We start from the raw sequence: 230,686 nt of genomic DNA on the forward strand, positions 1-230,686 counted from the left end.
GTTTTTCGAATTCATCCGTCAACTGATGCCAACGGAACGAGTGCAAAAGAATTTGTCCTAAATAATTCTGTCTGCTCTTTTGCAGGATATCATCTAGATTACCCATAGCGGCCATCTGCTTCATAAAGTTCACCACCTGATGATCCGTGCGAATAGCAAATGGAGAAATCTTAGATCGCAATACCAAACCCTCTAAGCCTGTCAGTCTACTCAGCGCGACATAAACCTGTCCCGCAGCGAATGAAGTACCAGCATCAACGATGGCCTTTTCAAAGGTCAATCCCTGACTCTTATGGATGGTGATTGCCCATGCCAATCGCAAAGGGAATTGCGAAAAGGTACCTAATACCTCTTCTTCTATCTTATCATCGCCTTTATTGTAGGAATAACGGATATTCTCCCAAGTTTCCCGCTTCACCACCACATCTTCCTCATCATTTGGAAAAGAAACGATCACTTGGTGCTTATCCAAATTAATATCCTTAACCGTCCCGATCTTCCCGTTATAATAACGTCGATCCTCCCCTGTGTCATTTTTGATGAACATCACCTGTGCACCGATTCGCAAACTCAGATTCTCGTCTGCCGGGAACATCGATTGACCAAAATCATCCTTAATCAGCGATTTAATCTGATGCAGCTTCGTATCTAAGCTCATCAGCTTCTCCTGATTGATCTGATCAGCAAGACGATTATGAGAGGTTAAGGTAATGTACTGCTCGTCTTTTTCCGGAATAAAATCCGGCTTATAATGTGCATTCAGTTCTTCCAACTCTTCAGCACTCGTTTCATTATTACGGATGCTATTCAGGACGCGAATAAAAGCATCGTCCTGTTGTCTATAGATCTTTTTTAATTCGATCAATATTGGAGGATGCTGCTTGAATACCTTGGCATCGAAAAAAAACATACTGCTATAGTAATCTCTCAACACCTGCCACTCACGATCTTGTACGACCGGCGGCAGCTGATATAAGTCGCCGATAAACAAAACTTGCACACCACCAAAGGGGCGCATATCCCGACGCACACTCTTCAGTATGACATCGATTGCATCCAAGGTATCTGCGCGTACCATCGAAACCTCATCAATCACCAGCAACTCCAACTCTTGAAGAATGGCACGACGTTGCTTCGTCAGCTTAATGGTGCTGAACAGACGATGTTTATTGTAGATAAACTGATCAGTTTCACCCCATTGCAAAGGATAATCCTCGATAAAAACACCAAAGGGCAACCAAAACAATGCATGCAGGGTTGTACCTCCGGCATTCATCGCCGCCACACCGGTAGGCGCCGTAATTGCCATCTTCTTATAACTATTTTCCCGAATAAACTTCAGGAAGGTGGTCTTACCGGTACCGGCCTTACCTGTTAAAAAGATGGGTTGTTGTGTCTGATTGACGAAAGCAACGGCTTGAGCAAAAACATCATTATCAGTATCGAAATTCTGAGACATAGCAAGTAAAATTACAATGGCAAATATACGTCAATTCGGGCTAAGGACTTCGAAATATGCTTGTATTAATACAAAAGTTATATTATCTTCACCATGTAAACGTAAATAACCATGGCATATATTGATAAAAATGATTTGTTCCAAGAGGTTGAAACAAAGTTGACCGAGAAAGGCTTCAAGATTGAGAATGTTGACCAAAACAGACCGTGGGGTGGTTTCTTTGTTATCAATGAGGATCAAGCACAGGAGTTTGCCAATGCATACTTCGAAGGACTTGACGTTCAAGATTTAAAAATATCCGGCAAACTGAGCCCAAAGATTCTTATTGTTGGACCTAACAAACGTCTTTCTTGGCAGTACCATCATCGCAGAGCAGAAATTTGGCGCGTTATTCGCGGCGAAGTGGGCGTAGTAACAAGTCCGAACGATGAGGAGCATGAATTAAAAATCTTGAAAGAAGGCGATTCTATCCGCCTTAGTCAAGGAGAGAGACACCGACTGGTAGGTATGGAATCCTATGGCGTGGTTGCGGAAATCTGGCAACATACCGACGCAGGAAATCCATCGGATGAAGAAGATATTGTACGCGTACAGGATGATTTCGGTCGCGGAGAATAATAAACGATATTTTAAGGAGAAGAGCTGTTCGTTGTGAACAGCTCTTTTTTTTTAATGCCGGCTTTTTGAAGGCCATCCAGAAGGTTAATTCCAGCCAGCATTCAATCGCAACACGGAGGCATATATACCCTGAAATCTCCCATTTCTTATTGCTTAAGGCTACAGATTATTCGACATCAGCCTTGTCGATCTTAGCAACTGCATCAAAGCATGATTGCGTTTACTGTTAAGTTTTTTTATATTTTTGCAATGGTTCATTCATATCTAGTATAAATTATGACAGCATATAACGAAGACAGTATACGATCGCTCGATTGGAAAGAGCATATCCGGTTAAGACCAGGTATGTATATCGGTAAATTGGGAGATGGATCTGCTTACGACGATGGGATTTATGTTTTGCTAAAAGAAGTCGTGGACAACTCGATTGATGAGTTCGTGATGGGCGCTGGCAAGACGATCGATATTTCAGTCAATGACAATAAGGTTTCCGTGCGTGACTATGGCCGCGGTATTCCAATCGGTTCTGTTGTCGATGTTGTTTCCAAAATCAATACCGGTGGTAAGTATGATAGCAAGGCCTTTCAAAAATCGGTCGGTTTAAATGGTGTGGGTACTAAGGCGGTAAATGCTTTGTCCAATCAATTCACCGTACAGTCCTACCGCCAAGGTCAAACGCGTATTGCGCAGTTCAGTAAAGGCGAATTATTAACCGATGAACAAAAAGAAACGACGCAAAGAAACGGCACATCCGTAACTTTCTACCCCGACGACTCTATTTTCAAGAACTATAAATACCGTCTAGAGTTTGTGGAGAATATGATCTGGAATTATGTTTTCCTTAACTCCGGGTTGACTATTAACTTCAACGGCGAGAAATTCGTTTCAGAAAATGGTCTAAAGGATCTATTAGAGCGCAATGTGGACACCGAAGGCATGCGCTATCCTATTATCCATTTACGTGGTGAGGATATCGAAATCGCATTGACCCACGGCCAACAATATGGCGAGGAATATTACTCCTTCGTCAACGGGCAACATACAACACAAGGCGGAACGCATCAAGCGGCATTCCGCGAAGCCGTTGTAAAAACCATCCGCGAATTCTATAAAAAAGAGTTTGATGCTTCCGATGTACGTGCTTCTATCATTGGCGCTATCGCCATCAAAGTTCAGGAACCGGTTTTCGAATCGCAGACAAAGACAAAATTAGGCTCCCAAAGCGTTGGACCCGAAGGACCAACGGTAAGAACTTTCATCAATGACTTCGTGAAAAAAGCATTGGATGACTACCTGCATAAAGACGCTGCAACGGCAGACGCTTTACTAAAACGTATCATGCAGTCGGAACGCGAGCGCAAAGATATTGCAGGCATCAAGAAGTTGGCCAATGAGCGCGCGAAGAAAGCCTCGCTACACAACCGAAAACTAAGAGATTGCAAAATTCACTTCAGCGATAAACATGAACGCAATCTAGAAACTACGTTATTCATTACCGAGGGGGACTCTGCGAGTGGATCGATCACCAAATCTCGCGATGTACAGACACAAGCAGTTTTCAGCTTAAAGGGTAAGCCTTTGAACTCCTATGGGCTGACTAAGAAGATTGTCTACGAAAATGAAGAGTTCAATTTATTGCAGCATGCATTGAATATTGAAGACGGTATCGAAGGACTACGTTACAACAATATCGTCATCGCAACGGATGCCGATGTCGACGGGATGCACATTCGCTTACTCCTAATGACGTTTTTCTTGCAGTTCTTCCCCGACTTAGTGAAAGCAGGCCATGTTTCCATTTTACAAACGCCATTATTCCGCGTAAGAAATAAGAAAGAAACGATATACTGCTATTCTGACGAGGAAAGACAGCGTGCAATCGCTAAATTGGGAGGTAAGCCGGAGATTACCCGATTCAAAGGTCTTGGTGAGATTTCACCTTCCGAGTTCGGTTTGTTTATCGGGAATGACATGCGCTTAGACCCTGTTATTCTTTCAAAAGACAATAAGCTTCCACAGTTGCTCGAATACTACATGGGTAAGAATACCCCAGATCGTCAGCAGCACATTGTCAACAACCTTCGGATAGAAGTTGATCTTGAGGAAGAACTGGCTAAAGAAGCTGTATAACCTTAATGGGGAGGTTTTCCTCCCCTATTTTTTTACAACCTAACCTAACATGCATAATCAAACCTTAATTCTCATCCAGTGCAAGGATGCCGTTGGCCTCGTGGCCATCATTTCCAATGTTTTGGCACAGCACCATCTCAACATCGTTGCGATGCGCGAATTTGTCGATGAAGTCGATCGTAAGTTCTTTGTACGCGTCGTTTGTAGCGGAACACTGCACAATAAGAGCAAACTTCAAGAAGATCTCTCCGCGCAGCTTCCCGCGAGCACCCAACTGACAATCAATCCGGATATTCAAAAGAAGCTTGTTATTCTGGTTACGAAAGAGCATCATTGCCTCGCAGATATCCTGGTTCGTTATTATTTTAAGACCTTACAGGCCGACGTTGCCGCCGTTATCGGAAATTACGATACCCTTCAGCATTTTACCGAGAAATTCGATATCCCTTTCCATTATATCTCGCATGAAGGCATATCAAAGGAAGCATTTGAATTCGAACTTGCCGAAGCGATAAAACCATACCAGCCGGATTATGTCATCCTAGCCAAGTTTATGCGTATTTTATCGCCGACATTCGTAAGCCAGTTTCAAGGTAAACTTGTCAACATCCACCATTCCTTTTTGCCTGCCTTCATTGGTGCTAACCCCTATCAGCAAGCACACGACCGCGGTGTAAAAATTATCGGTGCAACCGCCCACTATGTAACCGATGATCTGGACGAAGGCCCCATTATCGTGCAAAACACCAAATCTATTGACCATAGCTATGACGTGACACGCATGCGAACAGCAGGAAAAGAAATCGAAAAAGCAGTACTCGTAAGAGCAATACAGCTACTGACTGAAGATCGCGTGATGCTGAATGGAAATAGGACCATTGTGTTCAAGTAGTATTTAGTAGTTAGTAGTTAGTATTTAGACCTAGGGCTGCTATAGACATTAGATTTTAGATATTAGAGTATAGTCTTTGAACTTTTTTATTTAGAAGGGAAATTTGTCTTGAACCGGTTTAGAGGGGAAATTTGTCCTGAACTGGTTTAGAAGGAAAATTTGTCTTGAACCAGGAAAGGAAGGATGCAAGGATGAACAGGATATTACGCCATAGGTCTTTATACTAAGTACTAACTACTAAATACTATTGGAAGGATGAACAGGATATTACGCCATAGGTCTTTATACTAAGTACTAACTACTAAATACTATTGCAAGGATGAACAGGATCGGGTATAACGTCATTTTAGGGTATGGAGATCGTACGTTTAAAAGGAGACGTTTAGTGAAACATCTCCAACATTACCAGACCGCTGATCCTGTGCTTCATCGCACACAAAACCCGATCCTGTCAATCCTTAAATCCTTCCTTTCCTGGTTCAAGACAAGCGACTAATCTCTAAAATCTAATATCTAATGTCTATAGCAGCCCTAGGTCTAAATACTAACTACTAAATACTAAATACTACCCAATGTATAACCCAATCAAACCCGCTCGAGAGCGGGTTTGATTGGGTTATACATTGGGTTTACATTGGGTTTTAAAGGGGACTGAATCGAAGGAGGTCGGATGTATCCAAGACGTCTGTGTGATTTATATCACTTTTCCCCCCTACCCCTCATTACTTTTTATTTGCTTAAATATTTGCTATTTGCGATGCACAGATAAAGATGATGACCCATACATTTCACATTCCTGTATTAGGATTAGCCTTTTCCGTCGACACTCCACTTAAAGTAGCTCAATACGGCATTTCCTCGGTAATGTCTATTGTAGACGATGAGCTTGTCGAAAGATTAAGAGCATATTATTCTAAACAGCACAATCTACCCTACCAAGAAATTGAAAAATATAGCCCTGATGCTCGTGCAAACCGCATCAGCGCCTATTTGAACATGGTTAAATATTTGGTCGATCAACAAATTCGACATATAAAGCGCGCGAATTGGCTAGAAGATGAGCACGCTATTCAGTATTTTCGATTATTACCCGAAGGGGAATTGAAGCAGCTATTCAACACTTGGCTTGCACTAAATCCTAGCAAAGAAAAGGACTCCCTTACAGAAATTATTAAAGAACAGATTGTCCCTGGCGACATCGATGTGAACATAATGTCTAAAGTCGATAAGATCAATCACGCTAAGAATGGTGAGATGCTGCCGGAACAATTCTCGGATGCATCGGCTGCCTTACGTGGATTTGCAAACAGCGATTTGCAATCTTCGGTGATTTTATCTGCCGGGATGAATCCTAGATTATACAGTTACCTCGCAGAGTTTCCAGCCTTTATGCCGAATAGTGCTGGAACGTTCGATAAGAAGATTACATTAAAAGTATCAGATTATCGTTCTGCTCTTATTCAAGCTAAATTTTTAGCGAAGAAGGGTATTTGGATTTCCGAATACCGTATCGAATCGGGCTTAAACTGTGGAGGACATGCGTTTGCCACCGAAGGCTTCCTTTTGGGCCCGATTCTAGAAGAGTTTAAAACAAATAAACTTAATATGATTCAGGAGGTTCTGCCGTTGTACCAACAAGCATTGGCAGAAAAAGGGATAACTTTTAATGAGACACCCCTCCTAAAAATCACCGTTCAAGGCGGTGTAGGAACAAATCGGGAACACCAGTTTTTGATGAACCACTATGGTGTTGATCAGGTAGGCTGGGGTTCCCCTTTTCTATTGGTACCGGAAGCAACGACCGTCGACGAAGAAACCTTACAGAATTTAGCCAATGCTGAGGCTGCTGATTTTTATATAAGCGAAGCGTCACCATTGGGGGTACCTTTCAACAACTTCAGAAAGAGCAGCGCAGAGATCAATCGTCTACAGCGCATTGAGCAGGGCAAACCTGGCTTTCCATGCACTAAGAAATACCTTGTTTCTAGCAACGTATGCGGCGAGGAATTAATCTGTACAGCATCCCGACAGTATCAAAACCTGAAGATTAAGGAATTGAAAGCACAGGATTTAACAGAAGCAGCATATCAGCAGGCCTTTAATAAAATCGTGGAAAAGCAATGTCTTTGTGAAGGATTAGCTGCTCCGGCTTATTTAAAATATAATATTTTAAAACCTAGAGAGCGTAAGGCCGTTGCGATCTGTCCAGGCCCGAATACGGCTTACTTTAAGAAGGTCTACAGCTTAAAGGAGATGGTAGATCATATTTATGGTCGTATAAATGTATTAAAAAACGTGGAACGTCCATCGCTTTTTGTCAATGAGTTAGAGCTCTATGTAAAACATCTTGCGGCTTACATCAACAATAACGTGGCAGACCTAGACAATAAGAAAAAGAAATATATCAATAAATTCAACGCACAATTGTTGGATGGGATTAGCTATTACCGCGGATTGCAAGAACAATTGCAACAAGCATTCGGTGAATCAAAGGCGAACTTCCTGGAACAATTAAATCGTTATGAATTGCAATTGAAACCGCTAGTGGTTGAGTAAAGCGGCTAGATGGAGAAGATACTTATTACCTATGAAAAAGGAATTGGCCATCGATTGATGGCCTTTTCTATTTTGCTATTTTTCTGAACTTTCCAAAGACTCCTAATGGCAGTTTCGGGCCAGCAGTCGCCTGTAGAAAAAGTTCTCCAATTTCAAGATTTTCAACCTTAGGATAGGCTGTTTTGATCAGGTTCTCCACAATTACCGACGAGAAACCTAATGAATAGGTATTCAGGATAAGGAAATGCTCGTTTGGATCAAGTAGCTGTACAACATCGCGCATCATTTCCATGATATGATCTTCGAGCTTCCATTTTTCGCCTTTTGGACCATGCCCATAAGCTGGAGGGTCCAGGATAATACCATTGTAGGTGTTTCCACGCTTCAGCTCTCTTTTCACAAACTTCAACGCATCTTCGACAACCCAACGAATGTCCTGTAATTCCGACAGTTCCTGATTCTCGTTTGCCCATGTTACTACTTGTTTGATCGAGTCAACATGCGTTGTATCGGCACCCGCTGCCTTCGCAATCAAAGATGCACCGCCAGTATAAGCAAATAGATTTAGTACTTTGGGTTTTGGAGTTTTGAAAGATTTGATGGAATTAGAAATATAATCCCAATTTACAGCTTGCTCCGGGAATATGCCGACATGCTTGAAAGAAGTAAGTCCCAGACGGAAGCGGATAGCGACATCGGAATTTTTATATTCGATATGCCAACGGTCTGCTGCCTTTGGGTTCTTCTTTAACCACTCACCGCTTGTAGCCGAGCGACCTTTAAATTTAATATGATAACGCTTATTCCATTCCCCTTCGGAAAGGCTTTTCGGCCATACCGCTTGAGGTTCCGGACGAATAAGAATCAAATCACCGAAGCGTTCTAGTTTTTCAAAATCGCCACAGTCTATTAATTCATAGTCTTTCCAATGTTGTGGAGTAAGTAGTTGTATTTGCGTTGAATTATTCAAAGTGATATTTTTCTGCAAAGATAGAAAATTAGCGCAAAGATTGGGGATACCCCGATTATTGCTTGATGGTATCTCTAGCGGCTTTCATTAAAGGACTAGCGAATACAAAGTCATTGAGTTCCTTGTTATCAGACTTCAACATATCCTGATTCGAGCCTTCCCAGTATTTCTGCCCTTTAAATAGGAATAGAATATAGTCGCCAATTCCCATCACCGAGTTCATATCATGCGTTACGACTACCGTGGTACACTTGAACTCGTCTGTTAGTTCCTGAATCAATTCATCGATAAGGATGGACGTTGCAGGATCAAGTCCGGAGTTAGGCTCATCGCAGAATAAATACTTCGGGTTCATGCTGATTGCACGGGCAATACCGACCCTTTTCTTCATACCTCCCGAAAGCTCAGATGGGTAAAGGTCATTCTTTCCGGCAAGATTCACCCGCTCTAGACAAAAATTTGCTCGTTCTACCTTTTCCGCCTTGCTCATATCAGAGAACATGTCCAGAGTAAAGACAATATTCTGTTCGACCGTCATGGAATCAAATAAGGCGGAGTTTTGGAATAGCATCCCAATTTCCTTGCGGATAGGGACTTTCTCTTCGAAATTCATCTTCGTAAACTCCTGTCCATCAAAAAACACCTTGCCTTCTGTCGGTTCGTGAAGACCGACAATACATTTCAGGAGCGTACTTTTTCCGGATCCCGATCCACCAATGATCAAACTTACTTTTCCAGGCTCGAATACAGCATCAATACCAGTTAAAACATGGTTATCGCCGAAGGATTTATGAATATTCTTAACTTCAATCATTGTATTATAACATTAATGCGGTAATGATGTAGTCACATGCCAGGATGCTTATACATCCGATTACGACGGCGCGCGTTCCGGCCTGACCTACTTCTAAGGCGCCCCCTCTTACGAAGAATCCTTTGTATGCAGGCACCGAGGTGATGATGAAGCCAAAAACGAATGCTTTAACCATCGCTACAGCCACGGTAAAGCCATTGAATCCGCCTTGTATACCTTCGATATAATCATCGGCGCTGACCGCTCCGGAGAGCACACCTCCCAACAATCCACCTACCAATGCACAACCAATAGCTACCGTTACTAAAACAGGCACCATGATTACTCCGGCAAGGATTTTCGGTAGGATCAGGTAGCCTGCCGCATTGATACCCATGATTTCCAGGGCATCAATTTGCTCGGTTACACGCATGGATCCGATTTGTGAAGAGATCGAACTACCCACTTTTCCCATCAGTACCAGTGCAGAGATAGTTGGTCCTAATTCGAGGATGTTGGAGTCACGGTTAATTTGCCCAATTACGGAACTAGGGATTAGATCAGAAACCAACTGAAAGGCAATCTGCATAGTCATAACAGCACCGATAAAGGTCGAGATAATCACGATAAGCCCTACAGACCCAACGCCTATCTCTGTCATTTCATGAAGAATTTCCCTTATGTATATTTTCCATTTTTCAGGTTTTCGGAAAACCTTTTTCAATAGTAACAGGTACTCACCAAAATAGTAAAATATCATATGTTGGTTTTATTACGTTTTTATGATTCTTAGTCTTGTTTTTAACGTAGCGAAGAACAATTTGTTTTCTAATTTCTCAATATACAAATTAGTCTCGACTATTTTCACCGACAAATCTAATTGATTTACCGAAAATATCCCTAGCATAACCTATTTTAAGTGATTTAATTTGTATTATCGTGCTAGTTTTGGGACAACAAAGCAAACTAACAATGAACAATAAAGTAGCAACAGGTATATGGTTAGTCTTCATCGGACTGATATTTTTATTAGACAATTTCCATGTCATCGACTTCCATTTTTTACAGGTCCTCAAATTTTGGCCGCTCCTATTAGTCTCCATAGGTCTTAACCTATTGTTACAAAACAGACCTTATAGCACTTATATCACCGCAGGTATCAATATTCTGCTCTGTGTTTTTGTATTCTTTAAGGGTATCTATCCAGACAAAAACGCTGGTACAAATTTCGAGTCGATGATCGGAAACAGTGTGGTTATTGAGAATACGGATGATAAGGACAGAAGTTACAGCAAGACAGTGCGTGCAGACTTTAATTCGGAGGTTCAGGAAGCGAAACTGACGATAAACGGTGGTGCAGCAAAATATAGATTTAGCACTATAGCAGATTCCTCCAACTTATTCAGCGGTTCGACAAATGCCAGCAACATGAAGCTGAATTTAGATAAATCCGGTACTACAAAGACGAATTTGGAACTTAATTCGAGTATCAAAGGAAATGGAAAGAGCAATAACTTAGTCGATTTGAGTTTGAACGAGGCGCCTATTTGGAACTTTGAGTTCAATATTGGTGCAGCAGCGGTAGAAGGAGATTTCAAAAAACTAAAAATCAAAAGATTAGAATTGAACTCGGGAGCAAGCAAAATGAGCTTGTCGCTGCCTAAACCTACTTTGGGGACGACTGAATTGGAGATCAACACGGCGGCATCGCAGGTACATCTGCAAATTCCGAAAGGCGTTCCTTGCATGGTGGAATACGATAGCATCATCTCGAATAACAAACTCGAGGATATTGATCATAAAGATGGCGATGTTCGAAAATCTACCGGATATGATCAAGCAGCGAACCGTTATCACATCGTTATCTCTGGTGCTGCAAATTCCCTAACGGTGGTGCGCTATTAAAGGGAAAATAGCTAACTTTGCATTAGCATGGACAGTATTACATCAGCACACTTAGGAGGCGGCTATTGCAACTCCAAAACTACCTATAGCAGATTCCTAACCCGAGAGGTACAAATAGGCAATATCCCTATGGGTGCACATCACCCGATCCGTATACAAAGTATGACCACTGTGGATACGATGGATACAATTGGATCCGTTGAACAAACGATTAAAATGGTCGACGCGGGATGTGAATATGTACGAATCACTGCACCGAGCATCAAGGAAGCGGAGAATTTAGCGAATATTAAGAATGAATTGCGCAAGCGGGGCTACGATGTCCCGCTTGTTGCGGATATACACTTTACGCCAAATGCTGCGGAGGTTGCCGCACGCATCGTCGAAAAAGTGCGCGTAAATCCCGGCAACTATGCCGATAAAAAGAAGTTTGACCAAATCGACTATACGGATCTTGCGTATCAGGCGGAGCTTGAACGTATCTATAAGAAGTTTGCACCCTTGGTAAAGATCTGTAAAGAGTATGGTACGGCTATGCGAATTGGAACGAACCATGGTTCGCTGTCCGATCGTATCATGAGTCGCTACGGTGATACACCGGAGGGCATGGTGGAGTCGGCCTTAGAATTCATTCGCATCTGTGAGGATTTGAACTATTATAACTTAGTTGTTTCGATGAAATCCTCGAATCCGCAAGTGATGGTGCAGGCTTATCGTTTATTGGTGGAGAAGATGGTTGCGGAGGATATGAACTATCCGTTGCACTTAGGTGTTACAGAAGCCGGCGATGGCGAGGATGGCCGCATTAAGTCGGCGGTAGGTATCGGAACGCTGTTGGAAGATGGTCTTGGCGATACAGTGCGTGTATCATTAACAGAAGAACCGGAAAAAGAAGCACCAGTGGCTATTGCATTGGTAAATCGCTATGCAAAGCGCGAGAAACAGATTCAAGCAGTTCCACAACGTGAAGTATTAAGACTCAATAACCAAATCGAGACCAAAGCTTATGAGAGCAAAGAAGTAAATGCTTTTATCGGTGGCTCCTTAGTACCACGTGTGGTGGTCGATATCTCAAAGAAGAATTTAAAAGACCCATTTATCTTGACTGATGTGGGTTATAAGTACGATGCTGTTTTAGATAAGTATCATATGGGGGATCAATCTGTAGATTTCGTATATCTCGCAGACGGCTTGCCTTCCTTTACGATGCCTGGAAACTTAAAACAGTTATACAATTATGGAACCTGGGTTAATTTGGCAAATAAGACCAATATACATCCGGTTTATAGATTACAGGAATTTGTTGCCGCGGAGCAAAAAGACCCGGTACTGAACCTTGTGCATATCTCGAATGATGATTTGGCGGGCGATGATTTCTCAAAGCTGCCTTTAGACGAGACCGTTGTTTTTGTCTTAGAAACGGATCACCTGCATGGAATGGCGGATCAGCGTCAATTCTTTGCAAACCTACAGGAAATCGGATTAGATAATCCCGTTATCATCAAACGTAGCTATCCGAAGGAAGAATTTTCTGGTCCAATGGGCGACGTGATGAGTCCTGAAGAACCGATTTCTAAGATCCAGCTGTATGCCGCTACGGATTTAGGAGCTTTGTTAATTGATGGATTAGGCTCGGGTATCTGGATCGATAGCGAGGCAACTCCTACCGACAAACTTAGCTCGGTATCTTTCGGAATTCTGCAAGCAACACGCTCCAGAATATCGAAAACAGAGTATATCTCCTGCCCTAGCTGCGGCCGAACACTCTTCGACCTACAAGAAACCACCCAGATGGTGAGAAGTCGTACGAACCACTTAAAAGGTTTGAAGATCGCCATTATGGGCTGTATCGTAAATGGACCTGGTGAGATGGCAGACGCCGATTACGGTTATGTTGGAGCTGGTCCTGATAAAATAACGCTATATCGAAGCAAAGAGGTCGTGAAAAGAAATGTTAGTTCCGCTCGCGCATTGGATGAGTTAATTGAGATAATTAAGTCCGATGGACTTTGGGTGGAGGAGAATAGTAATTAGTAGTTAGTAGTTAGTAGTTAGTAGTTAGTAGTTAGATTTTAGACGACAGATATTAGACATTAGAGCATTGTCTTAACTTGGAAAGGAAAGATGCAAGGATGAACAGGATCCTGCCAATCCTTAAATCCTTCCTTTCTTGGTTCAAAGACAAAACATCCTGAAAATGCTCTAATTGTCCATCCCTGAAATAGGTTGACCACAAAATGGAGGTACTAAATGCAAACAAATTTGCGGTTAATCAGGAAATCACGGGTTTATTCTGATGATTTTAAGCGGGAAATAGTTTCCCTATTTGAGAGTGGGAAGTTGAGTGTTCTACAGTTAGAGCGGCTTTATGGAATAAGTAATCCCACGATCTATAATTGGATCTATAAATTTTCTAACTTTAATGAGAAAGGACAACGTATAATGGAGATGAAATCAAGTAGCACCCACAAAGTAAAAGCCATGGAACAGCGTATCCGTGAACTGGAGCGGATGATCGGCCAGAAGCAGATCAAGATCGATTTCTTGGAGAAGATGATCGACATCGCTGGAGAGGATCTTAAGGTCGATATCAGAAAAAATTTCAACACCCCACCATCGGATGGTTCCGGGAACACGCAGGAAAAATAGATTATTCCCTCAATCAGCTTTATAGAACCGTTGGTATGAGCAAACAGGCGGTGCATCAGCGCGCTGTTCGCCATTCCCGTTATCAGGTTCAATTCGCTGAGCTGATCGAAAAAGCGGATAAAGTGCGTAAGGAACATCCCGGTTGTGGGGTGGAAAAACTGTATTATATGCTCCGTCCGGATTTTGTGGGGAGAGATCGTTTCATAGAGACCATGATGTCTTTAGGATATCGATTGAAGGTCAAGAAGAACTATCGCAGGACGACTCGCGGGCTTTCCACAGCCTACCCTAATCTGATCAATGGCTTGGTTGTAGGGACTCCCAATCAGGTTTGGCAATCGGACATCACCTACTTCTACGTGGGCGATAGGTTCTACTATGGAGTGTTCATTATCGACGTTTACACCAAAAAGATCGTTGGATATCAAGTATCCAATCATATGCAGTCAACAGCTAATCTTAAGGCACTACGAATGGCCCTTAAGAATAACGGGGCACCCCAATATCATCATTCAGACCGAGGTGCCCAATATCATGCGACAGCTTATCTGCAGCTGTTGAAAGAGAATAATTGCAGGGTGAGCATGGGCAAGAGTGCCCAGGACAATGCATACGCTGAGCGGATCAATGGAACCATCAAGAATGAGTATCTGGATTATTGGAAGCCCAAGACGTTCGAAAGCTTAAAAAAAATGGTCAATAGAGCTGTCAAACAGTACAATAAACGAAGACTGCACAACTCATTACATAGGATGTCGCCAGAGAGTTTCGAAGAAAAGTGGTTTAGGGAGATATTGTCTCCTAAACCACTAATAACTATATTTGATCAAGTTGATAAATTGTAAAAACGGTCAACACTATTCAGGGACAGACAAATGTCTAAAATCTTATATCTTATATCTAATATCTAAGATTTAAAAAGAATCCTTATTTCTTTTTAAATCTCATTACTGCAACATCCCCAATTATCAAGGTCATGGTATCACCATTAACGCTTATTGCATTTACTTTTTGTAGAGTTTCGAAGTACAGACCTTCTCCGTTTCCTGGACATGCCATGCGTGTTGAGGCAACAGGGCCAATTTTGATATTTCTACCGTTGATTTCTACCGTTGCATTGTAGTTATTACATGCACCTTTTCCGTTTACTTTCTTCGCGTTAAGATCAAAGTTGATTGTTGGCTTTCCTTGTGGGAATAGCTCGTTGAAAGCTGTATTTCCGCCTTGGATATAATCTAACTCCCATGTTCCTGCAAGTTCGCTATCTGCTGCTACTGCTTTAAACTTAGCTAAAGCTGTGCTTCCTTTGTACAACACTAGGTTTTCGCCTTCAATTGCGTAATTCGTAGTTTGGGTAACTGCCGATATCACTTTGCGATCGATTTCCATGTCGTCACATGCCATCATGGTTGAAATTCCTTGGCTAAACTTAATGCCTCCAGCTTTCTTTGTGAAAGAATAAGCGCCATTCAAGGTATTACATCCGCCTGTTACCGCATAACGGCTTTCGGAAGGAATTAACGATAAATGCAATGTGCGCTTCGTTACGGTAGAAATCTCCTTTCCTTCAATTTCAATAAGTTGCCATTTATGACCTGTTAATTTTGAAATGTTTGCATCATTTCCCGCTACATTCTTAGCGCCGCCACAACTAGCGAATAAAATCGTAAATACTGCAAGCATGCTTAAAATAGATTGTTTCATATACTTTATATTATTTAATTCTTCTATTAATACCATAAAACAGACGAAAGGTTTAACCTTTTTGCTACATAATGTCTGTAATTTTGAATAAATAATGGTATTCTTTTATTAAAACTGACTGTCTTGATAAAGGCAAATAGCAGGCCAATAAATAATCTACTAAGTTGGTATATTTTTTATTTACTATGGGGTTTTTGTCACGATTTACGTATGTTTGTAGCTAATCAAGAACTATTCTAAAAAGAAGTTTGGACTCCTTATTTATCTATATTCTCGTACCTGTAGCCATATTTTTATTTATTGCGCTATTTACGCTCTTTGCAGTTTATGCGGAGCGTAAGATTGCGGGTTTTGTACAAGATAGATTAGGCCCTATGGAAACCGGCAAGTTTGGGTTGCTGCAGACCTTCGCTGATATCCTTAAACTTTTGCAAAAAGAATTGATTACGCCAGCTGCTGCGGATAAAGTTTTATTTGCTTTAGCTCCTGTCGTTATATTCGTTGCTGTATTTATTGGTTTTAGCGTGGTGCCTTGGGCTCCGGATTTTATGCCCGCCAATGTACATACTGGTCTCTTCTTTATTATGGCCGTAGTGTCCATTGATGCCATTGGAATTTTGATGGCTGGCTGGGGCTCTAATAACAAATATTCTTTGTTGGGTTCCATTCGTGCGATCTCGCAGATGATCTCTTATGAATTGCCAGTCGGCCTTTCTTTGATTGCGGCTGTCATGATTACGCAGACCCTAAACTTAAATGAAATTGCACTAAGCCAGGGAATCTTGGCTACGCAGGATATTTATTTTCTAGGATTTTGGAAAGTAAATGATATTGGCGGTATTCTAAGCTGGCATATATTCCAGGCTCCGCACCTAATCGTAAGCTACGTTGTTTTCTTTATTGCCACGCTGGCAGAATGTAATCGAGCGCCTTTTGATATACCGGAAGCAGAGAGTGAGTTGATCGGCGGTTTCCACACAGAATATGGAGGTATTCGATTTGCATTTATTTTTCTTGCGGAATATGCGATGATGTTCCTCGTCGCGATGCTCGGTGTTGTTATCTTTTTAGGTGGCTGGAACACGCCACTGCCGAATATCGGAGCGATACGCTTGGCAGATTGGACAACGGGACTTTACTGGGGCATATTTTGGACATTAATCAAGTCATTGACTATTGTTGCTGTCCAGATATGGATTCGATGGACTCTACCACGCTTCCGGGCGGATCAATTAATGACTTTATGTTGGAAAATCCTGATTCCTGTTGCTTTCGCATGTATGGCAATTTCTGGAATTTGGAGAATAATGGTAATGCTGTAACGTGATATTAAAGACGACCATACAAGGATTATTATCGGCTGTAAAGGGGCTTACGCTTACCATTAAGCATCTTTTTGCTGCGCGTACTGCTCGTAAAAGCAAAGATATCAAGGATCCGAATTACTTTGATCAACAAGCAGGCGTGACGACCGTTCAGTTTCCGAAGGAAAAGATGCCTATACCGGAGGTCGCACGTTATCAATTGGATGTGGAAATAGACGATTGCATCGTTTGTGACCTATGCGCCAAAGCTTGTCCTGTAGATTGTATTACGATAGAAGCGATTAAAGCGACTGAAGCAATCGGTAAAACTTCTGATGGAAGTGTGAAGCGATTATATGCAGCGCAGTTTGATATCGACATGGCAAAGTGTATGTATTGTGGTTTATGTACAGTGGTTTGTCCTACGGAGTGTATCACCATGACCAACCAATACGATAAAAGCACGTCGAAATTAACCGATTTAATATATGGTTTCGCTGAGATGAGCGAACAAGAAATTGTGGATAGGAAAGCGGAATGGACAAAGTTTCAAGCTGATAAGGAGGCGGCCAAGACAAAATAATGGAATTGGTCATCTTCTATGCATTCGCCATTTTGGCTGTAGGTTCTTCCTTATTGGTAGTTAGCTTAAAAAATACCGCACGAGCCCTCTTTCTATTTTTCGTGGTCTTATTTGCGATGGCGGGACTCTTCTTATTCGCATTAGCAGATTTCGTTGCCATAACGCAAATATTAGTTTATGTTGGCGGCGTATTGATTCTTATGATTTTTGCTTTTATGCTTTCCAATAAGGAATTGCTTGCCGACTTACAGAATACCAGCAGCAAATTTCTATCCCTGCCTAACTGGCAATCCCTGCTTTTAGCCCTGGGATTCTTTGCAGTACTCGCCTATGGCATATGGGAATGGCATGAACATACACCGAGGTGGATAACAGAAAACATCCGTTCTGACGAGATTATCCAATCCTCGGATAACAATATACAGCACCTGGGCGTGCATTTTATGACGAAGTATTTACTTCCCTTTGAAGTGATATCCATCTTCTTATTGGTTGCTCTAATTGGTGCAGCGCACTTATCCAGAAAGGAGGACAAGGTTTGATTACATTAACCCACTTTCTAGTTGTTTCAGCCATGCTTTTCTGTATTGGTCTGTATGCTATCGTGGCTAAACGAAACGCAATTATGGTATTGATTGGCATCGAGCTTATCATCAATGCGGCGATCTTAAACTTTGTGGCGTTCGGGCGATACGATAAACTGAACTATGGAGGGCAAGTATTTGCGCTCTTCGCTATCGTATTGGCTGCTGCAGCGGTAGCCGTAGGATTGGCCATCATATTGAACGTCTATAGAAAGTATAAAACGATTAACCCGGATAATATTACTGACTTGAGAGATTAATGGTAGCCGTAGAACTTATATCGCCTGTTTTTGCCGCTATTGTAGTGGTTGCTTTGCCCTTTATCGCATTCTTGATTCAGGCGATAGTAGGCAAGAGATCTACCTCAGGCAATATCTCTTTAATTGCCATTTGCTTAAGTACAATCATCAGCTTGGTCTTTTTATTTGCGGAAGTATGGCAATCCATGCCCCGCAGTGCTACACAACCTTGGTTCACAATCGGAGTCAACACATTTACCGTGGGGGTATTACTGAATAACCTGACGGTGTTGATGCAGCTTCTTGTCTGCGTGATTGCTCTTCCAGTTCATATTTATTCTCGGGCGTATATGAAAGACGACCCGGGCATACATCGTTATTGGATGTATTTAAGCTTGTTCTGTTTCGCGATGTTGGGTTTATGTATATCGAAGAATCTCTTCATGATGTACATCTTCTGGGAGCTCGTTGGTTTTGCGTCTTACTTACTTATCGGCTTTTGGTTTACTAAAGAAAGCGCGGTACAGGCTAATAAGAAAGCATTTATAGTGAACCGTATCGGGGATTTAGGTTTCCTAATCGGCATAGCGACAGTTTTTAGTGTTTATGGTAGTCTTGACCTTGTTGAACTATTTGGCAAAGAAGGTCGCTTTGACAGCGTCGCTACAGATAACTCGGGCTTGTTGACCTTGGCAGGAATAGGCTTCTTTATTGGAGCTATGGCTAAGTCAGCGCAGTTCCCCTTGCATGTTTGGCTGCCTGATGCGATGGAAGGCCCAACTGCAGTATCATCTTTAATACACGCAGCCACGATGGTTGCTGCGGGGGTATTTTTACTGAGCAGTGTATTCCCGCTGTTCAACGAAACGGTTCTGCTGATCATCGCCATTATCGGGGTGACGACCGCAGCTAGCGCTGCATACTTTGCCCTAGCGCAAACTGATATTAAGAAGATCTTAGCCTTTTCGACTATTTCGCAATTGGGATTCATGATGGTCGCCATTGGTGTAGGTGCTTGGGATGCAGCGATGTTCCATTTAGTAACGCATGCCTTTTTCAAATGTCTTCTTTTCCTTGGCGCAGGTGCTGTGATCCATGAGATGGCTCATTTGAAGCATGCGCATCAGCTAGACTTTGACCCGCAAGACATCAACAATATGGGTGGGCTAAGGAAGCAAATGCCGAAGACCTTTATATTGATGGCCATTGCATCGCTTGCTTTGGCAGGTTTCCCATTGACATCGGGTTTCCTTTCTAAGGATGCGATCCTGATATCATCTTACGAGTGGGCAATTAGCAAGGGTGGTGCTTCTATTCTTATCCCCGTTCTACTGACGATCGTTAGTGTGCTGACAGCATTCTATATCGGGCGACTTATATTCAAAGTATTTTTCGGTGAGTTTAAGCTTACTGTCTCTAATAGCAACATACATGATGCGAACAGGACGATGTTATTACCCATGGCATTCTTAGGAATCTGTTCGTTGTTTTTCGTTTTCTCGTACAACCCTATTTCCTACCATGACGCCAATGTATTTCAGGGCTTCTATGTAGATTATAATTTTGAAGAGATACATAGTTTACATCTTCTGATCCCCATCGGATTGACATTAGCGAGCTGTTTCATGTGGATCATTGCTTGGCGATGGTATGTGAAGGGAGCATATCCATTGAATGGAGCATCCAAAGGAATTGCTTTCTCTTTAAATCAGGGTTATTTGAATCAGTTTTATGCAAGAACCTTTGTTGCTGGAACGGTGAATTTGAGCAAAGGTCTATATTGGTTCGATCGCAACATCATAGACGGAATAGTGAATCAGCTTGGGACGCTGGCAAAGGCAATTAGTCGCGTTGCTGCTTGGGTCGATAAGTATATCGTTGATGGTTTTATCAATACACTTGGCGGTACGACTTATTACTTTGGACATTTGTTGAGATGGGTTCAGAATGGTCGTTTGCAGAACTATTTAGGTTTTGCTTTTACGGTTTTATTAATTGGAATAATTTATTTGATATTGACATAAGATGGGACTATTATCCTTACTTATTTTCCTTCCGATCATAGCTTTGGCTGCTGTCTTGGTGCTACCAAGCCGCTTCAATCAAAGCTATAAATATATCGCATTGCTGATTACCTTTATTCAGTTAGGGGTTTCAGGTTATCTCTATAGTCAGTATAATCCGAATATTGCGGGATTCAATCAGCTTTCAGGCTATCAATTCGTCGAGCAATTGCCTTGGATTCGACTGGACTTGGGTTCAATAGGGAAACTGGAGATTGACTACTTTCTAGGGGTCGATGGGTTTTCTTTACCTCTACTTGTTTTGAGTGCTTTTGTGATGCTGATGGCGGTAGGTGCCTCGTGGAACATCAGCAAAAGTGTGAAAGGCTATTTTGCACTGTTGATGCTGCTGAATACGGCGGTCATGGGTATCTTCTGTTCGTTAGACCTATTTCTTTTCTACGTATTCTACGAAGTGATGTTGTTGCCACTGTACTTCTTAATTGGTATCTGGGGTGGTGCTCGCAGGGAATACGCAGCGATTAAGTTCTTTCTATATACGCTGTTCGGTTCGGTGTTCATGTTATTGATTATTGTCGGTTTATATTTCTCTGTAATCAACCCACATACCGGTGCACACACGTTCAATATCCTTCACATGATGAACCCTGAGAATTATATGAATGGATCATTCTTTGACTACCTAGCGAATAGCTACGAGGTCTTTGGTATTCCGGCGCGTATGATCGGGTTTATCGTCCTATTTGTCGCCTTTGCTATTAAGATCCCGATTGTTCCTTTGCATACCTGGTTACCCGATGCGCACGTCGAAGCGCCTACGCCAGTGTCTATTATTCTGGCAGGTATCCTATTAAAGATTGGTGGATATGGTATCATTCGTATCTGCATCGGTATATTCCCCGATGCAGCTGCAGATGCCAACTGGTGGCTGGCATTGATCGGCATCATCTCTATTCTATACGGTGCATTTAATGCGCTTGCACAAACTGATTTAAAGCGAATGATTGCTTATTCTTCGGTTTCTCATATGGGATTTGTATTGTTAGGAATAGCATCATTAACAGCAGAGAGTATCTCTGGTGCGATGTTCCAAATGTTGAGCCATGGATTCTTATCGGCATCCCTTTTCTTCTTAGTAGGTGTACTTTACGACCGCGTACATGATCGTTTTATCTACAACTTCCGAGGACTGGCGACGATCATGCCTAAGTACACAGCCTACGTCGCAATCGCATTCTTTGCGTCTTTAGGTCTTCCCGGATTCTCCGCTTTCATTGGAGAAGCATTCGTCATCATCGGAACATTTAACGCCGAGAGTGTCGGTACTGGCATCCCACGATGGATGGCCATCTTCGGCTCGCTAGGTATTCTATTATCGGCGGCCTATTTCCTTTGGACTTTACAACGCATGTTCTTTGGTGAAACGAGATTGAAAGGTGGCGAAGAATGGGCGGTATCTCTTAAAGATTTAACGATCAGAGAGCAGTTGATCCTATTCCCTGCATTGGCTTTAGCACTGCTCTTAGGCGTTATGCCTTCATTGGTATTCGATCCATTGAACAGCTCGGTGATTAGTTTGTTGAACATCGTTTCTAATTATTTCTAGGCTCGGATAATGAATGATTTCACTCCACATATAACCCACTTTATTGACTCGATACTGGCATCTGTAGGATACTTCAAAACAGAGCTTATCCTGGCTATTGGGTTTCTACTATGTGTCTTTAGCAGTTTATTTTTCGATCGGAAATGGAAAGACAGCTCGTTTAGCATCGCTATGCTAAGCCTGATAGCAGCATTGATATGCAATTTCCTCCAATATGAGAACCTAGGCACGGCGTTCTTTGACATGATACGGATTGATACAATGGCCTTACTTTCCAAAACGCTGATTCTTATCGGGCTGCTTGTAACAGCGATTATGATACGTCAGCACTTTGATAAGCGAGAGACCAAAAAGCGCAAAGGTGATTTGTATAGTATTTTGATAGGATCGTCCATTGGCTTACTGATCTTAGTGATGACCAGCAATTGGTTGTTAGCTTTTATCGCTATAGAAATGGTTTCCATCTCCTCTTACATCCTCGTGGGCTATTTTACGGAGGATAAGAAGCAAACGGAAGCCGCCATGAAATATGCGTTATTTGGATCTGCTTGTGCTGCAATTATGTTATATGGTTTATCGTTGATCTACGGCTTTACGGGGGTACTCGATTTTGCGGATGGACGACATATTCAGGGTCTAATAGACTCGCCCAAGGTGATGAGCAGCATTGCCATTCTTTTTATGTTGACTGGGATAGGTTTTAAATTAAGTTTTGTTCCATTTCATCTTTGGACACCGGATGTTTATGATGGTGCTCCAACTCCCATTACCGCTTTCCTTTCCACTGTTCCAAAGATTGCCGCTATTGTACTCTTTGCAAGATTAGCAGCATCTTATGGAACGACGCTATTTTACTTCTCCGATATCTTCGTGCTGTTCTTATCTATCGTCGCTATCGTGAGCATGTTAGCTGGAAATCTAATTGCATTGCGCCAGCAGAACGTGAAACGAATGATGGCTTACTCATCCATCGGACATACCGGATTCCTTTTAATGGCTGTTGTCGGGTATATGGGCGGGCATCAGGATACCCTTCTGTTTTATCTATTTGTTTATACCCTAATGAACCTAGCCGCTTTCGGTTTCATTGATATACTGGAGCAGAAATATGGCGCCAGTGAATTCGTGGATTATACAGGAATGGGAAAACGCATGCCTATCATCTTTACGTTATTTAGCATCGTCGGAATCTCATTGATCGGGCTACCTCCTACGGCGGGTTTTATCGGGAAGTTACTTGTGTTTTCATCTATTTTTGAAATCTTCCAACAGAATCAAGAATCAACGCATCTATGGTTATTAATCGTAGGAGCATTGACATCGGTCATTTCATTATTCTATTATTTCAAGATACCGCTGTTTGCATTCTTAAAGCATAGAGCTGAAAATGAGTCGCAGATTAAACCAACAATAAGCCCCACTTATGCAATCGCAATTATATTGTCGATCTTATTGCTGGTATTCGGAATCTTCCCTACGATAATTATAAATTTCTTTCAACAATAAGTAAGGTAATTTCAAGAGATTCAGCTCTTTTATTGTGAATTATCTGATTTCAAATCTCTTCCGGAACTTCCAAAGCTGTTGCTAATTCAATGGAAAGATGAAAGAATTTACGAAATAAACATCTTTTGTTCATTTTAAGTAAATGAAATGTTAAAACATGTTTTTATTACGTAGTTTTGTGTATGATTAGCGAATTAGCCAACCGTATTTTTGATCAAGTAATTGCAGACTATCATGTCCACGACGCTATCGATCATCCTGTAGAGAATCCTTATGATTCTTCAAGCTTGGAACATTTATTATATTTAAAATGCTGGATCGACACAGCACAGTGGCATATGGAAGACGTCGTTCGAAATCCAGATATAGATCCGCGCGAAGGGTTATACTGGAAGCGCAGAATTGATCGTCAGAATCAAGAACGTACGGATATGGTGGAGTACATTGATGGCTATTATCTAAAGCAATTTGAAGGCGTTGTTCCGCATGCTACTGCTCGCGTGAACACAGAGAGTCCAGCCTGGGCTATCGATAGATTGTCTATCCTGGCGCTCAAAATATACCATATGGATCAAGAGACGAAGCGAGAGGATGTTTCGCATGCTCATCTTGAATCTTGCCAAGCGAAGCTTGATATTCTGTTAGAACAAAGAAAAGACCTTTCTAAAAGTATAGACGAGTTATTATCAGACATTGAATCTGGCAATAAATACATGAAAGTGTATAAGCAGATGAAGATGTACAATGATCCGAACTTAAATCCGGTACTTTACGGCGTTAAAAAATAAAATCTCTTATGAAGCGCATCCTCGTTACTCGTTTTTCTGCAATGGGAGATGTAGCCATGGTTGCTTCTGTGCTCCGTGAATTTCAAGAACAACATACGGAGGTTGAAATCATCATGGTTTCTAGAGCATTCTTTGCCCCCTTTTTCCAAGGTATTCCAAGAGTATCATTTCATCCCATATATCCCGAAAAGCAACACCAAGGATTGGTCGGGCTTTATAAGCTTTTTAAGGAACTTCGTGCCTATCGACCGACAGAGCTGGCTGATTTACACGACAACATACGTTCGAATATTTTGAGTACGTTCTTCCGCATGTCTGGATACAAAGTCAGGACGATAGACAAAGGTAGAAAAGAAAAAAAAGCATTAACCCGACCGATAAATAAGATCAAAAAGCAATTAAAGCTAACAACAGAGCGTTATGCAGATGTATTCCGGTCGCTGGGATATGCGTTTCAACTGAGCAATCAACTTCAACGAAGTCCGGCAAGTCTGCCGAAAGACATACAAACGCTATTCGTCGGAGAAAAGAAGTACTTAGGCATTGCTCCATTTGCGCAGCATCCCTATAAAGTATTTGCATTGGATCGAATGGAAGGGGTCATCGCCGGATTAGCAGCAGATAACATTCAAATACTGGTTTTCGGAGGCGGAAGTAAAGAAAAAGAAATCGTGGATACATGGGCAAAAAAACACCCACATGTCTTTAATACGATTGGAAAATTTAGTTTACGAGAAGAGCTGGATATAATCGCTAACCTCGATCTGATGCTGAGCATGGATAGCTCGGGAATGCACATGGCTTCTCTGGTAGGCATTAGAAGTCTATCTATCTGGGGTGCTACTCATCCCTTTGCAGGCTTCATCGGATACGGGCAATCAATCGAAGATTGTATACAGGTCGAACATCCAAATCGCCCAAGTTCCGTCTACGGAAATAAACCTTGTATTTGCGATGGAACTGAAGCAATCGATTTGCTCACGGCTGAAATGGTAATCAGCAAAGTAAAAAACATCCTATTAAAAACAACCTTCTGAAGTAAAAGAAGTTTTAGCATAATATGGCGAGAATTGCATTAGTTACTATCCGGTACGGAAAAGAAGTCAATGGTGGTGCTGAATACCACTGCAGAATGCTTGCAGAGCGATTAGTACAGGAACATGAAGTCACGGTACTGACGACTAATAAAAATAGCTCAAACGATGAAAGCAGCAACTTCAAAACCGGCACTTCTATTCTTAATGGGGTCAATGTCATTCGATTTCCAACACAAGACTACGATCTGAATAGTTTTAAAAAGGCTGCTCGCGAAAGTAAGTCTGCACGTAAAATCAGACGCATGATTTATCGAATGGGTCTTTCTTCTCTACTCTTCAAGCAATTCCCAATATGGCGCTTTAAGCTAAAAGAAGAAATAGCGCTATTAAAACGACATGAGTTCTACGCTCCAGAGCTACTCTCCTTCATAGAATCAAACAAAGCAAATTACGACGTCTTCATCTTCTTTACTTATGAAAACCCATTGACTGTTCTGGGAAGTTTAATCGTACCTGAAAAAACTATTCTCGTTCCAACAGCGCATATGGAAGGGATGCTTTTCCGCAGTATTAACAGCATTGTTTTCAATAAAGTTAAATATATCGCCTTTAACTCCGAGGCGGAATTTCATATGTGTCAAGAGATCTTCCGGGATAAAATGGCGCCAAATAGTGTGGTTGGGGTCGGAATTGAAATTGCTGATGCAACTCCCGAAGAAATCACACTCTCGAAGTACCAAATCCAACAACCGTACTTCCTTTACTGCGGACGGATTACTGCGGTGAAAATCAATAATTTCATTCAGGATTTCCTTCAATACCGTGAAGAAAATCAATTAGAGATATGTTTGGTATTGGCAGGTGAAGTGCTGATACCAATGATTGAAAGCCCTTATATAAAATATATTGGCTATGTTGATGAAGCCGAAAAAATAACTTTAATGCAGTCAAGTATCGCTGTTGTTAATCCTTCGGCGGCAGAGAGTCTTTCGTTGGTTACTCTGGAAGCTTTATCATTGGGGAAAATAGTTATTGCCAGTAAGCAGTCTGAGGTCATGGTAGAACACCAAAACAGATCGAATGGCGCAGTACGCTGTTATGGCAACTACCATGAATTAAAACACATTCTAGACGAAGTAATTGAAATAACGTCGCAACCTAACGACATCGCTAAAAAAGGTATGGATTACGTAGATCGAAACTACAATTGGGATTTGATTATACGTAAATTTGAACGTATTTTTAAATCGATCATAACAGTCTAAACATGTTAAACATTGGGTTTGATGCCAAACGCTATTTTTTAAACCGTACTGGATTGGGCAACTATAGCCGGGATCTAGTCCGTATGCTCTCCAGCTATTATCCCGACAACAATTACTTTCTTTATACACCCAAAACCAGCAAGTTTTTAACTAATGTTCCAGCAAATGTTAAGACCGTCCTTCCGTCCACAGCAATAGATCGTCTAGTCCCAAATCTTTGGCGATCCAAAAGAATCAATAAAGATCTCATAAACAACCAGGTTTCCATTTTTCACGGACTTTCAGGTGAGATACCTCAGGGATTACCGAAATCTAAAATAAAGTCGTTGGTTACTGTGCATGATCTTATTTTCCTTCGTTATCCCGAGCTTTATAAGCCCATAGATCGATTCATATACTATAAAAAAACCAAATATGCGGTCAATAACGCCGATTGCATAATCGCAATCAGCCAGCAAACGAAAAAAGATATCATTCACTTCTTTCAAATTCCTGAAGATAAGATTCAGGTTATTTACCAAGGATGTCACCCTGCATTTAAAAAAGAATATACAGCGAGTCAGAAAGCAGCAGTGAAGAGCAAGTTTAATCTTCCGGATCGTTTTTTATTGAATGTAGGTACTATTGAGGAACGAAAAAATGCATTGCAAATCGTGAAAGCAATCAAGGATATCGACATCCCATTAATCATCGTCGGGAGAGAGACGGCCTACGCTGAGAAGATTAAAGGGTTTCTTGAACAATCTCAAATGAAAAATCGCGTGTATTTCCTGTCATCTGTGAATATGGAAGAACTCGCAATCATTTACTCGCTTGCTACCCTATTTATTTATCCATCAAAGTTTGAAGGCTTTGGTATCCCAATCATCGAAGCCCTTTTTTCCGGTGTACCTGTAATCACCTCCAACTCGGGTGTTTTTCCTGAGGCAGGCGGCCCAGGAAGTTTGTATGTCAATCCAGAAGATACTGATGATATTTCTAATGCAATAAATAAAGTGCTCCATGACGAGGCACTCCGAAAAGAAATGATTGCCAAAGGAAAAGACTTTGTAGAAAAATTCACCGATAAGGTAATTGCGAAAGATCTAATGGACTGCTATCTAAAGCTTTTTTGAGAATTTCGAAAGTCCATTTTCACAACGAATCAGCTTCGTCTTGATTGTATGTTCCAATAATTGATCATTTGCGGGAAGTGATGCTCTCGACTCCTCTTTGTGGTAAAGATGGTATGCCAGCAGCGTAAATTTCATCAATCTCCCCTTTATCCCCGAATGTAATAAGCGTTCGACAAACTCGCTATCCTCTCGCCCCCATCCGACAAAATCGTTATTAAACCCATTCACACGGATAACATCCTCCATGAAGAATGACATATTACACGAACGTACTTTCCTTTTGTTCGTCAGCTCTCTTTGTGTCAACCTCGCAAGAAATAACGATCTGAAAGCAGAAATCTTCTTTTCCAAACGCTCTTCAACACCTTTCTCTAAATATCTGAACGTCAATTTAGCATTGATGACTTTAAGCAACTCATCGGTCTTGCTTTTTGTAAGCATGACCCGCCCTCCTTGCAAAAAGCTCCCTTTTTGAGCAAAATGAAGATGATCCTCCACAAAGTTCTTGCCCAGCACCATATCCCCATCCACCATAATCACATAAGGGCTTTTCACATAAGACAAGCCGTTATTCCTAGATTCAGCCGCTCGGAAGCCTAAATCCTCCTGCCAAGCATGGATTAGCTTAACCTTAAAAATCGACTGATATTTTTCAATCAGTTTTGCTGTCTCCAGCCCAGAACCATCATCCGCAACGATAATTTGCTGTGGCATGACGGTCTGTCTAAGTAAAGACAAGAAAACAACTTCGAGTGCACTCGGTCGGTTATATGTCGTTATTAAAAGATCAGCTTTCATTCTCATAGGTTGAATCCGTTAAATATTGACTAATCCCTCTTTCGCAATATTCCAATTTTGTTCGCTTGGCATGCTCAAACAAACATAAGTTGTTCTTCAAGTTTTCTTTCGTATTTATTTTATGCCAGATATGAAACACAATGGCACCGAACTTAAGAAAACGACGGCGCAAGCCTTTGTTCAATAATCTCGCAACAAACTCTTTGTCTTCAGGACCCCATCCTTTGAAATCCTCATTATAGCCGTTGACAGAAATGGCATCCGCTCTCCAATAGGCCATATTACATCCATGGATTTCCCAACGTTCATCCCCTTTCTGCTTGTAGTGTTCAGCAAAAAAAGGTTGTAAGAAGGTAATCCTTACAGCACTAAACGTATTGGAAATACCTTTTTCAAAAGGGCTAATCTCAACACGTTTGCTCAATAACAGTTCTTTCGAAAGATTGCTATCGATATATATGCGGCTGGCTCGCACAAATGTACCCTTCTTTGCGAAGCGGCGATGATCTCTGATAAATGCTTTATGCAATATCAGATCCCCATCAATTTGAATAATGTAATCTCCCGTCGCTCTGGCAATTGCTTTATTTCTAATCTTGGCTAACTCAAAGCCTTGATCTTCATGCCAGATATGTATTAAAGGAATAGAAAACTTTTCCTTGTATTTATTTATTAAAACCCTCGTCTCATCAGTTGAACCATCGTCCGCAATAAGAATTTCGTCGGGCATGATATCCTGTAGAAGCACGCTTGAGAGGCATAACTCCAATGCATCCGGCCAATTATAGGTAGAGATTAATAGCGAAATCTTCATACACACATTAAATTAGGCTTTGATGTTGAAATGAACTCCATATTTACAACTACTATTCTCAAAATGTACTATCTGTTTAACTCAATTAATAAATTTCCGGTCGAACATCTTCCATTCGTTTTCCTGTAAATAAAACGAATCGAAAAATTGCGTTGCTTCTATACTGACTTTGTCGTAATGCGTTTTATCTTGTAATAATGCTCGAATTTCAGCAGCGAAATCTTCCGGACTGTCAACCCAAATACATCCATTATTAATCTTATTCATCAAACCGTCAACTCCTCTTCGAGTCGTCACGACCGGAATGCCATAGGAAAGCGCTTCTAAAACCTTTACTTTTATCCCTGTACCTGTTAACATCGGGCAGATAGCGACCTTCGACCTTTTGTAAACCGCGTCGAGATCATCGACAAGCCCGTGCTTCACAATTTGCTCGCAGTCAGGAATCGCTCGACATATTTTACCAAAAACATGGACTTTCGTCCCTTTAATCTTCGGCAAAACCTCTTGAATAAACCAACTAATACTCTTCAAATTATGAGGATTATCACTCGCAACATAAACTAGATCGTAATCCGAGTGATCTCTATTACGTATTGGTTTCGGAAAGGACAAAGGTATTAAATCGACGTACTGTTCCGTGAATTGATTAAAGATATATTGTTCCTCAATCGAGTAGGTCCATATTTCATCAAACGACTTCAATAATTCCATCTCTTCAGCAAAAATATGCTGAACATTGTTGACCTTCTTCCCCTCGCTTTTCTGAATTTTTTGAAGCGTGAAAAAATCATGGGTATCCACTATTTTATTCACATTTTCTAATCCAACAACCAACTCTCCGAATTCGACATAGCTGATTACTAAATGATCAAATCCATGATCTTTTACAATCTTTTGAAACCGAGATTTAAAACTTGGCGATACTCGGTTAACCCTAGGATTAGTGAACAATCTTTTCAGCATCCAAGGAAGCTTATCCGTCAAAAAGTATTTTATTCTATTCGACTTAGAAGACTTAAACGGCTCTATAAGCAAATTTATCGATGTAAAGGTTTCACGAAATCGCTCTTCGTCGTCTTTGTTCCAATTAATACTAGATACAAAACTAACGTCTAAATCCGCACTTCTACTTTGAAAGTACTGCAGCATTTGTAGGCAACGCGTCAAATTGCCGGCTTTGCTCCAAAAAGGATTCTCAGCCATATAATAAAGTACTTTGGTTCTCTTTTTTGTCATTTTGTAACTTGGAAACTTATCCACCATCAACTAATCTATCAATACGCATCTCTATTCTTAAGGGCAATCACATCCATCTCGATAGATGTTCTATTATGATTGCAACAAGGAAAACTCTTCCCTAAATTGCGCCCGCATTCGCTTTCTGTAGGACTTCACTGGAATAAACTTGAGTAAAAACAAATTCCTTTTTAGCTGTTTTGTCCTCCTTATCTTCCAATCGCCGTAAAACGTATCAAAATCAACATAACTCGACGATTGTAGGAAATACCTAAAAGGTTCTCCCAATTTATTGAAATCATTCAACCCTAAATAAGGCTGAATATGCTGCTTAAAAAAATTCTGTATAAGATCCATTAGCGTTTGCTTTTGCTCATCGCTCAACGCGGTTCTTAAGTACCGGTATTCAAAAGGTTCATGCGCTACGAATTGAGCCAAATGAAGACTCTTCGTACTAAAAAACGATTCTTTCTCGTAGAATGTCCTCAACAATTCAAACCATTTTTTTATCACCTCAATTGTTCGATCACCGTCATCGGCAGCTTTTCGATGATTCTGCCCTTCATGACTGCGATAATGGTAAATCCCTTGTCCATTAAATGCAATTCGGTCGGTTTTCGTCAATAGGAAATGTGAAAACAATCCATCCTCCCCCGGTTGTATTCCAACCGGAAATTGAATATCCCTATTCTTTTTCAAGAAATCATGCTTCCAAAATTGTGCGCAGGTTGGCAGCGCCATAGGTGATGGAAGTCGCGACTCATAGCCAGAACCTACAACCACTAAATCAGCCTCTGCTTCTTCAGCTGCGTCAAATGATGTTTTTATAAAGCTTTCATCAAGAAAATCATCCGAATCGAGGAAATAAACATAGTCTCCCTGTGCTTTAGCGAGCCCATGGTTCCTGGCAACAGAAACGCCGGAATTTGGTTGGTAATAGTAATGGACCCGAGAATCGTTCTTAACAAAATGCTTAATTATTTCTGCAGAGCGATCGGTACTTCCATCATCGATCACGATGAGCTCGAAGAACTGCATACTTTGACGTAAAACGCTTTCAATAGCATATTGAATAAAAGCTTCCCGGTTAAAAACAGGAATTATAATCGAAATCATTGTTTTTTCTTTCGTCAAATCAGCTATCTTTTTACTATCAATATAAAATTGATATTCGACTCTTTTTCAATCTTATACTATATTATAACGCAAATTGTTAAGAAAACGCTACTGCAAATTTAGAAAATACATCGGCATTTAAGGCCTGAGAGCCTTCTAAAAACGACTTTTTCCTTCTTCTAGATAAATTGGTTCCCTTTTTTATAAGCAGCTATGGTCACAACTTTCTTTAGATAAAAACGCGAGGATGCAAGGCGAAAATTTTTGCTATTTACTGCGTTATCTTATTGTTTTGATCCACAACCTCCAACAATAGCCCATTCCATTTCTGGAAGATGACTTCACTATCGAAGGCTTTACTAAACTCGTGCCCCTTCGCGCCCATAAGCGCTCGCTTCTCTGCATCCTCCATCAAAATGCTCATGTAGTCAATCAGAGACTCCTTATCTTCCGCCAAAAAACCCGTTTCCCCATGTTTTATTAATTCATTAACACCCGAGCAGCTAGCTAGTCCTAAGCTGGGTATTCCCATTGCCATTGCCTCCCCTAGTGCTAAACCGAATCCTTCATATTTGCTGGGGAAAATAAAAATATCCGCTGTACGCAAAATCTCTTCAGGATTCGGATGGAAACCTTTCAGAAAAACACGATCAGCTAACTGCAGTGACTCGATAAGACCTTGCAAAAGATTCTCGTCCCTTCCGGTACCCCAAAACTCTAAGCGCCAATTCGGAAAGCGATCAGCGACCTTCGAAAATGCTTCGATCGCCAAACTCTGCTGTTTGCATTCGTTATCCAGTCTCGCCAAATTCATTATAACATATTCTTTCTTTGTCGCCAAATGATTCGGCAGATCCTCTTTACGATAACGCGGCAAAGGGTTAGCAATGGTTTTTGCTATTCCTCCGAATGTCTCCGGTAAAAACTGATGATAACTATCAAATAAAACTTGAATACCATCTAATTTTTTAAATGATTCCGTAAGACATTCCATCTCGTAAGCTGGACGATATCCTATAACATCCGTAAAGTCATAATCTGGTCTTCCGTTAACTGAATTGACGATGGGTATGTTGAGTTGTGTTCCATATGTAATCTCCAGATGAGAACTAATAGACATGGTCACAATCACATCAGGATTTAGCTCTTTGAGAAACTTTTCCCAGTGCAAAGCCCGATTCTTTAAATTATGACGATAAAGACCGGCTTCACCGTCCTTAAATTTCCTGTACTGGGATTTGTTGTACGCCTTGGCGTACTTCTTCTTTATTTTACCAATTATCCATTTGAACGGATTGGCACCTCTATAATTGACCAGCGGCAATAGGTTGATCTGATCGACATTTTCATCATAAATATTCTTTAGATCAACGTTTTTTTCCAAAGGAAAAACAGATCCGCCCCCTTCAGCCTGACTAGCTGCAATGATCACTTCATGCCCTAACTTCGAAAAACCGTTGGCCAAAAAAACACAGATCTTCTCTGTTCCACCGTTCCCATTCAAAAAGGAGCTATGTTGCACAAATACTATTTTCATTTAATTTCTTTCCTCTTGAGGTATTGCCTAATGCTTAATCAAATGGTTAATTACTCATCTTATTATCAATCAGGTCTTGCATTTGAGACCATTGTACGCTCATCTCTGCATACCTGAAAACACCAGTCTTGTATCCCAAGACTGCTCCAAAATGTACAGTCTTCTCATCCACAGTCTTCGGAAATATAGCCGATCGGTAAGCATCCTCGGTAATGATTGGTTTTGGAAAAACATAAAAATTCAGCCCATCATTCGAAAAGGCGAGATATAACTGATCAGCCGTGTATTTCTTGACATCGCCCACAGCGATACAGAGAAAATAATAACCGTTGACATAAGTCGCCTGTAAATGCCAAGGACCATTATCCCGGTTCTGTCGAATCCACGGTTCATTGAGAAAATTTACAATTTTACTGTTTGAAAAACGACTGAAATCAAGTCCGTTTTCCGATCTCCGCTGTATCACAAAGGAGGGTTTATCGCGCTTAAAATGTTTCTTTCCTGAATTCAGTTCCACCTCGTAACTAACATAGCCTTTCCCGACTTTCAAAAAAGAAGGTGACAGCATATGACTATTTTTCGGCGAATATGGTATATCAGAATACATGACGGTTTCTAAAGGATCCCAATGTATGCCATCCCGTGATGTCTGGCGAACGATCGTTCTGCGCACGTCCTTGATCAATTTCGAGCGGTTATTCTGGCTCTTCGCGCCTCGTGCAGCCAATGCTTTTGCTGACAAAAAGCTTCCCCGATAATAGAGCTGAAATACACCGTCTTCGAACATCCAATCCACATCCGACCAGAATCCTTGAATCTGCTCACCCTCCATCTCCCGGAAACTCTCCTTGTAGCTCGGACAGGCCTGAATAGGGTTAAGGATGCCCGAAGGTTCAACCCAGTTTAAGCCATCGTTTGATACAACTACGGTAGGATTCTCATATCGCTTAGAAAGCTGATCGCCTCCGATAGCACCAAAATATGGGGTAAACACCATCCAATATTTATAACCTTGAAAACCATCCGGAAAATATTGTACATCCGGATGACAGTAACTACTGTTACCAAAGCCAATATTCTTGATAAACTCAGGCTTTATATGTTTCGGATAGTTCGCATTGGCCATCATATCAATATTGACCTGTTGCGGAAAAATATCCACTTGCAAATCCGTCGTGAAATCCTTCCTCCCTACCTTTTCTGGTATTTCTTCTGGATATAACTCCATTTCTCCTCGAGCACAGGCTGTGAAAAAAAAGAGTAAACTATATGCCGCAAAATGCAGCACGGTTCTATTAAACAGCATATTAATCCTAACAAACAATTTCGTGTAAATAACGTAAATTCCTTTCATAACATAACAGCCTTCTACACAATTTTTAAACATTTTTCCAGCAGCCATAAACGGCATGAAAAACATCAATAGCACGATATAAATTCAATTTTAAATAAAAAAAATAGCTTGTAAATTACGGCAAAATTAAGGAGTTATGAACTATTGATAGCGAAAGGTGGAATCTCCCTCAATATTAACAATTTATAAACAGAAATTTAATCAAGAAAACCTTAAATTAGCTAGTCATTTAACAGCGAATTACACTAGGTATGAAAACACTCTATCTCATACGTCATGCAAAAGCCGAGGATCATGGACTTTTGAAAAACGACTATAACCGCAATATTATCTCCAAAGGAAAAGAAAGAGCAATAAGAATTGCCAACGAGCTTGCGACCCAGCTAAAAATCAATAACAATACCCTCGTGATCAGCTCTTCCGCCAATCGCGCAAAGCAAACAGCGGATATCTTTTGTGAAATACTAGGCTATCCTTTAACGGACATTTTAGAAACCAGAGAAATTTACGAGGCGCACTTTATTGACATCCTACGCATCATAAACAATGTGCCAAACAATGTAGAAAATCTACTGGTATTCGGACATAATCCAGGGCTCTCTAATTTAACAAATTACCTCAGCCATGCGGAGGTAGAATTAGCGACTTCCAACGTCGCGACCCTCAGCTTACCTGACAATTTCAACTTTTCCGAGCTTGCAGGAGGTACAGCAACCCTACTGAACACAATTCAGTAATATTCTCTACCTTCGTATTCTATGGCAAACAAACTTCAGAACGAGAACTCCCCTTACCTACAACAACATGCCCACAACCCGGTACAATGGTATCCTTGGGGCGAAGAAGCTTTAAACAAGGCAAAGGAAGAAAACAAACTCATTATCATTAGTGTTGGCTATTCAGCATGCCATTGGTGTCATGTGATGGAACGCGAGAGTTTTGAAAACGATGCCATCGCACAAACCATGAACAAGTTTTTCGTGTCTATAAAAGTCGACCGCGAAGAACGACCGGATATTGATCAAATCTATATGATTGCCGTCCAACTGATGACCAATTCCGGCGGCTGGCCACTGAACTGTATCTGTTTGCCTGATGGGCGCCCCATTTATGGCGGCACTTACTTTAAACCCCAGGACTGGCAAAATGTACTCCTACAAATTGCTAAAATGTGGGAAGAAACCCCCGAAGTAGCCCTTGATTACGCCAACCGCTTAACCAAAGGGATACAACAAGCAGAGAAACTCCCTATACAGCAAATACCAGAAACCTATACCAAGAAAGACTTATTGGATATAGTGGAACCTTGGATCGAAACCTTCGATCAAAATGAAGGCGGTTATCGCCGCACACCCAAGTTTCCTCTCCCAAATAACTGGTTGTTCCTCCTCCGATATGGTACATTAAGCAAGGATCAGCCCCTATTGGATCATGTACATTTCACCTTAGAAAAAATAGCTAATGGAGGAATCTACGACCAAATTGGAGGTGGCTTTGCTCGTTATTCTGTCGATAATCGCTGGCATATCCCCCATTTCGAAAAGATGCTGTATGATAATGGTCAATTACTTAGTTTATATAGCGAAGCATACCAACAAAAGCCTACGACGCTTTATAAGCGTGTCGTAGAAGAAACCATCGCTTGGGCGGAACGCGAAATGCTTGATCCCAATGGAGGGTTTTATAGCGCATTGGATGCCGATAGCGAAGGCGTCGAAGGCAAATTCTACAGTTTCGACTACGACGAGTTTGATGTGCTAGCTGAGCGTGCAGATCTAGCAAGAAATTACTTCCATATCAGTAAAAGCGGAAACTGGACCGAAGAACAAACCAACATTCCTTACCTTAGCTCGGAAGACAGTCGACTAATCGCAGAGGCTGGCTATAGCGAAGAAGAATGGGAGGAAGAGCTAAAATCCATCAAAGAGACCCTGCTGAATTATCGCGAGCAAAGAGTGCGACCAGGTTTAGACCATAAACAGCTCGTCACCTGGAATGCATTAATGATCAAAGGGCTTGTTGATGCCTACCGCAGCTTTGGAAATGATCATTACTTGAACCTAGCGAAACAAACAGCGGACTTTATATGGACAAAATGTCAGGAAAATGACATACTACTGCACCAACCGGCTGACATCAACCGAAGTATTCCGGGATTCCTAGATGATTATGCATTTAGCATTGAAGCTTTCCATAGTTTATATGAAGCGACCTTTGATGAAACCTGGATTAACCGCGCAAAAACACTTACAGAACAAGCAGTTAACATTTTCTACGATAAAGACGAACGCACATTTTTCTACACCTCCTCCCATGCGGAAGAACTCATTGCCAGAAAAAGTGAAATCATGGATAATGTCATTCCGGGTTCGGTATCGACAATGGTACGCCAATTGTATAAGTTAGGCATCTTGTTCGATGAGGAACAATATACGCTAATAGCCGATCAGGTTTTCGCAAATGTATTTCCGCACATTAAATCATATGGGTCAGCCTATTCAAACTGGGCCATTCAATTACTGGAACTGCACTACGGAATTTGGGAAATAGCGCTTACCGGAGCCGATGCTCCTCAGTGGCGCAAGGAATTAGACCAGTATTATATTCCAAATAAAGTAACATTAGGTGGAACAAAAAGCAGTCTCCCCTTGTTAGAACATAAAGCGGGTATGGAATCAAAAGCATACCTTTGCCAGAATAAAACATGCAGTCTTCCACAAACGTCGATTGCCCAGATAATAGAATTAATAAATAATAAACAGGGCTAGTACCCCATAAACTAAGTACAATGGCAGTAGAAAACAACAACGTAGTAACGTTGAATTACGTTCTTCATACAATTGAAGAAAATGGAGAAAAAACCTTTGTAGAGCAAACAACATCGGACAATCCGTTAACATTTTTATATGGTGTAGGCATGATGCTTCCTAAATTTGAGGAAAACATCGCTGGATTAAACGCAGGTGATAAAACATCATTCGAATTAGAACCAAATGACGCTTACGGTGAGCGTGACGATAAAGCAATCGCACAATTACCAGCGGAAATGTTCCAAGAAGTTGGACTTCCTCCTGTTGGTGAAGTAATCCCTTTGCAAGATAACCAAGGAAACCAATTCCGCGCGGTAGTGATCGAAGTAACACCAGAAACGGTAGTTGCGGACTTGAACCACCCAATGGCTGGTAAAAAATTAAACTTCGACATCGAAGTAATCGCTTCCCGCCCAGCAACGGCTGAAGAGTTATCGCACGGCCATGCACATGGCATCGATGGAAATGAAGCTCACTAAGTAATTAGAAAAGTTATAAAAAAAAGAGTTGCCCTTTTGGGGCAACTCTTTTTTTTAGTAGTTAGTACTTAGTACTTAGTAGTTAGACCTATAGCGGGCTGTTGGCGTGCTAGTTTTGGGGAAAGGAAGGATAAAAGGATGGGTGTAAGGATTGGCAGGGTGTTTTGTCTTGAACCAGAAAAAAAAGGATGCAAGGATTAACAGGATCCTGCTTATCCTTTCATCCTTTTTTTCCTGGTTCAAGACAACCTTTCCCCTTTTTTTCGCCCGATCCTGATAATCCTTAAATCCTTTTTTCTTGGTTCAAAGATAAAACACCCGACCCTGATAATCCTAAAATCCTTCCTTTCTTGGTTCAAAACAACCTTTCCTTTCCCCAAAACTAGCACGCCAATAGCCCACCATAGGTCTAAATACTAACTACTAAATACTAACTACTAATACAACAAATACTAACTACAAATACAACAACTACTAAACTCCTACCACTCACTCCCCTTATAAACCCAATACAAACCCAATGTAAACCCAATGTATAACCCTTTCGGAACGGGTTTGAAATGGTTTAAATATGGGTATGATTCGCCTTTAAATTGTGAGTGTCAGGTACGAGACAGCAGTCTTTCTATAAGATACCCTGTGTCTTACATCTTAGGTCTAAAATCTCATGTCTAAATTCCATTCTTTACTGCCCTTAGCATTTCGCGTTTTCCAGGCGCACCGGGAGCTTTTTCAATACTGAAACCGATAGACTTCATCGCTCTTTTTAGGTTACCGGTAATAGCGTAAGTAACAAATACGCCGCCGGGTTTTAGAAATTGACAGACATGCGCTAATGCTTCGACGGTCCACATCTCGGGTTGGTGGATTTCAGCAAAGGCATCGAAGTAGAGCACATCAAAAAGCTGATCTGGATGGAAATCCATTAATTTCTGATGCGCAATTCGCAAATCGATATGGGGGAGAATATTTTTTTTGCTACTTAACGCAGCCTCATAATTGTTAAGAAAAGCATCCCACAGTGGGGCGTCAATGTATTGGTTGTATTCAGATTGGTTGATTACATTCAGGGGCAAGGGGTAAGCTTCGATACCGCAATAGTCCAACGTAATCGCCGATTTCTGACAATAATCTGCTGTTAATAAGAAATTTAGTCCCGTGCCGAAGCCGACTTCCAAAATAGATGCTTGGGTTGTCTGTTCCTTTTCGAGGAAGAAGCGTAATCCGGTGTTTAAGAAAACATGTATACTTTCCTGATGTGCGCCATGTTTAGAGTGATAGTGTTCACCGACCTCCGCTTGGTAAAGCGTTTTGGAGCCATCGTCTGTTTTTACAAATTCCATTACGTATTTTTGGCAAATCTAAAATAAAAACAACTATTTTAGCTTTTCTCAAAGAATATTTAAATGAACAAGGTTCTAGAAAACTATGGAAGCATCATTTGGCTGCTCGTTGGTATCACGATCGGTAGCTTAATTGGCATATTTTACCCTTCGGCCGTTGATGTGTTAAAACCCGTTGGAGATATCTTTCTAAACCTGCTCTTTGTATCGGTCATTCCGCTATTATTTTTCGCTATTTCTTCTTCGATCGCCAATATTGAGGACAGCAAAACGCTGGGGAAAACAATCAGCATCATGACCGTGGTGTTTATCTCGACCATCGTGATTGCCGCCGTAGCGACAATCTTTGGGCTTTGGGCATTCCCGGTTACCGCGCTACAGGATAGCAATGCTCTGACAGATGCCCTTCCAAGCAATCCTGAGGATACTTGGGGCGATCGTATTGTTCGTTTCCTGTCGGTCGATGAGTTTGCCAATCTATTGTCTCGTAAGAGCATCCTAGCCTTTGTTATATTTTCTTTGCTGGTTGGAGTAGCCACCCGTCGCTCTGGCGACATGGGAAAACAGTTTACCCAATTTCTTAATGCAGGTAATAAGGTGATGGAAAATCTATTAACCTTGATCATGAAAGCAGGACCGATAGGTCTTGGCGCATATTTCGCCTTTCAAGTGAAAACTTTAGGACCAGAGCTTTTTGGATTCTATGCGAAGCCTTTGGGCTTTTATTATGTGTTCGGATTGATTTTCTTTCTCGTATTCTTCAGCCTGTATGCGTTTATCGCAAAAGGTCCATCAGGTATTCCTTTATTCTGGAAGCATAATATCGCACCATCGCTGACCGCACTGAGCACCTGTTCGAGCCTCGCGACCCTCCCGGCTAACTTGTTGGCGGCGAAAAGAATAGGTATTCCACATAACATCGCCAGTATCGTCATTCCGCTAGGAAATACACTCTATAAGAATGGCTCTGCAATTTCTTCCATTTTGAAGATTTATGTCGCGTTCTCTATTCTACAGTGGGATTTCTTTGAACCCACGACACTCATTACGGCAGTTGGAATCACCGTATTGGTATCCATGGTTGCGGGCGGAATTCCCAACGGTGGATTTATCGGCGAGATGCTAATGATATCAATCTACGGTATCCCGAATGAAGCGGTCCCTTCCATTCTGATTATTGGAGCCTTGGTCGATCCGTTGGCGACGGTTTTAAATGCAACAGCTGATACGGTGGCGGCCATGTTGGTAACACGGTTCTCTGGAGAAAAATTTGAGGCGGAAAGCGCTGAAGCTTAAACGTCAGACAAGTTAGTCGCTTCAAAATACTTCGCTAATACCATCACTGCAATCAGATCTTCCTTAGTTTGATCCTGAAACTTCTGGCAGTAAGCATTCGCGTTGCGGACAATTTCCTCCGCTTTTTCCGGCTGCTCAATATAATAGTTTAAGCGTTCTTCCAAGTCGCTATAGTCGGCTTTGATCTCGATATAATGGACATTCGGAATCAGCGTTCCTTCCATAAACCAAGTTTCGTATCTCGGCTTAGGCATTACAGCGATTGAACTGGATGACATGATCCACTTGAGGTTGGTCGCCACATCGTTCCCTTCTATAGCAAGGATAAACTTATATTTTAAATGTTCGGTAATGGAAATTTTTGGTTTCTCCCATTTACTTCCTTTCATGATATCGCCTAAATCACATAGCGGATGATCGAAATAAAGCTGGTAGAAAGCTTTGCGATGTTCCTGCTGCACCGCTGCACGACCAATAAGTTTATTCAATTTGTGCCGAAAAGGAACATGGTCTTTAATAAAATTAAAATGTCTGACCTTGTCGAGGTTCAGCAAGACTGAATTTGCGTTATCTCCTGCAATCGGACGGCTTTTGACAATGCTGGGAGACGCTGGAACTTCCACCACATCCCCCGGCAGCAATTGAAACTCTAAATCTCCTTCGAAATAACGAAGGTATTCCTTGCTGTCGTAATAGTACACTTTAAGATGATTAGGACGATGGTAATCGGCAATGCGGACTCGCCCGTTCAACAAAGCTGCAGGTCCGGATAATTTATTATAATAATCTACGCGCTGTTGGATCTCTGCCGCATCATAACGCGATAAACACTGCAGCAGCAAATCTCTCTTGTGAACCAAATTTGCAGCAAACTTCTCTCGTAATTCAGCCTTCAGATAATACCAGGGTTTAAAATTCTTATTCTGGAACAATAACTTCTTAATGTTCATAGCAACGGGTAATAATTATTAATAAGGATGTTTCCCGGTAAGGAAGATATCCGATTTAAAGGTAAAATTTAAAGTGGAAATTTAATCATAAAACCGCGCTATCTAGGTCAATCAATTGCAATCATCATTTTACAATGCTAAACTTTACTTAAATTTTGAGTCAACACATTAACTTACAAGTGCTTGCATAGTGATAGCACAGTAAATTAGAACAATTCTAAATAACTTCAAATATTTGTTAAATTCATTGCAGTGCGTTGTAATTCGTATTTTTGTAATTGATTAGAATTATATTAAGATAAGATGAAGAAAAGTTCGATCATTTTAATTGGTATTATCGCTATTGCGATTGCGATGATTCTTGTGATCTATACAGATTCAAGTACCTATTCTACGTTCACTGAGGCGAAAGAAAAAAACACTGAGCTGTATGTTGTAGGGGTTTTAAATAAAGAAAAGGCTTTACACTACGATCCTGTAACCGATGCTAACCATTTTTCATTCTACATGTATGATAATGACAGCACGGAATGTGAGGTTGTATTCAACGGATCAAAGCCTCAGGACATCGAACGTTCTGAGCAAATTGTATTGACCGGAAAAATGGAAGGCAACACCTTCCACGCGAGTAAGATTTTGATGAAATGTCCTTCGAAATACAATCAAGATCAAATGGAAGTGATTGAAACATCTTCCGCAGCCCTTTAATTTAAAATACATTTTTAATTCCTTATGGACGTAAATTACGTTGGAGAAAACCTGTTGCCAGGCCAAATAGGACAATTCTTTGTTGTACTTTCCTTTGGTGCGGCATTATTTTCTTTCATTTCTTATTTTTTTGCTAGTAAAAATCCCGATGTGACATCGTGGAGAACCATGGGCCGCATTGGTTTCTGGTTAAATGCGTTGTCTATTGCCGTTATTGGTGGTACACTTTTTTATATTATCTATAACCACCTTTTTGAATATCATTATGCCTATGCGCATTCATCCACGAAACTTCCGACACACTATATCATTTCCGCATTCTGGGAAGGACAGGAAGGTAGTTTTTGGTTATGGATGTTTTGGCAAGCCGTTTTAGGGACTGTATTGGTCTTTAAGGCAAAATCCTGGGAAAGTCCGGTGATGACTTTTGTCATGCTATGTCAGGTATTCTTGGCATCCATGCTCCTCGGGGTAGAAGTTTTTGGCTCCCGTATCGGTAGCTCACCTTTTATCCTGTTGCGCGATGCATTGAACTTCCCTTTCTTAAAAAATGCAAATTACTTATCCATGATACCTGATGGTAGAGGCTTGAACCCTCTATTACAGAATTATTGGATGGTTATCCACCCACCTACCCTATTCTTAGGCTTTGCTTCCATGATTGTTCCATTTGCTTACGCAGCATCTGGTCTTTGGTTGAAACGCTATAAAGATTGGATTAACCCGGGATTACCTTGGGCATTATTTGCTGTCATGATTTTGGGAGCGGGTATTATTATGGGTTCATTCTGGGCATATGAAGCGTTGAATTTCGGTGGCTTCTGGGCTTGGGACCCGGTGGAAAACGTATCGATTATTCCTTGGCTGACTTTGATCGCTGCTGTGCACGTGATGGTCGCTTTCAAAAATACGGGACACGCCTACTTCACTTCAGCATTCTTATGCTTAATCAGTTTTGTATTGGTCATCTATGCTTCTTATTTAACGCGTAGCGGCATTTTAGGTGAAACATCTGTTCACTCGTTTACGAGTTTAGGGATGTCCGGACAGCTAATCCTCTTCAATCTGACCTTCTTGGTCATTATGATTGTTGCCCTCGTGGTTAGAAAGAAAGAAATGCCTTCTACACAGAAGGAAGAAGATATTTACTCCCGCGAGTTTTGGTTATTTATTGGTGCATTGGTACTTACGGTAGCCTGTGTGCAAATGATTGCGACGACTTCCATTCCGGTATTCAATGCGTTGTTCGGCACTAAGGTAGCTCCGCCAATCGATCCAATCCCGCATTACAATAAATGGCAGGGCGCATTCGCCGTTGTGGTAATGACCTTAACTGCATTTACACAGTTCTTGAAATACAAGCGTTCAGATGCTAAGAAATTCTGGGCTTCTACCCTAGCATCGTTTATTATCGCATTGGTACTTTCTGCTTTAATCGTGTACTTCACGAAAGTCTACGGAAATATCATGTACATCCTGATTACGTTCAGTTCCGTGTTTGCGATCTTAGCAAACCTGCAAATATTAGCAGATTCGTTCAAAGGCAAATGGCGTTTAGCAGGATCAGCTGTATCGCATATTGGTTTCGGATTATTGTTAATCGGCGCTTTAATTGCGGCGGCTACCAATGAGGTTATCTCGGTAAATAGCAGCAATTATATCGCTGTGGCGGGATTCGACCAAGTCGAAAAACCGGGCGAGAACTTGTTTTTGACAGAAGGCGAGCCGGTGCAAATGGGCGAATATAAGATTACCTATGTCGGTGACTCAGTGGCTGCTCCGAACGTATTCTACAAGATCAATTACGAGCGCATCGATGAAGAGACAGGTGCCGTGAAGGAATCTTTCGTCTTGATGCCTTTCGCACAAAACAACCCACAGATGGGTGGATTGATCGGCACGCCAGGTACAAAACACTTCCTGACACATGATATTTACACCTTGATTACTGCAGCAGCTTCGGATTCCCAAGCGGCCGTGAATCAAGAGGAGGATGCTTCTGAACGTTCAAGCTTTGATGAATATGAAGAACCGGCAACTTATGAAGTTAATATAGGCGATACACTACGCTACAGAAACGGTTATTATATCATCGATGCCATCAATAAAAATGCGACAATTTCGAATATTCCGAAAGAAGAGGGTGATGTGCTCGTGGGTATGCAAATTCGCGTGGTAGCTTCTGATGGTAAAGAATTCAAGGCAGAGCCAATCTTCATGATCAAAGGAGGCAATACGATGGACTTCCATAAAGATGTTCCGGAACAAGGCCTTCGCTTCCGTTTCTCGAACATTATGCCGGATAAGAACAAACTAGAATTGATTGCTTACCAAAAGCCTCTTCCAGAAAAGAAATGGGTGGTATTCAAAGCGATCAAATTCCCTTATATCAATTTCTTCTGGTGTGGCACAATCGTGATGACCATCGGATTTTGTATGGCCATCTACAGAAGATTGAAGGATTCTAAAATTAGTAAAGCAAAAACCAGCTAATGAATATTGTTTTAATCGGCAGCGGTAATATCGCCAGCACTTGGGGAAAAGTCCTTGCTGCATTAGGACATCGCATTACGCAGATTTATAGTCATACATTAGCCAATGCGCAAGCATTGGCTAATTCGCTTTCCAGCCAGGCTATCAGCGACCTTAAGGAGCTCGATCTAACGGCTGAGCTTTATATCGTGGCGGTCAGCGATGCGGCGATTCCTTCGGTAGTTGAGCAAATCCCTGGCAATTTAACAGGATTGATCATACACTGTTCCGGTGCAACCGACTTGCAAGTATTATCCAAATTTAACCGGTTCGGCGTCGCCTACCCTATCCAAAGTTTTTCGAAGACAGTTGCCATTGATTTCGCTAAAATCCCCTTCGGCATAGAAGCGAATACTGCAGAAGATGAGACTTTGTTACAGCGCTTATTTTCTGAATTATCAACTCATGTTTTTGCTTGCTCCAGCGAGCAACGGTTGGCGATTCACCTCGGTGCGGTGCTGGTCAACAACTTTAGTAACGCCTTATACCAGATGGCGTATGAGCTGCTAGCGCAGAAGAATTTATCGTTTGATCTATTGCGTCCCATCATCCTGGAAACGGCAGAAAAAGTACAAAATCGTATTCCTAAGGATGTTCAGACAGGACCGGCAATCAGAAATGACGATGGGACGATAAATAAGCATTTACAGTTTATTAGTGACAATCCTGAATGGCAATCTATTTACCAACAAATAACCAGCCTTATTAAAAAAAGAGGATGAAAGACAATTAAAATTTAGAAAATCGCTAAATCTTTAACTTGTACATCAAATTCTTCTGAATACTCGTTTAACTTGCTAATTTTGCAACTTAAAGTCACACGATTGATTAGCTATTCAATGTGGCACATTTATAGCGGCATTAATCTGGAATTGAAAAAAAGCTTTTGATCATATAATAAATCTATCATGCAGGTTAGAAAACTAATTTTAGGGACGATCATCCTTATTAACTTAATCATCATTTCTTTCGGTTTGATTTTCACGCCGAGATGGTTCTGGTTACTATTAATCCCTTTCCCTCTTTTGATTATTGCGTTATATCATAGTTTCCAAACAAGTCACGCGATTCTTCGTAATTATCCATTAGTAGGTTATTTCAGATATTTTTTCGAATCTATCCGCCCAGAGTTGAGACAATACTTCTGGGAGTCTGATACGGACGGACGTCCTTTCAACCGTCGCCAGCGTTCGCTAGTTTATCAGCGCGCAAAAAATCAACGTGAAACCGTAGCATTCGGTATGCAATCCGATCCGCAAGCGGTGGGTAACGAATGGGCGGCACACAGTATTTTCCCGGTGCACATCGAAGATCATAATCTTCGTACATTGGTCGGAAACAGCCAGTGTAAACAACCTTACAGCTTAAGTGTATTCAATATCTCGGCGATGAGTTACGGCGCTTTGAGCCGTACCGCTATCACGGCTTTGAATAAGGGTGCTGCCTTGCAGAACTTCGCACATAATACGGGTGAAGGTGGTATCAGCCAGTACCATATCAGCGGTGGTGATTTGATTTGGCAAGTGGGTACCGGTTATTTCGGATGTCGTGATGAGAATGGTTTCTTTTCGCCAGAGCTTTACCGTGAGAAATCGACAAGACCATATGTAAAGATGATCGAGTTGAAACTATCGCAAGGTGCTAAGCCAGGTCATGGAGGTATCCTTCCTGCGGCTAAGAACACGCCTGAAGTTGCGGCAATTCGTCACGTTGTTCCTGGAACAGACGTGATGTCGCCTCCTGCGCACAGCGCATTCCGCACGCCAGTGGAGATGATGCATTTCATCCAGCAATTGCGTGAACTATCTGATGGCAAGCCGGTAGGTTTCAAATTATGTATCGGTGATAAGAATGAATTTTTAGATATCTGCCATGCGATGCAAGAGACGCAGATTATGCCAGACTTTATCTCGGTTGATGGTTCTGAAGGTGGTACGGGTGCTGCTCCGCTAGAGTTCACGGACAACTTAGGTATGCCGTTATACGATGCTTTAGCTTTCGTGACAACGACACTAATCAACTACGGATTGAAAAAACATATCAAAATTATCGTGTCTAGCCGTATCGTTACAGGATTCGATATCTTGAAAGTTATTGCGTTAGGAGCTGATGCTTGTTACAGCGCGCGTGGAATGATGTTCGCGCTAGGTTGTATTCAAGCGTTGAAATGTAATGAAGACGTATGTCCGGTAGGTGTTGCGACGCAACAGCCACACTTATATAAAGGATTGGATGTACAGGATAAGTATGTTCGTGTGGCTCAGTTCCATAGAAATACCTTGCGTGCAACGGTAGAGATCATGGAAGCATGTGGTTTCAAAACCTTGGAAGATGTATCTGCGGATAAATTTTTCCGTAAGGTGGACAGCCAGAATACATTAAGCTTCCAGGATATTTATTTCAAGAATACAGGAAAATTAGTCAACAACCGAAGCGATTTCGCTCCGGAAGTGTTTGACTAAATAAATAACATAAACCTTATTTAAGGTTATTAAAAACTATCTCCAGAATCTGCTGAGCTTGTCGCATAGAATCTCTATCGACACCCTCCATAGCTTCTGAGATAGTTTTTTCTGCTTGTGCCATACACTTATCTTTAATTCGATGGCCTTGTGCAGTTAAGTAAATCTGATTTGTTCTGCGGTCCCCCGATCCGCTTACACGAACTAGTAATTTCTGTTTCTCCAGATTGGAAATCAAGCGTGAAATACTCGGTTTGTCGCGAAAGGTTAGACGTGCAAGATCTTGCTGGCTTAATCCCTCTGAATCCCACAAGAAATACAGGATACTCCATTGCTCGGCGGTAATATTTAAACCTATTTGTTTAAAATTACGCTGTAGACGACGTCCTATTGCGGTGGAAACCCGACCGGTCAAGAACGAGTAGAATTCGTCTTGGTACATGTTTGCTACATCCATTATAATAATTTGGCTAATAAGGTTAACAGTTGTTTGTGCAATTAAGAGATAAAATAAGAGAAATGCAAATAAAAATGTTACAAAGCGGAATTGATTGAAAAAATAATTAACTTTAAGGCTATGGAGACTATTTTAACAATACTACTTGTAGTTGGCGGAATCTTATATAAGATTTATGAAAACTATAAGGAGGAAATGGAAAAATCGAGGAAGCGCATGCAAGAGCGGATGAAGCAAATGCAGCCTCCTACTCCTAGCCCGCAGCCACAGCCTATGAAGTCTGCGCGCAAGCAACAGGAAGCTAGACCCATCGCAATTCCTGTAGAAAGAAGACGTGAAGAAATTCCAAATATACCAGTTTATCAACCGGAAGTTGTGGAAATAGACGAGGTAGAACTAGCCCACCAACAGCGATTAGCTCGCCAAATGAAACAAAGGCAAAAGCAACAGCAGCAACAATTGGTGCTTGCTGAAGAGCAGCCTCATGCATCGGTTGATTTTGATCTAAGACGTGCGATTATTCAACAGGCAATCTTAGAACGCCCTTATAAAGACTAGTATTACTAAAGAATTTTGAACTGATCCTGATCATCGAGGAATGGAAAGCGATCTCTGTTTTCCTCCAGATCTTTTGGATAGATGGTGAATGTATATAAGTCCTCATCCTCCGGCTTATAATACACGACATCGCCATTAGGATTGATACACATCGAACCACCAGAATAATAAACTTCATTACCATCATGTCCCACACGATTGACACCAATAACAAAAGCTTGGTTTTCAATGGCACGTGCAGGTATTAATGCGCGCCAATGCTGCGATCGTTTATCAGGCCAGCTTGCGGTATAGACCAATAAGTCGTAGGCTCCGTTTTGATTTCTCGACCAGATCGGGAATCTTAGGTCATAGCAGATCATCGGGCAGATCTTCCATCCTTTCAATGGCAATATGACGCGGGATTGTCCCGCGGTGAATACTTTATCTTCGTTTGCCATGCTGAACAAGTGGCGCTTGTCGTAATGCACATAGCTACCATCTGGCGACATCCAGATAAAGCGGTTAAAATATTTACCTTCTTCCTCGATAATAAGGGTTCCGGCAATTACACAGTCGAACTTCTTGGAAGTTTCATAAAGCCAGTGCATTGTTTTGCCCGACATGGTTTCAGCACACTTCTCGACGTTGGTCGTGAAGCCTGTGTTGAACATTTCTGGCAGGATGATCAAGTCTGTCTTTTCTCTTAATGCCGATAGGCGCAAAGAAAGGTTCTGCAAGTTTTTATCGACGTTTTCCCAAAAAAGATAGGCTTGAAATATTGTTATTTTTAAAGGCTCCATGTGCTAAAATCCTCTTTCGCTATGTATTATTTTAATTACCAAAATAGCAAAAAGCTTGCAAAATTCATAATTACTTAACACGGTTCATCAGCATATCTGCTAACGCAAAAAGCTCTGCTTTATTTGCCTCGGGAACATCAATAGCACTTAATTGATTGTATGCCAATTGCATATATTCTTCCTTTAGCTGATTTGTATATTCATCGACAGCGAGGCTACTGTATAACTTTTTCATTCGTGTGATCTTTTCTTCGTCACTAAGTTGGTTAGGAAAAAGTAATTTATTCAATTCTTCTCTGTCCTCGCCTTGGGCTAATTGCTGTGTCCGGATGCGTAGGATGGTCTTCTTATCGCAAAGGATATCTCCCCCTACTTGCTTACCAAAACTTGAAGGATCACCATATACGTCCAGAAAATCGTCCTGCAGTTGGAAAGCAATTCCTAAGTTCACTCCGAAATCATAGATCAATTGCTGCTGCTCTTCCGTCGCGTCAGAAAGGATAGCGCCCATTTTCAAAGCACCGCCAAGCAAAACAGATGTTTTGAGCTTGATCATATTCAAATAATCCTGCTCTGCCACAGCCTCCATGTTTTCGAAATCCATATCTAGCTGCTGTCCTTCGCAGACTTCTAAGGCCACCTGATTAAATATACGAAGCAATGCAGGTATCTTCTCGTCCGGACAACGTGCTAGCTCTTCATAAGCCTTCACCAAAAGGGCATCGCCAGAAAGTATGGCTACATTATCATTCCATTGCATATGCACCGTCGGCTCTCCTCTTCGCAAAGGTGCCTTGTCCATAATATCATCATGAATTAGGGAGAAGTTATGGAAATATTCTATCGCACAGCTCGCAGGTAATACTTCTTCTAAGTTTTCTTTTCCAAACAAACGTGCTCCCATCAATGCCAACATCGGGCGAATACGCTTTCCGGAAAGCGAAAGGATATACCGAATGGGATCATAGAGATATGCAGGGGTCTGTGGAAAACTGCGTTCTTGTAGATATTGACTAACTAGTGTGCTATAGGGATGCGTTTCGAACATAATCTTTTAATTAGGCGAAGATAAGGATTTTTGAAGGGAAACGTCCATTTGGACTTTTGAATTTCAGGTCAGTCTATGTAACTTGCGAAAATTCACAATCTATTTATGCGGATTCTCATCATTCATAATCAATACCAACATATTGGGGGCGAAGATTTCGTCATGCGACAAGAAATGGATATCCTCCTGAAAGAGCATGAAGTAGAGCTGTATTCCGTAAAGAACGTCAAAGGACTGAAAGGCTATCTGCAGTACTTAACTTACCCTTGTAATTGGAAAGAAACCAAGCGCATCCGTTCGAAAGTGGAGGAATTTAAACCTGATATTATCCACATCCACAATATACATTATGCATTGGGCCCGCTGTTTATTCTGCATTTGAAGAAATTGGGCATTCCTATGCTTATGACGCTGCATAACTTCCGTTTGATCTGTCCGTCGGCAACATTATTTCATGACGGCAATATCTACCTGGAGTCCATCAAGGCAAAGTTCCCTTGGGATGCTGTGAAAAAGAAAGTATTGGAAAATTCCTACGTCAAAACCTTCTGGACAGCAATGACCTATTGGATTCATCGCAATCGAGGAACTTTTGATGCTATTGATCAGTACATTGTGCTTTCAGATTTTGCGAAAAGAATATTTGCCGAGTCGAGTTTCCCGGTTCCGACGGAGAAGTTTATTGTGAAGCCAAATTTTGTGGCGCAAATAGACCCGGATAGTATCGTTGATGATGGATCCTTTATTTACATCGGTCGCTTATCAGAAGAGAAAGGTATACTCCCTCTGCTACATGCGTGGAAAGCGACAAACCATCCGTTGAAGATCTTTGGCACCGGCCCACTACAACATGAGGTAGAACAGATTTGTAATCATTCGGAAAATATACATTACATGGGCTTTCAGTCGCGCGAAGCCATCAGTCGACATCTGGCGGGCGCAACAGCACTCGTTGTCCCTTCTGTCTGTTATGAAGCCATGCCCCTGTCAGTATTGGAGGCATACTCTGCCGGCGTACCGGTGCTGGCAAGCAATATTGGAATATTAACAGAAATGGTTGTACCTTTGTATACAGGTCTACTTTTTGACCCACACCATCACACCGACATTATTCAGCGATTAGCGGAATGGGTCAATTTAGATGCTACAAAGAAATTAGAGATTCAAGAGAATTGTCGTCGTGAATATCTGCAGAAATACGAGCGTACTTTGGTGATGAAGCAACTCGAGCAAATTTACCAGCAGGTATTGGCAAAAGGAAAAGGAGAATAGGATGAACATTATTATCATGGACAGGCTAGGCTTAGCCCCACAAATACAAGATGCTTTAGCAACGGTCTACGACCCGGAATTGAAGCCTGCAAATATTCTGGACTTAGGTTTAGTCTATGAAATCATCACAAAAGAAAATAAGCAAGCGAAGATTGTTATGACTTTAACAGCACCGGGATGTCCGGTTGCCGGAGAAATCATGAATGAAGTGCAACAAAAGGTGGCTGCCATTGATGGCATCGAAGAAGCGCTAGTAGAGCTTACTTTTGATCCACCTTGGACAAAAGATATGATGACCGAAGAAGCGAAACTAGAATTAGGATTGCTTTAGTCCTTTTCTACTGCAAAATACTGTCGAAGTGCTTGTACCTGTTTCAGGTTGAGCACTTTTTTTAGATCCTCATCCGAGGCTTCCCTCACCTTTTTAACAGATTTGAAGGTCTTCAACAATTTCTCTACCGTCACCTTCCCTATTCCCGGTATATTGTCCAGTTCGGATACAAAGGTTTTCCGACTACGCTGATTACGGTGGAAGGTAATACCGAAGCGATGCGCTTCATCACGCAAATGCTGTATAATCTTTAAGGTTTCTGATTTTTTATCTAAGTAGAGTGGATATTGGTCGCCAGGGTAAAACAGTTCTTCCAAGCGTTTTGCAATACCAATGACGGTGACTTGCTTCTCAATTCCCAACAATCTAAGACTCTTCAAGGCAGCTCCCAATTGTCCCTTTCCACCATCAATAACGATTAATTGAGGTAAAGTTTGGTCTTCGTCCAACAGTCTTCTGTATCTTCTAAAAACTGCTTCTTCCATCGTCGCAAAGTCATTGGGGCCTTCCACTGTCTTGACATTGAAATGCCTATAGTCTTTCTTCGAAGGTTTAGCATCTTTAAATACAACGATCGCCGATACGGGATAATTACCTTGAATATTGGAGTTATCGAAACATTCGATATGACGAGGGAGTACCGGAAGGCGCAGGTCTTTCTGCATCTGTTTTAAAACACGTTCTGTCTTTACCTCTGGGTTGAGCTTCTCGTATTGCAACAAGCGCTCCTTTTTAAAGTAAGCCACGTTCTTGAGCGATAGGTCGAGTAGCTTTCGCTTCTCGCCCATTTTAGGCACTACAAATCGATTATCCTCATTCCCCTCGATGTCCAACTCGAACGGCACAATAATCTCCTTAGAATGGCTTCTAAAGCGAGATCTTATTTCGGGGATAGCAATCGCCAATAGCTCAGCATCGGACTCATCGAGGCGCTTTTTCATTTCCAGCGTCTGCGTTTGAATAATAACACCATTCACCACCTTCAAGAAGTTGACAAAGGCATAGTTATCCTCCGAGGCAATACTGAATACATCCACATTCGTAATCGAGGAACTTACAACGGTAGACTTGCTTTGGTAGTTGGCAAGTTTGTCTAGCTTCATCTTAAACTTCTGCGCGCCTTCAAAATCCATCCGCCCTGCTGCTTCCTGCATCTGTTCTTTCAAACGGTTGGTCACCACAGTGATCTTGCCATTCAAAATATCCTTGATATCACTGAGGTTCTGGTTGTAATCTTCCTCGCTTTGATAGCCCTCACAGGGTCCTTTGCAATTACCAATCTGATATTCCAGACATACCTTAAATTTCCCTTTCGCGATATTCTCCTGGCTAAGACTCAGGTTACAGGTGCGTAAAGGGAAGAGTTCACGGATCATATCCAGAACGATGTGCATCATCCCTACAGAAGCGTAGGGACCGAAATATCGTGACCCGTCTTTGATATATCTGCGGGTCCAAAAGATGCGAGGGAAGCGTTCGTGTTTGATGACAATCCAAGGATAGGTCTTATCATCTTTCAGCATGACATTATATCGAGGCTGATGCTTTTTGATCAGGCTATTTTCCAAAAGCCAGGCATCGATCTCCGTGTCTACAATGGTAAAAGCAATGCGATTGATTTTCCGAACCAGCACACGAGTCTTGCTGTTCAGCTGATCAGAATTGACAAAATAAGAGCCCACTCTATTCTTCAGATCTTTTGCCTTTCCGACATAGATTAAAGTTCCCTCTTTATCAAAGTATTGGTAAACCCCCGGTCTATGGGGTATCTTGGTCAATTCTTTCCTGTAATCAAATTCCATCATTGCATAAAAAAACCAGACTTCAATTTACGTAAATTTTCAGTCTGGTAAAAAATTGATATCGTTCTACGACTAGAATCCTAGTCGATCATCTTCTGTCAACGGAGTTTCCGTTCTACCTGGATCATTTCCATAAAATTGAGAGAAGTTTGAACAGTTCATCTCAAAGCGCGTTATTCCTCCTGGAGGCATTGGAAAGTCTTCTTGGGTATAGTGTAGATCCTTGTCGGCATAGACCCGTTTCATAAACAATCCGAATACCGGCATCGCCGCAGCGGCACCTTGTCCATATTGCATACTGCTAAAGCTAATGCCTCTATCCTCAGCACCTGTCCATACTCCCGCAACCAGATCCGGTGTAACACCAATAAACCAAGCATCGGAGTTATCATTCGTCGTACCGGTCTTACCGCCAATTGGGTTTTTCAGTCCGCCGAAGTTTGGATCCCATCTCAATCGGTTACCCGTACCGCCATCAACAACACCCTTCAACATATCCACCATAGCGTATGCTGTTTCGCTGTTCAAGGCTTTCAATACTTTTGGTGCTTTCTCATAAATTGGAGCACCGTTCTTATCCTCTACTCGTAAAATCATGGTAGGTTCTACCCAAGTTCCTTGATTAACAAATGCGGAATAAGCCCCAACCATGTCATATAATGATGCATCGTAAGAACCTAAAGCGATAGAAAGCTCATTCGGAATATTTGAATTAACACCCATACGCTTCGTTAGATCAGCGACGTTGGCTGCACCAACTTCATTGATTAGATAGGCTGAAGCATAGTTCTGCGAGTATTTGATGGCATTTTTCAAGGTAATAGGGTCACCACCCTGCTGTGTTCCGCGAGGTGTCCAGTTACCGTAAGTTCTAGAATGGTTAGGAATAGATACACATGGTCCATAACCGTTATCAATCGCATACGCATAAACGAAAGGCTTCGCCGTCGAACCTACCTGACGAGTACCTAAGCGCACCTGATCATATTTAAAATGTTCGAAGTTAATACCACCGACCCAAGCTTTGATATAGCCGGTCTTTGGCTCCATCGCCATCATCGCATTGCGCAAGAATAGCTTTGTATATTTGATAGAATCCATTGGCGTCATCGTGGTATCGATATTACCTTTCCAAGTGAATAGATTCATCTGAACTTTCTTATCAAACTCCTTACGGATCTGCGCATCCGACAAACCTTCTGCCTTCAACGCGATATAACGATCTGAACGCTTCATTCCTTTTTCTAAAAGATTTGCGTTCTTACCGGTAAATGCATTACGACGCTTCCATTGTTTATCAAACTCACGCTGCAAGCGCGTCATCCACTCTTTCTGAGCGTCTTCAGCATGCTGTTGCATCTTATAGTTGATCGGCGTGTAGATTTTCAATCCATCACGATCTAAATCATAGGGTGTGCCATCGGGTTTTGTGATCGCTAGACGCTGAAATTCTTTTTTAATCTCTTCTTTTAACACCGCACGGAAATAGGGAGCTAAACCCTCACCATAGTTTGAAATCGTTAGTTTCAAACCTAAAGGTTTCTCTGACGCTTTTGCATAATCCTCCGCAGTGATAAAATTCTGATTACGCATATTCGACAACACCAAATTACGGCGTTGCAATGCACGTTCAGCTTGTCTAACCGGTGAATACTGCCCCGGACCTTTCAACATCCCAACTAACAATGCTGCCTGCTCGGCAGTTAACTTATCAGGAGTCGTATTGAAGTAAGTTCTAGCGGCCGACTTAATACCGAAGGTATTATAGGCGCCAAAGTCTACCGTATTGAAGTACATCATAATGATCTCTTCTTTGGTATAATTACGCTCTAAACGAACTGCGGTAATCCATTCCTGGAACTTCTGCATGATCCGTTTCACGGAACTACGTGCTCTTTGCTCACCAAATAGATTTAATGCTAATTGCTGGGTAATTGTACTACCGCCTTGCTTATTTCCACTTAAGGTCAATAAAACCGTCGATAGCGTACGAGAATAATCGATACCCGAGTGCTCATAGAAACGCTTGTCTTCCGTGGAAACCAAGGCCTGCACTAGGAATGGAGATAATTCAGAATATTTTACATTAGAACGATTATGCACGTAATAGGTACCTAATACGCGGTTATCGTCGGTAATAATTTCAGATGCTAAATTACTTTTGGGATTTTCTAAGTCTTTGAAGGTTGGTAATTTTCCGAAAATACCGATGCGGACACTGAGTAGAAATAGTGCGCCTAGCAACACCAGTCCAATTAAGATTTTCCAGAAATTACGCGTATACCTTTTTACGTCTTCTTCGGTAAGATTACTACTTTTTGCTTCTCTCTTCATTTGTTAATTAATGAAACCACGAAAGCCTCACTCACTGTGTGATAGTTTCGATTTTCTATAACATCAGTAAGTGTGCCAATTGTTAGATTACAGGTACAAAAGTACCATATTTTTCTGGACCAAACGGAATATACGAAAAATGAAGAAATATTTTTCTGGACAATGTGTTTAAACAATGGATAAAACGCTGTTTCTGCCGAATTGTAAAATCATTTCTACATTCGGAATGAGTTTATTTTCCGCGGTAATAATGTTTTATCTATTTGCGATAATCGTTTTCAAATACCTACCTTCGCAATAGTATGCTGGCGAAAATCAACACTAAATCTGGGCTATTTTTCATCTTTCTCACTGTGGTATTAGACTCAATAGGTCTGGGTATAATCATCCCGGTGATGCCCGCCTTGATCAAAGAGCTAATTCATGGAGATATCAGCCAAGCCTCCTCCTATGGCGGATGGCTTACATTCTGCTATGCCTTTATGCAGTTTTTCTTTGCGGCAGTACTAGGCAATTTAAGCGATCGATATGGACGAAGACCGGTACTGTTATGTTCGTTATTTGGCTTCGCCATAAATTACATCCTGATTGGATTTGCACCGAGCATATTTTGGCTGTTTGTAGGTCGTATTGTTGCCGGTATCACGGGAGCTAGCCATACCGTCGCAGCAGCTTATATCGCGGATGTCAGCACGCCACAGAACAAAGCGCAAAACTTTGGTTTATTAGGTGCAGCGTTTGGATTAGGATTTATAATCGGCCCTGTATTAGGCGGTTTACTTGGTCATTATGGACCAAGAGTGCCGTTCTTCGCTGCCGCAGGCTTAACATTCTTCAATTTTCTTTACGGTTATTTCATTGTTCCAGAGTCGTTGAAACCCGAAAACAGACGGCCCTTTAGCTGGAAAAATGCTAACCCCATCGGGAGCTTCCGACATATTGGTCGTTATGTGCATATTCAGCCACTCGTCCTTTGTATCTTCCTGATCAATATTGCTGCCCATGCTGTTCAAAGCACCTGGTCCTACTATACCATGGAGCGATTCGATTGGAATGAACGGATGATTGGTTATTCACTCGGATTTATCGGGGTCTTATTAACTATCGTGCAAGCCGGCTTAATACGAATCATCATCCCTAAAATAGGAATACCGAAAAGCATCATCTTTGGACTTTTACTGAGCTGTATCTCCTTCCTGATGATGGGCCTAGCAGGTTCAACTGCCATGCTCTATATCTCCAGTATTTTCTACGTGTTCTCCGGCATCGCCGGCCCGGCGATACAGAGTTCGATCTCTAATCAAACGCCAGCAAACGAGCAGGGGCAGATACAAGGGGGATTGACCTGCATTATCAGTTTGACCGCTATCATCGGCCCATTGATGATGACCAGCCTATTTTCGTTCTTTACGAAAAAGAGCACCACGCTGTATATGCCTAGTGCTCCATTTTATCTCGCTAGTTTATTAGGCTTAATCGCCTGTCTGACTGCCTTACAATATTTTAGAAAACGACCGAAAGATTAATCTGCTTTCTGTATTAAACAAACTGCATAAGCAACAACACCCTCCTCACGACCGATAAAACCCATCGTTTCGTTCGTTGTCGCCTTTATCGAAACATCCTCTACAGATATCCCTGCCGCCTCGGCGATATTGATTTTCATTTGTGGAATATATGGCTTAATCTTTGGCGCTTCCAAACAAAGCATCCCATCGATGTTTCCAAGTTCATATCCCTTCTCTTTAATTAAAGCTACGCAGTGCTTCAATAGGTCTAAACTATTCGCGCCTTTCCAACGGTCATCTGTATTGGGAAAATGATAGCCGATATCTTCCAAGTTAGCAGCGCCGAGAATGGCATCACAAATCGCATGCGCCAATACATCCGCATCAGAATGTCCGAACGCACCGGCATGGTGCTCCAGTTTGACGCCTCCAACAACAAAGGGATGCCCTTCACGCATTTGATGCACATCAAATCCAAATCCTACTTTTATTTTCATATTGTTACGAAGATACAGCAATATCTTATGTAAAAAAAGTGGAAGCAAATCCGCTATTTCAAGCTATTATTCCAACATTTTACTACAAATCATTAAAAATCACAGCTTACTGTGCAGGAAACTCATTTTCCTATAATATATATTTACTACTTTTGGATTTAAAATCCTCATTATTTATGATGTATTCGAAAAAAATATTAATTCCAACACTCTGCCTAGCCTTCGGTTTATTAATATTTAGCTCGTGTAGTAAAAGCCACAACAGTAATTATTCGTCGAAAACGGGCGTGAAGTACAACGATCCGTACAACGGCGGTCTGCAGATCAATCGTAAAGTGAAAGAGGCACCAGGTCCAGGCCTTGTCGGCATTGAAGGCGGAACTTTCGTGATGGGAGGTAGCCTCAATGAAGATCTGGGCTATGACTATGACAATGCCAAACGTCGTGTGACTGTAGCATCGTTCTATATAGACGAAACAGAGGTCTCGAATGCAGACTGGTTAGAATACCTTCAATGGATTGCGCAAAGCTATCCTGAGGACGGAAAGATGTATTACGACGCACTTCCTGATTCATTAGTGTGGCGCCATCCCCTATCCTATAATGAACCTTACGTTAATTTATACCTCAGACATCCTTCGTTTCAAGACTACCCTGTTGTTGGGGTAAGTTGGGAGCAAGCCAATGCTTATTGTCAATGGCGTACAGATCGCGTAAATGAAAATATCCTTCGCGAGTCGGGAGTCCTGATGGACTATAAAACGATGAGTAGCCAACAAACAAAGCCTGAAACAGGATTCAACACCGAACTTTATTTGAACGGACAAATCCGCGGAGCAAACGTGGATGGCAAAAACATGCCGAAAGATAACAGCATCGGTGCTGCCAAAGACGCTCGTCGCCCTGTACGTATGGAAGATGGGATATTGAAACAACCGTACCGTTTACCAACAGAAGCAGAATGGGAATACGCAGCCCTTGGCTTAATTGGAAACTCTTTCCAAGGCAATATCCAAACTGCTCGTACCTATCCTTGGGATGGTTTAGGCGTGCGTTCCGCACAGCGTAAATCGCAAGGTAAGATGTTAGCAAACTTCAAAATTACATCCGGTAATAATATGGGTGTAGCCGGCAACTTGAATGATGGCGGCGATATTACGGTACCCGTACGCGCTTATATGCCAAATGACTTTGGTTTGTATAATATGGCGGGAAATGTGAATGAATGGGTAAGTGATGTTTACCGTCAGTTATCTTTTGAAGACTTTGAAGATTTCAATCCTTATCGTGGACATGTGTTCATGGATAATCAATATGAAGACGCACAGACGCGTACGCTAGCTAAAGACCAGTATGGAAGACCTATTAAAGTTCCTGCAAAAGCAGCCCGCAAACAAACTTGGGAGGAACTGCAGCAAGCAAAGACGATAGACTCTATCAACATGGGAGCAGCGCCAGCATACGATCATGATGTTCGTGGCTATTTAGATGAAGAACAAAAAGCATTATTCGGAAAAGCTACGTTGGTGAATGATAAATCGCGCGTATATAAAGGAGGATCATGGAACGATAGAGCTTACTGGTTGAACCCGGCAACACGTCGCTTCGCTCAGCAAGATCAGTCTAGTGCCATGATTGGATTCCGTTGTGCCATGACGATGGTTGGAAATGTGTATGGACCAGCGTCCAATACCCGTCGCTAATCGACTCCATAATTAGATATAAAGAAAAGGGCTTTGAAATATTTCAAAGCCCTTTTCTTTATGTGAATCTGAAGTAAAATCTATGCAGATACTTCTTCGTTTACAAATTCATCATACAAATCTCCGAACGCTTCATAATCGTCATCAGACGCAGGAGCGAATACGCGGATGTTGTTGTCTTTGATATAAGACATAATTTCTGGGTCGATGTTCTCATCAGATTTAACCACCACGTCTGTAAATGACAAGGCGCCTTTTGTTAAATCTACAAAACTTCCAGATCCATAAGCAGCAAGATCAGCGGCGTCGATATCAACCTGAGATGCTAATTCCGCATACTTCGTACCTAAGGATGCGTTTGCAAAGTCTTCCTCGTATAAGGAATAGAATACTTTAGCATCTTTAAAGGTAGGATCATCTTTGTAGGCAGTCTTTAAGTAAGCAGGAACCATAGCTGTAAACCAACCGTGGCAATGTACTACATCCGGAGACCAGCCTAATTTCTTAACCGTTTCCAATGCTCCTTTACAGAAGAACAGAGAACGCTCGTTGTTGTCATCAAAGAACTTCCCACTCTCATCACGAAAGACCTTCTTCCGCTGGAAATATTCCTCATTATCTAAGAAATACACCTGCATCCTTGCCGCAGGCAATGATGCTACTTTAATAATTAGCGGATTATCATTATTGTCCACCACAATGTTCATTCCCGACAACCTTATCACTTCATGAAGACGATTTCTGCGCTCATTAATATTACCAAAACGAGGCATCAGAATCCGAATTTCGAATCCTTTTTCTTGCATCGCATGTGGTAACTGGCGTGTAATTTCAGAAATTTTACTTAATTCAAGGAAAGGCGACATTTCATGGGTTATAAACAAGATTTTCGTTTTTGCCATCTCCAAAGTTTTTTTTAATATTGAATAGTAAAATCGGTCTACAAAGGTACTAATAATAAATGAATTTTACAATTCCTTAAAAATCATCATTTTATAATTCAAACATTATTCCTCACTTTTGTACCTTATTTTAAAAAACAGAAGTGAAAATATTCCGCACAAAAAACGAGCTTAAAGAAGCTCTAGCAGGATTGAAAGCGCAAAACAAGACCATAACACTGGTCCCGACTATGGGCGCTTTGCACCAAGGCCACATCTCCCTGATCGACTATGCTAAACCACAAACCGATATCATCGTTTGTAGTATTTTCGTTAACCCAACGCAGTTTAATGACCCCAAGGATTTAGAAAAATACCCCCGCCCTATCGAGCAGGATATTGAACTATTGGAAGCTGCCGATTGCGATATACTCTTCCTCCCTTCGGTGGATGAAATGTACCCCGCAGATGATCCAGCTTGGCACATCGACCTAGGCGACCTCGACCGTATCTGGGAAGGCGAGCACCGCCCCGGACACTTCCAAGGTGTTACACAAGTCGTGTATAAACTATTTTCTTTGGTAGAACCCCATCAGGCATGTTTCGGACAAAAAGATTTCCAGCAGGTAATGGTGATCCAAAAAATGATTGAAATTAAGAAGCTGCCTGTAAAACTGCTTATCTGTCCGATCGTAAGAAATGAAAAAGGACTTGCGTTAAGCTCGCGTAACGCTCTATTATCTGATGAAGGCAGAAATATTGCTTTGATCCTTTTCAAAGCGTTAAATCACATTAAAAACGCTAATAAATCAAAATCTCCGCAAGTATTGATTAATGAGGCAAAGGAAATCATTGCGACGGCTCCGCAAGTTGAACTGGAATACCTCGCGATTTGTGAAACCAGCAGCTTGCAATCGGCTTCACAGTTCGATCCGGAGAAGCAATATGTTGTATTAGTCGCGGCATGGCTCGAGGGCGTACGCCTAATCGATAACATCTTACTGTAAATTTTCCAGAAGACTGCCTGTTAGGCGCTTTAAACGCGCTGCAAACAATGAAGAACGCTCCTAAATAAAAAAAAAGAAAAACGTAACTTTGTATCATGATGATTGAAGTAATGAAGTCAAAAATTCACCGGGTACATGTCACTCAGGCTGAATTAAATTATGTTGGAAGTATCACCATCGACGAGGATTTGATGGATGCTGCTAACATTATCGCGAACGAAAGGGTTCAAATCGTAAATAATAACAATGGTGCTCGTTTGGAAACTTATGTAATCCCAGGACAACGTGGCTCGGGTATTATCTGTTTAAATGGCGCTGCTGCACGCTTAGTGCAGGTTGGTGATATTGTTATCATCATCTCTTATGCCTTGATGGACTTCGAAGAAGCGAAGAAACATAAGCCAACGACCATCTTCCCCGACGACCATAACAAATTAATATAACGATATCAGCGAAAACGGCTATAAATTTGTAAATTTATAGCCGTTCGCTTTTTACGAATATGCACAAATCAACGACATACCGCTCTTCGATCGCTCGCTTCCTTCTGATATGGATGTGTGGCATTATCGTTAGCGGCGTAGTATTTATGCACAAAGAGGTGACCTCTACCGGAGAAATCGTCACCCACATCCACCCTTACAACCTAGGCGAGAAAAAACACCACCAACACCATTCCGACGCTGAAATAAGATACCTCGATATCATCTATCAGGGTAGTTATGTCGAATGGATGCCATTTGTCTACAGTTCGCCCATACAAACTGTTCTATCAGAAGTACAATTTGGCTTTACAGAAAGCCAGCATATAACTCGTTCAGCATATCAGCACGCCGATAGAGGTCCCCCTGCCCTTTTAGTATAACCCATCTTTTTTTATGGTATTCATTGACATGTGGATACCCAATGGTTTACCCTATCCGGATAAGCCTAGTTCATGTTGGATTTATAGCTAAAACTCTAATGACATTATTATACAACAAGTATATGTTGTGCCTTTTCTTTTTATGGATGGGACAGCAAACTATTTATGCCCAAATTAAGGGACAAGTAACTAACGATAGACAAGATCCTATCGCCAATGCAACCGTTCAGATCGACGGTACACAAATCGGAACTTCCACAGATACCCTAGGTAACTTCGAAATACAAATTAAGGGCATGAACAAGGCAAACCTTACGGTTCGCGCTGTCGGTTATCAACCTTTGAAAAAACAAATTCAAGGCGATCAGTTCAATAAATTCCATTCCTTGGCATTGCATGAAGACAACCTGAACCTGCACGAGGTGGTTGTCAGCGCGTCGCGCTATGGCATGGAGCGAAAGAAAGCCCCGGTTATTGTGAATGTATTAAGCCCCAAACTTTTCAACGCCACACAATCCGTTGCCATGTCCGAGACACTCAATTACCAACCCGGTGTGCGTGTGGAAAATAATTGCCAGAACTGCGGATTTACCCAGGTTCGCCTGAACGGTATGGAAGGCGCATATTCACAAATCCTGATCAATAGCCGTTCGGTTTTCTCCGCGTTAAACAGCGTTTATGGCTTAGATCAGATCCCGACGAGCATGATTGACCGTATTGAGGTGGTACGTAGTGGCGGCTCTGCCCTATTCGGTGCCAATGCGATTGCCGGAACGATCAATATCATCACCAAAGATCCAGTCGAAAATGATTGGCAATTAAAATCGACCAATTCCCTTATCGACGGAAAGTCATGGGATAACACGATCGACTTCAATACCTCCTATGTAGACAATGACCTGCGGGCCGGAGCTACATTCTATGGGATGCACAGAAACAGACAGGCTTATGATGCCAATGGCGACGATTTCTCGGAGATGACCAAACTAAAGAACTTGACTTTCGGCACGAAAGCCTTCTTTAAACCTACGGAGTTTAACAAGCTGACAGTTGATTTAAGTGTATTGAATGAATTCCGTCGCGGTGGCGACCGCTTGGATCTTGCGCCGCATTTTACCGATGTGACCGAACAGCTACGTACTAATTCCTTTATTGGAGGATTGACCTTCGACCAATATTCTAGAGACTTTAAACACAAGCTCTCGCTATACGCTTCGGCGCAAAAAACTAACCGAGAGAGTTTCTACGGCGGTCTAGGCGGCGGAAGAACGGCACAAGATTCTGTGCTGGCATCCAATTCTTATGGGACGACCGACGACTTCGCCATGGTTGCTGGTGCACAGTACACCTATACCTTCGAAAAAGACGTGATTACCGCCGGAGTGGAATATTCAGGCAATAATACGGAGGACAATATCCCGGGCTACGAGCGAATGATCGACCAAAAAACGCATGGCATTGGTAGCTATTTCCAATACGAATGGAATATCCTACCAAACCTAAAGTCGTTGTTGGGAGCCCGCTATGATTATACCCACGTCGATGGCAAGTACAAACTAGCAGGCTACACGCGCAGCTCGGCGGAAGATTTCGGAACCTTTAGCCCGCGCATCACCTTGCTATACGATATCACCGATTACCTGCAATTCCGTGGCGGATATGCACGCGGCTTCCGCGCGCCACAAGCTTTCAATGAGGATATGCACGTCACGTCCATCGGCGGACAGCAAGTATTTGTGCTGATTGGTGAAAACCTGAAAACAGAGTACTCCAATGCCTATACCGGGTCGTTGAACTTCACGAAAAACTTCGGTTCGGTACAGACCAGCCTATTGCTAGAAGGCTTTTACACCGACCTTAAGAATCCATTCACAACCGTAATGACTTCCGAAGAACAGAACCTCATCATCGAAGAGATGCGTAACGGAGCAGGCGCCAAAGTATACGGTTCCAATATTGAGTTGAATATCGCGCCATCATCGCGCTTCAGCGTTCAAGCAGGAGGAACCATACAGCGTTCCAACTACGAAGAAGATCAATTGTTATACGAAGGAGCAACAGAAGCAGAGAATGTAAGCTCTAAACGCTTTGTTCGCACACCCAATGCCTATGGATACATCAATACCAATTGGAAGCCTGTAGCGCCTTTTAGCATAGATTTGACAGGTGTATATACCGGGAGCATGATCGTTCCGCATGTTTTGGCTGATGATCAATTCTTATTGAAGAAATCGCCGGACTTTATGGAACTGAATCTACGCCTTGGTTACACCTTCGCGTTAAAGAAGGATCTGAACATGGAAATCTTCGGCGGAATGCAAAATATCTTCAATTCCTTTCAAAAAGATTTTGATACCGGTGCATTGCGCGACTCCCAATATATCTACGGACCATCTAGACCTCGAACGATAACTTTCGGGGTTAAAATAGGACATTTCCACTAATGAAGTTGTTACAAATCATTATAGCACAACTATTAATGATGATCTCACTTTCGCAGGCGCAAGAGTCTGCGAAAGCCGAGATCAATTGGCTTAGGTTTGAGCAATTGGATGATTCGCTCAAAACCAATCCAAAGCCTGTACTATTGTTCTTTCACACCGATTGGTGCAGCTATTGCAAGAAGATGCTCAACGAAACTTTTCAAGATCCTCAGGTCGTTCAAAAACTAAACAAGGAATACTACTGCGTACAATTTGACGCAGAAACCGTAGACAGCATACAGTTCGATGGCGTAACGTATACCCATGCATTAAAAACCAAAAAAAGAGGAAATTACCATAACCTTGCTAAGTTGATCTTGGGGAATCCTAAACAGTATGTATTTCCAACTACAATTTTACTTGATACCGATTTTAATGTAAAAAAACGATTCTCCAAATACCTTAGTATTAAAGAATTATTAAAGAATCTGTAATTTTTTTCAATCTTTTGTAGCATATTTTTAATAACGAACGTTTACATTAGCGTTACAGATATTTACAACATATTATGAAAAACTTTAAAATTTTACTTATTGCTTTAATGGCCGTTGTTTCCGTGAGCTCGTGTATGAAGAATGATGATCCAACGCCCGGTATTGATTATGAAAAAGAAAGAGCACGTATCGATTCTACTTTGAGAGCACAAAAACCAATCATAGCAGAATGGGCACAAGAAAACTTCGAAAATCCAGTTTATAACGATTCGCTTCAAATGTGGTACGAGGTGATCACACCAGCTATCGATGAGTCGTTTAAATATGTTTTATCAGGTTACTCTTTCGTACCTGTTACAGCAACTGTAAAATATCAAGGACACTTACTTGATGGTACGGAATTCGACAAATCAGACGAAACAGCAATGATAATAGGTAGAGGGCAATACGTTCAAGCATTTGAACGCGCATTCTGGCCAAATAAAGTGACTATCTCTGGTGTAGACTATTTCCCAGGATTAACTCCGAAAGGATTGCAAAAAGGTCAAAAAATCAGATTCGTAGCTCCATCACCTTGGTGTTATGATAATGTAGCGAAAGGAAAGGTTCCTGCCGACTCTCCATTAGTATTTACTATCGAAGTTGTTGATCTTAAGTCGTCCTTATAAGATTTATTGAAACAAACATATTAGGAAAAAAGGGCTATCCAGATTGGACAGCCCTTTTTTATTTTCTATCTATCAGCATACTCGAAAACATCGTCTTAAAAATCTAAATCCTAACCGCTTCCAACCTCCTTCCTACATAAGGTTTTCTTTACTCTATTCAAACCCATATCAAACCCCTTCTGAGACGGTTATGATTGGGGTTATCATTGGGTTTACATTGGGTTAGTAAGGGGTTATACTAGTACTAAGTATTTAGTACTTAGTATTTAGACCTAGGGTTGGTATAGACGTTAGACGTTAGATTTCAGAGATTAGAGTATGGTGTTAGGCAAGAAAGTTTGTCTGAACCAGGAAAGGAAGGATGCAAGGATTGGCGGGATATTACGATATAGGTATAAATACTAATTACTAACTACTAAATACTAGATCCCCTTAAACTTAGAATCTTCCAATATCTTCTGTGCATTTTCGGTATTGAATAGATCGAGCAATGTTTTTTCGGGATGCTTGCTCATATATTTTCTGACGATCTGCCAGCCGATATAGCTTCCTAATTTTGGAGCAGACTCGTTATTGCTGCCTAGTTCTGGTGTGAATGGTGCCTCGGTAAAGTATTTCTGTGTTCGCAGGTAATCGGTACTGTAGAGCAGGTTTTCTTGCAGAAACCATTGCCATATATCTTTTTGATATTGCTGCGCCCAGGCCAGTTGTGCTGTTGTGTAGCCAATTTTTAGGGAGTCAGGCGCTTCTGTCAATTGATCCATAGCGTATAATACCTTACCGTGATAGATCATCTGCTGAAGGGTGTTGACGTCGGCATCCCGAGCTGGGAGGAGCTCTTCGCGAATAACGGCTTCAACGATACGAGGTGTGATATTTTCGGCAGTAAATCGGCGCGAAACATATAAGGGGATGGAGCCTATAAGAGCAGGATAAAATGGCGAATCATTTCCTAAAAACATATCGAGTCCTACGCCAATATACTTTTCACCAATCGGGACCTGGACTTCAAAGCCCGAAAAAAAAGAAATGATGCGGGGTACTTCATATTGGGGAAAGTAATACTTAATATAGCGAAAGGCCTGTGTAAGCTCTTCCTCTTGTTTCTTTAGGTCGGGATATTTCTTTCCAATCGCTGCCGCAAGGTCAATGAAATCTTTTTTTTGGATTACCTCTTTCAAGACTTCCTGTAAATAAATAGAATCTCGGGGATCGCTGATCTTCAGCATATATTGCATATAATCGGCATAAAAGGGATTGTATTTCTGCTGCCATGCCGTATTCTTCAACAGAATCTCGTTGGGCTTGAGGGCTGCGATCTCTCGATCGAATCGTTCAATCTTAATATCCACCGGAATAGAAGAGACATCGGGCTTTTCCTTTTTCGATTGACAGGATAGAATAAAAAAACAAAGAAACAGAATCGAAAATAGCTTGTTTAAAGTACGGCTCATCAAGTTATACGCTAGTGATACACAAAATTAATTAGTAAATTTACAATAAATTCAGCCACATGAAAATTGCGTTAGCACAACTTAACTACCATATCGGAAATTTTGAAGCGAATAACCAAAAAATAATTCAAGCAATACAGACAGCAAAGTCCGCTGGGGCAGATTTAGTTGTTTTTGCAGAATTAGCAATTGGAGGATATCCCGCTAAGGATTTATTACGAAACAGCTCCTTCATAGCCCAATGTGAGCAGAGCATTGCAGCCGTTGCCCAAGCCTGCCAGGGTGTTGCCTGTATCATCGGTGCGCCTATTCGAAATCAGGATGGTGAAGGCAAAGCGCTATACAATGCTGCTTTACTTCTGGAGGACGGTAAAGTTTCGCAAACTGTAAAGAAGAGTTTATTGCCGGACTATGATGTATTCGACGAATACCGCTATTTCGAGCCTAACAAGCAAGTGAATTGCATCCCTTTTCGTGGCAAAACCATCGCTCTAACGGTCTGCGAAGACCTTTGGGATGATGACGGGCCGAATTCCTATGTTGGCGACATCATGCTGGAGCTGGCTAAGGAAAATCCAGATTTAATAATCAATATTGCGGCTTCACCATTCTCCTATACACACTTTGACAGCCGCAAAAATGTTTTGAGCCGCAATGTGATCAAAGCGAATGCCCCTCTAGTCTATGTTAATCAGGTCGGTGCTCATGCTGATATTATTTTCGATGGCCGATCGCTTGTTTTCAATAGAAAAGCAGAGATTATTGAAGAATTAAATGCCTTTGATGAGGATCTACAATTTGTTGAACTTGACAAGGATTTAACCGCAGAGCGCAGGATTGCTCCTTCCGCGAAGAGTGAAATTGCGCTGATACACGATGCTCTAATCCTGGGGCTCCGGGATTATTTCAAAAAATCAGGATTCAAAAAAGCGGTTTTAGGACTTTCGGGAGGTTTAGATTCGGCATTAGTGGCAGCGCTGGCATGCGAAGCAATAGGTGCTGAGAACGTTTTAAGCGTATTGATGCCTTCGATTTATTCCAGCGATCACTCCTTGAAAGACGCATTAGATCTTGTGGAGAATACCGGATGTGCGCATCAAATTGTGCCAATTAAGGATATTGCAAATGCTTTTGAAACTGGCTTAGCCGATACCTTTGCCGGAAAAGCGCCCGATACGACTGAGGAGAATATCCAAGCCAGAGCGAGGGGTACCATTCTGATGGCTATTTCCAATAAGTTCGGAAATATCCTGCTCAACACATCCAACAAAAGTGAAGCTGCTGTAGGCTACGGAACTTTATATGGCGATATGGCCGGTTCTATCAGCGTTATTGGAGATGTGTATAAAACACAGGCCTATCAATTGGCGAACTACATCAACAGAGATAGAGAGATTATTCCAATCAATACGATTGTTAAACCGCCATCCGCGGAGTTAAGACCTGATCAGAAAGATTCGGATTCCCTGCCGCCATATGATATCCTGGACGCCATTTTATTTCAGCTGATTGAAATGGAAAAACCAGCCAGCGAGCTAGTGAAACTGGGTTTCGAGGAAGCATTGGTGCAACGCATATCCAAGTTATTGAATAATGCAGAGTTCAAACGTTTTCAAGCTCCCCCGATCCTGCGCGTAAGCCCTAAGGCTTTTGGATCAGGTAGAGCCATGCCCTTGGTCGCAAAATATCCTTTTTAACAAAAGGCTTTAAACCTTTGAGGTCTAGCATAGTCAAATAAAAAAATTAGAGTTATGAAATCGCTTTTGTCTATATTCATTGCCGCGGCCGCTTTATTTTTAGCGTCCTGTTCATCCTATAAGTACAATACGACGAGGGTGCAAAATTTAGATTTCTCACAGTATAAAACCTATGGTTGGTTGCCTCCTGTGGATTCCCTTTCAAAGAATTATTTTACAAATGATATTTCACGTAGCAACATTATATCGACCGCTAATAAGCAGATTGAAGCACGTGGACTGACCTATTCTAAAGAAAACCCAGATATTTTATTTCGTTACGTGACGATTGTAAATAACAAAAGCCGGATGGTCTACAGTCCAAGTTATGGTTGGGGTGGCCCATGGGGCATGTATCGTCCTTGGGGTTGGGGCTGGGGATGGTATGGCGGTGGTCCTTCCTACCCTGTTGGAAAAGAGAAATTCCGCTACTCACATGTCATCATTGAAGCCGTAGATCGTAAAACAAACTCGGTGGTATGGCAAGCGAGAGGTTCTGGTGAGATTAGAACACCGGAGAAAGCTATAAATAACCTTCCAAAGGTTGTCGAAGGTATCTTCAAAGAATATCCTTTGAAGTAACAACGGTATTTTTTAGATTTTTTACAAAAGAAAAGGGGCAATCCGTATGGGATGCCCTTTTATATTTTTGCTACATTTCGAACCTTAAATGGAAGGTCGCTGATTAAGATAAAACGGCACTTCGACATGATCTTTAGACTTGTTGATAATCAGCTCGGCGGCCATTTTCCCCATCATTTCAAAATCAGTAGAAATCGTAGTGATGCCGTTAAGGATAAACTTCTTCAGCGGAGTCTCGTTATAGGAAATCACCCCCACATCTTGGCCTATGTGCAGCTTTTTATTGATAATCTTATCCAACAGTTTAACCAAATCATCTTCTGCGATATTGATATAGCAGGTTCCCACAGAAATGCGCTCCTTATCCAGCTCGCTAACAAGGGAATGGTTAAATGCATACTGCTGGGCAAACTTATAAAATCCTTTAATGATAGCTTTCGGATAATCACTGTTATCGGGGAATATTAATTTGATTGTCGCATATTTAGCCAATGCCGGCAATGCTTCTTCCAAGGCGCAATAGATATCCTTTTCGTAGTTCTCATAAACCGCAGCAAACTCGCCTTGTATATCTTCGATATACTTTCCTAACAGCACGAGTTTTTCTCTGGGAATGTATTTATTGATGATCTCAGACGCCTGATCCCTACCCTCTTTAAAATGCGGAAAAAGGACATAATAATCGTAGGTCTTCGTTAAATTTCCCAACAGCGTCCTTAAGTAAGTGATGTCGCTGTTATAGACAAATAAATCGAGTGCGGCTTCATCTGCCAGTTCATGCGCAAATGAATCGTAGACAATTTTTTTATGTGCGCTCAATTTATTCAACAACATGGCAATCTTTGCACGTTGCTTCACGTCGGTCGTCGCCACATAATACCCTTTGCCGGGTATAGAGGCAATAACATCGGAATTTTTTAAAAACTTATAGGCTTTTTCGACGGTATCACGAGAGATATCGACATAGACGCTGAGCTCATTGATCGATGGTAACATATCATCCTTCTCTAGGGTTCCATTCTTCACGGCATCGATGATCGCAGATGCGAGCTGCTGATATTTCGGAGTCGCCGAAAAATCACTTATTTGAATGGTTTTCAGAAAGTCTGTCACCTTACTGGTCATAGGGTCGGCATTATAATAAGTTAAGTTCTCTTTATGTTGCATTCTAATATAGATAAAATACTTTACTTAGAGACTATTTTTGAGGAATAGCCAGCATAGGAAACCTAAAAATAAGTTATGCCATTTGTTAATCTATCCTGCGCTTACATGCGATGGCTATTTAGAATACCTTCGCTAGGTGTATCCCCAGGGCATGATCCTGATAATACGGACTGATTAAGGTCGTTGAATTATGATCCTTCTTATGAAACCATTGTGATGTCATGGGATAGGTCCAATAAGCAAGTTCCGTAGATAGAATTCCTATTCCGGCGCCAGCTACCACATCGCCAACCCAGTGTCTATCGTTAAATATTCTATAGATGCCCGTGGCTGCTGCCAAAGGATAGCCGGAAATACTGAGCCAAAAATTGCTGTCTTTATATTCATGGAAGAGGAACTGTGCAGATGAGAAGGCCGTCGCCGTATGTCCCGATGGAAATGATCTTGTATTCGATCCATCGGGCCGTATCTCTCCGACCCACCTTTTCGTTGGAATCACCATTGCGCCCATGTAGACTTGAGATGTGAGGTAGATAATCGTTCGATCTTTGAGATTATGCTTCCCTTTAACGCCAAATAAGTTCAGTCCATAAACAGCTGCTGCAGGTGCGTATTGCATGTAATTATCAATAACAGCACCCACCGTGATATGCTCTCTCGTTTCGTAGCGCGTGGAGCTATTTAGTTCTTTTAAACTGGGACTGATCAAACTGGCAACGCCGTATCCAATAAAAACAGTAGGGATAATTAGCTTCTTATAATGGAAATGATAAGCGGGATCATCGAGTAGTATTCTACTGGAGTCTACACGGTCTACTATTTGCGCCTGAACATGACAAACTTTAAGCAAGATCAGCAGGCAGATGAATACGATTCGCGGCATGATGTTGTTTTTCTAACAGCAATTAACGCAATTATTTGATAAAATACATGCAAACAAAAGTTAAAGATTTTAACACTTGTAGCGATTGATCAACTTGTGTTGTTCGTATTAAGGAAGATAGGATTATCCTGAAAATTGATCTAACATTTCTAAGGAAGGAACGAAGAACAACGTTCCGGTCTTCGCCGTACTGAAGTCTAGTATTCGATCGTAATTTCCGACAGGATTTCCGATAAACATGTTCTTCAACATCTTTTCTACTGTCGTGAATGTACTGGCATAACAGATAAAATAGGTGCCCATCTCGTTGGAACTCACCGTACCGAAAGGCATATTATCTCTCACGATTTTAAAGTCATCACCAACATTCGCCAGCGCGCTATGTGAGTTAGCAGGTTTCTCCTCATCGCTCATCTCGATATCCATATCCTTTGAGCGGCCGATAACTTTCTCCTGCTCAGCAATTGGGAGAGCATTCCAGGCGGTCAGATCATGTACATATTTTTGAACGAACAGATAACTCCCTCCTTTATACGCCGGATCTTCATCTGAAACGATTGCAAAGTAATCCCGATCGGCGCCATGTGGATTCTCCGTACCGTCTACAAACCCTAGAATCGAACGACTATCCCAATAGCGGAAGCCTTGCACTTCAACGATGCAGTCTGCAAAATCGTTCATAAATGAGCTGATAGTACTCGCCATATCATAAGCCAGACTCTTCTCGTCAGCGCGAATGTGAAAATGAAAATCAGCAGGCGTAGATACCGCTACATGCTTATCGCCCGCTATAGCCTCGAAATTCTTTAGCTCCTTAGGAAGGGGATGCGGTAAATCTAAACTTTGCCAAGCATCATAACCTATCCCAAAAACCACGCTAGCCTTCGCATCGGGAAAGCGATCTAATGCAGAGTTATTTAGGTTGATCACCAAAGCACAGATACGCTGAAACTTCTTTTTAATTTCAGGAACTGCTAGGGATGAGCGCATTTTCCAGACTAGGAAAAAGGTATTGTTATTCGGATAATCAGTAACATTTTGTGCATGATGAGCACTGTAGGACTTGTTAACAGCCATAGGGAATTCTTATTCTAAAAACCAATTACTTCAACAACGAATAAACCGCATCAATGTTTTGATAGGAAGTTAAGTATCCTAATTATCCGTTTCGAATATTTTATTTAGGATAATCTCTTTTATTGCCGTAGGCTCCAAAGAGTCCTCGAATTTATCTTTACTGATCCATATGGGGTAATATTGTCGCTCTACATCGACGATACCATGCGAGCCTTTTACCAGGTTGGCATCCAATGGAGTGATGTCTAACACCGCACGGAAACCAATCTTTTTCAATAGTAGCTTAAAGATCGCTCTGGATTTCGAGCTCATGAACATTTCGACCGGATCGTAGCCCGGCTTCTTATGTATATCGACCATACGTGCATAATCCGGAGCTTTTGCATCGTCCTCCCAGAAATAATAGGTAAACCATGCATTGCGCTTCGCCAGCACAAGTAAATCACCTGAACGTTCATGATCCATGCCATAGGCTTTCTGCTCTTCTTTATCCAACACTTTGTCCACGCCATCCAAATTAGATAGCAAGTTCTTAACCTTTGTCTCTATGGCTTTCGTTTTACAGTAAACATGCGCAATCTGATGATCTGAAACCGCGAAAGCGTCGGAAGCAGCTGCATCGAGCAACTCCAGACCTCGCTCAATACGTATTCCCAGGAGTCCCGCTTTGCGGAGGGCTCTATTGATATGGACTGGCTGATCCACTGCAGCGATTCCATATTCTGAAAGAATAACCACTTCAATACCCCTACCTTCGAAGAATTCCACCAACTCTTTAACAAGACTATCAATCTCCAACAATTCGTTTTTGATCTGCTCCTGATCCGGACCAAACTTCTGTAAGCAGTAATCGAGGTGAGGAAGATAAATTAAATTCAATGTCGGCTGATGCTTCTCTTCCACATACATGGCAGCATTGGCGATCCAACGTGAGGATACAATATTCGCATTGGGACCCCAGAAATTAAATAATGGGAATTTGCCAAACTTCTCCGTCAGCTCATCACGTAGGCTAGCTGGATAAGCGTAGCAGTCGGGCATCTTTCTGCCGTCTGCCAAGTAATTAGGCCGCGGTGTAACGGAATAATCCGCATCGTTGTACATATTGTACCACCAAAACATCTGGGCGCAAGTAAAGTCAGCATTACGCTTCTTCGCTGTTGTCCAAATACTCTCTGCCTGTACCAGTTTATTGGATTGCTTCCAAAACTGTATCTCCGAAGCCGAATGGTCGTACCAGCCATTAGCCACTATTCCATGTTCGCTAGGCGTCGTGCCTGTTAAATATGTCGTCTGCGACGCAGTGGTTAATGCCGGCATCGGGGGTTTAATATCTCCTAAATGATTACGCTTTACAAAAGCATTCAAAAAAGGCGTGTATTCGCCAAGTACCGACTGTGATAAACCAACTACATCTATTACGCAAACTCTATTCATTTCTATGCTAATCTTTTAACTCATCTAATAACCATTGCAACTCCCTTGCTATTGAATCCTGAATCGGAATCTGCAAAGATGGAGGCAACACACCCCAGGTGTAAGTTTCTACTTCCAAATGGCGCGTTCGTTCTTGCTCCTTATGCAAGGCTAGAACCTCCAATATATCCTGCTGTGTAGAAGATACCTCGCCATATTGGTCTAAGAATATTGGAACATGGAAATGGCTGCGCCATTCTACATGGTCTAAATTCTCGATATGGGGAAGCGCGTCCATTAGGTCGCGGTACTTAACCAAATTGTTCTTTTTATCACGAGCGATTACCTGATGAAGGTAGATAGGCTCGTCAAATTCCTCCAGTACTTTTTGCTTATGAAGTCGGTCTGCCACATCATTAGTGAACTGCACCTTCAATGCGGAACTAATTTGGAACTTCCCGATGTTTATTCCCAATTCCTCCAAACGCTTCATCGCTTGCGGATGCTGCTCATACGCTAAAGCAAAGTGGCAAACATCGTAGCAAATCGTAATATATCGATTAATGATATGTTTTGACTGTTCTGCATCCAAGCCTTGTACCCGCTCGAAGTATGCTCGCGCTGCGGGCAACAGTTCTTGCTGATACCAGGCAATAAACTCGTCCACATTCTCAAGGACACCATCAGGCTCCGGCTCTATATCCAGGTGCATATACTTGCCCGTGCTGATTTCCTTCTGATACAGAAAGCTTGCGACTTCCACTATCTGCAGTGTCGCCTCTTCTCGCATTGTCCGCCATTCCTCGGCAGACTCATCAAACCAGAAGCGATAACTGAGCGGCGATGTGGAAATGCCGGCCTCTCCTTTTTCCGGCATCAGTTCTTCCAAGATCTTAAATAAGGAGATGGTATAATCCTTCCGTTTTTTGCTCGTCCAATCAGGAAAATGAACCATATCCTTCACGCGTTTCTCATGGAAATCCCCATAAGGAAAACCATTCAGCGTAAAAACATAAATATCATTCCGCTTCAGCCATAGCTGAAACTCCAGCAAGCACTCGGGCTTCAACAATTCCTCACTCGCCTCGGCCGATATGCGAAGACCTAAGCCAAAGGGAGCATCCGGAGAGACAGCATCCTTGATCGCCGGAACATGCGTCCGTAACTGATCGAAATGCGAATGCCAATCCTGCCCTGGATGTATGTTCGTACAATACGAAATATGTGTGTTAGCTAACTTCATCCAATCGATTATATGCTTGTTGAAACTCACTTAAAAAATCAATCGCCTGCAGGACATATTCCGTGTCAATTTGATGGTAATCCTTGCCCTTACCCATCTGCTCTAGAAGAACAACCGTCAAGCGACCGCCCAGATGTTCTTGAAACTCCGTCAAGCCCTTAATCAGCTGCTGCCTTCCTTCCGATTCCGAAAGAATAGGGTGATATACAGGCAATCCCAAATGGTGAATTAATTGAACGACTGAAAGCGCGTCATGCTCTGATAGGTTACCAATGAGGTAAGAATACACAACGTCGATGGCTATCCCAATTGCTACGGCCTCGCCGTGAAGTACCTCAAAGTTGCTGAGCTGCTCCAATTTATGGGCACTCCAATGCCCGAAATCCAAAGGACGTGATGAACCCAACTCAAATGGATCACCATTACGGATATGTTCTAAGTGCAAATCTGCACAGCGATATATCAACTCTTTCATGGATTGGGAATCTCTGCGCGGAAGATCATCCGCTTGAGCCTGTATCCAGTTATAAAAATCCAGATCCTTGATCAAAGCGACTTTGATCGCTTCAGAAATCCCAGCTAACCAAGATCGATTATCCAATGTGGATAAAAACGTATAATCATTGAATACCGCAGCAGGCGGTGTAAAAGTCCCTAAGAAATTCTTCTTTCCTTTATAATTTACGCTGTTCTTAACTCCAACACCTGAATCATTCTGTGAAAGAACCGTTGTCGGAATGCGGATATGGCGAATGCCACGATGAGAAATTGCAGACGCATAGCCCACTAAATCTAAGATAGCCCCGCCGCCGATAGCGACTACATAAGAATGTCGGTCGACACCATATTCATCAATAGCTTGAACAATTGACTCTAAAGCCTCCGGATTGTTTTTGCAGACCTCGCCGCCAGTCAATACGAGGGGCTCGCCAGCGAGCACAACATCGTCCAAATCCTGAAAGTAATCTTTCAGTTGCCCGGCTAATGCAGGATGCTTTTCCCAAACGCCACGGTCGACAACAAAAAGTACCTTTTGCTTGAACTCTGGATTTCTACGCTGAAAGAAGAAATCCCGAAGCAAGTTATTTTGTGGGGCAAAAATGCCCTCTGTGAAATAGATATTATAAGAATAATCTATGTTAAAGCCTTGTTTTAACACACGTTCCATACGTTAAAAAAATAATTAGGTGACAGCAAACTTCTTTGCTAAAACAATTGAGACCGGTAAAATGCAGCAAACAGCCAATGCCAGTATCCAAAAACCACTCAAAGCAATCCAGCTCGCATTCATTAAGATCAGGGCTAAAACCCCGAACTTAACGGCTTGCCGAATATCTGTAGGCGATAGAGTTTTTAAAGCTTTAAATAAAGGTCTCGCGATCATGGCAACAAAGCCGGCGATGAAAAGAAAAGCATAGGTATGCCCACTCTGCCAAGCGAAATAACCCAGCGTAGCGACAACTAGCAAATACAATCCCAGCGAAACCTGCATGGCAGTTTTATTATTACCATACACCTCCCCACGAGAAATATTAGTAACTGATGCAATATAGATAAGCGGCACAAAAGCGATATACCAATAGGAAAGCGACTCTGGAATAACCGCAAAACCCAGTAACAGGTTTAAACCGCGGCACATCCCCATCGTAATCGGCCCGAGGATAAAATGATGCTTCGCCTTTCCGTTATACACTAGGCACATCAGTACAATAGCCAATGCCATGTAGAAGCAGGTCATGTTAACCTGATAGGCCAGCCAGCACGCTATAATAAAGGCTACAGCGCCAAAGATTGCCGCAGACGATAAAGCGATACGTCCGGATGGAATCGGGCGCTCAGGGCGCTCTATCTTATCTAATTTCGCATCAAAGACATCATTATAAACAATGCCCCCTGTATAGAGCAGCATACTGGAAAACACAATATTCAAAATGACATCCCAGGATGGTAAAGCTTCTTGAATGAGCAGACAAGCAATAGCTAAGCCTGCCAATACATCACTAATGGCGGTCAACACGTTTGAAGGTCTAATCAACTGCATCCATGCCTTCATATCTTCTCTCCTACCTTATGAAATAATAATAGATCCTTTATTTAAGCGTGGTTGTTGTCCGCCGCGCAAGATGGTGTTTCCTTCAAACTTCGCAGTAGGATCAGCGTTGAATGTTTCATTGAGCGTTGCTAAATCCAAATGATTCGCAACCCCAAAAGCTTCGATCGCATTGCTGTAGGTCACTTTCTCTACGCTCTCCCGGTCAATTCCTTTCTGCAGCATCAGTGCTGCTGTTTTAGGAACCGCTAAAGGATCGCTGATTCCCCAATCTGCGGCTGAGTTTACCATAATGTTTTCAGCGCCATAGGTCTTCACGATATCCACCATGCGCTCATTCCCCATTTTGGTAAATGGGTAAATGGTGAAACCAGCCCAGAAACCACGATCTAGAACATCTTTAACCGTCTCCTCTGAGTTATGGTCAATGATGACCATTTGAGGATCCAAGCCATGTTCCAACGCAATCTCCATGCTACGCAGCGTGCCGCGTGTTTTATCGCGATGCGGAGTATGCACCTGTACCGGTACATTCGCCTCTTTCGCCAATTCCAATTGCGCTCTATAATATTTTTCTTCGGCAGGCGTCTGGTCGTCAAAACCAATCTCGCCAATGCCTAAAACTCCCTCTTTGTAGATAAAGTGAGACAATAATTCCATCACCTGCTCCGCCAGCGGTTCGTTGTTCGCTTCACGAGAGTTCAATCCAATCGTACAAAAATGGCGAATGCCAAACTGCGATGCTCTGAATCGCTCCCAACCAATCAGGCTGCTATAATAATCTTTAAACGTATCAAGACCCGTTCGCGGCTGCCCTACCCAAAAAGCCGGCTCGATTACCAGCAAAACACCGGCATCAAACAAGGCTTGGTAGTCATCAGTCGTTCTGGAAACCATATGGATATGCGGATCAACAAATTTCATCCCTTTTATCACATCCAATTCCAATGGGATAGGCTTACCCATACTGGCTAAGTCTCTATTCAATTCAGTACACATAGGCTTTTTATTTATATGCTTCCAATACTTCTTCTATTGGAGAAATTTGTTCCAATGCTTGCGCATGAGCCGACTTAAACGAGTCGCTTAACTGCTCACGATTGCTCGCCAAAGATTGAAGCAAGATTGATTTCTTGGTCTCATCCACTTCCTGCTCATAAGATTCCATCAGGATATCCAATGCGCGTGACGGCAGATGCTCTTTTGCTAGGATCCATAACATTGGATGGATCTCGCGCATAGCAGAGTGTCGCTCATAGATATAGTCGACAATGGAGTCTGCTAAGGATTCGTTGTTTCTTTCAAATAATCCGTAGATATTCAAAATCTTCTTTCCGGTGAAGAATGCTTTCAGCACCAATTGATTCCAGGATTCTTCATCCAGGTATAAAAAGGGAAACATGTTATGCTCGATAACTGCTTCTTGAACAGTTCCGATATTGTTGCGGATTCCTTCCTTACATCTTTCTATCCAGCTTTCCGGATGGTCGAGCAGCGGAAGTGCCGCGTAAAGTGCTTCAAGTTCATGCATATCAGCGAACTCGAATAATCTATTGATAAATTGTTGATAGTTAGCCTCATCATCCGAAATCTGCCCAAGCAACCATACTCGAGCAAGCTTCAAAACACTCCAGTTGACTATCAACAACTTACCGGTATCTTCTGCAGGAATACTAATTAAGGATTCGCGGGTATGAAAGGATAAACGCCTGTTCAGCGTAGAAAAAATACGAACAAAGTGCTTCTTGTAATCTTCTTGAATTTGTTGGGTGCTCAGCTCTAAATATGCCTTCTCTTCATTGGAAAGCACTTGAAATAGTCTTTCAGTTACTTTGTCGGTAGTTTTCATTGCTTAGGTTTATTCAATATTAGCAATTCCGCACATCAAATCCAAACCTACTTCAGGATTTTGATCTGCATATCCTTATACTCGATTTTCATTGGTGGCCCCACATGAACTTGGACTCCAATCAAACCTTTATCATTTTTATTTTTCGAGTCATTGTCAATGACTTCACTCATCAATTTACCATTTACGAAATGAGAAAGCTTGTTTCCTTCTGCAACAATTTCGATATCATTCCAATCTTCCGATTTTATCGCATTCTTTAGCGTCTCTAAATTATCGATCGTGTCCAAGACTCTTCTGTTCGTCCAAGCATTGCCTTTCGCTTCGGCAACAAGACCTTCCTCGATCTCGCGAATCTCCGTGCGCTCGCCACGATAAGCTAAGGTCGTACGCTTGCGCTCTTCGTAGTTCTGTCCCGTATAGTTCTTTTTGCCATCGATGTCCGCCTGATAACCTTTCAAGGCATAAGGAAGTTCCGTGAAACGCTCGCTGCGGTAGTTTATCCCGCTATTCCCCTTATCCGAAATCTTAAACTTCGCACGTAATACAAAATCCCCGGGCTCGCCTCCCTTCCAAATCAGGAAGGTATTGTTCTTTAGCTTTGCACCAGGTTTTATCTCGCCAGTTAACACTCCGTCTTTCATCGACCAGATCGCGGAGTCGCCCTCCCAGCCGCTCAGGCTATTTTGATCAAGCATGGAAACAAAGCCCTGCTCATTATACTCTTGCGCCGTGCTGTCCTGCACTGCTTCTGCTTTTTTCACGCTTGTATTGCCATTGCAGGCTGTAGCAAGCAGCAGTGCGCTTAGGCACAAGCTGCTATAGGCTAGGTTTTTTAATTTTCTCATCGTTTATCTTAATCGATCGATTTCTTATTTATTGTTCCACTCCACGTCGGTTTCTTCCCAACGTCTGTTTTTTGCCGAGGAAATAACCGCTTCACAAACCTTCTGTGTTTCATAAGCATCACGGAACGTTGGGTGGCATTCCTCCCCTTTTTCTACGCTCTCTAAAAAGTCCGCAACTTGGTGAATGAACGAATGCTCATAGCCTACCGATAATCCCGGTACCCACCACTTGCTCATATAAGGTTGATCGCCATCCGTCACGTGAATAGAACGCCAGCCTCTCACTGTAGAGTCGTCAGAATTATCGAAGAACTCTAGGCGATTCAGGTCGTGTAAATCCCAACGTAGAGATCCTTTTTCTCCGTTTATTTCAAAAGTGAACAAAGCCTTATGTCCTCTTGCGTATCGCGTAGACTCGAAAAGACCTAAGGAACCGTTATCAAAATGACAGTGGAAAATACAAGCATCATCGATCTTCACATCTTCCATCTTGCCTGTTTCTTCATGCATGCGCTGCTTAACGAAGATCTCAGTTACCGACGATACATCTTTGATACCGCCATTCAACCACATCGCTAAGTCAATACAATGCGCTAATAAATCGCCTGTTACGCCAGACCCTGCAGCCTCTGCGTCCATACGCCAAAAAGCACGGCCTCCTTGCGGCAGGCTCTCATTGATTGTCCAGTCTTGCAGGAAGTTCGTGCGGTAGTGGAAAATCTTACCCAATTTACCCGAGTCAACAATCTGTTTTGCCAAGGTCACCGCAGGTAATCGACGGTAATTATACCATACGGTGTTTTTTACAGCTGCCGATTCCACCGCATCTACCATTTGCTTTCCTTCTTCCAGTGTTCTGGACAAAGGCTTCTCGCAAAGAACCATCTTGCCCGCTTTTGCCGCAGCAACAGCAATCTCGAAGTGCATATTATTTGGTGTACAAATGTCTACCGCATCGATATCGTCACGCTCGATCAGCTTGCGCCAATCCGTCTCGTACGACTCATAACCCCACTGCTCCGCAAATGCTTTCACCTTGTCTTCACTGCGCGAACAAACCGCCTTTAAAACCGGTGTATATCCTAACTCAGGAAAGAAATTAGGTATGCGTTTATATCCATTGGAGTGGGTTCTTCCCATGAAACCACAGCCTATTAATCCAATTCTTAATTCTTTCTTACTCATAATACTTCTCGATTTACTGTTGATTATTCAGACCAACCATGTTGATCACGTACTTTGATTAGCGTCTCTAGAATAGAGTTCCAAGTTTCTTGCTTATGCATCACCTCATTCGGGAACATACAGCCGTCCCAACAAATATGATTGAATGCTTTCGTCAAATTACCCTGATCGTCGCGCAACCAATAACCAGCGTCCTTTACGATATCTAATCGTCCGTTCGGATCCGTCGGCAAACAGTGGCGACCAGTCTTATCATGCGAACCTGAACCGAATACCGTTCCGTCGTTCTGGGCTACATGGAAATCGATCGTCCAAGGACGCAATTTCGAGGTCAGGAATTGTAAGCCACGCTCTAGTTCTGCCCTATCGCTCCACTCAAAATCGGCCTTCAAGATTCTATCTTCCGGCGCATTATAGCCCAATAGGTATAGAAATGTATGCGACATATCTGCCTGGAAACCGATATTATCGCGATCCACCATCTCTAACGTTTCCAACATGGTTCTCCAACTTTGCATCCCGCCCCAGCAGATCTCGCCCTCGGCAGCAAGGCGCTCCCCGTATTCGGCAGCAACATCGCATGCTCTACGGAAAGTTTCCGCAATAAGCTTCGTGTTCTCTAAAGGATTTTTCGCCCAATCTTCAACACCCGAAGCGGAGTCAATGCGAATAACATTGTTGGTGCGAATTCCCTGCTTGCGCAATTTATAACCAAATTCTGCAGCGCGTTTTACAACATCTACAAAACGGTCGCGGTCTTCTTGTGAGCCCATTGCAGAACCACCATCCGGTGGCCAGATTGGCGCCACTAGAGTTCCAATATCTAACCCATAGCCGCCGATTTTATCGACAACCCAGGAAATATGATCATCCGAAGTATCTAATCTTACGTGCGGATCGAACAGACCTAAGTCTACCCCATCAAACTTAACCCCATTTACATTCGCAGCAGCGGTCTTTTCAAGTAATTCATCTAATGAAATAATCGGCTCATGATCGCCTTTACCCACGATCCCCGGCCATGTCGCATTATGTAATTTTGGAAAATTGTTCTTGCTCATAACATATGTTTTTAAGGTCTATTACTTATTTCTTGATGACTAAGTCCGGATTGTTAGGACCAAAGTGCTTCAACATCACAATAGGATCTACTTTCGAGTGGTTCTCTATCCAAACGCCATTAACCGCTGCTTCTTCAGACACAAAATACTCATCGTAAGTAAGCTGTCCATAACGGATCAGCGAAGGTGTTTCAATCGGCCAATCGTTCAATTTACCATAGCCCTGCATCATGATCAAGCCATAAGCAGCAGCATCTTTGATCAATACTTTTTGCCCCGGAAAAACAGTCAATTCCTTCGCCGAGAAAGCTTCCGATTTATAGCATATCCATTTCTCACTATAGCCCTCGGCTTCCATTTCTGCCTCATCCTTTACCGGAATCGGTGCCATGAAGCGGTTCTGCATCATATTAGGATCCACGTTCAAATCCCAATCAATAATATCCATTAAACCATCGTAATTGCCGCGTTGATCTTCAGGAAGTCCTTTCCACAACAGCTCCTCGTCGATAATCGCCTCATTGACTAATGACTGATACATCGCAAATACATCGGATGCCTTTTGTGGCTCGTAAGTACACATACTGCCCGGCGCATGCAATAGCCCCGGAGGAACGTCCCAACCAGTACCCGGCTCCAGGCGATAAGCCTGCGAATAATTGGTTATTTTATTATCTCCTTTAGAGAAATTCTCTAAACATTCTTTAATTGTTTCCTTCGACGTGCCTGGCGCGATACCCATAAAAGTATATGGAAAATCACCGCCATGATTGTTCAGCTGCGGCGGAAAGTAATAAGCCTCAGGCTTGCCCGCCTGACCGATTAATGCCGCTTTCTCGTCGTTATGGTGAATGTGATGAGGCAATGGGCCCATATTATCGAAAAACTTCGAATACATCGGCCAGCTTTGATACTCATCCCATAGTCGGTTGCCAATTAAGCGCCCCTTTAATTCGTTTACAAAATCCGACAACAAGATTTGCTCCGTCTTGCCATCTTCCTCATATACTACAAAACTTAAGCCTTCGAATTCCCCCGTCAACGGGCCGTTCTTCGCTGGCGTTGTAGATGAAAACCAACGTTCATCGATCCCTCCACGCTCGCCCCCTAGCACATAATAATCATCAGGATGAAGTTTAATGCGACGACCAGGTACACAAAATGATCTCGGCACCCAGTTTGGTGCTAACCTTAATACTCCTTTTCCTTGCTCAAAAGCCTTTTCAATATTTGCCATTGGATTTATGTTTATGTTGATTAATTCTTGTTTATAATTTCCTGGATTCCTGCAGCGGTATCCGATAAATGAATGCTTAGTTCGTAGGTCCGTTTTTCTCGCGGCTTCAGCATAATCAGCTCCTTGCGCTCGCGCAACTTCTGCTGACCAAGCGGAGGATTGGTTCCCGGTTCTAAGCCTGTGACATACTCACCTTTGCCCCAATGCTGCCAATTGGTAAGCCAAGGCAATTGTCGCTTATCGAACGACAAGCCTAGCGCTAAACCTAGATTTTCATTATAGATAGCACAATGGCTCATATGCTGCTCGTCGGCAGCGATATCGATAAAAGCAGCCTCTTCTCCGCTTCCTTTATGATCATCACGAGGAGCCTGGCATACTTTAAACGCCTGTCCTTCTTTAAATATTTTATTAGCTTCGCCTTGCTCTCTAGCGGTCCAAGCACCTTCCCACAACAAGGCAGTACCCTCATCAATTAAAGGCCACCCAAAATTGAAATGATATAAAATCATATGAGGGGTATCCAAATTGCCGACATTAATAATCTCATCAACGATGTGTAATGTAGGCTCGCCTAGGGTACAACGGATGGTGCGTTTCAGTTCGATGTTGGTACCTAGGGGGTGGCCTTGTTTAATAATTCCTGTAATAAACATTTCCCGATCCCCACTGATCAAGTCTGGTTGTTTTATCTGTATAATCTCTGCCGGTATATTACTGATTTGATCGTGCAAACCACGGCGGCCGAATTCATCTTCCTCCGGACCACCGACATGCGTCAAGCCACAGGTAACCAATAAACCACCGCCAAAGGTCCGCAACCAATCCACCCCACGATCCGAAAGCGGCTGCGGCGGTGTTACGCCTAATCGGCTGATCCAACTCAAATTGTACTGGTTGAAACTCGCATCCGCAATGTCCATAGCACGGTCCAACAGCACCTTGAACCGCAGTCCGGCACCCGTGTTGATCCAAGCTATGCGAGAGCCGCGACCCAATCCATTATCTAAAACAGAGGTTTCAATACCGCCTACTTGTGCCGTATGCGATACTTTGTCTAACCAATCTTTTTTTGAGTAGTCCACGAGCTTATCTTTTATTTCTTCTTATATATTTCTGCATTCTCATTTCCACCAGACATCAGGTAGGCCATGATATCCTTGACCTCGTCGGGACTCATCGTATTCAATGTTCCCGGAGGCATAATCGATACTTCGGAACGTTTGATATCCTGAACATCTTTCTTAGCCAATTCTTTGGTTACATGCGGAGCGTAAGGGTTTTGAGAAATAACATAGGCCTTCTCATTTTCGCTCATTAATCTTCCCAATACGGAAGTACCATCTTTCATGTTGAATACTTTCGATTCATATTGATCGGAGATCACTTCGCTAGGTTCGATAATCGCTTGCAACATATCGCGCTTCGAGAAACGAGTGCCCAATTGGGTCAAATCTGGCCCCACTGAACCGCCTTCGCCTTTCATCGTATGGCAAGTACCACATTTAACGGCGATATATAATTCCTGACCACGCTTGAAATTGCGAACGCCAGTATTTTCATCGACTACTTTTAAAGCCGAGTCGATTTCCCATTTGCGGCCCGGTCCTTTTGGCGGAACTACGTTCTCAGCAAGGCGTGTCCCTTTCTGATTCAACAAGGAATCTCCAGACATCTTTCCGTACATCGCCAATTGATCTTTAGGCACATGTGATAAGGCTTTCTTTCTGGCGTTATCGATAAATCCGATATAAGAGTTACCGCCTTTGTATCCGAATGCTTTGTAGAACCAAGTGAAGTATTGCTCGCGCAATTCCGGCGTCCAGCCCGCTTTTGAATCGCTCAGGGCAGTTGCTAAGAAAATTTGTTGTGCCGGTGGAATATTGGCCAACATATTGGCGATATCCAATCCATATTGCGGGTTACGCAAGATCAGATCCGAAGAGCTCATAAAGTTAGTCTCCGTCGTATCATCCTTCGCATTCGCTAATAGATCCAAAGACTTTTTCACGGCTGCCTCAGAGTTCAACGCCAACAATAATTTCGATAACTGTCGGTTCAGACTATTGCTCTTCGCCGGATAAAGTGGCTCCAGACTCGCCGCTAAGGCTTGACCTGCCGCTTCTGTTGGTTTGCCCATACGCGCAATAACGATCTCATATACGCGAGTCAAATTCTCTAACATACGTGGCGTAAGTTTCGCTACAGGAATCGTCGCTAGCTTCTCCATGATGCGTGGCTGCAAAGAAGCATCTGCCACACGTGCAACGGCAACCATAGCCTCCGTTAAACGAACAACATTACGTTCTTGAAATACGAGATTTTCCCAGGAAGAAAGAGGCTGATGCTCTAGTGCAACGCGCGCTGCATAGCGGATATGGCGATCTTCATGACCTAGGTATTCCCAAATCTTCTCTGCCGTTCCTGGCGCTGAAGCTTTATGGTATTGCTCGATTTCACGACGTAACTTCACTAACTCTGGAAGTTCTTTTTTCTTCAACTCTGTCTTTACCTTATCCTGATCTTTGTAATAAACACGGTATAAATCCGAATCAAGCTTACGTCCTCCCGTCAGGAAGTATAAAGCGCCATCGGGCCCTACCACACCATCAGTTAATGGCAGCGGCGAACCGGAGATAAACTCTTCGGCCTTGGCGGTATAAGAAGCCCCTTCGGATTTCAATTCTAGCGCGTAGATAATACCAAAACTCCAGTCGAAGGCTAATAAGCTGTTTCTATACTTTTCCGGGAATTTCGCTTGGCTTGGATTGATAAAGTTCGTAGGCGAACCCTGACCAATATTCAATACCGCCGGTAGGTTATCTAAGAAACGGGAGTCCCATTTAGCATCCCCTTTTCTCCAACCGAATTCCGAGCCGCTCGTCACGTGCAGGATACGGGTAGGGCGATACCAAGGCATTCCAAAATCCCACTCCATATCCGAGTCGTAAGTAAACAACTCCCCTTCATTGTTGAACGCAATATCAAATGGATTACGGAATCCCGCAGAAATCAGTTCCCAGTGTTTTCCTTCCGGATCGGTCTTGGCAATCCAGCCCCCCGAATTATGGGAGTCAGAATCATGACCATGCGTATCAAGAATTAATGGAATGAGGTTATCGACGCTATCATTTGGTTTGATACGGTAGGAATCCATTTTCGGAACCTTCGTAAAGTTTCCAGCAACGATGTAGATTGCTGAGTCTGGTCCCAACACAATGCTGTGAGGGCCATGTTCACCAGATCCGTCCAGCGCCAAAATCTCGGTAATCTTGTCTAACTTATCATCATTATCCGTATCCTGTAATCTATACAATCCGGAACCTTTTTTGAATTCATCGTTCGGATTATGATTGACCATAACATATAAGCTGTTATAAGCCCACAATAACCCCTGAGCGAAGCCCATGCCTACTTTTTTCTTTGTGGTATCTGCTAGCGGCGGTCCTTCGACAGGAAACTCAATAGGCTCAATCTTTGGCTTTACCGTCGAGTCTGACCCTAAAGGCGGCAACTCAACACGGAAGAGTCCACCAAACTGGTCGGAAGTGATCATTCTACCCTTATCATCAAATGTCATCGACACCCATGACCCTTTTTCATTGTCCGAAGGGCTGTAGATATGCTCTATGGCAAATCCCTCAGGCAAGGTTATTTTCTCTGTTTTCGGGTTGGTATCCACGACTTCTGGCTCCTCTTTCCCCTTACAAGCCCCCGCTGCGAGCAGCAAAAACATGGAAAACAAATACAATTGTGCTCTATTAGTTTTTATCATTGTGGTTTAATATGTTGATTAAGTTTATAACAGCTTCTGAGGATCAGCAAGAATAACTTTCAAACTTTGCCGTATCCAGTCATTCTACTTGTTGAGGTAGCCTAACTAAAGTTATTAAATTTGTTTAATTGGTTAGCGCTTACTGCTTTGTAATAAATAGAGTACATAAGTCCCCGAAAATGATGGACAACGGTTTATGTTGGGCGAAAACATGATACGTTATCTAGCAAATTGTGGAAATCTAGTCTGAAACGCAACTAAACCAAATATATTAAACCACAAGGGATTAGGCATCCTGTGCTATCCTGTCAAAATCAGGACATAGATTTCGCCGGCATAATAGCGTGTAGAATGGGGAATTGTTTTATACTACACGTGAAAAGAACGTACTTTTGATAATCTTTGTTTTGTCTTTGGAAAGATCTTCCTCCTAACTACGTCGACTATAACCCCTTTCAAATCCCTTTCAAACCCAATACAAACCCCTATCATAGCCGCTCCGGAAGGGCTATGATAGGGGTTTGCATTAGTTAAAGAAAGTGTTTACTTGCTTGCAGACTGCCACAAGGGGGCAGCCTAAGTCGTGCAGGATTTATTAAGCCTTAGAATTGATTGATGAAGTCTGTCAATAGGTTTGCATAGCCATTAAACTTCGTAAATGGCAGGGTTTCGTATCGGTCGTAGATATCGTGATAGGCAGTAGTGCCGCCCAACGTATAGATAAAAAAGGCAGGCACTCCCTTTTCGTAGAAAGGAGCATGATCACTGCGGTTCATAGCACCGCGGACCTTGACTTCTGGTAGATATTTTTTTTCAGCATTCAGCTTCGTTAGAAGCTCAAATTCTTTCGTAAAAATACTGCCGTTTACCACCTGGATGCCATCATCGCCTGTACCGGCCATATCCACGTTGATTAGGAACTTTACTTTTTTCAGATCGTTCAGCGGGTTTGCTGCATAATATTTAGATCCTAAAAGTCCACTCTCCTCTCCTGAGAAAGCTAAGAAGATCATGTTATACTTTGGCTTGTTTTTGCCATAATATTGAGCCAAATATAGCATAAGGGCTGTTCCACTGGCATTGTCGTTAGCCCCGTTAAACACGACCTTTTTACCGATGACGCCCAAGTGATCGTAATGTGCTGTCACGAGGATCGTAGAATCAGAATCGCTGCTTCCTTTCAAGAAACCACAAACATTCTGCGTTTTATAATCAGGTTGGAACTTCGCAGTGATATCTAAGGCGATTTGACCGTCGTTTGGATTTACTGCTAAATCTTTAATGTAAACCGCAGGTTTTAAACTTTGGCTTACAGATGCTCGCCAGGTAAATTTACTTGGGGTATTTACGACGATTGCGCTGTACTCCCCTGCAGTCATCAGAAGCACAATCGCACGGCGTAGCTCCTGCGCATTGATGCTCTTCAACTGCTCTGCCTCATCAATATAAATGGCTTTACCGGCATATGCTTTATCTTGTGCAATCTGTCTTAATACCTTGTCATCATTCAGTTTTCCGGAAACAGGAACGAGATCAAAGCTCCCCTTTACCGACGCGGATGCCGCGTCTACCAAGACATTGACCCCCATTTTGAGTAATTCGTTGTTTAATCTGACCGTTACTGCTTTCGGGAATACATTGGCGCCCAAGCTGAAAGGTTGCATAAAGGATTTGCCATCTAAAGGCGTCAATCCTGATTTCTTCATTTCCTTAGCAATATAGGCAGCGGCTTTTTTGTCGCCATTGAAAATATAACCGCGACCTGCGTATTTATCGGATGCTAATACACTAACAACTTTGCGCGCATAGTCTTCTTGCGCCTGAGCAAATTGACACGCTACAAAGAGCATGGCAATCAGTGTAAATAATCTATTTTTCATTGTTCTTAATTAATGGTAATAGGATACTTGAAGGATGTTGACGATCGAAGAATACGCGATGTTTATGGATTTCGAAATCAGCTTCGTCTGCTTCATAGATATTGATAAACTTCTGCGGATTGCGGTCTACGAGAGGGAACCAAGAACTTTGAATCTGTACCATAATCTTATGCCCCTTCTTAAAGACATGGGCAGCATCTTGCATATCAAATTTTACTTGTGTGACTTGGTTGGGTTGCATAGGCTCCGGATGCGAAAAGCTATTTCTATACTTCGCACGCATCACCTCCCCTCTGACCAGGATCTGTGCATCTGATAAAGGCTTATCTTTCTCAAACGGATGCACATCGATTAATTTCACGATATAGTCGGCATCAGTACCCGTTGTACTAACGAATAGATTTGCCTGCAGATTACCCATAATCTTGACATCTTCTGTCAGCACTTCCGACTCAAAAACCAATACATCGGGACGCCTGGACGCAAACACCTGATCTTCGAACATATATTTAAATCCGCGCATCAGGGTTTTCTCGGCGGTGTAGGGTACAGGCTTGCTCGGGTCTGCCGTATATTCGGCAAAGTCCGTTTCTGCTGTTTCCGGCTTTGTAAAAGACAGCCCTCCGTTCGCCTGAAGATAAAGCGGCGTTTCAACTTGTTCTTTGGACGGCCATTCGCTTAAGTAATTCCACTCATTGGATCCCGTCACGAAGATGGATACAGGCGCTAATGGCTTCGATTCCTCATTTTTCAAATGCTTTTTGAAAAATGCTAGTTCTAGATCCTCACGGTAATAATTACTGGTATTGGATGCAAAATTTAGATCACCTAGGCTTCTGCCATCTCCCCTTGTCCAAGAACCGTGATACCAAGGCCCCATGACAAAAGACAGCTTATTCTTCCCGGATTTCGCGAGTGCCTCGTAGGTTTTCAATGGACCATATAGATCTTCTTGATCGAACCATCCGCCTACAACAAGCACCTCTGGCTTAACTTTGTGAAGGTATTTGGTATAGCTGCGCTCTTCCCAATAGGCATTGTAATCCGCATTGTTCATCATCTCATTCCATAGGATGCTCTTTCCTTGCAGGTAGTTTTTGTTGAAGTTCTTTAGCGGGCCTGATTTAAGGTAAAAATCATAGCCATCGCTCGTATTGTAGGCGTAGAATCCACCGGGATGTGTGGTACCCACAGAGTCTCTCATTTTACCGAAAGAAGACAGAAATGAAAAACTCCCCATCAGCATAAATGCGCCGTTATGATGTCTGTCATCGCCCAAGAACCAATCGGTCACTGGAGCTTGCGGAGATACCGCTTTTAGATTAGGGTGTGCATCGATTAATGACATCGAGGCATAGAAGCCGGGCGACGAAACACCCCAAATACCGACTTTTTTGTTGGATTTAAGCTGTTTTACAAGCCAATCTATCGTATCGTAGGTATCCGTGGTCTCATCAGTTTGCCCTTTTTTCTTATTCGGAATATAGGGACGATTAGCGATAAAATGTCCTTCGGACTTATATTTTCCACGCACATCTTGATATACGAAGATGTATCCGTCCTTTGCAAACTCCATGCTTGGGCCAATGCTAGGGCGCATCTTATCCTCCCCATAAGGGGCAACACTATAAGGTGTACGGATCATCATAATAGGATAAGATTTTGTCCTATCCTTGGGTTCATAGATCGCGGTAAAGAGTTTCGTACCGTCCCGCATCGGGATATACACTTCGCGCTTACTATAATTGTTTTTTATATACTCGGCATCATTTGTTTGTTGTGCGAACAAGAGCGTTGCACAACAAACAAAAAGCCCTACTAGAAAATGCTTCATTCTTTACAATCGTTATTTCTTTAGTGTCGACTTGTATAAAACTAGCTGTTTTTTTCCTTTTATATTCGGTTCATTGTATTCCACCTTTGTCATCTGCGCGTTCTTCACATCATCCATAACAACGGCAGGGCGGTATTCTTTATCCTTCGCTGTGAACTTCACATTTTCGAAGGTTACTCCCTCTACATGGCGCAAATAGAATGCCCATGCCGGAAGCTCCTTAAATTGCGAAAATTCTGGGTATGCAGCTTCCATTTCAGGAATGCTGTCCAATTCTTTCGGACTAGTGCCACGGAATGCATAGTTTGGATTTGACCCACCCGGGTAAACAATTTCCACATTTCTTAGGACTACATTCTTAATCGGTTGGCCTTTTAATCCAACGATGCTAGCTGGTGAGATGTTTCTTGGATTGTCCTCAACAGGTCCCTCGAAGGCATAACCAACATCAGGTTTGTCTGCAGGAACCTCGATGTAGATGTTCTGCATCGTCACACCATCGATAGATCCTTGTCTGCCTTTATTCCATCGCGCGCCGATGCGTAGATAGATGGCATTACCGGTATTGTATGCGTATAAGCTGTCTACTAATACATCTTCCACTTTACCGCCATCAGGCGTTGCAATTGTGAATGCTGAACGGAACGTGTCGTAGACACGGTTGTTGATAATACGGATATTTTTATATCCACCTGCTGATACGGTTCCAAACTTGATACCATTTGCACTCGAACGTGCCACACAGTTTCTGATTTCTATGTTCTCATTCATTTTCGTCGCATCATGCGATTTCAAACAAATGGCATCATCAGAAGCATCTATATAGGAATTTAATAATTTGAAGTTCTTACAATCGACAATGTCGATACCATCGTTGTTCCAAAATACTTTGCTATCGACTGTGATGCTATCGATCAATACGTCCTCACACTGATCATAAGTCTGAACCCAGTCGGCAGAGTTTTTCACCGTGACATGTTTGATGGTTACATTATTGCATTCGCGGAAATAGATCGCTTTCGGACGGTTATTTCTTGGCCTATCGTAATCTAAAGGATCTTTGATAATCCCTTTATGGATATAATCCATCAGGCTGTACGCAACTTCCTTACCCTGCCCATCGATGACACCCTTACCTGTTATACCGACATTCTTTACCCCTTTGGCATAGACCAAAGCATTGTTAGGCGTTCCGACATTATAATCGTTGATATTCGTCGAGCCCAGTAATACAGCCCCCTCTTCTAAATGCAGGGTAACATTGGATTTCATATGGATAGTACCCGTCAGATACCTTCCGACATAGAACTTCAATGTTCCGCCGCCGTTCTCACTGATGAAATCAATAGCACGTTGAATGGAGGTCGTATTCAATGTAGTTCCATTCGATTTTATTCCAAAGAAGGAAGCATTGTAATCCTTCGCCTGCAAAAATCCTATGCTACAGATCGTGCACAGTATAGTCAAATATATGTTCAATTTCTTCATGCGCTTCTCGATTAAATGGACTTTCCGTTTGGCGTAATACTCTTTTTAATGGCTGTCGTTTGGCTCGCTTTATCTTTAACCAAAGCTTTGCCGGCAGTATCTACATAAAGGTTCTCCAAGCTTACTCCTTTGGATCCGGCAAGCACTAAACCTCTGGAATTTGCATAGTTTTGGCTGCGAATAATCTGGTTTTTGAATGATACGTTCGTACAGTTTACTAACTCCGCTACATCACCAGATGAGTCCTCTAACATAATTCCGTCAATCTCTACGTTCTGGCAGTTGTTCAACCCCAGTAAAGTCGGACGAACACTATTAATATCCTTGCTTACAATGCCTTTGTTCAGCTGATCATCAATCTTGATTTTTACCGCAGCCGCTTGTCCCAGAATAACGCCTTTTCCAATAATCTTCACATTGGATTGGTTCTCTCCATAGATAAAATAGCGCTTACCGTTCTTTTCAATGAAATCGTAATAGCTTGGATTCGCAACGAGGATAGCACCCTCATGTAAGTTGATCGTAACGTTAGATTTCAGTTCTAAACCGCCTGTTAAGTATCGTCCTACGTAGAAGTTTAATGTACCGCCGCCTTTCGATGAGATTAAATCGATAGCGGCTTGTATTGAACGCGTATTGTTTGTCTGCCCGTCGGATACACATCCGAATGCAGAAGCGTTATAGTCGACTGCTAAAGCCTGCCCGAATGACATCGTCAGCAATAGCATGATGTATAAGATTCTTTTCATGTGATTATTATTTTACGATGTCAACAGCATTGCTTTTATGCAAGAAGATCTGCTCCTTATTCCCGGCTTTCACCTCATCGAATGTTACGTTTTCAAACTTGCCCTTATTGAGGTCATCCGTTACGATAGCAGGTCTATAATCGGGTGCCAAGGCCTTAAACTTCACATTTTTAAAAGTGATGTTGTTCGCATGACGAATATAGAATGCCCATGACGGTAGCTCTTTGAATTGTGAGAACTCAGGATAGGCAGCTTCCATTTCCGGGATACCATCCAATTCCGCTGCGGAAAGCCCTCTTTTCGCGTAATATGGATTCCCAGCACCTGGATATACAATTTCGATGTTCTCCAATGTTACGTTTTCAATCTTGTAGTTCGGCAATCCGATAATGCTCGCTGGAGAGATGTTTCTAGGCAAGTCCTCAATCGGCCCCTCATAGTTATATCCCTTATCAGGTTTCTCCATTGGAACTTCCGCGTATACATTTTTGATCGTGATATCCTTCATCACCGGCTCTTTCCCTTTGCTCCAACGATTACCTATCCTTAGGAAGATCACATTCCCCGTGTTGATGGATCTGACACCATCCACTAAAATATTCTCAACAATACCTCCGTCTACGGCGGCGAAAGTGATCGCCGAGCGATAGGTATCATATACCGTTAAATTTCTTACGACGAAGTTGCGGAAGCCACCACGTGAAACTGTTCCGAATTTTAAGGCTGATGCACTGGAGCGTGCCGTACAGTTCTCTACCAATACATTTTCACAGATGGCATTGGCATCATGCGATTTAAAACAGATCGCATCATCAGCAGCATCAAAGTGCGAGTTGCGAATAATCACATCCTTGCAATCTACAATGTCAATACCGTCATTGTTCCAATAGGATTTACTATCTACCGTGATGCTGTCGACCAATATATTCACACACTGATCATATGTCTGGTTCCAGCTCGCAGGATCCTTTAACGTAATTCCGATAATTTTTATATTCTTGCACTCGCGGAAATAGATATTCTCGGGTCTATTCCATTCGCGCACGCGGTCGTACTTCAATTCATCTTCGATTAATCCACGATGAACCATATTCAACGTGTTCATCGCATTCTCAAACCCACGACCATTGATAGTACCCTGTCCGGTAATACCGATGTTTTCCTGCTTAATAGCATAGATTAAAGACTTCCAATTGATGTAAGGGTCTTTATCGTAATCAAAAGGATTCAGCGATCCTAAGATACTAGCCCCTCTTTCCAGATGTAGTGTAACATTGGATTTGATGTAAATTGTTCCCGTTACATAATTTCCAGGTCCGAATACTAATCGGCCCCCGCCTTTTGCATTTACATAATCGATAGCAGCTTGAATAGACTTCGTATTCAGCGTGTTTCCATCGCCTTCAATACCGAAATCTCTAACTGCATAGTCCTTTGCAAATACCTGAAGGCTGCAAAAACAAACGAGCAAGCATAATAGTTTCTTCATTATTGTAGTCTTTTTGGTTAGTTATAAATTTCTACAGGTCCAACAATCCCCATGGATTGTATTTCCTGCTCGCGACCAGGTCTGTTGACCCAGTACTGCGCATTTTCATTGTCTTTTAAAGTCTTCAGGTAGTTACCCATGGTCGTCGTTACACGAATTTCAATATCATTGCTTCCAGGCTTAAGGAATTTACTGATATCGTAAATACGGCGCCCGAACCATTTCACGCCAACCGGCTGTCCATTGATAAAGAGGTCTGTTATTCCGAACACCTGACCTAGGTTAAGCGTCTGGTTTTTGATGTTCTGTACATTGACTTTCTTACGATAGATTGCCGTTCCGGAGAAGTCGCGCAATTCATCATCGAGCTTCATGTCGATGAGCTGAGCTAGTTGTCGTTTTTTACTGCTATTCTCCTGTGCATGCTTGAGCTCAAGCTCCCAGCCTGCATTCAGGTTTTGTTTGTTAGCTCCATCTAATTTAACAGGCTGATACCATTCGCCGCCCTTCGACTCATCGAAGACCACAAGAAGGGATTCCGTTGGCCCGAAATTGTGCTCGAAGCCATTAGCACTGTCCAATTTTAATTGAAAACGCTCGCCCGTATCGGCATCCCAGATCCAAGCCTGCTTGCCTTTGCCAACACCCGAAAGAAAATCGATACGTGTTTTATGGCTGTTGAAGCGGTGTGCATTCTGGAAGAAGAAGAACTCCGACTGATCATCACGGATATACCTGTTCTGCATGAAAAAACGATTCGGCTCGCTGATTTTCACATATTTAGGCAGCTTTTGCTCTTGATGAAAGCTTTGATACCATTCCAAGAACTTATTATCGACGGGCTTTTCAACGAAGACAAAGTTTGAACCCAAAGCTTTTATTTTCTGCATCCAGGTCTGCACTTCCTGATCTCTAGCTTGCATATCCTTAAAGCCCAAACTTTTTGAAGGCGTAGTTTCTATGCAAATCAGTTTGCCTCCCTGCTGCACAAACTCGTGCAACTTCTTAGCCGTTTCAACGCCTAAACTCTTTACACCTGGAAGAAACAATACACCGTAGGATTTTTTTCCAAACGTGATCTTGCCATTCTGAATCTTAGCATCTTTCAGAATCAACTCCGTTACGTAGTCCGCTGCACCTCCAGTTTTATGGATCGCTTCCCATAGCAGAGAAGTATAAGGCACGTTGAGTCGCTCTGGGAAAGGGTCAGTTTGCACACCCTTTTCTGCCCATAGATCATAGTTTGCAGGAAGTATCGCCATATCGGTGTACATATCTGCATGCTGCAATTGTGAGGACAAACGAGCCTTGTATGTGTTCAAATATTTAAAATAAGGCCACCAGTTATTCTTCTCCGAATAATAAGATCCATATTGAATCCAACCCGGGAATGGCGCCTGTTTTGGCGAATAGTTGAAACCATGCCAAATGGAATGCGTAATACCGGATAGTAAACTTTGATCGGAACCTAATTTAAGCAGCTCTAAAGTCGCGTTGAAAACCAGATATGTGTTGGTCATTTCTTCACAACTTACGACCCGTTTACCTGTTAAATGAGCCGCAGATGATACGTATTTATTGATCATCGTATAGCCTCTACCGCGGCGATAATCTTCATCAGACATTTCTTCCCCTAGCTTATGTCGCAAGTAGTTTGTTGTCCAGGACTCCCCTTCCGGAATATCATAGCCCAGGGAAGTTTCCAATGGAAAAAAGCCGCGCCCATAAGCCTGCGCCCTAGACTTGACCTTTAAGCCTTTACACCATGCTAAATAAGTTTCCGTAAAACGCTCTCTTAACAAGCAAGCCTTCACATATTCGAAGTCAAATCTAACGCGGCTCAATACTTCCTTAAAGTCTTCCGACTTCTCGGCACCATAGTTTTCATCCACCACAGCCCCTAGCCTACCTACTTTAAACATGATAAAAGGCAGATAGGGCATCAGGTCATAACCGCATCGCTTTTGGAATTCCTCAGCAAAATCATGCGTCCAATTACAGCCCTCCAGTTCCATACTATCCGAGAATAAGGCACGTAGATAGTTCGACAATGCCCCAATTCGGTTCTGCATCGTATTAGACATGCGGTTCAAGTAATTCTGTACCGCCTGCTTGTCCATATGATTCAGGATAGAGCCTGATGCGCCCGGTGCACCGTTGATCACCTGGGCGAAAGAAGTGTATCGCACAACAGCATAGAGCACATGCTTACCTTCCGGCACATCCACCTGTATCGTTGCGTCCTTACGCTTTGCCGATAAATCCTGTGCTTGATCAAGACTGTTCATCAGATCTTTCGCTAAATGCAGCGATAGAATCTCCGGCTTGCGCAGCGGGTTCTTATCAGTTACTCCCGGATCTACAGCCTGACAGATATTGAACTGCGAGGTCTCAAATTGCATGGGTCCGGTCAGCTTCTCCGCATAGACTAGCACTACTTGCGCCCGCTCGTCTTCCTTCAGATCTTCCGAGCCAAAAGGCCAGCCGGAACCCACGATCAAGTCGCTCGTCATGTCCAAGGACTTCGCATCGTCCGCTGTATGCTTTACCAGATCAATCCATTCATTGCTTAGCCATTTTACCGATGGTATCCCCATATCGTCGGCCCTTTTAGGGAAAGATATAGGGTTTATTTCCACACCGCCAATGCCGGCATCTTTTAACAGACGCAATTGACGCGATAATTCGCCTTTTTCTACCTTATCGCCATTCCACCACCAACGGACGAAGGGACGATAATGCATGCTTGGGTTTTTAAAAAGTGTATACCAATCCTCTTTTGCTTTAAAGGCGGAGGAAGCAAAGGATTCCTCGAGGTTGGCTAAAGCCAATCCCGCACCTAACAGCGAGGTGTTGCGTATAAAAGATCTTCTATTCATAAATTTAAATAGTCTTCAAATGGTCCATTAGGTATTTTTTTATCCACAAGTTTTGACGCCATTGCTCTTCATAATCCTTAGCTGTATCGCCGGATGTGATGAGATAAGGTGGAGGGCCAAACTCCGTGGTAAAGGTTAGTTTCTTTCTCCCTAATTGGATTTGTTTACTAATATATTGTTGCCAGACCGCTAAATGGATCTTTACAATGTCTTCAAATAAAGGGTTGCTAACATCCGATAGCTGTGAGCCTTGCGTGTGCCCGACACGCGTATGCACATGCCGCACATCGGATAGTAGGCTAGTTAATAGGTCTTGTTGATCTTCCAGATAACTCTCCGAGACACAATACCAATGCGAGATATCCAAAGTCAATTTGAGACCTGGAAATTGCTCTTTGATTGCCGGAATTCGATGAATCCCGTATGTCCATTTATTCCGGTGTGTTTCCTGATAAATGGGTATTCCTGTTTGTTGCTCTACCTTGGCGCAGACTGCTAAACATGCTAGTATCTGTTCGCTCGTATAGTACTCTCGCCCTACCTGTGCAGAAATGAATTCCGGAGCCAAACCAAACTCCCCTAAGTTAGCGAGTTCCGTAAGCTGTTCCTCCAATAATTCCAAATAATGTGCAAAGTCCTTTGCTCCGCCAAATACAGCGAACACGATACTGTAACGCAGTTGGCGAGCCTGCAGACTTTGCAACATCTGCTGGTAGTCATTCTTATTTTTTTCCCCATAAGGGTACCACTCAATTCCCTGATATCCGGCGCCCTTAACACGATCTAAAAAATCTGTCCAGGCAATATGTTCTGCCCCCCAACGCGGATAAAAGAATTGAATATCTACCATGATCTATGATAGATTAAAGGGTTTTGTTCGTCATCGTTCAACAGATCGCCGACTTTCAATGTAGCCAGGTAATCTGGAGGAAGAATATTCGCCTGTCCGTTGAATACATTGCCATCCGGCATGTATGCACATGTCATTGCTCGACGGTAGCCGTTGGTCATGTTCGGACCGGCACCATGTATGGTCAACCCGTTATGGATAGAACAGCTTCCGGCTTTCAAAGGTGCTGGGGCAGGGTTAATCTGCGCAAGCTCCGGATATACTTCGAAAATACCGTTCATGTTTTTGCCGATACCGATATTCGTAAAGTCGGTTTTCTTAAATGAGCCCGGTACAAAATATAGACAGCCGTTCTCTAAAGTCGCATCGTCCAATGCGATCCAGATGGATAAAGCTTCCCGGTCGGAGAACGACCAGAATGGTGTATCTAAGTGCCAAGCCGTCGGATTAGCAAAGGGACGCTTGAATAAAGCCTGATCATGCCAAATTCGGATACCATCCACTTGCGCTAAATTGCCAACCAATTCGCCGATTCGACGGTCTAGCATCAATTCCTTAACGCCCTCATCTGTTTGCCAGAGATTCAATAATTGATCGAATACTTTCCCGAAGTAATCCGCATCTTTATTGATCCCATCATCCTCTCCCACTTGTGTTTCCTTGCCGGGCATCTTTTTCCCCGCTCTCTTCTCTACTGCTGAGAAAACTACTTCACGCCATTTCTCTAGCTCCTCCGGACTTAAAAAATCCTCAATAACTAAATAACCGTTCTCACGATAGAAAGCAATTTGCTCTGGACTAACTTGATACTTCATAATATAAGTCTATTTATAACATAGGATAGAGCAAGGCCTTGGGAGACCTTGCACTAGGGTTATTTAATTTTGAACCATTTTATCGTTGTACATCATCTCATCCAATGGAATCTGTAAAGTCATCTTAGAAACCGGATAAGAAGATTTATCGACATGGTTTGTTGAACTAGCACGGTCAACCGCTATATTCCAACGCTTGTTGTTGAAAAATTCACGACCACCTTCTCCCCAAAGCTCAATACGCGTTTGCAATTGAACCATTTGAAGCGGCGTAAGGCCTGCCATTCCCGGGTAGTTATCCACGGTAAGCGTTGCTGCACCGGCTTTTGTTCTAGCGGCCAACAAAATATTTAAAGTCGCTTTTGCACCTGCGGCATCGCCACTTTGTGCCTGTGCTTCCGCTTTCATTAACAAAGCTTCCGATGTACGGAAAAAGTAAGCCGAGTTTTTACCTACATTTTTCTTGTCGTCGCTGCCCAAACCATGCGTTGCGGCAAATTTCAAGTTCGTGTAGGCCGGAATAGTACGTTTTTCGTTGTTGGTCGGGTAGCTGTAATCGCCCCAAGCAGTTGCCATAAACGCATTCTTACGGAAGTCATTCGGAGCAATGCTATTGTATAATCTGGCATCGATACGTTGGAAACCACGTAGCAAACCGCCCTCTGCTTCTGCAAATGGATTCATCCACATGTTATGCGTGGTCAGAGCATCGCCTAAAGGAAATCCGAAGATTACCTCTGGATTTACGGCGTTGTTCAAGAAACCATTCTTCTCCGGACGCATAATAGGATTCGCCTGTGTTCCGTCGTTTGTAGCTCCATATGCTGATTGTGGTAATAGCGTAGGGTAGTTTGCCAAGATATCGTTGCTAGACGAGATCACCGTAGCCCAGTCTCCTGTCCATAAAGCAACTCGAGCCAGAATAAAATTGGCAACCCCTAAGTCGAAATCATTGACCTCTTTTGTATAGCCTTTTCCAGCATCTTTTAAATACTGAATCGCCTGTTGAAGATCCGCTTTGATGAAATTATAAGTCTCCGTTGCTGTCGCACGAGCCTTGCTTTCCTGCGTTGGAAGATAAGTATCGTAAAGCGGCAATCCTAACTTATCCTTTCCTCCTTGTAGGTAGGCATCCTGATAGTTCTCCATCAGGAAGTTATAAGAATAAGCGCGAAGGATCAACCCTCTTGCTTTAAACTCTTTCAAAATAGTATTGCTTCCAACCGTCGCATCGTCCAAATAATTGAGCATTTTATTGGCTGTTGTAATACCGTTCCAAGCGAAAAACCAATAGGGCGAGTTTTTATTTGTTCCTTCGGATATAAAATCCAAAAATCGGTACTCATCGCCACCAAAGATCGTTAGATTCTGATCTCCAAAAACGATGTCGTTTCCTTCCAAGTTCCGCATAACTTCCAAGCCGAAAACATTGGTATATCTCGATTCAGAGTTACCTGAACCACCGTAGTTGAATGCTCGGGGCATGCTATTCGCCATACCGCCTAAGACCGTACGAATCGTTGCCTCATCACCACTCTTCAATAACTCCTGGATTTGCTCATCCGTAATGTTATTCGGCGGTGCCACGTCTAATTTCTTATTACATGAAACGAATAGCGTTCCTGCTATAAAGAATAAAAATATCTTTTTCATAATGTGATTCCTTCTTAAAATTCTAGATTAACACCTGCAGAGAATGTACGCATCGTAGGGTAGCTGTAAGCGCCTACTTCCCAACCACCTACTAATGACATTCTCGGGTCGATACCGCTGTGCGAAGTCAGCATGAAGATGTTGTCGCCAGAAGCATAAACTCTTAATCTCTTAATCTTACTGTTCCCTAATAGGTCTGCAGGTAAGGTATAGCCTATTGTAATGTTCTTCAAGTTCAGGTAAGAAGCGTTGAACATAGCCATATCGCTATACATCCAGCTTCCGAAAGTAGAACCGTTTCCATAGGTGTTTCCATACATCGCCATCGGGAATTTCGCTCCTGTATTTTCAGTTGTCCATGTGTTACCGATCAGTTCAGACGATAAAGATTTGCCTGGATTCTCTGTTACATATAAGCTGTTCGCATACTCTGTACTCAGGAATTTACCACCAACTTGGTAGGCAAAGGCTCCATAAAGGTCGAAGTTTTTGTAGCGCAATGAAGTCGAGAAACCACCAATCCAAGAAGGAACAGCACTTCCCATTTCATAACGACTCGCTTTAGAGTAATCTGTCGTTGCCACGCTTTCGCCAACTTTAGAACCTGCGAATAAACCAGCGCTTAAGTCGGCTTCCGTTACTCGGTGATAGAACATCGGTAAACCGGTATTCTGGTCAACACCCGCATATTTGAACAGGTACATGTTGAAGTAATCTTTGTCAATACCACGTAGGTAAGCAATATTTGTATTGCCAGCTGTACCTGCCGAACTCCAACCATCTACACCACCAGTCCAATCGCCATCCAATGCCGCCGAACCAACACCCGGAGGAACTTCTTTCAAGATCGTGCGGTAGTGTGTACCATTCGTAGATAAGGTCCAGTTCCAGTCTTCGTTTTTAATTACATCCACACTTAGATCAACTTCAAAACCGTAGTTGCTTAATTTCGCGGAGTTCGTTAATATTGACGATTGTCCTTTTGACATAGCGATCGGTTGTGACCAGATAGCATTCGTTGTCAATCGGTTATAATAATCGAATGTTGCACGAACGCGATTGAAGAATCCGATTTCTAAACCTGCATCGAAGGTGTTGATTTTTTCCCAGGTCAATTGGTCGTTCACATAGGCGTTTTGGTTCAACACATAGGAAGTAGGAATACCTGTACCAGCTGTCGTTTGTTGATAAACTGCAGAGAATCCCCAAGTCTGATAACCTGAATAGTTGGAAATACCATTTTGGTTACCGATCACACCGTAACTAGCACGAATTTTTAAATTGTCTAACCAGTCTTTGGTATTTTCCATGAAATCTTCGCCGTTGATTCTCCATCCTGCGCCTACTGACCAGAATGTGCCCCAACGTTTATTTTTCAATTTGAACTTCGATGAGCCATCGCGACGAACGGAAACTTGAGCGAAGTACTTATCCGCATAATTATAGTTTCCGCGAGCGAAATAACTTTCCATACGACGTGTATCGATACCACCCCCTGGGTTGGAGAATGTTCCCCCGTCGTAGCGACCAACATAGTTCGCATAGGTCGGGAAGTTGTCGATCAACGAGTAAGAAGAACGATAGTTTAAAGTCTCAAATTGGAAAGCATCATACTCATGTCCTAATAAACCTTCAAAGGTATGAGAACCTACCTTTTTGTTATAGTTCAACAATTGCTGCGCATTCATAATCGATACATTGGAAAATACTTTTCCGAATGCACCAATTCCCGCTGCTTGCCCTGATTCCGCATTCCAATAGCGCGTGCGGATATCATTGAATTTATCTAAAGAGAAGTTCGCTGTGAACGTAAAGTCGTTTAAGAAATTGATCGTTCCATAAACACGGGTATTCCAATCGTCAGATACTCGTTTGTCGATATCATTATCTAATACCGTTAACACATTAGTTGAGCTTAATGCTGCTGCTGTTGGACCTACCGGCGACCAAGTATCGCCTTGTAAGACGTGTACTTTGTCTTTACCGTTTTCCTGAATAATATTTCCATTCTGATCGCGAGCGTATAACTGCGTTAATGGGTTCTGTCCATTGATAAAACGGAAAGCGTTAGCAGTTGAACTACCCGGATTACGGCCAAAACGTGTTGCCGGCGATTGCGTATCACGGTTTGCATAGCCAACATTCGCGCCTAATTTCAACCAGTCATAAACTTGCGCGTTCACATTCGCGCGACCATTATAGCGCTTGAATGATGAACCACGAATATAGGATGGATCACCTAAGTAACCACCCGAGATAAAATAGTCTACTTTTTCTGAACCTCCTGACGCAGAAACATTGTATTCCTGTCTGGTTCTGTTTTGTAGTAAATGTGAATCATAGTTTTCGTTGTAAAGTAATCTGGCATTTGGATTTAACTTACCATCGGGATTCACCAGATAAGCGCCCGACATGGTCGATGATGCATTTGCACCTGTACCTCCTGTTGGAGTATAGATAGCACCCGGCACATCATACAACATCCAGTTACCTAAATTATTGACTTTAAAATCAGTCATGGAACCCGTATAGTCAAACAAGTGCTGCGACGCAAATAGCGCAGCATCCTCATGCGACATGTTCGGATTTTGAACGTTGGTCGTATAGCCTTTCGCTGCACCTGAACCACCTACGCCATAGCGAACCGAATTATAAATGGTCAACCAAGCAAACTCATAAATATCTTTTGGATCAGATATCTTGTCGTATTGGTATGGCCCAATCTGGTTAATCCCCATTTTACCTTCAAAAGCAATTCTTGGCGCTCCTTTAGCACCCTTCTTTGTCGTGATCAAGACCACCCCATTAGCACCGCGAGAACCGTAAAGCGCTGTCGAAGCCGCATCCTTTAAAATCGTCACATTCTCGATGTCCTTCGGACTGATCGACGCCAGTGGGTTATCATTCTGTGCTGGAACACCGTCGATTACCACTAATGCATTTGATGTGTTTTGATTTGCCGACCCTAGACCACGAACACGGATACCCATATCGACACCCGGTTGACCGTCAACCGCCGATACTTGAATACCCGGTGCAGCACCTTCTAAGGCTCTACTCACCGTCGAATTGGATTGTTGCGACAATGCTTTGGAGTCAATTTGCGATACAGAGCCTGTAAGATCACGCTTTCTTGCCGTACCGTAGGCAACCACAACAACCTCCTCCAGCTCTGACTCGTCCTCAGACAATTGAACCGAGATGTTGGACTGTGATCCAACGGTTACTGTTTTTCTTGCATAACCAACGTATTGAAAGATTAATGTTGAATTGGTTCTAGTTCCAATTTCGAATGTCCCATCGTTTGCCGTGGAAGTGGCATTTTTGGTAGCAGAATCGGAAATAGATACTCCCCCTAATGCAGCACCTGTTGTAGCATCTACAACGGTACCTCGGATTACTCGATCGGTCTGCGCCATACTTATGCTCGTGGTAAACACGAACAGCATGCTCAAGACGAAAGAGAAATACCTTCCTAATTTAGATTTACACATAGTTGTTGATATTGATTAATAACTTGATAACCAAATATCATTTATTTACTGTGAAAAACCATCCTGTTGCATCCTGTATCGTTTTAGCAAGCTATTAGCGAATAATTAAGACTTTTATTGACTTTCGATATATTTTAAATTTTGGTCTCGAAAAATAATGCATCAGCTAATATAGAAGCGCCCATAATTCTCATTAGGTTAATAATCTCCTATTAGGACAGGAAAAATTCTTGAAAAAAATTAAAAAATGTGGGTATTCTGTAAAGGTTGAATCGCTGGAAATAGGAATTTGTTCCAATTTCTCTGTAATCTGGCTTCAGCATGGTCGCTTCTCGTAGGAGACTAGCTCGACACTGTCCCCTTTTAAAGCCCTTTCAAACCCAATGCTAACCCAATCCTAAACCAATGCAAACCCCTATCATAAGCCTTTCGGATTGGGTTTGATAGGGGTTTGAAAAAGTTGAAAAAGATTTGTCATCCGTCGTAGGACCATATCTTTTCCTAGGTTGGTTGATCACCTACTTGATGACGATCAGAATGATCGTCAATTGATTCTGGAAGGATTTATATTCACTAAGTTATTTTACGCTCTAAAGAACCTGATCTCGATCAGGTCGTTGGGCACCGGTTGTTTATTCCAATGCTCATGGATGACTAAGGCCGCCCCGATGGCGGTTGCCTGTGCCATGGACGCTGCATAGACCTCCATTTCAGGAAATTCATGCGCCAACAGGTTCATATAGATATTGTTCTTGCTAAAACCCCCATCGACAAAGATGCGGGTAGTTTTCTGACCGGCTTGAATAAGCTTCGTCGATACCACCTGCGCTTTGATCAAATGCAGAATCAAGGCATGATAGGCTTCCTCATAATTGGCATATTGCGCTAAGTCAATCTTACCGAAAGCATCTAATTCAGATGCTATGCTTGCTTTTTCTAAGGCTTTAACAATCGTCCAGTTGATATCCATATGTTTGAATTTCGCAGTCGTGATATCAAAATGCTCCGCTATTCTTTTCGATTGGATTTCATGTTCCTGCCCTGCAAATAAGCGCGAGGCCTTAACATGCTTTCCCTGAAAAGACAGGTAAAACAAACAATCGCTTTCTAGTTCTGCCTTGGTTAAGGGCTGATCATTGAAAGGATTGATAGAAATACACCAGGTTCCAGTAGAAATCAGGATGAAAGGCTCATGGAAATTCAATAAGTAAGGAATCAATGCGGACGAACTGTCGTGCAATCCGACACCAATTTTAAAGGTACTACCTGGAAAGGTCGCCGGGAATACAGCCGAGGCGTCTACCACAGGTGCTAATTTCTCAACGATCTTTTCATCTTTTACCCATTGGTGGTAATCATGCTGCTTATAATCCCAAAGGGCTGTATGACAGCCTATGCTCGTCATATCCGAGTAAGCCTTTCCAGAAAGCAAGAAACTTAAATATTGCGGTAGATGTAGGGCATATTTTGTTTTCTCATAGATTTCCTGCTGCTCTTTTTTTAGCCGATAGACTTGAAGCCCGGAGTTCAGACTTCCCAACGAAGGCGATGCTGTATCGAGACTGAACTGCTCGACGCCTCCGTATTGCTGGTGCAGAGCCGAGGACAAGGCCTGTGGGTACTCTTTTAGGTAGTTATAAAGTGGCGCTAAAGGACGACCATTCTCATCCACATAGACAAAACTGGCGCCATAGGATGTGAAGTTAATGGCTTTCACATCAAACTCCTCCCGGCGAAAGATCTCGTGCAAGGAGTCGAAGACCGACAATCGCAGGCTCTCTAAATTTTCACACGGGTCGCCATCTTCATCCAACGTCTCCAAGAAACGCGCAGATTTCTCATATACAATTTGATAATGCTCATCGAATAAGAAAAGTTTCTTATTCGTCTTGCCCACATCAAATATGGCTACTACCGGTTTGCGTGTTTTTCCCCCCATACGCTAATTATAAACCGGTAGCTACCGTGTTATTGCCACGTTCTTTGATTAATTGATCACGAACAGCAAGCTCATTGAACAAACCGATCGGGTCTAATGCTGCGCCATCGCGCAATCTTGCTTCCGCAACTACTGCACGTAGATCCGTACGGAACGCGTCTTGCAGGATTTGCTGTGCTTTGACGATATCATTGTTGCGTTGAGCCTCTTTCAGCGCATCGCGGTCGACTAATAAAGCTTGTGCGTAAGCAATCATAATCGCTTCCACCGATTGCAATAGATCCACCAAAGGATCTTTTAAATTGTGTGAAGCGTCGATCATCCATCCAAGTCCCGTTGCATGATCCATGCCTCTAGCGTCCATCCCTTCAACCAATTCGTTAAAGATGAGGAACAATTGGTATGGCTTAATGCTTCCTGCCGTTAAATCATCATCCGCATACTTACTGTCATTGAAGTGGAAACCACCAAGCTTCCCTTCCATTAACAGCAAGGAAACAATCTGTTCGATGTTTGCATTCGGTAAGTGGTGACCTAGATCGACTAAGGTATACGCCTTAGGGCCAAGCTTTGAAGCTAACAATAACGACTGTCCCCAATCTCCTATCGTCATCGAATAGAAATAAGGCTCGAACGCCTTGTATTCGACAAATAGCTTCCAATCTTCCGGTAGGTGCGCATAGATTTCTTTTAAGCTTTCCAGGGTATTTTGGAACGCCTCGCGAAAGTTCAACTGACCGGGGAAAGAAGATCCATCGGCCAACCACACCGTTAATGCTTTGGAACCCAACGCAATCCCATGATTGATCACATCGATATTATGTTGTACGGCTTGCTTGCGCACGTTCGGGTCTACATGATGTAAGGAACCATATTTATAGCTCAATTCTTGCTCGGCTTGATCCTGAAAGGTATTAGAATTGACCGCATCAAATTGTAAGCCATAGCTTGCTGCCAATGCTTTCGTTTGTTCGGCGTCTTTTGGAATATCCCAGGGAATATGCAAGGAAATAGCACCGCTGGAGCGATTCAAAGCATGTAATAATCCCACATCTTCAATTTTTTGCTCCAAGTTCCCAGGTTCGCCTTTTCCGGAAAAACGTCCGAAGCGGGTACCACCTGTACCCAATGCCCAACTGGGGATGGCAATCTGAAACTGCTGCAGTTTATGGATAATAGATTCTACCTGAGGGATATCCTCGGAAATAAAATCAAATGCTCGCTTATGCTTAGCTGCTAATTTACTGTTATGCTGCTCTATTTGTTCTTTCTCTAATCTCATCGGTTCAGCTTTAAAAATAAACAAGGAGCATAGCAAGCGCTATACTCCTTGCTTTGTTAGTTTTATCTCACGAATGACATGGCAACTCCGCCATCGACATTCAATACATTTCCAGTTGATTTGTTCAGCAATCCGCCTACAAAAGCGAAACATGCGTTTGCAATATCTTCCGGAAGAATGATTTCATTTAATAAGGTACGTTTTGCATAGTAAGCCGGCAATTCTTCAACCGTCACACCGTAGGCTTTCGCTCTACCTTCAGCCCATCCGCCTGCCCAGATATTACTATCAGAAATCACCGCATCGGGATTAACCACATTGACACGGATTTTCGCTGCGCCAAGCTCAGCTGCATTTAGCCTGCTTAAATGTAATTGCGCAGCTTTTGCACTTCCGTAACCGGCATTGTTCGGCCCACTCACTAATGCGTTTTTGCTCACGATATTCAATACATCTCCGCCTACGGCCTGCGCCTTCATGATTTTAACACCTTCTTGTGTCACGAAGAATTGTCCTTTGACTAAAACGTCATATAATAAGTCAAGATCTTTTTCTGTATGATCTTCAATTGATTTAGAAATCGATAATCCAGCATTATTAACCACTATATCAATCCCACCGAACGCTAAACTAGCCTTCTCGAATGCTTTCTTAATCTGCTCTTCATTGGTAACATCTAAAAATACGGAAACTACATTATCCTTGCCAAATAAGCCTACAAACTCTTCTTCAGCGCCTGTCAGTCGCTCAGCATTCATATCATTTAATACAACGACCGCACCTTCCGAAGCAAACTTTTTCGCGATTGCTTTTCCAATACCACCGGCACTACCTGTTACTAAGGCAATCTTTCCGGATAAGGCTTTCGGCTTTGGCATACGTTGAAGTTTCGCTTCTTCTAACAACCAATACTCGATATTGAAAGCCTCCTGACGAGGTAAAGAGGTGTATTCACTCACGGCCTCTGAACCTTTCATCACATTGATTGCATTGGTATAGAACTCCGCCGCAACCCGTGCGGTCTGCTTATCTTTTGCAAAGGCAAACATACCGACACCCGGATAGATGATGATTACGGGGTTCCTATCGCGAATAGCAGGGCTGTTTGGATGTTTACAGGTTTCGTAATACTCCGTGTACATCGCTCTATAATCTTCAAAAAGCGGCGCTATCTTCTCTTTGATAGCCTGTAGATCGCTTAGATCTTCATTCTTATCTAAATTCAAGATCAGCGGTTGAATTTTCGTGCGCAGGAAGTGATCGGGGCAACTTGTTCCTAAGGGTGCAAGTTTTTCTAAATCGTTGGAGTTGATATATTCCAATACGCGAGGATCGTCTGTAAAGTGGCCAATCATGTGGCGCTCGCTCGAGCAGAATCCTCTCAAAATAGGCGCTAATTTAGCTGCTTGCGATTGCCTGTCTGCTTCCGTTAAGCTTTCTACTTTTTGCCCTCCGAAAACAGGTCTAGCTTTCCCGTAATTTTCTTCCAAATAAGTCGCACAGGCTTCGATAACATCTAATGAATTCACATAGCTTTCATAAGCGGTATCACCCCAAGTAAACAAGCCATGCGACCCTAACATGATACCGCGAATACCTGGATTTTGTTCCAAGCACTCTCTCAGTTGCAAACCAAGATCGAAGCCCGGTTTTTGCCAATCTACCCAGCCAATCGTACCATTGAACAGATCCTGTGTAATTTGTTTTCCATCTTTCGCTGCTGCAATAGCAATCGCTGCATCAGGATGCAGGTGATCTATATGTTTGAAAGGTAGAAATCCATGTAATGGCGTATCGATGGACGGTGCTTTCGAATTTAAGTCGAAGATACAATGGTTGAATAACTCCACCATCTCATCCTCGTGCTCTATTCCACGGTAAACATTCTCCAGATTACGAAGGCGATCTACATATAATGCAGCTAAACCGGATTTTTTTAATGTGCCGATATCACCACCCGAACCTTTGATCCACATCACTTCTACTTCTTCGCCAGTCAATGGATCTTTGTCCATCAGCTTGCAGGATGTATTTCCTCCACCATAGTTCGTAATTCTCAAATCTGAGCCCAACAGATTTGAGCGGTATAACAATAACGCAACCTCATCACCCTCAAGTGACTTTGCTTGCTCATCGTTCCATAAATAGTTGACGTGCTTGTATGTTTTCACTTTCCTAAGTTTTTTTAAGTTTTTATTCTAATGTTTTCGCAAAACCCACAATGCAAATCGATAGAATGATGGTTACAATTCCAGCAATAATGGCGGTGTATGTGGGTTTACTCACACCTTTCCATTCTTTTAACGCAACTCCCCAGGCATTGGAAATTAATATGATAAAGGCCATGTGTAATATCCAGGAACTCGCCCCGTTCCCTAATCTACTCTCGCCCATGCCATAGAAGAAAAACTGCAAGTACCAGGTTGTTCCAGCAATGGCACATAGCAATAAGTTCTTTCCAATTGGAGAAGTTGAATTTGTATAATCTTTATATGTTTTGTTCTTCAGTAGTAGGTAGGCACACCAGATGAAGTTGGTACAGAAGCCACCCCAAAGGATTACGATATACGTCACATTATTCTGATACAAGAATTCGCCTTGTCCGGGGTTAGCTGACTTCCATAATTGGTTTGCCACATCGGCCATAGGCTTCCCGGCTTCGATACCGAAATTGAAGCAAGCGCTCAATACGCCCGAAACAATCGCGACGACAATTCCTAAGCCGAACTTATATTCTGACTTGGCCTCCTCGGAGAGTGCCCCTAGGCCTTTTTCTTTAAGCATACCCGCCTTACCGCAGAGGTAGATCCCGACGATACAAACCAGCAGACCAATCATCACGCAGATTCCCGCGCTCTCGGTAAAGAAATAGTCGATACCATGTTTACCCGCTGTTTTATTAAAAAAGTAATAGATAGCGGGCATCAAAGCCCCAAAGACCATACTTAAGCCCAAGATGATACTGCTCCCTAGTGATACGCCCAAATAGCGAACCCCAAGACCATAGGTCAAACCGCCTATCCCCCAGAGTACACCAAACAGAAAGGTGTAGCCAAGGATACTTGCGCTGCTCTCAGAGATAATCTCGACAAAATTTGGAATGGTCAGCCAGGCAGCAATCGGCGGAACGATGATCCAGGAGAATAATCCTCCAAGGATCCACATGGATTCCCAGGACCAACCTTTTACCTTCTTGTAAGGAACATAAAAGCTTCCCGATGCAAATCCTCCAATAAAATGAAATATAACACCCGCGATTGCATTCATATACTATTCTTTAATATCTCTGTTTAGGTTTCTAATTAATCGAAGATATTTTAAATAGTGCGTTTAACTGTTATGTACTGTCATGCCAAGCGTGGGGAGAGTGTGGCAGGGAGGGAAGAACGAAAGGAGTGAATAGGTTTAGTTGGAGGCAAAAAGAATAGGGATGTCTCACGACAACCCTATCCCACTTTTTAATTAAAATTCATATGAAAAATTCTAATATATCAGTTTCCCACTGGTATATTGCTTCACGGTATCTATTGACACCCCTTCATGCAACTCGACGACTTTAAATCCACCTTCTGGCAGCACATCGAACACACCAAACTCCGTCACGATTTTCTTCACGCAGCGGACGCCAGTTAATGGCAGGGAACATTCTTTTAATAATTTCGATTCGCCATGTTTATTCACATGTTGCATGGCAACAATGATATTTTCAGCACTGGCCACTAAATCCATAGCGCCGCCCATTCCTTTCACCATTTTTCCGGGGATCTTCCAGTTGGCGATATCCCCATTTTCCGACACCTCCATGGCGCCAAGAATGGTAAGGTCTATTTTGCGGGCTCTAATCATGCCGAAACTCATTGCCGAGTCAAAGATCGCAGAGCCGGGCAAGGTCGTGATCGTTTGTTTACCGGCATTGATATAATCAGCATCCTCTTCGCCTTCATAAGGAAAAGGTCCCATTCCTAGCAAGCCGTTTTCACTTTGCAGCACCACCTGCATACCGTCGGGAATGTAATTTGCCACTAGCGTCGGAATACCAATACCCAGGTTGACATAATAGCCATCTTTGATTTCTTTGGCTATTCGCTTTGCAATTCCAAATTTATCCAACATAGCTTAAACTTTTTTTATGATCATCGCACTGGCGCCACCACCACCATTGCAGATAGCAGCTAAGCCAATACTTCCACTTTCTTGATGTAATACACTGTTCAAAGTCACGATGATTCTAGCACCGGAACAACCCAGTGGGTGACCTAATGCAACTGCACCACCATATACGTTTATTTTATCGGTTGCAATCTCCAGCAATTGCGCATTGGCTAATGCAACGACCGAGAATGCCTCATTGAATTCGAAGTAATCGATATCGTCGATTGTTAGTCCTGCTTTTTTCAAAACCTTCTGCGTCGCGATAGCCGGAGTAGTCGTGAACCATGCTGGATCTTGCTCTGCGTCAGCATAGGCAACAACCTCCGCCAGAGGCTTTATATTCAATTCTTTAACCTTCTCTTCGCTCATCAGGATCACTGCTGCCGCTCCGTCGCTCAGCGTCGAAGCATTTGCCGCGGTAATTGTACCGTCGGTTTTGAATACAGGCTTTAATTGCGCAACCTTGTCGAAGTTCACCATTTTGAATTCCTCATCCTCCGCTACGGAAACTGTTCCCTTACGCGATACCACCTCTACGGGAGTTACCTCATTTGCAAATTTACCCGTTTCCCAAGCAGTCTTACTTCTTGTATACGATTGGATGGCATAGGAATCCTGATCTTCTCGGCTAATATGGTATTTATCCGCACATAGCTCGCCACAGTTTCCCATCGCTTCGTTAGAATACACGTCGGTCAAACCGTCTTTTTGTAGGCCGTCAATTAAGTTCTGATCGCCATATTTTGCACCCCAGCGAGTGGTTGCACTATAATAAGGCACCTGGCTCATGCTTTCCATACCCCCTGCCACAACCACATCGGCATCGCCCAATAGAATTTGCTGCACACCTAAGCTGATGGCTTTCATACCACTGGCACATACTTTATTGATTGTTGTCGCCGGGATATGATCTGGCAATCCGGCAAAGCGTGCTGCTTGTCGCGCCGGCGCTTGCCCGACATTCGCCTGTAATACACAGCCCATCAACACCTCGTCAATCTGATCCTTCTCTAATCCGATTTCCGAAACAACAGCTTCGATGGCTTTTGCCCCTAACTGTGATGCGGTAAAACTTGATAATGCACTTCCAAAACTTCCCATTGCAGTGCGTTTTGCTGCAACGATATATACTTTTTTAATCATTGTCTTCTTTATTTCTTACAGTTCGCTGTTCTATTCTTTTCTCGTATTGATCGCCTTGGAAAATCCGTTGCACAAAGACGCCTGGGGTATGGATAAAATTCGGATCCAACTCGCCCGGTTCAACCAATTCTTCCACCTCGGCAATCGTGATCTTCCCACACATAGCCACCGCATGGTTAAAATTCTGTGCTGTCCCGCGATACACTAAATTACCCGCTTTATCACCCTTCCAGGCTTTTACAAAAGCAAAATCCGGTTCAAAAGCATATTCCATTAAATATTCCTTCTCCACGCCATGGAAGGTAAATTTTCGAGTTTCCTTGCCTTCGGCAACCTCCGTTCCCACCCCTGCCGGCGTGAAGATTACAGGCATGCCGTAGCCACCTGCCATTAATCGAGATGCCAAGGTCCCCTGTGGAATCAAGTCCACTTCCAATTCGCCACTGAGCATCTGACGTTCAAATTCCGCATTCTCCCCTACATACGATGCTATCATTTTCTTGACCTGCTTTTTCTGTAGCAATAAACCCAAGCCGAAGTCATCAACACCGGCATTGTTACTGATACATGTCAGATCCTTCGTTCCTTTTTGCAGCAATGCAGCAATCAAATTCTCCGGAATTCCGCATAGCCCAAAGCCGCCCAAAGAAATGGTCATCCCATCTTTGACGTCCTGGATTGCTTCCGAAGCATTTGCCACGCTTTTATCAATCATAGTTTGAATAGATTTACAATTCCCTTTCGGGAGATAAATAATTATTAAGTCAGCGGAGTCTTTAGTCTCAGTTAAATCCCAGCATTGCCATCCGTTACATCGGATTAAAAATACTGTGGCACGAGCTAAATCTTCTGGACTTTGATTTTATAAGTTTATAAGCGAAATAAATATAAGAATATTTTGTTAAGCATTTAACATCCAATAATTTTTATAAATAAACCATTAAGTAAACAGAATTTTTAAAAAGTTATCAGCGTTTAAAACAAATCCTTGATTTGTTTATTAAATATTCACAAAATTTGATAGAATGGGTATTTTAAAAATCTTCTTAGAGTTAAAAGGGAAGCTGTAAAAACCGATAAAACAATCGTTAGATGAGGGCTTAATTTTTATTAAGTTTCACATTGTCTAATTTAATTGGTAAAATTGACATGTAAAGCTTAATCAAACCCATATGCGAGTATTTATTTATTCACTTTTATTTTTCGTTTTTTTAGCTCCCGCAGCTCAGGGACAAATGTTACAGCAGAAGTTAAAAACTTCAAGCCTCGACAGCCAGTTTGTGTATTTGAACTTGTACTCGAAGTCGCAAAGTGCAGATTTCAAAATTATCCGCAGAGCAAACCTTGAAACCATACGTCAAAATGTGCGCGATTCGCTAAGCACCTACAGAAAGAAGATTGCTGATTTATCATCTTCAAACTCCTCCTCTGCCGGAAATATCAAGGGTCTTCAGGATTCAGTCAACACCCTAACCACGCAATTAGAAGCGGAACAAAAAAAGACAGACAGCATTTCCTTCTTAGGAATTGATTTCTCTAAAGGCTCTTATCATACAATGGTATGGGCTATTATTATAGCGCTTGGAGCAGCATTCTTCGGAACCTTAGTGGCATTCCGCAAAGCAAAAGTCGACACCGACGACTCCAAGAAAACAGTAGATGAATTGCAAGATGAGCTACAAACGCTCCGCAAGAAATCAATGGAAAGAGAACAACACCTAAAACGACAGCTACTGGACGAGCAGTTGAAGAGGAATTCTTAGGCTAGATTTTAGCTATTAGATTTTAGATATTAGAGGATGGCGCCGATTAGGCGCCTTTCTTTTTGTGATTAATTAAGGGTTTTTAGGATGGGATTGTCTTGAGCCAGGAAAGAAAGGATAAAAGGATGAGCAGGATCGGAGTTTTGTCTTGAACCAAACTTTCCTTCCATTCCCAGTTCAAGACAAACTTTCCTTTCTAAACCAAAGAAAAAAAACACAATGCGTGAATAGCACGTCAAAGTGTCCATCCCTGAAATAGGTTGACCACAAAATGGAGGTACTAAATGCAAACAAATTTGCGGTTAATCAGGAAATCACGGGTTTATTCTGATGATTTTAAGCGGGAAATTGTTTCCCTATTTGAGAGTGGGAAGTTGAGTGTTCTACAGTTAGAGCGGCTTTATGGAATAAGTAATCCCACGATCTATAATTGGATCTATAAATTTTCTAACTTTAATGAGAAAGGACAACGTATAATGGAGATGAAATCAAGTAGCACCCACAAAGTAAAAGCCATGGAACAGCGTATCCGTGAACTGGAGCGGATGATCGGCCAGAAGCAGATCAAGATCGATTTCTTGGAGAAGATGATCGACATCGCTGGAGAGGATCTTAAGGTCGATATCAGAAAAAATTTCAACACCCCACCATCGGATGGTTCCGGGAACACGCAGGAAAAATAGATTATTCCCTCAATCAGCTTTATAGAACCGTTGGTATGAGCAAACAGGCGGTGCATCAGCGCGCTGTTCGCCATTCCCGTTATCAGGTTCAATTCGCTGAGCTGATCGAAAAAGCGGATAAAGTGCGTAAGGAACATCCCGGTTGTGGGGTGGAAAAACTGTATTATATGCTCCGTCCGGATTTTGTGGGGAGAGATCGTTTCATAGAGACCATGATGTCTTTAGGATATCGATTGAAGGTCAAGAAGAACTATCGCAGGACGACTCGCGGGCTTTCCACAGCCTACCCTAATCTGATCAATGGCTTGGTTGTAGGGACTCCCAATCAGGTTTGGCAATCGGACATCACCTACTTCTACGTGGGCGATAGGTTCTACTATGGAGTGTTCATTATCGACGTTTACACCAAAAAGATCGTTGGATATCAAGTATCCAATCATATGCAGTCAACAGCTAATCTTAAGGCACTACGAATGGCCCTTAAGAATAACGGGGCACCCCAATATCATCATTCAGACCGAGGTGCCCAATATCATGCGACAGCTTATCTGCAGCTGTTGAAAGAGAATAATTGCAGGGTGAGCATGGGCAAGAGTGCCCAGGACAATGCATACGCTGAGCGGATCAATGGAACCATCAAGAATGAGTATCTGGATTATTGGAAGCCTAAGACGTTCGAAAGCTTAAAAAAAATGGTCAATAGAGCTGTCAAACAGTACAATAAACGAAGACTGCACAACTCATTACATAGGATGTCGCCAGAGAGTTTCGAAGAAAAGTGGTTTAGGGAGATATTGTCTCCTAAACCACTAATAACTATATTTGATCAAGTTGATAAATTGTAAAAACGGTCAACACTATTCAGGGACAGACAAAGGTCTATTGTCTAAAATCTAATGTCTAATCTCTAAAGAAAGCCTTCGGCTAATACTATTTTAAAAATCAGCCTTTTACACAGCCATATTCCTAGTAATTGATAGGGTTAGAGGGCTTTTAAAAAAAATATCGATTTATTTACCACTTGTCTTTTGGTTTTAAGGAGATAAAACTTATTTTTGCATTCCAAAATGCAGTGTGTAAAAAGCTGTATTAAAATTGAATAATAAATTTTAGTCCCTATAATATGCCCAATATTGGTAAAATAGCGCAGATTATCGGCCCAGTAGTTGACGTCAACTTTGCCGACAATGAAAATCTTCCTAAGATTTATGATGCCTTGTACATTGAGAAAGAAAATGGACAACGCATTGTATTAGAGGTTCAACAGCACTTAGGTGAGGAACGTGTTCGTACGATTGCAATGGATGCTACCGAAGGTTTAGTTCGTGGCATGAAAGTAGTTGATACTGGCGCTCCGATCAAAATGCCGATTGGCGAAGAAATTAAAGGTCGCGTATTCAACGTTGTTGGTGACCCAATTGACGGTATTAAAAGTTTGGACAAAACAAACGGTCGTCCTATCCACAACGTACCTCCAAGATTCGAAGATTTATCGACTGAGTCTGAAGTACTTTTCACAGGTATCAAAGTTATCGACTTATTAGAGCCTTACGCAAAAGGTGGTAAGATCGGTTTGTTCGGTGGTGCTGGTGTTGGTAAAACGGTATTAATTCAGGAGTTAATCAACAACATCGCAAAAGGACACGGTGGTTTATCTGTATTTGCAGGTGTAGGCGAGCGTACTCGTGAAGGAAACGATTTACTTCGTGAGATGTTGGAGTCCGGCATTATCAAATATGGTGAGCACTTCATGGAAGGCATGGAAAAAGGCGAATGGCCTTTGGAAAGTGTAGATTTAGAGTTGATGAAAGATTCTAAATGTACATTCGTGTTCGGACAGATGAATGAGCCTCCTGGTGCACGTGCGCGTGTTGCCTTATCAGGATTAACAATTGCAGAATATTTCCGTGACGGTGATGGTGAAGGCCAAGGTCGTGACATCTTATTCTTTATCGATAACATCTTCCGTTTTACACAGGCAGGTTCTGAAGTATCGGCGTTATTAGGTCGTATGCCTTCAGCGGTAGGTTACCAACCGACACTTGCTACAGAGATGGGTTTAATGCAAGAGCGTATTACATCAACTAAAAACGGATCTATTACTTCAGTACAAGCGGTATACGTTCCTGCCGATGACTTAACTGACCCTGCTCCAGCGACAACTTTCGCTCACTTGGATGCAACAACAGTATTGTCACGTAAGATTTCTGAGTTAGGTATCTACCCTGCGGTTGACCCATTGGATTCAACTTCACGTATCCTTTCTCCAGCGATTTTAGGTAATGAGCATTACGATACAGCACAACGCGTAAAAGAAATTCTTCAACGTTATAAAGAACTTCAAGATATCATCGCTATCTTAGGTATGGATGAGTTATCTGAAGAAGATAAGTTAACAGTACACCGCGCACGTCGTGTTCAACGTTTCTTATCTCAACCGTTCCACGTTGCAGAGCAATTTACAGGTTTGAAAGGTTGTTTAGTAGACATCAAAGACACGATCAAAGGATTTAACATGATCATTGACGGTGAAGTTGACCAATACCCAGAAGCATCTTTCAACTTAGTAGGTGGCATCGAAGACGCGATCGAAAAAGGTAAAAAACTATTAGCAGAAGCAGTTTAGTACTAGATATTAGATAGTAGACATTAGATTTAAGACTCTGTTCAAAAGAGTAGAGTCTTAAATTGTTTTTCAAAGTCTAATATCTTATATCTCAAATCTCATATCTAAACAACAATGAATTTAACAATTATTACTCCAGACAAATTAGCTTACGAAGGTACAGTGACTGCTGTTACAGTTCCTGGATCTGCTGGTTCCTTTCAAATTTTGAAGGACCACGCTGCTATTGTGTCTACGCTAGATGATGGCAAAGTCATTATTAAAAATAATAATGATGAACAAGTCATTATTATTAAAGGTGGTGTGGTTGAAGTAAAGGACAACAAAATCATCATTTTAGCGGAAGGAATTGCCGGAGAATAGATAGATAAAAATAAAGATTTTGTAGCCCTTAAAACTTCAGGTTTTAAGGGCTATTTTTTTGCTCATTATTTACAAGAACATTTGCCGTTTTCGGGATTTCAGGAAGAATTTCGAGCGTTTTTGCAAAAATTGAAGAAATTAAAAAACATACCGATTTTAATTTTAGTCTACTAACCTCAAAACTAAAATATAATAAATATTAAATTACATAAAATATAATTTTGTTGATTTATATTTATCGAAATAATAAACTTAATGAAAATACTTTATTTGCCTATTGTAAGAAATTTTAAATCGGAGTAACTTACAAAGTGATTAAATCACAGTAAGTGTAAACCGGATAAATAGTTCGATTTAGGTAACAAAAAAAGAAGTGTATGCAGTACTATAATCAAGACACCCTAATCTACTTAAACAACCGCTTTGTCAAAGCGAGCAGCGCCGGTGTTGACTTATTCGGTCAATCGCTACATTATGGCTATGGCGCATTCGAGGGATTGCGCGCATATAGCACACATAACGGCACACGCATCTTTAAGGCAGAAGAACACTACGAGCGATTGAAGAAATCATGTGAGGCAATCGGATTGCCTTATACATGGAATAATCGTGAGCTTATTGAGAAGACGTATGAACTATTGGAGGTTAACAACCTACGTTCGGCATACATCCGCCCATTGATCTATTCGGGATCCAATATGCACTTGACCTCAGCAACCTCGGCAAACATCATGATTGCTGCTTGGGAATGGGGACCTTATTTAGGACAGAACCTATTAAAAGTAAACATCTCAAAGATCGAGCGTCCGAATCCCAAATCCTTTCCTGTCGGAGCGAAAGTATCCGGACAGTTTATCAACTCTATCCTAGCGACCAGCGATGCGATACAGCATGGTTTTGATGAGGCCTTATTGGTGGATCAGGAAGGCTTTGTCGCGCAAGCTTCGAGCGAGAACTTATTTATCGAGAAAGACTTTAAAATATACACCCCGCCATTGGGGAATATCTTCCCTGGGATTACACGCCAGACCGTTATTGATATCTGCAAAGGATTAAACTTTGATATCATCGAAAAGAGATTGTCTGTTCAAGACGTCTATGAAGCTGATAGCGCTTTCTTAAGTGGCACCGCAGCGGGCATTATAGGAATAAATCAAGTAGACCAAGTTGTTTATCCGGAAGCATGGGAAGACAGCATTGGCGCATCTATCCAACGAAAATATAAAAACTTAGTATTAGAGCAAGAGAATTATGAAGTCATCATCTGATAACGAAAAGGGAATCAACAAATACAGCAAGATCTTTACGCAAGATCAGACGCAACCAGCGGCGAAGGCTATGCTTTATGGTATCGGTTTGACCGATGCAGACATGGAGAAAGCACAAGTAGGTATTGCGAGTATGGGTTATGATGGGAACACCTGTAATATGCACCTGAATGATTTGGCGAAAGTCGTCAAAAAAGGAATTTGGGAGAGCGACTTGGTGGGCCTGACCTTTGGAACAATTGGAGTGAGTGACGGGATGAGCAATGGTACGGACGGAATGCGCTATTCACTCGTTTCCCGCGATGTTATTGCAGATAGCATCGAAACGATCTGTGGCGGTCAATACTATGATGGAGTTGTTGCCATTCCTGGCTGTGACAAGAATATGCCTGGTGCGATTATGGCGATGGGTCGCTTAAACCGTCCTGCAATTATGGTATACGGCGGTACAATTGCCCCTGGCCATTATAAGGGTGAGGAACTGAACATTGTATCCGCATTCGAAGCTTTAGGAAAAAAGGTTGCAGGTACGATTTCCGATGAGGATTATGATGGGGTGATCAGACACACCTGTCCGGGCGCAGGCGCTTGCGGCGGTATGTATACAGCGAATACCATGGCTTCAGCAATCGAAGCGATGGGTATGAGCTTACCTTACTCCTCTTCTAACCCAGCGACATCGAAAGAAAAACAAGAAGAATGTTTAGAAGTCGGAAAGTACATCCGCATTCTATTAGAAAAAGATATTAAACCTTCGGACATCATGACGCGCAAAGCTTTCGAGAATGCAATGCGTACGATTGTTATTCTAGGTGGTTCAACAAATGCGGTATTGCACTTTATCGCGATGGGTAAATCTGTAGGGGTCGATATCTCGCCGGATGATTTCCAACGCATGTCGGACGAGACACCGGTATTAGCGGATTTCAAACCCTCAGGAAAGTATCTGATGCAAGATTTACATCAGTACGGCGGTATCCCTGCAGTGCTTCGCTATTTATTGGATGAAGGTTTGTTACATGGCGACTGCTTGACTGTAACGGGTAAGACGATGGCGGAAAACTTAGCGGATGTGAAGTCTATTATGGACTACAATCAGCCTATCATCCAGCCATTGGCAAAACCTATCAAAGCAACGGGACACTTACAGATTCTATACGGCAACTTAGCAGAGTTAGGTTCTGTTGCGAAGATATCGGGTAAGGAAGGTGAGAAATTTACGGGTCCTGCACGCGTATTTGACGGAGAACACGATTTAGTGGCAGGTGTATCGACAGGCAGAATTAAGCCGGGCGATGTTATTGTCATCAAAAACGAAGGTCCTAAAGGGGCTCCCGGAATGCCGGAAATGTTGAAACCAACTTCGTTGATTATTGGCGCAGGCTTAGGCACATCCGTGGCATTGATTACTGACGGTCGCTTCTCTGGCGGAACACACGGATTCGTCGTTGGACATATCACACCTGAAGCATATGAAGGTGGATTGATTGGCCTGGTTCAGGATGATGACGTTATTGAAATCGACGCGGTAAACAATACAATTAACCTGAAAGTTTCGGACGAGGAAATCGCTAAACGCCGTGAAAATTGGACACAGCCAGCGCTGAAAGTAACGAAAGGCGTTTTATACAAATACGCGAAGACGGTAGCAAACGCTTCAGAGGGTTGTGTGACAGATATGTAATTAGATGTAAGATATTAGATCTGAGATATTATAGCGGGTTTTATCACTATAGGTAATCGAGGAACAATATACACATCAAGACAATAGAATTTGAACATTAAATTTTAATATACATTGGGCAAATAGACAAGCAAGCTGTCTTATCTGAAAGGGCCAATGTCTAAATTCAATAAATAATGAGTACACTTGAAAAAACGGAAACTTTGGAAGCTACTACTATTGCGGCAAATACACAGATCAGTGGTTCGCAAGCGGTTTTAGAGGCCTTAATCCACGAGGGGGTGGATACCGTATTCGGGTATCCGGGTGGTGCAATTATGCCAATTTATGATGCATTGTATGATTACAATGATAAATTGAAGCATATTTTGGTGCGTCACGAACAGGGTGGAATTCATGCTGCACAAGGATACGCACGAACATCAGGACGTGTGGGTGTGGCTTTTGCAACAAGCGGTCCGGGCGCTACAAACCTAGTTACAGGTTTGGCGGATGCGATGATTGATAGCAATCCAGTGGTCTGTGTTACAGGTCAGGTATTTGCTTCATTGCTAGGGACAGATGCATTCCAGGAAACTGACGTGATTAACATTACTACCCCGGTCACAAAGTGGAACTACCAGGTTACTGATGCTAATGAGATTCCAAGTGTACTAGCGAAAGCATTTTATATTGCTCGCACCGGACGTCCGGGGCCAGTATTAATTGATATTACCAAGAATGCGCAGTTGCAGCTTTTCGATTATGAAGGCTATGCTAAGTGCAATCATATCCGCTCTTACCGCCCTGCTCCTATTGTTCGTAAGGAATATGTAGAAGAAGCAGCGCGCGTAATCAATGCGGCAAAGAAACCATTCGTATTGTTTGGCCAGGGGGTTATCCTAGGTAAAGCCGAGGAGGAATTCCAGCGATTTATCGAAAAAAGCGGATTCCCTGCTGCGGCTACCGTGATGGGCTTAAGCGCCCTAGCAACTGACCACCCATTACATGTAGGAATGTTAGGGATGCATGGTAACTATGCGCCAAACGTGATGACGAATGAGTGCGACGTATTAATCGCTATCGGGATGCGTTTCGATGACCGTGTAACCGGTCGTTTAGACAAATATGCAAAACAGGCGAAAGTTATTCATTTAGATATCGACCCTGCGGAGATCGACAAGAATGTGAAAGCGGCAGTACCTGTTTGGGGGGACTGTAAAGAAACACTACCGATGTTGACTGCCTTATTAGACAAGGTGGATCATAGTGCGTGGTTACAGCAGTTCCGCGAGTTAGAAAAAGAGGAGATCAAGGAAGTAATCCAAGAAGAACTTAATCCAACAACTGATGTCATGACCATGGGCGAAGTTGTTCGTGAGCTTAATGAGTTAACGGGTGGTAATGCTGTTATTGTTACTGACGTTGGTCAGCATCAGATGGTAGCTTGTCGTTATGCGAAATACAACCTATCAAAATCGAGTGTTACTTCAGGAGGATTAGGAACAATGGGCTTCGGTTTGCCTGCAGCAATCGGTGCTTGGTATGGAGCTCCTGATCGTGATGTCATTGCGATCATCGGCGATGGCGGTATACAGATGACCATTCAAGAGCTTGGAACCATCATGCAGTTTGGTGCGAAAGTGAAGATCCTCATCTTAAACAATGAGTTTTTAGGAATGGTTCGCCAATGGCAGCAGTTGTTCCACGACAAACGTTATTCCTTTGTGAATATCACGAGCCCTGACTTTGTTGCTGTAGCGAAAGGATATTATATCGACGGAAACAAAGTAGCGGAGCGTCAGCACTTGAAATCAGCATTAAAGACAATGCTAGAGCATGATGGCTCTTACCTATTGGAAGTGATGGTGGGGAAAGAGAACAACGTATTCCCGATGGTTGCACAAGGAACGAGTGTTTCTGAAATCAGATTGAAGTAAAATGGAAAAGCAAGAATATACAATAACTGTTTACACGGAAAATACTATCGGGATGATCGGCCGTATCACCGGGATCTTCTCGCGCCGTAAAATCAATATCGAAAGTTTAAACACCTCCCCTTCTGAGGTGGAAAATATACACCGCTTCACGATTCTAATTACAGAATCGGAAGAGGTTGTTCGCAAGCTATGCCGCCAGATTGAAAAACAAGTGGAAGTATTGAAAGCTTATTTCAATACGAACGATGAGTTAATCTGGCAAGAACAGGCTTTATATAAGGTTCCGGCAGATGTAATTGCTGAGAAAGCTTATGTTGAGCGTCTATTACGTCAATACGGTGCTAACGTTGTTGTTATCCGTAATGACTACATCGTATTCGAAACAGCAGGACATCGTGAAGAGATCGACCGCCTAACGGAAGAACTTGGCAAGTATAAGCTTATCGAATTTGTGCGTGGCGCTCGTATCGCTATCATTAAAGATAGCGCAGGCTTCCACAAGAAACTTAAGCAGTTCGAACGCGAAGAGCCGGCTCCGGAAATCGTTGAAAACGAGTTCTTGGATCAACGTGATGATGTATTTACTATGTAAGTTGGGATGCAGATGGAAAATGTATTTAAATTCATATTCGAGAGTCGTCGTGCTTTCATCAAATTAATCGAAGAACTTAGCCTAGAACAATTGAACGAAGTGCCTGCGGGTTTTAATAATAATATCATATGGAACTTCGGACATATCGTTGTCAGCGCACAGACGCTGAGCTATACACGCACGGGTATTAAAGAAGGTGTAAGCTGGGTAAAGTATGTGGATGCTTATGCAAAAGGCACGAAGCCCTCTTACTTTGTGGAGCAAGCAGAAGTCGACGAATTGAAGGCATTAGCCCTATCGACTATCGAGGATATCGAAAATGATTACAAGGAAGGCGTATTCGATATTATTACAGCGTATGATACTGCTACCTATGGTGCGACGATGAATAACATCGAAGATGTATTAACGACCTCTATCGGTCATGACAATCTGCATTTTGGATATGCAGTAGCACAAAAACGTATAATCAACAATCAATAATCAATCTAAAAAGAAAATATTTTAAACAGTACAGCAATGGCAAATTATTTCAACACATTACCTCTTAGAGAGCAGTTAAACCAATTAGGTGTAGCAGAGTTTATGGATTCTTCGGAATTCAATGATGGCGTAAATGCTTTAAAAGGTAAAAAGATCGTAATCGTAGGATGTGGTGCTCAAGGCTTAAACCAAGGTTTAAACCTAAGAGATAGTGGTTTAGATGTATCTTATGCTTTACGTAAAGAAGCTATTGAACAAAAAAGAGATTCTTGGAAAAATGCAACGGATAACAACTTCAACGTAGGAACTTACGAGGAGCTTATCCCTACTGCTGACTTAGTAATCAACTTAACTCCAGATAAACAACATACCTCCGTAATCAATGCTGTAATGCCATTGATGAAAGAAGGAGCTACCTTATCTTATTCGCACGGTTTCAATATCGTAGAAGAAGGTATGCAGATCCGTAAGGATATTACCGTTATCATGGTTGCACCAAAATGTCCAGGCTCTGAGGTTCGCGCAGAATACTTGAGAGGATTCGGAGTACCGACGCTAATTGCTGTTCACCCGGAGAATGATCCGCAAGGAAAAGGCTGGGCAGAAGCAAAAGCCTACTGTGTTGGAACAGGTGGCCACCGCGCGGGAGTCTTGAAATCATCTTTCGTAGCGGAAGTAAAATCAGACTTAATGGGCGAGCAAACTATCCTTTGTGGTTTATTGCAAACAGGCTCTATCCTTTCTTTCGACAAAATGGTCGAAAAAGGAATCGACGCTGGCTATGCAGCTAAACTTGTTCAATACGGTGTGGAAGTAATCACAGAAGCATTAAAGCATGGTGGTGTAAGCGGTATGTTCGATCGCTTGAGCAATCCGGCGAAAGTGAAAGCTTTCCAATTATCGGAGGAATTGAAAGACATTATGCGTCCGTTATTCCAAAAGCACCAAGACGATATTATGTCAGGTCACTTCAGTAAAACGATGATGGAAGACTGGGCGAATGGCGATGCTAACCTATTGAAATGGAGAGCAGAAACTGGAGAGACCGCATTTGAAAAAACTGCCGCTGGCGATGTTAAAATCGACGAGCAAGAATACTTTGACAACTACTTATTGATGTCTGCTTTTGTTCGTGCGGGAGTTGAATTAGCATTCGAAACGATGGTAGACGCGGGTATCAAACCAGAATCGGCATACTACGAATCATTACACGAGACGCCATTGATCGCAAATACTATTGCTCGTAAGAAATTATTCGAGATGAACCGTGTTATCTCCGATACGGCAGAATACGGTTGTTACCTATTCGATCAGGCATGTAAACCGTTATTGAAGGATTTCATGAGCAAAATCGACACGGATGTTGTTGGTAAAAACTACAACGAAGGCAAAGACGGATCGGTAGACAATATTACATTGGTTCAGGTTAATGAGCAATTACGTAATCACGAGGTTGAAGTAGTGGGTAGAAAATTGCGTAAAGCGATGACTGCCATGAAAGCTATTAAAACTATTTAAATTTTTCGTAAATTAGATAGCTTTCAATGGGGTAAAATTAATAATCTCATAATTTTACCCCATTTACAATTAAAACCAAACAGTTCAATAAAAGAAATGGGAAAAACATTAGTAGAAAAAATTTGGGATGCACATGTCGTCAAGCGTGCTGAAGGGTTTCCAGATATGTTATATATCGATACCCATCTAATCCATGAAGTGACCTCTCCGCAGGCGTTCGATGGATTACGCAAAAGAGGACTACCGGTATTCAGACCTCAACAAACGGTAGCCACCGCTGACCATAATGTGCCTACATTAGATCAGCACCTTCCGATAAAAGAAGAGCTATCTCGCTATCAGGTAGATATGCTTACAAAAAACTGTAAAGAATTCGGCATTGAACTATACGGCTTAGGCCACCCTTACCAGGGGATTGTCCATGTTATAGGTCCTGAATTAGGTATTACACTTCCCGGAAAAACAATGGTGTGTGGGGATAGCCATACTTCAACACATGGTGCTTTCGGCGCTATTGCATTTGGTATTGGTACTTCACAGGTTGAGCAGGTATTTGCTACACAATGTTTATTGCAACAAAAACCAAAGACCATGAAGATCGAGGTCAATGGTGAATTAGGCAATGGAGTCGGTGCGAAGGATATCATCCTTTACATTATTTCGAAGATCTCCGCTGCTGGTGGAACAGGATATTTTGTTGAATACGCAGGTTCAGCGATTCGCTCTTTAAGTATGGAAGGCCGAATGACGATCTGTAATATGAGTATCGAAATGGGTGCTCGTGGTGGTTTAATCGCACCTGATGAAACGACGTTCGAATATATCAAGGGCAGAGAATTTGCTCCAAAAGGCGAAGAATGGGATAAAGCATTGGCTTATTGGAAAACACTATACTCAGACGAAGATGCACAATTCGATGAAGTATTAACATTTGATGCTGCAGATATACAACCGATGATTACTTACGGTACTAACCCGGGTATGGGGATCGGCATTACGGAACATATCCCAACCACAGATTCTCAACCTGAGAATGAGCGTCCGTCGTATCAGAAAGCGCTAGATTACATGGGATTTCATGATGGCGATTCTGTAATCGGCAAACCTGTTGATTATGTCTTTATTGGAAGCTGTACAAACTCTCGTATCGAAGATCTACGTCAGGTCGCTGCCTTCGTTCAGGGCAAAAAGAAAGCCGACAATGTAGAAGTTTGGATTGTTCCAGGATCGAAACAAGTAGAAGCACAGGCAAAAGAGGAAGGTATCGACAAGGTATTTGAAGCCGCAGGCTTCATGCTTCGTGAGCCTGGATGTTCTGCATGTCTGGGCATGAACGAAGACAAGATTCCAGCAGGTAAATACTGTGTTTCGACTTCTAACAGAAACTTCGAAGGACGTCAGGGGCCAAATGCTCGTACGATGTTAGTAAGCCCATTGACTGCAGCAGCGGCGGCAGTGACTGGCAAAATTGTAGACGTAAGAGAATTGGTATAACAACGAGGATTTCCGTCTATGGTATTGGAGGTTGCCATCCTACAGATTAAGCCCGGTCTTTCTAACGAATTTGAGAAGGCTTTTCAACAAGCAGAAGCAATCATTCAGTCCATTGATGGATATATAAACCATGAATTAAGAAAATGTATAGAGCATGATCATCAATATATCTTGCTTGTCAATTGGAAAACCCTAGAAGATCATACGATTGGATTCAGACAATCAGAAGTATATCAGGATTGGAAAAAGCTGTTACATCACTTTTACGATCCTTTTCCTAAGGTCGAACATTACATTTAATTCTAACATTCCTCGAAAGCATAATTAATAAAGAGATGAAAAAATTTGAAAAACTATCCTCTCGTGTAGTCCCTCTACCGATAGAAAACATAGATACCGATCAGATCATCCCGGCGCGTTTCTTAAAAGCGACAACACGCGAAGGCTTCGGTAATAACTTATTCCGTGACTGGCGATTCGACAGTTACGATCAACCGAAGGTTGACTTCGTGATGAACAACCCTACCTACACCGGAAAGATTCTTGTTGCTGGAAAGAACTTCGGATGTGGTTCCTCCCGTGAGCATGCTGCATGGGCTATACAGGATTACGGATTTGATGTAGTTGTCAGCTCGTTCTTCGCGGATATTTTCAAAGGAAATGCCTTGAACAATGGCGTATTGCCTATCACAGTTTCAGAGGAATTCCTAGAGAAAATCTTCGACAAGGTGTTTGTTAATCCGGATACCGAGCTTGTTGTCGATTTAGAGGCACAAACACTAAGGATTGCCGAAACAGGCGATCAATTCACCTTTGAAATTAATCCTTACAAGAAATCATGCTTAATCAATGGTTATGATGATATCGACTTCATCTTAAGCCATAAAGCAGAAATAGAAAACTTCGAAGCAGCTAGATAATGGCAGTAACGGTCCATATTCGAGACTTTTCACTCGCATACGGAAGGCATTCCGTTTTGCAGGATTTGTCATGGACCATTGCAAACGGCGAACAGATTGTATTAGCTGGTAAATCCGGCTCGGGCAAGACTAGCTTAGCGAAAGCCATAGCTGGGCTTATCAAAGGAACTGGACAGGTGGAAATCAACTACGACCTGTCCAGCTCTCTAGCTCAAAAAACAGTATACATCGCCAATTGGTATCAGTTTACCAATCTTGAAGGCGACCGTAATTTCTACTACCAACAGCGCTATAATCGTCATCAAGGGCATGATACACTGACGGTGCATGCAGAATTAATGCACTTCGCCGAAAAAGAAGGTCTAAGTTTTTCTGATATCCAAGAAAAAATAAAAGCTTTCGGATTCGATAATGTTCAGCAATCGCAATTGATTGAGTTATCAAGCGGAGAGCACAAGAAGCTACAATTAGTTAAAGGACTTTGGCAGAAACCGCAGTTGCTCATCATCGATGAACCTTACACCGGCCTTGACACCAGTTCTCGCGCGGTACTAAACGAATGGCTTGACGAATTAATCGCTGAGGGCGTTCAGTTGCTATTGATTACCAATGACAAGCAATTGCCTCAGGGTATCAATTCCATCGTACAGCTTGTAGATGGCCGTATTGAAAAAGCAGATAGCCTAGACGATGTATTGCAAGACGCGCAACGCATAAAGAAACCATTGCCCAACTTCCTGAAAGCTATCCCTGAGACCCCGTATTCGCATATTGCGGAGTTAAAAGACGTCGTCATCCGATATGGTGAAAAGGAAGTCTTGAAAAAGGTTTCCTGGTCTGTCAAAGTAGGCGAAAAATGGTTATTACAAGGACCGAATGGCTCCGGAAAGTCAACTCTATTGAGCTTGATCAATGGCGACCACCCGCAATCTTACGGTTTATCCATATCGCTATTCGGCAATCCTCGGGGATCTGGCGAAAGTATTTGGGACATCAAAGAGAAGATCGGCATGATCTCGCCCGAGATGCACTGGTATTTTGATCAGCAGGCGACCGTATGGCATACCCTAGCTTCTGGATTCTACGATAGCATCGGATGGTTTATCGATGTGAAGTTTCAGGAGAAAAAACAAATTGAAGAACTCATGGATTTCTTTGATCTTACCGAACATAAAGATCAATTGCTCCATACGCTTCCCCTCGGGAAGCAGCGACTGGCCATGCTGGCCAGAAGCATTATCAAAAATCCGCCCCTCTTGGTGCTGGATGAGCCTTGTCAGGGATTAGACACCACACAGGCCAAGTATTTTAACGATGTAGTCGACGAGCTTTGCCAATACGGCAAAACGTTAATCTATGTTGGCCATTATGAAAGCCAACTGCCCAACTGCATCGAACATAGAATTGTATTAGAGCGTGGCGAAGTAAAAGCCATTGAACATAAAGTAGAAAACGTTTTATAGTATATGAGAAAGAACATTCTTATTATTCCGGGAGATGGAATTGGACAAGAAGTAACGACTTGGGGAAAACAAGTATTAGAAGCAATTGCAGAAAAATACGGCCATGAGTTCGTTTTTGACGAAGCGATTATGGGTCATACAGCCATTGAAGCTACCGGAAATCCACTGCCAGACGAGACATTAGAAAAAGCGAAATCCTCAGATGCTATTCTTTTCGGTGCTATTGGACATGCAAAATATGACAACGACCCTTCGGCAAAGGTACGCCCGGAGCAGGGACTATTGAAAATACGTAAAGAATTGGGCTTATATGCTAACCTTCGCCCGATCCTATTATTCGATGAGCTATTGGATGCTTCCAGCCTAAAGCCTGAGGTTTTACGTGGAACAGATATCCTTTTCTTCCGCGAATTAACTGGCGATGTGTACTTCGGCGAAAAAAACCGCAACGAGGACAACACTTTCGCATCTGATTTAATGAACTATCATCGCTATGAAGTAGAGCGCATTGCGCGTAAAGCTTTTGAAGCAGCGAGAACACGTAGCAAAAAACTATGCTCCGTTGATAAAGCCAATGTATTAGAAACATCCAGACTATGGCGCGAAGTGGTACAAGAGCTTGCTCAAGAGTACAGCGACGTAGAAACAGAGCACATGTTCATTGATAATGCAGCAATGCAGTTAGTGAAAAATCCTAAGAAATTCGACGTTGTGCTTACAGCGAACCTTTTCGGGGATATCCTCACCGACGAAGCGTCGCAGATCGCCGGCTCTATGGGTATGCTAGCTTCAGCATCGATGGGCGATGGTACTGGATTTTTCGAACCTATCCACGGCTCAGCACATGATATCGCAGGACAGAACAAAGCTAACCCATTAGCCTCTATCCTATCCGCAGCATTGATGTTGGACATCGCTTTCGGATTACAGGAAGAAGCAAAAACAGTAACGCAAGCCGTTGCTGACACGTTGAAAGCTGGCTGGAGAACAGGCGATATCGCCAATGCAGAAACTCCTGCCGACAAAATATTAGGCACCAATGAAATGGGCACTAAAGTATTAGAATTCATCAAGTAAATAAACCAAGGAATAAACATAAATAGAAACGATATGTTACACGATCCTAATCACTTATACATTTTCGACACTACCTTAAGAGATGGAGAACAAGTACCGGGATGTCAATTAACGACACCAGAGAAAGTCGAGATTGCCAAAGATTTGGAACGCTTAGGCGTCGATATCATTGAGGCTGGCTTCCCTGTATCTAGCCCTGGCGATTTCCAATCTGTAGTGGAATTATCAAAAGCTGTCAACGATGTAATTATCTGTGCACTGACCCGTGCTAACAAAAACGATATTGATGTAGCTGCTGAAGCGTTGAAATATGCCAAGCGACCAAGAATACACACCGGTATTGGCTCATCCGACATGCATATCAAGTACAAGTTCAACAGCACACGCGAAGAAATCCTAGAACGTGCCGTTGAAGCAGTGAAACACGCCAAATCCTATGTTGAAGACGTAGAGTTCTATGCGGAAGATGCAGGACGTGCTGATTTAGCATTCTTAGCACAAATGATCGAAGCCGTTATTGGCGCAGGCGCAACAGTTGTCAATATCCCCGATACAAACGGATACTGTTTGCCAGATCAGTACGGTGCTAAAATTAAATACCTAAAAGATCATGTTCAAAACATTGATCAGGCTATCATCTCTGCACATTGCCACAACGACCTAGGTTTGGCTACAGCAAACTCTATCGCTGCTGTTCAGAACGGTGCTCGTCAGGTAGAATGTACGATCAACGGTATTGGTGAACGTGCAGGAAACACTTCTTTAGAGGAGGTTGCCATGATCTTAAAAGTTCACAAGCAATCGTTCGGTGGTATCACGTCCAACATCGACAGCACGATGTTCACTGCGCTTTCCCGCAAAGTAAGCGAAATGATGAACATGCCTGTACAGCCTAACAAGGCAATCGTTGGCCGCAATGCATTCGCTCATAGTTCGGGTATCCACCAAGATGGATTCCTAAAACACAGAGAGAATTATGAGATTATCCGTCCGGAAGATGTAGGTTTGTTAGAAGCCGATATTATCCTTACGGCACGCTCCGGACGCCATGCCTTAAAGCATCACTTAGAGCGCCTCGGATACAACCTAGACAAAGATAGTCTTGCCGATTGTTATCAACGTTTCTTAGTATTAGCCGATGCGAAGAAAGACATCAACGACGAAGATTTACTAACACTAGTAAAATAATTTTAAAAGGCTGGTTTTCCAGCCTTTTAACTCCATAATACAAATCAATACCAACATGAGTTTGGATTTATCAACCTTAACCATCGATAGCGTTCAGGCCAAAGAACAGATTAAGGATGTAGTGAAAAGGACGCCTTTGCAATACAACCATCATTTATCTGAGAAGTATGGCGCCGAAGTCTATCTGAAACGCGAAGACCTACAAGTAGTTCGCTCCTATAAACTTAGAGGAGCATTCAATAAAATCAGCAGCCTTACGGCAGAAGAATTGTCGCATGGCGTGGTATGCGCATCTGCGGGCAACCATGCCCAAGGCGTAGCGCTATCCTGCAAACGACTGAACATCAAGGGTGTTATTTTCATGCCCGGCCCTACCCCTCGTCAAAAGATTACCCAAACAGAAATGTGGGGAAATGGCAACATCGAAATCGTTCTTACGGGCGATACTTTTGACGATTGCCAGAAAGGCGCACTAGCCTATGCTGCAGAGCATAACATGACCTTTATCCCTCCATTTGACGATATCAAGATCATCGAAGGACAGGGAACAGTAGCTGTTGAGATTCTCGAGGATCAACCGGATATTGACGCTGTATTCATCCCCATTGGCGGAGGAGGCTTGTCCTCAGGCGTTAGCTACCACATGAAGAAGTTTGCACCAAAGGTAAAATGCTATGGTGTAGAACCGGAAGGGGCACCCTCCATGCAGGCAGCCTTAGAAAATGGCAGTCCAATAGAACTCGAACAAATCAACAAATTTGTTGACGGCGCAGCAGTCAAGAAAATCGGTGCATTGACGTATGAGATCAGCAGCCAATTGTTAGACAGCGTAAAATCCATCCCAGAGGGCAAGATTTGTACAACCATATTGGAGTTGTATAACAAAGATGCGATTGTCGTAGAACCAGCCGGAGCACTCTCGATTGCCGCTTTAGAATTTCATAAAGATGAAATCAAAGGCAAGAAAGTCGTATGTATCGTTTCGGGCGGAAACAATGATATCGATCGCATGAGCGAGATAAAAGAAATGTCGCTGCTTTACGAAGGCTTCAAACATTACTTTATCGTTCGTTTCCCACAACGTCCCGGTGCCTTGCGCTTACTGGTAACCGAAGTTTTAGGACCGAAGGATGATATTACGCGCTTTGAGTACATCAAGAAAACCGAACGCGAGCGCGGGCCGGCATTGATCGGTATAGAGCTCAACGATCCAAAAGATTATACCAGCTTTATAGAACGATTAAAGTCTTATAAATTCGACTTCATCGAAGTCAACAAAGATCAAACGCTGTTTGAATACCTTGTATAACCGTTCAACTAACCGTTCCTTATATTTAGAAATGGGGGCTGCGCATTGCAGCCCCTTTTCATTTTCCATTACCCAATAAACCTATTCATACTCAATATTTTAACATTTCAGCCTGCAAACTTTTTTAGGAAGGACTTGTTCTATTTATATACTAATCCAAAAGGAGGACATATGAAAAATATAACATTCCTAATCAGTTTTCTGCTCTTATGCACGTTTGGATACGCGCAGAAACCACCTATGCCGAAGGCAACGATGCCCGCTGCAAAAATGACAAAGGCCGATAAACCGAAACAAGTTGCAAGCCCACTCGACAGTTCGACAGTGACCACCAGCGATGGCGTGACGATCAATATCCGCTATGGTAGCCCTTCATTAAAAGGACGCGAAATAGGCGTAGACCTTGTGAAGCCAGGCGAACGCTGGCGCACGGGAGCCAACGAAACCACAACCATCGAATTTGACAAAAACGTAACGGTAAACGGTCAAAAACTACCCGCTGGAAAGTATGGCTTAAATACCATTCCCGGAGAGCAAAGCAGCACCCTAATCTTCAATAAAAATTGGCAACAATGGGGAACCAAATTCGAGGAAAAAGATGATGTACTAAAAGTCGAAGTGCCAAATGAAACAACCACAGAATCGCTGGAACGATTAAAAATCACCGCAGACCAAACGGGTAAAATCCATTTGGGATGGGGAAACTACGGGTTAAGTATGGACGTAAAAGCAGATCAGTAAGCAACACTTGCTGGTCCGACCTCGTTCAGTACAGTTCCCTTTCAAACCCCTTGTAAACCCAATTCAAACCCCAATCAAACCCGCTCGGAAGCGGGTTTGATTGGGGTTTGAATTGGGAGTAGTTAGTAGTTAGTATTTAGTAGTTATATCTAATATCTACTTTTTCTTCAGATACTTTTCCAAAAACTGATCTTGCTCCCATAACAGGTGGAAGATATTTTCTTTGGCGGCATATCCGTGTGATTCGCGAGGTAAAATAACCATGCGAACTGGTGCGCCTAGGTTTTTCAATGCTTGGAAATAGCGTTCTGTTTGTAGTGTAAATGTTCCGGGGTTGTTGTCGGCTGCGCCGTGTACTAGCAACATAGGCGTTTTCATACGGTCGGCGCTCATAAATGGCGACATCGTTACATATAGTTCCGGATTGTCCCAGAAGTTACGTTGCTCGCTTTGGAATCCGAAAGGTGTTAGCGTACGGTTGTAGGCGCCAGAACGTGCGATACCCGCTGCAAACAGCTTTGAATTACTCAACAAGTGTGCTGTCATAAAAGCGCCGTACGAGTGTCCGCCTACCGCCACGCGGCTGCGGTCGATATAGCCTAGCTGATCTACGGCATCAATTGCTGCCTCGGCATTGGCAACCAATTGAGGGATGAAGGTATCGTTGGGTTCAGCATTGCCCTCGCCAACGATTGGGAATGCGGCATTGTCAAGAACGGCATAGCCTTTAGATACCCAATATACGAACGAGCCATAGTTAGGGAATGTAAATTCTTTCGGGTTGTTGGTGCTTTGTCCAGCTGTAGCCTTGTCTTTATATTCTCTCGGGTAAGCCCAGATTAGCAAAGGCAATTTCTCCTTTTTCGACTTGTCATAGCCTGCAGGAAGATATAAGGTACCAGAAAGATCCACGCCATCCTTACGCTTATAATTCAGCACTTCCTTATGAACTGCTTCCAAGGATTTAAATGGGTTTTGGATATTGGTTACTGCCCTTTGTTTACCCGATTTGATATTCTTGCTGTAATAGTTCGGGAAATCCTTTGGCGATTGCAAGGAAACGATGATATCGCCTTTGTTAATATCAACCACAGAGGAGATACGCTCTTGCATTTCAGAAGCCTTCGCCGTGTATAGGCGTTTCTTCTTTAAAGTCTTCAGGTTCATCTCGTCGATAAAAGGAAACTCTCCCTCTTTCGTATATCCATCGCCAATCAAGTAGATATTGTCTTTGTTGATGTACATACTGTAGGTTCCGAAATTGTTTTTATCCAAGTGTACTTTTCCAGGATCAGCATACACATCCTGACTATTCCTATCGTCGATCAGTTTTGTTTCGCCGGTCGTTGGGTTTAGCAAGAATGTTTTCACGTTTCTGGTATCATACCAACGAGAACTTACCAAAGCGTATTGATCATTCCCGTAGAATGCGCCTCCAAAGCGGTCTGCTATTTTCATTAACGATTTAGGAGCATTGTTGAATGGTGCCTCCCAGTTGAAGAGCTCATCGCGCCATTCTGCGGGTTTGCTTGCATCACCAGCATCAATTGCTTCCACGTAAGATAGGGTCGCTGCCTTGTCGGGGCGCCAGCTAAATGAGCGTTTGCCTGGTCTTACCGAAGAGAATCCTTTAGGCATCACCTCAATCAGAGGTGTTTCGTTGACCTTTTTAACCAAATTGCCTTTTAAATCGTAAATATTGGTTTCCTGCGGGAAGTTATAATATGGAACTACATAGGAAAATGGCTTTTTTAAGGTACTCACCATCACATAATTACCATCGGGTGAAATACTAGAGCCTACGTATAGATCGGCGCCTTTAAAGTTCTCTTCCTTTCCTTGCAAGTCAACCCATACCAGTTGGGAATTGCCCAATTCTATGAACTGCTCCTCGTCTTGTGGAGTTTTCAATAGATCTTGGTAGGTACGCAGTTGAGAAACCTGTCCGTCGCTCGTAGAAACGATAGGTCCGGCAGGAACGTTGTTGTCATCGATGCGACGTACGGGCGGAATAACTCTTTTATTTACGAGCAATTTGTCGGACGTGCGATTCCAACGGAATGGCGCATCAAGTACCGCATTAAGCTCTTCGCGCGTTAATCTATCAATCCTGCGTGTCGCTAAATCCAACACGTAAAGTGCTGTTCCGTTTTCTGCAGTGATAGTAAAAGCTGCTTTTTTTGAATCTGGAGAAAAGCTTAGGTTGGCGATCAGTGCATTGTTAGGGAGGTTAAGCTTATCAAAAGTTTGTTTGCCGTCCATCGAGCGCAAATCAATATCGTTGTAAAACACTTCATCGCTTGGCATACCCGTAGCGGCATTCATACGAAGACCTGCCAATCGTGTTTCTGCCTGTCCCAGGTCAGTAAGACTTTTATAGGTTGGTCTGTATAGGAATAGCACCCAGTTTTTGTCGGGGCTAATAACCACTGCCGGGGGCCTTTGATAATCTGCCAATGCTAAGATTTCAGCCGATGGCTTTTGGTAGCTCAAGTTTTCTTGCGCGAAGCCCAGCGTACTTAACAAAAGAAAGACTATTAGAAAGTAATTTTTCATAATGCAATTGTTAATATTAATTCAATGTTATTTTTGGAAGTCCTAAAATACTGAATTAAATGGGTTAAAGGCTATTGCGACAAGTCTTTTACAGAGGCGGTTATTTTTAGGTTAATTTCTTGTAATTTTGGATGTGATTTTCATATAACAAATTGGAATAAAAAGCCTATAATTTGAGGATAAAATGACACTAAAAAAACGGAACAAATTGCGGTGAATTTTATGTGGCAAATTCCTCATATCAAGTTATCCACATCCTTGAGCCCTTGAAAATCAGCACCTTATTATTACCCATGTGTTGCCAAGCGCGTTTTAAGCGGATAGTTGTGGAGAATGTGGAAAAGTATCACTTAGTATCTGGAGATATTAATGGGATATTTGTTCTTGTTGAGAATGTAACCTTCTCCAATCAATCGTTTTTTTATTTATCAAAGTTCCGAACTCCACAACCGAGCTTGGGATTTTCAAACTTAATATAACATGGCAAGAATCATTAAATTCGAAAAAAATGACTGTGCACCATGCGCACAGGTATCGGCATACTTAGACAACAAAGGTATTGCCTACGAAACTATTAATCCATTCGACGAGCCGGAATTAGCAGTTAAGTTTAAAGTTCGAACGGTGCCTACGGTAATCGTATTAGAAAACGACGAAATTAAGAATCGTATCATTGGATTTAACCCTGCCGAGTTAGATCAGATCGCATTATAATATTAAATCATTTAGCCTATATCTATGATTTATCTATATTACGACTCACGAACAGGCAATGTGGAGCGCTTTATCAATAAAGTGATCCAGGTGACAGGATGGACAGCCATCCGTATCCAAGAAGATACGGTGATTACTGAGCCCGGTCATTTAGTAACCTATACCACCAATTTCGGCAAGGTTCCTGATAAGACGGAGGGTTTCGCGAATAAATTCGCTGAGCACCTTTACTCGGTCACCTCTAGTGGTAACCGTAACTGGGGACGAAACTACGCGATTGCAGCGGAGAAAATTTCGGACCATTATGCCATTCCTTTGGCAATGAAATTTGAACTTTCAGGCACATTGGAAGATATTAATCAATTTATTGACATCATCAAAAATCAGCACTATGATAGCAAACGAGGTAGCGAAAAATTGGATATTGCTTAACAACGAAATCATGATCAAACATGATGACGAGTTCAGTCTCCACAAAGATAAAGAGGCTGTACGCGCCTATTTCCTTGAATATGTAAATAAGAATACCGTATTCTTTTACACATTGAAGGAGAAAGTAGATTATTTAATAGAAAACAACTATTATATTGATTTCTATGAATGGTTTACATTTGAGCAAATGGAAGAGGTTTACAACTATGTATTCGCTAAGAAATTCCGTTTCCAATCGTTCATGGCTGCATTTAAATTCTTCCAAAGTTACGCCTTGCGCGATGACTCTGGCGAGAAATTTTTAGAGCGCTATGAAGACCGCGTTGTTGCTGTATCTTTGTTCTTGGCAAGAGAAGAGGGCGTGCAGAAAGCTATCGAGTATGCAGAAATCATGATCAATCAAGAATATCAGCCCGCTACCCCGACATTCTTGAATGCTGGAAAGAAACGTTCCGGCGAGTTGGTTTCCTGTTTCTTAGATGAAATTGGTGATAACTTGAACGGTATTGGCTATGCGGTAGATTCAGCGATGAAGCTTTCATCTATCGGTGGTGGAGTATCTTTTAACATCTCTAAGATTCGCGCTCGTGGTGAGGCAATCAAAGGTGTTGAAGGCCGTGCAGGCGGTGTATTGCCTATCATGAAGATCATGGAAGATACATTCTCTTACGCTAATCAATTAGGACAACGTCCGGGCGCAGGAGCTGTATATTTAAATATTTTCCACTCGGATATCGAAGAGTTCTTAGACTGTAAGAAAATCAACGTTGACGAGAAGGTGCGTATTAAATCATTGTCTATCGGTATCATCGTTCCTGATAAATTCATGGAATTGGCGGAGAAAGATGAGCCTTGCTACTTAATTTACCCACACACGGTAATGCAAGAGTATGGTAAATACCTGGACGAGTTGGATATGGATGAGATGTACGATGAGTTGATCACCAATCCAAATGTTAAAAAGAAAAAAATCAATGCGCGTCACTTATTAGTGAAAATTGCACAGACACAAAAAGAATCAGGATATCCATATATCTTCTTCAAAGAGAACACCAACCGCGAGCATGCTTTAAATGGCATTGGAAAGGTTAAATTCTCAAACTTGTGTACTGAGATTATGCAGGTTTCGGAAGTGTCGGATATCAATATCTACGGTAAAGAAGATACCATCCGTTACGGTATTTCTTGTAACCTGGGTTCTTTGAACGTGGCGACCGTTATGGACAACAAACGCATCAAGGAAACGGTAAAAACAGCAATGCGTGCATTGACCGTAGTTACCGACGTGACGAACATCGAGATGGTTCCATCGATTGCTAAAGCTAACAAGGAATTACATTCTGTTGGTTTAGGAGCGATGAACTTACATGGTTATTTAGCGAAGAGCTTCATCATGTATGAATCTACAGAAGCATTAGACTTTGCAAATACGTTCTTCATGATGATGAACTACTACTCTATCGAAGCTTCTATGGAGATTGCGAAAGAGCGCGGTAGAACATTCGTTGGCTTTGAGAAATCTGCTTATGCTGACGGATCATACTTCGATAAGTACTTAAACCGCGATTACTTACCAAAAACAGATAAGGTTAAAGAATTATTCGCGGGCGTTCATATCCCTACAGTTGAGGATTGGGATAACTTGAAAGCTCAGGTAAAAGAGCACGGTATTTACCATGCTTACCGCTTGGCAATCGCTCCTAACCAGTCTACATCATACATCATGAATGCTACGGCTTCTGTTATGCCGATTGTAGATATCATCGAAGTAAGAGAGTACGGAGATAGTACAACCTACTACCCTATGCCTTACTTAACGAACGACAACTACTTCTACTTCAAGTCTGCCTATGATATGGATCAGATGAAAGTGTTGAAATTGATCTCGGTTATCCAACGTCATATTGACCAAGGGGTATCGACTATCCTTCACACGAATTCTAAGGATTCTACACGCGACTTAGCGAAGTATTATATCTATGCGCATAAATTAGGATTGAAGTCCTTGTATTACACAAGAACGCGTAAATCGACGATTGAAGAGTGTATCTCTTGCTCGGCATAGATTACAACCAATAAATAAAGATATTATTAGAGGGCTGAATTGCATGTGGGACATCTACATCGATTCAGCCTCTTTCACCAACGATACTGAATAAAATGAGCAAACAATTTACCGCGGTAAACTGGAACACACCAGACAACGATTATGCATTGATGTTCTGGGAACAAAATATTAAGCAATTCTGGATTGATACCGAGTATATCCCTTCCAAAGATATCGACAGCTGGAAAGGCTTAAGCTGGGACATGAAGGAATGTTATAAAAAAGCTTTAGGTGGTTTGACTTTATTGGATACCCTGCAATCGCATACAGGTATGCCGAAAATCATCGACCATATTGATTCTTTGCAGAACAAAGCGGTATTGTCTTACATGTGTATGATGGAAGCGATCCACGCTAAATCATACTCTACAATCTTTACCACCGTATCGACAACAAACGAGATCAACGACGTATTTGGTTGGGTTTCTCAGAATAAATTCTTGCAATATAAAGCGGCTACAATCGACAAACACTATCGCGGAATCGATAAGGAAAAGGTTTCTAACGAGGAGTTGTTCATGGCAATGGCAGCATCTGTATTATTAGAATCTTTCTTATTCTACTCTGGATTCTTCTTACCATTATGGTTATGTGGTCAGGGTCAGATGGTAGCCTCTGCGGATATCATCAAGAAAATCGTTGCTGATGAGTCTATCCACGGTGTTTTCGTAGGATTGATTGCGCAAGAAGTATTTGCTAAACTTCCGAACAAAGAGGAAGTAAAACAACGTTTCTTAGCTTTATTGAACGACTTATACGAAAACGAAATTAAGTATACTGAGGAGCTTTATACAGTGGTAGGTTTAACTGCTGAAGTTAAAGAATATGTTCGTTATAACGGTAACAAGGCCTTAATGAACTTAGGTTTCGAGCCGATCTTTGAAGTAAAACAAGTGAACCCTATCGTATTGAACGGTTTGAATACAGAGACTACGCAGCATGACTTTTTCTCCAAGAAGTCTACAAACTATGAGAAGTCTATGGAAATCGTGCATTTGATGAATGAAGACTTCGCAATGGATGCGACAGTGGAAATTTAGATGTTAGACAATAGATTTTAGATACAATAAACATAAAAAAGGCGCCTTACGGCGCTTTTTTTATGTTTATTGTATTGACAAATCGTTGTTACGAGATGTTGCCTTTCTTTAGTTCGTTGATGGCGTAGTCTACTGCACGAGCGGAGAATGCCATATAGGTAAGCGAAGGGTTTTGCGTAGATGTTGAAGTCATACAAGCGCCATCCGTTACGAAAACGTTTGGACAGCTGTGGAGTCGATTCCATTTATTTAACATGGATGTTTTTGGGTCTAAGCCCATCCGCACGCCGCCCATTTCATGGATATCTAAGCCTGGTGCCTGTGAGGATTCATTACGCTGTATATTGGTAAAGCCGGCAGCCGTGAACATCTCCTCCATGGTATCTAGATAGTCCTTTTTCATCTTGGCGTCGTTGTCATCATAATCAACTGAGATCTTCAATTGCGGTATTCCCCATTCGTCTTTTTGGGTTTCATCGAGTGCAACATAGTTTGATGCTTTTGGAATCGTTTCTCCCATCATGTGCGAGCCTACGCCCCAATTGCCCAATTTAGGATTTAGTAAAGACGATTTCAGGTCTTCGCCTATGCCAGATTGGTCTGATCCGGATTTACGATACGCTCCAAAGCCAGCAGCATAGCCTCTTAGAAAGTCGGTTTCTTGTTTATGCAGATTTCTGAAACGTGGAATATAACCACCACCAGCAGGATTTTTACCGTCGACTTTATAATCCAAATGTCCTTCATGCTCTGCCGATATCCGCGCGCTGTAATTATGGAAAGCGACATATTTACCCAAGGTATCCGAGTCATTGCCCAGTCCATTCGGGAAGCGCTTTGATTTGGAATTCAACAGGATCAGGTTGCTGTTCAAGGCGGCCGCATTAACGAAGATCAGCTTGCCAAAGAAATCAATCTCTTCCTTTGTGTTTCTGTCGATTACTTTGACACCAATTGCTTTTCCTTTTTCATCATCGTAAAGGATAGAATGAACAACAGAATCTGGTCTTAGGGTCAAGTTGCCGGTCTTCGCCGCCCAAGGCAGCGTGGATGCATTGGAGCTGAAATAGCCTCCAAATGGGCATCCCCTTTGGCATAGCAATCGATTCTGACATTGCACACGCCCCTGATCGATATGAATCTGATTAGGTTTTGAAAGGTGTGCACAACGAGCAGATATCACTTTGCGACCCGGATATTTCGATTCTACTTGTTCCTTGAAGTATTTTTCGACGATATTTAAAGGAAAGCCAGGAAGGAATTCGCCATCAGGCAATTCCGGCAGCCCATCCTTATTGCCGGAAATACCAGCAAAGCGTTCAACATGATCGTACCATGGCTGTAGATCGTCATATCGAATAGGCCAATCGACGGCGAAGCCGTCTCTAGCAGGTCCCTGGAAATCAAAGTCAGACCAGCGTTGGGTCTGCCGAGCCCACAATAAGGACTTCCCTCCTACCTGGTATCCACGTATCCAATCGAATGGTTTTTCTTGCACATAAGGATGCTCCTTGTCTTTCACGAAGAAGTGCTGTGCATCTTCGCGGAAGGCATAACATCTGCTTACTACGGGGTTTTCTTGCTTCACATCGTATGGTATCTCTCCACGATGTTCAAACTGCCAGGGGTATAAATTGGTAGTCGGATAATCTTTGATATGTTGAACATCACGTCCTCTTTCCAGAACCAATGTCTTTAACCCTTTCTCACATAGCTCTTTCGCAGACCAACCCCCCGCAATCCCAGAGCCTATCACGATAGCATCATAGCTACGTTCCTTCGCAGAATCAATATTTAAATTTGCCATTCCTTATCGGTTAACTTTCATTGCCCCATTATAGCGCCCAGGCACTAACTCATACACTAATTTATTATTCATGACATACTCTGAGTTCAAGTAGCCCTGAACAGTACGTCGTTTTAGTAGCTGGAAAAACACATCGTCGGCGGGCAATGCCGCTAGGTAGGTTTGCATATCCTTCAACCCTTTTCCTTTGATTGTCTCGGCACCTTTTAACCCGTCGATAAAAGCTTTCTGCTCTTCAGGGCTGGCACAATCGTCGACCATCTTCATCACAAAGAGATGCAGATTGAGGTCCTTAGCGCCCGGCGTGTCGGTTTTAGGGATCAGGGATTCAGTTAATTCAGCGAGGAGGTCCTCGTCTGCTTTATTAAGTTTAATATGATTAAGCAGGATGCTGGTTGATTTATCGGTGAAATCACAGGAGGTTGCAATCATCATCCCCCCTACAACCACAAATAGCTGCTTAATCGCGGTCCGTCTATTCATAAGATTTACAATCAATAGATTTAAATCTACGAATAAAACGGGAAAACTGGAATGCTAAATCGATTAAAACAATAAACTTTCCACTTCTTTTAACGAAGAAGCAAGTTTATCTGCATGCGAAAGACGTTCGCGTTCGACCTCTTGTTTGGAAACCGCAACGCAGTACAACCCCGCTGCTTTAGCTGCCGTGCATCCTGTGCTGGTGTCCTCCACTACCAGAATCTCTTCGGATGGGATTGCGAGCTTTTGTGTCGCCAGTAAATAAGGTTCCGGATTGGGTTTAGGTTGTTCCACAGATTCTCTCGTGACGAAAAACGAGAAGTAATCTAATAATTTATGTTCACCGAGCACGGTGTCTACTGTTGTTTTATAACTGGAGGTTACTAACCCCGTGGTTAGCCCTTTCGATTTAACTACCTCCAATATTTCTTGTGCATGTGGCATCAGTCTGATTGTGCGCATATCTGCTTTAGCGTATCTAGAGCGAGTTGCATACCACATGTCTTCTTCATCAACTTTTAATTTGTAGTGTTCATTCAACATAACTACGTTGCGAGCTAATGTATGTCCTGCGAAATTGGAAATCCAATCGTCGAAAGTAATGTTAAGTCCATAATCTTCCGAAAGAATCGGTGCCCAATTGCTATAATAAAAGTATTCAGAGTCTATCAAGGTACCATCTAAATCAAATAGTACCGCTTTAAAATTATTCATACAACAAAGTTAGTTATTGCTATATTAATTCAATGTTAAATTAGCGGAAGTTAACATACAAACAGTCCCAAGAATCTTCCTAATTGAAACGGAAGTTCGGAAACCAGAGGGCAGCTCTTCGCTAATCTTGCTATTCCCTCTCAGTTTTGCTAAGTTTGTTAAGCCATTGGAGGGTGATCTCCTTTGCCATTACATCAATAAACAATAACCATGAAAATAATAGCAGTAGGTAGAAACTACGTCGATCATGCCAAAGAATTGAACAATCCGGTTCCTGAGAAACCCGTTATTTTTCTGAAACCCGATACGGCGGTTTTAAAAGATAATAAAGACTTCTATTTTCCGGAGTTTTCTAAGGATGTGCATTATGAGGTGGAAGTGGTGCTTCGGGTTTGCAACGAAGGGAAGCATGTTTCTAAAAAATTTGCGCACAAGTACTATGATGCTATTGGTTTGGGAATCGATTTTACGGCGAGAGATATACAGGCCGACCATAAAGCAAAGGGATTGCCTTGGGAACTGGCGAAAGCTTTCGACCATTCTGCTGTGATCAGCAACCTGATTCCGAAGGAGGAATTTGAGAATATACAGGAACTAGCTTTCTCTTTATCAAAAAATGGAGAAACCGTTCAGGAAGGCAATACGAAAGACATGATTTTTGATTATGACACCTTAATCAGCTTTATTTCACAATACATTACGATCCGTAAAGGGGATTTAATTTATACAGGCACCCCGGTTGGGGTGGGTCCTGTTCAGATTGGTGACAAACTGGAAGGGTTTTTGGAGGGAAATTCCATGTTTGTATGCCAAATTAAATAATATGAGAAAAACGTTCGTCACACTTTTACTAGCTACTACTTTTGGGATGTCATCCCAAGCTCAAAATAACAACATCTATACTTCACGTAATTATCCACAGGGATATTTTCGTAATCCATTGAATATTGCCCCTGATGCTTCCGGAACTTTCGGTGAGCTGAGGTCTACGCATTTTCATGCGGGCGACGACTATCGCACGCAGCAGAAGATAGGTCTGCCGTTGCATGCGGCGGCTGAAGGTTATGTGTCGCGTGTTCGCGTGCAGATCGGTGGCGGAGGGAACTCTGTTTACATCGCGCATCCAAATGGATATACATCGGTATATCTACATATGGATAGTTTCAACGATGCATTAACCAATATCATGCGCGCAGAACAATACAAGCAACAGCGCTTTGATGTAGATTTGGAGTTGAAAGAGGGGCAAGTGAAATTGACGAAAGGACAATTTATCGGCAATGCCGGAAATACGGGCGGTTCCGCAGGACCGCATCTACATTTCGAAATCCGCGATACCAAGACTCAACGTCCCTTAAATACGCAGCTATTTGGGCTTCGATTCAAAGACAACTTTGCTCCGACGATTAATGGCCTTATGGTTTATGATTTAAATGAACCTATTTTCAATGAGTTTACTGGACGCCGCTATATGCAGTTGAAGGCTTTAGGGTCAGGTCGATATGCCCTTGCCTCGGGAGCTCCTATTTCCGTAAATGGGAAGTTCGGGCTTGGTATCAACAGCATCGATAGACATCGCGCCGGTGGTTTTCAGAATGGTGTGTATTCTATTGACTTGTTCATCGATGGGCATCCTGTATCGACTGTTGTATTCGAGGAGTTAGATTTTAATACGTCCAGAGGTGTTCATTCTTATATTGATTATCCGCATTGGAAGAAGACTAAAGTCAAAGTGCAGAAGAGCTTTAAAGACCCAGGCAACAAAATTGAAATATTTAAACACCTGGAAAACGAAGGTGTCATCGAGTTGAAAGATCAAGAGGTTCATGATGTTAAATATGTTGTGAAGGACGTCCAAGGCAATTGCAGCGAATTGAACTTTCAAATCAAGAATAACCCTGCATATCAACCGAAGGCCAACCCTATCAAAGGAGAGCGATTCGCCTATAACAAGGTCAATAAGTTCTCTGCGGACCATCTACAGATAGAAATCCCAACAGAGACTTTGTATGGCGACCTAGATTTTGTTTATAGCCAAAGCGCCCCAGTAGCGAATAGCTATTCGCATGTTCATCATATACAAAATGCGTATATCCCTTTGTTTTCTAGCTATATGCTAAATATTAAACCCATCAACTTACCGCCGCACCTGGAAAGCAAAGCTTTAATTGCTTCGGTACAAAATGGAGCCGAAGGTGGAAAGTTTGAAAAAGGATGGGTAAGTGTCAATACGCGGAACTTCGGATCCTTCTACGTCGCGGTGGATACCATTGCACCGACGATTACTCCGCGTAACTTTAGTAACGGAAAGAACGTAAGTGCGCAATCGAAGATAGACTTCACTATTTCCGACAACTTTTCCGGTATTCAATCATTCAATGCTTATATCGATGATAAATGGGTATTGATGGAATACGACTCGAAGAACAGACATATTTGGCATCGTTTCGACTCATCACTATCGAAAGGATCACATAAATTCAAATTAGTTGTGAAGGATTGGAAAGATAACGAGAAGATCTACGAAGCAACATTCACTAGATAAAAGATATTATGGCAACATTAGAAGTAGGCGATAAAGCGCCAGCTATTCAAGCGAAAGACCAGCATGGTAAAGAAGTAAAACTTGCGGACTTCAAGGGCAAGAAAGTTATACTTTACTTCTATCCGAAAGATAATACTCCGGGTTGTACAACTGAAGCCTGTAATTTTAGAGATAATTACCAAAGCTTATTAAACGATGGTTATGAAGTTATCGGTGTCAGCATCGATAGTGAGGCATCTCATCAGAAGTTCATCAACAAGTACGAATTGCCATTTACGCTTTTAGCAGACGAAGACCAAAAGATCGTCAATGATTATGGGGTCTGGGTGGAGAAAAACATGTACGGCAAGAAATATATGGGAACGGCTAGAACCACGTTTATTATCGATGAAAACGGCATTATCCAACATATTATCAAAAAAGTAGACAATAAAAACGCGAGCCAACAAATTCGCGATCTAATGGCATAATAAGTCATTCTAATACATTATATTTGCCTCCTATGAGTAAGCAAACAGATGATTTCTTTAAGAATATAATTTCCCATGCGAAGGAGTACGGTTTTGTGTTTCCTTCCAGTGAAATTTACGACGGTTTAAGCGCTGTATATGATTACGGCCAATTAGGTTCTGAGTTAAAAAACAACCTTAAGTCTTATTGGTGGAAATCCATGGTTCAATTGAATGAGAACATCGTAGGAATTGATGCTGCGATTTTCATGCATCCAACAACATGGAAAGCATCCGGACACGTAGATGGGTTCAACGATCCTATGATCGACAACAAGGACTCCAAGAAACGCTATCGTGCCGACCAATTAATTGAGGATAAGATTGACCGTTATGAAAAAGACGGGAAAACCGAGAAAGCTGCTCAATTACAGAAAGATCTGGATGACGCATTAAATGCAGATGACTTAGCTCGTTTAAAGGATATCATTGAACAGCATGATATCGTATGCCCGGTATCAGGAACTAGAAACTGGACAGAAGTACGCCAATTTAACCTCATGTTTGCTACACAAATGGGTGCCATGGCGGATGGTGCAGAACAAGTTTATCTACGTCCTGAAACTGCTCAAGGTATCTTTGTTAACTTCCTAAACGTTCAAAAAACAGGAAGAATGAAGATTCCATTTGGTATTGCTCAAATCGGTAAAGCATTCCGTAATGAAGTCATCGCGCGCCAGTTCATCATGCGCATGCGTGAGTTCGAACAAATGGAGATGCAATTCTTCGTGCGCCCGGGATCTGAATTAGACTGGTATAAAAAATGGAAAGAAACTCGTTTGAAATGGCACTTAGCATTAGGAGCTGATCCTGCGAAATACCGTTTCCACGACCACGTTAAATTAGCTCACTATGCTAATGCCGCGGTAGACGTAGAATACGAATTCCCATTCGGTTTCAAAGAAGTAGAAGGTATTCACTCGCGTACTGATTTCGACTTAAAACAACATCAGGAATTCTCTGGAAAGAAACTTCAATACTTCGATCCTGAGATCAATCAAAGCTATATCCCTTACGTAATTGAAACTTCTATCGGTTTAGATCGCTTATTCTTGACAGTATTAGCGAATAGCTTAGTGCAAGAAGATCTATCTACTGAAGAGAAGCAAGACTCACGTGTTGTATTGAAATTCCACCCTGCGATCGCTCCTGTAAAAGCTGCTGTATTACCATTGACGAAGAAAGATGGTCTTCCGGAAAAAGCAAGAGAGATCATGGCAAAATTAAAACTTGACTACAATATCCAATATGATGAGAAAGACTCTATCGGTAAGAGATATCGCCGTCAGGATGCTATAGGTACTCCAATCTGTATCACTGTAGATCATCAGTCGTTGGAAGACAATACAGTTACTATTCGTCATAGAGATAGCATGCAACAAGAACGAGTTGATGCTGATCAATTAGAAAAAATCATTGGCGACTTAGTAGGTATGAACAACTTATTGAAAAAGGTATTATAAGATTTCTTTTAAAGATAAAAGAGGGAGGCTATCGTTCGATAGCCTCCCTTTTTTTGTCTGATAGTTTTTGTTTACAAAAGCTGTCAAGAAAGTCCTTCTGATTGCGGTATACATGCAAACAGGAAAGTTTTTTTATGTCATACTGAAATCCATTCTCTTCAAATATTCTCGTGGATCCACGGAATATTGCCTTCTAAAAGCTCTGTAAAACTTATACTTATTAGCAAAACCAGCCTCATTGGCAAGGTTGAGAATCCCTTTGGCAGAACAATCGATATGTTGGCAATGATCCACGAAATAACGAATGCGATGCTTATCCAAATAATCTTCAAAGCTAACGCCTAGTCCTTGCTCTAATATGGTCGAAAGTGTTTTCGTGTCAATATCCAACAGGGCAGCTAAGTCGCGTACGTGAAAGTTTTTCATCCGAAACAAGCATTTTTCCAAGACGTATTTGTCTGCAGCCGCAATGTATTTATTCCAAGTGCGTACAGTCGTTTGTTGTGCATATCCACTCTTCAACTCAGCATCAGGAATTATTATCTTCCGATATTTTGAAACTGCGACATGCAATCCTTTAAAATACAAGGTATAATATATACCGATCAAGAACAGTAAAGCGGTCTCTTGTACCGGGAATTCCACAATGGTCTCCAGGCCAACAAACACGACGCGCAGCAATACAAAACCAACTAGTGCTAATTTCAGTGCGATAAACAAGAATCCTAGTTGCCCATCTAGGGATGAAAGATAATAGGATAACTGTTTTCGTTTTGAATAAAGCAACGATAATTCATAAACCACCACCAATACAAGCAATATATTCTTGCCTTGGTGAAACATCCAATTTAAATAATAATGGACAATACTATCCAAGATCTGTGTTTCATAACCTGCATATAATAACAAAAACACAATAAACAGAATAAAAGGAAAAACTGCCAATAGAATCAAATAGCCGGACGTTCTTCGCTCAACAAAGATATTTCTGACATAAACCAACGAAAGCGTAATGATGCAAACTCCAATCGTTCCGGCATAGAATAGAGCGACAGGACTGCCAAAAGTAGGCTTTGCTAAGCTAGCGATAATCACCGATAAACAACAAACCGCTAATATATTGATTAATTTTCCTCGCTCATCCCGCATCGATCTCTTCGTAAAGTAAAGCCAAGAAAATAGTAATTGGAGTATAACAACAACCAAAATAAGTACCATATAACAAGTTTACTTTTATCGTATTAATAAATTAAAAACGCTTTATTAAATTTCTACTTGAATAAGCACTTTAAGTAACCCATTACCACATATCTTGTCTCAATTCGCATATAATTCATAGAACAACAAGCATTTCCATTTTTCAACAACACTTAGCAAATAAAAGCCAACAAATTAATAACCAGACTGTTATACAGCATTTTCTCTATCTCATTTCCAAATATGGACAGACTAACATAGTCCGAGAGCGCCAATTGATAAATACGCGACGTAACTTTAGCCTTCCAAACCAACCAGTTATGAAATTAAAAAGACACCTCTATTGCGGTATGTTTTCGTGTTTTCTGCTTTTGGCTTGTACCAGCCCATCCGAGCCCGATCCGCTTCCCGAAATCGAAGAGAAAGCAGAACTCGACGAATCCATTGCCGCTAAGATCCCCCACGTTTACATCACAACCGATGGCGCTGCTGCTATCACCAGTAAGGACGATTATGTAAATGCGGAATTGAGCATAAATGGAAACTCGGTGCAGGCTGATCTGGAAAAGAAGAAAACTCGAATTAAAGGTCGCGGGAACAGCACCTGGTTCTTTCCGAAAAAACCATATCGTCTGAAGCTGGATGAAAGTGCTAGTATTTTTGGGCTCCCTGCTGCGAAAGATTGGGTGCTACTCGCGAACTATCAAGATTACACCCTCATGTGCAATGCCATCGCTATGAAGATCGGGCAGCAACTCAATATGCCCTTCACCAATAGCATCGTTCCAGTCGATGTAACGCTAAATGGGCAGTACTTGGGAAATTATATGCTCACTCAACAGGTCGAAGTCAAATCGTCACGTATCAATATCGGTGATGACGGGGTTCTACTAGAGATAGATACCTACTTCGATGAGGAATTTAAATTTAAATCGGCGGCTCTACAACTACCTATGATGATTAAAGCGCCAGACATCAAATCCGATGCACAATTCAACAGTATCAAGAAAGAATTTGAAGATTTTGAGAAGCTTCTGGTCGACAGCAAATTTCCAAATAACGGATACGGCAATTTGTTCGACAAGCAACAACTGGTCAATTTCCTTATCCTGAATACCTTGGTCGGCAACATGGAAATCAATCATCCCAAAAGCACCTACATGCATAAAAAAGCAAATGGAAAATACACGATGGGGCCCATATGGGATTTCGATTCCGCCTTCGGATACGAAGATGACTTGAAAAGCTATTTCAACTACAGCGATCTCCCCTTATTACGCGAAAGCGACTCACGGATCGGCAGCAAATTTTTCAAAATATTTTTGAAGGATCCTGAAGTTATACAACTGTATAAGACAACTTGGACGAGTTATAAAAACAATAAGTTCGACGATCTACTAAGCTTTATCGAAGAATACGCAGCAAGCATCCGTGAATCTAAAAAGCAAGATTATGCCGTATGGAAATATGGAGATAACGATCTGCCTACTGCGAAAAAGAACATGAAAATTTACATTCGCACGCGAGCCCACTTCATCGACAATTATATTGAAACGTTGCGTTAATCGCATGCAATTTGGTGAAAGACGGAGGTGGAGTCAAAGGGTTCCACCTCCTATTTTTTTCCGAGAGTGTCTTTTTAAAGACCATCAAGAACGTTCGTCCCTGTTGCTATTCCAGTAATCATCAATTCTTCTCTATTCCTTATCAAATGTAATCACCTTCTCCCCTGTCCATTTTTCTTTAAGAGATATCTCGAAACCACCAAACCCAGACGTAGGTGGCAACAACGGCCCTTTGAACACCAATTGCATATTATTCAATACAGAACCCTGCACTTCAAACGTCCGTAATACTTTTTCCTCCTCCATTACCTCCACCTTATATTTCAAGTCCCTAGCCATGGCCTCAAGACCTAAAAACTCATTAAATACTACCGTTTTCTCTCGGTCCATATTAATATCGATTACATAGGGTTTCCGTGGCTTAGCATCCAACGAAGGAAGGTTTATCGAATAGGGATTCCACGCAAAAGGCTGATGATTAGGATATACACGAAGCTGAGTCACTTTGGTAGTGGCCAAAGTATCGGTAAATTCAAATCGAACCTGGCTATAAGCCCGGTGCAATTCTAACTTTTTGCTGAATGAACGATCGACTTTAAAGGTATCTATCGAGCCAAATATTCTACCATCGACCTCCATACTATCGAGTAGGTAAAAATCATTTTTTGATCCGATCACTTCCGGAAGAAAAGGATTCTTTACCGAATTGTTATAGATGCTTACTAAACTATACTCTCCAAATGGCAATTCCACACGTAAGCTTTGTGCATCCTTTTCCACATCAAACTTCCCTCGACTGACTTTCAGATTGCTTTTCTGATCAAAAATAACATAATGTAGATCGTTCTTTAACTTTTCATTTCGAACATTCCGCATCCCCGACACCCGGATATTATCTATTCGAACAGCCGACTTACGCTGCGTAAAATTCTTATTCTCACTTAACTGGCCCCTATTCACACTTAAAAACAAATACAAAGTATCTTGCCCTTGAAAGGTTATCTCGCTAAGATCAAATGCCAAGGTATTCTTTATAAAACCTAAGTTTTCCTTTGGGATTTTAATCATCTTCCCGAGGGAGCTTAACCCCGTCGAACGCGAAAAGCTATATTCCAGTTCAATGCCAAGCGCATTATATTTGCTCAGTCCCATTTCGAAGCTTAGCTTATCCAGACTTCGAATTCCCGACACAGGAATTGGCAAAATAAAAGAACCAACGGCACCTGCTTCCAACAATTTGTTCGAAACACTCGTGTTGGGAAACCCGTTCAGAAAGGTATGCGTAGTCCAGGAGGGGAACAATGAAAGTTCAATTGGCGACTGATGGTAGTAATCGCTTATTTAATGTAGCCGCATCGAAAGACCAATAATACAAGTTGGTCGGAAATTCATCAACATGATGATGTTGCGATCCGAAGTTCTTTTGATGCTCGTCCGCTTGTCCGGACGTTATCGGACGTACTCTGGTTTCAAATCCCGAAAAAGTCAAATCAACAAGGAAGGTTTCTCCCTCGATATTCGGGGTTTCATTTCGCGGCGTACAGCCGGTGATTATACCCATCGATATTAGCACTAAACCTATTGCCTGGCTAAAACCCAAAACTCTATTTTTCAATATATTAATCATAACTATCTTTATTTTATATTGAAAAAAATAGAAGAAAGAAATTACTTATACCCTATTTTCAGGTTAAGTTTAAAATAACGAACCCCTAAATTCATTGAGTACCTCAACGAAATTTAGGGGTCAAAAACCTATGTAACGATAGTTATTTTATTAGGGAAACTTGTACGTCTTTTAATACAGCATTTACCAGTACTTTCACTTTTCCCGCTTTCGCCGCTGAAATGCGGTAATCAACAACTAGACCGTTTCGCCATTTTATATCAACCGTATAATTGCCTCTCGCTTTCAGACCTTTCAGCTCACCATCCTTCCAAACGCGCGGCAAAGCAGGCAATAAATGAATATATCCGTCGTGGCTCTGTAGAAGCATCTCTGCGATACCCGCCGAGCCACCGAAGTTTTCATCAATTTGAAATGGCGGATGCGCACAGAACAAGTTAGGATAGGTTCCAGCGCCCGAGCCTGAATAAGAAGTCGCTCCTACTGTCGCAGGGCGAAGAAGTTGTCTGAGAATCTCCAAAGCGTGGTCACCGTCATGCAAACGCGCCCAGAACAATATCTTCCAGGCCCTCGACCAACCCGTTCCCTCATCACCCCGAACCGCCAGGGTTTTCTTAGCCGCCTCCGCCCATTCCGGGCTGCTCACCGGTGAAATAAAATTAGCTGGATATAATCCGTATAAATGAGAAACATGACGATGCTCCGGATCGGTCTCTTCATAATCTTCTAGCCATTCCATAACCCTGCCCGACTTACTGATCTGTACCGCCGGCGGAATAAGTTTTAAGTCTTGCTGCAAGCTAGCAGAAAATAACTCATCCTCACCCAGCTCTTCAGCGGCTGCTATGACTGCCTGATATAACTCGCGTACAATCTGATTATCGATGGTAGGCCCCATCACAACCGCTGCCCGTTTGCCATTGGCTAATTTGAAACCATTCTCTGGCGAAACAGAAGGCGAGGTTACTAACCAATCTGTCTTCGGATCCTTCACTAAGGTCGCCTTATAAAATACCGCAGCGCCTTTCAGCACCGGATATATTTCTTTCAGATAACTCTTATCCTGCGTAAAGAGATAATGCTCCCATAAATGATTGCAAAGCCAGCCCGAAGCTGTACTCGCCCCCCACGAAGCACTCTCTCCCGGAGCCGAAAAGCCCCAGACATTCGTAATCATATAAACCACCCAGCCCGGCGCATTGTAATACGCCTTTGCAGTCTTCTCCCCTTCCTTTGCAATCTTCTTGATCAGGTTGATAAAAGGTTGATGATATTCTGATAGGTTGCTTACCTCCACGCCCCAATGGTTCATTTGCGCGTTGATATTCAAATGGTAATCCCCGTTCCAGGGCGTCTGAATTCGATGTGCCCATAAGCCCTGTAGATTCGGCGGCAGTGCATTCGGAAAATCTGGTGCTGCGCTCGACAGGCTCAGGTATCGCCCATATTGATAATACAGCGCTGCCAAACCCGGATCCGATGCCGGATCTTGATAGAAGTTAGCGACCCGCTGCGGTGTAGGAACCATTTCCTGACTCTTATCCTGCGCAAGTTTTAATTCTACGCGTGAGAAAAGCGGCTCGTATGCCTTCTGATGCGCTTTCGACAGCGCTTTAAAGTTTTTACCCTTCAACTTATCCATTTCAGCAGAAACGTAAGCAACCGGGTCATGCCCATAATAATCCGTGCTGGCAACAAAAAGCACCATTGCCTCGTCCGCCTTCTTAATGATTAACTGATTATCATAGTTCATCAACGAACCTCCTTTAGCAATAACCTTGATCTTCGCTGCAAAATGCATCCCTTCGCCGCCCTTACCGTCAGGTAGACGCCCCTCAATCGTTATCTCATTATCTTTGATTTGATAAGATTTGATGTTTTCGTCCCGGTAGAAGTGTAGCGCAAAACCAATAGACTTTCGCTTGTTAGCTGTTAGATGAACGACGCCTACATTATCCGCAAAGGAAGTGAAATAATCACGTTGATAGTTCACCCCTTTGGAGCTAAAGCTTGTCTGTGCGCTAGCTGTAGAAATATCCAAAAAACGCTGATAATTACTAACCTCGTCAATATCGAAGTGTAGAAAGTTCAAGAATCCAAAATTTTGGAAACATCCATAAGGCTGCAATGCACCCTTGCCACCCCCTGACCCTGCTCCCTTGCATACAAAATTTTGATTGACCAATTGCTCGGCCAAATCATTTCTGCCCTGAAAAAGTAGCTCTTGTATCTTCGACACGCTCTTATGTGCATCATAATTATTCGCATCCTGCGGACTTCCCGACCATAGCGATATCTCATTCAAGACCAATTGCTCATCAGATACTTTTCCATCCGGCATCATCCCGATCAATCCATTGCCCAAGGGCAAAGTCTCTTCCCAATGCTTCGCGGGTTGATCATAACGAAGTTTCAGGTCCTGTGCGCATAGGAAAAAAACACATCCCGAAAAAAATACGGCAAGTATATATTTCATGTTATTTTACAAATAAATCAAACTCAGCAACAGAAAAAGCCTTATCCCCACTCAAAACCTCCATAGGTTCAAAACGGATATAATGTGCTTCAACAGGCGCCCTAAAATTGATCATCTGTCCCGTTGCGTTCGCCTTTATGTTTGAGAATTCCCCTGTAGCAACAATTTGCCAGGTCTTGCCATCCACACTGCTATAAACCTTATATTTCGTCGGAACTCCATCCAACTTGGCATCTTGACGTGGCGTGTACTGCATGCCCGTTATCCATTCATTCTTCGTCAAACGGATCTCGACAAATTTGCTTCTGCTGGTCGTTGTTTCCCAGATGCTTCTCAGATTATTATCGATCGCATTCATTACGTGCTTATCTGCCGAAATAATCGTCATATCCTGCTTTGCGACGCGTTTGCGCTCTGTTGTTGCCAAGCCAAAATTCGATGCAGCTTCTTTAAATAGAGCAAACTCGCTTAGGGTTGGAGCCACCGGTGCAAATAAGTCAACCTTCAAACGCTGTGCTGTTATCGGACTCGCTAATTTAATTAATCGATTTGCGCCAATACTCGTCGCCTCGCCGATTAATTTCCAGCTGTTATTTTCCCAAACCGAAACCTTCACACTATCTAAACGCTGTCCCAGCTTGATGTTTTCGCGTAAACGAATCAAGTCAAAAGTCCGCGCACTCGGCAGGGAAATTTCGATGCTCGGACGCAATACCTGATCGTCCGAAGCATAGTAGGAATAACGATCGCCATCAAACAGCTTTGAAGTAGCAAACTGCTCGTGGTTTTCGCGAACATTGCTAGCCTTCGCCATCGCTCCGGCCGTAAGGTCCTTGTCAAATGTTTCTTTCAGTTTCTGTCCAAAAGATTTTAAGGATAAAATATCGTTATCATGCAAAATACCCTCCGGCATTGGCGCTAAACCAAGGTTCATCCCGCCCCCTCTGCCTACAGACTTGAGGTAAATTTCGAATAGCTGATCTGGCGTTTTTACCCGATCGTTCTGATCCTCGTGGTAAAACCATCCTGGTCGCTGCGGAACATCACATTCTGCCGGAATCCAGTATTTCCCATCACGATCACCAGTCGACAAATTTGACTCATCAACCTGCCCGGGCACTGGAGGCTTGCCGTCCATGCTTTTCGGTGTCAGTGTAGACCAAGAGGTCTCCGCGGCAAATCCTTTTTCATTTCCTACCCAGCGCATATCTGGCCCCACGTCAGAGAAAATCATCGCCATCGGTTGGAGCTTGCGAACAATAGGCCATGTTTTTTCCTCCCACTCATAGTAAGTCGAGCGGTCAATTGTTCGCTTTTCGTTTTTACCGCCATAGTAACCATCCCCGCCGTTGGCACCATCATGCCAGGAAGTAAATAGCTCACCATAATTGCTCATCAATTCCGTCAATTGCGCTCGATACGCATCCGCGTAAGCCTTCGTACCATAGCGAGTATCGTTGCGATCCCAAGCTGACAGGTACACCCCAAATTGCAAGCCATTGGCATGCGCCGCTTTTTTAAACTCGCGGACCATGTCGCCCTTGCCCTCTTTCCATGGCGAGCTCGCTACTGAATACTTGGTTGTTGCTGTAGGCCATAGACAAAATCCATCATGATGTTTTGCGACCGAAATCAGTCCTTTGAAGCCTCCTGCGGCTGCCGCCCCAGCAATCTGATTGGCATCAAATTTAGTCGGGTTAAATATTTTGGGATCTGCATCCCCAAAGCCCCACTCCTTATTTTGAAAAGTCGTCGGGGTAAAATGAATCAAGGTATACATTTCCATCTCATGCCAACGTAGCTGACGTTCAGATGGGGTCGCGCCGTAGGGCGCCGGCTCCGTTTGAGCCATACTTAAAAATGGTGTGATCAATAGGATAGATAATAGTTTAGATCTTTTCATATAACGCTAAATGTGCCTTGAAGATACTCAATTCGAAAACGAATAAAAAGATTAGCTGTGAGAATGTTACCCTTCTAGACGCACTGATAAACGATTTATTCCCACTTGATTAAAATATTATCCAAAAAACTTGCAGCAATCGAAGTTAATATTTTACTTTGTATTTCAAAGTACTTTTAATATCAAAAAATTATGACAACAAATCACACCTCACAACGCTGGATTTATATTATCCCGGTTGCTCTTTTATCCATCCCTGCCCTGGCTATGCTTTTCACCAATGAGGTGAATTGGAATGCATTCGACTTTTTAGTAGCGGCCGTTCTGTTATTCGGAACCGTATTCATTATCGACCTGTTGCGCCGGAACATCAAGAACAATCGAAATTTCTGGATCGGAACGGCAATCGTTCTTCTCCTGTTATTCTTACTATGGGCAGAATTGGCGGTCGGTATTTTCGGTACTCCCCTTGCTGGAAACTGATCCGTGTTAGCATCTTGTATGCTAACACGGACCTCCGAAAAATCACTAGCCTATCAAACCCCATGCATACCCTTTTCAAACCCGTTCATAAGCGGTTCTGAAAGGGTTATACAAGGGCTTTGAAAGGGTTATACAAGGGCTTTGAAAGGGCTTTGAAAGGGTTATGAGTTGACGCAGTCTTATGCCGGCGCCGAGTAAGCCTTCATAAAAAAAAATCAAAAATAAATTCGACAAGATTAGTAGTTTATGCATAAAAGTAAATAAATTTGCTCATCATGAACAACGAACAATCCAAAATCATCCGCGAGCAAGCACAACGCTCCGCATTACGCGAACACTCTGTTCCTCTTTACCTTACCTCCAGCTTTATCTTTGACAGTGCCGATCAAGGGCGTGCTGTTTTTGCCGAGGAAGAGGAAGGGATGGTTTATTCTCGTTATGCCAATCCGAACACGACAGAATTCATCAACAAGGTTTGTCTGTTAGAAAATGCAGAGGCAGGCTTAGCATTTGCGTCGGGCATGGGAGCAGTTTTTGCGACTTTCGCGGGATTTATCGAAAGTGGCGACCATATTGTGTCCTCACGTGCGATTTTCGGATCTACGCATCAGTTGTTCACGCAGCTATTCCCACGTTGGGGTGTCACCACGACTTACGTGGATGCCATCAACCAGGACGAATGGGAAAAAGCAATTCAACCGAATACCAAGTTTATTTTCTTAGAATCGCCCTCAAATCCAGGTCTTGAATTGGTCGATCTGGAATGGTTAGGCGGACTTAAAAAGAAATATCCGCATATTATTTTTGCTATCGATAATTGTTTCGCAACGCCTTATCTACAAAAGCCACTGCAATATGGTTTCGATCTTTCCATCCACTCGGCAACGAAATATATGGACGGTCAAGGTCGCGTATTAGGTGGTGTGGTCGTGGGGAAAAAAGAATTGATGGATAAGATGATGTTCTTGATTCGCCATACGGGCCCATCAATGTCTCCATTTAATGCTTGGGTACTTTCCAAAAGTATCGAAACATTAGGATTGCGTATGGACAGACACTGTTCCAATGCGCTGGCATTGGCGCAAACTTTAGAGCAGCATCCCGAGATTGCTGATGTTAAATACCCTTTCCTACCCTCGCATCCACAGTATGAGTTGGCTAAAAAGCAGATGAAAGCTGGTGGCGGTATCGTGACGTTTGAGGTAAAAGGCGGAAAAGAACGCGCATTCAAATTTTTGGATGCTCTAAAAATGATCAAATATACCTCCAACCTCGGCGACGCACGCAGTATCGCAACGCATCCTGCCACAACAACACATTCCAAACTCTCCGAAGCCGAACGCGAGAAGCTAGGTATCCGCCCCGGAACAGTACGCCTTTCCGTAGGTATCGAAGAACAAGAAGATATTATAGGGGATATTTTGCAGGCATTGGGGGCGAGCTAGATATTAAACATTAGATATAAGATTTTAGACCTTGAGCGGACTGTAATGGTTCGCTTTTTTGTTTTTAAGGGGTTTGTTTTGAACTTTTGGTTAGAAAGGAAATTTTGTTTTGAATTAGGAAATGAAGTGAAGTTTGTCTTGAACCCTTCCTTTCCTGGTTCAAAACAACCCACAAATAAAGGCGCCTAATCGGCGCCCTACTCTAAGATCTAATGTCTAAAATCTTATATCTAATATTTAAATACTAGCCAGCGCTTTATCATATTCCGGCTCTTCGGTAGTTTCTTCGACCTGCTCGGTGTAAACTACTTTACCATCTTCGTCGATCACGACTACGGAGCGGCTCAACAGACCTGCTAGAGGGCCGTCTGCGAATTTAACGCCGTAAGCGTCTGCGAAAGCATTGTCTTTAAAATCTGATAGGGTAATGACGTTTTCGATTCCCTCTGCAGCACAGAAGCGTGACTGTGCGAATGGAAGATCTTTAGAGATACATAAAACCACTGTATTGTCTAGTCCTGCTGCTTTTTCGTTGAATTGGCGAACCGACATTGCACATGTACCAGTATCGATACTCGGGAATATATTTAAAATAACTTTCTTACCTTTGAAATCGCTCAATGACTTAGAAGAAAGGTCGCCTGATGTTAGTGTAAAGTTTGGAGCAGTATCGCCTACTTTAGGTAGGTTTCCTTCTGAATGAACTGCGTTGCCCTTGAATTTAATTTGTGCCATAATATCTTTTAGAATTGTATTCTTAAAGATAACCATTTAAAATACAAATATGTTTGAACGATATTCATTTACTTGCATATTATTAAATTGTGACAAATATTTTTATTTTAATTAATAAAAAAATGCTATGTTAGCATATCAAATCTAAATTTGAAAAAACGCTAATCAATATTTATATGAAACGATTATTACTGAGTTTGTTATTAGCTTCCCCTATTCTATTGCATGCACAAGGCTCGCAAGTGAATACGCAAAGTCAGAAAGCCGTAGGTATGGCCGGTGCAGGATCTGCATTGTTTATAGATGAAACGTCTATATTTTACAACCCGGGTGCATTGGTAAAGATGGACCACAACGCTATACAGGTAGGTGCAAGTGCTGTTATGTACCGATCTGCTTTCCGCGAACACGGAAGTACGGAATCACATGATACGAAATTTCAAATTTCGCCACCATTTGGTGCCTACGCTACTTTTGGACCGAAAAACTCCTGGTGGAAAGCCGGTATCGGCGTCTACACACCTTTCGGTGGATCGGTAGATTGGGGCAAAGAATGGCCAGGGCGCTTTTCATTGACGCATCTTTCCATGCGCGCAATTTATATACAACCAACCGTAAGTTTTAAAATTACCGACCAATTCAGTCTGGGCGGTGGATTTGTTTACAATATTGGTTTGGTTGATTTAGGCCGTGCTTTGCCGGTATTTTACCCCGATGGAACAGCCGGACAGGCAACCTTAAAAGGAACAGGTACGGGTATGGGATATAATGTCGGTGTACACTACAACCTGGAAGATCAGTTTGCCATCTCCTTGAGTTACCGTTCGAAAGTTGTTACAAAACTAGAAGGCGGCGATGCCACATTTGAGGTTCCGACTTCATTGGCAGCAAACTTCCCGAATGGTAAATTCGACGCCGAATTACCTCTACCTTCTACATTCAACATTGGTATCGCATTCCCACTGAGCGATAAAGTTCAAGCGGCTATCGACGGATCATTGATCAATTACGATATCTACAAGGAATTGGTATTCGATTATGAAAACAACACACCGGTATTGCAAGATACACGCTCGGCGAAAAAATACCAAAATGCCTTCTCGGGTAAAGCGGGTATCAACTACGATGTGAATGATGCTTTGGCTTTACGAGTTGGGGCAGGTTATGTTTATACACCAGTTCAATCGAAATATGTGTATCCAGAGACTCCGGATAACAATCGTGTTATGGCTGCGGGGGGTGTATCCTACAAGTTCAATCCGAAATGGGAAATGTCTGCCGCTTATGTATTCCAGAAGATCTTAAAGCGTACGACAACCAACGCGGAAACATTGCTTCACGGAGCATACGAAACCAATATCCATGCACCAGGTATCTCCCTGTCTTATAAATGGTAAGCCTTAATTGATGAAAACAATGAAAAAGAACTTTAGATTATATATTGGACTAGCAATTTTAGGACTTGTTAGCTCCTGTAAACCCGAGATTGACGCGCCTACCTTTAGCAAAGGTACGGCAGACTTTTCGAAATATATTGCCATCGGTAATTCGTTAACCTCAGGTTATGCAGACAATGGTCTGTATTTAGAAGGCCAGAAAGTAGCCTTCCCCAACCTGATGGCCGAGCAGATGAAGAACGTGGGTGGCGGTGAGTTTACTTCACCATTCTTCCCGGCAGATAAAGCAAATGGTTCCGGCTATATCATGTTGGAATCTTTGGTTGATGGAAATCCCGTGATGAAACCCGTAACAACGGATTTAGCAATTCGCGGTACTAATCCAGATGGAAAGCCATTATACATTAAATATACCGACCCTATCCAAAACTTAGGCGTTCCGGGCATGCGTTTAGATATGGCCTTTGCGAATGGCCTCGGAACAGTTAAGGGAAATCCTTATTTCGAGCGTCTTTTACCGGATAATACGCCCGCCACAATGACCTATTTTCAGTATGCGACCGGGCATGATTATACGTTTTTCTCTTTTTGGTTAGGAAATAACGACGTTTTAGGCTATGCAATGAATGGCGCGGTATCAACTGTTAATTCACCTACAGGTCCAGTTGAAGACCCAACTAAGCAATTGACGTCCCTACCTTTATTTACGCAGCTATACACGAATTTTGTTACTACGTTGACTGCGAAAGGCCAAAAAGGCGTTGTTGCTACGATTCCTGATGTTACGGCAGTGCCTTTCTTAAATACCGTAACGACTGCACGTCTGAATGCTGGCGTTGAGGCGGCATCACAAGGGGCGTTCAAAAACGTAATCATCAAAACAAAAACTGGTGTTCGCGCAGCAACGGCAAAGGATCTATTTCCTTTAACTTTCAATACAGCAGCATTGGGTAAACCAAATACTATTGGTCCGGGCTATGGTATCAGTCCAGCGAATCCTATTGAGGATCATAATGTATTGGACGAGGCTGAAGTAGCACAAGTAAGTGCCCGTGTTAACGAGTTCAACAATGTAATTAAGCAAGTAGCGGAAAGCAAAGGTGTAGCGGTTGCGGATGTACATGCCTTCTTAAATAAAGTTAAGGGTGGTTATGTGTACAATGGCATTGGCATTAGCTCGGCTTTCATTACTGGTAATGCCTTCTCATTAGACGGTGTACACCTAACGCCAATGGGTAATGCAATTGTTGCGAATTTATTTATTGATGCAATCAATAAACAGTACAATGCATCGATTCCTAAAGTAGATATCTCTCTTTATAGAGGTGTAAAATATCCGAATTAATTTTGGAAAACTTAACAGAAGGTTAGGGCTGCCATTGTGCAGCCCTTTCTTATTTATGCATTACCACCTCTGGCTTCGAATTTTCGATCAAGCGATTGTAATCTACGCCTGTTAAGCTATCAAATCGCTCAAAGATGCTTATCTTTGACTATGCTTAAGAAAGACAGGTATAAGGCTTTTGTGGAGTACTTTTCTACACACAATCCGGATGCACAAACTGAGTTAAATTATAGTAATCCATTTGAGTTATTGCTGGCGGTCATCTTATCGGCACAATGTACCGATAAGCGAATAAATCAGATCACCCCTGCTCTATTTGCGCGGTATCCAGATGCGGAAAGCTTAGCGGAAAGCTCGGTCGATGAGGTCTTTTCTTACATCCGTTCGGTGAGCTATCCAAATAACAAGGCCAAACATTTGGTAGGCATGGCTCAGAAGTTACTGAGCGAATTTGACGGGGTTGTTCCGGAAAAGATCGAAGACCTGGTGAAACTTCCCGGTGTGGGTAGAAAAACGGCAAATGTGATCTCCTCGGTTGTATATCATAATCCGGCTATGGCCGTTGATACACATGTGTTCCGTGTGGCAAACCGACTAGGATTGACGTCGAGGGCGACAACACCGCTAGCGGTTGAAAAACAACTAGTGAAGCACTTACCAAAGGATACGATTGCGATAGCCCATCATTGGCTTATTCTTCATGGACGTTATATCTGCTTAGCGAGGAAGCCAAAGTGTGAGGAATGCCCGATTACCTATTTCTGCAAATATTTCGAGAAAACTTATAAAGCAAAAGCAGTCGTAGAAAAGGAAGTAGAATAATTTTAAACCTGGATTCTGATTTAGAAAGAAACAACTTAACTTTACAGATGGAATATTAAACTAATTTTTTTAGTAAATAATTTTGTAATATTCCATTATTATCTTATTTTTGAATTCGATATACTAAAAATATGAGCAACTCAGACAAATTAAAGGCGCTACAGCTTACTTTAGATAAATTAGAAAAATCGTTCGGTAAAGGTACGATCATGAAATTAGGTGATACTGCCGTAGAGCCTATCGAGTCTATTTCTACGGGATCATTAGGTTTAGATATCGCCTTGGGTATTGGCGGTGTTCCTAAAGGCCGTATCATTGAGATTTACGGTCCTGAATCATCAGGTAAGACAACATTAGCGACGCATATTGTAGCGGAAGCACAGAAAAAAGGCGGTATTGCTGCAATCATTGATGCGGAGCACGCTTTTGATAAGTACTATGCTCAGAAATTAGGTGTGGATATCGAGAACTTGTTGATTTCTCAGCCTGACCATGGTGAGCAAGCGTTAGAGATTGCTGACAACTTGATCCGTTCGGGCGCTATTGATGTTATCGTCATTGACTCGGTTGCAGCATTGGTACCTAAGGGAGAGATTGAAGGTGAAATGGGTGAGTCGAAGATGGGTCTTCAAGCACGTTTAATGTCGCAAGCCCTACGTAAGCTAACCGGTACAATCGCAAAAACAAACTGTTGTTGTATCTTCATCAACCAATTGCGTGAGAAGATTGGTGTGATGTTCGGTAACCCGGAAACAACAACGGGTGGTAATGCACTTAAGTTCTACGCATCTGTGCGTTTAGACATCCGTCGTACATCGCAGATCAAAGATGCTGATGAGGTAGCAGGTAACCGTGTTAAAGTAAAAATCGTTAAGAATAAAGTAGCTCCTCCATTCCGTATTGCTGAGTTTGATATCATGTTCGGCGAAGGTATTTCTAAGGTTGGTGAAATCATCGACTTAGGTGTAGAATATGGAATCGTTAAGAAATCAGGATCTTGGTTTAGCTATGGAGACACAAAATTAGGTCAAGGTCGTGATGCTGTGAAGTCGCTATTGGCAGATAACCCTGATTTATCAGATGAGTTAGAAGCAAAAATTAGAGCAGAGGTAACTGGTCAGAATTTAGACGAGACCATCTTGAAAGAAGAGGAATAAGCTTTTTTATTACAATTAAATTCCCACTAGGTTTCAAAAATATGGGAAATATGCGGCAGCTATCTTTGATAGCTGCTTTTTTTTGCTTCCTTCATAGAGGCAAAAAGAAAAAGGAGACCATCGGTCCCCTTTCTCTATATTATGCAATTAGGAGTATTGTTATTCTTCGGATAAGAATGGATATCTGTAGTCTGTATCCGGGTTGAATGTTTCTTTGATTGTTCTTGGCGATACCCAACGCAATAGGTTGATCATGGAACCAGCTTTATCGTTTGTACCTGATCCTCTAGCACCACCAAATGGCTGTTGTCCTACTACCGCACCTGTACATTTATCGTTGATGTAGAAGTTACCAGCAGCATTACGTAAGTAATGAGTTGCTTCTTCTATCGCATAACGATCTTGAGCGATGATAGAACCTGTTAAAGCATAGATCGATGTCTCGTCTACTAACTTCAACGTTTCTTCCCATTTGTTATCGTCATATACGTAGATTGTCAAAACTGGACCGAATAATTCTTCAGATAAAGTTTCGTAATCTCCTTTTTTCGCTAAAATAACAGTAGGGTGGATAAAGTATCCTTTTGATTTATCGTATTCACCACCGATTACCACTTCAGCATCTTTAGATTCTTTTGCTCTATCGATGTATTTCGTGATTTTATCGAATGATTTCTCGTCGATTACAGCATTGATGAAGTTAGAGAAGTCTTCTGTACCACCAATTCTGAATGATTTGATATCTCTCTCCATTGATTTTTTCAAATCTTCCCATAATGACTTAGGAACATACGCGCGAGAAGCAGCTGAACATTTCTGTCCTTGGAACTCGAAAGCACCTCTTACTAACGCTGTGTTCAACACGTCAAGATCAGCAGAAGGGTGAGCTAGGATAAAGTCTTTACCACCAGTCTCTCCTACGATACGTGGGTAAGTTTTATATACATGGATGTTCTCACCAATTGTTTTCCAAATATCTTGGAATACACCTGTAGAACCTGTGAAGTGGATACCTGCGAAATCTGGGTGTTTGAAGATCACATCGCCAGCCTCAGGACCTGATACATACACTAAGTTAATAACGCCATCAGGAACACCAGCTTCTTTAAAGATCTGCATCAATACGTTTGCTGAATAAATTTGGGTGTTCGATGGTTTCCATACAACCACATTACCCATCATTGCAGCACTTGTAGGCAAGTTACCTGCGATAGCCGTAAAGTTGAATGGTGTTAATGCGAAAACAAACCCTTCTAACGGGCGTTGTTCCACACGGTTCCATACGTTCTTAGGGCTAATTGGAGGTTGTTGTTGGTAAATTTCTGACATGTATTTTACGTTGAAACGCAAGAAGTCAGCGATCTCACATGCCGAGTCAATCTCTGCCTGATAAGCATTTTTAGATTGACCTAACATCGTAGCCGCATTTAATTTATAGCGGTATTTGCTAGAAATCAATTCAGCAGCTTTCAAGAAGATAGCCGCACGTTGCTCCCATGGCAAGTTTTCCCAATCGTTCTTCGCCGCTAATGCTGCGTCGATCGCTTGTTTAACATGCTCTTTTGTTCCTTGGCTATAATAACCTAGGGTATGTTGGTGATCGTGTGGAGGAGTCAACTTACCTTTTTTCTCGGTGTGAACTTCTTCGCCACCGATATACATTGGGACGTCAATTTCAGTTGCTCTAGCAGCAGCAATAGCTTCTTTTAACAAGCTTCTTTCTTTAGTTCCTGGAGCATAGCTGTACACTGGCTCATTCGTCGGTACAGGAACATTAAAAAATCCTTTTAACATATTTGTATCTAATTTAATTGACCAGACCGCTTATTTACATGTTTTGACCATTGATACACATGATAGGTAGTCTAGTGCTTCATTTACTTGAATAGTTTCGATAAGCAGCTTTTGAAGTTAGCATTGCTTACCGAGCGCATTGGTTAACTCAAACAGTTTGAACAATTTGCAGTACGAAATTACGAAATAATAAAGCTATTGTTAAAACTTATCTAATTCGATAATAAACCTATATTGTCCAAACATTTCGCATAACTGGTTAAGTTCCTATTAAAATGCGAGTAGTAAGCATTTTAAAAAGGCAAGAGTCTGATGTCTTCAGTACAAAAAAAACGGATAACAATTTCTTGTTATCCGTTTTGATACGTTTTATCTTTCAGCGATTACTTTGCTGCGTTATAACGCTCTGCTACCGCATCCCAGTTAATTACGTTGAAGATTGCATCTAAGTAGGCTGGGCGCTTGTTTTGATACTTTAAGTAGTACGCATGCTCCCAAACGTCAATACCAAGGATTGGCGTTCCTTTTACTTCAGCAACATCCATAAGCGGATTATCTTGATTTGGAGTAGATGTAACAGCTAATTTGCCATCAGCACCAACGATTAACCAAGACCAACCTGATCCGAAACGAGTCGCACCAGCTTCTTGTAATTTCTTTTTCAATTCATCGAATGAACCAAAAGTTTCGTTGATCGCAGTTGCTAATTCACCTGTAGGCTCACCACCTTTATTAGCGCCTAGTACAGTCCAGAATAATTGGTGATTGTAGTGACCACCACCATTATTGCGAACTGCCGCAGGGTATTTGCTAATGTTTTTGATAATGTCTTCTAGAGAAGCATTCTCAGCATCAGTACCTGCAATAGCTTTGTTCAAATTGTCTACGTAAGCTTGGTGATGGCGATCGTGGTGAATCTCCATTGTTTCCTTGTCAATATGTGGTTCTAATGCGTCTGCTGCGTATGGTAACGCTTCTAATTGAAATGCCATAATAATGTATATTTAATGAATGTTATGTTGTTCTTAAGTATAATACGAATATAAGACAAATTGGCCGAAGTAAAGTTTGTTTAAGGTCTAATTTTGTCCCCAATATTAGCGTTTATTACGAAAAAAAGACTTTACTAGATTTGCGCAGTCCTCTTCAAGCACGCCTGCTTTAATTTCCGTTTTGGGATGTATGATTTTATCGCCTATCGCAGAGTAACCGCGCTTCTCATCCCTTGCTCCATAGACGATCCGACTGATTTGGGTCCAATACGATGCGCCCGCGCACATTACGCAGGGTTCAATGGTGACATACAGCGTACAGTCTTTTAGGTATTTACCGCCCAGAAAATTGGCGGCCGCTGTAAATGCTTGCATTTCCGCATGAGCCGTAACGTCGTTGAGCCGCTCCGTAAGGTTATAACCTTTGCCGATGATCTTGCCATTCGCAACGATTATCGCCCCAATGGGTACCTCGTTCTCCCGGAATGCTTGTTCCGCTAATTTCAGCGCTTCGCGCATATACTGTTCGTCTGAATTTTCAGGTGTTAAATTCAGGTCACTCTCAAAGTTGTAAACTTTCATTATTTTAATTTGGAACCGTTCGGAACTTGTCGCTCAACGGTTGTCAGGATAATATCTCCGTTATGATCTTCAAATCCGGTCACTAAGCATTCGGACATAAAATTGGCGATCTGTTTCTTCGGAAAATTAACGACCGCTACGACCTGCCGACCGATCAGTTCATCCTTTGTATAATGCGCAGTAATCTGCGCACTGGACTTGCGGACGCCAATCTCTTCTCCAAAATCAACCGTCAATTGATAGGCTGGTCTCTTGGCTTTTGGGAAATCATCGGCTGTTAAAATAGTGCCGACTCTAAGATCCACCCGCTCGAAGTCAGCCCAGCTGATTAGCTCCTCCTGCATGTTACAAACTGTTGGACTCCAGATCAGACATTTCCTTTGACAAGGTGAAAAGCACATAGTCAACATTTCTATGAAGTCTCTTCGCCAAACGTCTTAACAATTCATCTTCCTGACCTTCTTGAAAGGTCAGATCCTCATCGGTAAGACGGTTGTATTTGCGTTGTAATTTTAGCTTCAGAATAGGCCAGTCTTGCGCTTGAATCTTGAAATTAATCATGGATATATGCCGTTTATAGATAAAAAACTCTATTTTAGTGATAGAAAGAGTAAATATATAAATTTTTAACATGAAAAAAATTATACTAGCATTTGCTGCCCTATTTCTAATGGTGCAGGCTTCACAAGCACAATTACTACCAAGTTTTAAACTAGGTGTTAAAGGTGCATTAAACTTCTCTAGTTTAAAATCAGATGGCAAATGGTTAAACTCCGATACCAAAACAGGTTATCAGCTAGGGGTTTGGGGCCGTGTGGGTGTTGCCGGCTTCCACGTACAGCCAGAGCTTTATTATAGCCAAAAGAAAGCAGGATTCGACCCACAAGATAATAGCGGAGATGGTGAAGTGACGATCAAGAGCATGGATCTTCCTATTTTACTAGGGACAAGAATCGGCTTAGGCCCTTTAGGTGTCCGTATCCAAGCAGGTCCTGTCTTCTCATTTGCGCAGGATGGAAAATTCGACATCAATACGGCGACTAATTTTGCTGAATATAAAAAGACATCAACAGGAATCATTGGTGGTATCGGTGCTGACATCCGTAATTTCACTATCGATCTTCGTTATGAGCACGGTTTAAACAACCTGAGCAAAAGCGACGCTGAAAAACAAAAGATCAGTATGTGGTCAATCGGTGTAGGATATGCGTTCTTGTAAGTAAAAGATAATTAAAAGTTTAGGCTCGGTTGTTATTCAATCGAGCCTTTCTTTTTTCTGCACAGATTAGAAAGATTCTAAATTAGTGCTTTTTTGTACATATTTCTCACAAAAGTGTCATCAATTAGATAGATTTGCGGAACTAAATTAAATTCATAGTAATAATGAGTAAATCAAAGCCAGTATTAACATCTTCACTAGGGAAGAAACTAATCATGAGCTTGACAGGATTGTTCTTATGTACGTTCTTGATTGTTCATTTGATTGGTAATTTACAGCTCTTTAAAGATGATGCGGGGTATGCGTTCAACAATTACGCTTATTTCATGACCCACTTTACACCTATCAAGGTAGTTTCTTACTTACTTTACGCTTCTATCATTATCCACGCGGTTTACGCTTTAGTATTAACTACTAAAAACAAAGCGGCAAGACCGATTGGTTACAACCAGTATGATGGCAAAGCGAGTAGCGCATGGAACTCACGTAACATGGGAATTTTAGGTACTGTATTATTAGTTTTCATCGTAACACACATGCAAAACTTCTGGTACCAGTACAAGTTTGGTTCTACTCCTTATGTAGAATACCATACTGAGCTGTCAACAGGAAATCAAGAAATCATTTCTTTAGATGATGTTCCTGCAGAGTATGACGGGTATAAAATCTTTGTAAACAACGGTGTAGAAACTGTTCAGTCAAAAGATTTATACAAGCAAGTTGCTGTAGCATTCCAAAATCCTTTCTTAGTTGGATTATATCTTTTAGGAATGGCTGCTTTGTCATTTCACTTAATTCACGGTTTCCAGTCTGCATTCCAGACGATCGGTTTTAACCACAAGCGTTATATCGGCATTATTAAATGGATTGGAATTTGGATATTCGGTATCATCATTCCAATTGCCTTCGCTGCAATGCCGTTGTATTTTTATTTTGTTAAATAGGTTATTTACAGATTGAAGCAATAGCTAAATCCACTAAATAAAAGAAGGATATGTTAGATTCAAAAGTACCTGCAGGCCCATTGGCCCTAAAATGGTCAAAACATAAATTTGATATGAAGCTGGTTAACCCGGCCAACAAACGTAAATTCACTATTATCGTTGTTGGAACAGGTTTAGCTGGTGCATCTGCGGCAGCATCTCTTGCAGAATTAGGTTATAATGTAAAAACTTTCTGCTACCAAGATTCACCACGCCGTGCACACTCTATCGCTGCACAAGGTGGTATCAATGCTGCTAAAAATTACCAAAATGACGGTGACTCTGTTTTCCGTTTATTTTATGACACGATCAAAGGTGGTGACTACCGCGCTCGCGAAGCAAACGTGTATCGTTTAGCTGAGGTTTCTGTAAACATCATCGACCAATGTGTTGCTCAAGGTGTTCCTTTCGCACGTGAATACGGAGGTTTATTGGATAACCGCTCATTCGGTGGTGCCCAAGTATCTCGTACGTTCTACGCTCGTGGACAAACTGGACAACAATTATTATTAGGTGCATACTCAGCACTTAACCGTCAGATCCAAAAAGGAAAAGTTCAATCTTATACACGCCATGAAATGTTAGATCTTGTTAAGATCGATGGCGAAGCACGCGGTATTATTACTCGTGATTTGGTTACAGGTAAGATTGAAGCACATGAAGGCCACGCGGTATTATTATGTACTGGTGGATATGGAAACGTGTTTTTCCTATCGACAAACGCGATGGGATGTAACGTAACGGCAGCTTGGAGAGCACACAAACGTGGTGCATTCTTCGCTAACCCATGTTATACACAAATCCACCCTACTTGTATCCCAGTTACTGGTGATCACCAATCGAAACTTACGTTGATGTCTGAATCATTGCGTAACGACGGTCGTGTATGGGTTCCTAAAACAGTTGAATTAGCAGAGAAATTGCGTAAAGGCGAAATGAAGCCTAAAGACATCAAAGAAGATGATCGCGATTACTTCTTAGAAAGAAAATACCCTTCATTCGGTAACTTAGTTCCTCGTGACGTTGCTTCTCGTAACGCGAAGGAAATGGTCGACGAAGGACGCGGTGTTGGTAAATCTGGCGTAGCGGTATTCTTAGATTTCGCTGACGCTATCCAACGCTTAGGAAAAGATACAGTAGAAGCTAAATATGGTAACTTGTTCGATATGTACTATCAGATTACTGATGAGAACCCATACGAACAACCAATGCGTATCTATCCTGCTGTTCACTATACAATGGGTGGTGTTTGGGTTGACTACAACTTGATGACTACTGTACCTGGTTTATACTGTTTAGGAGAAGCTAACTTCTCTGACCACGGTGCTAACCGCCTAGGTGCTTCTGCCCTAATGCAAGGCCTTTCTGATGGTTACTTCGTCATTCCATTTACTGTTGGTGATTACTTAGCTAAAATCGGAAACTTCAAACCGGTAGATAAAAATCACCCTGCTTTTGAACAGACTCGTAAAGAAGTAGAAGATAAAATCAACAAATTGTTAGCACTGAAAGGTACGAAGACTGTTGATGATATCCACAAAAAACTAGGTCATATCATGTGGGAATACTGTGGTATGGCGCGTACGGCAGAAGGATTGACTAAAGCAAAAGGTCTTATCCAAGAATTACGCAAAGAATTCTGGGAGAATGCTTGTGTATTAGGTGCGAACGAAGAATTGAATATGTCGTTAGAGAAAGCTGGTCGTGTTGCTGACTTCCTTGAATTAGGCGAGTTAATGGTAGACGATGCGTTGAACCGTAACGAATCATGTGGAGGTCACTTCCGTCTTGAATCTCAAACAGAAGAAGGCGAAGCGAAACGTGATGATGATCACTACGCTTATGTTGCTGCATGGGAGTACAAAGGTGATAACCAACCGGAAGCACTACACAAAGAAGAGCTAGTATTCGAAAACGTTAAGTTAACACAAAGAAGTTATAAATAAGCAAAAGGCTAGCAATAGCCTTTTGATACTCAATATTACTATTATGAGTGGACATATGAATTTAACGCTAAAAGTTTGGCGTCAAAAAAATATAAACGACAAAGGACAATTCGTTACTTACCAAGCTAAAGATATCGCTGATGATATGTCTTTCCTTGAGATGCTTGATATCGTGAACGAAGATTTGACTCGTAAAGGTGAAGATCCGATTTACTTTGATCACGATTGTCGCGAAGGTATCTGCGGTATGTGTTCATTAGTGATCAATGGTCGCCCGCATGGTCCAAAATACGGTATTACGACTTGTCAATTGCACATGCGTTCATTCCACGATGGACAAACTATCGTTATTGAACCATGGCGCGCAGCGGCTTTCCCTGTATTGAAGGATTTAGCCGTAGATAGAACTGCATTTGACCGCATCCAACAAGCTGGTGGATACGTAAATGTCAATACTGGTGGTGTGCCTGATGCAAATACGATTGCTATTCCAAAACGCGTTGCTGACGAGGCTTTCGAATCAGCTACTTGTATCGGATGTGGAGCATGTGTTGCAGCATGTAAGAATGCTTCAGCAATGTTATTCGTATCTGCTAAGATTTCTCAATTTGCATTGCTTCCACAAGGTCAAACAGAGCGTTACGAACGTGCGCAAGCCATGGTTGATCAAATGGATGCTGAAGGCTTTGGTAACTGTACAAACACAGGTGCTTGTGAAGCTGAATGTCCAAAAGGAATTAAATTGACAAATATCGCAAGAATGAACCGTGAGTACTTTACTGCGAAGTTCTTCCGTCAGGAAGATATCCACGCGTAAGGAATCCTCACTAGAATATAAAGTCCTCGTAAGCATTTTACGAGGACTTTTTTTATGAGCGTAATTTGTTTACAAGGGCAATAAGCCACTAGTATTTGTTGGTCTTTCAGTAGAAACCTGAAAATTTTTACAGCTCTCTCCTATTGTACTCACAGCTATCCACAGGAACTTTTGCTATTATTTCCATCTACATAGAGTCTTAAGTGCTCGGCAGTTGAATTTTTCACAAAATACTGCTTAAATGAAGCTCCATTCGCGATATCCATTAAGTGGAATGCTGAAAGTTTTGTTTATATTTACCCTTAATAATCTTAAATCTTAATGGGTAATAGAATACGAATTCTTCTACTGATTCTAACAGTTTTATTCTTAACGACGGCTATCACGATTAATAATATAGTCACCAAAGAAGATATGTTGGAATTGGATACCCGCACCCTCTCCAACAATTTGCACCGTTCAGAAAAACTCGTAGACGAGTTTTTTGCAGACTCCAGCATGATGAAGGCTTTTCAGAATGTGGAGCTTTACCCGACTCAGGTCTTGGATATCACCAAAAAGATCGGAGCAAAAGAACGAATCTTCTTTTTTGTATATAAGAATCATCAGCCCATCTTCTGGAGCACAAACCTATTTGTACCGGTAAACGACTTGGGCTTCCAATCCGATGTTAATTATATTAAAGAAGATAATCGGCATCTCGTTGTCAAGCGGAAAGTCCTTTCAGATAATAGCTCGTTATTAGCGATTATCCCCATCAAAGCTGATTTCCCGTTTACTAATCAGTATCTAGAGAATATCTTCAATGTGACCTTATTGAAGTCCGACAACCTTGCCATTGCGGATTATACGGATACCGAGAACATCAAAAACATATACAGCAACAACGGATCTTATTTGTTTTCTGTCAAGCTGAGCGAGGGTAAACACGATAACATCTTTATCAATATACAGTTCGTCTGTTGGATCTTTGCATCCCTATGCTTCCTGATATTTGTCCATAACGTTAGTTACATGACTGCGAAGAATGGCCGACCTTGGCTATCGATAGTGTTCTTTGCAGTAATATTAACGCTCACCCGTTATGTAGATTTAAAAACCAATTGGCTGGCATCGCAATCCAGTTTAGGGCTATTTAACCCGAAATACTACGCCTTCAGCCCCATACTTCCGAATCTCTGGGCATTCCTAATGACCACCTTTTTTGTCATCTGGTTTGTTTTCTACGTTCGATCGGTTATGGGATTCCTGAAATATCCTGAGGCTTGGAAGAAACCGGCCATCGCGGGATTGATCGCGCTAGCGTCTATCTTAAGCATCTATTTCGTTTCAAATCTACTATTCTATCACTTATCGACCTTAATCACAAATAGCTCGCAAGTCAGTCTGGATTTCACACAGCTCTTGTCATTTGACACCTACAGCTGGATCAATACACTGATCTTTTGTGTCAACATGGTTATCCTGCTATATTTCATAGATACCATCGTTGGCTTTCTTAAAAACATTCTGCCGAATACCACCTCTTTCCTGAATCTGCAGCTGATCGCATTAGTGACGGCCATTATTTTAAATGCCATTATTATTGGTGAGAACACCTTCTTCAATATATTCCTAGCAGGGGTTATCATGTTGCGCGCATACAGCAACATGCGCATGAGTCTGAACCTACCGACGTTTATCCTGACATTGGTTTTCCTAGCATTTATGGCAACCTCTGTCTATATGCGTAGTGTACATGATAAGGTAGAGCAGGAAATGAAGGTAACACTAGGGCAATTGGAAGCCGAAGACGACTTTAACGCCCTAGCCCTATTTGTTGATCTAGAAAAAGATATTTTGAAAGACGAGCAGCTTAAACAGCTGTTTACTATCAGTCTCCCAAATACGCAGACGGAGATCATCAACCAGTATCTCAAAACGCATTACTTTAGTGGTTACCTGTCAAAATTTGAATTCAGCAGCTATTTCTATTACGACCAAAGGCCACTTGAAAATTATAATTCTGATAAAATTGAAGAATACCGTGAAAAGGTAATTAACAACTCCACCAAGGTGCCACAGACGCAGAATTTTTACCGCGTCAGGAGCGAATTAGGAACTCATGAATATTTCCTTCAGTTTGAAATACCAATCGTTCGTAATGGCAGAGAGGATATGGTGCAGGTTTATTTAAACTTCAAGAATAAAGCCTTCAACGCATCGCTAAATTACCCTGTTATATTAGCAGATAGCCGTTCCGAATTCATCAATAAACACAAGCAATTAGCTTCTTCCTTTGCCCTTTATCGCGACGGGTATTTAGTGACGCAGAACGGTTCATTTACCTATCCGAATAGAGACGATAACTTTGCGAGCAAGATTGGACAATACAGCAATAATGAAAACTACAATGGCTATTTCCATGTCATCTATCGCCCAGATAACCACACGAGTTTAGTCGTAAGTACGCCTCAGCTAAACTTTTGGCAGTCTATCGCGATTTTTTCATTCTTATTCCTGAGTCTTTACACCTTCTTCCTATTCTTTAATTTCATAAGATATGTAAGTACCACAGTCACACGGCGCGCGTTCAACTTCAATAGTGTTAAATATCACTTCAAACTCTTGGTTAACCGTGTCCAGTATAGTACTCGTATCCAGACGATGATTGTTGGGGTGGTGATATTCGCTATTGTTATCTCCGGATTGATTACTTTCATCAGTATCTCCTACCAATTAGAAAAGGACTCGGTAGAACAACGTCAGAAATACATTCTCGATGTTGTCAACAAAATTGAAAATTTGCTGCAGGAGTCTCCGAATCTGGATGAAAACCGCTTTGAAGATATCTTGCAAAAGCTATCAGAAACTTCGGTAACAGACTTCAACTTATATGACAAGAACGGAAAGCTACGTTATACCTCGCAGCCGCGAATTTATGATATGGAGCTTATCTCTACCTATATCAATCCGACGGCCTTTAACAACTTAAACATTCGAAAGAAGACCGATTTATTCTTGAAAGAAAAGCTTGTCAAATTCGAATATAATTCAAGTTTTGCTGCCATCAGAAATAATGACTACAACACGGTATTGTTTCTTAACATCCCTTATTTCACGACCGTAGAACAGGAAAATGCTAGCCAGAACTTGCTCCTAAATACCTTATTGAACATCTATACGATCATCATCCTAGCCTTCGGATTCTTCACAGTGCTAGTTGCAAACTCGATTACAAAACCATTGAGCTTGATCGGTAGAAAGCTTTCTGAAACAATATTCAGTAATAAACCAAACGAGCCCCTTTATTGGGAAAGAGACGATGAGATCGGAGCACTGATCAAGGAATACAACTACATGATCGTGAAGCTGGAGGAAAATGCTAAGCAATTGATGAATGCCGAGCGTGAATATGCGTGGCGCGAGATGGCTAAACAGATTGCTCACGAAATCAAGAACCCATTAACCCCAATGAAACTGGGCATCCAACAGCTCTCGCGAAGCTATAGAGAGGGTGACCCGCGCTTTGAAGAAAGATTCTATAAATTCTCTAACTCCTTTATTGAGCAGATCAACAGTCTGTCAAAGATTGCAACTGAGTTCTCTAACTTCGCAAAACTGCCAGACACCAACCTGACGAAGATCAATATTATTGAGAAAATCAATAAATCGGCAAATGTGTATCATAATACCCATAATACCTATATCAAAGTCATCAATAATACGGACCAAGAAAACATCTATGTATTGGGTGATAGGGACCAGTTGCTACGAACCTTCAATAACCTGTTGAAAAACTCGCTAGAAGCGTCCATAACACGTAAAAAACACCTGATTAGTGTCTTGGTTGATTATGCCGATGAAAAGCATGTCCGCATCCTATTAAAGGACAACGGCCTTGGTATACCAAGAGAGCTGGTACCAAAGATCTTCCAACCGAACTTTACAACAAAAAGCTCCGGAACAGGATTAGGATTAGCCTTCGTAAAGAAAACCGTTGAATCGATGAAGGGCCAGATATCCTTTACAACCTTCGAAGGAATCGGCACTACCTTTACCATTATCCTTCCGCTTTACAATGAGGAAACGCTAGAAGGGTAGATATAAACGCAATCTTCTAGCCTGGCATAACAGTACCTATGCTTTTACGTTGTTTACAAGCATTAAAGCGATGAAGCTTTCGAAACTATTTAACGACAAACGGCTTCTTCCGAAGCCATTGAGGCAATAGTGAATCTTATAAGAGTTTCGTAAGTAAGATGGCATCTTTATACATCTTGTAGTTTCTCTAGGTAAAAGATCAAAATCTTCCCCAGCTAACCTATATGCACAAACAAAAGGTCATACAGATACCACAATAAACCCTTTATCAAGACAATTTAGCGCTAGATATAGAGAACATCTTGCGACGCGTATGATTAAGTACGAGACACCGATATAAAAGAGAAGCGGGCTTCCTAAATAGGAAACCCGCTTCTCTTTTATCGTATAATATTTTTATTATTTCAAGACAATGGATGCTCTCCCCATAATGGAGTTATCCGCATAGAGCAAAATGGTGTAAGCCCCTTTTTGAAAACGCTCGCCGTTATTACCCCACTCCATCTGATACTCTTGTCCGTTATTCGTAAAGTTGATGCTCTCTTTGAAACTGTACTGAAGCTTCTCACCATGAACATAGAATATATCTTCTGAATTTGCTTCCAAATTTCCTTTGGGATTGATTACACGAACGAAAATATCTTTCTTACCTGTACTCGCTAAGGGATTATCAGCTACAGTAAAGCTGATTTGAAGCTTATCAATTCGTTTCGACTTCGTCTCGATCTCTATAACGCCACCCTTCTTCTCTTCTACACCGGCAATATGAATATTTGAAACTTTGATGGAAGACGCTTTGTTAATCTTCTCGTTTAAGATTTTGGTTTGTTTGCTTAGGTTTTCAGATTGCTGACGACTTGCCGTCACTTCATTTTTCAAATCAGTATTCGCTTCCGCCAATAACTCATTTTTTATGCGTAACTCCGTCACCTGATCTTTCATACGCGACACTTGAGTTTTCAACTGATAAACTTGCTGTTTAGCATCCTCAATTTGCTGATCCGTGATCTCGCCACTTTCCAGACTGCTGCGTAAATCTTCAATTCTCACGCGCGCATCTTGTTCTGCTGATTGAAACTCATCCGCTGAACCATTATATTGTGATTTAATATTATCTAGCTCTGCCTCGATGCGATCAATCTCAGATTGCAAACTTTCCTTCTGTAAAGTCACTGTATATAGCTTCTCACCCGACGATTTAAACTTTACATAGAAATATATATTCGTCGCTAAAAGTGCTGCTATCGCTATAATGAAAAAGTAGATCTTCGAACTATCACGTTTTAAGGCGACCTGTTCTTGATCTTCGTTCATTCCCGTATTTTGTATTCCTGTTTTCATGATGCTTGCACGTACGTCTCGCCGAAACGAAGATTAGATAAATCAATTAGACAACGTACGTTTAATATTCTATTAACATATTCGTAAAATCCAACGCAAAAACTGTTCCAACTCTAATTATTCAAAATAATTTAAAGTCGTGAAACCGCCCTTCTTAAGATACTCTTCGCGCTGCATAACTTTCAGATCCGAAAGAACCATCTCATTGACCAGCATATCAAGCGAATACCTTGGTTTCCAACCCAATTTGTTCTGCGCTTTTGAAGGATCACCGATCAATATATCCACCTCCGTCGGACGGTAATATTGCGGATCCACTTTAACAACAGTCTGTCCTAGTTTGATAGACTCAGCGCTAAGCCCCAACTCTTGCAATCGCTCCTCATCGCGATCAATAATCACTGCCTTTTCAGCCTCTCCTTTTCCACTAAACTCAATCTCTATTCCTAACTCGGCGAAAGCCATGCGAACAAATTCACGCACCGTCGTCGTCACGCCTGTTGCAATAACAAAGTCTTCCGGCTTTTCCTGCTGTAAAATCAGCCACATTGCTTCCACATAATCTCTCGCATGTCCCCAATCGCGTTGTGCTGACAAATTACCTAAGTATAATTTATCCTGTAGCCCCAAAGCAATCTTTGCAGCAGCTCTTGTAATCTTACGCGTAACAAAGGTCTCCCCGCGCACAGGGCTCTCATGGTTGAACAAAATCCCGTTACAGGCAAACATTTGATAAGCTTCGCGATAATTTACCGTAATCCAGTATGCATACATCTTAGCAACAGCATAGGGGCTTCGAGGGTAAAAAGGAGTAGTCTCGCTTTGTGGAACCTCCTGCACCAAACCATAAAGTTCAGACGTTGATGCCTGATATACTTTCGTATGTTCTACTAGACCCAAAAGGCGAACAGCCTCGAGTATGCGCAACATCCCGATACCATCTGCATTCGCCGTATATTCCGGGGTATCAAAACTTACTTTTACATGCGATTGCGCAGCAAGGTTATAAATCTCATGCGGGCGCGTCTCTTGAATCACACGGATTAAATTCGTCGAATCCGTCAAATCACCGTAATGAAGCACGAAATTCCTTCCTAATTCATGAGGATCCTGATATAAATGATCGATACGATCAGTGTTGAACAAGGAACTTCTTCTTTTCAACCCATGCACCATATAGCCTTTTTTCAATAGAAACTCAGCTAAATATGCGCCATCCTGACCCGTAATCCCTGTAATTAGTGCAACTTTCATATATTCTGGATTCATCCAATGCGTAAAAATTATGCAAATATATTTAAAATTACTGCAAACAATTGATGTTTAAACAACAAAGCCGCAGAAAATTTCTGCGGCTCCTTAGTTTTTCTTGTGCTATCCTTAGTTAGCGCGTGTGAAATTGAACACCAAATGCCCTTGTCCTTGATCCAATGGAATTGGCATACGCATCGTCATTCCATTCTCATCAGCGAACGAAAGATCTAAGCGGTATCCGCTCGTCACGTTAGACGCTTTGTCTCCGGCATATACTTTCTTGAATTGGAAAGCTGGCTCACCGCCTGTTTTACCAGGATTAAAAATAGACCATACGATGTTACGAACCGCGCCGTTTGCACATAATGTACCATCAGCATTGAACGTAATAGTACCACGCTGTGCACCGCCCGGTAAATCCCAAACCGAACCAATGAAACAATCTACAGGAGCTTCATCAAAAATGTTCTTGATTGTATAAGAACTCGGAATGTTTTCACGTTCAACAGAATTCAACACCCATTTACCTTTAAAACCAGCGCGCCATTGTGATGCTGTAGGACCTTGAGAAGTCTCTGTACCACCAACTGTAGATTTTTTCTGCGCACCGCAACTTCCTAAAATTAACACCATAGTTAACAAGGACAAAAAGGATAAAATACGTTTATGCATATTACAAAGTTTAAAATAGTATATTAAATGTATATTAGTAACCTCAAAAAACAACGATATTTTGATGAACACTACTTCCAAAAATCATACCATAAGCAAAATCGTTGCCAAGGCGATATTACGAATTGTTATGATTATCCTCATTATCGGAATAGCATACTCCTTCAGCAAAGATGCTAATTTATTGAAGAACATTTCGTTATATTTTCCACACAAATGGGCTATATTTGCACCCATTTCACTATTTATTATTTTTATTATCCTAATGGTGATCATGCTCCGAGAAAAATATAAAAGAATAGACATCAACTGGTTGTTCTCTTTAGCAGGCGCTTTCCTCTTTGTCTACCTCATGATGCTTTTCTCGAAAATATACCCTTTATTATAATTGATCTTTGCCCATGCAAGACTCGAAAGTTTGGAATATAGTAAAAAACCTGCTGAAAGTACTCATCACTTTTGCTGCAGTGTACTGGGTTTCCACCAAGATATCATTGACCGAGTTAAAAGACGTTCTGAGCGACAGCAATCCCCTCTATTTGCTGCTCGCCTTTCTTGCTTACTGCTGCTCCATTTTAGTCGCCTCTTCGCGCCTCAACTCATTCTTCAAAGCAATCGGATTAAAGCTTTCCGAACGTTATAATTTTCGTCTTTATCAACTCGGGCTACTATACAACTTCTTTCTGCCCGGTGGAATCGGTGGCGATGGCTACAAAATATTCTTCCTAAAGAAGACATTCCAGATATCAAGACGACAAGTACTCGGCGCTGTATTCTTTGACCGCCTAAGCGGACTCTGGGCATTATGTATTGTGGCCGGAACGCTCGTTATTTTTATGCCGCGTTTGGCAATCCCGAACTACATCACCATCGCCGTGCTTGCACTGGGAACCATTAGCTACCTGTTTGTATTGAGAACATTTTTCAAGCAGTTCCTAAATAATTTTATCATCACCCATTTTAAAGCGCTCGCCGTTCAAGGTTTTCAAACCATCACCGCCATCTTTATACTCTATGCGATGAACTTCGATGGTAAGTTCTCCCCTTACCTCTTAATTTTTATGGTATCTTCGCTCGTAGCTATCGTACCTTCGATTGGTGGAGCCATCGGACTGCGAGAAACGGTGATCTTTAGCTTAGCAACATATCTACAATTAGATCAGCACATAGCCGTTACCATTAGTTTGATATTTTACATCATCTCGCTTTTAGTAGCGTCAAGTGGTATTTATTATATTTTCCGACCGCAGCGCCTGGGTGCAGACAAACTCCCGTCAGCAAAAGAGGTCGAGGAAGAAATTGAAAAAGAAGAAGAAGAATAATGGCAAATATTATCGTAACAGGAGCAAGTAGTGGTATTGGCTTCGAAGCAGTATTGGATTTAACAGCAAATAAGGAGCATAAAGTAATCGCCTTAGCGCGCTCGGCTGATAAGCTTCGCAAGTTGCACGAAATCGCTAGCTCCTTAAACCACGACGGTGGAACACTGTATCCTGCGCAATTCGATATTGTGTATGACAATTATCCAGACTCCTTAGTACCCTTCATTCAATCCAAATTTGAAGAGGTTGATATCCTAATCAATAATGCGGGCGCTTTAATCAACAAACCATTCTTAGCATCAACGAATGAAGATTTCGCACAGATGCTGCAGTCGAACTTGATCGGGCATATCAATATGATCCGTCATATTGCTCCGTTAATGAAAGAAGGTAGCCATATCGTTAATATTAGTAGTATGGGCGGTTTTCAGGGCTCTGCCAAGTTCCCGGGACTAGCGGCCTACTCTACGAGCAAAGCTGCATTAGCTGTATTGACCGAATGCTTAGCCGAAGAATTCAAAGAGCAGGGCATCAAAGTAAACTGTCTGGCATTGGGATCTTCGCAGACCGAAATGTTCGAAGCGGCATTCCCTGGAGTCGAAGCCGGAACATTAGCCTTTGAAATGGGCCGATACATCGCTGAATTCGCGCAGAATGGCCATAAATATTATAACGGAAAGATACTGCCCGTGGCAAATACAACGCCATAACCCAATAACAAAAAATTTGAGCCCTATTTCCTATAGGGCTTTTATATTTTATCAGCCTTTTACTGCAAGCTTTCTTAAATAAAACCTCGTCAGGAGAGCTATTCATTTAACGTTTTCCATTCCCTAATATGGTTAACGAAGTTTTTTAACGAAAAACAATAATAAATCAGATTTATTTATAAATTTACTATAAGTAAATGCTCAAACAATTACATTCCAAGCCGAATGACCTAAAAGCTTAACTAATCTTCCATTTTTAGTTAAATACATACATTCCGTACCAACGATAAACAAACTCAACGCATAAGCATTTTTGGGCGCAGCCCTTAGAACAACAACAAATTAATTAACTAGAAAACTTAAATTATGAAAAGAAATCTACTGTTTTTCATAATGCTTTGTTGGCTACCTATCATGGTATTTGGACAAAGCAGACAAGTAACGGGTACTGTTACTGATGCCGTTACGAACCAACCAATCGCCGGTGCGACCATAAAAGCGGTCGGAACCAGCTTCGTCGCCCAAACAGATGTCAATGGACGCTACGAAATCGGTCTCAACGAATCCACCAAATTTCTCTTCTTTACCTACATCGGTTATTCGTCGCAACAAGTTGCCGCCGCTGCCGGCACAGTGGATGTACAACTTATGCCCTCTGCCGCAGATTTGGAAGAGGTGGTCGTAGTGGGCTATGGTACACAGATTAAAAAAGACATAACAGGATCGGTCGCCAGTGTAAAAATGGCAGATCTCGAAAATGTCCCCCTACAGACGGTCGAGGCTGGCTTACAAGGCCGTGCTCCTGGCGTGTTTGTCAACACGAGCTCAGGAAAATTAGGACAGGCACTGCAGATCCGAGTGCGTGGTATTTCCTCAATCTCTGCAGGAACACAACCTTTATTTGTGATTGATGGCGTACCGATGGTAACCGAAGCATTGGGAACTTACGACGAGCCGGACAACCCTTTGGCAGCGATAAGCCCTGATGATATCGAATCCATGGAAGTATTAAAGGATGGTGCTGCCTCCGCAATCTATGGATCCAGAGCATCCAATGGGGTCGTTTTAATTAGCACAAAAAAAGGAAAAGCAGGACGAACAAAAATCGATTTGAACTACTTTGCAGGATTTAGCGACCCAACAAATAAGGGCGACTTCCTGAATGCTGACCAATATCGCGAGCTGCTCTCGGCGGCACTCGTTAATGGGGGCTATATCGGACCAGATCCGGACGAACAATACCCCGATGTGAGTGCATTCTGGGCAGACTGGACCGGAACCGATGACTGGGATAAAAACTACAATACCAATTGGGTAAACGAAGGTATGCGCCGCGGAAGCTTGCAACAAGGTAGCTTAAGCATTTCCGGGGGTGATGCAAAAACTAGATTTAACGCCTCAGGTAGTTACTCTGATACCAAAGGTATTATCATCGGGAACCGCTTTAAAAGAACGTCAGGGCGCATTGGTGTAGACCATTCTGCTTTCGATTTCCTGGACATCGGAGGAACCTTAAATATTAATAAAATCGATAACTACCGTGTTAACTCTGATAACGCATTCTCAAATCCACTTCAGTTAAATGCGCTCCCTCCTATACAACCTATACGCGACGAGAATGGCGAATTGTATAACTATACGGTTTACTACAATAACCTGATCGACCTGGAAAACGGTAATAATCTTTCCAGCACTTACCGCACATTTGGAACGGCCTACGCCAATGCACGGATTACACCCGACCTGCTGTTCCGCTCGGAATACGGCATGGACTTTCAGAACTTGGAAGAGGACTTATACTTAGGGATGAAAACACAAGATGGTGGAGACTCCGGAGGTTATGGCTTTAGTTATCAGGCTCGTTCCGTCAACTTCAACACCAACAATACCTTATCTTATTCAAAGGTCTTTAACGACATCCATAACCTAAACTTATTGGCGGGGATGTCCTATCAGGAACAACAGTTCAGATTCACAATGGCCGAAGGTAAAAACTTCCCTTCCGACCAGTTCAGAAAGATTACAGCCGCCGCTGTAAAATCAGATGCCAGCTCATCAGCAACTTCTAGAGCCATTGTTTCTTACTTTGCCCGCGCAAACTATAAGTTGATGGATCGCTACCTATTTGAAGCATCTGTGCGTACCGATGGATCCTCCCGATTCGGAAAAGAATATAAATATGCTACTTTCCCAGGCGCGTCCCTAGGTTGGGTCATCTCTGAGGAAAACTTCCTGAAAGAAAGCCAAGCGTTAAACTTTCTGAAACTTAGAGCTAGTTACGGTTTGACCGGTAATGAGAATATTGCCAACTTCGCTTCGAGAACACTCTACCGAGGCGCAAACTATGCCGGTACTCCCGGAACCGTAGCCTACCAATTAGGAGATCCAAGACTAACATGGGAGCAAACAGCACAAACCAACTTAGGCCTAGACTTCGGATTGTTGTCCGACCGAATCTCAGGAACGGTAGAAGCCTACCACAAAAAAACAACCGACATGTTATTGGATATGCCAATTGTGTCAACCAGCGGATTTACAACCGTATTTAGAAATATCGGTAGTTTGGAAAACAAAGGGCTCGAATTGACCTTAAACTCGAAAAACTTCGTCGGAGAATTCAAATGGTCTACTTCATTCAATATCTCCTGGAATAGAAACAAAATTTTAAAATTAGTGAATGGTCAGCCAATCTATCCTGGAGGCCGTTATTTAGGTCGCTTGGAGGAAGGTATGCCTTATGGATTCTTCTATGGAAAAGCCTATGCCGGCGTTGACCCAGAGAACGGCGATGCACTGTATTATTTAGATGAAACCCGTAAAACGACAACGAACGAGTACTCAGAGGCTGCAGATCAGGAAATTGGTGATCCAAACCCAAGTTTCTTTGGCGGTTTTGGTAATAAATTCTCTTACAAGAATTTTGACCTCGATATTCAGACCCAATTCGTGAGCGGCAATGATATCTACAATGCTGCAGGCGGCTTCCAGTCGGCAAATGGCGATTACTTTGATAACCAAACAACGGATCAGATGAACTATTGGAAAAACCCGGGCGACATCACGATGATTCCGCAACCTCGCTTCGACTCGGCGAATGGAACGCGTCCATCATCCCGCTACATTCAAGATGGTTCTTACTTCCGTATCAAAAACCTGGTATTGGGATATAATTTACCAAATGAAACGGTGACTAAATTAAAAATGCAGCGTGCTAGAATATATGTATCTGCAACGAACTTGTTGACACTGACCGATTATAATGGCTATGACCCTGAAATCAACACGACATTTGCAGGTGCCATACAGCTGGGTACAGATTTCTATACAGCACCGCAGCCACGCACAATCACTTTTGGAATTAATGTAGGCTTCTAATCAAAATCTAAAAAGTCATGAAAATCTTAAAAAATCTATCATATTCTGTATTAGTCTTTTCCCTGCTAGCGAGTGCTTGCGGCAAGAAAATAGATATAGAACCTCAAAATGACATATCCTCTGAAAACGCTCTTTCCAGTGCCGCAGACGTCAATAATGTCCTTGTCGGCGCCTACACTATCATGGCCCACCCGGCACTATACGGAACGAACCTTCTGATGATCGCTGATTTATACGCGAGTCCCGGCTATGTCAACTGGACAGGTTCATTCAGCACCTACCGCGACATATCCAATCAAAATTTGATATCAACGAACGAGGACGCTACACGCACCTGGACGCGTGCCTACCAGGCAATCAACGCCGCAAACACCGTATTGGAATCCCTCGGTGTGGTAACCGATGCGGATATGAAAAAAGAAATTGAAGGAAAAGCACTATTCGTTCGCGGCATCATGCATTTTGAGCTCGTGAGGCTGTATGCTTTACCTTATGAAGCGGGCGGCGCTAACAGCTCTTTAGGAGTACCCATCGCAACAAAAGCGGTTAAAGCATTTGAAGATATCACGCCCGATGTGCCTAGAAACAGCGTCGCAGAGGTCTATAAACAAGCAGAGGATGACCTGATCGCGGCCATATCGCTGCTGTCAGATAGTCCAGATTTATACGCAGCAAAAGGAATGCTGGCACGTCTATACCTTCAAAAAGGAGACTATCCTAATGCCAGGGAGCAGGCAAATGATATTATCGAAAGTGGAGAATATGCTTTAGCTAAAAATTTAGAAGATCCCTTCCGTATAAAAAATTCAACAGAGGGAGTGTTTGAAATTCAGCAAAACGAACAAAGTCATGCAGGTTCATCGAATGATGGTCTAGCAACTTTCTATTCGAGCTACTTAAATAACACAGGTGGTAAAGTAGGTCGTGGCGATTTAAGCATACTCAACTCCTTTGTCAATACGTATGATGAGACGGATAAACGCAGAACGCAGATGATTTATGAAGGCACCGGCGCAAAGGCAGGATGGTTTACAAAAAAATGGTATAACTATTTTGATAACATCCCGGTTGTACGTTTAACAGAACTTTATTTAACGCGCGCTGAATGCAATGCCAGATTGGGAACATCCGTAGGCGATAGCCCCCTAAACGACATTAATCTCCTGCGCGAGCGTGCTGGTCTTGAAGATTTAGCAACCGTAACGATAGATCAAATTCTAACAGAACGCAATAAAGAATTAGCATTTGAAGGCTATAGAATCCATGATCTAAAACGCACAAAAAAGAATATCGGAACCCTACCGTACAACGCTCCGAAATTGGTATTTCCAATTCCGTATCGCGAAGTATCCGTTAATTCTAACTTAAAGCAAAATCCTGGATATAATTAAGAAAGACATGCTGCTGAACTAAGATAATGCAGAACCCTTTTAAACCCAATTCAAACCCAATACAAACCCCAATCAAACCCCTTTTAGAAGGGCTTTGATTGGGGTCTGTTTTGGGTTTGATTAGTCGTTAGTATATAGTAGTTAGTATTTAGACCTAGGGCTGGTATTTAATTCCCTTTTCAAAACAAAATGTAAAAAAGGCGCTTATTCGGCGCCCTACTCTGATATCTTATGTCTTACATCTAACCTATAGTCTCTAGTTTCTACTTAAAATCCAATCTCCCATATCTTTCAATACTTGAGGGCTAAAGGTTTCTTCTATATCCCCGTATTCGAGGTGAGATCCGGTTTTGGACGTTTGAAACAAATGGTTTAATCCGGGGTACACCTTGACAATAGATTTTGGATTGCGTGGAAGATGATCAGTTAAGCTTTCCATATTGGGTGCAGCGATTACCTGCACATCCGTGCCACCGAAGGCGGCAAACACAGGAATGTTAATCTTCTTGATGAAGGGAACTGGGTCGATCTTCATAAAATGCCTATACCAAGGGGTGACCAAGACACCGATTTCATCGCCAAATTGCACATTTTGACTGCCCGGAACAGCGCGCATATTAGCCATTAAGGCTTCGAAAGCATCTTCTGCCGACAGCTTGCTTTTAACGATTTCGTAGTTCTTTTTAATCAGCGCGCGATCTTGTGGACTCATCGTTTTGCCCTGAACTTTCATAACGGCTTCGCTTTGCAGCAGCATTAGGGAATCGATCGCTATTGCCGGCCCTGCCAAGTCAATGATAAATTTAAGCGATGGGACGCGCTGACCTGCTAAGATCGTAGCAATCAATCCGCCCTCACTGTGGCCAATAATACCGACTTTCTTCGGGTCGACGTCAGCTTGTTTGCTTAGATAATTTAATGCCGACAAGGCATCCTTTCCGAAATCGCTCGTCGTCGCTTTGGTATAGATACCGGTCGATTGTCCAACACCACGATCGTCATAACGTAGAACAACGATTCCTCGCTTCGTTAAATAGTCTGCAATTAACTTAAACGATTGATGGCCATAGATGGTCGAATTGCGATCCTGAGGGCCACTGCCCGTCACTAGTACTACAGCAGGGTGTTTCCCGCCGGATTTTGGACGCGTAATGGTTCTCGCCAAAACGACTCCATCTTCCTTATTCGGGATCTTTACATTGACCGTATCATAGGTGTAGGGAGGGTTAACCGCCTGTGGGCGTTTATAGCTGTTCCACGGACCTTTCTTAAAGTCTAGGGGCGCTCGCATCGAACCTTGCTGAACTTGCCCTGTAATCGCTTGTTTATCGTTAGATAACTTTCCTGAATATTTGATACCAAAAGAGCGAACTTCTACATGTATGGAATCGCCGTCAGCTTTGATCGCTGAGAATGGCAGTTTCGCCATGCTTTGGGATGGGCTCTGCATCGTCCCTTTCCATTGTCCATCGTACGTAAACTCGAAGACTGTTGGAAGTTTAACAGTCGGAAGGACTAGGGTGCCCGTCCAGGATCCTTCAAAAGACTGTCCACAGGCGAACAAGGAAAAACTTAAACTAAAGATGAAAAGTATGTACTTTTTTATCATATCAAATACGGATTAAAAAAATGTAGAAAGGTATCCAATATCATCGTCAACAAAATGATGAGGATGACATGATAAGCCTTCTTGCTATTCATGGCAATTTTCATACCCAGAACCAAAAGGTGAAAGAAGTAATAGAGCATCGCGACCGCGAATAGCGAAACAATGCTAATAACAATCAAATTCATCTGTGGAACGGACTTCAGCATGATATCACCTTCCAGGATCGCTTTTTCCAGGGGCTGCATCATTTCCTGCAAGAAGGGATTGAATAATAAGAGCATCACCATCACTTGCGCGAAGTTTGCAATCAATACAACGTTTAGAACATCTATAAAACGAGTCTTATGATAACTTAACTTTGCCACTCCGAACATCAACAAACTCAACAGTGAAACGTTGATTCCGATATTGAAAATGACCTTCCACAGCGGCCTTCCTGTCGAATGATGCAGTTGTATAATGCCGTCTGCGATGATATCCCATTGCCAACACAAAAGAATCATAGTTAACAACACAAGAATTCCGAGGATCGATAGCGTCCGATCGGTATGATTTTCGAAGGGGTTGATTAACATTTTAAACATCAGATTTTCTCCTTTCTTGAGATAAATAATAGTCAAGCACTCGTTGTACTGCATCTGTGTCCTGTGTGCCTATAAGCACCTTCTTGCCGGTCTTGAACTTCAATTGCAAGCCCTTATTTCCACTGGTCGTAATCGCTAAGCCATCACTTCCGAAGCGATAGCCCCATCCTCCATAATCCATAAGCGAGTATTTTCTTAGATAGGCCTCGTCCATTTCTTCCCATTTATAGACCCGGTTGAACACAAAAGGAATAAAATGAATATGTATCCCTTCCGCGTCGTAAGTTGTTTTCAGTCTAATGCTGAACAGCGCGATAAATATCAGCAACATGATCCAAAATCCGATGTTCTCGACAAGCAAGCTCAGGTTACCGCCCTCTAAAAAACGATAGGAAAGGAAACCGAGCAGCAGTACGGCGGTCGCTATTGTCCATTTAGAAATAAAGCTCTGTGACTCTTCAAAGTAATTCATAAAATTTAGGTTAAAATGTCTTAATTTTTTCAATAAGCTCATCCAGTTTATTTCGCACAGTGGGATAGCTTTTTCCCATTTTATTAGCCATTTCTTTTAAACTTCCCGAATTCAGTAGAAACTGAACAACAAATTCCTGCTCTTCCGGTTCCAGGCGCATAAGCGTAGGAAAATTAAACTTCCCGGCTACCTCAGTCTCGCAGGAACCACAGAACAGCTTTACAACGGTCATTTCAGAATCACAGGCGGGACAATGTATTGGAAACTTCATAATGTGAATTATAATTTAAATAAATTTAAACATTATATTAATAATATTAAAATAATAATCAACAATACAGCATTAGCAATCGTTACAGTCGCCAATAAATTCGAATTCGTATATTTGCACAATTTAGTTCGAGTATGAGAAAAATATTGGGATTTATCCTGACACCTATCTTTTATCTTTGTTTTGGTTTAGCACTTATCATATTCCATCCTATTCAATGGCTATGTTTAAAGCTAGGCGGCTATAATGCTCATAAAAATAGTGTAGACATATTAAATGGTCTATTGGTTGCGTGTAATTACACCCTATTTAATAGAACCCACTTTATAGACAACAAGAACATCCCAACAGGGCGACCTATTGTTTTTGTAGCAAATCATCAAAGTACCTATGATATCCCCCCATTGATTTTCTTTCTACGTAGATTTCACGGGAAATTCATCTCCAAGTTGGAGTTGATGACGGCGAATATTCCTAGTATTTCCTTTAATCTAAAACACGGTGGGGCAGCAAACATCGATCGCAAGGATCCTAAACAATCTATTGCTGAGATTTTGAACCTTGCGAATAATATGAAGAAGAATAACTGGTCAGCCTTTATCTTCCCTGAAGGAACGCGTACTAAAACCGGAAAGATGAAGAACTTTTCCGTTGGAGGGATTGCGACTTTGTTAAAGAAAAATCCAGAAGCTTTGGTGGTTCCAATCGCTATTAACGGCTCATATAAAATGGTTCAGTGGGGAGCTTTTCCACTTCGCCCTTTCACTTCGATGTCTTGGGAAGTTTTGGATCCTATTGATACAACAGGTTTGAATGCAGAAGAAATTGTAAAGAAAGCAGAAGATCTGATTCGCGCGAAAGTTATCGAGGAGTAAGCCTAATTATTTTACTGAGCGACCCTTCCAGTCGTATTTTCCAACGTTCCCCAAAATACCGATATAAACCAGGTAAAGGGAGTGCATTAAACTGATGAGGGGCAAGTTGAATAATAAGGACTTACGGTCTGCGAAGGATACCACAGGGTACAGAAATGCAAACTCCACGACAATCTTCATCAAGATAGACAGCAATATTAAACGTTCCGCATCCGGATCTGCCCAACAAAAACAAAGGATATTGACTAATAAGGCTAAGTTGAACAGCCAAATACAAACACCAAGTGCCACGACACGTTTATCTTTGTACTTGGTACTCTTCGAAGCCCAGCGCCTACGTTGGCTCAAAAATGCCGATAGATTCTCCTTCGCATCAGTATAAACAATAGCTTCGCGCGCTTTACAGAATCCTATGCGCGACGCATACTTCTCTGCGATTTTATGCAATAGCAACTCATCGTCGCCCGATGCCAGCTCATCGATACCTTTAAAACCACCCATCTCGTAGAACACAGCCTTTCTGTAGGCTAAATTTGCTCCATTGCATGTCGTGGGATTTCCATTGCCTATACCGGCAGCGCCTAACCCAATCAGATATAAGAACTCGAGCGTTTGCAAGTTTTCAAAATATGATTTTTCCTCATGGTAACTTACGGGACTGGAGACCATATACAAATCATTAGCTTCCATAAAGTGGATGATCGTCTTTAACCAATGGGGTCCCATGCGGCAGTCTGCATCGGTGGTTACAATGATTTCGCCATTTGAAGAGTCGATCGCTTTATTGATTGCATACTTTTTATAAGAGTTTAGCTTGTCACCGGCTTCCAGACTGATTAAACGAACACCCCGGTCTGCATACGACAAAATAATCTCATTGGTTCGGTCGGTTGAATGGTCATCTACAACGATGATTTCCAAGAGTTCCTTCGGGAAATCTTGCGCCATCAGACAATCCAGCGTTCTTCCGATATTGTCCTCTTCATTGCGCGCCGCAATGATAACGCTTACCTTAGTCTGTGGAACTATTGTGCTGGGTTTGATAATGGGAAGGCGCATCCACCCTGCACGCATATATAGCACAAGCACCACGTAGACCATGCACATGATGAAAAGAAATAAACTAAGACCTGTTATCACTGATATAATTTACGTTAAACACAAAAAATGCTCCAATGATCGCCGGAAATATCAAATTCACAAACCAAACACAGGAAACAATAGCCATCACCGCCAACTCTTGGGTAGTGATGTAAGCAAACAAATTGCTCGCCACAAAACTCCGTACGCTGAAATCAAATATATCCAGTGATGGAACCGCCGATTGAATAAAGAATAGAATAAAAATCATCGGTATCATGGAAACGATGGACAGCTCGGGCAAGAAGACGAGCATCAAGATGATGTACTGCGAAGTGAAAATCGCAAACCGGCATGTTGATAACCACAGCACATAGGCTAGTTCGCGGACGGAATAATCTTCCAGTACGACGAAGAAAGGCTTGACTTTATGTAGAAATTTGACTTTACCGACTAGGTAATCGACCCAGGAAACATTGAAATAAAGAATGAGAAATGCCATAGCATAGATAATGGCTAACAACCACACTCCAAAATCGACAGAACTCGGTGTTTCTATAAACGTTGTCACAAACCAAGCGATACTAATAGCCCCAAAAACTGAGGTCAAAACCAACTGAGCAAATAGCCCCACGCCCATAGCGACCGCGCCGGAAGCACGATTTTCGGGCTTTAAAAGCATAATCCTTCCGCCGTATTCACCAATTCTATTTGGCGTAAAAATCGCCCAAGTGAGTCCGCTAAACACCGATTTTATAGCCTTCCACATTCCCAAGGATTCTAATCGACGACTCAGAAACTGCCATTTAACAACCTCTAAAAGCCAGTTAAGCAGCATCAGCAGGAAAACCAAGCCCAAAACAATACGGATAGTAACCGGGTCTATTGTTCCGATTAGAATTTTGAATTCCGCTAAATTCTTTTGATTATTGACCTTTGAAACCACGAACCACATTGCTAATGCGACAATGATAATCTTGATTAAAAGGTTGAGATATTTCCGCTGTGTCTTTGTCAATTTCTGATTTGAAAGCACAATTTTAACAATTTTTTAATAAATAATAGGTTTTTGACCGCCCTTCTTTCGGGAAAGTCACGATTCTAGTCGATCCATCCCCTGCTTCAGCATAGTATTTAGTAGTTAGTACTTAGTATCAAGACCTATGGCGTAATATCCTGCCAATCCTTAAATCCTTTCTTCCCTTGAAATAGTAATTAGTCGTTAGTACTTAGTATCAAGACCTATTGCGTAATATCTTGCCAATCCTTAAATCCGTCCTTTCCTTGAAATAGTAATTAGTAGTTAGTACTTAGTATCAAGACCTATTGCGTAATATCTTGCCAATCCTTAAATCCGTCCTTTCCTTGAAATAGTAATTAGTAGTTAGTACTTAGTATCAAGACCTATTGCGTAATATCTTGCCAATCCTTAAATCCGTCCTTTCCTTGAAATGTGGACGCCGTCGATTGAGCGGTTTTTTGTAATATTGTAGCATGCAAAAGGAAAAGGCGAAGGAGCGTATTATTTTAGGGATTGACCCGGGCACGGTTGTGCTAGGATATGGAATCGTTAAAGAGGTAAATAAAAAAATAACCTTAGTAACGATGGGGGTGATTAAAATGGGGCATCTTGACGACCACGCCTTGAAGTTGCAACGTATATTTAAAAAGACTGCGGCATTGATTGCGGAATATAAACCCGATTGTGTTGCATTGGAAGCTCCATTTTATGGTAAGAATATTCAGGTAATGTTGAAACTAGGGAGGGCGCAGGGCGTCGCGATGGCGGCAGCATTGAATGCAGATATTCCAATCTTCGAATATGCACCCCGCAAGATAAAACAGTCGGTTACCGGAAACGGTAATGCCAGTAAAGAACAGGTAGCCGCGATGATACAGACCCTATTGAGTTTTAAAGAGACGCCAGAGTTCTTAGATGCCACCGATGGATTGGCTGTTGCAGTATGCCATGCCTTTCAACAAAACACAAACAGCAATTCCAAATCTTATTCGGGTTGGGAAGCCTTTGTAAAAGATAACGAAAAACGCGTTCGTTAGAGTTGTACGGAACGTATAACGTTTTTGACGTTCCGCTCGATAATGTCGGTCATGGACTGGCATTGTAGATATTTCGGATCGTCATAGTACTGCGCATGAGCTTCTCTCAATTTGATGATATTCTCCTCGGTAGAAAGTTGCTGCGTTTTTGAGGCATCGCGAAGATCTTTAATTCGATGCCGCTCGCTCCGAACACGATGAACAATGGAAGATCGTTCTTCCTGCTGATACTGCAAGACAGTTTTCTCGTTTAAATGATCCATCGAAAGTTTTACATAAGGATAGTTCTCTTTGAAAAACTGTGGCATATAAACCTTGATATTACCCTCATAGAACTGTTGATCGAAATCAATCGCGCGGATACGGAATTGGAAATCATCAAAGTCTGGCGTAATCTGCATGACGAAGTTGTAAGCACGCATATCACCGAGCAAAGAAATCACGCAACGTTCATTAAACTTTACAAACTCTTTAGCAATCCGGGTCTGATTATAATCCGGAGTGTACATCCGCCCCAGAGAGAAGACATCCCCTGGAATACCGACAATATGCTCCTCTACTAAGGTCGATCGATCATAGAGGTAATTTACTTGGTTTGGGGATAGAATTTCTTCAAGTTCCAGGCCGTAGATACGCGAAGCATCGGCTTGCTTGATATAGAAATAATCATAAACATCATTCAGACGATTGACAATTTTGATCCGGAAAGGTCGTGTATTACCGAACGCACAGAATTCTATTCGTTCAATAACCTTATGCTGCACGATTCGCGTATTACCTGAAGCTTTGAGTTCCGCATAGACTATCTTGAGCTGTTCGTACAGGTGATCTTGGACATGCTGCGGATATAAAGGAATTTCCCAATAGGTGTCTACCCCATTTTTATCGATGACAGGAACCGTTTCATCAAAATTCAACAGATCGGCGTATGCAAGGGGTAGTTTGCTATCCCTTTGATACATTTTAAGGTATTTAAGAAGCCCTGCCCCTACTGGAAACACGGGTTTCTTTCTTGAAATTTTAACGTCTTGGATTTCCATCTGTTATTGATATCGGGTAATTACTAATGTACTAATTTCTAAAAGATAACTCTTTTAGAATTGAAATATAAATATGACAAAAAAAATGATATTATTTTATCATTTGAATATTAAAATACGCTGAAAAGTTGTTATTTTTGAAAAATATTCAAATCGTTAGGTGACGATGGTTTGGCAAAATGGAAGAAGCTCCTCGGGCGAGGAGCTTCGACGCTAACCAATTATAAACCTATGTTATTTTGAGGGGCTACTTTATGCAAAATCAGCAAGTTTTTACTGCTTTTGTTATAACAAATGTACATTTTGATTCAAAAAAATAGAAATTTTTCTGAATTTTTTAGATAATTTTAAAAAGTAAACAAATTATACACGTAATAATACCATTTTTATGGAAAAAAACTATTCAAATTACGATTTAGACAACTTAGATGTTCAAATTTTATCCATCTTAATGGAAGATGCATCAATTCCATATACGGAAATCGCAAAAAAACTGATAGTTTCTGGTGGAACCATCCATGTTCGCATGAAAAAAATGGAGGAATTGGGAATAATCAATGGATCTAACCTCATTATTAACCCTCAAAAGGTTGGTTTTGACATCACAGCCTTCTTAGGCATCTATTTAGAGAAGGGTTCTCAGTATTCTGATGCCGTTGAACAGTTAAAACAGGTTAAAGAAGTTGTAGAATTACACTATTGCACGGGTCAATACAGTGCTTTCGCTAAAATTATCTGTCGTGACACCTCACATTTACGCAAAGTTTTGAATGAAGACATCCAAGGATTAAAAGGAATTCAACGTACCGAGACGATTATTTCACTTGAAGAGAGCATTAAACGTCAGATTACTTTGTAAAAGTCTCGTTTGTTTAAAAAAAGCTTGTTGAGAGTCGTTTTTTGATAAGCAGAGAAACAAATATTATATAAGAATAGCGGGCATGCCCGCTATTCTTATATAATATTATGTAGAAGGGAGATATAAAACCGAATTCCCTCTTCTATTTCATGTAGATAAATAAATTCATCCGCGGTATGTGATCTTGCCGAATCGCCAGGACCTACCTTAATCGAGGGAATTGGCAATAAAGCTTGGTCGCTCATCGTCGGACTGCCGTAAATTTCCTTACCTAGCTTAATACCCGATTGTACAATGGGATGATCAACGGGGATAGTCGAAGGATTCAATCGGGTGGAACGGGCTACCACTTCCGACTTGACATGCGATTTGATGATGTCTAATATTTCCTGATTGGTATAAACGTCTGTACTCCGCACATCAACGACGTATTTACAGATTGCAGGAACAACATTATGTTGCGACCCCGCTTCGATCATCGTCACGCTCATTTTAACTGGCCCGAGGAAGCTCGAAAGCTTCGGAAACTGAAAGCTCTGGAACCACGCTATATCTTCTAACGCTAAGTAGATGGCATTGACACCCTCTTCGCGTGCGGCATGTCCGGATTGACCATGTGCGGCACAATCCAAAACCATTAATCCTTTCTCAGCGACCGCTAGGTTTAGCAGCGTCGGTTCGCCGACAATTGCAAAACTGCAGGCAGGCACATGCTTGTAAGCCTCTTCCACCCCATTCTTCCCCGACACTTCTTCTTCTGCTGATGCAATAAGGCATAAATTGAATGGGAGATTCTGCTGCCCATAGAAATAACGGAATGCTGCGATTAGCGAAACTAAACAACCACCGGCGTCATTGCTCCCTAAGCCATACAATTTACCATCCTCAACCAGCGGTTGGAAGGGATCTTTTGTATAGCCAGGATTTGCTTTGACGGTATCGTGATGGGAATTTAAAAGAATATAAGGCTTGTCGGCCGAATGAAACTGATTATAGGCAATAATATTATTGCCTATTTGTTCCGTTGGTATTTTATGCGTTTGAAAGAATTGACGAATTAAAGCGGCAGTGTTCTGTTCCTCACGACTAAGCGAGGGGGTGCTGATCATGCCTTTCAATAATGCGATACTATCGCTCGTCAATTCTGCTATGTTATTCATTATACAAACCTCCAGCTTTCTTAGCTGATAATTTTATGCCTTTGATAAATGCAGAGCTAAAGCCGTTGTGTTCCATTTCGTTTAGGCCTGCGATGGTACATCCTTTGGGTGAAGTTACTTTATCAATCTCGCTTTCAGGATGGCTCTGCATTTGCAGCAGCAAATCTGCAGCTCCTTTTGCTGTTTGAATCGCCATTTTGAGCGCATCATGTGCATGGAAGCCGATCTCTACTCCTCCTTGCGACGCCGCGCGGATACTACGTAAAAAAAATGCAATACCACAGGCGCACAATGCGGTTGCCGATGTCATGAGATCTTCGTTGATTAGAACGACGGATCCTACCGTTTCGAACATCGTCGTAACGGCTTTGATTTGTTCATCCGTTGCATTATCCGTTGCCATACAGGTCATCGACTGACCAATGGCAATTGCCGTATTCGGCATAACGCGGATAACCGTTTTATTATTTCCAATGACTTCCTTGATATCAGCACAGGTCACTCCTGACACGACTGAAATTACAATCTGCTTGGGGTTTAAGCTGGGTTGAAGCTCGTCAAGTACTTTGCGAATCTGCTGCGGCAAGATTGCAAGCACAATATAGTCTGCACCTTGAATGGCTTCGACATTATTCTCGCTAACCGTAAAGCCGGCATTCTTCTCCTCTTCTAATGAAACCAACGACCTTCTGGTGATCGTGATTGCATCAGCTTGGCAATAATCCGCCTTCACCAATCCCTTGGCTAAAGATAGGCCGATATTCCCCCCTCCGATGATTGTAATTTTTTGCATGTTGTATAGATTTAGGCAATTAAACAAGTGCCAAATTTACGCTGCTGGTACAGGTGTAAATTATTGGCATTGCCAATATACACATTGCTAACCCCCTTTGCAATAGCGTCAAACGCATTTTGCAACTTCGGAATCATGCCATCATGTATAATCTTATTTTCTTTTAATTGCTGAAATTCTCCGGAACGAATCGTCTCAATAACCGAATTTTCGTTATCGACGTCTAATAAAACACCATTCTTCTCGAAACAATAGATCAGCGAAACTTCATAGACATTGGATAGGGCGATCGCAAGCGAAGATGCAATGGTGTCTGCATTCGTATTCAATAGCTGCCCCATACCATTATGGGTAATTGCTGAAAATACTGGTGTGAATTCGGCCTCTAAGAGTTTCTTTATCGCAAGTGAATTCACGGAATCCGCAAGTATATCACCGGCAAATCCGTAGTCGATCTCCCGCACTGGACGTTTAATAGCCTTTATCACATTGGCATCAGCGCCACATAAGCCTATCGCATCACAATTAAGTTTTTGCAGATTTGCTACGATATTCTTATTGGTCAAGCCCGCGTAAACCATGGTTACCACATCCAACATTGGTGCATCCGTAATACGACGTCCTTCGACCATTTTAGCCTCGATACCTAAATCAGCAGCGATACGCGTTGCGATTTTACCACCGCCATGAACTAAAATTTTACGCCCCTGCAAAGCAGAGAATTTTTCGAGGAAAGCATCTAATTGAACAGGATCGTCAATGATGTTCCCCCCGATTTTTATAATGTTTAATACCGACATTCTATTTTATTTCAAACCCTCCAACAACCTCTTCAATACAACCTGTGCCGCCCACACACGATTACCTGCTTCCTTAATAACTAAGGAATTCGGCCCATCAAGAATCTCTGATGATAATTCCAGGTCGCGTCTAACTGGTAGACAATGCATGACCTTCGCATCATTTGTCAGCTTTAATTTTTCATTATTCATCATCCAATCTTCAAATACTGGGTATACAGCGCCGTATTCCCTAAACGAGGACCAGTTTTTCACATACACGAAATCAGCATCAGCCAAAGCTTCGTCAAGATTATTAGAAATGCTGGCGCCGTCTGTAAATTCTTCCGACAATTCATATCCCATGGGATGTGCAATCGTAAAGTCAACTAAGCCTTCCTCCTGTGCCTTACACATCCACTCTGCGAATGAGTTTGGAACGGCTTGCGGAAGTGCTTTCACATGAGGAGCCCAAGCAAGCACCACTTTTGGCTTATCTTTCTTTTTATGTTCTGTAATGGTAATCAGATCGGTAAGACTTTGTAGTGGATGTCGTGTAGCACTTTCCAAGGAAACAACCGGTACCCCCGCAAATTTCACGAATTTGTTGAATAAATCTTCGGTATAATCTGCTTCCTTATCTTTCAATGAAGGAAACGAACGAAGGCCTAGGATATCGCAATACTCGCCCATAACAGCTGCAGCCTCCCGGATATGCTCTACGGTCGTGCCGTTCATAATAACGCCGTCACGGGTCTCTAAAGCCCAGCCATCCTTATCCATATTCATCACGATGACCTGCATCCCAAGGTTCATCGCCGCTTTCTGTGTACTAAGTCGAGTACGAAGACTTGGGTTCAAGAATACTAAACCAATTGTTTTATGCTTACCAAGGTCTTCGTTGCCAAAAGGGTTGGCCTTTAACGTTAATGCCTCGTCTACTATAGCTTTCAGATTTTTTACATCCGCTACAGAAAAAAAGTTCTTCATCTTTGATATAATTAAGCTTTCAAACGCTCGTCAAAAGCTGTTAAAAAGCGATCTGCAATTTCTTTTGTAATATTTAATGCGGGTAGAATACGAATTACATTCGGCTTAGCCTCTCCAGTAAAGATCTTATTGATCGACAACAGATCCTTCTTCACCTGCGCAAGATCTGCAGGCAACTCAATACCGATCATCAACCCACGTCCTCTAACTTCCAAGACCTGATCAAACTTCTTAAGTTCCTCAATCAAATACTTGCCTACCTGTTCGGCATTCTGAAGCAAGTTCTCCTCTTTGATAACATCTAGCACAGCAACAGCAGCAGCACATGCAAGATGATTTCCGCCAAAGGTCGTTCCCAACAAGCCATAGGAAGCTTTGAACTTCGGAGCGATGGAAATACCACCAATAGGGAAACCATTTCCCATACCCTTTGCCATCGTATAGATATCTGCATCTACACCTGCGTAGTCATGCGAGTAGAAAGAACCTGTTCTTCCATAACCACATTGCACCGAATCTGCGATATAAACGGCCCCATAAGTGTCACACAATGAACGAATGGTTTTTAAAAAGGGAACAGAAGCTTCGCGAATTCCTCCAACACCTTGTATCCCTTCGATGATAACAGCAGCAATTTCATCTCCATACTCCTGAAAAGCCTTCGTTAATGCTTCCTCATCATTGAATGGAAGGAACACAACATTGTCAGTTTGGTTAACTGGAGCTACAATACTTGGATTGTCAGTCGCAGCAACTGCCAAGGAAGTACGACCGTGAAATGCCTTATTGAAAGCAATAATCTTCTTTCTTCCAGTATGAAAGGATGCTAACTTCAGCGCATTCTCATTGGCTTCAGCACCTGAGTTACAAAGAAACAAGGTATAATCAGCCTTTCCAGACACCTCACCTAACTGTCGGGCAAGTTGCTGTTGAATAGGAATTAAAACGGAATTCGAATAAAAACCAATCTTGTCTAACTGATTTTTAAGCGCCTCAACATAATGAGGATGCGTATGGCCTATAGAAATGACCGCGTGGCCACCATATAGATCCAAGTACTCTGTGCCTTGTTCATCCCATACCAATGATCCTTTTGCTTTTACAATATTGATAGGATTAACAGGGTAAACATTAAAAAGTTCCATTTATTATGCTTTCGTAAGATGTGAATTACAAATATATGTAGTAATAGTTTACGAATCTTGATAAAATAAAAAAAGTCCCCTTTTGCAAGGGGACTTTCTTATTTCGTTAAAAAATCAATGATTATTCATCAACTTTTTTACCGCCATCTAATTCAGCTTTCAATTTTTCTAATTCTTCGAATTTACCGTCAGCTGCTAATTGTGCTTGTTCAGCCCAAGTAGAAGGATCTGCAGTATTGAAGTTAGAACCTGCTTCAGTTAAAATTTCTTTAACTTTTTCTGCATCAGTTTTAGCTAATTCAGCGTAAGTAGCGATTCCAGCAGCTGTTAATACTTCAGCAATTTTAGGACCGATACCTTCTACGATAGTTAAATCGTCAGCTTTTGCAACTGGAGCTTTCGCTGCAGTTTCAGTAGCTTTTTTCTTTGATGTAGAACGACGACGAGTAGATTTCTTCTCAGTTTTAGCAGTATTTCCGTAAACTTCGTTGTAATCTACTAATTCGATAAATGCCATCTCCGCGTTATCACCTAAACGGTTTTCCAATTTGATGATACGTGTGTAACCACCTGGACGAGAAGCAACTTTTTCAGATACTTCGCGGAATAAGATAGTAACAGCATCTTTATCTTTTAAGTAAGCGAATACCGTACGACGTGAATGTGTAGTGTCGTTTTTAGATTTTGTAATCAAAGGCTCAACGTAAGTACGTAAAGCTTTAGCTTTTGCTAAAGTTGTAGTAATACGTTTGTGTTTAATTAATGAAGTCGCCATGTTAGCTAACATCGCCTTACGGTGACTGTCAGTGCGGCCTAAGTGATTAACTTTTTTTCCGTGTCTCATTTTTTTGATTTGTTTTTGTGCGTACCGTTCTTTCTTTCAAGCTTGTATGTATAATCAGATTATCTCTACTCCCAAGAGGAATTACGCAACAGGTCGCTTATTATTGTAATTTATTATTCTTCGTCTAGCTTGTACTTAGACAAGTTCATACCAAACGATAAACCTTTAGATTTAACTAATTCTTGAATCTCACTTAAAGACTTCTTACCGAAGTTGCGGAATTTCAACATATCTGCAACATCATAAGTTACTAATTCTGCTAATGTGCGGATATCAGCTGCTTTCAAACAGTTCAAAGCACGAACTGAAAGATCTAAATCAACTAATTCCGTTTTCAAAATCTTACGCATGTGTAAGATTTCTTCATCAACAACCTTAGTCTCTTCCTTAGTTTGAGATTCCAACAACATGTTCTCATCAGAGAATAACATGAAGTGTTGGATTAAGATCTTAGCTGCTTCTTTCAAAGCATCTTCTGGATGAATAGAACCATCAGTAGAGATGTCTAACAACAATTTCTCGTAGTCAGTCTTTTGCTCAACACGATAGTTTTCAATGGTATATTTTACATTTTTGATCGGAGTGTAGATAGAATCGATCGCAATCATTCCAACTGGTCCATCAACCACTTTATTCTCTTCCGCATTCACATAACCACGACCTTTACCTACAGAGATTTCAACCTCTACAGTAACAGAGTTATCCATGTTACAGATAACCAATTCAGGGTTTAATACAGTGAAATTATTAGAGAATTTAGTAATGTCTCCAGCTGTAAATTGATCTTGGCCGTTGATAACTACAAAGATTTTCTCGTTATCGCCTTGCTCACCAGACTTTTTGAAACGTACTTGCTTCAAATTAAGAATGATTTCCGTAACATCTTCTACCACGCCTTTAATCGTAGAGAATTCGTGCGAAACGCCTGAAAATCTTACCGACGTAATTGCATATCCTTCTAGAGAGGACAATAAAATACGGCGCAAAGCATTACCAATAGTTACACCAAAACCTGGTTCTAATGGACGAAATTCGAAAGTACCATCAAAATCAGTTGATTTTTGCATGATAACTTTATCCGGTCTTTGAAATGCTAAAATTGCCATTTATGTTCTTTTAAGTTTTAGTACTTGATATGATATAATACTAACATGCAAACTTTACAAGAATGCATGTTAGTATCATTTATTATTTAGAGTATAACTCTACAATTAAATTTTCTTTAATGTTCTCTGGAATGTCAGCTCTTTCAGGGTAAGTTACGAAAGTACCTTTCAATTCGTTTGCATCCCACTCTAACCAGCTGAATTTATTAATTTTTCTTCCAGCTACAGAGTTTGAAATCGCTTCTAAGGATTTCGAACGCTCGCGAACTTCAATAACATCACCAGGGCGAATGCTATATGATGGAATGTTAACTACTTGACCGTTAACAGTAATATGCTTGTGCGAAACTAATTGACGAGCAGCTGAACGTGTAGGAGCAATTCCTAAACGGTAAACGATATTATCTAAACGTGCTTCTAATAATTTTAAGAAGTTCTCACCTGTAATACCTTGTTTTGCTGCTGCCTTAACGAATAAGTTTGAGAATTGACGCTCTAATACACCGTAAGTATATTTAGCTTTTTGTTTCTCTAATAACTGAATTGCATATTCAGATTGTTTTCCTCTTCTTTTTGAAGGACCATGTTGGCCTGGAGGATAGTTTTTCTTTTCTAATGCCTTATCTGGGCCGAAAATTGGCTCTCTAAATTTACGAGCGATTTTGGACTTAGGTCCTGTATATCTTGCCATTTGTTTGTTCTGTTTGAAGTATCATTCAGCCTTTAGCTGAAGAATCTTATCTTAAACACTCTATTATTAAACTCTTCTACGTTTTGGAGGACGACAACCGTTGTGAGGTAGTGGAGTAATATCCTTAATCGTCGTTACGTCGATTCCAATTGTTTGTAAAGAACGGATCGCCGACTCACGTCCAGCACCAGGTCCTTTTACAAAAACTTCAACTTTACGCAATCCTAAGTCGTATGCAACTTTACCACAGTCGTTAGCAGCTTGTGACGCAGCATATGGAGTGTTCTTTTTAGAACCTTTGAAGCCCATCTTACCAGCTGAAGACCATGAAATTGTTTGACCTTGATTGTTAGTCAAAGTTACGATGATGTTGTTAAAAGTAGCGTTGATATGAGCTTGACCAACAGGCTCGATAACTACGATACGTTTTTTAGTAACTTTTTTACTTTTAGCCATTTCTTAATTACTTATTATTTAGTAGCTTTTTTCTTGTTAGCAACTGTCTTACGTTTTCCTTTACGAGTACGAGAGTTGTTTTTAGTGCGTTGACCACGAACTGGTAAGTGTTTACGGTGGCGTAATCCACGGTAACAACCAATATCCATCAAACGTTTAATGTTCAATTGAACTTCTGAACGTAATGCACCTTCAACTTTGATTTCATCGTTGATGATTGTACGAATTGAAGCTAATTGATCATCATTCCATTCCTGAACTTTCACGTTCTGATCGATGCCTGCTTTATCTAAGATATAAGCAGCAGTGGAACGACCAATACCGAAAATATAGGTAAGGCCAATAACACCTCTTTTGTTTTTAGGTAAATCTATACCTGATATCCTTGCCATATAATATTTTAAGCGATTATGTTAATAACTACCCTTGACGTTGTTTGAACTTAGGGTTCTTTTTGTTAATTACAAAAACTTTTCCTTTGCGACGGATGATCTTACAATCCGCACTGCGTTTTTTAATTGATGCTCTAACTTTCATTTTTATAAGTTTTTATACTGCTACCAATAAACCGAAGTCTATTTATAGCGGTATGTAATTCTTCCTTTGGTTAAATCATATGGAGACATTTCCAACTTCACTTTATCACCTGGCAGAATCTTGATGTAGTGCATGCGCATTTTCCCTGAAATGTGGGCAATGATCTCATGACCATTCTCTAGCTCTACACGAAACATCGCGTTTGAAAGTGCTTCCTTTATGATACCGTCTTGTTCTATCGAGGCTTGTTTAGCCATATAAGCTCTTATTTTTGTGTATAAAATCGCAAAACAGGAGTGCAAAGATAAATAAATTAATTGAAATCCAACTACTTTTTATCTAAAACTTTCTCTATTGCATCAAAATTTAATAATACGTCCGGTTTACCTTTTCTGATCGCAACCATCTGCTCGAAGTGAGCTGAAAGTTTACCATCAATGGTACTAACTGTCCATCCGTCATCCCAAAACTTGACACCCCCTTTACCCGCATTGATCATCGGCTCAATACAGATTACTAAACCCTCTTCAAGCTTAGGACCCGAACCTCGCTTACCGTAGTTTGGCACTTCAGGCTTCTCATGTAAATGGAAACCAACACCATGTCCTACAAGTTCGCGAACAATACCATAGTTGTAACGCGTTACGTATTCTTGAACGGCTGCAGAAATATCCCCAACACGCTTACCAGCGACTGCTTCGTCAATACCTTTGTAAAGTGAAGCTTTAGTAACATCTAGTAATTGCTGTGCTTCGGGAGAGATCTCACCTACACCAAAAGTATAGGCAGAATCACTAATAAAACCATTTAAATTAACACCACCATCTACTGAGACTATGTCTCCCTCCTGCAACACATACTCACTTGGAAAACCATGAACGATTTGATCATTCACCGAAATACACAGGGAATATGGGAACCCGTGATAATTTAAAAACGCAGGTGTTCCTTTATGATCTTTGATAAACTCGAAAGCGAATTGATCAAGAGACAAGGTTGTGATACCCGGTTTTACCAACGAAGCAATTTCAGCAAGTAGCTGCGAGAGTACATTTGCGGACTCTCGCACTTGCTCAATTTCTTCGTCTGTTTTATAATATACTTTAGACATTCAAAAATTAAATTGCTGATTGGTCGTAACCTTCAACGGTTGTTGCCGAGCTACGGCCTTTTACTCTACCTGTCTTCATTAATCCGTCATAGTGACGCATCAACAAGTGACTTTCAATTTGTTGGATGGTATCCAACACTACCCCTACTAAGATCAACAACGAAGTACCACCATAGAAATGAGCGAACTGGTTGTTTACACCGAACAATGTAGCAATTGCCGGTAAAATAGCAATCACAGCTACAAATATTGCTCCTGGGAATGTAATGTGAGAAATCACATTATCGATGAACAAATTCGTTTCATATCCAGGTTTAACGCCTGGAATAAATCCGCCATTTTTTTTCATATCCTCCGACATCTGTTGAGGATTAACCATGATCGCGGTGTAGAAGAATGTAAATGCAATGATCAACAAAGCAAATACAACATTATACGTCACAGATGTATAGTTACTCAAAGACGTCAAGAAGTCCGATTGCACGTTCGGAAAGAACTGTGTTAAGGACATTGGAAGGAACATGATCGCTTGCGCGAAAATGATTGGCATTACACCAGCAGCATTCACCTTTAGGGGAATGTACTGACGAACACCGCCAATTTGTTTATTTCCAACGATTTTCTTAGCGTATTGTACAGGAATCTTACGAACCCCTTGAACCACAAGAATGGTAAATATTACAACGAAGAACAAGGCTACAAATTCTAATAACAATGGAATTGGACCACCACCACTAGGACTCATTCTTGAACCCCACTCTGCTGTAATACCTGCAGGAAGCTGCGCGATAATACCTGCCATAATAATAAGTGAAATACCATTACCGATACCTTTATCAGTAATCTTCTCACCTAGCCACATCACAAACAGTGTACCTGCTGTCAACACGATTGCAGAAAGAATAGAGAACATCGGATCAGCGATAGTTTTTGCTTCAGGACCGATTTGCGTCTTCACGTATGCAATTGACTGAACCAAAGTAATCGCTACTGTTAGATAACGAGTAATTTGAGTCATTTTCTTACGCCCAGACTCCCCCTCTTTTTGCATTTTCTGAAAAGCAGGAACAGCTATCCCCAATAACTGCACAACGATAGATGCGGAGATGTATGGCATTACGCCTAATGCAAAAATTGCCGCACGGGAAAAAGATCCACCGGCAAACATATTGATTAGGTTCATAATATCATTACCACCTTCTCTGTTTACTACCAATGCATCAGGATTAACACCTGGCAATACCACGTGACATCCTATGCGGTATATTAAAAGAAAAAGTAACGTATTTAAAATACGATTACGTAATTCTTCAATCTTCCATATATTGGTTAAGGTTGTGATTAGTTTCTTCATGTATTATTACAGTTTAACGATAGAACCACCTGCTGCTTCAATAGCTTTTTGAGCTGAGGTAGAGAACGCATGAGCTTTAACTTCTACTTTCGCAGTAAACTCACCACGACCTAAGATTTTCACTTTGTCGTTTTTAGAGATTAAACCGTGAACATTCAAAGTTTCAAAGTCTACAGTCGTTAAATTGTGTTTCTCAACTAAACCTTGTAATACATCTAAGTTAACACCTACGTATTCTACACGGTTAATGTTTTTGAATCCGAATTTAGGAACGCGACGTTGTAAAGGCATTTGACCACCTTCGAAACCAATCTTCGTAGAGTGACCAGAACGAGAGCCGGCACCTTTGTGTCCACGAGTTGAAGTTCCGCCACGACCTGATCCTTGACCACGACCAATACGTTTCTTACTTTTTGTTGAACCAACTGCTGGTTTTAAATTACTTAAGTTCATTTTAAACTTGATTGTGTTACGCCTTCGCTCTCACTAAACAGGCAATAACCTTTGAATATTTAATGAATAAACAGAATGGAAAGGACTGTGAGAAATCCTTTCCATTGTTATTTTTAAACAGTTTCTACTGCTACTAAATGGTTCACTTTACGAACCATACCAATGATCGCTGGTGTAGCTTCAACCTCTACTGAGTGATTGATTTTTTTCAAACCTAATGCCTCAATAGTTTTCTTTTGGCGCTCGCTTCTGTCGATAACGCTCTTTATCTGGGTGATTTTAATTTTTGCCATGATATTAACCGTTAAATACTTTGTTTAAATCGACACGACGTGTTTGTGCCACTGTATAAGCATCACGCATGTTTGCTAAAGCATCAATAGTTGCTTTAACAACATTGTGAGGGTTAGAAGATCCTAATGATTTTGCTAATACGTCAGTGATACCTGCAGACTCTAATACTGCACGCATAGCACCACCCGCTAATACTCCTGTACCGTGTACAGCTGGTTTAATTAAAACTGAACCACCTGAGTATTTACCGTACTGCTCATGAGGAACTGTACCTTTAATGATAGGAACTTTCACTAAGTTTTTCTTAGCGTCATCAATACCTTTAGTAATTGCTTCAGTAACCTCTTTAGCTTTACCTAAACCGTATCCTACGATGCCATTCTCATCACCAACTACAACGATAGCTGAGAAACTGAAGGTACGACCACCTTTAGTAACTTTCGCAACGCGTTGGATGCTTACTAAGCGATCTTTTAATTCAATCTCGCTTGATTTTACTCTTTTAATATTGCTTAATGCCATTTCTTTCTTTGATTAAAAGTCTAAACCGCCTTCGCGAGCACCTTCAGCCAATGATTTAATACGGCCATGGTATAGATACCCATTACGGTCAAAAACTACTTTGCTAATTCCTGCTGCGATCGCTTTCTCAGCAACCATTTTACCTACAGCTTTAGATTGATCAACTTTGTTACCTGATGCAGCAAATTCTTTTGATGATGAAGAAGCAGACACTAATGTCTTTCCTAATGTATCATCAATGATCTGTGCGTAGATACCTTTATTACTTCTAAAAACCGTTAAACGCGGACGTTCTGTAGATCCAGCCAGGTGTTTTCTGATTCCTTTTTTTATTCTCGCTCTACGAGTTGATTTAATTCCTGCCATGGTTATTATTTTTTAGCTGATTTACCTGCTTTTCTTCTTAATACTTCCCCTGCGAACTTAATACCTTTACCTTTGTATGGCTCTGGCTTACGGAAGCCGCGGATTTTCGCTGCTACCTGTCCGATTAATTGTTTGTCAATTGACTCCAATGTAATTGTTGGGTTCTTACCTTTTTCAGCAGTAGTTGTAACTGTAATTTCCTTTGGCAATACGAAAACAATCTGGTGAGAGAATCCTAAAGTTAACTCTAATGTATTACCAGTGTTTGAAGCACGGTAACCAACACCCACTAACTCTTGTGTAGTTTTGTACCCTTCGGTTACACCGACTACCATGTTGTTAATCAAGGCGCGGTATAAGCCGTGTAATGCTTTGTGTTTCTTTTGTTCTGTAGGACGTGTAACGACGATCTGGCCATCTTCTTCTTTAACAGTGATGTCGCTGTCCACTTGTTGTGTTAATTCACCTTTAGGGCCTTTTACTGTCAACAAGTTCTTGTCTGATACAGTAATTGATACTCCCGAGGGAATAGCAATTGGCGCTTTTCCAATTCTTGACATTTCTTTGTGTGTTTTTTCCTAGATTAATAAACGTAACATAAAACTTCACCACCAACATTTTGAACGCCAGCTTCTTTATCCGACATTACACCTTTCGATGTAGATAGGATAGCAATACCTAGACCGTTCAGAACACGAGGAAGGTTGTCAACATTTGCATACTTTCTTAAACCAGGTTTACTCACACGTGTCAAAGTGCGAATAGCCGGTACTTTGCTAATTGGATGGTATTTCAATGCAATTTTAATTGTGCCTTGAGGACCTTCTTCAATAAATTTGTAATTAGCAATGTAACCCTTGTCAAAAAGAACTTTAGTGATTTCTTTTTTTAGGTTCGATGCAGGAATTTCAACAACCCTGTGGTTGGCCTTAATGGCATTCCTTACTCGTGTAAGGTAATCCGCTATTGGATCTGTATTCATTATTTATAAAAATTATGATAATGGTTTCCATCCTTTACCTAAAGGACAGACCTATTATCTGTTAACAATATTTGCAATGCAAAAAAAACCCGATAAATCGCATTACGCGATTTATCCGGGCAAAAGTAAATATTTTTTTTGGTTTACCAAGAAGCTTTTTTCACCCCTGGGATTTTTCCGTCTAATGCCATCTCACGGAATGTTACACGTGAGATACCGAATTGACGCATATATCCTTTAGGACGGCCTGTTAATTTACAACGATTGTGCAAACGTACAGGTGAAGCATTCTTAGGCAATTTGTCTAAAGCTGCATAATCACCTGCTGCTTTTAAAGCAGCACGTTTCTCAGCAAACTTAGCAACTAATTTCTGACGCTTTACTTCGCGTGCTTTTAATCCTTCTTTAGCCATTGTTGTTCGAATTTTGATTTTTGAATGGTAAACCGAATTGTTTCAATAACTCTAATGCTTCGATGTCATTCTTAGCAGAAGTTACGAAAGTGATATCCATACCTTGGATCTTGTTGATCTTGTCAATGTTGATCTCAGGGAAGATGATCTGCTCAGTAATACCTAAGTTGTAGTTACCGTGTCCATCGAATCCTTTGTCGTTGATACCGCGGAAATCACGGATACGAGGTAATGAAACAGCAATTAAACGATCTAAGAATTCGTACATATTGTTGTCGCGTAATGTTACACGAGCACCAATAGGCATACCTTTACGCAATTTAAAGTTCGAAATATCTTTTTTAGACTTCGTAGGAACTGCTTGTTGTCCTGTGATTAAAGTTAATTCGCCAATTGCATTGTCGATTAATTTCTTGTCAGCAGTAGCAGCACCAATACCTTGAGATACAACGATCTTCTCCAATCTAGGAACTTGCATAACGCTCTTGTATTGGAATTTCTCTTTTAGAGCTGCACGGATCTCATCCGCGTATTTCCCTTTTAATCTCGGTGAATAAGTCATTATTTAATCTCCTCCCCTGATTTTTTTGCGTAACGTACTATTTTACCATCTGCATTTACTTTACGTCCAATACGAGTAGTATTACCTGTCTTAGGATCGATTAAAGCAATGTTAGAGATGTTAATCGCAGCTTCCTTCTCGATGATACCACCGTTAGGGTTTGCTGCACTAGGTTTAGTGTGTTTCTTAACGATATTAGCGCCTTCTACGATAGCTCTATCTGCATCCACTAAAATTTGTAAAACTTTTCCTTGAACACCTTTAGAGTTACCAGCGATAACTTTCACTAAATCTCCTTTTTTAATTTTGATTTTGTGAGTAGTAGTTTTTTTCTTCTGTGCCATAATTATAAAACCTCCGGTGCTAGTGATACGATTTTCATGAACTGCTTCTCACGTAACTCTCTGGCAACTGGGCCAAAAATACGAGTACCGCGAGGCTCATCGTTATTGTTTAACAATACTGCAGCGTTATCATCGAAACGAATGTAAGAACCATCTTTACGACGAATCTCTTTTTTCGTACGAACTACAACTGCTTTAGAAACTGAACCTTTCTTCACGTTTCCTGAAGGTATAGCGCTCTTTACGGTAACAACGATCTTATCACCGATAGATGCATAACGCTTGCGCGTACCGCCCAATACACGGATTACTAAAACCTCTTTAGCTCCGCTATTGTCAGCTACATTTAATCTTGATTCCTGTTGTACCATTATTTAGCCCTTTCTAAAATTTCAACTAATCTCCAGTTTTTTGTTTTACTCAGCGGACGAGTTTCCATGATTAATACCGTATCGCCGATACCGCAGGTATTCTCTTCGTCATGAGCTTTGAATTTAGTAGTTTTTTTAACGAACTTACCGTAGATAGGGTGTTTCACTTTACGCTCAACCGCTACTGTAATCGATTTGTCCATTTTATTGCTAACTACTAAGCCGATTCTTGTTTTTCTTAAATTTCTTTCCATTTCGACTTAATTTTTATGCCTCAGAGGCTGTTTCAGATTTTGCTGCATTCTTACGCTTCGAAACCTCAGTGGAGATACGAGCGATAGTTCTGCGAGCTGCTTTGATAACATTTGGGTTCTCAATAGCAGAAACAGCGTGTGCAAATTTCAATTTGTTAAAGGCAGCTTTCTCTTCTGCAAGGCGAGCTGTTAAATCCTCTGTTGATAATTCTACGATTTCTGAATTTTTCATTTTTTTCCAGTGTTGGGTCGGGTTATCTAAACTTTTAATATTGCCTTACGGGTAACGGCCGTAAGGCTAAATTTTAGACATTACCGACGATTATTATGCTTCAACGTAATCTCTACGTATCACAAACTTAGTTTGAACCGGTAATTTTTGAGCAGCTAAACGTAATGCTTCTTTAGCAATCTCTAAAGGCACACCTTCTGCTTCAAATAACATACGGCCTGGGCGTACTACTGCTACCCAGTATTCTGGAGCACCCTTACCCTTACCCATACGTACCTCTGCAGGCTTCTTAGTAACAGGTTTGTCAGGGAAGATACGGATCCACACTTGACCTTCACGTTTCATATAACGTGTTACGGCGATACGTGCTGCCTCAATTTGACGGCTTGTGATCCATGCTGACTCCAGTGATTTGATACCGAAAGAACCGAAAGATAACTCCGCACCACGGCTAGCATTACCCTTCATGCGGCCTTTCTGCATCTTTCTGAACTTCGTTCTTTTTGGCTGTAACATGTTCGTATTTTGTTAAAATCTGTTCTAACAGATAGTTTTAAATCTTAATTAATTAATCTCTTTTTCCACCACGGTTGTTATCACGACGACCACCACCACGGTTGTTATCACGACGGCCTCCGCCACGGTTGTCACGACGGTCTGAACCACCTTCGTTGCCACCACGAGACTTCACGCCTGATGCTTGACCGATGTTTGGAGATAAGTCACGTTTACCGTAAACTTCACCTTTACAGATCCAAACTTTCACACCGATCTTACCGTAAGTAGTTAATGCTTCTGCTAAAGCATAGTCGATATCTGCACGTAATGTGTGTAAAGGAGTTCTTCCTTCTTTGTATTGTTCAGTACGTGCCATCTCAGCACCACCTAAACGACCTGAACACATTACTTTGATACCTTCAGCACCCATACGCATCGTTGAAGCGATAGCAGTTTTCATTGCACGACGGAAAGAGATACGAGCCTCTAATTGTTTTGCAATACCTTCAGCTACTAACTTCGCATCTAGCTCAGGACGTTTGATTTCAAAAATGTTGATTTGAACATCTTTCTTAGTCAATTTCTTTAACTCTTCTTTGATCTTATCAACCTCTTGTCCGCCTTTACCGATAACGATTCCTGGACGTGCTGTGTGGATTGTAACAGTAATACGTTTTAAAGTTCTTTCAATAACAACTTTTGCTACACCGCCTTTAGCGATACGTACAGAAAGATACTTTCTGATTTTTTCGTCCTCAACTAACTTATCAGAATAGTTGTTGCCTCCGAACCAATTAGAATCCCATCCTTTGATGATCCCTAATCTGCTACCTATTGGATTTGCTTTTTGTCCCATTCTTAGTAATATTAGTTATTAACGTTGTTTACACTGTCTACCACCAAAGTAACATGGTTTGAACGCTTGCGAATTCTGTAACCACGACCTTGAGGAGCTGGACGTAATCTCTTTAATTGACGACCACCACCAACAGATACTTCTTTTACAAATAAACCACCATCCTCAACTGAAGCGCCTTCATTTTTAGCTTCCCAGTTTTTGATTGCTGATAATAATAATTTCTCAACACGGATAGCAGCCTCTTTACCTGTATGTTTTAGAATGTATAATGCATTCTCAACTTTTTGACCACGGATAAGATCCACTACTAAACGCATTTTGCGCGGAGACGTAGGGCAGTTCAATAATTTGGCAGTAGAAGCTCCTCCTACCTGAGCTTTTAACTGCTCTTTGCGCTGTTTAATTAAAACAGATTTTTTAAGTTTCTTTGTTGCTTCCATTACCTATTATTTTTTCTTTTCTGCGTGGCCTCTGAAAGTACGCGTAGGCGCAAATTCACCAAGCTTGTGACCAACCATATTCTCTGTTACATAAACCGGAATGAATTTATTCCCGTTGTGCACTGCGAAGGTATGGCCAACAAAATCAGGTGAAATCATTGATCTACGAGACCAAGTCTTAATTACTGACTTCTTGTTTGTTTCATTCATAGAAAGAACTTTTCTTTCTAAGTTGTGATCGATATAAGGACCTTTTTTAATTGAACGAGCCATTATTTTTTCCTTCTCTCAATGATGTAACGATTCGATGTTTTCTTCTTGTAGCGAGTTTTGTAGCCTTTAGCTAAAACTCCTGTGCGTGAACGAGGGTGACCTCCTGATGAACGACCTTCACCACCTCCCATAGGGTGATCAACAGGGTTCATAGCAACACCACGTACGCGAGGACGACGACCTAACCAACGCTTACGACCAGCTTTACCTAACACTTGGTTAGACTTCTCAGCATTTGAAACTGAGCCAATCGTTGCAACACAGGTTAATAAGATCATACGAGTCTCTCCTGATGGCAATTTGATAATTGCATACTTTCCATCACGTGCAGATAATTGCGCGTAAGTTCCTGCCGAACGAGCGATTGAACCACCTTGACCAGGATTCAATTCGATGTTATGGATAATAGAACCTAATGGAATGTTTGCAAGTGGCATTGTATTACCAACTTCTGGGGCTACTGATTCACCTGCAATTACAGTTTGACCAACTGTTAAACCAGCTGGAGCAATGATGTAACGTTTCTCACCATCCGCGTAGTGCAATAATGCAATACGTGCTGTACGATTCGGATCGTACTCGATAGTAGCTACTGTTGCAGGGATATCTTTTTTATCGCGTTTGAAATCTATTAATCGGTATACTTTTTTATGTCCCCCACCGATGTAACGCATAGTCATTTTACCGGAGTTATTACGACCACCTGACTTGTTTACTTTAGTTACTACTAATGATTTCTCAGGAACGTTAGTTGTAACGTCTGAATAATCAGCACCAACTCTAAAGCGAGTACCAGGGGTTACCGGTTTGAATCTTTTAACTGCCATTTCTTATTATAGTGTACTGTAAAAGTCAATAGTCTCACCATCCTTAACTGTGATGATGGCTTTTTTATACTTAGGGCTTCTTCCAGAAACGAAACCAGCTTTTGTGTAACGGCTTTTTGATTTACCCGCAACAACTGCAGTGTTAACTGCAACTACTGATACGCCAAACATTTGCTCAACAGCTTGTTTGATCTGGATTTTGTTTGCTCTGTGATCTACTTTGAAAGCGTAACGGTTTAATTTTTCCGTCAATAATGAAGCTTTCTCAGTTAAGATAGGTTTTTTAATAATTTCCATATTACTTAGCTAATGCTTCCTCCAAAGTTTTTACAGAATCTGCAGTCAACAATAATTTTGTAGCATTTAATACATCATATGTATTCAACTCTGATGCTACAATAACTTTTGCTTTCTTCAAGTTTCTGCTTGATAAATAAACATTGTTATTGTATGCTGATAATACTAATAAAGTTTTTTCATCAGCAACATTTAAAGCGTTGATTAAAGACACATAGTTCTTTGTTTTGATTGAATCGAAGTTTACTTCATCCAATACTACAACATTGTTCTCTTGTGCTTTGTAGCTTAACGCCGATTTACGAGCTAATTGCTTTAATTTTTTGTTCAATTTAAAGCTGTAGTCTCTTGGTTGAGGACCGAATACACGTCCACCACCATTAAACAATGGAGATTTGATAGAGCCCGCACGAGCACCACCTGTACCTTTTTGTTTGTGTAATTTACGAGTTGAACCCGCGATTTCGTTACGTTGTTTAGACTTGTGTGTTCCTTGGCGTTGGTTCGCTAAGTATTGTTTCACATCTAAATAGATCGCATGGTCGTTTGGCTCTACACCGAATACTGACTCAGGAAGTTGCACCTTGGCACCTGTTTCTTTACCTGATAAATTTAATACTTTAACTTCCATCTCTACTATTTGTCTACGATTACAAATGAACCTTTAGCTCCTGGAATGGAACCACTAACAACGATTAGGTTTTGCTCAGGGTAAACTTTCAATACTTGTAAGTTTTGAACTTTTACACGCTCACCACCTGTACGACCAGCCATGCGCATTCCTTTGAATACACGTGAAGGCCATGATGAAGCTCCCAATGAACCTGGCGCACGTAGTCTGTTGTGCTGACCGTGAGTCGCACCACCTACACCACCAAATCCGTGACGCTTCATTACACCTTGGAAACCTTTACCTTTTGAAGTACCAACTACATCAACGTACTCGCCTTCTTCAAATAAAGTAACATCCACGATGTCACCTAGTTGCTTCTCATCTTCGAAAGTTTTGAACTCAACTAGTTTACGCTTAGGACTAACCCCTGCCTTTGCAAAGTGTCCTTTTAGAGGAGCCGATGTGTTCTTTTCCTTAGCTTCATCAAAACCAAGTTGAACTGCTGAATAGCCATCTTTCTCTACCGTACGTATCTGCGTAACCACGCACGGCCCAGCCTCGATTACTGTACAAGGGATGTTTTTCCCTTCAGTGTTGAACAGGCTGGTCATTCCTACTTTTTTACCAATAATTCCTGACATGTTATAAATTAATTAATTAATCGTCCATCGAAGCAGTAGGGCTTCGCTCAAGACACAATCCCCCCTAAAGGGATTGCAAAATTACAAACTATTTTATAACTATCAAATAATAAGTGAATTATTTTTTTTTATTCCGAATGACCAGTCTATCCTTTGCTTAGAAATTTATTCTTTGATTAAAGGTTCGCCAGCGAGTAAGCGTTGGTATCTTACTAATGCCTCTACATAATAATAGTCCGCATAGGTTAAAGGAACATCAATTTCAGAATTCAATGGTAATGCTCCTACGCTGTGTTTCAAGATAAAGCCGCCATTTTCACCTTGTTTAGCAAAATAGGTGTCTGAAGATAGATTCTTCAGCATGGTCTCCGCTTTTTTAAAGTAATTTGTTGATTCTTTTCCCTTGGTATAGGATGAGAGTTCCATCAAAGCAGAGGCGAATAGAGCTCCTGCCGAGACGTCGCGCAAATCCCTTTGGCTATAGATTTTACTATCAGCAGGAACTTTATCATAATCGTAATCCCATACCGGAATCAGGTCCGCAGGCATATTCTTATGGTTCAAGATATATTTGGCAACCTTACGTGCTTGGTTTAAATATGCTTTGTCCTTTGTTTCTCTGTACATCATCGTATAACCATACAATGCCCAAGCCTGCCCTCTAGCCCATGCTGACTCATCGGAAAAACCCTGATGTGTTTTCTTAGCGATGACAGCACCGGTTTCTGGATCGTAATCAATCACGTGGTAAGAGCTATTGTCTTTACGGAAGTGATTTTTTATTGTTGTGTTAGCATGCTTCTTAGAAATGTCCGCATATTTCTTATTGCCCGTCATTTTAGACACTTGCATTAAGAACTCCAGATTCATCATGTTGTCAATAATCACTGGAAACTTCCATTTGCCATGATCCCATGAACGAATCGCCTGTGTCTTGGGACTATATCTAGATGTCAAAGATTCAGCGCCCGTGGCCAAGATTGGTTTAAACTGTGTACTATCTCCCGTCAAACGTAAAGCATTACCAAAACTACAATACAACATAAAGCCAAGATCGTGTGTCCCCTTATTATATTGTTCCTTCTCCAAATGCTTTAATTTCGCTAATGCCAGGTTCAATAACTCCTTATCACCTGTTCCTTCAGAAAGCAGCAACAAGGTTCCTGGATAAAATCCCGAACACCACCATCTCGACCCGGAGAATACATGTGCTCCTTTTTCAAAAGTCTTCGGAAACTGATCTTCTGGTGTTGCTGCGGCCAACACTTTTATTTGCTTCGCCGATGCTGCAAGTTGCCCGTCAATGAAACTCTTGTCCAATGCAAGATCCTTTTTTGCTTGCCCCATCAAGGAGCCAGTAGTCAGCATAAAAAATACCGAAGAGAATAATAAAGTTTTTGTGTTCATAGATATATAATTAGCACTATTAATAAGGTTCCTTTTGGTTTTCCAATTTATCGGAAATTTGAAAGTAAGTATACTTTTCCAATATGAATCATTAAAAAACCGAAATCGATTTCGCGGGATACATCGATAGAAATTCCTTTTTTATTAATATTCGAAATAGAATAAGACCTTAAAGACAACTTTCAAATTACGGAGTATCAAAAACAAGACGAGGCTATCTTTTCATGATAGCCTCGTCTTTTTCCTAAATCTTATATGAAATTAAAACTGTCCAGTATTTAGCATAACCAATGTACAAGCCTCAACAACTTCAATCCCCTGCTCTCTTGCCTTATCTGCAAGTTCAGGATTCTCAGCGCCCGGGTTGAAGATAATGCGCTTTGGATTAGTTTTTAAAATATAGTCGTAGTAAGGTGCCTGATTCTGTGGACCAACATACAAAGTAATCGTATCGATATCCTGATGAATAGTCTCTGCAGGCTCAATCTCAGCTCCAGCAACCGTCCCAACCTTTCTACCAACATTCACAATAGGGAATCCTTTCCTTACCAACTTATTTGCCACTAAATAGGAGTATCTAGCTGGATTAGTACTCGCGCCTAAAATCAAGGTTTTTTTCATATGTTACTGAATTAATTATTGAACAAATTCTCCATTTGCGTTATACGCATTTTGTCTCAAAATAGGCATTTCTAAAATCTTATACAAATTATCTAGCTGATTGAGACTGCCATTTGCCATGTTAGTCAATAAAACAATCGTTACATCATTTGTAAAATCACGTATATACAGGCTCTTAAAGCCATGCCACCAACCCGTATGATATACGATTTGATTCCCTGGAGGACTAAAAGTTCGCCAGCCATAACCATAGCTAAATAAACTACGCTTCGCATCGCTACGCGGAACAAATGAAGAGTCTTGTAAGGCTTTCCCTAATACCCGACCATCCTTTAAAGCCAAATCAAGCTTATACAAGTCGCGTACGGTACTATATATCCCCTTGTCTCCTACTGGTCCATCCAAATAATCCTGTACGACAGAGCGTCTCCAAATCTTATCATGGCCAATTACTTTCGTAGGGATTTTTTCATAAACGGCTTTGGAATAAACATTTGTATTCTTCATGCCCGCCGGATCGAAGACATTCTCCTTCATAAACACGGCGAAATCTTTGCCGCTCACCTTTTCGATAATCGACCCCAAAACCATGAAATTTGAATTATTATAATGGAATCTTCCATCTGGAGCGCCGTAGCGCCCTGGATGATGCTGAATCAATAAATTCATTGCATCTTGATTCGTCATCCCTTTTTTACGATCTGGCCATACCGTCTCAGCAAAATATACATAATTCGGAAGCCCGGAGCGATGTGACAATAATTGCTGTATGGTAATACCTTTATAGGGAAAATCTGGGTAATATTGCTCGACAGAGTCCGTAAGCTTTAACTTGCCCTGTTCGGCCAAGATCAGCACTCCGATCGCTGTCATAGGTTTGGAAACCGATGCTAACTCAAACTGCGAATTGATATCTAGACTATCCTTCAATAAATAATCTGCCCATCCAAAAGAATTCTGATAAAGGATCTTACCTTTCTTAGCTACTAGCACATTCCCATTAAATCCGGCTCTCTTATGCAAGTTCTGCATAAACGAATCAATCTGTTGATCTGCTTCCGCAGGATTGTAAATCAAACTTATGCTATCTTTTTTCTCTTGCTTCTCCCGCTCTTCAACCTGTTTTGCTTCTGGAGACCCTCCGCAGGATGTTAAAGCAAAAACCGCAATCCCAAGGGCTAAACTAAACTTTTTAAAATTCACGCTATCCGTTCTAAATCTATTCGTTCAAGTAAATTGTTAATGCAAGACAAAATAGTTTTTTCTAGACAAAAAAACAACTGATTGAGAGTAGTTAGTACTTAGTATTTAGTATTGAGACCCAATGCTGACTGCCATGTCACCTTCCATCTCAACTATAAAAACATTCTCTACCTCGCTCCTTGCCTATTTAGCCCCACTTCTTTCCTTCTTTTCGCTTTCAACCACAAATGCGCTGATAACAAACTATAGGTCTATATACTAACTACTAAATACTATATATACTGAAACAAAGAAAGCCCTCTCGCGAGGGCTTTCTTTGTTTCTTATTATTTAGGCCAATAAACGAATTGGCGCTTCTAATAATCCTTTTAGGGTTTGTAAGAATTGTGCTCCTGTTGCACCATCCACTACGCGGTGGTCACAACCTAGAGACAACTTCATCACGTTTCCTGGAACTACAGCTCCGTTCTTAACAACTGGAATCTGTTGGATAGCACCAACTGAAAGAATAGCGCCATCAGGTGAATTGATAATGGATGTAAACTCATCAATACCGAACATACCTAAGTTAGAAACTGTGAAAGTTGATCCTTCCCAATCAGCAGGCTGCAATTTCTTAGCTTTTGCTTTTTGTGCGAAGTCTTTCACCTCTGCTGAGATGTGTGATAATGATTTACCATCAGCGAAACGAACAACCGGTACTAACAAGCCGTCTTCAACAGCAATAGCAACACCGATGTTAGTATGCTCATTGTATCTGATTTTATCACCTAACCAAGAAGAGTTCACAGCAGGGTGTTGTTTCAACGCGATTGCTACCGCTTTAATAACGATATCATTGAATGAAACTTTTACCGGAGCAACTTCATTGATTTGAGCACGAGCAGCGATCGCATTATCCATATCGATGCTTACGTTCAAGTAGAAGTGAGGTGCAGTAAACAATGACTCTGACAATCGGCGAGCAATTGTTTTACGCATTTGGTTCACAGGTTTCTCAGTGAAACGCTCTTCGCCAATATATTGAGGTAAACTTACAGTCTTCGCTTCGGTCTCTGCTGCTTTCGCTGGCGCAGATGCCGCCGCAGCTGGAGCTGCCGAAGGCGTAAAGTTCTCAACGTCTTTCTTAACAATACGACCACCTTCTGCCGAACCTTTCACTTGTGAAAGATCGATTCCTTTTTCTTTAGCAATTTTCTTCGCTAATGGAGAAGCTTTTACACGTGAATCCGATGAAGTGCTAATAGCAGCCTCTGGGGCAGCGCTTGTTTCCGCTGGAGCGTCCGCTTTCTTCTCTTCAGATTTTACTTCCGCTTTCGCTGCCGGTTTTTGATTCAACAATGGAGTTACATCAGTTCCCGCAGGGCCAACGATTGCAATGATATCATTAACTTTCGCTGCTTGACCAGCTTCAACACCAACGTACAATAAAGTACCTTCAGCGTAGGCCGTTACTTCCATCGTAGCCTTATCAGTCTCAACGTCTGCAATTGCGTCGTCAGACTTAATTGAATCACCTACTTTGAAGTTCCATTGTGCAATAACACCTTCGGTCATCGTATCACTCAATAAAGGCATCGTGATGACAGTAACACCTAAATCTTCAGCCGAAACTTGTTCGCCAGCAGGAGCCGACTCCTCAGCTTTTTCTTCTTTTGGAGCTTCTTCTTTTGAAGGCTCCTCAGCTTTTGCAGCAGGGGCTGCATCACCGTCCAGTAAAGCTTTATAATCTTCACCTTCTTCACCCAAAACAGCAATAACTGCATCAATAGCTACAGCTTCACCTTCTTTCGGGCCAATATATAACAATGTTCCTTCTTGATAAGATTCGAAGTCCATTGTCGCTTTATCTGTTTCAATCTCGGCAACTAAGTCACCAGAGTTTACTCTATCACCAACTTTTTTGTGCCACTTCGCGATCACACCTTCAGTCATGGTGTCGCTCATCTTAGGCATTCTTACTACTTCAGCCATTGTTTAGGTATCTTCTATTTAGTTAAAGTAATTCTAATTAATCCATTACAAAAGGATAATCCTCTTGCACATATACATCTTTGTAGATCTCATCCGCCGTAGGGTATGGAGACTCTTCCGCAAATTTCACTGAATCATCAACGATTTTCTTAATCTCAGCATCTACTTCTGCAAACCAAGCTTCGTCAGCATATTTATTCTCAACGATTGCATGCTTTGTCGCCAACAATGGATCTCTGCCTTTGTACTCTTCTAATTCTTCCTTCGTACGATATTTTGCAGGGTCAGACATCGAGTGACCTTTATAACGGTAAGTACGAATTTCTAGAAATGTAGGACCTTCACCTGCACGAGCACGTTGAACCGCCTCATCCATCGCATTGTGAACAGCAACGACGTCCATCCCATCAACAGGAGCACATGGCATATCAAAACCAAGCCCCATTTTATAGATATCCGTCATGTTTGTTGTACGTTGTACTGAAGTACCCATTGCATATCCGTTGTTCTCACAAACGAAAATTACAGGCAACTTCCACAACATCGCCATATTCAATGTTTCGTTGAAAGCACCTTGACGTACAGCGCCATCACCCATATAACAGATGTTCACGTTGTTTGTTCCTAAGTATTTTTCAGCAAATGCAATACCAGCACCCAATGGAATCTGGCCACCTACAATACCGTGTCCACCCATGAATTTGTGCTCCTTAGAGAAAAAGTGCATAGAACCACCTTTACCTTTTGAACAACCAGTAGCTTTACCGAACAATTCCGCCATACAAGCATCTGCTGAAACGCCTTTTGCTAATGCATGAGCGTGGTCGCGGTATGCTGTAATCAATGAATCTTCCGGCTTAATAACTGACATTGTCCCAGCTACTACTGCTTCTTGTCCAATATATAAGTGACAAAATCCGCGTATCTTTTGCTGCCCGTATAATTGGCCAGACTTCTCTTCAAACTTGCGCATGAGTAGCATTGATTTATACCACTCTAAATAGGTTTCTTTTGTTATAGGTGTTGAACTCATTTGTACGAATTGAATTTCTTTACTTAACTGACTACAAATCTAATCAATATTAACGAGATTTCGGATAAATTTTAGGCGACATTTAACGCATTTTGTCATAGGACTAACAAAATTCAAGACCGATATTAATAACAAACGGCCCATTTAAGGCCGTTTTATGTTATGCTAATATTTTTAATAGATTTTCTAGCGTTACTTTGTGCTGCTCGCCGGATTCCATATTCTTTAAACTCCATTGTCCGGAAGCGACTTCCTCGTCTCCGATCAACAAAACATAAGGTATCTGCTTGGAATCTGCATAGCTCATCTGCTTCTTCAGCTTCACTGCCGACGGATAAAGTTCGGCTGCAATACCTGCTTCACGCAATTTGAACAATATTGGTAAAGTGGAACTTTCCAAAGCTTGATCGAAATTGATGATCAACACTTTCGTACGTTCAGCATTGCTCGGAGGAAACAGTTGCAATTCTTCCAAAACATCGAAGATGCGATCCGCACCAAAGGACACTCCGACACCGGTCAGGTCTTTTAAACCAAACATGCCGGTCAAATCGTCATAGCGACCACCACCACCAATACTCCCCATCTGCACCTCGTTTGTCTTCACCTCGAAAATACATCCGGTATAGTAGTTTAGACCACGTGCTAACGTAATATCCACTTCCACTTCCTTCTCCAAAATCGCAAATTGACCTAATTTCAAAAGATAATCAAACACGGTCTCAATCTCCTCAACGCCTTTCAATCCAACAGTTGAGCCAGCCAATACCGTCTTCAAAGAATCCAATTTCTCTTGGTTCGAACCGCTAAGTTCTATAATCGGTTTTAATACAGCCAAGTCAGCCTCAGTAAACCCGCGTTCTAAAAGCTCTTTATTCACCCCTTCCAACCCGATTTTATCCAACTTATCAATAGCAACAGTCATATCGACAATCAGTTCAGGCTTCCCGACAACTTCTGCAATTCCAGAAAGAATCTTACGGTTGTTCAACTTGATGTTGAAATCCTTTAAACCCAATTTTGTCAAAGCCTCATGATAGATCAAGACAAACTCTGCCTCATTCAACAAGGAATCAGAACCAACCACATCGACATCGCACTGGTAAAACTCACGGTATCTCCCTCTTTGAGGACGATCTGCACGCCATACCGGCTGGATTTGGAAACGTTTGAACGGTAAAGAAATCTCATTTTGATGCATCACCACATAACGTGCAAAAGGAACAGTCAAATCATAGCGTAGAGCCTTCTCTGAAATCGAAGAGATTAATGCGGTGGAGTTCTTCTCCGCCAATAAGTTTTCTGGAGCTTTCGATAAGTAATTTCCCGAATTCAAGATCTTAAAAATCAACTTATCACCTTCGTCTCCATACTTTCCGGTCAATGTACTCAGATTCTCAAACGAAGGAGTCTGAATCTCACTATACCCGTATTTCTTGAAAATCGTCTTTAATGTATTGTAAATGTGATTGCGTTTCTCCATTTCTACCGGAGTAAAATCACGTGTTCCTTTAGCTAATGATGGTTTAATTGATGCCATGAGGGCAAAGGTAGCAAAAATAGTATTTAGTAGTTAGTATTTAGTATTAAGACCTAGGGTGGATAATAAAGCACTATTTTTTTGCAAAGAGATGCGTGTGAACATGAGACATGAACAGAAGGATAAGAGTTCCATATTCCTTTAAAAAAATAAGGAATATCTTCCGACTAGGATCTAACTACTAAATACTAGCTACTAAATACTACCCTATTCAAATATCTTCAAATACTCGCAAGCTTTTTCAGCGGCCATTTTCTCGGCGCTTTTCTTGTTGAAGTCGCGGCCGACTCCACAATCTTCGCCATCTACGACCACTTTAACAGAGAACATCTTGGCAGACTCTCCTTCGGGGTTATCGATCTGAATAAAGGCAACCTCTTTTCCGCTATGCTGACACCATTCGATTAAACGGCTTTTGAAATTGGTTTCAGTGATTTCCAGGGTATGTATATCCACATGAGGCTTGATAATGCGTGATAGCAAAAACTCGCGTGTGAATTTATATCCTTTATCCAAATAAACGGCTCCAATCAATGCTTCGAAGGCATCGCCCAATAAAGAACCCTGCTTATTAGGATAACTGATCATGCGCGCATCAAACTCAATCAACTCGTTAAAACCAAGTTTGCGCGAAAGCTGATTCAAGTTCGCACGAGAAACGATCTTCGAACGCATCTCGGTTAAGAAACCTTCATCTTTGTAGGGGTAAAGCTTAAACAATAGTTCTGCAACAACAGAACCCAGTACGGCATCACCTAAAAATTCTAATCGTTCGTTGCTATTTTTGACCCCTTCTTTAATCGGTTTAGCAACCGATTTATGTCGAAACGCCATTTGATATAATCTGACATTCCCCGGCACAAAGCCTAAGATATTCTTTAACTTCTTGAAGTAAGCTTTTTGGGGAGATAAATACAGTTTATAAACACTAATCGGCATACCAACATCTTTAAGAAGAAATAGGTAGTTTTGGAGAAAACTACCTATTCAATTCCTTATCTTTTTCTTTCAACCAAAATTATGCTTTGTATTTTTTAACAATCAAAGAAGCATTGTGTCCACCGAAACCGAATGTATTGCTTAACGCAGCATTAACAACACGCTTCTGTGCTTTGTTGAAAGTAAAGTTCAATCTATTATCAATTTCAGGGTCGTCCGTAAAATGATTGATTGTAGGAGGTACAATATCATTTTGTACAGCAAGAATCGAAGCAATCGATTCTACTGCTCCCGCAGCACCTAACAGGTGACCTGTCATTGATTTTGTAGAACTAATATTCAATTCATATGCATGATCCCCAAATTGCTCAATAATAGCTTTGGTCTCACTCACATCGCCTACTGGAGTCGATGTACCATGCACGTTAATATAATCAATAGCTGTTGCATCTAAATTTGCATCAGCCAACGCTTTGCTCATCGCTAAGCGAGCGCCTAATCCTTCTGGATGCGAAGCAGTAATGTGATATGCATCTGCACTCATACCACCACCAGCAATCTCAGCATAGATTTTTGCACCGCGTGCTAAAGCATGTTCTAAACTTTCTAAAATAATAGCACCTGAACCCTCGCCAGAAACAAAACCGTCGCGATCCTTATCAAAAGGACGTGATGCAGTTTTCGGATCATCATTACGAGTGGAAAGCGCATGCATTGCATTGAACCCGCCAATACCAGCTTCATTAATTGTTGCCTCAGAACCTCCGCTGATAATAACGTCTGCTAAACCCATACGGATATAGTTAAAAGCATCAATCATCGCGTTGGTAGCCGACGCACAAGCCGAAACTGCTGAAAAGTTAGGACCTCTCAAGCCATGACGCATAGAGATATGTCCCGGAGCTAAATCAATTAACATCTTCGGAATAAAGAATGGATTGAAACGTGGTGTACCATCGCCCTTTGCAAATCCAGCAACCTCATCCAAAAATGTAGTCAAGCCCCCAATACCTGACCCCCAAATTACACCAATACGATTGGTGTCTAGTTTATCAAACTCTAATCCCGCATCTTTGACAGCTTCGTCAGTCGATGCAATTGCATATTGAACGAAAGGGTCGATTTTACGAGCCTCTTTACGATCCATATAGTTATGTGGATCAAACCCCTTTACTTCACAAGCAAACTGGGTTTTGAATTTTGACGCATCAAAATGCGTAATAGGAGCGGCACCACTTACACCATTAATTAACCCATCCCAGTATTCTGCGACGGTGTTACCTAGGGGTGTAAGTGCACCCAATCCTGTTACAACTACTCTTTTAAGCTCCATTAATATGTTTGGCCTAATAAAATTAGTTAGTTAACGTTTTTTTCTAAATAAGCGATTGCTTGACCTACTGTGCTAATGTTCTCAGCCTGATCGTCTGGAATAGCAACGTTGAATTCTTTTTCGAATTCCATGATCAACTCAACTGTATCAAGTGAGTCTGCACCTAAATCATTCGTGAAAGAAGCTTCTGGTGTTACTTCGTTTTCATCTACACCTAACTTTTCAACGATAATAGCTTTTACTCTTGATGCGATATCTGACATGATTTTCTAGTTTAATTGTTTAATAAATCTGTGCAAAGAAAAAATAAATTTCCCCAAAAATCAAATCTTTTTGACTTTTGAAAACAAATAAAGAACAAAGTTACCCCAAGAAAGGTTTTTGAACCTGCTAAAAACTAACTCTATTCAATAATAACAAAAGAAATACGCTTTTACAAACTTAATCCTTTTTTAATGATATTTTTACGTTAAGCACCCTCTTTAATCTCTTGAAAACCGTATTTTTGCTAACTGAACTGAAAGAAATCATAGATTGAGCAAGATAACTTTTAAACTTGAAACCGACTTTGACCTGGAACTGGATTTTGTCCTGATCGGCATAAGCTCTGTCTTGAGAGACTATCGGCTTTGTCACTTTATCAACAAACATACAGGACTCAAACTCGTACATGGTAAAGAAGATTACATAGACCACAACGGAAAGGAAAAAGAAAAACCGCAGAACGAACTCGACTACCACATCATCTACGAGTCAAAGAAAAACAAACCCAGCGTACAACATCATTTCATAACCTACCGTTATAACAATCAAACTTACGACTTCGAATTCTATCTACTTAGCAATAAGTCGATTGAAGGCGGGACGCTAATTCCAGAAATTGTAAGCTTCGACTACTTTCTCCTGATAAAACATTATATTGACGAAGAAGATCTAGAAGCACTTATTGAAAACATTAAAGCAATACCTGAAGTACTACTTGTAAAAGAAATAGACCCAACGGCATTGAAATCTAAAGAAAATCTGATATTTTAGCGAATTATTTTTAGATAGTGTAAGTTATACACCAAAAACCTAAATCGAAACCCCTCGGGGAAATGTGTAGAACACTGCAAATAATATTGATTTAAAACATTAAAAAAAGACATTACATGGATAAACTAAAAAAGCGAACCAAAATTGTAGCTACTTTAGGCCCCGCTTCCTCGAAAAAAGAGGTATTGACCCGAATGATTGCTAAAGGAGTAGACGTTTGCCGTTTGAACTTCTCGCACGGAACCCAAGACGACCACTTGAAAGTAATCAACACCATTAAAGAAATCAACCAAGAATTCCCGTTTAAAGTAGGTATCCTAGCTGACTTACAAGGTCCGAAGATTCGTATCGGTAAAATGAAAGAAGGTGGTGCTATCCTGATCAACGGAAGCCAGGTTGAAATCACAACACAAGAATTGATTGGCGACGAAAACCGCATCTATATTACTTACGAAAACTTCCCGAACGACGTTAAAGAAGGTGAAATCATCCTATTAGATGATGGAAAATTGCAATTACGCGTTTTAAACACAAATCATATCGACACGGTAAAATGTGAAGTTGTTCACGGAGGTATCCTAACATCGAGAAAAGGAGTCAATCTACCGAACACCAAAGTATCTATCCCTTCATTAACTGAAGAAGATTTAGATAACCTAAACTTCGCCTTAGACCATGGCGCTGATTGGATCGCGATGTCATTCGTTCGTTCAGCAGAAGATATCAAACAATGTAAAGAGATTATCGAAGCGAAAGGGTCGCACGCTCGCGTTATTGCGAAAATTGAAAAACCAGAAGCAATTGATAATATCGACGCAATTATCGAGGCAACAGACGCTGTGATGGTTGCTCGTGGTGATTTAGGTGTTGAGATGCCTATGGAAGAAGTTCCAGGCCTACAAAAAATCATCGCTCAAAAATGCCGTAACTTAGCGAAGCCAGTAATCATTGCTACCCAAATGTTGGAGAGTATGATTACAACTCCACGTCCTACACGTGCAGAGGTAAACGACGTGGCCAACTCCGTAATTGATGGTGCAGATGCTGTAATGCTTAGTGGAGAAACTTCAGTTGGTGAATTCCCTGAGATTGTAATCGAAACAATGGCGAAAGTAATCACTCACGTAGAGAGCACATCATACCCATACTATAGTGAGAAAGAGACATTAGGTACTGTGGAAGTTACACGTATCCCTGATGCGATCTGTGGATCTTCTATCTTCCTAGCAGAGAAAACAAAAGCTTCGGCGATCGCGGTTATGACGGCGTCAGGCTATACAGCTTTAGAAATCTCTAGCTACCGCCCTGATGCGGACATCTATGTGTTCACAGGTAATGATAAATTATTGACACAGTTGAGTCTTGTATGGGGTGTACAGTCCTTCATCTATGACAAATACGAAAGTACCGATGGTACCATTCAAGATGTAAATGGTTTATTGCAGAAATACCACTTGGTTGAGCCTGGACAAATCGTGATCAATACATCTTCTACGCCACTTCACGCAAAAGGTAGAACAAATACTATCCGCGTTTCAGAAGTGAAATAAGTAGAATGCTTAAAATAAAAATAAATGAAGGCCGTCTGAAAAGATGGCCTTTATTTTTTTACAGGTGCCTGTCGTCAAAAACCGTAAGAAATTTCATCCCCACTAGCATTTCAACGGAAACACGAAGGTTTCCATCAATAATTATTTCTTCTTTCGATCTAATGGCTCTGTGCCAGGCATCGGCGAATTCTTCTTCCCATCCAAAGGTTTAATTAAAATAATCGAATCGTCTTTCTGTATCAACTGACGGTTCATCAAACTATTGGGAATATCGACGGGCTTTGATCGAGAGCTATCATGAGGGTGAATATGCTTTGTACCGTCCGGCATAATCTTGAAGTTTGGGCGCTTAATCTTTAAGCTGTCTGCCCATTCTGGCAAGCCCTTTTGCTTAGGGACGATATTTTCCTTATTTTGTGCTTGGGAGTTCGTCAGCAAACCAAACGTCAGAAGAAATAATGTGGCAAGCGTTTTCATATGCAAATCTTTTAGCTATCTAAATATACTCAATATCGAGCCTATGCGGTCTATTAAACCTTCATAATCGCTGTTAAATTGTGTTAAATGAAAAAAACCACATCAATCCCTTATTATTTTTGTAACAAATGAAGAAAAGAAGTATTACGTTGATTATAGGATTGATGTCCATCGCGCTCTTGGGTGTTATGGCCATGCAGTATTACTTCATCCGGGAGTCATTCAAACAAAAGTCAAAGCTATTTGACGAAGCTGTAAAAGCCTCACTAACAGCAGTCGCGAATAAAATTGAACGCATTGAGATTTATGAATTTGCCCGTCAGCAAGAACGTGAAAATCAAGAGAAATTCAGACAAGACCAAGAAAGGCTGCAGAAAAACGAACAGATTTTAGCACTCCAAGTTAAATATCAGGACAGCATCAAATTGCTGCAACGCCTTGCTTTTTCACACACGCAGCGCTTCAATGAGATGGAAACTCGATTGAATCAGCAGTATCCTACAGTATTGATTAGCAATAATTTCTATGAAACCTATATCCGCCGCAAGGAATACAATCATCTTGTTCGAATTACTTTAGAGCAGGGCTATACCAGCGAAATGACGATCGGAGAATTTGCGCGCGTTTATGCTATACGTGAAATCAAAGAGGTAAAAGCAAAAGACGATAGCGCCCGTTATGTCATCCCTATCTTCGGACCGAATTCCGCGATCACGGCAACTTTCGAAATCCGAACCCTCCCTCCTCCTGTTGACCTCCGCGTACTATCACAGATCGACGTGTTAGAGAAGAAGTTAAATAAGCTCCGCAATCAGAAATTAATCGGCGCAGAAACGCTCTTTGATTCCCTGAAAATTATGGGAGGAAAACAGAGTGCCATCATGGAAGATGTAGCCATTGGTATGCAATTATCCAAGCGCCCCTTAGAGCAGCGTATCGATAAAACACAGGCAGTGGATTTGTTGATCAATGAGTTAGATCAACGCGGTATCAACTCCTCTTTCGTGATGCAGGTTCGTAATTCGGAAAATAGCCCATTGGTCTTCCAAGCCATTTTCAATTATAAAGATGAGAAAATCAAAGAGACCAATACACCGCCAATGATCTACAAGGCTCGACTATTTCAGAGCGACGAAGGTAAATCTCCTGGCGAGTTGCGCGTATATTTCCCCAATAAGGGTTCCGTCATTGCGAGCACCATGGGATATTGGTTGTTGCCGATTCTTGCTTTGCTAGCTTTATTGATCGGCTGTTTCGCCTATACTTTACGCATGATCCTCCGTCAGAAGAAAATATCGGAGATGAAAACGGATTTCATCAACAATATGACGCATGAGTTCAAAACCCCTGTTGCTACCATCATGATTGCCTCGGAGTCATTGAAAGATCCGGAAATCTCAGCCGATGAACGTAGAGTAAG

General features: G+C 41.8%; 212 protein-coding genes (2 of these 212 only partly in view). 90 read left to right on the forward strand and 122 right to left on the reverse strand.

The features are described 5' to 3' along the window. A protein-coding gene (locus QYC40_RS14395) for a helix-turn-helix domain-containing protein (RefSeq protein WP_301990814.1) crosses the window boundary here: on the reverse strand, positions 1–1,459 show its 5' portion. 758 nt of this gene lie to the left of the window's left edge; the window shows 1,459 of its 2,217 coding nt (coding positions 1–1,459); its start codon is at positions 1,457–1,459; its stop codon lies off the left edge, out of view. Between the two features lie 111 nt (positions 1,460–1,570). Here QYC40_RS14395 and QYC40_RS14400 point away from each other — a divergent pair, with 111 nt between their 5' ends. The 4 genes from QYC40_RS14400 (at position 1,571) to QYC40_RS14415 (ending at position 7,655) form a co-directional block, all read left to right on the forward strand. After that, a complete protein-coding gene (locus QYC40_RS14400; protein ID WP_301990815.1) occupies positions 1,571–2,077 on the forward strand; it encodes a phosphoheptose isomerase in 507 nt (168 codons plus the stop codon). A 276-nt stretch (positions 2,078–2,353) separates the two neighbouring features. Then, positions 2,354–4,207 carry a DNA topoisomerase IV subunit B gene (locus QYC40_RS14405; protein WP_301990816.1) on the forward strand — a complete coding sequence of 618 codons (1,854 nt, stop codon included), beginning with the start codon at positions 2,354–2,356 and terminating at the stop codon, positions 4,205–4,207. Positions 4,208–4,256: 49 nt separating this feature from the next. Then, on the forward strand, positions 4,257–5,099 hold the full coding sequence (gene purU / locus QYC40_RS14410) for a formyltetrahydrofolate deformylase (RefSeq protein ID WP_301990817.1): 843 nt from the start codon (positions 4,257–4,259) through the stop codon (positions 5,097–5,099). Between the two features lie 771 nt (positions 5,100–5,870). Further along, positions 5,871–7,655 carry a hypothetical protein gene (locus tag QYC40_RS14415; RefSeq protein WP_301990818.1) on the forward strand — a complete coding sequence of 595 codons (1,785 nt, stop codon included), beginning with the start codon at positions 5,871–5,873 and terminating at the stop codon, positions 7,653–7,655. Between the two features lie 67 nt (positions 7,656–7,722). Here the strand turns inward: QYC40_RS14415 and QYC40_RS14420 are convergent, their stop codons facing one another. From QYC40_RS14420 to QYC40_RS14430, 3 genes are read right to left on the reverse strand one after another with little or no spacing between them, the layout of a single operon-like run. Beyond that, positions 7,723–8,625: a class I SAM-dependent methyltransferase gene (locus tag QYC40_RS14420; protein ID WP_301990819.1), complete on the reverse strand. Its 903-nt coding sequence runs from the start codon at positions 8,623–8,625 to the stop codon at positions 7,723–7,725. Between the two features lie 55 nt (positions 8,626–8,680). Continuing rightward, positions 8,681–9,439: an ABC transporter ATP-binding protein gene (locus tag QYC40_RS14425; protein ID WP_301990820.1), complete on the reverse strand. Its 759-nt coding sequence runs from the start codon at positions 9,437–9,439 to the stop codon at positions 8,681–8,683. Between the two features lie 4 nt (positions 9,440–9,443). Beyond that, a complete protein-coding gene (locus QYC40_RS14430) occupies positions 9,444–10,178 on the reverse strand; it encodes an ABC transporter permease (RefSeq protein WP_301990821.1) in 735 nt (244 codons plus the stop codon). A gap of 212 nt (positions 10,179–10,390) precedes the next feature. Here QYC40_RS14430 and QYC40_RS14435 point away from each other — a divergent pair, with 212 nt between their 5' ends. From QYC40_RS14435 to QYC40_RS14450, 4 genes are all read left to right on the forward strand, one after another. Further along, the gene (locus QYC40_RS14435; RefSeq protein WP_301990822.1) at positions 10,391–11,323 is read left to right on the forward strand and encodes a DUF5668 domain-containing protein; all 933 of its coding nucleotides are present in this window, start codon (positions 10,391–10,393) and stop codon (positions 11,321–11,323) included. Between the two features lie 27 nt (positions 11,324–11,350). After that, positions 11,351–13,357 (forward strand): (E)-4-hydroxy-3-methylbut-2-enyl-diphosphate synthase, encoded by a 2,007-nt coding sequence (ispG, locus tag QYC40_RS14440; protein WP_301990823.1) that lies wholly within the window; start codon positions 11,351–11,353, stop codon positions 13,355–13,357. A gap of 216 nt (positions 13,358–13,573) precedes the next feature. Then, positions 13,574–13,972 (forward strand): transposase, encoded by a 399-nt coding sequence (locus QYC40_RS14445; protein ID WP_301990012.1) that lies wholly within the window; start codon positions 13,574–13,576, stop codon positions 13,970–13,972. 35 nt (positions 13,973–14,007) lie between these two features. After that, on the forward strand, positions 14,008–14,817 hold the full coding sequence (locus tag QYC40_RS14450) for an IS3 family transposase (RefSeq protein ID WP_301990011.1): 810 nt from the start codon (positions 14,008–14,010) through the stop codon (positions 14,815–14,817). 82 nt (positions 14,818–14,899) lie between these two features. Here the strand turns inward: QYC40_RS14450 and QYC40_RS14455 are convergent, their stop codons facing one another. Beyond that, entirely contained in the window at positions 14,900–15,676 is a 777-nt protein-coding gene (locus QYC40_RS14455; RefSeq protein ID WP_301990824.1) for an META domain-containing protein, read from the reverse strand. A 248-nt stretch (positions 15,677–15,924) separates the two neighbouring features. Between QYC40_RS14455 and nuoH the strand changes: the two genes are divergently transcribed. From nuoH to QYC40_RS14510, 11 genes are all read left to right on the forward strand, one after another. Continuing rightward, positions 15,925–16,998, forward strand: coding sequence for an NADH-quinone oxidoreductase subunit NuoH (gene nuoH / locus QYC40_RS14460; RefSeq protein WP_301990825.1), 1,074 nt, complete (start codon positions 15,925–15,927; stop codon positions 16,996–16,998). Between the two features lies 1 nt (position 16,999). Next, positions 17,000–17,563: an NADH-quinone oxidoreductase subunit I gene (locus QYC40_RS14465; RefSeq protein ID WP_301990826.1), complete on the forward strand. Its 564-nt coding sequence runs from the start codon at positions 17,000–17,002 to the stop codon at positions 17,561–17,563. Next, on the forward strand, positions 17,563–18,105 hold the full coding sequence (locus tag QYC40_RS14470) for an NADH-quinone oxidoreductase subunit J (protein WP_301990827.1): 543 nt from the start codon (positions 17,563–17,565) through the stop codon (positions 18,103–18,105). The genes QYC40_RS14465 and QYC40_RS14470 overlap by 1 nt, the downstream gene beginning before the upstream one ends. Then, complete coding sequence (nuoK, locus tag QYC40_RS14475) at positions 18,102–18,407, forward strand: NADH-quinone oxidoreductase subunit NuoK (protein ID WP_301990828.1); 306 nt, start codon at positions 18,102–18,104, stop codon at positions 18,405–18,407. Before QYC40_RS14470 ends, nuoK begins: the two co-directional genes overlap by 4 nt. After that, entirely contained in the window at positions 18,407–20,410 is a 2,004-nt protein-coding gene (locus QYC40_RS14480) for an NADH-quinone oxidoreductase subunit L (RefSeq protein ID WP_301990829.1), read from the forward strand. The genes nuoK and QYC40_RS14480 overlap by 1 nt, the downstream gene beginning before the upstream one ends. 1 nt (position 20,411) lies before the next feature. Further along, positions 20,412–22,016, forward strand: coding sequence for a NuoM family protein (locus QYC40_RS14485; RefSeq protein ID WP_301990830.1), 1,605 nt, complete (start codon positions 20,412–20,414; stop codon positions 22,014–22,016). Positions 22,017–22,025: 9 nt separating this feature from the next. After that, positions 22,026–23,522 (forward strand): NADH-quinone oxidoreductase subunit N, encoded by a 1,497-nt coding sequence (locus QYC40_RS14490; RefSeq protein WP_301990831.1) that lies wholly within the window; start codon positions 22,026–22,028, stop codon positions 23,520–23,522. 182 nt (positions 23,523–23,704) lie between these two features. Continuing rightward, positions 23,705–24,310, forward strand: a complete 606-nt coding sequence (locus tag QYC40_RS14495; protein WP_301990832.1) for a DUF4254 domain-containing protein — start codon at positions 23,705–23,707, stop codon at positions 24,308–24,310. 8 nt (positions 24,311–24,318) lie between these two features. After that, positions 24,319–25,347 carry a glycosyltransferase family 9 protein gene (locus QYC40_RS14500; RefSeq protein ID WP_301990833.1) on the forward strand — a complete coding sequence of 343 codons (1,029 nt, stop codon included), beginning with the start codon at positions 24,319–24,321 and terminating at the stop codon, positions 25,345–25,347. 23 nt (positions 25,348–25,370) lie between these two features. Continuing rightward, positions 25,371–26,612 (forward strand): glycosyltransferase family 4 protein, encoded by a 1,242-nt coding sequence (locus QYC40_RS14505; RefSeq protein WP_301990834.1) that lies wholly within the window; start codon positions 25,371–25,373, stop codon positions 26,610–26,612. Between the two features lie 2 nt (positions 26,613–26,614). Further along, a complete protein-coding gene (locus tag QYC40_RS14510) occupies positions 26,615–27,727 on the forward strand; it encodes a glycosyltransferase family 1 protein (RefSeq protein WP_301990835.1) in 1,113 nt (370 codons plus the stop codon). Here QYC40_RS14510 and QYC40_RS14515 read toward each other — a convergent pair. The 6 genes from QYC40_RS14515 to QYC40_RS14540 all read right to left on the reverse strand — a co-directional run bounded on the left by QYC40_RS14515 (position 27,713) and on the right by QYC40_RS14540 (position 34,537). Next, entirely contained in the window at positions 27,713–28,531 is an 819-nt protein-coding gene (locus tag QYC40_RS14515) for a glycosyltransferase family 2 protein (RefSeq protein ID WP_301990836.1), read from the reverse strand. The genes QYC40_RS14510 and QYC40_RS14515 overlap by 15 nt on opposite strands. Further along, positions 28,515–29,339: a glycosyltransferase family 2 protein gene (locus QYC40_RS14520; protein ID WP_301990837.1), complete on the reverse strand. Its 825-nt coding sequence runs from the start codon at positions 29,337–29,339 to the stop codon at positions 28,515–28,517. Before QYC40_RS14520 ends, QYC40_RS14515 begins: the two co-directional genes overlap by 17 nt. Before the next feature lie 81 nt (positions 29,340–29,420). Then, entirely contained in the window at positions 29,421–30,578 is a 1,158-nt protein-coding gene (locus QYC40_RS14525; protein WP_301990838.1) for a glycosyltransferase, read from the reverse strand. Positions 30,579–30,671: 93 nt separating this feature from the next. After that, the gene (locus tag QYC40_RS14530) at positions 30,672–31,694 is read right to left on the reverse strand and encodes a glycosyltransferase family 2 protein (protein ID WP_301990839.1); all 1,023 of its coding nucleotides are present in this window, start codon (positions 31,692–31,694) and stop codon (positions 30,672–30,674) included. Between the two features lie 271 nt (positions 31,695–31,965). Continuing rightward, complete coding sequence (locus QYC40_RS14535) at positions 31,966–33,231, reverse strand: glycosyltransferase (protein WP_301990840.1); 1,266 nt, start codon at positions 33,229–33,231, stop codon at positions 31,966–31,968. 46 nt (positions 33,232–33,277) lie between these two features. Then, entirely contained in the window at positions 33,278–34,537 is a 1,260-nt protein-coding gene (locus QYC40_RS14540; protein ID WP_301990841.1) for a hypothetical protein, read from the reverse strand. 299 nt (positions 34,538–34,836) lie between these two features. On the opposite strand from QYC40_RS14540, the gene QYC40_RS14545 reads away from it, so the two are divergent. The 3 genes from QYC40_RS14545 to QYC40_RS14555 are packed head-to-tail and all read left to right on the forward strand — an operon-like array spanning position 34,837 to position 37,874. Further along, entirely contained in the window at positions 34,837–35,322 is a 486-nt protein-coding gene (locus QYC40_RS14545; protein WP_301990842.1) for a histidine phosphatase family protein, read from the forward strand. 21 nt (positions 35,323–35,343) lie between these two features. Next, positions 35,344–37,353, forward strand: coding sequence for a thioredoxin domain-containing protein (locus QYC40_RS14550; RefSeq protein ID WP_301990843.1), 2,010 nt, complete (start codon positions 35,344–35,346; stop codon positions 37,351–37,353). A 20-nt stretch (positions 37,354–37,373) separates the two neighbouring features. Beyond that, a complete protein-coding gene (locus QYC40_RS14555; RefSeq protein WP_260042603.1) occupies positions 37,374–37,874 on the forward strand; it encodes a peptidylprolyl isomerase in 501 nt (166 codons plus the stop codon). Positions 37,875–38,545: 671 nt separating this feature from the next. On the opposite strand, the gene mnmD is transcribed toward QYC40_RS14555, so the two are convergent. Then, a complete protein-coding gene (gene mnmD, locus QYC40_RS14560) occupies positions 38,546–39,217 on the reverse strand; it encodes a tRNA (5-methylaminomethyl-2-thiouridine)(34)-methyltransferase MnmD (RefSeq protein WP_301990844.1) in 672 nt (223 codons plus the stop codon). 63 nt (positions 39,218–39,280) lie between these two features. On the opposite strand from mnmD, the gene QYC40_RS14565 reads away from it, so the two are divergent. Next, positions 39,281–40,513 carry a dicarboxylate/amino acid:cation symporter gene (locus QYC40_RS14565; RefSeq protein ID WP_301990845.1) on the forward strand — a complete coding sequence of 411 codons (1,233 nt, stop codon included), beginning with the start codon at positions 39,281–39,283 and terminating at the stop codon, positions 40,511–40,513. On the opposite strand, the gene QYC40_RS14570 is transcribed toward QYC40_RS14565, so the two are convergent. Then, positions 40,510–41,463, reverse strand: coding sequence for a glycosyl transferase family 90 (locus QYC40_RS14570; RefSeq protein WP_301990846.1), 954 nt, complete (start codon positions 41,461–41,463; stop codon positions 40,510–40,512). The genes QYC40_RS14565 and QYC40_RS14570 overlap by 4 nt on opposite strands. Positions 41,464–41,766: 303 nt before the next feature. On the opposite strand from QYC40_RS14570, the gene QYC40_RS14575 reads away from it, so the two are divergent. From QYC40_RS14575 to QYC40_RS14590, 4 genes are all read left to right on the forward strand, one after another. Beyond that, positions 41,767–42,171, forward strand: a complete 405-nt coding sequence (locus tag QYC40_RS14575; RefSeq protein ID WP_301990847.1) for a cytochrome c maturation protein CcmE — start codon at positions 41,767–41,769, stop codon at positions 42,169–42,171. Positions 42,172–42,195: 24 nt separating this feature from the next. After that, complete coding sequence (gene ccsA / locus QYC40_RS14580; protein ID WP_301990848.1) at positions 42,196–44,664, forward strand: heme lyase CcmF/NrfE family subunit; 2,469 nt, start codon at positions 42,196–42,198, stop codon at positions 44,662–44,664. Beyond that, positions 44,664–45,425, forward strand: a complete 762-nt coding sequence (locus tag QYC40_RS14585) for a Rossmann-like and DUF2520 domain-containing protein (protein ID WP_301990849.1) — start codon at positions 44,664–44,666, stop codon at positions 45,423–45,425. Before ccsA ends, QYC40_RS14585 begins: the two co-directional genes overlap by 1 nt. A 186-nt stretch (positions 45,426–45,611) precedes the next feature. Next, positions 45,612–47,165, forward strand: coding sequence for an FMN-binding glutamate synthase family protein (locus QYC40_RS14590; protein WP_301990850.1), 1,554 nt, complete (start codon positions 45,612–45,614; stop codon positions 47,163–47,165). 16 nt (positions 47,166–47,181) lie between these two features. Here the strand turns inward: QYC40_RS14590 and QYC40_RS14595 are convergent, their stop codons facing one another. Next, positions 47,182–47,622, reverse strand: a complete 441-nt coding sequence (locus QYC40_RS14595) for a MarR family winged helix-turn-helix transcriptional regulator (RefSeq protein ID WP_149524982.1) — start codon at positions 47,620–47,622, stop codon at positions 47,182–47,184. A gap of 120 nt (positions 47,623–47,742) precedes the next feature. Here QYC40_RS14595 and QYC40_RS14600 point away from each other — a divergent pair, with 120 nt between their 5' ends. Continuing rightward, complete coding sequence (locus tag QYC40_RS14600) at positions 47,743–48,180, forward strand: hypothetical protein (RefSeq protein ID WP_301990851.1); 438 nt, start codon at positions 47,743–47,745, stop codon at positions 48,178–48,180. Positions 48,181–48,185: 5 nt separating this feature from the next. Here QYC40_RS14600 and QYC40_RS14605 read toward each other — a convergent pair whose 3' ends face one another. Both QYC40_RS14605 and QYC40_RS14610 read right to left on the reverse strand, forming a co-directional pair. Beyond that, the gene (locus tag QYC40_RS14605; protein WP_301990852.1) at positions 48,186–48,962 is read right to left on the reverse strand and encodes an amidohydrolase; all 777 of its coding nucleotides are present in this window, start codon (positions 48,960–48,962) and stop codon (positions 48,186–48,188) included. 70 nt (positions 48,963–49,032) lie between these two features. Further along, on the reverse strand, positions 49,033–50,010 hold the full coding sequence (locus tag QYC40_RS14610; RefSeq protein WP_301990853.1) for a polyprenyl synthetase family protein: 978 nt from the start codon (positions 50,008–50,010) through the stop codon (positions 49,033–49,035). Between the two features lie 105 nt (positions 50,011–50,115). Here QYC40_RS14610 and QYC40_RS14615 point away from each other — a divergent pair, with 105 nt between their 5' ends. Together QYC40_RS14615 and QYC40_RS14620 are read left to right on the forward strand one after the other, a co-directional pair. Then, a complete protein-coding gene (locus QYC40_RS14615; protein WP_301990854.1) occupies positions 50,116–51,282 on the forward strand; it encodes a glycosyltransferase family 4 protein in 1,167 nt (388 codons plus the stop codon). A gap of 1 nt (position 51,283) precedes the next feature. Then, positions 51,284–51,613 (forward strand): iron-sulfur cluster assembly protein, encoded by a 330-nt coding sequence (locus QYC40_RS14620; RefSeq protein ID WP_301990855.1) that lies wholly within the window; start codon positions 51,284–51,286, stop codon positions 51,611–51,613. On the opposite strand, the gene uvrC is transcribed toward QYC40_RS14620, so the two are convergent. Both uvrC and QYC40_RS14630 read right to left on the reverse strand, forming a co-directional pair. Then, positions 51,610–53,418, reverse strand: coding sequence for an excinuclease ABC subunit UvrC (gene uvrC / locus QYC40_RS14625; RefSeq protein WP_301990856.1), 1,809 nt, complete (start codon positions 53,416–53,418; stop codon positions 51,610–51,612). The genes QYC40_RS14620 and uvrC overlap by 4 nt on opposite strands. A gap of 69 nt (positions 53,419–53,487) precedes the next feature. Further along, on the reverse strand, positions 53,488–55,749 hold the full coding sequence (locus tag QYC40_RS14630) for a transglycosylase domain-containing protein (protein ID WP_301990857.1): 2,262 nt from the start codon (positions 55,747–55,749) through the stop codon (positions 53,488–53,490). 302 nt (positions 55,750–56,051) lie between these two features. Between QYC40_RS14630 and QYC40_RS14635 the strand changes: the two genes are divergently transcribed. Next, positions 56,052–57,275: a TCR/Tet family MFS transporter gene (locus QYC40_RS14635; RefSeq protein WP_301990858.1), complete on the forward strand. Its 1,224-nt coding sequence runs from the start codon at positions 56,052–56,054 to the stop codon at positions 57,273–57,275. On the opposite strand, the gene ispF is transcribed toward QYC40_RS14635, so the two are convergent. Then, positions 57,272–57,754: a 2-C-methyl-D-erythritol 2,4-cyclodiphosphate synthase gene (gene ispF / locus QYC40_RS14640; protein ID WP_301990859.1), complete on the reverse strand. Its 483-nt coding sequence runs from the start codon at positions 57,752–57,754 to the stop codon at positions 57,272–57,274. The genes QYC40_RS14635 and ispF overlap by 4 nt on opposite strands. Positions 57,755–57,930: 176 nt before the next feature. On the opposite strand from ispF, the gene QYC40_RS14645 reads away from it, so the two are divergent. Next, complete coding sequence (locus QYC40_RS14645; RefSeq protein ID WP_301990860.1) at positions 57,931–59,457, forward strand: SUMF1/EgtB/PvdO family nonheme iron enzyme; 1,527 nt, start codon at positions 57,931–57,933, stop codon at positions 59,455–59,457. Between the two features lie 80 nt (positions 59,458–59,537). Here the strand turns inward: QYC40_RS14645 and QYC40_RS14650 are convergent, their stop codons facing one another. Then, positions 59,538–60,359 (reverse strand): glycogen/starch synthase, encoded by an 822-nt coding sequence (locus tag QYC40_RS14650; RefSeq protein WP_301990861.1) that lies wholly within the window; start codon positions 60,357–60,359, stop codon positions 59,538–59,540. 143 nt (positions 60,360–60,502) lie between these two features. On the opposite strand from QYC40_RS14650, the gene panC reads away from it, so the two are divergent. The 6 genes from panC (at position 60,503) to QYC40_RS14680 (ending at position 65,795) form a co-directional block, all read left to right on the forward strand. Continuing rightward, complete coding sequence (panC, locus tag QYC40_RS14655) at positions 60,503–61,345, forward strand: pantoate--beta-alanine ligase (protein ID WP_301990862.1); 843 nt, start codon at positions 60,503–60,505, stop codon at positions 61,343–61,345. Positions 61,346–61,440: 95 nt separating this feature from the next. Then, complete coding sequence (gene panD / locus QYC40_RS14660) at positions 61,441–61,788, forward strand: aspartate 1-decarboxylase (protein ID WP_149524969.1); 348 nt, start codon at positions 61,441–61,443, stop codon at positions 61,786–61,788. A 59-nt stretch (positions 61,789–61,847) separates the two neighbouring features. Further along, the gene (locus QYC40_RS14665) at positions 61,848–62,210 is read left to right on the forward strand and encodes a hypothetical protein (protein WP_301990863.1); all 363 of its coding nucleotides are present in this window, start codon (positions 61,848–61,850) and stop codon (positions 62,208–62,210) included. A gap of 98 nt (positions 62,211–62,308) precedes the next feature. Then, positions 62,309–64,654 carry a TonB-dependent receptor gene (locus QYC40_RS14670; RefSeq protein ID WP_301990864.1) on the forward strand — a complete coding sequence of 782 codons (2,346 nt, stop codon included), beginning with the start codon at positions 62,309–62,311 and terminating at the stop codon, positions 64,652–64,654. Beyond that, positions 64,654–65,127: a thioredoxin family protein gene (locus tag QYC40_RS14675; protein ID WP_301990865.1), complete on the forward strand. Its 474-nt coding sequence runs from the start codon at positions 64,654–64,656 to the stop codon at positions 65,125–65,127. The genes QYC40_RS14670 and QYC40_RS14675 overlap by 1 nt, the downstream gene beginning before the upstream one ends. A gap of 74 nt (positions 65,128–65,201) precedes the next feature. Next, on the forward strand, positions 65,202–65,795 hold the full coding sequence (locus QYC40_RS14680) for an FKBP-type peptidyl-prolyl cis-trans isomerase (RefSeq protein ID WP_301990866.1): 594 nt from the start codon (positions 65,202–65,204) through the stop codon (positions 65,793–65,795). 422 nt (positions 65,796–66,217) lie between these two features. Here QYC40_RS14680 and QYC40_RS14685 read toward each other — a convergent pair whose 3' ends face one another. Continuing rightward, positions 66,218–67,249 (reverse strand): gliding motility lipoprotein GldB, encoded by a 1,032-nt coding sequence (locus tag QYC40_RS14685; protein ID WP_301990867.1) that lies wholly within the window; start codon positions 67,247–67,249, stop codon positions 66,218–66,220. A gap of 59 nt (positions 67,250–67,308) precedes the next feature. Here QYC40_RS14685 and QYC40_RS14690 point away from each other — a divergent pair, with 59 nt between their 5' ends. Next, the gene (locus QYC40_RS14690; RefSeq protein ID WP_301990868.1) at positions 67,309–68,946 is read left to right on the forward strand and encodes an NAD+ synthase; all 1,638 of its coding nucleotides are present in this window, start codon (positions 67,309–67,311) and stop codon (positions 68,944–68,946) included. Between the two features lie 54 nt (positions 68,947–69,000). Continuing rightward, positions 69,001–69,567: a DUF4136 domain-containing protein gene (locus QYC40_RS14695; protein WP_301990869.1), complete on the forward strand. Its 567-nt coding sequence runs from the start codon at positions 69,001–69,003 to the stop codon at positions 69,565–69,567. A gap of 84 nt (positions 69,568–69,651) precedes the next feature. On the opposite strand, the gene QYC40_RS14700 is transcribed toward QYC40_RS14695, so the two are convergent. From QYC40_RS14700 to QYC40_RS14855, 32 genes are all read right to left on the reverse strand, one after another. After that, on the reverse strand, positions 69,652–70,734 hold the full coding sequence (locus QYC40_RS14700) for a GntR family transcriptional regulator (protein WP_367652283.1): 1,083 nt from the start codon (positions 70,732–70,734) through the stop codon (positions 69,652–69,654). Between the two features lie 118 nt (positions 70,735–70,852). Beyond that, positions 70,853–71,617: a phosphatase PAP2 family protein gene (locus QYC40_RS14705; protein WP_301990871.1), complete on the reverse strand. Its 765-nt coding sequence runs from the start codon at positions 71,615–71,617 to the stop codon at positions 70,853–70,855. Positions 71,618–71,740: 123 nt separating this feature from the next. Beyond that, complete coding sequence (locus QYC40_RS14710; protein WP_301990873.1) at positions 71,741–72,694, reverse strand: Dyp-type peroxidase; 954 nt, start codon at positions 72,692–72,694, stop codon at positions 71,741–71,743. A 78-nt stretch (positions 72,695–72,772) separates the two neighbouring features. Then, complete coding sequence (locus tag QYC40_RS14715; RefSeq protein ID WP_301990874.1) at positions 72,773–74,131, reverse strand: alkaline phosphatase family protein; 1,359 nt, start codon at positions 74,129–74,131, stop codon at positions 72,773–72,775. Between the two features lie 7 nt (positions 74,132–74,138). After that, positions 74,139–75,353, reverse strand: a complete 1,215-nt coding sequence (gene eboE / locus QYC40_RS14720) for a metabolite traffic protein EboE (protein WP_301990875.1) — start codon at positions 75,351–75,353, stop codon at positions 74,139–74,141. Beyond that, the gene (locus QYC40_RS14725) at positions 75,340–76,521 is read right to left on the reverse strand and encodes a 3-dehydroquinate synthase (protein ID WP_301990877.1); all 1,182 of its coding nucleotides are present in this window, start codon (positions 76,519–76,521) and stop codon (positions 75,340–75,342) included. The genes eboE and QYC40_RS14725 overlap by 14 nt, the downstream gene beginning before the upstream one ends. A gap of 15 nt (positions 76,522–76,536) precedes the next feature. Next, a complete protein-coding gene (gene eboC, locus QYC40_RS14730; RefSeq protein WP_301990878.1) occupies positions 76,537–77,394 on the reverse strand; it encodes a UbiA-like protein EboC in 858 nt (285 codons plus the stop codon). Positions 77,395–77,421: 27 nt separating this feature from the next. Further along, the gene (locus QYC40_RS14735; protein WP_301990880.1) at positions 77,422–78,402 is read right to left on the reverse strand and encodes a TatD family hydrolase; all 981 of its coding nucleotides are present in this window, start codon (positions 78,400–78,402) and stop codon (positions 77,422–77,424) included. Between the two features lie 7 nt (positions 78,403–78,409). Continuing rightward, on the reverse strand, positions 78,410–79,252 hold the full coding sequence (locus tag QYC40_RS14740; protein ID WP_301990882.1) for an EboA domain-containing protein: 843 nt from the start codon (positions 79,250–79,252) through the stop codon (positions 78,410–78,412). A gap of 47 nt (positions 79,253–79,299) precedes the next feature. Next, complete coding sequence (locus QYC40_RS14745) at positions 79,300–80,100, reverse strand: DUF1080 domain-containing protein (RefSeq protein WP_301990883.1); 801 nt, start codon at positions 80,098–80,100, stop codon at positions 79,300–79,302. A 24-nt stretch (positions 80,101–80,124) separates the two neighbouring features. After that, positions 80,125–81,285: a Gfo/Idh/MocA family protein gene (locus QYC40_RS14750; RefSeq protein WP_301990884.1), complete on the reverse strand. Its 1,161-nt coding sequence runs from the start codon at positions 81,283–81,285 to the stop codon at positions 80,125–80,127. Positions 81,286–81,308: 23 nt separating this feature from the next. Continuing rightward, positions 81,309–82,346 (reverse strand): sugar phosphate isomerase/epimerase, encoded by a 1,038-nt coding sequence (locus QYC40_RS14755; RefSeq protein ID WP_301990885.1) that lies wholly within the window; start codon positions 82,344–82,346, stop codon positions 81,309–81,311. 25 nt (positions 82,347–82,371) lie between these two features. Further along, complete coding sequence (locus tag QYC40_RS14760) at positions 82,372–83,583, reverse strand: hypothetical protein (protein WP_301990887.1); 1,212 nt, start codon at positions 83,581–83,583, stop codon at positions 82,372–82,374. A gap of 20 nt (positions 83,584–83,603) precedes the next feature. Beyond that, positions 83,604–84,668 (reverse strand): aldose 1-epimerase family protein, encoded by a 1,065-nt coding sequence (locus QYC40_RS14765; protein ID WP_301990889.1) that lies wholly within the window; start codon positions 84,666–84,668, stop codon positions 83,604–83,606. Between the two features lie 11 nt (positions 84,669–84,679). Beyond that, positions 84,680–87,358, reverse strand: coding sequence for a c-type cytochrome (locus tag QYC40_RS14770; RefSeq protein ID WP_301990890.1), 2,679 nt, complete (start codon positions 87,356–87,358; stop codon positions 84,680–84,682). A 602-nt stretch (positions 87,359–87,960) separates the two neighbouring features. Next, on the reverse strand, positions 87,961–89,238 hold the full coding sequence (locus QYC40_RS14775; protein WP_301990891.1) for a M28 family metallopeptidase: 1,278 nt from the start codon (positions 89,236–89,238) through the stop codon (positions 87,961–87,963). Beyond that, a complete protein-coding gene (locus tag QYC40_RS14780) occupies positions 89,228–91,072 on the reverse strand; it encodes a CocE/NonD family hydrolase (RefSeq protein WP_301990893.1) in 1,845 nt (614 codons plus the stop codon). The genes QYC40_RS14775 and QYC40_RS14780 overlap by 11 nt, the downstream gene beginning before the upstream one ends. A 12-nt stretch (positions 91,073–91,084) precedes the next feature. Next, a complete protein-coding gene (locus tag QYC40_RS14785) occupies positions 91,085–92,560 on the reverse strand; it encodes a glycoside hydrolase family 28 protein (RefSeq protein WP_301990894.1) in 1,476 nt (491 codons plus the stop codon). An 11-nt stretch (positions 92,561–92,571) separates the two neighbouring features. Next, positions 92,572–93,309, reverse strand: coding sequence for a glycosyl hydrolase family 28 protein (locus QYC40_RS14790; RefSeq protein WP_301990895.1), 738 nt, complete (start codon positions 93,307–93,309; stop codon positions 92,572–92,574). Between the two features lie 7 nt (positions 93,310–93,316). Continuing rightward, a complete protein-coding gene (locus QYC40_RS14795; RefSeq protein WP_301990897.1) occupies positions 93,317–94,798 on the reverse strand; it encodes a glycoside hydrolase family 28 protein in 1,482 nt (493 codons plus the stop codon). Positions 94,799–94,815: 17 nt separating this feature from the next. Beyond that, positions 94,816–97,677 (reverse strand): glycosyl hydrolase, encoded by a 2,862-nt coding sequence (locus QYC40_RS14800; protein ID WP_301990898.1) that lies wholly within the window; start codon positions 97,675–97,677, stop codon positions 94,816–94,818. 4 nt (positions 97,678–97,681) lie between these two features. Beyond that, complete coding sequence (locus tag QYC40_RS14805; protein WP_301990899.1) at positions 97,682–98,527, reverse strand: sugar phosphate isomerase/epimerase; 846 nt, start codon at positions 98,525–98,527, stop codon at positions 97,682–97,684. After that, a complete protein-coding gene (locus tag QYC40_RS14810; RefSeq protein WP_301990900.1) occupies positions 98,521–99,342 on the reverse strand; it encodes a phytanoyl-CoA dioxygenase family protein in 822 nt (273 codons plus the stop codon). The genes QYC40_RS14805 and QYC40_RS14810 overlap by 7 nt, the downstream gene beginning before the upstream one ends. 63 nt (positions 99,343–99,405) lie before the next feature. Beyond that, positions 99,406–100,995, reverse strand: a complete 1,590-nt coding sequence (locus QYC40_RS14815; protein ID WP_301990901.1) for a RagB/SusD family nutrient uptake outer membrane protein — start codon at positions 100,993–100,995, stop codon at positions 99,406–99,408. Positions 100,996–101,009: 14 nt separating this feature from the next. Beyond that, complete coding sequence (locus QYC40_RS14820; RefSeq protein ID WP_301990902.1) at positions 101,010–104,489, reverse strand: SusC/RagA family TonB-linked outer membrane protein; 3,480 nt, start codon at positions 104,487–104,489, stop codon at positions 101,010–101,012. 583 nt (positions 104,490–105,072) lie between these two features. Beyond that, positions 105,073–106,428 carry an FGGY-family carbohydrate kinase gene (locus QYC40_RS14825; protein WP_301990904.1) on the reverse strand — a complete coding sequence of 452 codons (1,356 nt, stop codon included), beginning with the start codon at positions 106,426–106,428 and terminating at the stop codon, positions 105,073–105,075. A 7-nt stretch (positions 106,429–106,435) separates the two neighbouring features. Continuing rightward, entirely contained in the window at positions 106,436–107,710 is a 1,275-nt protein-coding gene (locus tag QYC40_RS14830) for a TIM barrel protein (protein WP_301990905.1), read from the reverse strand. A gap of 62 nt (positions 107,711–107,772) precedes the next feature. Beyond that, complete coding sequence (locus tag QYC40_RS14835) at positions 107,773–109,881, reverse strand: bifunctional aldolase/short-chain dehydrogenase (RefSeq protein ID WP_301990906.1); 2,109 nt, start codon at positions 109,879–109,881, stop codon at positions 107,773–107,775. Between the two features lie 22 nt (positions 109,882–109,903). Further along, a complete protein-coding gene (rhaT, locus tag QYC40_RS14840; protein ID WP_301990907.1) occupies positions 109,904–110,977 on the reverse strand; it encodes an L-rhamnose/proton symporter RhaT in 1,074 nt (357 codons plus the stop codon). Between the two features lie 216 nt (positions 110,978–111,193). Beyond that, a complete protein-coding gene (locus tag QYC40_RS14845) occupies positions 111,194–111,823 on the reverse strand; it encodes a 3-oxoacid CoA-transferase subunit B (protein ID WP_260039546.1) in 630 nt (209 codons plus the stop codon). Positions 111,824–111,826: 3 nt separating this feature from the next. After that, on the reverse strand, positions 111,827–113,005 hold the full coding sequence (locus QYC40_RS14850) for a thiolase family protein (RefSeq protein WP_301990908.1): 1,179 nt from the start codon (positions 113,003–113,005) through the stop codon (positions 111,827–111,829). After that, positions 112,998–113,720, reverse strand: a complete 723-nt coding sequence (locus QYC40_RS14855; RefSeq protein WP_301990909.1) for a CoA transferase subunit A — start codon at positions 113,718–113,720, stop codon at positions 112,998–113,000. Before QYC40_RS14855 ends, QYC40_RS14850 begins: the two co-directional genes overlap by 8 nt. 457 nt (positions 113,721–114,177) lie before the next feature. On the opposite strand from QYC40_RS14855, the gene QYC40_RS14860 reads away from it, so the two are divergent. The 19 genes from QYC40_RS14860 (at position 114,178) to QYC40_RS14950 (ending at position 134,096) form a co-directional block, all read left to right on the forward strand. Next, a complete protein-coding gene (locus QYC40_RS14860) occupies positions 114,178–114,768 on the forward strand; it encodes a hypothetical protein (RefSeq protein ID WP_301990910.1) in 591 nt (196 codons plus the stop codon). A gap of 284 nt (positions 114,769–115,052) precedes the next feature. Beyond that, on the forward strand, positions 115,053–115,451 hold the full coding sequence (locus QYC40_RS14865) for a transposase (RefSeq protein WP_301990012.1): 399 nt from the start codon (positions 115,053–115,055) through the stop codon (positions 115,449–115,451). Between the two features lie 35 nt (positions 115,452–115,486). After that, entirely contained in the window at positions 115,487–116,296 is an 810-nt protein-coding gene (locus QYC40_RS14870) for an IS3 family transposase (RefSeq protein WP_301990011.1), read from the forward strand. A gap of 278 nt (positions 116,297–116,574) precedes the next feature. Next, positions 116,575–118,077, forward strand: a complete 1,503-nt coding sequence (gene atpD / locus QYC40_RS14875; protein ID WP_301990912.1) for a F0F1 ATP synthase subunit beta — start codon at positions 116,575–116,577, stop codon at positions 118,075–118,077. Between the two features lie 114 nt (positions 118,078–118,191). Further along, positions 118,192–118,440 (forward strand): ATP synthase F1 subunit epsilon, encoded by a 249-nt coding sequence (atpC, locus tag QYC40_RS14880; protein ID WP_149524926.1) that lies wholly within the window; start codon positions 118,192–118,194, stop codon positions 118,438–118,440. A gap of 377 nt (positions 118,441–118,817) precedes the next feature. After that, positions 118,818–119,708 (forward strand): branched-chain amino acid transaminase, encoded by an 891-nt coding sequence (locus QYC40_RS14885; RefSeq protein WP_301990914.1) that lies wholly within the window; start codon positions 118,818–118,820, stop codon positions 119,706–119,708. After that, the gene (ilvD, locus tag QYC40_RS14890; RefSeq protein ID WP_301990915.1) at positions 119,692–121,392 is read left to right on the forward strand and encodes a dihydroxy-acid dehydratase; all 1,701 of its coding nucleotides are present in this window, start codon (positions 119,692–119,694) and stop codon (positions 121,390–121,392) included. The genes QYC40_RS14885 and ilvD overlap by 17 nt, the downstream gene beginning before the upstream one ends. Before the next feature lie 176 nt (positions 121,393–121,568). Then, the gene (gene ilvB / locus QYC40_RS14895; RefSeq protein WP_301990917.1) at positions 121,569–123,311 is read left to right on the forward strand and encodes a biosynthetic-type acetolactate synthase large subunit; all 1,743 of its coding nucleotides are present in this window, start codon (positions 121,569–121,571) and stop codon (positions 123,309–123,311) included. A 1-nt stretch (position 123,312) separates the two neighbouring features. Then, positions 123,313–123,903, forward strand: a complete 591-nt coding sequence (gene ilvN, locus QYC40_RS14900) for an acetolactate synthase small subunit (protein ID WP_260039555.1) — start codon at positions 123,313–123,315, stop codon at positions 123,901–123,903. 12 nt (positions 123,904–123,915) lie between these two features. Further along, complete coding sequence (locus tag QYC40_RS14905) at positions 123,916–124,386, forward strand: DinB family protein (protein ID WP_301990919.1); 471 nt, start codon at positions 123,916–123,918, stop codon at positions 124,384–124,386. Positions 124,387–124,422: 36 nt separating this feature from the next. Then, on the forward strand, positions 124,423–125,904 hold the full coding sequence (gene ilvC / locus QYC40_RS14910) for a ketol-acid reductoisomerase (protein WP_149524920.1): 1,482 nt from the start codon (positions 124,423–124,425) through the stop codon (positions 125,902–125,904). A gap of 96 nt (positions 125,905–126,000) precedes the next feature. Then, on the forward strand, positions 126,001–127,398 hold the full coding sequence (leuC, locus tag QYC40_RS14915) for a 3-isopropylmalate dehydratase large subunit (protein ID WP_301990920.1): 1,398 nt from the start codon (positions 126,001–126,003) through the stop codon (positions 127,396–127,398). An 18-nt stretch (positions 127,399–127,416) separates the two neighbouring features. Continuing rightward, positions 127,417–127,698, forward strand: a complete 282-nt coding sequence (locus QYC40_RS14920) for an antibiotic biosynthesis monooxygenase (protein WP_301990922.1) — start codon at positions 127,417–127,419, stop codon at positions 127,696–127,698. A 35-nt stretch (positions 127,699–127,733) separates the two neighbouring features. Beyond that, positions 127,734–128,318 (forward strand): 3-isopropylmalate dehydratase small subunit, encoded by a 585-nt coding sequence (gene leuD / locus QYC40_RS14925; RefSeq protein ID WP_301990923.1) that lies wholly within the window; start codon positions 127,734–127,736, stop codon positions 128,316–128,318. After that, the gene (locus QYC40_RS14930; RefSeq protein WP_301990925.1) at positions 128,318–129,781 is read left to right on the forward strand and encodes an ATP-binding cassette domain-containing protein; all 1,464 of its coding nucleotides are present in this window, start codon (positions 128,318–128,320) and stop codon (positions 129,779–129,781) included. The genes leuD and QYC40_RS14930 overlap by 1 nt, the downstream gene beginning before the upstream one ends. 3 nt (positions 129,782–129,784) lie before the next feature. Then, complete coding sequence (gene leuB, locus QYC40_RS14935; protein WP_301990927.1) at positions 129,785–130,858, forward strand: 3-isopropylmalate dehydrogenase; 1,074 nt, start codon at positions 129,785–129,787, stop codon at positions 130,856–130,858. Positions 130,859–130,891: 33 nt separating this feature from the next. Then, positions 130,892–132,046, forward strand: a complete 1,155-nt coding sequence (locus tag QYC40_RS14940; protein WP_301990928.1) for a 2-isopropylmalate synthase — start codon at positions 130,892–130,894, stop codon at positions 132,044–132,046. Between the two features lie 55 nt (positions 132,047–132,101). Then, positions 132,102–133,355 (forward strand): threonine ammonia-lyase IlvA, encoded by a 1,254-nt coding sequence (ilvA, locus tag QYC40_RS14945; RefSeq protein ID WP_301990930.1) that lies wholly within the window; start codon positions 132,102–132,104, stop codon positions 133,353–133,355. A gap of 171 nt (positions 133,356–133,526) precedes the next feature. Further along, positions 133,527–134,096 carry a DUF2911 domain-containing protein gene (locus QYC40_RS14950; protein WP_301990932.1) on the forward strand — a complete coding sequence of 190 codons (570 nt, stop codon included), beginning with the start codon at positions 133,527–133,529 and terminating at the stop codon, positions 134,094–134,096. Positions 134,097–134,252: 156 nt separating this feature from the next. Here the strand turns inward: QYC40_RS14950 and QYC40_RS14955 are convergent, their stop codons facing one another. Further along, a complete protein-coding gene (locus QYC40_RS14955; RefSeq protein WP_301990933.1) occupies positions 134,253–136,652 on the reverse strand; it encodes a S9 family peptidase in 2,400 nt (799 codons plus the stop codon). 480 nt (positions 136,653–137,132) lie between these two features. Between QYC40_RS14955 and QYC40_RS14960 the strand changes: the two genes are divergently transcribed. From QYC40_RS14960 to nrdF, 4 genes are all read left to right on the forward strand, one after another. Continuing rightward, the gene (locus tag QYC40_RS14960) at positions 137,133–137,366 is read left to right on the forward strand and encodes a glutaredoxin family protein (RefSeq protein ID WP_149524904.1); all 234 of its coding nucleotides are present in this window, start codon (positions 137,133–137,135) and stop codon (positions 137,364–137,366) included. Between the two features lie 24 nt (positions 137,367–137,390). After that, the gene (gene nrdI, locus QYC40_RS14965; RefSeq protein ID WP_187773969.1) at positions 137,391–137,798 is read left to right on the forward strand and encodes a class Ib ribonucleoside-diphosphate reductase assembly flavoprotein NrdI; all 408 of its coding nucleotides are present in this window, start codon (positions 137,391–137,393) and stop codon (positions 137,796–137,798) included. Beyond that, positions 137,758–139,863 carry a class 1b ribonucleoside-diphosphate reductase subunit alpha gene (gene nrdE / locus QYC40_RS14970; RefSeq protein ID WP_301990934.1) on the forward strand — a complete coding sequence of 702 codons (2,106 nt, stop codon included), beginning with the start codon at positions 137,758–137,760 and terminating at the stop codon, positions 139,861–139,863. The genes nrdI and nrdE overlap by 41 nt, the downstream gene beginning before the upstream one ends. A 95-nt stretch (positions 139,864–139,958) precedes the next feature. Next, entirely contained in the window at positions 139,959–140,945 is a 987-nt protein-coding gene (nrdF, locus tag QYC40_RS14975) for a class 1b ribonucleoside-diphosphate reductase subunit beta (RefSeq protein WP_301990935.1), read from the forward strand. 88 nt (positions 140,946–141,033) lie between these two features. Here nrdF and QYC40_RS14980 read toward each other — a convergent pair whose 3' ends face one another. The 3 genes from QYC40_RS14980 to QYC40_RS14990 all read right to left on the reverse strand — a co-directional run bounded on the left by QYC40_RS14980 (position 141,034) and on the right by QYC40_RS14990 (position 143,949). Then, entirely contained in the window at positions 141,034–142,752 is a 1,719-nt protein-coding gene (locus QYC40_RS14980) for a GMC oxidoreductase (RefSeq protein ID WP_301990936.1), read from the reverse strand. A 3-nt stretch (positions 142,753–142,755) separates the two neighbouring features. After that, positions 142,756–143,235 carry a gluconate 2-dehydrogenase subunit 3 family protein gene (locus QYC40_RS14985; protein WP_301990937.1) on the reverse strand — a complete coding sequence of 160 codons (480 nt, stop codon included), beginning with the start codon at positions 143,233–143,235 and terminating at the stop codon, positions 142,756–142,758. 63 nt (positions 143,236–143,298) lie between these two features. Then, positions 143,299–143,949 carry an HAD family phosphatase gene (locus QYC40_RS14990; protein WP_301990938.1) on the reverse strand — a complete coding sequence of 217 codons (651 nt, stop codon included), beginning with the start codon at positions 143,947–143,949 and terminating at the stop codon, positions 143,299–143,301. A 210-nt stretch (positions 143,950–144,159) separates the two neighbouring features. On the opposite strand from QYC40_RS14990, the gene QYC40_RS14995 reads away from it, so the two are divergent. From QYC40_RS14995 to QYC40_RS15010, 4 genes are read left to right on the forward strand one after another with little or no spacing between them, the layout of a single operon-like run. Beyond that, positions 144,160–144,771 (forward strand): fumarylacetoacetate hydrolase family protein, encoded by a 612-nt coding sequence (locus QYC40_RS14995; RefSeq protein WP_301990939.1) that lies wholly within the window; start codon positions 144,160–144,162, stop codon positions 144,769–144,771. Between the two features lies 1 nt (position 144,772). Beyond that, the gene (locus QYC40_RS15000; protein WP_301990940.1) at positions 144,773–146,494 is read left to right on the forward strand and encodes a M23 family metallopeptidase; all 1,722 of its coding nucleotides are present in this window, start codon (positions 144,773–144,775) and stop codon (positions 146,492–146,494) included. Between the two features lie 8 nt (positions 146,495–146,502). Continuing rightward, a complete protein-coding gene (gene bcp / locus QYC40_RS15005; protein WP_301990941.1) occupies positions 146,503–146,964 on the forward strand; it encodes a thioredoxin-dependent thiol peroxidase in 462 nt (153 codons plus the stop codon). Between the two features lie 32 nt (positions 146,965–146,996). Further along, positions 146,997–148,466, forward strand: a complete 1,470-nt coding sequence (locus QYC40_RS15010) for a glycine--tRNA ligase (protein ID WP_301990942.1) — start codon at positions 146,997–146,999, stop codon at positions 148,464–148,466. A 132-nt stretch (positions 148,467–148,598) separates the two neighbouring features. Here QYC40_RS15010 and QYC40_RS15015 read toward each other — a convergent pair whose 3' ends face one another. After that, on the reverse strand, positions 148,599–149,684 hold the full coding sequence (locus tag QYC40_RS15015; protein WP_301990943.1) for a helix-turn-helix domain-containing protein: 1,086 nt from the start codon (positions 149,682–149,684) through the stop codon (positions 148,599–148,601). A 299-nt stretch (positions 149,685–149,983) separates the two neighbouring features. Between QYC40_RS15015 and QYC40_RS15020 the strand changes: the two genes are divergently transcribed. Then, a complete protein-coding gene (locus QYC40_RS15020) occupies positions 149,984–151,228 on the forward strand; it encodes a CotH kinase family protein (RefSeq protein ID WP_301990944.1) in 1,245 nt (414 codons plus the stop codon). Positions 151,229–151,360: 132 nt separating this feature from the next. On the opposite strand, the gene QYC40_RS15025 is transcribed toward QYC40_RS15020, so the two are convergent. The 4 genes from QYC40_RS15025 to QYC40_RS15040 all read right to left on the reverse strand — a co-directional run bounded on the left by QYC40_RS15025 (position 151,361) and on the right by QYC40_RS15040 (position 157,234). Next, a complete protein-coding gene (locus QYC40_RS15025) occupies positions 151,361–152,530 on the reverse strand; it encodes a hypothetical protein (protein ID WP_301990945.1) in 1,170 nt (389 codons plus the stop codon). A 7-nt stretch (positions 152,531–152,537) separates the two neighbouring features. Beyond that, the gene (locus QYC40_RS15030; protein ID WP_301990946.1) at positions 152,538–152,855 is read right to left on the reverse strand and encodes a hypothetical protein; all 318 of its coding nucleotides are present in this window, start codon (positions 152,853–152,855) and stop codon (positions 152,538–152,540) included. 142 nt (positions 152,856–152,997) lie between these two features. Next, entirely contained in the window at positions 152,998–155,331 is a 2,334-nt protein-coding gene (locus tag QYC40_RS15035) for a glycoside hydrolase family 95 protein (protein ID WP_301990947.1), read from the reverse strand. A 1-nt stretch (position 155,332) separates the two neighbouring features. After that, entirely contained in the window at positions 155,333–157,234 is a 1,902-nt protein-coding gene (locus tag QYC40_RS15040; protein ID WP_301990948.1) for an alpha-L-fucosidase, read from the reverse strand. A 192-nt stretch (positions 157,235–157,426) separates the two neighbouring features. Here QYC40_RS15040 and QYC40_RS15045 point away from each other — a divergent pair, with 192 nt between their 5' ends. Further along, complete coding sequence (locus tag QYC40_RS15045) at positions 157,427–157,717, forward strand: hypothetical protein (RefSeq protein ID WP_301990950.1); 291 nt, start codon at positions 157,427–157,429, stop codon at positions 157,715–157,717. 275 nt (positions 157,718–157,992) lie between these two features. Then, a complete protein-coding gene (locus tag QYC40_RS15050) occupies positions 157,993–159,162 on the forward strand; it encodes a PLP-dependent aspartate aminotransferase family protein (protein WP_149524885.1) in 1,170 nt (389 codons plus the stop codon). A 237-nt stretch (positions 159,163–159,399) separates the two neighbouring features. On the opposite strand, the gene tpx is transcribed toward QYC40_RS15050, so the two are convergent. Continuing rightward, the gene (gene tpx / locus QYC40_RS15055) at positions 159,400–159,897 is read right to left on the reverse strand and encodes a thiol peroxidase (RefSeq protein ID WP_301990952.1); all 498 of its coding nucleotides are present in this window, start codon (positions 159,895–159,897) and stop codon (positions 159,400–159,402) included. Positions 159,898–160,073: 176 nt separating this feature from the next. Here tpx and QYC40_RS15060 point away from each other — a divergent pair, with 176 nt between their 5' ends. From QYC40_RS15060 to recA, 4 genes are all read left to right on the forward strand, one after another. Further along, on the forward strand, positions 160,074–161,294 hold the full coding sequence (locus tag QYC40_RS15060) for an OmpP1/FadL family transporter (protein ID WP_301990953.1): 1,221 nt from the start codon (positions 160,074–160,076) through the stop codon (positions 161,292–161,294). 19 nt (positions 161,295–161,313) lie between these two features. Continuing rightward, positions 161,314–162,639, forward strand: coding sequence for an SGNH/GDSL hydrolase family protein (locus QYC40_RS15065; protein WP_301990954.1), 1,326 nt, complete (start codon positions 161,314–161,316; stop codon positions 162,637–162,639). 150 nt (positions 162,640–162,789) lie between these two features. Beyond that, on the forward strand, positions 162,790–163,461 hold the full coding sequence (gene nth / locus QYC40_RS15070; protein ID WP_301990955.1) for an endonuclease III: 672 nt from the start codon (positions 162,790–162,792) through the stop codon (positions 163,459–163,461). Positions 163,462–163,592: 131 nt separating this feature from the next. Beyond that, positions 163,593–164,618: a recombinase RecA gene (recA, locus tag QYC40_RS15075; protein WP_301990956.1), complete on the forward strand. Its 1,026-nt coding sequence runs from the start codon at positions 163,593–163,595 to the stop codon at positions 164,616–164,618. A 159-nt stretch (positions 164,619–164,777) separates the two neighbouring features. Here recA and pruA read toward each other — a convergent pair whose 3' ends face one another. From pruA to QYC40_RS15100, 5 genes are all read right to left on the reverse strand, one after another. Beyond that, entirely contained in the window at positions 164,778–166,412 is a 1,635-nt protein-coding gene (gene pruA / locus QYC40_RS15080; protein WP_301990958.1) for an L-glutamate gamma-semialdehyde dehydrogenase, read from the reverse strand. A 383-nt stretch (positions 166,413–166,795) separates the two neighbouring features. Next, the gene (locus QYC40_RS15085; RefSeq protein ID WP_301990960.1) at positions 166,796–167,404 is read right to left on the reverse strand and encodes a superoxide dismutase; all 609 of its coding nucleotides are present in this window, start codon (positions 167,402–167,404) and stop codon (positions 166,796–166,798) included. A 105-nt stretch (positions 167,405–167,509) separates the two neighbouring features. After that, positions 167,510–167,986 (reverse strand): nucleoside deaminase, encoded by a 477-nt coding sequence (locus QYC40_RS15090; RefSeq protein ID WP_301990961.1) that lies wholly within the window; start codon positions 167,984–167,986, stop codon positions 167,510–167,512. Next, on the reverse strand, positions 167,986–168,330 hold the full coding sequence (locus QYC40_RS15095) for a tRNA-binding protein (RefSeq protein WP_301990962.1): 345 nt from the start codon (positions 168,328–168,330) through the stop codon (positions 167,986–167,988). The genes QYC40_RS15090 and QYC40_RS15095 overlap by 1 nt, the downstream gene beginning before the upstream one ends. 1 nt (position 168,331) lies before the next feature. Beyond that, the gene (locus tag QYC40_RS15100) at positions 168,332–168,547 is read right to left on the reverse strand and encodes a hypothetical protein (protein WP_301990963.1); all 216 of its coding nucleotides are present in this window, start codon (positions 168,545–168,547) and stop codon (positions 168,332–168,334) included. A 70-nt stretch (positions 168,548–168,617) separates the two neighbouring features. Between QYC40_RS15100 and QYC40_RS15105 the strand changes: the two genes are divergently transcribed. The 5 genes from QYC40_RS15105 (at position 168,618) to QYC40_RS15125 (ending at position 177,034) form a co-directional block, all read left to right on the forward strand. After that, complete coding sequence (locus tag QYC40_RS15105) at positions 168,618–169,205, forward strand: porin family protein (protein WP_301990964.1); 588 nt, start codon at positions 168,618–168,620, stop codon at positions 169,203–169,205. Positions 169,206–169,369: 164 nt separating this feature from the next. Beyond that, positions 169,370–170,149, forward strand: coding sequence for a succinate dehydrogenase cytochrome b subunit (locus QYC40_RS15110; protein ID WP_301990965.1), 780 nt, complete (start codon positions 169,370–169,372; stop codon positions 170,147–170,149). Between the two features lie 50 nt (positions 170,150–170,199). Further along, positions 170,200–172,134 (forward strand): fumarate reductase/succinate dehydrogenase flavoprotein subunit, encoded by a 1,935-nt coding sequence (locus tag QYC40_RS15115; RefSeq protein WP_301990967.1) that lies wholly within the window; start codon positions 170,200–170,202, stop codon positions 172,132–172,134. Positions 172,135–172,189: 55 nt separating this feature from the next. Further along, positions 172,190–172,951 (forward strand): succinate dehydrogenase/fumarate reductase iron-sulfur subunit, encoded by a 762-nt coding sequence (locus tag QYC40_RS15120; RefSeq protein WP_367652286.1) that lies wholly within the window; start codon positions 172,190–172,192, stop codon positions 172,949–172,951. A gap of 321 nt (positions 172,952–173,272) precedes the next feature. After that, positions 173,273–177,034, forward strand: a complete 3,762-nt coding sequence (locus QYC40_RS15125) for an ATP-binding protein (RefSeq protein ID WP_301990969.1) — start codon at positions 173,273–173,275, stop codon at positions 177,032–177,034. Between the two features lie 399 nt (positions 177,035–177,433). On the opposite strand, the gene QYC40_RS15130 is transcribed toward QYC40_RS15125, so the two are convergent. From QYC40_RS15130 to QYC40_RS15140, 3 genes are all read right to left on the reverse strand, one after another. Beyond that, positions 177,434–178,375, reverse strand: a complete 942-nt coding sequence (locus tag QYC40_RS15130) for a hypothetical protein (protein WP_301990970.1) — start codon at positions 178,373–178,375, stop codon at positions 177,434–177,436. 117 nt (positions 178,376–178,492) lie between these two features. Beyond that, on the reverse strand, positions 178,493–179,629 hold the full coding sequence (gene gmd, locus QYC40_RS15135) for a GDP-mannose 4,6-dehydratase (protein ID WP_301990971.1): 1,137 nt from the start codon (positions 179,627–179,629) through the stop codon (positions 178,493–178,495). 126 nt (positions 179,630–179,755) lie between these two features. Continuing rightward, positions 179,756–180,262, reverse strand: a complete 507-nt coding sequence (locus tag QYC40_RS15140) for a hypothetical protein (protein ID WP_301990972.1) — start codon at positions 180,260–180,262, stop codon at positions 179,756–179,758. 103 nt (positions 180,263–180,365) lie between these two features. On the opposite strand from QYC40_RS15140, the gene QYC40_RS15145 reads away from it, so the two are divergent. The 5 genes from QYC40_RS15145 (at position 180,366) to QYC40_RS15165 (ending at position 187,099) form a co-directional block, all read left to right on the forward strand. After that, positions 180,366–180,689 (forward strand): hypothetical protein, encoded by a 324-nt coding sequence (locus tag QYC40_RS15145; RefSeq protein ID WP_301990973.1) that lies wholly within the window; start codon positions 180,366–180,368, stop codon positions 180,687–180,689. A gap of 13 nt (positions 180,690–180,702) precedes the next feature. Beyond that, complete coding sequence (locus QYC40_RS15150; protein WP_301990974.1) at positions 180,703–181,623, forward strand: lysylphosphatidylglycerol synthase transmembrane domain-containing protein; 921 nt, start codon at positions 180,703–180,705, stop codon at positions 181,621–181,623. Further along, positions 181,623–182,333 (forward strand): SDR family oxidoreductase, encoded by a 711-nt coding sequence (locus QYC40_RS15155; RefSeq protein ID WP_301990975.1) that lies wholly within the window; start codon positions 181,623–181,625, stop codon positions 182,331–182,333. Before QYC40_RS15150 ends, QYC40_RS15155 begins: the two co-directional genes overlap by 1 nt. A gap of 366 nt (positions 182,334–182,699) precedes the next feature. Continuing rightward, positions 182,700–185,708 carry a TonB-dependent receptor gene (locus tag QYC40_RS15160; protein ID WP_301990976.1) on the forward strand — a complete coding sequence of 1,003 codons (3,009 nt, stop codon included), beginning with the start codon at positions 182,700–182,702 and terminating at the stop codon, positions 185,706–185,708. Positions 185,709–185,725: 17 nt separating this feature from the next. After that, positions 185,726–187,099, forward strand: a complete 1,374-nt coding sequence (locus QYC40_RS15165) for a RagB/SusD family nutrient uptake outer membrane protein (protein ID WP_301990977.1) — start codon at positions 185,726–185,728, stop codon at positions 187,097–187,099. 256 nt (positions 187,100–187,355) lie between these two features. Here QYC40_RS15165 and QYC40_RS15170 read toward each other — a convergent pair whose 3' ends face one another. From QYC40_RS15170 to QYC40_RS15185, 4 genes are all read right to left on the reverse strand, one after another. Then, on the reverse strand, positions 187,356–188,708 hold the full coding sequence (locus QYC40_RS15170; RefSeq protein ID WP_301990978.1) for a S9 family peptidase: 1,353 nt from the start codon (positions 188,706–188,708) through the stop codon (positions 187,356–187,358). Then, positions 188,705–189,211 (reverse strand): hypothetical protein, encoded by a 507-nt coding sequence (locus tag QYC40_RS15175; RefSeq protein ID WP_301990979.1) that lies wholly within the window; start codon positions 189,209–189,211, stop codon positions 188,705–188,707. Before QYC40_RS15175 ends, QYC40_RS15170 begins: the two co-directional genes overlap by 4 nt. 73 nt (positions 189,212–189,284) lie before the next feature. Next, positions 189,285–189,764: a hypothetical protein gene (locus QYC40_RS15180; protein WP_301990980.1), complete on the reverse strand. Its 480-nt coding sequence runs from the start codon at positions 189,762–189,764 to the stop codon at positions 189,285–189,287. Between the two features lie 10 nt (positions 189,765–189,774). Next, the gene (locus QYC40_RS15185; RefSeq protein ID WP_301990981.1) at positions 189,775–190,035 is read right to left on the reverse strand and encodes a DUF2089 family protein; all 261 of its coding nucleotides are present in this window, start codon (positions 190,033–190,035) and stop codon (positions 189,775–189,777) included. A gap of 134 nt (positions 190,036–190,169) precedes the next feature. Between QYC40_RS15185 and QYC40_RS15190 the strand changes: the two genes are divergently transcribed. Beyond that, on the forward strand, positions 190,170–190,910 hold the full coding sequence (locus tag QYC40_RS15190; RefSeq protein WP_301990982.1) for a lysophospholipid acyltransferase family protein: 741 nt from the start codon (positions 190,170–190,172) through the stop codon (positions 190,908–190,910). A 6-nt stretch (positions 190,911–190,916) separates the two neighbouring features. On the opposite strand, the gene QYC40_RS15195 is transcribed toward QYC40_RS15190, so the two are convergent. Both QYC40_RS15195 and QYC40_RS15200 read right to left on the reverse strand, forming a co-directional pair. Continuing rightward, positions 190,917–192,017 (reverse strand): glycosyltransferase, encoded by a 1,101-nt coding sequence (locus QYC40_RS15195; protein ID WP_301990983.1) that lies wholly within the window; start codon positions 192,015–192,017, stop codon positions 190,917–190,919. Between the two features lie 16 nt (positions 192,018–192,033). Continuing rightward, positions 192,034–193,026: a hypothetical protein gene (locus tag QYC40_RS15200; RefSeq protein ID WP_301990985.1), complete on the reverse strand. Its 993-nt coding sequence runs from the start codon at positions 193,024–193,026 to the stop codon at positions 192,034–192,036. Between the two features lie 458 nt (positions 193,027–193,484). Between QYC40_RS15200 and ruvC the strand changes: the two genes are divergently transcribed. After that, the gene (ruvC, locus tag QYC40_RS15205; protein WP_301990986.1) at positions 193,485–194,048 is read left to right on the forward strand and encodes a crossover junction endodeoxyribonuclease RuvC; all 564 of its coding nucleotides are present in this window, start codon (positions 193,485–193,487) and stop codon (positions 194,046–194,048) included. Here the strand turns inward: ruvC and QYC40_RS15210 are convergent. Further along, positions 194,045–195,088, reverse strand: a complete 1,044-nt coding sequence (locus QYC40_RS15210) for a hypothetical protein (RefSeq protein WP_301990987.1) — start codon at positions 195,086–195,088, stop codon at positions 194,045–194,047. The genes ruvC and QYC40_RS15210 overlap by 4 nt on opposite strands. A 388-nt stretch (positions 195,089–195,476) precedes the next feature. On the opposite strand from QYC40_RS15210, the gene QYC40_RS15215 reads away from it, so the two are divergent. Then, positions 195,477–195,947 carry an Lrp/AsnC ligand binding domain-containing protein gene (locus tag QYC40_RS15215; RefSeq protein ID WP_149524854.1) on the forward strand — a complete coding sequence of 157 codons (471 nt, stop codon included), beginning with the start codon at positions 195,477–195,479 and terminating at the stop codon, positions 195,945–195,947. A gap of 95 nt (positions 195,948–196,042) precedes the next feature. Here the strand turns inward: QYC40_RS15215 and QYC40_RS15220 are convergent, their stop codons facing one another. The 43 genes from QYC40_RS15220 to QYC40_RS15430 form a co-directional block, all read right to left on the reverse strand. After that, complete coding sequence (locus QYC40_RS15220) at positions 196,043–197,107, reverse strand: M20 family metallo-hydrolase (RefSeq protein WP_301990988.1); 1,065 nt, start codon at positions 197,105–197,107, stop codon at positions 196,043–196,045. Beyond that, complete coding sequence (gene proC / locus QYC40_RS15225; protein ID WP_301990990.1) at positions 197,100–197,900, reverse strand: pyrroline-5-carboxylate reductase; 801 nt, start codon at positions 197,898–197,900, stop codon at positions 197,100–197,102. The genes QYC40_RS15220 and proC overlap by 8 nt, the downstream gene beginning before the upstream one ends. Before the next feature lie 11 nt (positions 197,901–197,911). After that, complete coding sequence (gene argB, locus QYC40_RS15230) at positions 197,912–198,700, reverse strand: acetylglutamate kinase (protein WP_301990991.1); 789 nt, start codon at positions 198,698–198,700, stop codon at positions 197,912–197,914. 6 nt (positions 198,701–198,706) lie between these two features. Beyond that, positions 198,707–199,669, reverse strand: coding sequence for an acetylornithine carbamoyltransferase (locus QYC40_RS15235; protein ID WP_301990992.1), 963 nt, complete (start codon positions 199,667–199,669; stop codon positions 198,707–198,709). Between the two features lie 11 nt (positions 199,670–199,680). Further along, positions 199,681–200,814 (reverse strand): aspartate aminotransferase family protein, encoded by a 1,134-nt coding sequence (locus QYC40_RS15240; RefSeq protein WP_301990993.1) that lies wholly within the window; start codon positions 200,812–200,814, stop codon positions 199,681–199,683. A gap of 121 nt (positions 200,815–200,935) precedes the next feature. Then, on the reverse strand, positions 200,936–201,658 hold the full coding sequence (rplQ, locus tag QYC40_RS15245) for a 50S ribosomal protein L17 (RefSeq protein WP_301990995.1): 723 nt from the start codon (positions 201,656–201,658) through the stop codon (positions 200,936–200,938). 113 nt (positions 201,659–201,771) lie between these two features. Next, entirely contained in the window at positions 201,772–202,764 is a 993-nt protein-coding gene (locus QYC40_RS15250) for a DNA-directed RNA polymerase subunit alpha (RefSeq protein ID WP_301990996.1), read from the reverse strand. An 82-nt stretch (positions 202,765–202,846) separates the two neighbouring features. Then, positions 202,847–203,455, reverse strand: coding sequence for a 30S ribosomal protein S4 (gene rpsD, locus QYC40_RS15255; protein ID WP_149524847.1), 609 nt, complete (start codon positions 203,453–203,455; stop codon positions 202,847–202,849). Positions 203,456–203,521: 66 nt separating this feature from the next. After that, on the reverse strand, positions 203,522–203,911 hold the full coding sequence (gene rpsK, locus QYC40_RS15260) for a 30S ribosomal protein S11 (protein WP_149524846.1): 390 nt from the start codon (positions 203,909–203,911) through the stop codon (positions 203,522–203,524). 14 nt (positions 203,912–203,925) lie between these two features. Next, the gene (rpsM, locus tag QYC40_RS15265) at positions 203,926–204,303 is read right to left on the reverse strand and encodes a 30S ribosomal protein S13 (protein ID WP_301990997.1); all 378 of its coding nucleotides are present in this window, start codon (positions 204,301–204,303) and stop codon (positions 203,926–203,928) included. A 28-nt stretch (positions 204,304–204,331) separates the two neighbouring features. Beyond that, positions 204,332–204,448 carry a type B 50S ribosomal protein L36 gene (gene ykgO / locus QYC40_RS15270; RefSeq protein WP_013665024.1) on the reverse strand — a complete coding sequence of 39 codons (117 nt, stop codon included), beginning with the start codon at positions 204,446–204,448 and terminating at the stop codon, positions 204,332–204,334. 38 nt (positions 204,449–204,486) lie between these two features. After that, a complete protein-coding gene (gene infA, locus QYC40_RS15275) occupies positions 204,487–204,705 on the reverse strand; it encodes a translation initiation factor IF-1 (protein WP_021071231.1) in 219 nt (72 codons plus the stop codon). A gap of 71 nt (positions 204,706–204,776) precedes the next feature. Further along, positions 204,777–205,559: a type I methionyl aminopeptidase gene (gene map / locus QYC40_RS15280; protein WP_149524844.1), complete on the reverse strand. Its 783-nt coding sequence runs from the start codon at positions 205,557–205,559 to the stop codon at positions 204,777–204,779. A gap of 7 nt (positions 205,560–205,566) precedes the next feature. Further along, complete coding sequence (secY, locus tag QYC40_RS15285; protein WP_149524843.1) at positions 205,567–206,913, reverse strand: preprotein translocase subunit SecY; 1,347 nt, start codon at positions 206,911–206,913, stop codon at positions 205,567–205,569. A gap of 6 nt (positions 206,914–206,919) precedes the next feature. After that, entirely contained in the window at positions 206,920–207,366 is a 447-nt protein-coding gene (gene rplO, locus QYC40_RS15290; protein WP_149524842.1) for a 50S ribosomal protein L15, read from the reverse strand. A 113-nt stretch (positions 207,367–207,479) separates the two neighbouring features. Further along, positions 207,480–207,659 carry a 50S ribosomal protein L30 gene (rpmD, locus tag QYC40_RS15295; RefSeq protein ID WP_149524841.1) on the reverse strand — a complete coding sequence of 60 codons (180 nt, stop codon included), beginning with the start codon at positions 207,657–207,659 and terminating at the stop codon, positions 207,480–207,482. 4 nt (positions 207,660–207,663) lie between these two features. Then, positions 207,664–208,182, reverse strand: a complete 519-nt coding sequence (gene rpsE, locus QYC40_RS15300) for a 30S ribosomal protein S5 (RefSeq protein WP_367652288.1) — start codon at positions 208,180–208,182, stop codon at positions 207,664–207,666. Positions 208,183–208,194: 12 nt separating this feature from the next. Further along, the gene (gene rplR / locus QYC40_RS15305; RefSeq protein WP_149524839.1) at positions 208,195–208,548 is read right to left on the reverse strand and encodes a 50S ribosomal protein L18; all 354 of its coding nucleotides are present in this window, start codon (positions 208,546–208,548) and stop codon (positions 208,195–208,197) included. Positions 208,549–208,553: 5 nt separating this feature from the next. Beyond that, positions 208,554–209,108, reverse strand: a complete 555-nt coding sequence (gene rplF, locus QYC40_RS15310; RefSeq protein WP_149524838.1) for a 50S ribosomal protein L6 — start codon at positions 209,106–209,108, stop codon at positions 208,554–208,556. Between the two features lie 23 nt (positions 209,109–209,131). Then, positions 209,132–209,533: a 30S ribosomal protein S8 gene (gene rpsH, locus QYC40_RS15315; protein WP_246172553.1), complete on the reverse strand. Its 402-nt coding sequence runs from the start codon at positions 209,531–209,533 to the stop codon at positions 209,132–209,134. A 140-nt stretch (positions 209,534–209,673) separates the two neighbouring features. Next, positions 209,674–209,943, reverse strand: a complete 270-nt coding sequence (rpsN, locus tag QYC40_RS15320) for a 30S ribosomal protein S14 (RefSeq protein ID WP_093100399.1) — start codon at positions 209,941–209,943, stop codon at positions 209,674–209,676. Continuing rightward, positions 209,936–210,505 carry a 50S ribosomal protein L5 gene (gene rplE / locus QYC40_RS15325; protein WP_149524836.1) on the reverse strand — a complete coding sequence of 190 codons (570 nt, stop codon included), beginning with the start codon at positions 210,503–210,505 and terminating at the stop codon, positions 209,936–209,938. The genes rpsN and rplE overlap by 8 nt, the downstream gene beginning before the upstream one ends. Continuing rightward, the gene (gene rplX, locus QYC40_RS15330; protein WP_187774031.1) at positions 210,505–210,816 is read right to left on the reverse strand and encodes a 50S ribosomal protein L24; all 312 of its coding nucleotides are present in this window, start codon (positions 210,814–210,816) and stop codon (positions 210,505–210,507) included. Before rplX ends, rplE begins: the two co-directional genes overlap by 1 nt. A 35-nt stretch (positions 210,817–210,851) precedes the next feature. Then, the gene (gene rplN, locus QYC40_RS15335; RefSeq protein WP_037498951.1) at positions 210,852–211,220 is read right to left on the reverse strand and encodes a 50S ribosomal protein L14; all 369 of its coding nucleotides are present in this window, start codon (positions 211,218–211,220) and stop codon (positions 210,852–210,854) included. Beyond that, entirely contained in the window at positions 211,220–211,474 is a 255-nt protein-coding gene (gene rpsQ / locus QYC40_RS15340; RefSeq protein ID WP_149524834.1) for a 30S ribosomal protein S17, read from the reverse strand. Before rpsQ ends, rplN begins: the two co-directional genes overlap by 1 nt. 13 nt (positions 211,475–211,487) lie before the next feature. Continuing rightward, positions 211,488–211,706, reverse strand: coding sequence for a 50S ribosomal protein L29 (rpmC, locus tag QYC40_RS15345; protein WP_149524833.1), 219 nt, complete (start codon positions 211,704–211,706; stop codon positions 211,488–211,490). Positions 211,707–211,799: 93 nt separating this feature from the next. Next, positions 211,800–212,222: a 50S ribosomal protein L16 gene (gene rplP / locus QYC40_RS15350; protein WP_149524832.1), complete on the reverse strand. Its 423-nt coding sequence runs from the start codon at positions 212,220–212,222 to the stop codon at positions 211,800–211,802. 52 nt (positions 212,223–212,274) lie between these two features. After that, the gene (gene rpsC / locus QYC40_RS15355) at positions 212,275–213,060 is read right to left on the reverse strand and encodes a 30S ribosomal protein S3 (protein WP_149524831.1); all 786 of its coding nucleotides are present in this window, start codon (positions 213,058–213,060) and stop codon (positions 212,275–212,277) included. Positions 213,061–213,071: 11 nt separating this feature from the next. Then, entirely contained in the window at positions 213,072–213,503 is a 432-nt protein-coding gene (gene rplV, locus QYC40_RS15360; protein ID WP_149524830.1) for a 50S ribosomal protein L22, read from the reverse strand. A gap of 6 nt (positions 213,504–213,509) precedes the next feature. Beyond that, positions 213,510–213,776 (reverse strand): 30S ribosomal protein S19, encoded by a 267-nt coding sequence (gene rpsS, locus QYC40_RS15365; RefSeq protein ID WP_002997495.1) that lies wholly within the window; start codon positions 213,774–213,776, stop codon positions 213,510–213,512. Continuing rightward, positions 213,776–214,603 carry a 50S ribosomal protein L2 gene (gene rplB / locus QYC40_RS15370; protein WP_153512426.1) on the reverse strand — a complete coding sequence of 276 codons (828 nt, stop codon included), beginning with the start codon at positions 214,601–214,603 and terminating at the stop codon, positions 213,776–213,778. The genes rpsS and rplB overlap by 1 nt, the downstream gene beginning before the upstream one ends. Before the next feature lie 6 nt (positions 214,604–214,609). Next, on the reverse strand, positions 214,610–214,900 hold the full coding sequence (gene rplW / locus QYC40_RS15375) for a 50S ribosomal protein L23 (RefSeq protein ID WP_301991014.1): 291 nt from the start codon (positions 214,898–214,900) through the stop codon (positions 214,610–214,612). Position 214,901: 1 nt separating this feature from the next. Then, positions 214,902–215,531, reverse strand: coding sequence for a 50S ribosomal protein L4 (gene rplD / locus QYC40_RS15380; RefSeq protein ID WP_149524827.1), 630 nt, complete (start codon positions 215,529–215,531; stop codon positions 214,902–214,904). Between the two features lie 5 nt (positions 215,532–215,536). Further along, positions 215,537–216,154 (reverse strand): 50S ribosomal protein L3, encoded by a 618-nt coding sequence (gene rplC / locus QYC40_RS15385; protein WP_149524826.1) that lies wholly within the window; start codon positions 216,152–216,154, stop codon positions 215,537–215,539. Between the two features lie 165 nt (positions 216,155–216,319). Beyond that, entirely contained in the window at positions 216,320–217,561 is a 1,242-nt protein-coding gene (locus QYC40_RS15390; protein WP_301991017.1) for a glycoside hydrolase family 88 protein, read from the reverse strand. A gap of 261 nt (positions 217,562–217,822) precedes the next feature. Beyond that, a complete protein-coding gene (locus tag QYC40_RS15395; RefSeq protein WP_301991018.1) occupies positions 217,823–218,182 on the reverse strand; it encodes a CoA-binding protein in 360 nt (119 codons plus the stop codon). Positions 218,183–218,197: 15 nt separating this feature from the next. Then, complete coding sequence (locus QYC40_RS15400) at positions 218,198–219,385, reverse strand: serine hydrolase (protein WP_301991019.1); 1,188 nt, start codon at positions 219,383–219,385, stop codon at positions 218,198–218,200. 330 nt (positions 219,386–219,715) lie between these two features. Continuing rightward, complete coding sequence (locus QYC40_RS15405; protein WP_301991020.1) at positions 219,716–221,359, reverse strand: pyruvate dehydrogenase complex dihydrolipoamide acetyltransferase; 1,644 nt, start codon at positions 221,357–221,359, stop codon at positions 219,716–219,718. Positions 221,360–221,396: 37 nt separating this feature from the next. Further along, positions 221,397–222,392, reverse strand: a complete 996-nt coding sequence (gene pdhA, locus QYC40_RS15410; protein WP_149524821.1) for a pyruvate dehydrogenase (acetyl-transferring) E1 component subunit alpha — start codon at positions 222,390–222,392, stop codon at positions 221,397–221,399. Between the two features lie 160 nt (positions 222,393–222,552). Beyond that, a complete protein-coding gene (gene hisS / locus QYC40_RS15415; protein WP_301991022.1) occupies positions 222,553–223,932 on the reverse strand; it encodes a histidine--tRNA ligase in 1,380 nt (459 codons plus the stop codon). A gap of 207 nt (positions 223,933–224,139) precedes the next feature. Beyond that, positions 224,140–224,871, reverse strand: coding sequence for a ribonuclease III (gene rnc / locus QYC40_RS15420; protein WP_301991024.1), 732 nt, complete (start codon positions 224,869–224,871; stop codon positions 224,140–224,142). A gap of 79 nt (positions 224,872–224,950) precedes the next feature. Beyond that, positions 224,951–226,204 (reverse strand): beta-ketoacyl-ACP synthase II, encoded by a 1,254-nt coding sequence (gene fabF, locus QYC40_RS15425; protein ID WP_301991026.1) that lies wholly within the window; start codon positions 226,202–226,204, stop codon positions 224,951–224,953. Between the two features lie 26 nt (positions 226,205–226,230). After that, on the reverse strand, positions 226,231–226,467 hold the full coding sequence (locus tag QYC40_RS15430) for an acyl carrier protein (RefSeq protein ID WP_079643602.1): 237 nt from the start codon (positions 226,465–226,467) through the stop codon (positions 226,231–226,233). Positions 226,468–226,738: 271 nt separating this feature from the next. Between QYC40_RS15430 and QYC40_RS15435 the strand changes: the two genes are divergently transcribed. Both QYC40_RS15435 and pyk read left to right on the forward strand, forming a co-directional pair. After that, a complete protein-coding gene (locus QYC40_RS15435) occupies positions 226,739–227,239 on the forward strand; it encodes an IPExxxVDY family protein (RefSeq protein ID WP_301991027.1) in 501 nt (166 codons plus the stop codon). A gap of 116 nt (positions 227,240–227,355) precedes the next feature. Beyond that, entirely contained in the window at positions 227,356–228,789 is a 1,434-nt protein-coding gene (pyk, locus tag QYC40_RS15440) for a pyruvate kinase (RefSeq protein ID WP_301991028.1), read from the forward strand. Positions 228,790–228,930: 141 nt separating this feature from the next. Here the strand turns inward: pyk and QYC40_RS15445 are convergent, their stop codons facing one another. After that, a complete protein-coding gene (locus tag QYC40_RS15445; RefSeq protein ID WP_301991029.1) occupies positions 228,931–229,266 on the reverse strand; it encodes a hypothetical protein in 336 nt (111 codons plus the stop codon). A gap of 128 nt (positions 229,267–229,394) precedes the next feature. Here QYC40_RS15445 and QYC40_RS15450 point away from each other — a divergent pair, with 128 nt between their 5' ends. Further along, positions 229,395–230,686: the 5' portion of a sensor histidine kinase KdpD gene (locus QYC40_RS15450; RefSeq protein ID WP_301991030.1), read on the forward strand. The gene runs 583 nt beyond the window's last position; 1,292 of the gene's 1,875 nt are visible here — the first part of the coding sequence; it begins with the start codon at positions 229,395–229,397; the stop codon falls past the right edge of the window.

This window comes from Sphingobacterium sp. BN32 (assembly GCF_030503615.1).
In the GTDB taxonomy this organism is placed as follows: domain Bacteria; phylum Bacteroidota; class Bacteroidia; order Sphingobacteriales; family Sphingobacteriaceae; genus Sphingobacterium.

Bases quoted from the DNA above. Each gene is read 5' to 3' on its own strand.
- QYC40_RS14400 (WP_301990815.1), top strand. From the start codon at position 1,571: ATGGCATATATTGATAAAAATGATTTGTTCCAAGAGGTTGAAACAAAG.
- QYC40_RS14405 (WP_301990816.1), top strand. From the start codon at position 2,354: ATGACAGCATATAACGAAGACAGTATACGATCGCTCGATTGGAAAGAG.
- purU (WP_301990817.1), top strand. From the start codon at position 4,257: ATGCATAATCAAACCTTAATTCTCATCCAGTGCAAGGATGCCGTTGGC.
- QYC40_RS14415 (WP_301990818.1), top strand. From the start codon at position 5,871: ATGATGACCCATACATTTCACATTCCTGTATTAGGATTAGCCTTTTCC.
- QYC40_RS14425 (WP_301990820.1), bottom strand. From the start codon at position 9,439: ATGATTGAAGTTAAGAATATTCATAAATCCTTCGGCGATAACCATGTT.
- QYC40_RS14430 (WP_301990821.1), bottom strand. From the start codon at position 10,178: ATGATATTTTACTATTTTGGTGAGTACCTGTTACTATTGAAAAAGGTT.
- QYC40_RS14435 (WP_301990822.1), top strand. From the start codon at position 10,391: ATGAACAATAAAGTAGCAACAGGTATATGGTTAGTCTTCATCGGACTG.
- ispG (WP_301990823.1), top strand. From the start codon at position 11,351: ATGGACAGTATTACATCAGCACACTTAGGAGGCGGCTATTGCAACTCC.
- QYC40_RS14445 (WP_301990012.1), top strand. From the start codon at position 13,574: ATGCAAACAAATTTGCGGTTAATCAGGAAATCACGGGTTTATTCTGAT.
- QYC40_RS14450 (WP_301990011.1), top strand. From the start codon at position 14,008: ATGAGCAAACAGGCGGTGCATCAGCGCGCTGTTCGCCATTCCCGTTAT.
- QYC40_RS14455 (WP_301990824.1), bottom strand. From the start codon at position 15,676: ATGAAACAATCTATTTTAAGCATGCTTGCAGTATTTACGATTTTATTC.
- QYC40_RS14470 (WP_301990827.1), top strand. From the start codon at position 17,563: ATGGAATTGGTCATCTTCTATGCATTCGCCATTTTGGCTGTAGGTTCT.
- QYC40_RS14480 (WP_301990829.1), top strand. From the start codon at position 18,407: ATGGTAGCCGTAGAACTTATATCGCCTGTTTTTGCCGCTATTGTAGTG.
- QYC40_RS14485 (WP_301990830.1), top strand. From the start codon at position 20,412: ATGGGACTATTATCCTTACTTATTTTCCTTCCGATCATAGCTTTGGCT.
- QYC40_RS14490 (WP_301990831.1), top strand. From the start codon at position 22,026: ATGAATGATTTCACTCCACATATAACCCACTTTATTGACTCGATACTG.
- QYC40_RS14495 (WP_301990832.1), top strand. From the start codon at position 23,705: ATGATTAGCGAATTAGCCAACCGTATTTTTGATCAAGTAATTGCAGAC.
- QYC40_RS14500 (WP_301990833.1), top strand. From the start codon at position 24,319: ATGAAGCGCATCCTCGTTACTCGTTTTTCTGCAATGGGAGATGTAGCC.
- QYC40_RS14505 (WP_301990834.1), top strand. From the start codon at position 25,371: ATGGCGAGAATTGCATTAGTTACTATCCGGTACGGAAAAGAAGTCAAT.
- QYC40_RS14510 (WP_301990835.1), top strand. From the start codon at position 26,615: ATGTTAAACATTGGGTTTGATGCCAAACGCTATTTTTTAAACCGTACT.
- QYC40_RS14515 (WP_301990836.1), bottom strand. From the start codon at position 28,531: ATGAGAATGAAAGCTGATCTTTTAATAACGACATATAACCGACCGAGT.
- QYC40_RS14520 (WP_301990837.1), bottom strand. From the start codon at position 29,339: ATGAAGATTTCGCTATTAATCTCTACCTATAATTGGCCGGATGCATTG.
- QYC40_RS14525 (WP_301990838.1), bottom strand. From the start codon at position 30,578: ATGACAAAAAAGAGAACCAAAGTACTTTATTATATGGCTGAGAATCCT.
- QYC40_RS14530 (WP_301990839.1), bottom strand. From the start codon at position 31,694: ATGATTTCGATTATAATTCCTGTTTTTAACCGGGAAGCTTTTATTCAA.
- QYC40_RS14535 (WP_301990840.1), bottom strand. From the start codon at position 33,231: ATGAAAATAGTATTTGTGCAACATAGCTCCTTTTTGAATGGGAACGGT.
- QYC40_RS14540 (WP_301990841.1), bottom strand. From the start codon at position 34,537: ATGCTGTTTAATAGAACCGTGCTGCATTTTGCGGCATATAGTTTACTC.
- QYC40_RS14545 (WP_301990842.1), top strand. From the start codon at position 34,837: ATGAAAACACTCTATCTCATACGTCATGCAAAAGCCGAGGATCATGGA.
- QYC40_RS14550 (WP_301990843.1), top strand. From the start codon at position 35,344: ATGGCAAACAAACTTCAGAACGAGAACTCCCCTTACCTACAACAACAT.
- QYC40_RS14555 (WP_260042603.1), top strand. From the start codon at position 37,374: ATGGCAGTAGAAAACAACAACGTAGTAACGTTGAATTACGTTCTTCAT.
- mnmD (WP_301990844.1), bottom strand. From the start codon at position 39,217: ATGGAATTTGTAAAAACAGACGATGGCTCCAAAACGCTTTACCAAGCG.
- QYC40_RS14565 (WP_301990845.1), top strand. From the start codon at position 39,281: ATGAACAAGGTTCTAGAAAACTATGGAAGCATCATTTGGCTGCTCGTT.
- QYC40_RS14570 (WP_301990846.1), bottom strand. From the start codon at position 41,463: ATGAACATTAAGAAGTTATTGTTCCAGAATAAGAATTTTAAACCCTGG.
- QYC40_RS14575 (WP_301990847.1), top strand. From the start codon at position 41,767: ATGAAGAAAAGTTCGATCATTTTAATTGGTATTATCGCTATTGCGATT.
- ccsA (WP_301990848.1), top strand. From the start codon at position 42,196: ATGGACGTAAATTACGTTGGAGAAAACCTGTTGCCAGGCCAAATAGGA.
- QYC40_RS14585 (WP_301990849.1), top strand. From the start codon at position 44,664: ATGAATATTGTTTTAATCGGCAGCGGTAATATCGCCAGCACTTGGGGA.
- QYC40_RS14590 (WP_301990850.1), top strand. From the start codon at position 45,612: ATGCAGGTTAGAAAACTAATTTTAGGGACGATCATCCTTATTAACTTA.
- QYC40_RS14595 (WP_149524982.1), bottom strand. From the start codon at position 47,622: ATGGATGTAGCAAACATGTACCAAGACGAATTCTACTCGTTCTTGACC.
- QYC40_RS14600 (WP_301990851.1), top strand. From the start codon at position 47,743: ATGGAGACTATTTTAACAATACTACTTGTAGTTGGCGGAATCTTATAT.
- QYC40_RS14605 (WP_301990852.1), bottom strand. From the start codon at position 48,962: ATGGAGCCTTTAAAAATAACAATATTTCAAGCCTATCTTTTTTGGGAA.
- QYC40_RS14610 (WP_301990853.1), bottom strand. From the start codon at position 50,010: ATGTTCGAAACGCATCCCTATAGCACACTAGTTAGTCAATATCTACAA.
- QYC40_RS14615 (WP_301990854.1), top strand. From the start codon at position 50,116: ATGCGGATTCTCATCATTCATAATCAATACCAACATATTGGGGGCGAA.
- QYC40_RS14620 (WP_301990855.1), top strand. From the start codon at position 51,284: ATGAACATTATTATCATGGACAGGCTAGGCTTAGCCCCACAAATACAA.
- uvrC (WP_301990856.1), bottom strand. From the start codon at position 53,418: ATGATGGAATTTGATTACAGGAAAGAATTGACCAAGATACCCCATAGA.
- QYC40_RS14630 (WP_301990857.1), bottom strand. From the start codon at position 55,749: ATGAAGAGAGAAGCAAAAAGTAGTAATCTTACCGAAGAAGACGTAAAA.
- QYC40_RS14635 (WP_301990858.1), top strand. From the start codon at position 56,052: ATGCTGGCGAAAATCAACACTAAATCTGGGCTATTTTTCATCTTTCTC.
- ispF (WP_301990859.1), bottom strand. From the start codon at position 57,754: ATGAAAATAAAAGTAGGATTTGGATTTGATGTGCATCAAATGCGTGAA.
- QYC40_RS14645 (WP_301990860.1), top strand. From the start codon at position 57,931: ATGATGTATTCGAAAAAAATATTAATTCCAACACTCTGCCTAGCCTTC.
- QYC40_RS14650 (WP_301990861.1), bottom strand. From the start codon at position 60,359: ATGGCAAAAACGAAAATCTTGTTTATAACCCATGAAATGTCGCCTTTC.
- panD (WP_149524969.1), top strand. From the start codon at position 61,441: ATGATGATTGAAGTAATGAAGTCAAAAATTCACCGGGTACATGTCACT.
- QYC40_RS14665 (WP_301990863.1), top strand. From the start codon at position 61,848: ATGCACAAATCAACGACATACCGCTCTTCGATCGCTCGCTTCCTTCTG.
- QYC40_RS14670 (WP_301990864.1), top strand. From the start codon at position 62,309: ATGACATTATTATACAACAAGTATATGTTGTGCCTTTTCTTTTTATGG.
- QYC40_RS14675 (WP_301990865.1), top strand. From the start codon at position 64,654: ATGAAGTTGTTACAAATCATTATAGCACAACTATTAATGATGATCTCA.
- QYC40_RS14680 (WP_301990866.1), top strand. From the start codon at position 65,202: ATGAAAAACTTTAAAATTTTACTTATTGCTTTAATGGCCGTTGTTTCC.
- QYC40_RS14685 (WP_301990867.1), bottom strand. From the start codon at position 67,249: ATGAGCCGTACTTTAAACAAGCTATTTTCGATTCTGTTTCTTTGTTTT.
- QYC40_RS14690 (WP_301990868.1), top strand. From the start codon at position 67,309: ATGAAAATTGCGTTAGCACAACTTAACTACCATATCGGAAATTTTGAA.
- QYC40_RS14695 (WP_301990869.1), top strand. From the start codon at position 69,001: ATGAAATCGCTTTTGTCTATATTCATTGCCGCGGCCGCTTTATTTTTA.
- QYC40_RS14700 (WP_367652283.1), bottom strand. From the start codon at position 70,734: ATGCAACATAAAGAGAACTTAACTTATTATAATGCCGACCCTATGACC.
- QYC40_RS14705 (WP_301990871.1), bottom strand. From the start codon at position 71,617: ATGCCGCGAATCGTATTCATCTGCCTGCTGATCTTGCTTAAAGTTTGT.
- QYC40_RS14710 (WP_301990873.1), bottom strand. From the start codon at position 72,694: ATGGCTGTTAACAAGTCCTACAGTGCTCATCATGCACAAAATGTTACT.
- QYC40_RS14715 (WP_301990874.1), bottom strand. From the start codon at position 74,131: ATGAATAGAGTTTGCGTAATAGATGTAGTTGGTTTATCACAGTCGGTA.
- eboE (WP_301990875.1), bottom strand. From the start codon at position 75,353: ATGAAGTTAGCTAACACACATATTTCGTATTGTACGAACATACATCCA.
- QYC40_RS14725 (WP_301990877.1), bottom strand. From the start codon at position 76,521: ATGGAACGTGTGTTAAAACAAGGCTTTAACATAGATTATTCTTATAAT.
- eboC (WP_301990878.1), bottom strand. From the start codon at position 77,394: ATGCAGTTGATTAGACCTTCAAACGTGTTGACCGCCATTAGTGATGTA.
- QYC40_RS14735 (WP_301990880.1), bottom strand. From the start codon at position 78,402: ATGTGTACTGAATTGAATAGAGACTTAGCCAGTATGGGTAAGCCTATC.
- QYC40_RS14740 (WP_301990882.1), bottom strand. From the start codon at position 79,252: ATGAAAACTACCGACAAAGTAACTGAAAGACTATTTCAAGTGCTTTCC.
- QYC40_RS14745 (WP_301990883.1), bottom strand. From the start codon at position 80,100: ATGAGAAAATTAAAAAACCTAGCCTATAGCAGCTTGTGCCTAAGCGCA.
- QYC40_RS14750 (WP_301990884.1), bottom strand. From the start codon at position 81,285: ATGAGTAAGAAAGAATTAAGAATTGGATTAATAGGCTGTGGTTTCATG.
- QYC40_RS14755 (WP_301990885.1), bottom strand. From the start codon at position 82,346: ATGAGCAAGAACAATTTTCCAAAATTACATAATGCGACATGGCCGGGG.
- QYC40_RS14760 (WP_301990887.1), bottom strand. From the start codon at position 83,583: ATGGCAAATATTGAAAAGGCTTTTGAGCAAGGAAAAGGAGTATTAAGG.
- QYC40_RS14770 (WP_301990890.1), bottom strand. From the start codon at position 87,358: ATGATAAAAACTAATAGAGCACAATTGTATTTGTTTTCCATGTTTTTG.
- QYC40_RS14775 (WP_301990891.1), bottom strand. From the start codon at position 89,238: ATGAAAAATAGATTATTTACACTGATTGCCATGCTCTTTGTAGCGTGT.
- QYC40_RS14780 (WP_301990893.1), bottom strand. From the start codon at position 91,072: ATGAAGCATTTTCTAGTAGGGCTTTTTGTTTGTTGTGCAACGCTCTTG.
- QYC40_RS14785 (WP_301990894.1), bottom strand. From the start codon at position 92,560: ATGAAGAAATTGAACATATATTTGACTATACTGTGCACGATCTGTAGC.
- QYC40_RS14790 (WP_301990895.1), bottom strand. From the start codon at position 93,309: ATGAAAAGAATCTTATACATCATGCTATTGCTGACGATGTCATTCGGG.
- QYC40_RS14795 (WP_301990897.1), bottom strand. From the start codon at position 94,798: ATGAAGAAACTATTATGCTTGCTCGTTTGTTTTTGCAGCCTTCAGGTA.
- QYC40_RS14800 (WP_301990898.1), bottom strand. From the start codon at position 97,677: ATGAATAGAAGATCTTTTATACGCAACACCTCGCTGTTAGGTGCGGGA.
- QYC40_RS14805 (WP_301990899.1), bottom strand. From the start codon at position 98,527: ATGGTAGATATTCAATTCTTTTATCCGCGTTGGGGGGCAGAACATATT.
- QYC40_RS14810 (WP_301990900.1), bottom strand. From the start codon at position 99,342: ATGAAGTATCAAGTTAGTCCAGAGCAAATTGCTTTCTATCGTGAGAAC.
- QYC40_RS14815 (WP_301990901.1), bottom strand. From the start codon at position 100,995: ATGAAAAAGATATTTTTATTCTTTATAGCAGGAACGCTATTCGTTTCA.
- QYC40_RS14820 (WP_301990902.1), bottom strand. From the start codon at position 104,489: ATGTGTAAATCTAAATTAGGAAGGTATTTCTCTTTCGTCTTGAGCATG.
- QYC40_RS14825 (WP_301990904.1), bottom strand. From the start codon at position 106,428: ATGGGGGGAAAAACACGCAAACCGGTAGTAGCCATATTTGATGTGGGC.
- QYC40_RS14830 (WP_301990905.1), bottom strand. From the start codon at position 107,710: ATGAGATTAGAGAAAGAACAAATAGAGCAGCATAACAGTAAATTAGCA.
- rhaT (WP_301990907.1), bottom strand. From the start codon at position 110,977: ATGAATGCAATCGCGGGTGTTATATTTCATTTTATTGGAGGATTTGCA.
- QYC40_RS14845 (WP_260039546.1), bottom strand. From the start codon at position 111,823: ATGTTGGATAAATTTGGAATTGCAAAGCGAATAGCCAAAGAAATCAAA.
- QYC40_RS14850 (WP_301990908.1), bottom strand. From the start codon at position 113,005: ATGATTAAAAAAGTATATATCGTTGCAGCAAAACGCACTGCAATGGGA.
- QYC40_RS14855 (WP_301990909.1), bottom strand. From the start codon at position 113,720: ATGATTGATAAAAGCGTGGCAAATGCTTCGGAAGCAATCCAGGACGTC.
- QYC40_RS14860 (WP_301990910.1), top strand. From the start codon at position 114,178: ATGCGAGTATTTATTTATTCACTTTTATTTTTCGTTTTTTTAGCTCCC.
- QYC40_RS14865 (WP_301990012.1), top strand. From the start codon at position 115,053: ATGCAAACAAATTTGCGGTTAATCAGGAAATCACGGGTTTATTCTGAT.
- QYC40_RS14870 (WP_301990011.1), top strand. From the start codon at position 115,487: ATGAGCAAACAGGCGGTGCATCAGCGCGCTGTTCGCCATTCCCGTTAT.
- atpD (WP_301990912.1), top strand. From the start codon at position 116,575: ATGCCCAATATTGGTAAAATAGCGCAGATTATCGGCCCAGTAGTTGAC.
- atpC (WP_149524926.1), top strand. From the start codon at position 118,192: ATGAATTTAACAATTATTACTCCAGACAAATTAGCTTACGAAGGTACA.
- QYC40_RS14885 (WP_301990914.1), top strand. From the start codon at position 118,818: ATGCAGTACTATAATCAAGACACCCTAATCTACTTAAACAACCGCTTT.
- ilvD (WP_301990915.1), top strand. From the start codon at position 119,692: ATGAAGTCATCATCTGATAACGAAAAGGGAATCAACAAATACAGCAAG.
- ilvB (WP_301990917.1), top strand. From the start codon at position 121,569: ATGAGTACACTTGAAAAAACGGAAACTTTGGAAGCTACTACTATTGCG.
- ilvN (WP_260039555.1), top strand. From the start codon at position 123,313: ATGGAAAAGCAAGAATATACAATAACTGTTTACACGGAAAATACTATC.
- QYC40_RS14905 (WP_301990919.1), top strand. From the start codon at position 123,916: ATGGAAAATGTATTTAAATTCATATTCGAGAGTCGTCGTGCTTTCATC.
- ilvC (WP_149524920.1), top strand. From the start codon at position 124,423: ATGGCAAATTATTTCAACACATTACCTCTTAGAGAGCAGTTAAACCAA.
- leuC (WP_301990920.1), top strand. From the start codon at position 126,001: ATGGGAAAAACATTAGTAGAAAAAATTTGGGATGCACATGTCGTCAAG.
- QYC40_RS14920 (WP_301990922.1), top strand. From the start codon at position 127,417: ATGGTATTGGAGGTTGCCATCCTACAGATTAAGCCCGGTCTTTCTAAC.
- leuD (WP_301990923.1), top strand. From the start codon at position 127,734: ATGAAAAAATTTGAAAAACTATCCTCTCGTGTAGTCCCTCTACCGATA.
- QYC40_RS14930 (WP_301990925.1), top strand. From the start codon at position 128,318: ATGGCAGTAACGGTCCATATTCGAGACTTTTCACTCGCATACGGAAGG.
- leuB (WP_301990927.1), top strand. From the start codon at position 129,785: ATGAGAAAGAACATTCTTATTATTCCGGGAGATGGAATTGGACAAGAA.
- QYC40_RS14940 (WP_301990928.1), top strand. From the start codon at position 130,892: ATGTTACACGATCCTAATCACTTATACATTTTCGACACTACCTTAAGA.
- ilvA (WP_301990930.1), top strand. From the start codon at position 132,102: ATGAGTTTGGATTTATCAACCTTAACCATCGATAGCGTTCAGGCCAAA.
- QYC40_RS14950 (WP_301990932.1), top strand. From the start codon at position 133,527: ATGAAAAATATAACATTCCTAATCAGTTTTCTGCTCTTATGCACGTTT.
- QYC40_RS14955 (WP_301990933.1), bottom strand. From the start codon at position 136,652: ATGAAAAATTACTTTCTAATAGTCTTTCTTTTGTTAAGTACGCTGGGC.
- QYC40_RS14960 (WP_149524904.1), top strand. From the start codon at position 137,133: ATGGCAAGAATCATTAAATTCGAAAAAAATGACTGTGCACCATGCGCA.
- nrdI (WP_187773969.1), top strand. From the start codon at position 137,391: ATGATTTATCTATATTACGACTCACGAACAGGCAATGTGGAGCGCTTT.
- nrdE (WP_301990934.1), top strand. From the start codon at position 137,758: ATGATAGCAAACGAGGTAGCGAAAAATTGGATATTGCTTAACAACGAA.
- nrdF (WP_301990935.1), top strand. From the start codon at position 139,959: ATGAGCAAACAATTTACCGCGGTAAACTGGAACACACCAGACAACGAT.
- QYC40_RS14980 (WP_301990936.1), bottom strand. From the start codon at position 142,752: ATGGCAAATTTAAATATTGATTCTGCGAAGGAACGTAGCTATGATGCT.
- QYC40_RS14985 (WP_301990937.1), bottom strand. From the start codon at position 143,235: ATGAATAGACGGACCGCGATTAAGCAGCTATTTGTGGTTGTAGGGGGG.
- QYC40_RS14990 (WP_301990938.1), bottom strand. From the start codon at position 143,949: ATGAATAATTTTAAAGCGGTACTATTTGATTTAGATGGTACCTTGATA.
- QYC40_RS14995 (WP_301990939.1), top strand. From the start codon at position 144,160: ATGAAAATAATAGCAGTAGGTAGAAACTACGTCGATCATGCCAAAGAA.
- QYC40_RS15000 (WP_301990940.1), top strand. From the start codon at position 144,773: ATGAGAAAAACGTTCGTCACACTTTTACTAGCTACTACTTTTGGGATG.
- bcp (WP_301990941.1), top strand. From the start codon at position 146,503: ATGGCAACATTAGAAGTAGGCGATAAAGCGCCAGCTATTCAAGCGAAA.
- QYC40_RS15010 (WP_301990942.1), top strand. From the start codon at position 146,997: ATGAGTAAGCAAACAGATGATTTCTTTAAGAATATAATTTCCCATGCG.
- QYC40_RS15015 (WP_301990943.1), bottom strand. From the start codon at position 149,684: ATGGTACTTATTTTGGTTGTTGTTATACTCCAATTACTATTTTCTTGG.
- QYC40_RS15020 (WP_301990944.1), top strand. From the start codon at position 149,984: ATGAAATTAAAAAGACACCTCTATTGCGGTATGTTTTCGTGTTTTCTG.
- QYC40_RS15030 (WP_301990946.1), bottom strand. From the start codon at position 152,855: ATGATTAATATATTGAAAAATAGAGTTTTGGGTTTTAGCCAGGCAATA.
- QYC40_RS15035 (WP_301990947.1), bottom strand. From the start codon at position 155,331: ATGAAATATATACTTGCCGTATTTTTTTCGGGATGTGTTTTTTTCCTA.
- QYC40_RS15040 (WP_301990948.1), bottom strand. From the start codon at position 157,234: ATGAAAAGATCTAAACTATTATCTATCCTATTGATCACACCATTTTTA.
- QYC40_RS15045 (WP_301990950.1), top strand. From the start codon at position 157,427: ATGACAACAAATCACACCTCACAACGCTGGATTTATATTATCCCGGTT.
- QYC40_RS15050 (WP_149524885.1), top strand. From the start codon at position 157,993: ATGAACAACGAACAATCCAAAATCATCCGCGAGCAAGCACAACGCTCC.
- tpx (WP_301990952.1), bottom strand. From the start codon at position 159,897: ATGGCACAAATTAAATTCAAGGGCAACGCAGTTCATTCAGAAGGAAAC.
- QYC40_RS15060 (WP_301990953.1), top strand. From the start codon at position 160,074: ATGAAACGATTATTACTGAGTTTGTTATTAGCTTCCCCTATTCTATTG.
- QYC40_RS15065 (WP_301990954.1), top strand. From the start codon at position 161,314: ATGAAAAAGAACTTTAGATTATATATTGGACTAGCAATTTTAGGACTT.
- nth (WP_301990955.1), top strand. From the start codon at position 162,790: ATGCTTAAGAAAGACAGGTATAAGGCTTTTGTGGAGTACTTTTCTACA.
- recA (WP_301990956.1), top strand. From the start codon at position 163,593: ATGAGCAACTCAGACAAATTAAAGGCGCTACAGCTTACTTTAGATAAA.
- pruA (WP_301990958.1), bottom strand. From the start codon at position 166,412: ATGTTAAAAGGATTTTTTAATGTTCCTGTACCGACGAATGAGCCAGTG.
- QYC40_RS15085 (WP_301990960.1), bottom strand. From the start codon at position 167,404: ATGGCATTTCAATTAGAAGCGTTACCATACGCAGCAGACGCATTAGAA.
- QYC40_RS15090 (WP_301990961.1), bottom strand. From the start codon at position 167,986: ATGAAAGTTTACAACTTTGAGAGTGACCTGAATTTAACACCTGAAAAT.
- QYC40_RS15095 (WP_301990962.1), bottom strand. From the start codon at position 168,330: ATGCAGGAGGAGCTAATCAGCTGGGCTGACTTCGAGCGGGTGGATCTT.
- QYC40_RS15100 (WP_301990963.1), bottom strand. From the start codon at position 168,547: ATGATTAATTTCAAGATTCAAGCGCAAGACTGGCCTATTCTGAAGCTA.
- QYC40_RS15105 (WP_301990964.1), top strand. From the start codon at position 168,618: ATGAAAAAAATTATACTAGCATTTGCTGCCCTATTTCTAATGGTGCAG.
- QYC40_RS15110 (WP_301990965.1), top strand. From the start codon at position 169,370: ATGAGTAAATCAAAGCCAGTATTAACATCTTCACTAGGGAAGAAACTA.
- QYC40_RS15115 (WP_301990967.1), top strand. From the start codon at position 170,200: ATGTTAGATTCAAAAGTACCTGCAGGCCCATTGGCCCTAAAATGGTCA.
- QYC40_RS15120 (WP_367652286.1), top strand. From the start codon at position 172,190: ATGAATTTAACGCTAAAAGTTTGGCGTCAAAAAAATATAAACGACAAA.
- QYC40_RS15125 (WP_301990969.1), top strand. From the start codon at position 173,273: ATGGGTAATAGAATACGAATTCTTCTACTGATTCTAACAGTTTTATTC.
- QYC40_RS15130 (WP_301990970.1), bottom strand. From the start codon at position 178,375: ATGAAAACAGGAATACAAAATACGGGAATGAACGAAGATCAAGAACAG.
- gmd (WP_301990971.1), bottom strand. From the start codon at position 179,629: ATGAAAGTTGCACTAATTACAGGGATTACGGGTCAGGATGGCGCATAT.
- QYC40_RS15140 (WP_301990972.1), bottom strand. From the start codon at position 180,262: ATGGTGTTAATTTTAGGAAGTTGCGGTGCGCAGAAAAAATCTACAGTT.
- QYC40_RS15145 (WP_301990973.1), top strand. From the start codon at position 180,366: ATGAACACTACTTCCAAAAATCATACCATAAGCAAAATCGTTGCCAAG.
- QYC40_RS15150 (WP_301990974.1), top strand. From the start codon at position 180,703: ATGCAAGACTCGAAAGTTTGGAATATAGTAAAAAACCTGCTGAAAGTA.
- QYC40_RS15155 (WP_301990975.1), top strand. From the start codon at position 181,623: ATGGCAAATATTATCGTAACAGGAGCAAGTAGTGGTATTGGCTTCGAA.
- QYC40_RS15160 (WP_301990976.1), top strand. From the start codon at position 182,700: ATGAAAAGAAATCTACTGTTTTTCATAATGCTTTGTTGGCTACCTATC.
- QYC40_RS15165 (WP_301990977.1), top strand. From the start codon at position 185,726: ATGAAAATCTTAAAAAATCTATCATATTCTGTATTAGTCTTTTCCCTG.
- QYC40_RS15170 (WP_301990978.1), bottom strand. From the start codon at position 188,708: ATGATAAAAAAGTACATACTTTTCATCTTTAGTTTAAGTTTTTCCTTG.
- QYC40_RS15175 (WP_301990979.1), bottom strand. From the start codon at position 189,211: ATGATTCTTTTGTGTTGGCAATGGGATATCATCGCAGACGGCATTATA.
- QYC40_RS15180 (WP_301990980.1), bottom strand. From the start codon at position 189,764: ATGAATTACTTTGAAGAGTCACAGAGCTTTATTTCTAAATGGACAATA.
- QYC40_RS15185 (WP_301990981.1), bottom strand. From the start codon at position 190,035: ATGAAGTTTCCAATACATTGTCCCGCCTGTGATTCTGAAATGACCGTT.
- QYC40_RS15190 (WP_301990982.1), top strand. From the start codon at position 190,170: ATGAGAAAAATATTGGGATTTATCCTGACACCTATCTTTTATCTTTGT.
- QYC40_RS15195 (WP_301990983.1), bottom strand. From the start codon at position 192,017: ATGTGCATGGTCTACGTGGTGCTTGTGCTATATATGCGTGCAGGGTGG.
- ruvC (WP_301990986.1), top strand. From the start codon at position 193,485: ATGCAAAAGGAAAAGGCGAAGGAGCGTATTATTTTAGGGATTGACCCG.
- QYC40_RS15210 (WP_301990987.1), bottom strand. From the start codon at position 195,088: ATGGAAATCCAAGACGTTAAAATTTCAAGAAAGAAACCCGTGTTTCCA.
- QYC40_RS15215 (WP_149524854.1), top strand. From the start codon at position 195,477: ATGGAAAAAAACTATTCAAATTACGATTTAGACAACTTAGATGTTCAA.
- QYC40_RS15220 (WP_301990988.1), bottom strand. From the start codon at position 197,107: ATGAATAACATAGCAGAATTGACGAGCGATAGTATCGCATTATTGAAA.
- proC (WP_301990990.1), bottom strand. From the start codon at position 197,900: ATGCAAAAAATTACAATCATCGGAGGGGGGAATATCGGCCTATCTTTA.
- argB (WP_301990991.1), bottom strand. From the start codon at position 198,700: ATGTCGGTATTAAACATTATAAAAATCGGGGGGAACATCATTGACGAT.
- QYC40_RS15235 (WP_301990992.1), bottom strand. From the start codon at position 199,669: ATGAAGAACTTTTTTTCTGTAGCGGATGTAAAAAATCTGAAAGCTATA.
- QYC40_RS15240 (WP_301990993.1), bottom strand. From the start codon at position 200,814: ATGGAACTTTTTAATGTTTACCCTGTTAATCCTATCAATATTGTAAAA.
- rplQ (WP_301990995.1), bottom strand. From the start codon at position 201,658: ATGAGACACGGAAAAAAAGTTAATCACTTAGGCCGCACTGACAGTCAC.
- QYC40_RS15250 (WP_301990996.1), bottom strand. From the start codon at position 202,764: ATGGCAATTTTAGCATTTCAAAGACCGGATAAAGTTATCATGCAAAAA.
- rpsD (WP_149524847.1), bottom strand. From the start codon at position 203,455: ATGGCAAGATATACAGGACCTAAGTCCAAAATCGCTCGTAAATTTAGA.
- rpsK (WP_149524846.1), bottom strand. From the start codon at position 203,911: ATGGCTAAAAGTAAAAAAGTTACTAAAAAACGTATCGTAGTTATCGAG.
- rpsM (WP_301990997.1), bottom strand. From the start codon at position 204,303: ATGGCAAGGATATCAGGTATAGATTTACCTAAAAACAAAAGAGGTGTT.
- ykgO (WP_013665024.1), bottom strand. From the start codon at position 204,448: ATGAAAGTTAGAGCATCAATTAAAAAACGCAGTGCGGATTGTAAGATC.
- infA (WP_021071231.1), bottom strand. From the start codon at position 204,705: ATGGCTAAACAAGCCTCGATAGAACAAGACGGTATCATAAAGGAAGCA.
- map (WP_149524844.1), bottom strand. From the start codon at position 205,559: ATGTCTAAAGTATATTATAAAACAGACGAAGAAATTGAGCAAGTGCGA.
- secY (WP_149524843.1), bottom strand. From the start codon at position 206,913: ATGAAGAAACTAATCACAACCTTAACCAATATATGGAAGATTGAAGAA.
- rplO (WP_149524842.1), bottom strand. From the start codon at position 207,366: ATGAACTTAAGTAATTTAAAACCAGCAGTTGGTTCAACAAAAAGTAAG.
- rpmD (WP_149524841.1), bottom strand. From the start codon at position 207,659: ATGGCAAAAATTAAAATCACCCAGATAAAGAGCGTTATCGACAGAAGC.
- rpsE (WP_367652288.1), bottom strand. From the start codon at position 208,182: ATGGCATTAAGCAATATTAAAAGAGTAAAATCAAGCGAGATTGAATTA.
- rplR (WP_149524839.1), bottom strand. From the start codon at position 208,548: ATGGCAGGAATTAAATCAACTCGTAGAGCGAGAATAAAAAAAGGAATC.
- rplF (WP_149524838.1), bottom strand. From the start codon at position 209,108: ATGTCAAGAATTGGAAAAGCGCCAATTGCTATTCCCTCGGGAGTATCA.
- rpsN (WP_093100399.1), bottom strand. From the start codon at position 209,943: ATGGCTAAAGAAGGATTAAAAGCACGCGAAGTAAAGCGTCAGAAATTA.
- rplE (WP_149524836.1), bottom strand. From the start codon at position 210,505: ATGACTTATTCACCGAGATTAAAAGGGAAATACGCGGATGAGATCCGT.
- rplN (WP_037498951.1), bottom strand. From the start codon at position 211,220: ATGGTACAACAGGAATCAAGATTAAATGTAGCTGACAATAGCGGAGCT.
- rpsQ (WP_149524834.1), bottom strand. From the start codon at position 211,474: ATGGAAAGAAATTTAAGAAAAACAAGAATCGGCTTAGTAGTTAGCAAT.
- rpmC (WP_149524833.1), bottom strand. From the start codon at position 211,706: ATGAAAAATTCAGAAATCGTAGAATTATCAACAGAGGATTTAACAGCT.
- rplP (WP_149524832.1), bottom strand. From the start codon at position 212,222: ATGTTACAGCCAAAAAGAACGAAGTTCAGAAAGATGCAGAAAGGCCGC.
- rpsC (WP_149524831.1), bottom strand. From the start codon at position 213,060: ATGGGACAAAAAGCAAATCCAATAGGTAGCAGATTAGGGATCATCAAA.
- rplV (WP_149524830.1), bottom strand. From the start codon at position 213,503: ATGGAAGCAACAAAGAAACTTAAAAAATCTGTTTTAATTAAACAGCGC.
- rpsS (WP_002997495.1), bottom strand. From the start codon at position 213,776: ATGGCTCGTTCAATTAAAAAAGGTCCTTATATCGATCACAACTTAGAA.
- rplB (WP_153512426.1), bottom strand. From the start codon at position 214,603: ATGGCAGTTAAAAGATTCAAACCGGTAACCCCTGGTACTCGCTTTAGA.
- rplW (WP_301991014.1), bottom strand. From the start codon at position 214,900: ATGGAAATTATTAAAAAACCTATCTTAACTGAGAAAGCTTCATTATTG.
- rplD (WP_149524827.1), bottom strand. From the start codon at position 215,531: ATGGAAGTTAAAGTATTAAATTTATCAGGTAAAGAAACAGGTGCCAAG.
- rplC (WP_149524826.1), bottom strand. From the start codon at position 216,154: ATGTCAGGAATTATTGGTAAAAAAGTAGGAATGACCAGCCTGTTCAAC.
- QYC40_RS15390 (WP_301991017.1), bottom strand. From the start codon at position 217,561: ATGAACACAAAAACTTTATTATTCTCTTCGGTATTTTTTATGCTGACT.
- QYC40_RS15395 (WP_301991018.1), bottom strand. From the start codon at position 218,182: ATGAAAAAAACCTTGATTTTAGGCGCGAGTACTAATCCAGCTAGATAC.
- QYC40_RS15405 (WP_301991020.1), bottom strand. From the start codon at position 221,359: ATGGCTGAAGTAGTAAGAATGCCTAAGATGAGCGACACCATGACTGAA.
- pdhA (WP_149524821.1), bottom strand. From the start codon at position 222,392: ATGAGTTCAACACCTATAACAAAAGAAACCTATTTAGAGTGGTATAAA.
- hisS (WP_301991022.1), bottom strand. From the start codon at position 223,932: ATGGCATCAATTAAACCATCATTAGCTAAAGGAACACGTGATTTTACT.
- rnc (WP_301991024.1), bottom strand. From the start codon at position 224,871: ATGCCGATTAGTGTTTATAAACTGTATTTATCTCCCCAAAAAGCTTAC.
- fabF (WP_301991026.1), bottom strand. From the start codon at position 226,204: ATGGAGCTTAAAAGAGTAGTTGTAACAGGATTGGGTGCACTTACACCC.
- QYC40_RS15430 (WP_079643602.1), bottom strand. From the start codon at position 226,467: ATGTCAGATATCGCATCAAGAGTAAAAGCTATTATCGTTGAAAAGTTA.
- pyk (WP_301991028.1), top strand. From the start codon at position 227,356: ATGGATAAACTAAAAAAGCGAACCAAAATTGTAGCTACTTTAGGCCCC.
- QYC40_RS15445 (WP_301991029.1), bottom strand. From the start codon at position 229,266: ATGAAAACGCTTGCCACATTATTTCTTCTGACGTTTGGTTTGCTGACG.